Annotated in this window: 205 protein-coding genes, 3 tRNA genes and 1 pseudogene (1 of these 209 running past the window's edge); 93 read left to right on the top strand and 116 right to left on the bottom strand. The window is 70.8% G+C overall.

The genetic code is table 11. The features are described 5' to 3' along the window. The 5 genes from LV457_RS00535 to LV457_RS00555 form a co-directional block, all read right to left on the bottom strand. Window positions 1-207, bottom strand: partial view of a DivIVA domain-containing protein gene (locus LV457_RS00535; RefSeq protein ID WP_374198679.1) — the 5' portion only. It extends 96 nt beyond the left edge of the window; 207 of the gene's 303 nt are visible here — the first part of the coding sequence; the start codon lies at window positions 205-207; its stop codon lies off the left edge, out of view. Between the two features lie 32 nt (window positions 208-239). After that, window positions 240-1,184 carry a glucosyl-3-phosphoglycerate synthase gene (locus LV457_RS00540; RefSeq protein ID WP_232168387.1) on the bottom strand — a complete coding sequence of 315 codons (945 nt, stop codon included), beginning with the start codon at window positions 1,182-1,184 and terminating at the stop codon, window positions 240-242. Continuing rightward, window positions 1,181-2,005, bottom strand: a complete 825-nt coding sequence (folP, locus tag LV457_RS00545) for a dihydropteroate synthase (protein ID WP_232169177.1) — start codon at window positions 2,003-2,005, stop codon at window positions 1,181-1,183. The genes LV457_RS00540 and folP overlap by 4 nt, the downstream gene beginning before the upstream one ends. A gap of 71 nt (window positions 2,006-2,076) precedes the next feature. Then, window positions 2,077-3,882: a long-chain-acyl-CoA synthetase FadD6 gene (gene fadD6, locus LV457_RS00550; RefSeq protein WP_232168389.1), complete on the bottom strand. Its 1,806-nt coding sequence runs from the start codon at window positions 3,880-3,882 to the stop codon at window positions 2,077-2,079. Between the two features lie 2 nt (window positions 3,883-3,884). Beyond that, window positions 3,885-4,466 (bottom strand): TIGR00730 family Rossman fold protein, encoded by a 582-nt coding sequence (locus tag LV457_RS00555; RefSeq protein ID WP_232168390.1) that lies wholly within the window; start codon window positions 4,464-4,466, stop codon window positions 3,885-3,887. A 63-nt stretch (window positions 4,467-4,529) separates the two neighbouring features. Here LV457_RS00555 and LV457_RS00560 point away from each other — a divergent pair, with 63 nt between their 5' ends. Continuing rightward, window positions 4,530-5,534, top strand: a complete 1,005-nt coding sequence (locus LV457_RS00560) for a hypothetical protein (protein WP_232168391.1) — start codon at window positions 4,530-4,532, stop codon at window positions 5,532-5,534. Here LV457_RS00560 and dapE read toward each other — a convergent pair. Then, entirely contained in the window at window positions 5,519-6,595 is a 1,077-nt protein-coding gene (gene dapE / locus LV457_RS00565) for a succinyl-diaminopimelate desuccinylase (RefSeq protein WP_232168392.1), read from the bottom strand. The two genes, LV457_RS00560 and dapE, sit on opposite strands and share 16 nt — an antisense overlap. A gap of 28 nt (window positions 6,596-6,623) precedes the next feature. Here dapE and dapD point away from each other — a divergent pair, with 28 nt between their 5' ends. Beyond that, window positions 6,624-7,586, top strand: a complete 963-nt coding sequence (gene dapD, locus LV457_RS00570; protein WP_232168393.1) for a 2,3,4,5-tetrahydropyridine-2,6-dicarboxylate N-succinyltransferase — start codon at window positions 6,624-6,626, stop codon at window positions 7,584-7,586. Window positions 7,587-7,603: 17 nt separating this feature from the next. On the opposite strand, the gene LV457_RS00575 is transcribed toward dapD, so the two are convergent. Beyond that, the gene (locus LV457_RS00575) at window positions 7,604-8,986 is read right to left on the bottom strand and encodes an acyl-CoA synthetase (RefSeq protein WP_232168394.1); all 1,383 of its coding nucleotides are present in this window, start codon (window positions 8,984-8,986) and stop codon (window positions 7,604-7,606) included. Window positions 8,987-9,026: 40 nt separating this feature from the next. On the opposite strand from LV457_RS00575, the gene LV457_RS00580 reads away from it, so the two are divergent. Further along, window positions 9,027-9,572, top strand: a complete 546-nt coding sequence (locus LV457_RS00580; protein WP_232168395.1) for an NUDIX hydrolase — start codon at window positions 9,027-9,029, stop codon at window positions 9,570-9,572. Here the strand turns inward: LV457_RS00580 and LV457_RS00585 are convergent. The 6 genes from LV457_RS00585 to LV457_RS00610 form a co-directional block, all read right to left on the bottom strand. Then, window positions 9,569-11,017 carry an HNH endonuclease signature motif containing protein gene (locus LV457_RS00585; RefSeq protein WP_232168396.1) on the bottom strand — a complete coding sequence of 483 codons (1,449 nt, stop codon included), beginning with the start codon at window positions 11,015-11,017 and terminating at the stop codon, window positions 9,569-9,571. The genes LV457_RS00580 and LV457_RS00585 overlap by 4 nt on opposite strands. 10 nt (window positions 11,018-11,027) lie before the next feature. Further along, complete coding sequence (locus tag LV457_RS00590) at window positions 11,028-12,176, bottom strand: MFS transporter (protein WP_232168397.1); 1,149 nt, start codon at window positions 12,174-12,176, stop codon at window positions 11,028-11,030. Window positions 12,177-12,214: 38 nt separating this feature from the next. Further along, entirely contained in the window at window positions 12,215-12,610 is a 396-nt protein-coding gene (locus LV457_RS00595; protein ID WP_232168399.1) for a TM2 domain-containing protein, read from the bottom strand. 37 nt (window positions 12,611-12,647) lie between these two features. Beyond that, window positions 12,648-13,799, bottom strand: a complete 1,152-nt coding sequence (gene dapC / locus LV457_RS00600; protein WP_232169178.1) for a succinyldiaminopimelate transaminase — start codon at window positions 13,797-13,799, stop codon at window positions 12,648-12,650. Beyond that, window positions 13,796-14,119, bottom strand: a complete 324-nt coding sequence (gene fdxA, locus LV457_RS00605; RefSeq protein ID WP_232168401.1) for a ferredoxin — start codon at window positions 14,117-14,119, stop codon at window positions 13,796-13,798. The genes dapC and fdxA overlap by 4 nt, the downstream gene beginning before the upstream one ends. A gap of 179 nt (window positions 14,120-14,298) precedes the next feature. Continuing rightward, on the bottom strand, window positions 14,299-16,842 hold the full coding sequence (locus tag LV457_RS00610; protein ID WP_232169179.1) for a bifunctional FO biosynthesis protein CofGH: 2,544 nt from the start codon (window positions 16,840-16,842) through the stop codon (window positions 14,299-14,301). Between the two features lie 198 nt (window positions 16,843-17,040). On the opposite strand from LV457_RS00610, the gene LV457_RS00615 reads away from it, so the two are divergent. After that, on the top strand, window positions 17,041-18,846 hold the full coding sequence (locus LV457_RS00615) for a bifunctional diguanylate cyclase/phosphodiesterase (protein WP_232169180.1): 1,806 nt from the start codon (window positions 17,041-17,043) through the stop codon (window positions 18,844-18,846). On the opposite strand, the gene LV457_RS00620 is transcribed toward LV457_RS00615, so the two are convergent. The 4 genes from LV457_RS00620 to typA all read right to left on the bottom strand — a co-directional run bounded on the left by LV457_RS00620 (window position 18,814) and on the right by typA (window position 24,010). After that, a complete protein-coding gene (locus LV457_RS00620; RefSeq protein WP_232168403.1) occupies window positions 18,814-19,131 on the bottom strand; it encodes a hypothetical protein in 318 nt (105 codons plus the stop codon). The two genes, LV457_RS00615 and LV457_RS00620, sit on opposite strands and share 33 nt — an antisense overlap. A gap of 243 nt (window positions 19,132-19,374) precedes the next feature. Next, window positions 19,375-20,244 (bottom strand): N-acetyl-1-D-myo-inositol-2-amino-2-deoxy-alpha-D-glucopyranoside deacetylase, encoded by an 870-nt coding sequence (gene mshB, locus LV457_RS00625; RefSeq protein ID WP_232168404.1) that lies wholly within the window; start codon window positions 20,242-20,244, stop codon window positions 19,375-19,377. Further along, window positions 20,244-22,079 carry an ABC transporter family substrate-binding protein gene (locus LV457_RS00630; RefSeq protein ID WP_232168405.1) on the bottom strand — a complete coding sequence of 612 codons (1,836 nt, stop codon included), beginning with the start codon at window positions 22,077-22,079 and terminating at the stop codon, window positions 20,244-20,246. Before LV457_RS00630 ends, mshB begins: the two co-directional genes overlap by 1 nt. Before the next feature lie 20 nt (window positions 22,080-22,099). Beyond that, complete coding sequence (typA, locus tag LV457_RS00635) at window positions 22,100-24,010, bottom strand: translational GTPase TypA (protein WP_232168406.1); 1,911 nt, start codon at window positions 24,008-24,010, stop codon at window positions 22,100-22,102. A 57-nt stretch (window positions 24,011-24,067) separates the two neighbouring features. On the opposite strand from typA, the gene LV457_RS00640 reads away from it, so the two are divergent. Next, window positions 24,068-24,235 (top strand): hypothetical protein, encoded by a 168-nt coding sequence (locus LV457_RS00640; protein WP_232168407.1) that lies wholly within the window; start codon window positions 24,068-24,070, stop codon window positions 24,233-24,235. Here the strand turns inward: LV457_RS00640 and LV457_RS00645 are convergent. Further along, window positions 24,213-24,614, bottom strand: a complete 402-nt coding sequence (locus tag LV457_RS00645) for a (deoxy)nucleoside triphosphate pyrophosphohydrolase (protein WP_232168408.1) — start codon at window positions 24,612-24,614, stop codon at window positions 24,213-24,215. The genes LV457_RS00640 and LV457_RS00645 overlap by 23 nt on opposite strands. 30 nt (window positions 24,615-24,644) lie before the next feature. Between LV457_RS00645 and LV457_RS00650 the strand changes: the two genes are divergently transcribed. Continuing rightward, window positions 24,645-24,932: a 4a-hydroxytetrahydrobiopterin dehydratase gene (locus LV457_RS00650; protein ID WP_232168409.1), complete on the top strand. Its 288-nt coding sequence runs from the start codon at window positions 24,645-24,647 to the stop codon at window positions 24,930-24,932. Here LV457_RS00650 and LV457_RS00655 read toward each other — a convergent pair. After that, window positions 24,874-26,187: a mannosyltransferase gene (locus LV457_RS00655; protein ID WP_374198680.1), complete on the bottom strand. Its 1,314-nt coding sequence runs from the start codon at window positions 26,185-26,187 to the stop codon at window positions 24,874-24,876. The genes LV457_RS00650 and LV457_RS00655 overlap by 59 nt on opposite strands. Between LV457_RS00655 and LV457_RS00660 the strand changes: the two genes are divergently transcribed. Then, window positions 26,186-27,202, top strand: a complete 1,017-nt coding sequence (locus LV457_RS00660) for a hypothetical protein (RefSeq protein ID WP_232168411.1) — start codon at window positions 26,186-26,188, stop codon at window positions 27,200-27,202. The genes LV457_RS00655 and LV457_RS00660 overlap by 2 nt on opposite strands. After that, window positions 27,202-28,203: a zinc-binding alcohol dehydrogenase family protein gene (locus LV457_RS00665; protein WP_232168412.1), complete on the top strand. Its 1,002-nt coding sequence runs from the start codon at window positions 27,202-27,204 to the stop codon at window positions 28,201-28,203. The genes LV457_RS00660 and LV457_RS00665 overlap by 1 nt, the downstream gene beginning before the upstream one ends. A gap of 4 nt (window positions 28,204-28,207) precedes the next feature. Here the strand turns inward: LV457_RS00665 and LV457_RS00670 are convergent, their stop codons facing one another. Then, entirely contained in the window at window positions 28,208-28,777 is a 570-nt protein-coding gene (locus LV457_RS00670) for an HhH-GPD-type base excision DNA repair protein (RefSeq protein WP_232168414.1), read from the bottom strand. A 103-nt stretch (window positions 28,778-28,880) separates the two neighbouring features. Here LV457_RS00670 and LV457_RS00675 point away from each other — a divergent pair, with 103 nt between their 5' ends. From LV457_RS00675 to LV457_RS00695, 5 genes are all read left to right on the top strand, one after another. Beyond that, window positions 28,881-29,216 carry a DUF485 domain-containing protein gene (locus tag LV457_RS00675; RefSeq protein WP_232168415.1) on the top strand — a complete coding sequence of 112 codons (336 nt, stop codon included), beginning with the start codon at window positions 28,881-28,883 and terminating at the stop codon, window positions 29,214-29,216. After that, window positions 29,213-30,856 carry a cation acetate symporter gene (locus tag LV457_RS00680; protein WP_232168416.1) on the top strand — a complete coding sequence of 548 codons (1,644 nt, stop codon included), beginning with the start codon at window positions 29,213-29,215 and terminating at the stop codon, window positions 30,854-30,856. The genes LV457_RS00675 and LV457_RS00680 overlap by 4 nt, the downstream gene beginning before the upstream one ends. A 17-nt stretch (window positions 30,857-30,873) precedes the next feature. Beyond that, window positions 30,874-32,085 (top strand): MFS transporter, encoded by a 1,212-nt coding sequence (locus LV457_RS00685; RefSeq protein ID WP_374198681.1) that lies wholly within the window; start codon window positions 30,874-30,876, stop codon window positions 32,083-32,085. Between the two features lie 73 nt (window positions 32,086-32,158). After that, window positions 32,159-32,596: a hypothetical protein gene (locus LV457_RS00690; RefSeq protein WP_232168417.1), complete on the top strand. Its 438-nt coding sequence runs from the start codon at window positions 32,159-32,161 to the stop codon at window positions 32,594-32,596. A 72-nt stretch (window positions 32,597-32,668) separates the two neighbouring features. Next, complete coding sequence (locus LV457_RS00695) at window positions 32,669-33,994, top strand: acyltransferase (RefSeq protein WP_232168418.1); 1,326 nt, start codon at window positions 32,669-32,671, stop codon at window positions 33,992-33,994. Here the strand turns inward: LV457_RS00695 and LV457_RS00700 are convergent. Beyond that, window positions 33,957-34,400 carry a PPOX class F420-dependent oxidoreductase gene (locus LV457_RS00700; protein WP_232168419.1) on the bottom strand — a complete coding sequence of 148 codons (444 nt, stop codon included), beginning with the start codon at window positions 34,398-34,400 and terminating at the stop codon, window positions 33,957-33,959. The genes LV457_RS00695 and LV457_RS00700 overlap by 38 nt on opposite strands. A gap of 98 nt (window positions 34,401-34,498) precedes the next feature. Between LV457_RS00700 and LV457_RS00705 the strand changes: the two genes are divergently transcribed. Continuing rightward, on the top strand, window positions 34,499-35,338 hold the full coding sequence (locus tag LV457_RS00705; protein WP_232168420.1) for a class I SAM-dependent methyltransferase: 840 nt from the start codon (window positions 34,499-34,501) through the stop codon (window positions 35,336-35,338). 3 nt (window positions 35,339-35,341) lie between these two features. Here LV457_RS00705 and LV457_RS00710 read toward each other — a convergent pair whose 3' ends face one another. Then, window positions 35,342-35,707 carry a GntR family transcriptional regulator gene (locus tag LV457_RS00710; protein ID WP_232168421.1) on the bottom strand — a complete coding sequence of 122 codons (366 nt, stop codon included), beginning with the start codon at window positions 35,705-35,707 and terminating at the stop codon, window positions 35,342-35,344. 38 nt (window positions 35,708-35,745) lie between these two features. On the opposite strand from LV457_RS00710, the gene LV457_RS00715 reads away from it, so the two are divergent. Continuing rightward, window positions 35,746-36,459, top strand: coding sequence for an NAD-dependent deacylase (locus LV457_RS00715; RefSeq protein WP_232168422.1), 714 nt, complete (start codon window positions 35,746-35,748; stop codon window positions 36,457-36,459). Window positions 36,460-36,630: 171 nt separating this feature from the next. Then, on the top strand, window positions 36,631-36,825 hold the full coding sequence (locus tag LV457_RS00720; protein ID WP_232168424.1) for a hypothetical protein: 195 nt from the start codon (window positions 36,631-36,633) through the stop codon (window positions 36,823-36,825). A 16-nt stretch (window positions 36,826-36,841) separates the two neighbouring features. Here the strand turns inward: LV457_RS00720 and LV457_RS00725 are convergent, their stop codons facing one another. Next, a complete protein-coding gene (locus LV457_RS00725) occupies window positions 36,842-39,076 on the bottom strand; it encodes an MMPL family transporter (protein ID WP_232168426.1) in 2,235 nt (744 codons plus the stop codon). A gap of 94 nt (window positions 39,077-39,170) precedes the next feature. On the opposite strand from LV457_RS00725, the gene LV457_RS00730 reads away from it, so the two are divergent. Both LV457_RS00730 and LV457_RS20060 read left to right on the top strand, forming a co-directional pair. Further along, window positions 39,171-39,716: a DoxX family protein gene (locus LV457_RS00730; RefSeq protein WP_232168427.1), complete on the top strand. Its 546-nt coding sequence runs from the start codon at window positions 39,171-39,173 to the stop codon at window positions 39,714-39,716. 66 nt (window positions 39,717-39,782) lie between these two features. After that, complete coding sequence (locus LV457_RS20060) at window positions 39,783-39,914, top strand: hypothetical protein (protein WP_255701582.1); 132 nt, start codon at window positions 39,783-39,785, stop codon at window positions 39,912-39,914. A 46-nt stretch (window positions 39,915-39,960) separates the two neighbouring features. Here the strand turns inward: LV457_RS20060 and LV457_RS00735 are convergent, their stop codons facing one another. From LV457_RS00735 to LV457_RS00745, 3 genes are read right to left on the bottom strand one after another with little or no spacing between them, the layout of a single operon-like run. Further along, window positions 39,961-40,941 carry a nitronate monooxygenase family protein gene (locus LV457_RS00735; RefSeq protein ID WP_232168428.1) on the bottom strand — a complete coding sequence of 327 codons (981 nt, stop codon included), beginning with the start codon at window positions 40,939-40,941 and terminating at the stop codon, window positions 39,961-39,963. Between the two features lie 13 nt (window positions 40,942-40,954). Then, the gene (locus tag LV457_RS00740; RefSeq protein WP_232168429.1) at window positions 40,955-41,719 is read right to left on the bottom strand and encodes a 3-hydroxyacyl-CoA dehydrogenase; all 765 of its coding nucleotides are present in this window, start codon (window positions 41,717-41,719) and stop codon (window positions 40,955-40,957) included. A 51-nt stretch (window positions 41,720-41,770) separates the two neighbouring features. Further along, on the bottom strand, window positions 41,771-42,862 hold the full coding sequence (locus LV457_RS00745; protein WP_232168430.1) for a CaiB/BaiF CoA-transferase family protein: 1,092 nt from the start codon (window positions 42,860-42,862) through the stop codon (window positions 41,771-41,773). 67 nt (window positions 42,863-42,929) lie between these two features. On the opposite strand from LV457_RS00745, the gene LV457_RS00750 reads away from it, so the two are divergent. Beyond that, window positions 42,930-43,742: an enoyl-CoA hydratase gene (locus tag LV457_RS00750; RefSeq protein WP_232168431.1), complete on the top strand. Its 813-nt coding sequence runs from the start codon at window positions 42,930-42,932 to the stop codon at window positions 43,740-43,742. Between the two features lie 9 nt (window positions 43,743-43,751). Here LV457_RS00750 and LV457_RS00755 read toward each other — a convergent pair whose 3' ends face one another. The 3 genes from LV457_RS00755 to LV457_RS00765 all read right to left on the bottom strand — a co-directional run bounded on the left by LV457_RS00755 (window position 43,752) and on the right by LV457_RS00765 (window position 46,228). Continuing rightward, entirely contained in the window at window positions 43,752-44,438 is a 687-nt protein-coding gene (locus LV457_RS00755; RefSeq protein ID WP_232169184.1) for a CPBP family intramembrane glutamic endopeptidase, read from the bottom strand. Between the two features lie 47 nt (window positions 44,439-44,485). Then, window positions 44,486-45,634, bottom strand: coding sequence for an NAD(P)H-binding protein (locus LV457_RS00760; protein WP_232168432.1), 1,149 nt, complete (start codon window positions 45,632-45,634; stop codon window positions 44,486-44,488). A 72-nt stretch (window positions 45,635-45,706) separates the two neighbouring features. After that, on the bottom strand, window positions 45,707-46,228 hold the full coding sequence (locus LV457_RS00765; protein ID WP_232168433.1) for a gamma carbonic anhydrase family protein: 522 nt from the start codon (window positions 46,226-46,228) through the stop codon (window positions 45,707-45,709). A 92-nt stretch (window positions 46,229-46,320) separates the two neighbouring features. Here LV457_RS00765 and LV457_RS00770 point away from each other — a divergent pair, with 92 nt between their 5' ends. Next, complete coding sequence (locus LV457_RS00770) at window positions 46,321-47,046, top strand: fasciclin domain-containing protein (RefSeq protein WP_232168434.1); 726 nt, start codon at window positions 46,321-46,323, stop codon at window positions 47,044-47,046. On the opposite strand, the gene LV457_RS00775 is transcribed toward LV457_RS00770, so the two are convergent. Beyond that, window positions 47,043-47,840, bottom strand: a complete 798-nt coding sequence (locus LV457_RS00775) for a crotonase/enoyl-CoA hydratase family protein (protein ID WP_232168435.1) — start codon at window positions 47,838-47,840, stop codon at window positions 47,043-47,045. The two genes, LV457_RS00770 and LV457_RS00775, sit on opposite strands and share 4 nt — an antisense overlap. After that, on the bottom strand, window positions 47,837-48,994 hold the full coding sequence (locus tag LV457_RS00780; protein WP_232168436.1) for a thiolase family protein: 1,158 nt from the start codon (window positions 48,992-48,994) through the stop codon (window positions 47,837-47,839). Before LV457_RS00780 ends, LV457_RS00775 begins: the two co-directional genes overlap by 4 nt. A gap of 79 nt (window positions 48,995-49,073) precedes the next feature. Between LV457_RS00780 and LV457_RS00785 the strand changes: the two genes are divergently transcribed. Continuing rightward, window positions 49,074-49,721 (top strand): NAD(P)H-binding protein, encoded by a 648-nt coding sequence (locus tag LV457_RS00785; protein WP_232168437.1) that lies wholly within the window; start codon window positions 49,074-49,076, stop codon window positions 49,719-49,721. On the opposite strand, the gene LV457_RS00790 is transcribed toward LV457_RS00785, so the two are convergent. The 5 genes from LV457_RS00790 to LV457_RS00810 form a co-directional block, all read right to left on the bottom strand. After that, window positions 49,718-50,371 carry an enoyl-CoA hydratase-related protein gene (locus LV457_RS00790; RefSeq protein ID WP_232168438.1) on the bottom strand — a complete coding sequence of 218 codons (654 nt, stop codon included), beginning with the start codon at window positions 50,369-50,371 and terminating at the stop codon, window positions 49,718-49,720. The two genes, LV457_RS00785 and LV457_RS00790, sit on opposite strands and share 4 nt — an antisense overlap. Further along, window positions 50,361-50,984: a TetR family transcriptional regulator gene (locus LV457_RS00795; RefSeq protein WP_232168439.1), complete on the bottom strand. Its 624-nt coding sequence runs from the start codon at window positions 50,982-50,984 to the stop codon at window positions 50,361-50,363. Before LV457_RS00795 ends, LV457_RS00790 begins: the two co-directional genes overlap by 11 nt. A 29-nt stretch (window positions 50,985-51,013) precedes the next feature. After that, complete coding sequence (locus LV457_RS00800; RefSeq protein WP_232168440.1) at window positions 51,014-52,777, bottom strand: DUF3556 domain-containing protein; 1,764 nt, start codon at window positions 52,775-52,777, stop codon at window positions 51,014-51,016. A 141-nt stretch (window positions 52,778-52,918) separates the two neighbouring features. Continuing rightward, window positions 52,919-54,154, bottom strand: a complete 1,236-nt coding sequence (locus LV457_RS00805; RefSeq protein WP_232168441.1) for a WS/DGAT domain-containing protein — start codon at window positions 54,152-54,154, stop codon at window positions 52,919-52,921. Then, window positions 54,151-55,080 carry an alpha/beta fold hydrolase gene (locus LV457_RS00810; protein WP_232168442.1) on the bottom strand — a complete coding sequence of 310 codons (930 nt, stop codon included), beginning with the start codon at window positions 55,078-55,080 and terminating at the stop codon, window positions 54,151-54,153. Before LV457_RS00810 ends, LV457_RS00805 begins: the two co-directional genes overlap by 4 nt. Before the next feature lie 85 nt (window positions 55,081-55,165). Here LV457_RS00810 and LV457_RS00815 point away from each other — a divergent pair, with 85 nt between their 5' ends. From LV457_RS00815 to LV457_RS00830, 4 genes are all read left to right on the top strand, one after another. Further along, window positions 55,166-56,014: an alpha/beta fold hydrolase gene (locus LV457_RS00815; RefSeq protein WP_232168443.1), complete on the top strand. Its 849-nt coding sequence runs from the start codon at window positions 55,166-55,168 to the stop codon at window positions 56,012-56,014. Window positions 56,015-56,151: 137 nt separating this feature from the next. Beyond that, window positions 56,152-56,988 (top strand): NAD(P)-dependent oxidoreductase, encoded by an 837-nt coding sequence (locus LV457_RS00820; protein ID WP_232168445.1) that lies wholly within the window; start codon window positions 56,152-56,154, stop codon window positions 56,986-56,988. A gap of 69 nt (window positions 56,989-57,057) precedes the next feature. Further along, window positions 57,058-58,623: a Na+/H+ antiporter gene (locus LV457_RS00825; protein ID WP_232168446.1), complete on the top strand. Its 1,566-nt coding sequence runs from the start codon at window positions 57,058-57,060 to the stop codon at window positions 58,621-58,623. An 18-nt stretch (window positions 58,624-58,641) separates the two neighbouring features. Further along, window positions 58,642-58,995, top strand: coding sequence for a Fe-S protein (locus LV457_RS00830; protein WP_232168447.1), 354 nt, complete (start codon window positions 58,642-58,644; stop codon window positions 58,993-58,995). Here the strand turns inward: LV457_RS00830 and LV457_RS00835 are convergent. The 3 genes from LV457_RS00835 to ychF all read right to left on the bottom strand — a co-directional run bounded on the left by LV457_RS00835 (window position 58,985) and on the right by ychF (window position 61,099). Next, window positions 58,985-59,338: a hypothetical protein gene (locus LV457_RS00835; protein ID WP_232168448.1), complete on the bottom strand. Its 354-nt coding sequence runs from the start codon at window positions 59,336-59,338 to the stop codon at window positions 58,985-58,987. The genes LV457_RS00830 and LV457_RS00835 overlap by 11 nt on opposite strands. A 78-nt stretch (window positions 59,339-59,416) precedes the next feature. Continuing rightward, entirely contained in the window at window positions 59,417-59,968 is a 552-nt protein-coding gene (locus LV457_RS00840; protein WP_232168449.1) for a pyridoxal 5'-phosphate synthase, read from the bottom strand. Window positions 59,969-60,025: 57 nt separating this feature from the next. Then, the gene (ychF, locus tag LV457_RS00845; RefSeq protein WP_232168450.1) at window positions 60,026-61,099 is read right to left on the bottom strand and encodes a redox-regulated ATPase YchF; all 1,074 of its coding nucleotides are present in this window, start codon (window positions 61,097-61,099) and stop codon (window positions 60,026-60,028) included. Window positions 61,100-61,251: 152 nt separating this feature from the next. On the opposite strand from ychF, the gene LV457_RS00850 reads away from it, so the two are divergent. Beyond that, a complete protein-coding gene (locus LV457_RS00850; RefSeq protein ID WP_308192151.1) occupies window positions 61,252-62,247 on the top strand; it encodes a DUF6542 domain-containing protein in 996 nt (331 codons plus the stop codon). Here the strand turns inward: LV457_RS00850 and LV457_RS00855 are convergent, their stop codons facing one another. Next, window positions 62,248-63,252, bottom strand: a complete 1,005-nt coding sequence (locus tag LV457_RS00855; RefSeq protein ID WP_232168452.1) for a 4-hydroxy-3-methylbut-2-enyl diphosphate reductase — start codon at window positions 63,250-63,252, stop codon at window positions 62,248-62,250. 87 nt (window positions 63,253-63,339) lie between these two features. On the opposite strand from LV457_RS00855, the gene LV457_RS00860 reads away from it, so the two are divergent. The 6 genes from LV457_RS00860 to LV457_RS00885 are packed head-to-tail and all read left to right on the top strand — an operon-like array spanning window position 63,340 to window position 68,338. Further along, window positions 63,340-63,906: a lipid droplet-associated protein gene (locus LV457_RS00860; RefSeq protein WP_232168453.1), complete on the top strand. Its 567-nt coding sequence runs from the start codon at window positions 63,340-63,342 to the stop codon at window positions 63,904-63,906. After that, complete coding sequence (gene xseA / locus LV457_RS00865; RefSeq protein WP_232168454.1) at window positions 63,903-65,153, top strand: exodeoxyribonuclease VII large subunit; 1,251 nt, start codon at window positions 63,903-63,905, stop codon at window positions 65,151-65,153. The genes LV457_RS00860 and xseA overlap by 4 nt, the downstream gene beginning before the upstream one ends. Next, window positions 65,137-65,361: an exodeoxyribonuclease VII small subunit gene (locus LV457_RS00870; protein WP_232168455.1), complete on the top strand. Its 225-nt coding sequence runs from the start codon at window positions 65,137-65,139 to the stop codon at window positions 65,359-65,361. Before xseA ends, LV457_RS00870 begins: the two co-directional genes overlap by 17 nt. 51 nt (window positions 65,362-65,412) lie before the next feature. After that, window positions 65,413-66,501, top strand: a complete 1,089-nt coding sequence (locus LV457_RS00875) for an NAD-dependent epimerase/dehydratase family protein (protein ID WP_232168456.1) — start codon at window positions 65,413-65,415, stop codon at window positions 66,499-66,501. A gap of 11 nt (window positions 66,502-66,512) precedes the next feature. After that, window positions 66,513-67,580, top strand: coding sequence for an NAD(P)-dependent oxidoreductase (locus LV457_RS00880; protein WP_232168457.1), 1,068 nt, complete (start codon window positions 66,513-66,515; stop codon window positions 67,578-67,580). Beyond that, window positions 67,577-68,338, top strand: coding sequence for an SDR family NAD(P)-dependent oxidoreductase (locus LV457_RS00885; RefSeq protein ID WP_232168458.1), 762 nt, complete (start codon window positions 67,577-67,579; stop codon window positions 68,336-68,338). The genes LV457_RS00880 and LV457_RS00885 overlap by 4 nt, the downstream gene beginning before the upstream one ends. An 8-nt stretch (window positions 68,339-68,346) precedes the next feature. Here the strand turns inward: LV457_RS00885 and LV457_RS00890 are convergent, their stop codons facing one another. Then, window positions 68,347-69,177 carry a dienelactone hydrolase family protein gene (locus tag LV457_RS00890; protein ID WP_232168459.1) on the bottom strand — a complete coding sequence of 277 codons (831 nt, stop codon included), beginning with the start codon at window positions 69,175-69,177 and terminating at the stop codon, window positions 68,347-68,349. 14 nt (window positions 69,178-69,191) lie between these two features. Continuing rightward, complete coding sequence (locus tag LV457_RS00895; protein ID WP_232168460.1) at window positions 69,192-69,827, bottom strand: DUF4245 domain-containing protein; 636 nt, start codon at window positions 69,825-69,827, stop codon at window positions 69,192-69,194. Between the two features lie 55 nt (window positions 69,828-69,882). On the opposite strand from LV457_RS00895, the gene glpX reads away from it, so the two are divergent. Beyond that, the gene (gene glpX / locus LV457_RS00900) at window positions 69,883-70,944 is read left to right on the top strand and encodes a class II fructose-bisphosphatase (protein ID WP_232168461.1); all 1,062 of its coding nucleotides are present in this window, start codon (window positions 69,883-69,885) and stop codon (window positions 70,942-70,944) included. Between the two features lie 13 nt (window positions 70,945-70,957). Then, the gene (locus LV457_RS00905; protein ID WP_232168463.1) at window positions 70,958-72,379 is read left to right on the top strand and encodes a class II fumarate hydratase; all 1,422 of its coding nucleotides are present in this window, start codon (window positions 70,958-70,960) and stop codon (window positions 72,377-72,379) included. Between the two features lie 2 nt (window positions 72,380-72,381). Here the strand turns inward: LV457_RS00905 and LV457_RS00910 are convergent, their stop codons facing one another. From LV457_RS00910 to LV457_RS00940, 7 genes are all read right to left on the bottom strand, one after another. Next, window positions 72,382-73,086 (bottom strand): cutinase family protein, encoded by a 705-nt coding sequence (locus tag LV457_RS00910; RefSeq protein WP_232168465.1) that lies wholly within the window; start codon window positions 73,084-73,086, stop codon window positions 72,382-72,384. A gap of 75 nt (window positions 73,087-73,161) precedes the next feature. Then, complete coding sequence (locus tag LV457_RS00915; RefSeq protein WP_232168466.1) at window positions 73,162-74,232, bottom strand: NAD-dependent epimerase/dehydratase family protein; 1,071 nt, start codon at window positions 74,230-74,232, stop codon at window positions 73,162-73,164. Window positions 74,233-74,266: 34 nt separating this feature from the next. Next, on the bottom strand, window positions 74,267-75,127 hold the full coding sequence (locus tag LV457_RS00920) for a polysaccharide deacetylase family protein (protein ID WP_374198685.1): 861 nt from the start codon (window positions 75,125-75,127) through the stop codon (window positions 74,267-74,269). 51 nt (window positions 75,128-75,178) lie between these two features. Next, window positions 75,179-76,492: a PhoH family protein gene (locus LV457_RS00925; RefSeq protein ID WP_232168470.1), complete on the bottom strand. Its 1,314-nt coding sequence runs from the start codon at window positions 76,490-76,492 to the stop codon at window positions 75,179-75,181. A gap of 190 nt (window positions 76,493-76,682) precedes the next feature. Next, window positions 76,683-77,513, bottom strand: a complete 831-nt coding sequence (locus LV457_RS00930) for an acyl-ACP desaturase (protein WP_232168471.1) — start codon at window positions 77,511-77,513, stop codon at window positions 76,683-76,685. 60 nt (window positions 77,514-77,573) lie between these two features. Then, the gene (locus tag LV457_RS00935) at window positions 77,574-79,058 is read right to left on the bottom strand and encodes a glycine hydroxymethyltransferase (protein WP_232168472.1); all 1,485 of its coding nucleotides are present in this window, start codon (window positions 79,056-79,058) and stop codon (window positions 77,574-77,576) included. Window positions 79,059-79,187: 129 nt separating this feature from the next. After that, the gene (locus tag LV457_RS00940) at window positions 79,188-80,417 is read right to left on the bottom strand and encodes a DUF885 domain-containing protein (protein WP_232168473.1); all 1,230 of its coding nucleotides are present in this window, start codon (window positions 80,415-80,417) and stop codon (window positions 79,188-79,190) included. A gap of 65 nt (window positions 80,418-80,482) precedes the next feature. On the opposite strand from LV457_RS00940, the gene coaA reads away from it, so the two are divergent. Next, the gene (gene coaA, locus LV457_RS00945; protein ID WP_232168474.1) at window positions 80,483-81,415 is read left to right on the top strand and encodes a type I pantothenate kinase; all 933 of its coding nucleotides are present in this window, start codon (window positions 80,483-80,485) and stop codon (window positions 81,413-81,415) included. Between the two features lie 27 nt (window positions 81,416-81,442). Here coaA and LV457_RS00950 read toward each other — a convergent pair whose 3' ends face one another. Next, on the bottom strand, window positions 81,443-81,862 hold the full coding sequence (locus LV457_RS00950; protein WP_232168475.1) for a hypothetical protein: 420 nt from the start codon (window positions 81,860-81,862) through the stop codon (window positions 81,443-81,445). Window positions 81,863-82,123: 261 nt separating this feature from the next. Here LV457_RS00950 and LV457_RS00955 point away from each other — a divergent pair, with 261 nt between their 5' ends. Beyond that, complete coding sequence (locus tag LV457_RS00955) at window positions 82,124-82,555, top strand: DUF4383 domain-containing protein (protein ID WP_232168476.1); 432 nt, start codon at window positions 82,124-82,126, stop codon at window positions 82,553-82,555. Between the two features lie 24 nt (window positions 82,556-82,579). Here the strand turns inward: LV457_RS00955 and LV457_RS00960 are convergent, their stop codons facing one another. Together LV457_RS00960 and LV457_RS00965 are read right to left on the bottom strand one after the other, a co-directional pair. Continuing rightward, entirely contained in the window at window positions 82,580-83,935 is a 1,356-nt protein-coding gene (locus LV457_RS00960) for a hypothetical protein (RefSeq protein ID WP_232168477.1), read from the bottom strand. Between the two features lie 51 nt (window positions 83,936-83,986). Beyond that, the gene (locus tag LV457_RS00965) at window positions 83,987-84,775 is read right to left on the bottom strand and encodes a (2Z,6E)-farnesyl diphosphate synthase (RefSeq protein WP_232168478.1); all 789 of its coding nucleotides are present in this window, start codon (window positions 84,773-84,775) and stop codon (window positions 83,987-83,989) included. A gap of 59 nt (window positions 84,776-84,834) precedes the next feature. Between LV457_RS00965 and LV457_RS00970 the strand changes: the two genes are divergently transcribed. Further along, window positions 84,835-85,593: a hemolysin III family protein gene (locus LV457_RS00970; protein ID WP_232168480.1), complete on the top strand. Its 759-nt coding sequence runs from the start codon at window positions 84,835-84,837 to the stop codon at window positions 85,591-85,593. Window positions 85,594-85,663: 70 nt separating this feature from the next. Here LV457_RS00970 and LV457_RS00975 read toward each other — a convergent pair whose 3' ends face one another. From LV457_RS00975 to mca, 3 genes are read right to left on the bottom strand one after another with little or no spacing between them, the layout of a single operon-like run. Continuing rightward, on the bottom strand, window positions 85,664-86,035 hold the full coding sequence (locus LV457_RS00975; protein ID WP_232168482.1) for a nuclear transport factor 2 family protein: 372 nt from the start codon (window positions 86,033-86,035) through the stop codon (window positions 85,664-85,666). Between the two features lie 11 nt (window positions 86,036-86,046). Beyond that, the gene (locus LV457_RS00980) at window positions 86,047-86,340 is read right to left on the bottom strand and encodes a hypothetical protein (RefSeq protein WP_232168484.1); all 294 of its coding nucleotides are present in this window, start codon (window positions 86,338-86,340) and stop codon (window positions 86,047-86,049) included. After that, the gene (mca, locus tag LV457_RS00985) at window positions 86,321-87,208 is read right to left on the bottom strand and encodes a mycothiol conjugate amidase Mca (RefSeq protein WP_232168485.1); all 888 of its coding nucleotides are present in this window, start codon (window positions 87,206-87,208) and stop codon (window positions 86,321-86,323) included. Before mca ends, LV457_RS00980 begins: the two co-directional genes overlap by 20 nt. 118 nt (window positions 87,209-87,326) lie before the next feature. Between mca and LV457_RS00990 the strand changes: the two genes are divergently transcribed. From LV457_RS00990 to LV457_RS01000, 3 genes are all read left to right on the top strand, one after another. Further along, entirely contained in the window at window positions 87,327-87,749 is a 423-nt protein-coding gene (locus LV457_RS00990; protein ID WP_232168486.1) for a DUF4307 domain-containing protein, read from the top strand. A gap of 219 nt (window positions 87,750-87,968) precedes the next feature. Then, window positions 87,969-88,463: a transcription elongation factor GreA gene (greA, locus tag LV457_RS00995; RefSeq protein ID WP_232168487.1), complete on the top strand. Its 495-nt coding sequence runs from the start codon at window positions 87,969-87,971 to the stop codon at window positions 88,461-88,463. Window positions 88,464-88,506: 43 nt separating this feature from the next. Next, on the top strand, window positions 88,507-89,160 hold the full coding sequence (locus LV457_RS01000) for a GPP34 family phosphoprotein (RefSeq protein ID WP_232168488.1): 654 nt from the start codon (window positions 88,507-88,509) through the stop codon (window positions 89,158-89,160). A 1-nt stretch (window position 89,161) separates the two neighbouring features. Here LV457_RS01000 and LV457_RS01005 read toward each other — a convergent pair whose 3' ends face one another. Then, window positions 89,162-90,334, bottom strand: a complete 1,173-nt coding sequence (locus tag LV457_RS01005) for a cystathionine gamma-synthase (protein ID WP_232168489.1) — start codon at window positions 90,332-90,334, stop codon at window positions 89,162-89,164. A 44-nt stretch (window positions 90,335-90,378) separates the two neighbouring features. Between LV457_RS01005 and LV457_RS01010 the strand changes: the two genes are divergently transcribed. Then, window positions 90,379-91,581: an acyl-CoA dehydrogenase family protein gene (locus LV457_RS01010; protein WP_232168490.1), complete on the top strand. Its 1,203-nt coding sequence runs from the start codon at window positions 90,379-90,381 to the stop codon at window positions 91,579-91,581. A 3-nt stretch (window positions 91,582-91,584) separates the two neighbouring features. On the opposite strand, the gene LV457_RS01015 is transcribed toward LV457_RS01010, so the two are convergent. The 3 genes from LV457_RS01015 to LV457_RS01025 all read right to left on the bottom strand — a co-directional run bounded on the left by LV457_RS01015 (window position 91,585) and on the right by LV457_RS01025 (window position 95,061). Next, the gene (locus LV457_RS01015; RefSeq protein WP_232168491.1) at window positions 91,585-92,481 is read right to left on the bottom strand and encodes a hypothetical protein; all 897 of its coding nucleotides are present in this window, start codon (window positions 92,479-92,481) and stop codon (window positions 91,585-91,587) included. Window positions 92,482-92,568: 87 nt separating this feature from the next. Then, on the bottom strand, window positions 92,569-93,975 hold the full coding sequence (locus tag LV457_RS01020) for a cystathionine beta-synthase (RefSeq protein WP_232168492.1): 1,407 nt from the start codon (window positions 93,973-93,975) through the stop codon (window positions 92,569-92,571). A gap of 33 nt (window positions 93,976-94,008) precedes the next feature. Next, window positions 94,009-95,061 carry an alpha/beta hydrolase gene (locus tag LV457_RS01025; RefSeq protein ID WP_232168493.1) on the bottom strand — a complete coding sequence of 351 codons (1,053 nt, stop codon included), beginning with the start codon at window positions 95,059-95,061 and terminating at the stop codon, window positions 94,009-94,011. Between the two features lie 184 nt (window positions 95,062-95,245). On the opposite strand from LV457_RS01025, the gene LV457_RS01030 reads away from it, so the two are divergent. Both LV457_RS01030 and LV457_RS01035 read left to right on the top strand, forming a co-directional pair. After that, window positions 95,246-96,217, top strand: a complete 972-nt coding sequence (locus tag LV457_RS01030) for an SGNH/GDSL hydrolase family protein (protein WP_232168494.1) — start codon at window positions 95,246-95,248, stop codon at window positions 96,215-96,217. A gap of 33 nt (window positions 96,218-96,250) precedes the next feature. After that, a complete protein-coding gene (locus LV457_RS01035; protein ID WP_232168495.1) occupies window positions 96,251-97,465 on the top strand; it encodes an acetyl-CoA C-acetyltransferase in 1,215 nt (404 codons plus the stop codon). A gap of 77 nt (window positions 97,466-97,542) precedes the next feature. Here the strand turns inward: LV457_RS01035 and LV457_RS01040 are convergent, their stop codons facing one another. Together LV457_RS01040 and LV457_RS01045 are read right to left on the bottom strand one after the other, a co-directional pair. After that, entirely contained in the window at window positions 97,543-98,391 is an 849-nt protein-coding gene (locus tag LV457_RS01040; protein ID WP_232168496.1) for a hypothetical protein, read from the bottom strand. A 152-nt stretch (window positions 98,392-98,543) separates the two neighbouring features. Continuing rightward, window positions 98,544-99,386: a Bax inhibitor-1/YccA family protein gene (locus LV457_RS01045; protein WP_232168497.1), complete on the bottom strand. Its 843-nt coding sequence runs from the start codon at window positions 99,384-99,386 to the stop codon at window positions 98,544-98,546. Window positions 99,387-99,577: 191 nt separating this feature from the next. Here LV457_RS01045 and LV457_RS01050 point away from each other — a divergent pair, with 191 nt between their 5' ends. From LV457_RS01050 to LV457_RS01070, 5 genes are read left to right on the top strand one after another with little or no spacing between them, the layout of a single operon-like run. Further along, entirely contained in the window at window positions 99,578-100,615 is a 1,038-nt protein-coding gene (locus tag LV457_RS01050) for an enoyl-CoA hydratase/isomerase family protein (RefSeq protein ID WP_232168498.1), read from the top strand. Between the two features lie 9 nt (window positions 100,616-100,624). Further along, window positions 100,625-101,401 (top strand): enoyl-CoA hydratase, encoded by a 777-nt coding sequence (locus tag LV457_RS01055; RefSeq protein WP_232168499.1) that lies wholly within the window; start codon window positions 100,625-100,627, stop codon window positions 101,399-101,401. A 22-nt stretch (window positions 101,402-101,423) separates the two neighbouring features. Further along, complete coding sequence (gene lpqV, locus LV457_RS01060; protein ID WP_232168500.1) at window positions 101,424-101,858, top strand: lipoprotein LpqV; 435 nt, start codon at window positions 101,424-101,426, stop codon at window positions 101,856-101,858. Window positions 101,859-101,913: 55 nt separating this feature from the next. Beyond that, entirely contained in the window at window positions 101,914-103,275 is a 1,362-nt protein-coding gene (locus tag LV457_RS01065; RefSeq protein WP_232168501.1) for a DUF1214 domain-containing protein, read from the top strand. Continuing rightward, window positions 103,272-104,297, top strand: coding sequence for a patatin-like phospholipase family protein (locus tag LV457_RS01070; protein WP_232168503.1), 1,026 nt, complete (start codon window positions 103,272-103,274; stop codon window positions 104,295-104,297). The genes LV457_RS01065 and LV457_RS01070 overlap by 4 nt, the downstream gene beginning before the upstream one ends. Before the next feature lie 6 nt (window positions 104,298-104,303). Here LV457_RS01070 and LV457_RS01075 read toward each other — a convergent pair whose 3' ends face one another. From LV457_RS01075 to LV457_RS20250, 7 genes are all read right to left on the bottom strand, one after another. Next, a complete protein-coding gene (locus tag LV457_RS01075) occupies window positions 104,304-105,164 on the bottom strand; it encodes a patatin-like phospholipase family protein (RefSeq protein WP_232168504.1) in 861 nt (286 codons plus the stop codon). Between the two features lie 18 nt (window positions 105,165-105,182). Continuing rightward, a complete protein-coding gene (locus LV457_RS01080; RefSeq protein ID WP_232168506.1) occupies window positions 105,183-106,334 on the bottom strand; it encodes an alpha/beta fold hydrolase in 1,152 nt (383 codons plus the stop codon). A 125-nt stretch (window positions 106,335-106,459) separates the two neighbouring features. After that, complete coding sequence (locus tag LV457_RS01085) at window positions 106,460-106,888, bottom strand: ankyrin repeat domain-containing protein (RefSeq protein ID WP_232168508.1); 429 nt, start codon at window positions 106,886-106,888, stop codon at window positions 106,460-106,462. Then, complete coding sequence (locus LV457_RS01090) at window positions 106,878-107,528, bottom strand: hypothetical protein (protein WP_232168510.1); 651 nt, start codon at window positions 107,526-107,528, stop codon at window positions 106,878-106,880. Before LV457_RS01090 ends, LV457_RS01085 begins: the two co-directional genes overlap by 11 nt. Next, a complete protein-coding gene (locus LV457_RS20145) occupies window positions 107,525-109,102 on the bottom strand; it encodes a GH-E family nuclease (RefSeq protein ID WP_232168511.1) in 1,578 nt (525 codons plus the stop codon). Before LV457_RS20145 ends, LV457_RS01090 begins: the two co-directional genes overlap by 4 nt. Before the next feature lie 4 nt (window positions 109,103-109,106). Beyond that, window positions 109,107-109,439, bottom strand: a complete 333-nt coding sequence (locus LV457_RS20245; protein ID WP_374198686.1) for a WXG100 family type VII secretion target — start codon at window positions 109,437-109,439, stop codon at window positions 109,107-109,109. A 331-nt stretch (window positions 109,440-109,770) separates the two neighbouring features. Next, window positions 109,771-110,070 (bottom strand): ankyrin repeat domain-containing protein, encoded by a 300-nt coding sequence (locus LV457_RS20250; protein WP_374198687.1) that lies wholly within the window; start codon window positions 110,068-110,070, stop codon window positions 109,771-109,773. A 360-nt stretch (window positions 110,071-110,430) separates the two neighbouring features. On the opposite strand from LV457_RS20250, the gene kdpA reads away from it, so the two are divergent. From kdpA to LV457_RS01130, 6 genes are all read left to right on the top strand, one after another. After that, window positions 110,431-112,101, top strand: coding sequence for a potassium-transporting ATPase subunit KdpA (gene kdpA / locus LV457_RS01105; RefSeq protein ID WP_232168513.1), 1,671 nt, complete (start codon window positions 110,431-110,433; stop codon window positions 112,099-112,101). A gap of 2 nt (window positions 112,102-112,103) precedes the next feature. Beyond that, window positions 112,104-114,230, top strand: a complete 2,127-nt coding sequence (kdpB, locus tag LV457_RS01110; RefSeq protein WP_232168514.1) for a potassium-transporting ATPase subunit KdpB — start codon at window positions 112,104-112,106, stop codon at window positions 114,228-114,230. 5 nt (window positions 114,231-114,235) lie between these two features. Next, window positions 114,236-115,105 carry a potassium-transporting ATPase subunit C gene (locus LV457_RS01115; protein WP_232168515.1) on the top strand — a complete coding sequence of 290 codons (870 nt, stop codon included), beginning with the start codon at window positions 114,236-114,238 and terminating at the stop codon, window positions 115,103-115,105. A gap of 7 nt (window positions 115,106-115,112) precedes the next feature. Beyond that, the gene (locus tag LV457_RS01120; protein WP_232168516.1) at window positions 115,113-117,623 is read left to right on the top strand and encodes a sensor histidine kinase KdpD; all 2,511 of its coding nucleotides are present in this window, start codon (window positions 115,113-115,115) and stop codon (window positions 117,621-117,623) included. After that, window positions 117,620-118,297: a response regulator gene (locus LV457_RS01125; RefSeq protein ID WP_232168517.1), complete on the top strand. Its 678-nt coding sequence runs from the start codon at window positions 117,620-117,622 to the stop codon at window positions 118,295-118,297. Before LV457_RS01120 ends, LV457_RS01125 begins: the two co-directional genes overlap by 4 nt. An 86-nt stretch (window positions 118,298-118,383) precedes the next feature. Beyond that, the gene (locus LV457_RS01130) at window positions 118,384-120,324 is read left to right on the top strand and encodes a potassium transporter Kup (RefSeq protein ID WP_232168518.1); all 1,941 of its coding nucleotides are present in this window, start codon (window positions 118,384-118,386) and stop codon (window positions 120,322-120,324) included. 15 nt (window positions 120,325-120,339) lie between these two features. Here LV457_RS01130 and LV457_RS01135 read toward each other — a convergent pair whose 3' ends face one another. After that, window positions 120,340-121,269: an LLM class F420-dependent oxidoreductase gene (locus tag LV457_RS01135; RefSeq protein WP_232168520.1), complete on the bottom strand. Its 930-nt coding sequence runs from the start codon at window positions 121,267-121,269 to the stop codon at window positions 120,340-120,342. A gap of 122 nt (window positions 121,270-121,391) precedes the next feature. After that, window positions 121,392-123,029, bottom strand: a complete 1,638-nt coding sequence (locus LV457_RS01140; RefSeq protein WP_232168522.1) for a fatty acid--CoA ligase — start codon at window positions 123,027-123,029, stop codon at window positions 121,392-121,394. Window positions 123,030-123,132: 103 nt separating this feature from the next. Here LV457_RS01140 and LV457_RS01145 point away from each other — a divergent pair, with 103 nt between their 5' ends. Both LV457_RS01145 and LV457_RS01150 read left to right on the top strand, forming a co-directional pair. Next, the gene (locus tag LV457_RS01145; protein WP_232169185.1) at window positions 123,133-123,834 is read left to right on the top strand and encodes an EthD domain-containing protein; all 702 of its coding nucleotides are present in this window, start codon (window positions 123,133-123,135) and stop codon (window positions 123,832-123,834) included. Between the two features lie 23 nt (window positions 123,835-123,857). Then, window positions 123,858-124,565 (top strand): ZIP family metal transporter, encoded by a 708-nt coding sequence (locus LV457_RS01150; RefSeq protein WP_232168523.1) that lies wholly within the window; start codon window positions 123,858-123,860, stop codon window positions 124,563-124,565. A gap of 6 nt (window positions 124,566-124,571) precedes the next feature. Here the strand turns inward: LV457_RS01150 and LV457_RS01155 are convergent, their stop codons facing one another. Next, window positions 124,572-125,729, bottom strand: a complete 1,158-nt coding sequence (locus LV457_RS01155) for a YncE family protein (protein WP_232168524.1) — start codon at window positions 125,727-125,729, stop codon at window positions 124,572-124,574. Between the two features lie 1,342 nt (window positions 125,730-127,071). On the opposite strand from LV457_RS01155, the gene LV457_RS20150 reads away from it, so the two are divergent. After that, window positions 127,072-129,315, top strand: a complete 2,244-nt coding sequence (locus LV457_RS20150; protein WP_232168525.1) for a glycoside hydrolase family 71 protein — start codon at window positions 127,072-127,074, stop codon at window positions 129,313-129,315. A 525-nt stretch (window positions 129,316-129,840) separates the two neighbouring features. Here LV457_RS20150 and LV457_RS01165 read toward each other — a convergent pair. After that, window positions 129,841-130,101: a hypothetical protein gene (locus LV457_RS01165; RefSeq protein ID WP_232168526.1), complete on the bottom strand. Its 261-nt coding sequence runs from the start codon at window positions 130,099-130,101 to the stop codon at window positions 129,841-129,843. A gap of 124 nt (window positions 130,102-130,225) precedes the next feature. Between LV457_RS01165 and LV457_RS01170 the strand changes: the two genes are divergently transcribed. After that, a complete protein-coding gene (locus LV457_RS01170) occupies window positions 130,226-136,234 on the top strand; it encodes an endo-1,3-alpha-glucanase family glycosylhydrolase (protein ID WP_232168527.1) in 6,009 nt (2,002 codons plus the stop codon). Window positions 136,235-136,271: 37 nt separating this feature from the next. Here LV457_RS01170 and LV457_RS01175 read toward each other — a convergent pair whose 3' ends face one another. Continuing rightward, the gene (locus tag LV457_RS01175; protein ID WP_232168528.1) at window positions 136,272-137,984 is read right to left on the bottom strand and encodes a CocE/NonD family hydrolase; all 1,713 of its coding nucleotides are present in this window, start codon (window positions 137,982-137,984) and stop codon (window positions 136,272-136,274) included. Window positions 137,985-138,082: 98 nt separating this feature from the next. Between LV457_RS01175 and LV457_RS01180 the strand changes: the two genes are divergently transcribed. From LV457_RS01180 to LV457_RS01190, 3 genes are all read left to right on the top strand, one after another. Continuing rightward, a complete protein-coding gene (locus tag LV457_RS01180; RefSeq protein WP_232168529.1) occupies window positions 138,083-138,871 on the top strand; it encodes a GDSL-type esterase/lipase family protein in 789 nt (262 codons plus the stop codon). Window positions 138,872-138,947: 76 nt separating this feature from the next. Beyond that, complete coding sequence (locus tag LV457_RS01185) at window positions 138,948-139,580, top strand: cutinase family protein (RefSeq protein WP_232168530.1); 633 nt, start codon at window positions 138,948-138,950, stop codon at window positions 139,578-139,580. 94 nt (window positions 139,581-139,674) lie between these two features. Beyond that, window positions 139,675-139,929: a hypothetical protein gene (locus tag LV457_RS01190; protein WP_232168532.1), complete on the top strand. Its 255-nt coding sequence runs from the start codon at window positions 139,675-139,677 to the stop codon at window positions 139,927-139,929. 27 nt (window positions 139,930-139,956) lie between these two features. Here the strand turns inward: LV457_RS01190 and LV457_RS01195 are convergent, their stop codons facing one another. Beyond that, on the bottom strand, window positions 139,957-140,517 hold the full coding sequence (locus LV457_RS01195) for a DUF4334 domain-containing protein (protein WP_232168533.1): 561 nt from the start codon (window positions 140,515-140,517) through the stop codon (window positions 139,957-139,959). Window positions 140,518-140,569: 52 nt separating this feature from the next. Between LV457_RS01195 and LV457_RS01200 the strand changes: the two genes are divergently transcribed. Next, window positions 140,570-140,878 carry a YchJ family metal-binding protein gene (locus LV457_RS01200; protein ID WP_308192152.1) on the top strand — a complete coding sequence of 103 codons (309 nt, stop codon included), beginning with the start codon at window positions 140,570-140,572 and terminating at the stop codon, window positions 140,876-140,878. Here LV457_RS01200 and LV457_RS01205 read toward each other — a convergent pair. Then, window positions 140,863-141,402 (bottom strand): TetR family transcriptional regulator, encoded by a 540-nt coding sequence (locus LV457_RS01205; protein WP_232168534.1) that lies wholly within the window; start codon window positions 141,400-141,402, stop codon window positions 140,863-140,865. The genes LV457_RS01200 and LV457_RS01205 overlap by 16 nt on opposite strands. A 102-nt stretch (window positions 141,403-141,504) precedes the next feature. On the opposite strand from LV457_RS01205, the gene LV457_RS01210 reads away from it, so the two are divergent. Then, window positions 141,505-142,641 carry an FAD-dependent oxidoreductase gene (locus LV457_RS01210; protein ID WP_232168535.1) on the top strand — a complete coding sequence of 379 codons (1,137 nt, stop codon included), beginning with the start codon at window positions 141,505-141,507 and terminating at the stop codon, window positions 142,639-142,641. Window positions 142,642-142,698: 57 nt separating this feature from the next. Here the strand turns inward: LV457_RS01210 and LV457_RS01215 are convergent, their stop codons facing one another. Both LV457_RS01215 and LV457_RS01220 read right to left on the bottom strand, forming a co-directional pair. Beyond that, on the bottom strand, window positions 142,699-142,998 hold the full coding sequence (locus LV457_RS01215; RefSeq protein ID WP_232168536.1) for a hypothetical protein: 300 nt from the start codon (window positions 142,996-142,998) through the stop codon (window positions 142,699-142,701). A gap of 271 nt (window positions 142,999-143,269) precedes the next feature. Further along, window positions 143,270-143,821 (bottom strand): DUF1697 domain-containing protein, encoded by a 552-nt coding sequence (locus LV457_RS01220; RefSeq protein ID WP_232168537.1) that lies wholly within the window; start codon window positions 143,819-143,821, stop codon window positions 143,270-143,272. Between the two features lie 710 nt (window positions 143,822-144,531). On the opposite strand from LV457_RS01220, the gene LV457_RS01225 reads away from it, so the two are divergent. From LV457_RS01225 to LV457_RS01235, 3 genes and pseudogenes are all read left to right on the top strand, one after another. Further along, entirely contained in the window at window positions 144,532-145,626 is a 1,095-nt protein-coding gene (locus LV457_RS01225; protein WP_232168538.1) for a TIGR02391 family protein, read from the top strand. A gap of 81 nt (window positions 145,627-145,707) precedes the next feature. Beyond that, window positions 145,708-145,845 (top strand): annotated as a pseudogene (locus LV457_RS01230) (IS3 family transposase); the annotation flags it as partial. Between the two features lie 146 nt (window positions 145,846-145,991). Further along, entirely contained in the window at window positions 145,992-146,732 is a 741-nt protein-coding gene (locus LV457_RS01235; RefSeq protein ID WP_232168539.1) for a hypothetical protein, read from the top strand. Between the two features lie 202 nt (window positions 146,733-146,934). Here the strand turns inward: LV457_RS01235 and LV457_RS01240 are convergent, their stop codons facing one another. Beyond that, window positions 146,935-147,981, bottom strand: coding sequence for a hypothetical protein (locus LV457_RS01240; RefSeq protein ID WP_232168540.1), 1,047 nt, complete (start codon window positions 147,979-147,981; stop codon window positions 146,935-146,937). A 241-nt stretch (window positions 147,982-148,222) separates the two neighbouring features. Then, window positions 148,223-148,296 (bottom strand) — tRNA-Leu (locus tag LV457_RS01245). 72 nt (window positions 148,297-148,368) lie between these two features. Here LV457_RS01245 and LV457_RS01250 point away from each other — a divergent pair. Beyond that, window positions 148,369-149,244, top strand: a complete 876-nt coding sequence (locus LV457_RS01250; RefSeq protein WP_232168541.1) for a diphosphate--fructose-6-phosphate 1-phosphotransferase — start codon at window positions 148,369-148,371, stop codon at window positions 149,242-149,244. A gap of 93 nt (window positions 149,245-149,337) precedes the next feature. On the opposite strand, the gene LV457_RS01255 is transcribed toward LV457_RS01250, so the two are convergent. The 5 genes from LV457_RS01255 to LV457_RS01275 all read right to left on the bottom strand — a co-directional run bounded on the left by LV457_RS01255 (window position 149,338) and on the right by LV457_RS01275 (window position 153,540). Beyond that, window positions 149,338-150,276, bottom strand: coding sequence for a Ppx/GppA phosphatase family protein (locus LV457_RS01255; RefSeq protein WP_232168542.1), 939 nt, complete (start codon window positions 150,274-150,276; stop codon window positions 149,338-149,340). 22 nt (window positions 150,277-150,298) lie between these two features. Beyond that, window positions 150,299-150,790: a DUF501 domain-containing protein gene (locus LV457_RS01260; RefSeq protein ID WP_232168543.1), complete on the bottom strand. Its 492-nt coding sequence runs from the start codon at window positions 150,788-150,790 to the stop codon at window positions 150,299-150,301. Further along, window positions 150,783-151,439 carry a septum formation initiator family protein gene (locus tag LV457_RS01265; protein WP_232168544.1) on the bottom strand — a complete coding sequence of 219 codons (657 nt, stop codon included), beginning with the start codon at window positions 151,437-151,439 and terminating at the stop codon, window positions 150,783-150,785. Before LV457_RS01265 ends, LV457_RS01260 begins: the two co-directional genes overlap by 8 nt. 3 nt (window positions 151,440-151,442) lie before the next feature. Next, window positions 151,443-152,732: a phosphopyruvate hydratase gene (eno, locus tag LV457_RS01270; protein ID WP_232168545.1), complete on the bottom strand. Its 1,290-nt coding sequence runs from the start codon at window positions 152,730-152,732 to the stop codon at window positions 151,443-151,445. A 76-nt stretch (window positions 152,733-152,808) separates the two neighbouring features. Further along, window positions 152,809-153,540 carry a lytic murein transglycosylase gene (locus tag LV457_RS01275; protein WP_232168546.1) on the bottom strand — a complete coding sequence of 244 codons (732 nt, stop codon included), beginning with the start codon at window positions 153,538-153,540 and terminating at the stop codon, window positions 152,809-152,811. A 161-nt stretch (window positions 153,541-153,701) separates the two neighbouring features. Here LV457_RS01275 and LV457_RS01280 point away from each other — a divergent pair, with 161 nt between their 5' ends. Then, the gene (locus LV457_RS01280; protein WP_232168547.1) at window positions 153,702-154,619 is read left to right on the top strand and encodes an EfeM/EfeO family lipoprotein; all 918 of its coding nucleotides are present in this window, start codon (window positions 153,702-153,704) and stop codon (window positions 154,617-154,619) included. Then, window positions 154,616-155,878 carry a Dyp-type peroxidase gene (locus LV457_RS01285; RefSeq protein WP_232168548.1) on the top strand — a complete coding sequence of 421 codons (1,263 nt, stop codon included), beginning with the start codon at window positions 154,616-154,618 and terminating at the stop codon, window positions 155,876-155,878. Before LV457_RS01280 ends, LV457_RS01285 begins: the two co-directional genes overlap by 4 nt. Here LV457_RS01285 and LV457_RS01290 read toward each other — a convergent pair. The 3 genes from LV457_RS01290 to LV457_RS01300 form a co-directional block, all read right to left on the bottom strand. Then, on the bottom strand, window positions 155,871-157,028 hold the full coding sequence (locus LV457_RS01290) for a nucleoside triphosphate pyrophosphohydrolase (RefSeq protein ID WP_232168549.1): 1,158 nt from the start codon (window positions 157,026-157,028) through the stop codon (window positions 155,871-155,873). The two genes, LV457_RS01285 and LV457_RS01290, sit on opposite strands and share 8 nt — an antisense overlap. Next, a complete protein-coding gene (mfd, locus tag LV457_RS01295) occupies window positions 157,025-160,705 on the bottom strand; it encodes a transcription-repair coupling factor (RefSeq protein ID WP_232168550.1) in 3,681 nt (1,226 codons plus the stop codon). Before mfd ends, LV457_RS01290 begins: the two co-directional genes overlap by 4 nt. A 66-nt stretch (window positions 160,706-160,771) precedes the next feature. Further along, window positions 160,772-161,365: a TetR/AcrR family transcriptional regulator gene (locus LV457_RS01300; RefSeq protein ID WP_232169186.1), complete on the bottom strand. Its 594-nt coding sequence runs from the start codon at window positions 161,363-161,365 to the stop codon at window positions 160,772-160,774. A gap of 86 nt (window positions 161,366-161,451) precedes the next feature. Between LV457_RS01300 and LV457_RS01305 the strand changes: the two genes are divergently transcribed. The 7 genes from LV457_RS01305 to pth all read left to right on the top strand — a co-directional run bounded on the left by LV457_RS01305 (window position 161,452) and on the right by pth (window position 167,261). Further along, window positions 161,452-161,523 (top strand) — tRNA-Gln (locus tag LV457_RS01305). 216 nt (window positions 161,524-161,739) lie between these two features. Continuing rightward, entirely contained in the window at window positions 161,740-163,206 is a 1,467-nt protein-coding gene (gene glmU, locus LV457_RS01310) for a bifunctional UDP-N-acetylglucosamine diphosphorylase/glucosamine-1-phosphate N-acetyltransferase GlmU (RefSeq protein ID WP_232168551.1), read from the top strand. Between the two features lie 46 nt (window positions 163,207-163,252). After that, entirely contained in the window at window positions 163,253-164,233 is a 981-nt protein-coding gene (locus LV457_RS01315) for a ribose-phosphate diphosphokinase (protein WP_232168552.1), read from the top strand. 76 nt (window positions 164,234-164,309) lie between these two features. Beyond that, window positions 164,310-164,957 carry an LpqN/LpqT family lipoprotein gene (locus LV457_RS01320; protein ID WP_232168553.1) on the top strand — a complete coding sequence of 216 codons (648 nt, stop codon included), beginning with the start codon at window positions 164,310-164,312 and terminating at the stop codon, window positions 164,955-164,957. Between the two features lie 25 nt (window positions 164,958-164,982). Continuing rightward, window positions 164,983-165,849 (top strand): oxidoreductase, encoded by an 867-nt coding sequence (locus LV457_RS01325; RefSeq protein ID WP_232168554.1) that lies wholly within the window; start codon window positions 164,983-164,985, stop codon window positions 165,847-165,849. A 161-nt stretch (window positions 165,850-166,010) separates the two neighbouring features. After that, window positions 166,011-166,676 (top strand): 50S ribosomal protein L25/general stress protein Ctc, encoded by a 666-nt coding sequence (locus tag LV457_RS01330; protein ID WP_232168555.1) that lies wholly within the window; start codon window positions 166,011-166,013, stop codon window positions 166,674-166,676. Window positions 166,677-166,682: 6 nt separating this feature from the next. Next, complete coding sequence (pth, locus tag LV457_RS01335) at window positions 166,683-167,261, top strand: aminoacyl-tRNA hydrolase (protein WP_232168556.1); 579 nt, start codon at window positions 166,683-166,685, stop codon at window positions 167,259-167,261. 22 nt (window positions 167,262-167,283) lie between these two features. Here the strand turns inward: pth and LV457_RS01340 are convergent, their stop codons facing one another. The 7 genes from LV457_RS01340 to LV457_RS01370 all read right to left on the bottom strand — a co-directional run bounded on the left by LV457_RS01340 (window position 167,284) and on the right by LV457_RS01370 (window position 175,113). Continuing rightward, complete coding sequence (locus tag LV457_RS01340) at window positions 167,284-168,132, bottom strand: ABC transporter permease (RefSeq protein WP_232168558.1); 849 nt, start codon at window positions 168,130-168,132, stop codon at window positions 167,284-167,286. Further along, entirely contained in the window at window positions 168,129-169,091 is a 963-nt protein-coding gene (locus LV457_RS01345; RefSeq protein ID WP_232168559.1) for an ATP-binding cassette domain-containing protein, read from the bottom strand. Before LV457_RS01345 ends, LV457_RS01340 begins: the two co-directional genes overlap by 4 nt. Before the next feature lie 126 nt (window positions 169,092-169,217). Beyond that, the gene (locus LV457_RS01350; protein ID WP_232168560.1) at window positions 169,218-170,852 is read right to left on the bottom strand and encodes a fatty acyl-AMP ligase; all 1,635 of its coding nucleotides are present in this window, start codon (window positions 170,850-170,852) and stop codon (window positions 169,218-169,220) included. 259 nt (window positions 170,853-171,111) lie between these two features. After that, window positions 171,112-172,068: a 4-(cytidine 5'-diphospho)-2-C-methyl-D-erythritol kinase gene (locus tag LV457_RS01355; RefSeq protein WP_232168561.1), complete on the bottom strand. Its 957-nt coding sequence runs from the start codon at window positions 172,066-172,068 to the stop codon at window positions 171,112-171,114. Between the two features lie 51 nt (window positions 172,069-172,119). Beyond that, window positions 172,120-173,058 carry a 16S rRNA (adenine(1518)-N(6)/adenine(1519)-N(6))-dimethyltransferase RsmA gene (rsmA, locus tag LV457_RS01360; RefSeq protein ID WP_374198689.1) on the bottom strand — a complete coding sequence of 313 codons (939 nt, stop codon included), beginning with the start codon at window positions 173,056-173,058 and terminating at the stop codon, window positions 172,120-172,122. Next, window positions 173,059-174,186, bottom strand: coding sequence for a resuscitation-promoting factor (locus LV457_RS01365; RefSeq protein WP_232168562.1), 1,128 nt, complete (start codon window positions 174,184-174,186; stop codon window positions 173,059-173,061). Window positions 174,187-174,279: 93 nt separating this feature from the next. Continuing rightward, window positions 174,280-175,113, bottom strand: a complete 834-nt coding sequence (locus tag LV457_RS01370) for a TatD family hydrolase (RefSeq protein ID WP_232168563.1) — start codon at window positions 175,111-175,113, stop codon at window positions 174,280-174,282. Between the two features lie 26 nt (window positions 175,114-175,139). On the opposite strand from LV457_RS01370, the gene metG reads away from it, so the two are divergent. The 4 genes from metG to LV457_RS01390 all read left to right on the top strand — a co-directional run bounded on the left by metG (window position 175,140) and on the right by LV457_RS01390 (window position 180,163). Next, a complete protein-coding gene (gene metG, locus LV457_RS01375; protein WP_232168564.1) occupies window positions 175,140-176,672 on the top strand; it encodes a methionine--tRNA ligase in 1,533 nt (510 codons plus the stop codon). An 88-nt stretch (window positions 176,673-176,760) separates the two neighbouring features. Next, complete coding sequence (locus tag LV457_RS01380; RefSeq protein ID WP_232168565.1) at window positions 176,761-177,915, top strand: NAD(P)/FAD-dependent oxidoreductase; 1,155 nt, start codon at window positions 176,761-176,763, stop codon at window positions 177,913-177,915. Next, on the top strand, window positions 177,912-178,811 hold the full coding sequence (locus LV457_RS01385; protein ID WP_232168566.1) for an RNA polymerase sigma-70 factor: 900 nt from the start codon (window positions 177,912-177,914) through the stop codon (window positions 178,809-178,811). The genes LV457_RS01380 and LV457_RS01385 overlap by 4 nt, the downstream gene beginning before the upstream one ends. A 20-nt stretch (window positions 178,812-178,831) precedes the next feature. After that, the gene (locus LV457_RS01390) at window positions 178,832-180,163 is read left to right on the top strand and encodes an aminodeoxychorismate synthase component I (RefSeq protein WP_232168567.1); all 1,332 of its coding nucleotides are present in this window, start codon (window positions 178,832-178,834) and stop codon (window positions 180,161-180,163) included. Here LV457_RS01390 and rsmI read toward each other — a convergent pair. After that, complete coding sequence (gene rsmI, locus LV457_RS01395) at window positions 180,069-180,908, bottom strand: 16S rRNA (cytidine(1402)-2'-O)-methyltransferase (protein ID WP_232168568.1); 840 nt, start codon at window positions 180,906-180,908, stop codon at window positions 180,069-180,071. The two genes, LV457_RS01390 and rsmI, sit on opposite strands and share 95 nt — an antisense overlap. A 24-nt stretch (window positions 180,909-180,932) precedes the next feature. Between rsmI and LV457_RS01400 the strand changes: the two genes are divergently transcribed. Further along, entirely contained in the window at window positions 180,933-182,477 is a 1,545-nt protein-coding gene (locus LV457_RS01400; protein ID WP_232168569.1) for a dolichyl-phosphate-mannose--protein mannosyltransferase, read from the top strand. A 99-nt stretch (window positions 182,478-182,576) separates the two neighbouring features. Next, window positions 182,577-183,437, top strand: coding sequence for an endonuclease domain-containing protein (locus LV457_RS01405; protein WP_232168570.1), 861 nt, complete (start codon window positions 182,577-182,579; stop codon window positions 183,435-183,437). 40 nt (window positions 183,438-183,477) lie between these two features. Here the strand turns inward: LV457_RS01405 and arcA are convergent, their stop codons facing one another. Continuing rightward, window positions 183,478-184,689: an arginine deiminase gene (arcA, locus tag LV457_RS01410; RefSeq protein ID WP_232168571.1), complete on the bottom strand. Its 1,212-nt coding sequence runs from the start codon at window positions 184,687-184,689 to the stop codon at window positions 183,478-183,480. A 46-nt stretch (window positions 184,690-184,735) separates the two neighbouring features. Between arcA and soxR the strand changes: the two genes are divergently transcribed. Then, on the top strand, window positions 184,736-185,167 hold the full coding sequence (gene soxR, locus LV457_RS01415) for a redox-sensitive transcriptional activator SoxR (protein WP_232168572.1): 432 nt from the start codon (window positions 184,736-184,738) through the stop codon (window positions 185,165-185,167). Window positions 185,168-185,202: 35 nt separating this feature from the next. Further along, entirely contained in the window at window positions 185,203-185,799 is a 597-nt protein-coding gene (locus LV457_RS01420) for an alpha-ketoglutarate-dependent dioxygenase AlkB (protein WP_232168573.1), read from the top strand. 8 nt (window positions 185,800-185,807) lie between these two features. Here the strand turns inward: LV457_RS01420 and LV457_RS01425 are convergent, their stop codons facing one another. Continuing rightward, the gene (locus tag LV457_RS01425; RefSeq protein ID WP_232168575.1) at window positions 185,808-186,455 is read right to left on the bottom strand and encodes a DUF5642 family protein; all 648 of its coding nucleotides are present in this window, start codon (window positions 186,453-186,455) and stop codon (window positions 185,808-185,810) included. Between the two features lie 99 nt (window positions 186,456-186,554). Here LV457_RS01425 and LV457_RS01430 point away from each other — a divergent pair, with 99 nt between their 5' ends. After that, complete coding sequence (locus tag LV457_RS01430) at window positions 186,555-186,842, top strand: hypothetical protein (protein WP_232168576.1); 288 nt, start codon at window positions 186,555-186,557, stop codon at window positions 186,840-186,842. On the opposite strand, the gene LV457_RS01435 is transcribed toward LV457_RS01430, so the two are convergent. Then, on the bottom strand, window positions 186,843-187,322 hold the full coding sequence (locus LV457_RS01435) for a TspO/MBR family protein (protein ID WP_232168577.1): 480 nt from the start codon (window positions 187,320-187,322) through the stop codon (window positions 186,843-186,845). It lies immediately after the preceding gene. Window positions 187,323-187,440: 118 nt separating this feature from the next. Between LV457_RS01435 and LV457_RS01440 the strand changes: the two genes are divergently transcribed. Further along, a complete protein-coding gene (locus LV457_RS01440; RefSeq protein ID WP_232168578.1) occupies window positions 187,441-188,709 on the top strand; it encodes an alpha/beta hydrolase in 1,269 nt (422 codons plus the stop codon). Here LV457_RS01440 and LV457_RS01445 read toward each other — a convergent pair. The 3 genes from LV457_RS01445 to LV457_RS01455 form a co-directional block, all read right to left on the bottom strand. Further along, entirely contained in the window at window positions 188,690-189,682 is a 993-nt protein-coding gene (locus tag LV457_RS01445) for a GNAT family N-acetyltransferase (protein WP_232168579.1), read from the bottom strand. The genes LV457_RS01440 and LV457_RS01445 overlap by 20 nt on opposite strands. A 401-nt stretch (window positions 189,683-190,083) precedes the next feature. Further along, window positions 190,084-190,287: a hypothetical protein gene (locus LV457_RS01450; RefSeq protein ID WP_232168580.1), complete on the bottom strand. Its 204-nt coding sequence runs from the start codon at window positions 190,285-190,287 to the stop codon at window positions 190,084-190,086. A 68-nt stretch (window positions 190,288-190,355) separates the two neighbouring features. Beyond that, entirely contained in the window at window positions 190,356-191,252 is an 897-nt protein-coding gene (locus LV457_RS01455; RefSeq protein WP_232168581.1) for an alpha/beta fold hydrolase, read from the bottom strand. Window positions 191,253-191,323: 71 nt separating this feature from the next. On the opposite strand from LV457_RS01455, the gene LV457_RS01460 reads away from it, so the two are divergent. Next, on the top strand, window positions 191,324-191,971 hold the full coding sequence (locus tag LV457_RS01460; RefSeq protein WP_232168582.1) for a helix-turn-helix domain-containing protein: 648 nt from the start codon (window positions 191,324-191,326) through the stop codon (window positions 191,969-191,971). Between the two features lie 171 nt (window positions 191,972-192,142). Here the strand turns inward: LV457_RS01460 and LV457_RS01465 are convergent, their stop codons facing one another. The 6 genes from LV457_RS01465 to LV457_RS01485 are packed head-to-tail and all read right to left on the bottom strand — an operon-like array spanning window position 192,143 to window position 194,564. After that, entirely contained in the window at window positions 192,143-193,060 is a 918-nt protein-coding gene (locus LV457_RS01465) for an Imm52 family immunity protein (protein WP_374198691.1), read from the bottom strand. Between the two features lie 10 nt (window positions 193,061-193,070). Beyond that, window positions 193,071-193,598: a Tox-REase-5 domain-containing protein gene (locus LV457_RS01470; protein ID WP_232168584.1), complete on the bottom strand. Its 528-nt coding sequence runs from the start codon at window positions 193,596-193,598 to the stop codon at window positions 193,071-193,073. 10 nt (window positions 193,599-193,608) lie between these two features. Continuing rightward, entirely contained in the window at window positions 193,609-193,836 is a 228-nt protein-coding gene (locus LV457_RS01475; RefSeq protein WP_232168586.1) for a hypothetical protein, read from the bottom strand. A gap of 27 nt (window positions 193,837-193,863) precedes the next feature. Then, window positions 193,864-193,995, bottom strand: coding sequence for a hypothetical protein (locus tag LV457_RS20065; RefSeq protein ID WP_255701583.1), 132 nt, complete (start codon window positions 193,993-193,995; stop codon window positions 193,864-193,866). Then, complete coding sequence (locus LV457_RS01480) at window positions 193,992-194,363, bottom strand: hypothetical protein (RefSeq protein WP_232168587.1); 372 nt, start codon at window positions 194,361-194,363, stop codon at window positions 193,992-193,994. The genes LV457_RS20065 and LV457_RS01480 overlap by 4 nt, the downstream gene beginning before the upstream one ends. A 12-nt stretch (window positions 194,364-194,375) precedes the next feature. Next, on the bottom strand, window positions 194,376-194,564 hold the full coding sequence (locus LV457_RS01485; RefSeq protein WP_232168588.1) for a hypothetical protein: 189 nt from the start codon (window positions 194,562-194,564) through the stop codon (window positions 194,376-194,378). Between the two features lie 92 nt (window positions 194,565-194,656). Between LV457_RS01485 and LV457_RS01490 the strand changes: the two genes are divergently transcribed. Further along, the gene (locus LV457_RS01490; protein WP_232168589.1) at window positions 194,657-194,935 is read left to right on the top strand and encodes a hypothetical protein; all 279 of its coding nucleotides are present in this window, start codon (window positions 194,657-194,659) and stop codon (window positions 194,933-194,935) included. A gap of 70 nt (window positions 194,936-195,005) precedes the next feature. On the opposite strand, the gene LV457_RS01495 is transcribed toward LV457_RS01490, so the two are convergent. The 5 genes from LV457_RS01495 to LV457_RS01515 all read right to left on the bottom strand — a co-directional run bounded on the left by LV457_RS01495 (window position 195,006) and on the right by LV457_RS01515 (window position 199,084). Further along, window positions 195,006-195,081, bottom strand: a tRNA-Ala gene (locus LV457_RS01495). Between the two features lie 49 nt (window positions 195,082-195,130). Then, window positions 195,131-196,114, bottom strand: coding sequence for a gephyrin-like molybdotransferase receptor GlpR (glpR, locus tag LV457_RS01500; RefSeq protein WP_232168590.1), 984 nt, complete (start codon window positions 196,112-196,114; stop codon window positions 195,131-195,133). Window positions 196,115-196,221: 107 nt separating this feature from the next. Continuing rightward, the gene (locus LV457_RS01505) at window positions 196,222-196,875 is read right to left on the bottom strand and encodes a GNAT family N-acetyltransferase (protein WP_232168591.1); all 654 of its coding nucleotides are present in this window, start codon (window positions 196,873-196,875) and stop codon (window positions 196,222-196,224) included. Between the two features lie 4 nt (window positions 196,876-196,879). After that, window positions 196,880-198,136: a gephyrin-like molybdotransferase Glp gene (gene glp / locus LV457_RS01510; RefSeq protein WP_232168592.1), complete on the bottom strand. Its 1,257-nt coding sequence runs from the start codon at window positions 198,134-198,136 to the stop codon at window positions 196,880-196,882. Between the two features lie 36 nt (window positions 198,137-198,172). Then, window positions 198,173-199,084: a UTP--glucose-1-phosphate uridylyltransferase gene (locus tag LV457_RS01515; RefSeq protein ID WP_232168593.1), complete on the bottom strand. Its 912-nt coding sequence runs from the start codon at window positions 199,082-199,084 to the stop codon at window positions 198,173-198,175. A 95-nt stretch (window positions 199,085-199,179) separates the two neighbouring features. On the opposite strand from LV457_RS01515, the gene LV457_RS01520 reads away from it, so the two are divergent. The 3 genes from LV457_RS01520 (at window position 199,180) to LV457_RS01530 (ending at window position 200,893) form a co-directional block, all read left to right on the top strand. Then, complete coding sequence (locus LV457_RS01520; RefSeq protein ID WP_232168594.1) at window positions 199,180-199,785, top strand: 5-formyltetrahydrofolate cyclo-ligase; 606 nt, start codon at window positions 199,180-199,182, stop codon at window positions 199,783-199,785. A gap of 56 nt (window positions 199,786-199,841) precedes the next feature. Next, entirely contained in the window at window positions 199,842-200,162 is a 321-nt protein-coding gene (locus LV457_RS01525) for an FmdB family zinc ribbon protein (RefSeq protein ID WP_232168595.1), read from the top strand. Window positions 200,163-200,224: 62 nt separating this feature from the next. Next, window positions 200,225-200,893: an SAF domain-containing protein gene (locus LV457_RS01530; protein WP_232168597.1), complete on the top strand. Its 669-nt coding sequence runs from the start codon at window positions 200,225-200,227 to the stop codon at window positions 200,891-200,893. On the opposite strand, the gene LV457_RS01535 is transcribed toward LV457_RS01530, so the two are convergent. Then, window positions 200,894-201,595, bottom strand: coding sequence for a cutinase family protein (locus tag LV457_RS01535; RefSeq protein ID WP_232168598.1), 702 nt, complete (start codon window positions 201,593-201,595; stop codon window positions 200,894-200,896). Window positions 201,596-201,740: 145 nt separating this feature from the next. Between LV457_RS01535 and LV457_RS01540 the strand changes: the two genes are divergently transcribed. Further along, complete coding sequence (locus LV457_RS01540) at window positions 201,741-202,397, top strand: rhomboid-like protein (RefSeq protein WP_232168600.1); 657 nt, start codon at window positions 201,741-201,743, stop codon at window positions 202,395-202,397. Here the strand turns inward: LV457_RS01540 and LV457_RS01545 are convergent. Continuing rightward, a complete protein-coding gene (locus LV457_RS01545; protein WP_232168602.1) occupies window positions 202,333-202,899 on the bottom strand; it encodes a hypothetical protein in 567 nt (188 codons plus the stop codon). The two genes, LV457_RS01540 and LV457_RS01545, sit on opposite strands and share 65 nt — an antisense overlap. Window positions 202,900-203,049: 150 nt before the next feature. Here LV457_RS01545 and mscL point away from each other — a divergent pair, with 150 nt between their 5' ends. Further along, a complete protein-coding gene (gene mscL / locus LV457_RS01550; RefSeq protein ID WP_232168604.1) occupies window positions 203,050-203,484 on the top strand; it encodes a large-conductance mechanosensitive channel protein MscL in 435 nt (144 codons plus the stop codon). A gap of 63 nt (window positions 203,485-203,547) precedes the next feature. On the opposite strand, the gene LV457_RS01555 is transcribed toward mscL, so the two are convergent. Together LV457_RS01555 and LV457_RS01560 are read right to left on the bottom strand one after the other, a co-directional pair. Beyond that, window positions 203,548-203,892 (bottom strand): hypothetical protein, encoded by a 345-nt coding sequence (locus LV457_RS01555; protein ID WP_232168605.1) that lies wholly within the window; start codon window positions 203,890-203,892, stop codon window positions 203,548-203,550. 242 nt (window positions 203,893-204,134) lie between these two features. After that, the coding region (locus tag LV457_RS01560; RefSeq protein WP_232168606.1) for an MspA family porin at window positions 204,135-204,489 on the bottom strand (355 nt) is incomplete at its 5' end.

The raw sequence follows: 204,489 nt of genomic DNA on the forward strand, positions 1-204,489 counted from the left end.
GCTGGTCTTGTAGCCGCGCAGCGCCTGGGAGAAGCGGACCGCCGCCACGTCGGCGCCCGTGACGCCGATGGCCGGCAGTGCCGTCGCGGTGGTGCCGCGCGGCAGCGGCGGCAGCGTCTCGCCGCGACCGAACAGCGCGCTGGCCACCAGGAAGACGACCGCGGCAACGGCAACCAGGACCAGCAGATAGAGCAGCACCATGGTCATGGCACCGATAGTGCCCTACGGCACCGACCCGGCTACCGCGGGCGCAGCGTGTTCATCGGCGGCCGGTCGGCCAGCCGCACCGGCGAGGTCCGCGGCGTGAACCCGTCACCGTCGGCGAAGAACTGGGTGAGCCCCACTCCGGAGTCGCCGACGCCGCACCGCGCGAGCAGCGTGGCGATCACCTGGCGGCTCATGGCGCCCAGCTCGGTCAGCGGCCGGTTGCGGTGCGTGCGCACACCGAGGTTGACCTGCGCGAGCCCGTCGAGCCCGAGCCGGTCGTAAGCGTCGATCAGCAGACCGATCTCGACGCCGTAGCCGGGCGCGAACGGCACCGACGTCAGCAGCTCGCGCGTGCCGGCGTACTCGCCGCCGAGCGGCTGGAAGATGCAGCCGAGCTCCGGGCGCAGCGCCGACAGCAGCGGCCGCGCGACGAGCTGGGTGACCCGGCCGCCGCCGTTGGCGTCCTCGCTGCCGCTGACCTTCAGCGGCCGCCGGTAGAAGCCCTTGACCAGGTGCACACCGTCGACGGTCAGCAGCGGGCCGACGAGCCGGGGCACGAACATCGGGTCGGGATCAATCAGGTCGGAGTCGATGAAGACGACGATGTCGCCGGTGGTCGCCGCCAGCGAGCGCCACAGCACCTCGCCCTTGCCCGGCTGCGGCGCCACCTCCGGCAGCGCCTGCTCGCGGCTGACCACCCGAGCGCCGGCGGCCACCGCGCGGATCCCGGTGTCGTCGGTGGAGCCGGAGTCGAGCACCACCAGCTCGTCGACGAGCCCGCCGAGCAGCGGGGCGATGGTCTGCACCACCGCGCCGACGGTGTCTTCCTCGTTGAGCGCCGGGAGCACCACCGAGATGGTGCGCCCGCGCTTGGCGGCCGCCAGCTCGGCGACCGTCCACGTCGGCCGGTCCCAGCTGTGCTCGCGCAGCCACCGACTGTCGAGCATGTGGTCCGCCAAATCCGGTGATGTCGTCATGCCAGTCCCCTCACCGTGCGCGCCGGCTGCCGTACGCCCTGGATCGCCGCGACCATCTCCAGGACGCGGCGAGTGGGTCCGACCTCGTGCACGCGGAACATCCGGACACCGGCAGCGGCGGCGAGCGCCGTGGCGGCGAGCGTGCCCTCGAGGCGTTCGGTCAAACCCACACCCAGAGTCTCCCCGACGAAATCCTTGTTGCTCAGGGCCATCAGGACGGGCCATCCGGTGTTTACAAGATCTTCGGCATGGCGCAACAAAGCGAGCCCGTGGAAGGTGTTCTTGCCGAAATCGTGGGTCGGGTCGATGAGGATTCCGTCGCGCGGCACCCCGGCGGCGACGGCCCGTTCGGCCGCCGCGCAGACCTCCGCCAGGACGTCGTCGACGACGCCGCGCACGGTGTCGCCGTAGCGGACGCGGAACGGCCGGGTGCGAGGCACCGCGCCGCCGGTGTGCGAGCACACCAGCCCTGCGCCGTGAGCGGCCGCCACCGCTGCCAGCCCCGGGTCGGCGCCCGCCCAGGTGTCGTTGATCAGGTCGGCGCCGGCGCGGCACGCCTGGTCGGCCACCTCGGCGCGCCAGGTGTCGACGCTGATCAGCTGGTCGGGGTACTCGCCGCGCAGCCAGGCGATGAACGGCACCACCCGCGCGATCTCGGCGTCGGCGTCGACCGCGTCGCCGGGGCCGGCCTTCACACCGCCGATGTCGACGACGTCGGCGCCTTCGGCGACCACCCGGGCGACCGCGGCCTTGGCGGCGTCGTCGTCGAAGGCCGCGCCCCGGTCGTAGAAGGAATCCGGCGTGCGGTTGACGATCGCCATGACCAACGCCCGGTCAGCGGGCACCGGCCGGCCGCGAAACGTCTCCTGCACTCCTCCAGGCTAGGCGGGCGTCAGTTCTTGGGTCGGGACCCGTTCGCGACCTCTTGCGGGTACTCGTCGTAGAACTCGACGTAGCCCTCGTCGCGACCCTTGAGCACGTAGATCGGATCCTCGATCGTGCCGCTGTCCTCGTCGCCCTCGCCGGTGTTGCCGCCGTAGCCCTGCTTGCGCAGCTCCACCTTCTGGCTCTTGAACGTCGACGTGTGCGCCAGCTCGTCGACCACGCGGACGAACAGCGGCACCGCGTAGGGCGGCAGCTTGTCGTAGACGGTCTTGGCCAGCGCCTTGCCGTCGAACTCCTTGCCCTCCTTGAGCTGGATGGCCGCCATCCCGGCCTTGCCGCCGGCGCCCTCGACCTCGACGCCGTAGACCGTCGCCTCCTCCACGTTCGGGTCGGTCGACAGCGCGGCCTCGACCTCGGTGGTGGCGACGTTCTCGCCCTTCCACCGGAAGGTGTCGCCGAGCCGGTCGGCGAAAGCGGCGTGACCGAAGCCCTGCGAGCGCATCAGGTCGCCGGTGTTGAACCAGACGTCGCCGTCCTTGAAGGCGTTGCGCACCAGCTTCTTCTCGGTGGCTTCCTTGTCGGTGTAGCCGTCGAAGGGTTGGAAGCTGCTCACCTTGGACAGCAGCAGACCGGCTTCGCCGTTCTTGACCTTCTTCACCCGGCCCTTCTCGTCGCGGACCGGTTCGCCGCTGTCGGGGTCGTATTCGACGAACGCGACCGGCGACGGGCAGATGCCGGTGGTCTTGTCGAGGTTGAAGAAGTTGAGGAACGCGGTGTTGCTCTCGCTGGCGGAGTAGAACTCGCACACCCGCTCGATGCCGAACCGCTCGGTGAACTGATCCCAGATCGCCGGCCGCAGCCCGTTGCCGGCGATCACGCGCACCTTGTGCTTGCGGTCGGTGTCGCGCTCCGGCTGGTTGAGCAGATAGCCGCAGATCTCACCGATGTAGACGAAGGCGGTGGCGTCGTAGCGGATGACCTCGTCCCAGAACTTCGACGCCGAGAACGATTTGCCGATGGCCAGCGTCGCGCCGCCGTTCAGCACGGCCGAGCACGCGACCGTCAGCGCGTTGTTGTGGTACAGCGGCAGGCAGCAGTACAGGGTGTCCTTGCTGTTCAGCCGCATGCCCAGGCCACCGAAGCCGGCCAGCGCCCGCAGCCAGCGATAGTGCGTCATCACCGACGCCTTGGGCATGCCGGTGGTGCCGGAGGTGAAAATGTAGAACGCCTTGTCCTTTGCCACCAGCGTCGAGGTCACGTCCGGGTTCTTGGTCGACGCCCCCTCGGCGAGCCGCTCCAGCTCGCCGAGCGTCAACAGCTCGCCCGCTTCGGCGCCCGCCTCGTCGATGGCCTCGCAGAACTCGTCGTCGGTGACGACGACCTTGGCTTCGAGCAGCCCGAAGCTGTGCTTGAGCACGTCGCCGCGCTGGTTGTAGTTGAGCATGCCGGCGATGGCGCCGAGCTTGACCGTGGCGAGCATCAGCAGTACGGGGTGCGGGGAGTTCTTGAGCATGACGCCGACGACGTCGCCCTTGCCGACGCCGTGGTCGGCCAGCACGGCGGCGTACCGGTTGACCGTCTCGTTGGCCTCGCGGTAGGTGATCTGCTGGTCCTCGAAGCGGATGAAGAGGTGGTCGGCGTAGCGCGCCGCCCGCTCCTGGAAGACCTTGCCGATCGACGTCCTGCCGCCCGGTCGGGCCATGAACCCGGTGAGCACCCCCTGGACGATGGTGGGCGTGTCCATCACGATCGACGGCAACTGGACCGCGATGTCGAGGATGCCGACGGATTTGCGTGTCTTCTGCTCAGACATGCTCACTGACCTTCCGCACTCAAGGGTTCGGGTGGCTCGCACGCGGCGAGCGCCGCGTCGACGTTACGGGTGACCGTGATGCGTTCGAATGCCTCCGGTGTGACGTAGCCGCGGTCCAGCAAGCCGACCAACCAGGCCCACAGCCCGTCATAGTGCCCCTCCGGATCGAGGAGCACGACGGGTTTGGCATGCATTCCGAGATATCCGGCTGTCCACGTTTCAAACAATTCCTCCAGCGTGCCGATGCCGCCGGGGAGCGTGACGAAGGCGTCGGCGCGGTCTTCCATCAGCTGCTTGCGCTGGCGCATCGTGTCGACGACGAGCAGCTCGTCGGCGTCGGTGTCGGCGACCTCGCGATGCACCAGCGCCTTGGGGATGACGCCGACGGTGTGGCCGCCGCGCGACCGGGCGCCGTCGGCCAGCGCCCCCATCGCCGAGACGTTGCCGCCGCCGGACACCAGCGTCCAGCCCCGCGCGGCGATGCCCTCCCCCACTCGGCGGGCCAGGTCGAGCAGCGCGGCGTCGGTGGGCACCGACGCGCAGTACACGCACACCGCCCAGTCGCGGCGGTTTCCTTCGGACACGCCCCGCAACCTAGCTTCGGCGGTTTTCTCACCGGCGGCGAGGTGCCGCAATACGATCCGGCCGTGCCGTCCGAACACCTCGCGCTGGCCGAGCGGCTGTCCAAGGCCACCGCGCTGGCGTGGGAGGGCCGCGGCCGCGAGGCCGACGCGCTGCTCGGCGAGGTGGATCCGGCGTCGTTGTCGCCCGAGGACCTCATCAGCTGGACGCTGCCGCGCGCCGCGAACCAGTTCTGGATGCTGAGTGAACCGGAGCGCGCCACCGCGTTCCTGGCCAACATCCGCAACCGGGTGCTCGACGAGCCCTCGCGGCTGACCATCGACGCGCTGTCGGCGATGTTCGCGATGAACTCCGGAGCACTGGACCGGTCGATGGCCCTGGCTGACGAGGTGCTGTCGTCGCCGGTCGCCACCGCGCAGGCGGTGGGTTGGGCGGCGTCGGCGGCGTCGCTGTGCGCGGCCCGGATGGGACGCGTCGCCGACGTCGACTCGCTGGCGCACCGCGCGGTGGACGCCGACCACCCCGGGCTGCTGCGCTTCACCGTCGGCTTCGCGCGGATCACCGCCGCGCTGCATGCCGACCGGATGGCCGACGCGCAGCGCATCGCCGACGAGCTCGGGGACGGCGGCACCGAACCGGGCCGGGCCATCGGGGCCCTGCTGCGGGCGCGCGTGCGGCTGCACGCCGGGGACGCGGCGAACGCCGCCGACCTGGTGGCAGCACCGGCCGCCGTGCTGGAGCGCACCGGCTATTCGTGGGGCCCGCTGGCGCTGATGACGTCGGCGCACGCGCTGGGCGCGGCGAACGATCCGGTCGCCGCGGCCAAGGCGCTCGCCCGCGCGGAGGCCCGCCACGGGCTCAAGTCGCAGCTGTTCGCCCCGGAGCTCGGGATGGCGCGCGCGCAGGTCACGTCGGCGCTGGGCGACCGCGATGCCGCGATCGCCGCCATCCGGGACGCCGCGCGCACCGCGGAGCGCACCGGGCAGCGCGCGGTCGCGGTGCAGGCCTGGCGGCAGGCCGAGCGGCTGGGTGACGCCCGCGCGGGCGCCGAGATTCAGCGGCTGAGGTAGGCGCGCAGCACGTCGGTGGTCGCGGTGATCGCGTCGACGGCCACGTGTTCGTCGGCCTTGTGCGCCAGGTTCGGATCGCCGGGGCCGTAGTTGACGGCCGGGATGCCGCGCGCGGCGAACCGCGCGACGTCGGTCCAGCCGTACTTCGCCCGGACCTGACCGCCGGCGGCGGCGATCAGCGCGGCCGCCGCGGGCTGCCGCAGGCCGGGCAGCGCGCCGGCGGCGGCGTCGGTCTGCTCGATCGTGACGTCCAGGCCAGTCAGCACCTCGTGCACGTGCTCGAGCGCCTGCGCCGGGGTGCGGTCAGGAGCGAACCGGTAGTTCACGGTCACCGACGCGGCGTCGGGGATGACGTTGCCGGCGACGCCGCCGTCGATGCGCACCGCCGAGAGTCCCTCGCGGTACACGCAGCCGTCGATGTCCACCTGCCGCGCCGGGTACTCGGCAAGCCGCTGCAGCACCGCGCCGAGCTTGTGAATGGCGTTGTCCCCCAGCCAGGACCGCGCCGAGTGTGCCCGGGTCCCGGCGGCGCGGACCACGACCCGCAGCGTGCCCTGGCAGCCCGCCTCGATGTACCCGCCCGACGGCTCGCCGAGCACGGCGAGGTCGGCGCCGAGCCACTCCGGGAGCTCGCGCTCGATGCGGTTCAGCCCGTTGGCGCTGGCCTCGATCTCCTCGCAGTCGTAGAACACCAGCGTCAGGTCGTGCATCGGATCGGTGATCGTCGCGGCGAGGTGCAGGAACACGGCGTCGCCGGATTTCATGTCCGACGTGCCGCAGCCGTAGAGCAGGTCGCCCTCCCCCGTGACGATGCGGCGGCTGGGCACGTTGCCCGCGGCGGGCACGGTGTCGAGGTGACCGGCCAAGAGCACCCGCTGCGGGCGCCCGAGGTGGGTGCGGGCCAGCACCGCGTCGCCGTGGCGCACCACCTCGAAGCCGGGCGCCTGCCGCCGCAGCGCCGCTTCGACCTCGTCGGCGATGCGCGCCTCGTGGCGCGATTCGCTCGGGATGTCCACCAACGCGGCCGTCAGCGCGATCGGGTCATCGGTGAGGTCCAACACGACTGCCCACGCTAGCGGTCGACTAGCCTTGCGCAGCGTGACTACCGCTGTGGGTACCGGGCTGGCGACCCTCGCCGCCGACGGCACCGTCCTCGACGTGTGGTTCCCGGCACCCGAGCTGGGCCATGCCGGCACCGACGAACCCGCCGGCACCACGCAGGCCTCCATCGCCGACCTGCCCGAGCCGTTGGCGATGCTGACCGGCCGCGACGAGGACCGCGACACCGAGACCGTCGCCGTGCGCACGGTGATCGCCTCGCTGGACGACAAGGCCGTCGACGCCTACGACGTCTACCTGCGGCTCCACCTGCTGTCGCACCGGCTGGTCGCGCCGCACGGGCTGAACGCCGAGGGCTTCTTCGGGCTGCTGACCAACGTGGTGTGGACCAACCACGGCCCCTGCCCGGTCGAGGGGTTCGAGCTGGCGCGCGCCCGGCTGCGGCGCCGCGGACCGGTCACCGTCTACGGCGTCGACAAGTTCCCGCGCATGGTCGACTACGTGCTGCCGACGGGCGTGCGGATCGCCGACGCCGACCGGGTGCGGCTCGGCGCCCACCTCGCGCCCGGCACGACGGTGATGCACGAAGGCTTCTGCAACTTCAACGCCGGCACGCTGGGCAGCTCGATGGTCGAGGGCCGCATCTCGGCCGGCGTGGTGGTCGGCGACGGCTCCGACATCGGCGGCGGCGCGTCGATCATGGGCACGCTGTCGGGCGGCGGCAGCGAGGTGATCTCCGTCGGCAAGCGCTGCCTGCTGGGCGCCAACGCCGGGCTGGGCATCTCGCTGGGCGACGACTGCGTGGTCGAGGCGGGGCTGTACGTCACCGCCGGCACCAAGGTCGTGACGCCCGACGGCACCACCGTCAAGGCCCGGGAGCTGTCCGGCGCGAACAACCTGCTGTTCCGGCGCAACTCGGTGTCCGGCGCCGTCGAGGTGGTGCCCCGCGACGGGCAGGGCATCGCGCTCAACGAGGCACTACACGCCAACTAGTCCTTTCGCGGCCAGGCTCAGCGCATCAGCTCCTTCTTGAGCACCTTGCCCATGGCGTTGCGGGGCAGCGCGTCGACCACCCGCACCTCCCGCGGGCGCTTGTGCCGCGACAGTTGTTGCGCCACCGCGTCGATCAGCGCGGCGGGCGGGGCGTCGCCGACCACGTAGGCGACGATCCGCTGGCCGAGGTCGTCGTCGGGCACGCCGACGACGGCCGCCTCCCGCACGCCAGGCTGGCCCAGCAGCACGGTCTCGATCTCGCCGGCGCCGATGCGGTAGCCGCCGCTCTTGATCAGGTCGACAGATTCCCGCCCGACGATCCGGTGCATGCCGTCGCGGTCGACCACGGCGACGTCGCCGGTGCGATACCAGCCGTCGTCGGTGAAGGCCGCGGCGGTGGCGTCGGGCCGGTTGAGGTAGCCGTCGAACATGGTGGGCGCCCGGACCTCCAGCCGCGCTACGGTCTCGCCGTCGTGGGCGACCTCGGCGCCGTCGTCGTCGACCAGCCGCGTCCGCACGCCGGCAAGCGGCATTCCCACCCAGCCCGGCCGGCGCTCGCCGTCGGCGCGCGTCGACAGCGTGATCAGCGTCTCGGTGCTGCCGTAGCGCTCGACGGGCGCGTGCCCGGTCAGCTCGGTCAACCGCTCGAACACGCCGACCGGCAGCGGCGCACTGCCGGACACCAGCAGCCGCGCCGGGCGCAGCGCCTCGGCCGCGGCCGGGTCGGCGACGATCCGCGACCACACGGTCGGCACGCCGAAGTACAGCGTGCCGCCGGCTGTCGCGTAGGCCTCGGCGGTCGGCCGGACGGTGTGCACGAAGCGGTTGCCGATGCGCAGCGAGCCGAGCAGGCCCAGCACCAGCCCATGCACGTGGTAGAGCGGTAGCCCGTGCACCAGCGTGTCGTCGGCGGTCCACTGCCAGGCCTCGGCGAGCGCGTCGATGCCGGCGGCGATCGCGGCGCGGCTGAGCACCACGCCCTTCGGCGGGCCGGTGGTGCCGGAGGTGTACATGACGAGCGCGGGCGCGTCCGCCGGCGGTTCGGCGTAGCGGTGCCAGGACCGGGCGTGCAGCCGGACCGGGATGTGCGGCAGGCCCTCGTCGCTCTCGGGTCGTTCGCCCAGCCAAGCTTGGGCGCCGGAATCGGTGAGGATGTGCCGGCGTTCGGCCGCCCCGACGTCGGCGGGCACCGGCACCACGGGCACACCGGCGATCAGGCAGCCGGTGACCGCGAGCACCGTGGCGATCGACGGCGTCGCCAGCACCGCGACGCGCTCGGCCCGGGCCACGCGTTCGGCGACCGACGTGGCGGCGCCGACGAGGTCGCTGCGGGTGAGCGTCGCGTCGCCGACCCGGACCGCTTCACCGGTGTCGGTCGCGGACAGCGAGGCCAGCAGCACGCCGCCGAGGCTACTCGGCAGCGGCCGCGATACTTGCCTCGTGTCCCACATCGAATGCCTGTCGTCGACGGAGGTGTACCGCAACGCGTGGATCTCGCTGCGGGAGGACCGGATTCGCCGGCCCGACGGCAGCGACGGCGTCTACAGCGTGGTCGACAAGCCGACCTACGCGCTGGTGATCGCCGTCGACGGCGACCGGGTGGCGCTCGTCGAGCAGTACCGGTATCCGCTGCGGATGCGGCGCTGGGAGTTCCCGCAGGGCACCGCGCCCGGGCTGGCCGAGACCGACCCGGCCGAGGTGGCTGCCCGCGAGCTGCGCGAGGAGACCGGGCTGCGGGCGGCGTGCATCCGGCAGATCGGGCGCCTCGACGTGGCGCCCGGCCTGTCGAGCCAGCGCGGGGCGGTGTTCGTCGCGACCGGCGTCACCGCCGGCGAGCACGCCCGCGAGCACGAGGAGCAGGACATGCGCAGCGCGTGGTTCACCCGCTCGGCCGTGGAGGCGATGATGCGGGCAGGCGAGATCACCGACAGCCAGTCGATCGCGGCCTACGCCCTGCTGTTGCTGTCCGAACGCGCCGGCGACTAGAACGGCGGCGGGTCGCCGCCCAAAGCGTCGGGCAGCGCGCCGGCCGACATCCGGGCGGCGCGGCGCACCGCACGCTCCTGGCGGTTTTGGCGGCGTTCGGCGTCGATGGCCTGCGCCCCGGCCTGGGCTCGGCTCCGGCGCCGCAGCGGCATGGCCGCGGTCTGGCACCGCGCGCCGCCCGCCGGGCCGCTGCTCGGCGGCGGAGGCATGTCGGCGGTCGGGACGGCGAGCGCCGGGAACAGCAGCGCGCTGCCCGGGGTCGTCACGTAGCGCTGCCCCGCCGGCGACGTCCAGATGACCGTGCCGTCGCGGAGTTGCTCGTCGCGCCACCCCCTGAACGTCTTCAGCAGATGATGGTGTCGGCACAGACACTTCAGGTTCGACGCGTGGGTCCTCCCGCCCTGTCCGTACGGCACCGTGTGGTCGGCATCGCAATCGGTCGCCGGCTGATCGCACCCCGGGAACCGGCACGTCAGGTCCCGGCACCGCACCCAGTCGGCCAATTTCTTCGACGGCGTGTAGTGGCTTTCCGGCGCCGCGTTCCCGGCGTCGAACAGCGGCACGAGCGTCGCGGCGCGGGCGATCTCGGCGAGCACCTCGGCCGGAATCAGCCCGTCGGAGCCGATGATCACCCCCGGCGCTGCGCCCGTGCCCGCCACCGAACCCCGCTCCGCCACCACGTGGACCACCACCTTCGAGGCGGGCAGGGGAGGCAGCGCGGTCGCGGCACAGTCTTCCCGGCCGCAGCGGCAGCCAAGCCGATCCGCACCCGTCGCCAACGCCGTGAGCGCCTCGGCTCGCCGCTCGTCGACCCCGCGCGGATCGCGCTCGCACACCGAGCCCGCGATCTCGTTCAGGCGGGTCTCGATCACCTTGGCGTCGGTCGCGAACAGCCGGCCCGCCACGTCGGTGAAACCCTCACCGGCATCCCAGAACACCACGTCGCGACCCCGCACCCGCTCCCTGACGCGGCGCACCGCATCCGGATCCCGCCGCGCCACCAGCCGGTCGACCTCGCGAGCGAGCCGGCCCTCCGCCATCGCCGGCCACCGACCCGCCCGCGCCGCCAACTGCGCGTCGAGCACCGCGATCGCCTCGACGTCGGTGACGAGCCCGGTCCGGTAGACGATTGTGCGCACCGTGCGCTGATCGACCTCACCGCGCGCGAACGCCGCCGCGAGCTTCGGCAGCCGCTCACGCAGCGCCACCGCCGTGCTCAACGAGCTGCCTGCCATTCCCGCGCTGATACCCAGCGCAGCCGACAGTTCGGAGCTCACCGCCGCCCACGTATCGACCGCCCAGTCCGGCTCCTCACCGTGCTCGGCCAGTCGCAGCGCATACAACGCGCCGATCGCAGCGAACCGCCGCGCCGCCGCCGCGTTCTCCGCACGCACCGCATCGGCGATCCGCTCCAAGAGCTCCGCCGGTCCGTCGTTGTCGAACATGTGTTCGAGTCTAGCGGCGCCCACCGACAACCCGACGACGCCGACGCCCCGAGGCGACGACCGCCAGACCCACCGCGGCGACCGCGCCCACCGCCCCCGACACGAGCAGCGGCAGCCTGCCGTCGACGCCCCACAGCAGACCGGCCCAGACACCGGCCGACAGCACCGCGAAGCCCGACAGCCCCTGGTAGAGGCCCTGCGCGCTGGACTGGAGCTCGCCGCCGACCAGCGTGGACACCCAGGCCTTGCCGACGCCGTCATAGCAGGCGGTGAACACGCCGTAGACCGCGATCAGCAGCCACGCCGTCAGCGCATCGGTGGTCAGGCCCAGCCCGGCGTAGGCCACCGCGAAGCACCCCAGCCCGACGGCGAACACCGCCTGCCGCGAGAACCGGTCGGCAAGCAGCCCGGCCGGATAGCTCGCCGCCGCGTACACCGCGTTGTAGGCGACGTAGGCGAGCACCACCTCGGGCACCGAGAAGCCGATCTCGTTGAGCCGCAGCAGCAGCAGCGCGTCCGGGAAGTTGACCACGCTGAACAACACCAGGAACGAGACGACGCGCCAGTAGCCGCTCGGCAGCCGCCGCATACCGGCGAGGATCGGCGGCCGCTGCGCCCGCGGGCGCGGTGTCTCCCGCACGGCAAAGACCAGCGCGACGCTCAGCACCGCCGGGATCAGCGCCAGCCACAACACGCTGGCAATGTCGTGGTCGAGCAGCTCGTAGGCCGCCAGCCCCAGCAGCGGCCCGACGACCGCGCCAAGGGTGTCCATGGTGCGGTGGAAGCCGAACACCCGGCCGCGCGCGGCGCCGTCGATGCCCTCGACCAGCAACGCATCGCGGGGCGCGCCGCGCATGCCCTTGCCGAGCCGGTCGACCACCCGTCCGGCGAGCACGCCCTGCCACGCGCCGGCCGCCGCGACGATCAGCTTGCCCAGCGCCGCCATCCCGTAGCCGGTGGCGATCAGCGGCCGGCGCGCGAACCGGTCACCCAGCGGGCCGGACGCCACCTTGGTCAGCGATGCCGCCCCCTCGGCGGCGCCTTCGACCGCACCGACCACCGCGGCCGGCGCGCCGAGCACCGCGGTCAGGTAGATCGGCAGCAGCGGATACAGCAGCTCGCTGGCGGCGTCCTGCAGGAACGACACCGCCGAGAGCACCCGGACGTTCCGGGTGAGCCAGGTGCGGCCGGCGCGCGCTACGTGCCCTCCCGGAGGGGACGCCCGTCCGGGTCGCGCACCCTGTCGGAGAAGATCAGCACGGCGTCGACGATGCCCCACACCACCGCGCCGATACCGCAGGTGACGAGGCCGACGATCAGTTGGGCGATACCCAGACCGGTGTAGCCGAGGTAGATGCGCCCGACGCCGACGAGACCGAACAGACCGATCAACTGCAGCAGCCCGGCGACGAGCTTCGACTTGTCCGACAGCGGTTCGCCGGTTACCGGGTGACGGCCCCACGGCGCTCCCGGATCCGGATACGGCGGCGGGAAGCCGGCAGGTTGCGGCGGAAAGCCGGGGGGCGGCGGAGGGTACGGCGGCTGATGCGGGGGCGGCGGTTCCTCCGTGCCACCGAACTGCGGCTCTGTCATGGCACCGACGATGCCAGATGTCGAGCGGGGCCGGAAGCTAGGCGGCAGCCAACCGTGCGGCGGCGGCGTCGACGCGTTCGTCGGAGGCCGTCAGCGCCAACCGGACGTGCCGGGCGCCGCGCGGCCCGTAGAACTCGCCCGGCGCGGCGAGGATGCCGAAGCCCGCCAGCCATGCCACGGTGTCGCGGCAGGGCTCGTCGCGGGTGGCCCACAGGTACAGGCCGCCCTCGGAGTGCTCGACGCGCAGCCCCGCCCGCCGCACCGCGGGCAGCAGCACCGACCGCCGACGCTCGTAGCGGCGGCGCTGCTCGGCCTCGTGCGCGTCGTCGGTGAGCGCGGCGACCATGGCCGCCTGGATGGGTGTGGGCACCATCATCCCGGCGTGCTTGCGCACCGCCAGCAGTTCGGCGACCACCGCGGGGTCGCCGGTGACGAAGCCCGCGCGGTAGCCGGCCAGCGACGACGTCTTCGACAGCGAGTGCACCGCCAGCAGACCGGTGTGGTCGCCGTCGCACACGTCGGGGTGCAGCACCGACACCGGCGTCTCGTCCCAGCCGAGCCCGAGGTAGCACTCGTCGGACGCCACCAGCACGCCGCGCTCGCGCGCCCAGCCGACGACCTTGCGCAGGTGGTCGACGCCGAGCACCTTGCCCGTCGGGTTGCTGGGCGAGTTCAGGTACACCAGCGCGGGTCTCCGCGCACGCGAGGAGCGCATGTTCAACTGCGGACCGAGCTGGGTCAGCGAGTCCGCCGCCACGACCGCGGCGCCGGCCAACCGCGCGCCCACGTCGTAGGTGGGGTAGGCCAGCTCCGGCACCACCACGACGTCGTCGGCACCGATTCCCAGCAGGGTCGGCAGCCACGCGATGAGCTCTTTGGTGCCGATCACCGGCAGCACGGCCGACGGCGATGCGCCGGTGACGCCATAGCGGCGGGCCAGCGCCGCCGCTGCCGCCTCCCGCAGCGCCGGGGTGCCCGCGGTCGCCGGATAGCCGGGCGCGGACGCCGCGGCGGCCAACGCCTGCGTGATGACCGGCGCGACGGGGTCGACGGGCGTGCCGACCGACAGGTCGACGATGCCGTCGGGATGGGCACGCGCCGTCGCCGTGGCGCCGGCGAGCGTGTCCCACGGAAAGACCGGGAGCGACGCTGCGCGCGTCCGGCGAACGGCGCGCGACGTGGGCGTCAGTCCTCGCTCTGCGGCGGCAGGTCCTTGACCGCCTGCGGGTCGTTGTCGGTCTGGCCGACCTTCGAGGCGCCGCCGGGAGAGCCGAGTTCCTCGAAGAAGTCGGCGTTGATCTGGATGTAGCTGCTCCACTGGTCGGGGACGTCGTCCTCGTAGTAGATGGCCTCCACCGGGCACACCGGCTCGCACGCACCGCAGTCGACGCACTCGTCGGGGTGGATGTACAGCATGCGTGCGCCCTCGTAGATGCAGTCGACGGGGCACTCCTCGATGCATGCCTTGTCTTTCACGTCGACGCAGGGTTCGGCAATGGTGTACGTCACTGAGCCCTCCTGAAGGATCTCTGTCGAAAAGCGTTGTGGCTGGGCTGCCGTCGGCGTCAGGCGTGCCGAGAGGACGGTTCAGTATCGACCAGTCGATACCGAGCGCGAGTCTCAGTGTGCCCTAACCTTCCGCGTGGTTACTGATACTAGCCGTCTCACATACAGCCCACTAGGGCGGCTCAGGCGGCCAGCGGCACGTAGGTGGTGGTGCGCTGGCGGGCCGGGCGACCGATGCCGGCGGCGATGTCGACCAGCTCGGCGACCGTCTTGGCCGACCCGTGCTCGGAGCCCGCCATCCGCGAGATGGTCTCCTCCATCAGCGTGCCGCCGAGGTCGTTGGCGCCGCCGGCGAGCATGACGCGGGTGTGCTCGACGCCGAGCTTGACCCAGCTGGTCTGGATGTTGGCGATCCGGCCGTGCAGCATGATCCGGGCCAGCGCGTGCACCGCCCGGTTGTCGCGATGCGTGGGTCCGGGCCGCGCCGCACCCGCGAGGTACAGCGGCGAGCTCTGGTGCACGAACGGCAGCGGCACGAACTCGGTGAAGCCGCCGGTGCGGTCCTGGATCTGCCGCAGGATCCGCAAGTGGCCGACCCAGTGCCGCGGGGTGTCGACGTGGCCGTACATCATCGTCGAGCTGGACCGCAGCCCGACCTCGTGGGCGGTGGTCACCACGTCGATCCAGGCCGAGGTCGGCAGCTTGCCCTTGGTGAGCACCCACCGCACCTCGTCGTCGAGGATTTCCGCCGCGGTGCCCGGGATGGTGTCCAGACCTGCCTCCCGCAGCGCGGTCAGCCACTCCCGCACACTCTGCCCGCTGCGCGCCGCGCCGTTGCTGATCTCCATCGGGCTGAACGCGTGGACGTGCATCGACGGCACCCGCGCCTTGACCGCGCGGACCAGGTCGGCGTAGCCGGTGACGGGCAGCTCGGGATCGATGCCGCCCTGCATGCACACCTCGGTGGCGCCGTCCACGTGAGCCTCCCAGGCCCGCTGCGCCACCTCGTCGGTGGACAGCGTGAACGCGTCGGCGTCGCCCTTGCGCTGCGCGAACGCGCAGAACCGGCAGCCGGTGTAGCAGATGTTGGTGAAGTTGATGTTGCGGTTGACGACGTAGGTGACGTCGTCGCCGACGGTGTCGCGCCGCAGCGCATCCGCCAGGGCCGCAACGGCTTCCAACGCCGGGCCGGTGGCGGTGGCGAGCGCCAGGTACTCGCCGTCGGTGCAACCGGCCGGATCGGCTTCGGTCGACCGCAGCGCCGCCAGCACATCGGCGTCCAGGCGCTCCGGCGCCCGCACCGACAGCTCGTGCACCTTCTCGCGGATCGCGTCCCAGTCACCGAACGCGCTGCCCAGGTCGCTTCGCGTCGCGGTCAGCCGGCCGTCGCTGTCGATCGCCGAGTTCAGGTCCACCCGGCCCGCCGACTCCCACGCGGCGTCCGGTTCCTGCCACGGCCGTCCCACCGGCAGCACGTCGGCCGCCCAGCCCGTCGCCGGGTCGGCGAGCGCGTCGACGTGCGCCCGCACCCGCGGGTCGATCCACGCCGCCCCGGCGCGGACGTAGTCGGGCTGCGCGGTGAGCCGCTCGACCAGGTCGAACCCCGCCTCGGCGGTGACGTCGGCGAGGTCGTCGAGCGCGGGCCACGGCCGTTCGGGGTTCACGTGATCGGGCGTCAGCGGGGACACGCCGCCCCAGTCGTCGACACCGGCGCCGATCAGCGAACGGCACTCGTCGCGCGACACCAGGTTCGGCGGCGCCTGGATGCGCATCTTGGGTCCCAGCACCAGCCGCGCCACCGCGATGGTGGCGAGGAAGTCGGCGAGGTCGGCGTCGGGTGCGGCGCCCATCGCCGTCGCCGGCTTGGCCCGGAAGTTCTGGACGATGACTTCCTGCACGTGGCCGAACTCCCGGTGCGACTGCCGGATCGCATACAGCGTCTCCGCGCGCTCGGTGAGCGTCTCGCCGATGCCCACCAGCAGTCCGGTGGTGAACGGGATGGACAGCCGCCCGGCGTCGGTCAGCGTGCGCAGCCGCACCGCCGGGTCCTTGTCGGGGCTGCCGTAGTGCGCGAGCCCCTTGGTCTCGAAGAGCCGCCGCGACGTCGTCTCGAGCATCATGCCCATCGACGGCGCCACCGGCTTCAGCCGCGACAGCTCCGACCAGCTCATCACCCCGGGGTTGAGGTGCGGCAGCAGGCCCGTCTCCTCTAGCACGCGGATCGCCATCGCCCGCACGTAGGACAGCGTGGAGTCATAACCGCGCTCGTCCAACCAGCGCCGGGCCTCGTCCCACCGCGCCTCCGGCCGGTCCCCGAGGGTGAACAGCGCCTCCTTGCAGCCCAGCGCCGCGCCGCGGCGGGCGATGTCGAGGATCTGGTCCGGTTCGAGGTACATGCCCTCGCCGCGGGCGCGCAGTTTGCCGGGCACGGTGACGAACGTGCAGTAGTGGCAGGTGTCGCGGCACAGGTGCGTCACCGGGATGAACACCTTGCGCGAGTAGCTCACCGGCAGCCGGCCGTGCGGTCCGCGGCGACCGGCCGACGACAGACCGGCATCGCGCACGCGGGCGGCGCTGGCACACAGGTCGGCGAGGTCGTCGCCGCGGGCCGTCATCGCGATGGCCGCTTCGTCGACGTTCAGCGTCACCCCGTCGCGCACCCGGCGCAGCACGCGCCGCAGGGCCGAGGATCCCGCTCGCAGGGGTACGACAGGGCTGGGCAGCACGACCGGCTCGCCGTCCGGCGTCCCGTCAGGCGTCAAGGGCACGAGCGCCAGATTAGTCCTCGTCGTCATACGATGGGGTGCGGCGTTGCTGGGCTGGCGAGATGGTCGACGCGAACGGTGTCTTCAGTGAACAACGATTCCCACGTCCTCCCCGACGTCTCGGAAGGCGTTCTCATCGTCTCCGTCGCCGCCCGGCTGATGGCGGCGACCGAGGCCACGGCCATCGCGGTCACCGAGTCGATCCTCGCGGACCTGGCGGCCTACTTCGGCGTCGACGCCTGCTTCCTGCGCCACAACGACCACGACATCGGCGCCACCCGCCTGGTGGCGCAGTGGCCGGCACGCGCGTTCATCCCGAGCCCCGACCCCATCGGAGTCGTGCACTTCGACGGCGCCGACCCGGTGTTCGCCAAGGCCGAGCACCTCAAGGAGCCGACGGTGCTGCGCCCGGGACTCGCCGACGGCGCGTACCGCGAGCTGCTCGAGAAGGCCACGGGCAACTCCGATTTCACGCTCGCCGCGGCGCCGCTGCTCTCGGGTCCGGTCACCACCGGCACGCTCGGCTTCGTCTCGTTCGGCGAGCGGGAGTGGTCGACGGCCGACCTCGACGCGCTGGCGGCCATCGCGTCGCTGTTCGCGCAGTCGCTCGCCCGCTTCGACGCCGAGGCCCAGCTGCGGTTCGCGGCCGGGCACGACGACCTCACCGGCCTGAACAATCGCCGGTCGCTGATGGCGCACCTCGACGACCGGCTCGCCGAGGGCAGGCCGGGGCCCGTCGCCGCGCTGTTCCTCGACCTCGACCGGCTGACGATGGTGAACGCCTATCTCGGCACGATCGCCGGCGACCAGTACATCCGCGGCTTCGCCGACCAGCTCCGCCAACGGGTCGGCGACGCCATGATCGCCCGGCTCGGCGGCGACGAGTTCGTCGTCATCCCGAACGAGCCGATGGACATCGTCGCGGCCGCGGAGCTCGCCGCCGAGCTACAGGACGGGCTGCGGCAGGAGGCGGCCGGGCACCGGGAGGCGCTCGCGCGCACCGTCAGCATCGGCGTGGCCGCCGCGTACCCCGGCCGCGACACCACCTCCGACCTGCTGAACCGGGCCGACCACGCGGTGCTGAAGGCCAAGGCGGCCGGCGGCAACCAGCTGGCGACGTTCACCTACGACGAAGGGCTCAAGGCGGCGTTCCGCGAGGAGGTCGAGATGCACCTCGGCGGCGCCGCCGAAGCCGACGCCTTCGTCCTCCACTTCCAGCCGGAGGTGGACCTGCGGACGGGTCGCATCCTGGCGGTCGAGGGGCTGGTGCGCTGGCAGCACCCGACGCGTGGCCTGCTGCTGCCCGATTCGTTCATCGGGGTGGCGGAATCGATGAACCTCGCCGGGGAGCTCGGCCGCTGGGTGCTCCGGGCGGGCTGCGCCCAACTGGCGCAGTGGCGCCGCGCCGGGCTGGCGGCGGACCTGGTGCTGCGGGTCAACGTCTCCCCGGTGCAGCTGGTGACCGACGGCTTCGCCGACGACGTGGCCGCCGTGCTGGCGGCGACCGGGGTGAGCGGGGACACGCTGTGCCTGGAGATCACCGAGAGCGTCCTGGTGCGGGACATCGACACCGCCCGCGCGACACTGCTGGCGCTGAAGGAGCTCGGGGCACGGGTCGCAATCGACGACTTCGGCACGGGGTACAGCGTGCTGTCGTACCTGAAGTCGCTCCCGGTGGACACGCTGAAGGTCGACCGCAGCTTCGTGCGCGACCTCGGCCACAGCGCCCGCGACCTGGCGATCGTGCGCGCGATCATCGCGCTCGCGCGGTCGTTCGACCTCGACGTGGTCGCCGAGGGGGTCGAGACACCGGAGGCCGCCGCAACGCTGCTCGAACACGGCTGCCACCGCGCGCAGGGGTTCCTGCTCGCCCGCCCGTTGCCGGCCGACGAGATGACCGAGCTGCTGCGGCGGGGAAAGCTGTCGTGGCGGTCAGCCGGCGAGGGCGCGGCGCCACAGCAGTAGCGCCGCCGGCCCGACACCCGCCACGAGCAACACCAGCGGCATCACGTTCATCACCCCGACGCCGCCCAGCATCGAGTCGTCACCCGGCCCCGCGGTGCTCAGCACGATCACCGTCGCCAGCCACGCCCACAGCGAGACCGCGGCGAGGCGCGGGGAGCGCACCCACCACCAGCCGACCCACACCAGCGCCAGGTTGAGGGCCCCGCTCAGCACGGCACTGACCGGCACGGGCACGACACCGATGCGGAGCGGGAGGAAGAACACGGCGGCCACGGCGCTGAGCACCCCGTCGACCGCGAGCAGGACGAGAACGACGGCGGTGCCGACGCGCGAGCGCGGGCCGGAGGTACCGTCGCCGACTTCGGCGGTCAGCTGATCGCTAGGTCGGGATGCTGTCGAGCAGCGCGACGAGCGAGCCCTCGACCCACTGCAGGTTGTCGAAGCGGTCCTGCCAGCGCTGCAGGTTGGGATCCAGATCGGGGTCCATCGGTGCCCTTTCGCCGGTGCCGGTGTGGAAAAAGCGTACCGCTACGCCGGTTCGGCGGCGATGGTGATGCCGGCGAGCAGGTCGGCTTCGCGTCCGTCGGCGCCGGGCGGACCGAGCGCGCCGCGAACCAGCACGTAGTGCTCGCGTCCTTGGATGGGCTGCGCGATGTTGTTGGAGAGTGCGTAGGCGCGCCGGTCGGCGGAGACGGCGACCTGCGTCTCGTGCGCGGCGAGGGCGGCGACCTTCGCGGCCAGGGCGTCGCGGGCGTCGACGGTGGTGGTGATGTCGGTGTCGGCGAAGCCGACGGTCTCCGCGGGCCGGGTCCAGTGCGCCGGCAGCACGCAGTCACCGAGTCCGCGGACGCCGGCTGCGTGCGCCGCGGCGGAGGTCACGGTCCAATAGAGCTTGGGCACCGGCCAGCTGCCGGGTGCGTCGACGGCGGCCGTGGTGACCCGGTGGGCCTGGACGTGGTCGGGGTGGCCGTAGCCGCCGTGCGGGTCGTAGGTGACGACGACGTGCGGCCGGACGTCGTCGATCACCGCGCGCAACACCGCTGCTGCCTGCGCCGGGTCGGCGTCGGCGAACCGGGGCTGCCGCCGCGCCGGGGTGCCCGCCATGCCGGAGTCGCGCCACCGGCCGGCGCCGCCGAGGTACTGCGGGCCGTGGCCGGTACCCAGCGCCCGCAGGGCCGCGGTGAGCTCGCAGACCCGGTAGCCGCCGAGCTGATCGGCGCGGTCCACCGTCAGCTGCGCCCACCGGTCGCCGATGACCTCGCCTTCTTCCCCCAGGGTGCAGGTGAGCACGCGGACGTCGGCGCCGGCCGCGGCGTAGTGCGCGATGGTCGCCCCGGTGGTGATGGTCTCGTCGTCCGGGTGGGCGTGGACGAACAACAGCCGCGGGGAGTCCGGCATCAGCCCGGCGTCTTGGACCAGCGGCCGGCGTCGCCGACGATGCCCACCGGCACGGCACCCGACAGGCTGACGTTCTGCACCCGCGGCCCGGCGGCCACGATCGTGGTGTCCTGCAGGATCGGCAGGACGGTCGCCAGGTCCCACAGCCGCGGCTCGGCGTCGTCGAGCACCTCGCCCAGGTCCGCGGTGCCCGCCAGCGCGGCGTCGATGCGCGGTTGCAGGGCACGGTCGCAGGTTCCGGTGATGTTGCTCGGCGCCTGGACCAGCGCACCCGGCGCGGGCGACGGGCTCGGGGCCGGTGACGCGGGAGGCGTCGTGCTGGCGGCGGCGGCGCCGATCGGCACGGGGGTCGGTTGCAGCGCCTGGCAGCCGAACCGCGAGGCCAGCACGGTGGCGAGGTCTCCGCCGGCCTCCCGCCAGCTGACCACGGCGTCGACACGATCCTCGGCGAGTGCCTCGCGGTAGAGCACCGGCGCGTCGAGCCCGAGCACCGATGCGGTGATGCCGACGCTGCGGAGCTGGTCGGCGGCGGTGTTGGCGACCGCGACCGCCGTCGGGTCGTTGTCGGCGACCCCGATGACGAACGTGAGGGGCTGGCCGTCGCGCGTGATCTGGCCGCCGACGGCCGGCGGGCCGGGCGGCGCCGACGGGGTGGGGGCCGGCGCGGGTGTTCCCTGCGCGGCGAGCTGGTAGCCGGCCTGGGTGAGCAGCGCCATCGCCGCGTCGCGCGCCAGCGCGGGGGGCGCCGTCGGCGTGTAGCCCGGGTCCGACGGGGCGCGGATCTGGGCCTGCGCGAGCGTCACCGTGTTGTCGCTGCCGGCCCCGACCGCGGCCAGCAGGTCGACGTCCAGCAGGCCCAAGACCGCCCGCCGCACCCGGACGTCGGCCAGCGCCGGGCGCTGGGCGCGCAGCGAGAGCTGCAGCGTGCGCGGTGTCATGATCCGGGCGGTCCGCACGTCCGGGATGGCCGACAGCTGCGCAAAGGCAGCCGCGCCGCCGTGCACCTGCGCCACCTGCGTGTCGCCGTTGCGGATCGAATCAGCCAGCGCCGCAACGGCTCCCCCGCGCCGCAGCAGCAGCTGGTCGGGGACCGCGGGCGTTCCCCAGTAGCGGTCGTTGCGCGCCAGCAGCACCTCGTCGCGCTGCGGGTCGATGGTCTCGACGCGGAACTGCCCGCCCGTGACGGGCATTGCCCGCGCCAGCCCGGCGGCGAACCCGCCCGGGATGTCCTTGACGATGTGGGCGGGCAGGATGTCGTTGAACAGTTCGCGCCAGGCGGGATAGGGCGAGCGGAACGTCACCACGGCGGTCTTGCCCGCCTCGACCGACTGCACGTCGGTGATCAGGTCGTATCCCGCCGGGTCCACGACGCCGGGCTCGCTCACCATCTGCCGCCACAGGTACCAGAAGTCGTCGGCGGCGATCGGTGCGTTGTCCGTCCACTGCGCCTCCGGGCGGATCCGGTAGGTGACGGTGAACGGGCGCTCGCTCGTCACCTCCGCGGACACCAGCAGCGTCGGGTCCATCTCCCACCGCGAACCGGTGGGCGACGCGGTGTCGGGCACCGGCCGGAAGGTGCTCGGCAACACCAGCGCGTTCACCGCCGCCGTCACCGGCGACTGGTCGGACAGCAGATGCGGGTTGAAGCCGGGGCCGATGGCGTCGATGGCCATGATGACCTGCTGCGCGCGGGGCGGCGGCGGTCGCATCGTCGTCGTGGTGTCGGTGCTCTGCGGCGCCGGCGGCGGGCTGACGGTGCACCCGGCGAGCAGCAGCACCGGAACCGAGACCACTGCACCGAGCCTCGCGCACGACAGGCGGGTTCGGTGCGACACGGCACTCAGGGTATGTGACGTCAGGCTTGCGCTTTGGCGCGCGCCTTGGCCCGCGCCCGCAGGCTCGCCACCAGTTCGACCTTGCGCACCCGCACGATCTCCGGCGTCACCTCGACGCATTCGTCGGCGGCGCAGAACTCCATGGCCTGCTCGAGGTCCAACTCCATCGGCCGGGCGAGCGTCTCCATGACGTCGGCCGTCGACGACCGCATGTTGGTGAGCTTCTTCTCGCGGGTGACGTTGACGTCGAGATCCTCGGCGCGGGGGTTGATGCCCACGACGTGTCCCTCATAGGTGTCGTCGCCCGGTGCGACGAAGAAGGTGCCGCGGTCGGCGAGCTGGATCATCGCGAACGGCGTGACCTTGCCGGCGCGGTCGGACACCAGCGAGCCGGTGTGCCGGGCGCGGATCTCGCCGGCCCACGGCCGGTAGCCGTCGAACACCGCGTTGGCGATGCCGGTGCCGCGGGTGAGCGTCAGGAAGTCGGTGCGGAACCCGATGAGCCCGCGGCTCGGCACGATGAAGTCCATGCGAACCCAGCCCGCCGCGTGGTTCGCCATCTCCTCCATGCGGCCCTTGCGCGCGGCCATCAGCTGGGTGACGGCGCCGACGAACTCCTCGGGGCAGTCGATGGTCAGCGCCTCGTAGGGCTCGTGGCGCTTGCCGTCGATCATCCGGGTGACCACCTGCGGCTTGCCGACCGTGAGCTCGAAGCCCTCGCGGCGCATCTGCTCCACCAGCACTGCCAGCGCCAGCTCGCCGCGGCCCTGCACCTCCCAGGCGTCGGGCCGGTCGATGTCGACGACCTTGATCGAGACGTTGCCGATCAGCTCGCTGTCGAGGCGCGACTTCACCATGCGGGCGGTCAGCTTGTGGCCCGACACCTTGCCCGCCAGCGGCGAGGTGTTGGTGCCGATGGTCACCGAGATCGCGGGCTCGTCGACGCTGATGCGGGGCAGCGCGTGCGCGTGCTCGGGATCGGCGAGCGTGTCGCCGATCATGATCTCCGGGATGCCGGCGACGGCCACGATGTCTCCGGCGACCGCCTCGTCCGTCGGCGTCCGGTCGACGCCCTCGGTGACCAGCAGCTCGGTGATCTTCGCGGTGGTCACGACGGGGAGGCCGTCGACCTCGCGCAGCCACGCCACCTGCTGGCCCTTGCGCAGGACGCCGTTGTAGATGCGGATCAGCGCGAGCCGGCCGAGGAACGCCGACGCGTCGAGGTTGGTGACCAGCGCCTGCAGCGGCGCCTCGGGATCGCCGCTGGGCGGCGGGATGTGCTCGAGCAGCACGTCGAACAGCGGGTCGAGGCTGTCGCCGTCGGGGTTCTCGCCGTTGGCGGGCGCGGTGGTACTGGCGATGCCGGCGCGGCCCGACGCGTACAGCGTCGGCAACCCGAGCGCCTTCTCCGCCGCTGCCTGCGCCTCCTCGTCGAGGTCGGTCGCGACGTCGAGCAACAGGTCGTGGCTCTCGGACACCACTTCGGCGATCCGGGCGTCGGGCCGGTCGGTCTTGTTCACCACCAAGATCACCGGCAGGTGCGCCGCGAGTGCCTTGCGCAACACGAACCGGGTCTGCGGGAGCGGCCCCTCCGAGGCGTCGACCAGCAGCAGCACGCCGTCGACCATGGACAGCCCGCGCTCCACCTCGCCGCCGAAGTCGGCGTGGCCGGGGGTGTCGATGACGTTGATGACGGTCATCGTGCCGTCGGCATGGTGCCGGTGCACCGCGGTGTTCTTGGCGAGGATGGTGATGCCCTTTTCCTTCTCCAGGTCACCGGAATCCATCAGCCGCTCGACGGCGTCGTCACCGCGGTGGCTCAGCGCGCCGGACTGCCGCAGCATCGCGTCGACCAGCGTCGTCTTGCCGTGGTCGACGTGGGCGACGATGGCTACGTTTCGGAAAGCCGAGGTGGTGGGACGGGAACTCACCCGTCGAGTTTGGCAGTGTGGATGGCCGTTCGCGAAAACGAGAGAAGCCGATCACAGTTGAAGTCGTCTGAGTTCGCCGACGTCAAGCCGAAGAAGAAGTGCTGCCGCAGCAAACCTCGCTGCAAGAAGTGCCCGCTGGTGCTGTCGAAGGTGCACAAGGCCGAGCTGCTGGGCATCCGCGGCAAGGAACTCGACAAGGTCTTCAAGCGCGCCCGCAAGGCCTGAGCAGCGCCGAAAGCGCCGGCAGCCACCCCCGGTCGGCGGGCACCCAGTCGACCCCGGCCAGCTCGTCGCCCGTCACCCAGCGCAGCGCCCGGTGATCGCGGGGTTCGGGAACGCCGTCGAGCAGCGTCACCAGATAGGCCCGCAACACGGCGTCGCCGGTCAGCGCCACCTCGCCGGGGAGTTGTCGCCCCACCGCGACGGTCACGCCGAGCTCTTCGTCCAGTTCGCGCACCAGCGCGGCCGCGTCGGTCTCCCCGTCGGCGACCTTGCCGCCCGGCAGTTCCCAGCGGCCGGCGAGCTCGGGCGGCCGGCGCCGCTGCGCGATCAGCAGCCGCCCGCCGGCGATCACCGCGCCGGCGACCACGATTCGGGCTCCCATGGTGGGTGCGACCGTATACCGTGCGGAGCCATGGCCGTGCTGTCCGACGACGAGGTGGACGCGGCACTGCAGCAGCTCCCCGGCTGGCAACGGGCCGACGGGATGGTGCGGCGGTCGGTCGAGTTCCCGAGCTTCCTGGCGGGTATCGACGCCGTCGGCCGCGTGGCGCAGCGGGCCGAAGCCGCCGACCACCACCCGGACATCGACATCCGCTGGCGCACCGTCACTTTCGCGTTGGTGACGCACTCCGAGGGCGGCATCACGGCGAAGGATCTGGCGCTGGCTCGGGAGATCGACGAGATCGTCGCGCACCCGTGACCGCAACCCATGCCAGCGTCGCCACCGCGGCGGCGACGTAGGCCAGCCCCGCCCAGGCCAGGTACCACGGCCGGCCGATCTGCCAGATCGTCGGCTGGGCGAAGCTCAGCAGCCACGGCGGCCCGATCACCGTCAGCGCCAACCATCCCCAGCCGAACAGCCGGGCGCCCGGCTCGTCGCGCAGCGGCCCGTGCCGCAGCCAGATCATCAGCGGCACCACCCATACCCAGTGATGGCTCCACGAGATCGGTGACAGCAGCAGGCCGAACAGCGACACGACGCAGATTGCGCCCAGCCGGTCACCCGTGGCGCTCGGGCGCAGCCCGCGCCACGCCGCCACAGCCAGCACCGCGGTGAGCCCGACGGCCACGAGCACCGGCCAGCGGTAGCCGGCGTCATCACCGAGGATCCGCGAGATCGCGCCGCGCCACGACTGGTTGAACGACGTGCCGACGGGACCGACGCGGTCGGCGTCGCCGAGCAGCTCGGTGAAGTAGCGCCGGCCGGGCGTCCCCACGATCAGCAGGGACACGCCGACGGTCAGGCCGAACGCCACGGCCGACCAGCAGGCCGCCGCCCAGCGGCGCGTGCCGGCGAAGTAGAGGCCCGCTACGGCCGGGGTCAGCTTGATTCCCGCGGCGAGCCCGACCAGGAGCCCCGACCAGTACCACCGGGTGCTCGCCACCGCCGCCAGGACGGCCAGCACGAGCAGCACGTTGACCTGGCCGTAGTCGAAGGTGCTGCGCAGCGGTTCCAGCCAGCAGGCGACCGCGGTCCAGGCGAAGGCGACCTCGCGCCGGCCGCCGCCGGCCAGCCGCTGCGACAGCCGCACCACGCCGTACAGCGCCGCGATGGTGGCGAGCTGCCAGCACAGCGCCACCAGGCCGAACGGCAGCAGGTGCAGGGGGTAGAACACCACGGCCGCGAACGGCGGATAGGTGAAGGGCAGCGGGAAGTCGGGGGTCTGGTCGGCGTAGACGAAGTCGTAGAGGTCGCGGCCGGTGCCGAGCGTCGCGGCGCCGCCGACGTAGACGTGCAGGTCCACGAAGTTCGCGCCGTTGGGCACCAGGTAGGTCCACAGCAGGCGGGCGGCGACGCTGACGGCGAGCAGGGCCGAGGTGAGGAGCAGTCGCCGGTGCGCCACCGGAGTTTCGCCGTTGATCCGGTCACCGTAGCGAAGCGGCCGCGTAACGGTTCCATAAATGCCACACGTGTCACTTGAGTCCCACCAGCAACGGCATAGCGTCGGCGACATGCCTTCCTCCGTGCGGATCCGCCGCGTCACCACCGCCGCGGCGCTGGTGTCGACCGGCATGCTGCTGTTCGCGTCGCTGGGCGCCGGCGTCGCCGGCGCCGAGCCGGCCGCGCCCGCCGCACCACCCACCCCCATCGACGCCACCCAGGCGCCGGCGCTCGACGCGGTGCAGCAGCTCAGCCCCGCCGTGCAGCAGGCGGCCGCGGATCCGTCCAACGCGTCGTCGCTGCTCATGGCCGCCGCATCGGCCTTCGCGGGCAATTCCGGCTCGCCGGACTCCCAAGCGATCGCCGACACCGTCGGCAAGATCGCCGCACAACCGGCCACGCTGACGGCGCTCATGCCGCAGGGCACCGCCGGGGTGCCGGCGCCCGCTGCGGCGGCTGCCGCGGCACCGGCTGCCGCTGCACCGGCCGCCCCGCACCAGCCGCCCGCCGGCGTGGTGCCCGGCGCCGAGAACCACCTGCCCGTCGGCGTCGACCCGGCCAACGCGGCGGGTCCCGCCCCGCTGGCCGCGACCGCCGCCGAGCCTGCCGCGGCACCCGCACCCGCCGCGGCACCCGCGCCCGCGCCCGATGCGGCGGCGCCGCCGGCGTTCGGCCCCGACGCCCCGCCGACGCAGGAGTTCATGTACCCGTCGATCGGCAACGGCTGCCTCAAGGACGGCGGCAACGTGCTGGCGACCGCGATCTCGGTGGCCGGTCCGGCCAAGATCCCGGCGCCGGGCCCCGGCCCGGGGCAGACGGCCTACGTGTTCACCGCGATCGGCACGCCCGCGCCGGCCGCCGAGCAGAAGCTGCCGCTGAACGCCACCTGGGTGAACCTCACCACCGGCAAGTCCGGCACCGTCGCCCTCCGGCCGCACCCGGAGATCAACCCGAACGGCCCGACGACGCTGACCGCGATCGCCGACACCGGTTCCGGCAGCATCATGACGACGATCTTCGGGCAGGTCACGACGATGGACAAACAGTGCCAGTTCATGCCGACCATCGGGTCGACCGTCGTTCCCTGATGCACGCCTGGCGGGTGACGACGCCCGGGCCGGTACTGGCGTCGCGGCCGCTGCAGTGGACCACCACCGCCGTGCCGCGGCCCGCCGCCGGCGAGGTGTGCGTCGCCGTGCGGGCCTGCGGGGTGTGCCGAACCGACCTGCACGTCACCGAGGGTGACCTGCCGGTGCACCGGCCGCACGTGACCCCGGGTCACGAGGTGGTGGGCGAGGTGGTCGAGGTCGGCCCGGACGTCACGGCGCTCGCGGTCGGTGACCGGGTCGGGATCGCGTGGCTGCGCCACACCTGCGGACGGTGCCGCTACTGCCGGCGTGGCGCGGAGAACCTGTGCCCCGAATCGCGGTACACCGGCTGGGACGCCGACGGCGGCTACGCCGAGTACGCCACCGCCCCGGCCGAGTACGTGCACCGGCTGCCGGCCGGCTACTCCGACGTCGAGCTCGCCCCGCTGCTGTGCGCCGGCATCATCGGCTACCGGTCGTTGCTGCGCGCCGAGCTCCCGCCGGGCGGGCGACTGGGCATCTACGGGTTCGGCGGCAGCGCCCACCTCACGGCGCAGGTGGCGCTGGCGCAGGGCGCCGAGGTGCACGTGATGACGCGCGGCGACGGTGCACAGCAGCTGGCGCGTGCGCTCGGCGCCGCGTCGGTGCAGGGCGCCCGCGACCGGCCGCCGGTGCCGCTGGACGCCGCGATCCTGTTCGCGCCCGTCGGCGACCTGGTGCTGCCGGCGCTCGAGGCGCTCGACCGCGGCGGCACGCTGGCCGTCGCCGGCATCCACCTCAGCGACATCCCGGAGCTCGACTACCAGCGCCACCTGTTCTACGAGCGGCAGGTGCGATCGGTCACGTCGAACACCCGCGAGGACGCCCGGCAGTTCCTGGCCTTCGCCGAGGCGCACCGGCTCGAGGTGACCGGCGTGCCCTACGCCCTCGACCGGGCGGACGCGGCGCTGGCCGACCTGCGCGCCGGGCGTATCTCCGGCGCCGCGGTGCTCGTGCCGTAGCGGGTCAGCGCGTGGCCTGCGCCTTACGCTCCTTCTTGAACGATCGCACCTTCGCCAGCGAGTCGGCGTCGACGACGTCGGCGATCGACATGTGGGTGCCGGGCCGGCCGTAGTCGCCGGCGGCGTCCCGCCACCCCGGCGGATCGATGCCGCACTGCTTGCCCAGCAGCGCCAGGAAGATGCGGGCCTTCTGATCGCCGAACCCGGGCAGCGCCTTGAGCCGCCTGAGCACCTCGGCCCCGTCGGGCTCGCCGGCGGTCCACAGCGCGGCGGCGTCACCGTCGTAGTCCTCGACGATCGCCCGGGCGAGCTCCTGCACCCGCTTGGCCATGGCGCCCGGAAAGCGGTGCACCGCAGGGCGTTCGGCGAACAGCGCGGCGAAGCGCTCGGGGTCGTAGCCGGCGATGTGCCGGGCGTCGATCTCGCCGATGCGTTCGGCGAGCTTGCGCGGGCCGGCGAACGCCACCTCCATCGGGATCTGCTGGTCGAGCAGCATGCCGATGAGCAGCGCCAACGGGTTCTCGCTCAACAGTTCGTCGGCCGCCGGGTCCCCTACGAGCCGCAGATTCCGCATGGCGCCAGTTTAGGATCGCCCACCCGAAGCCCTCGAGGTGTGACCTGGCTCTCAGTATGCTGCTGCGCACCAGCACAACTGCACACCCATTCAGGAGGCCGCGTTGCCCGACACCGACGACACCCCGGCCACCGGCGGGCAGTACCTCGCCGAGCAGGCCGGCCCGGAGTTCCAGGAGCTGCGACGCCGGTTGCGCCGCTTCGTGTTTCCGATGAGCGCCGCCTTCCTGCTCTGGTACGCCACCTACGTGCTGCTCGGGGCCTTTGCGCACGACTTCATGGCGACACCGGTGTGGGGCAACGTCAACGCCGGCCTGCTGATCGGTCTCGGTCAGTTCCTGACGACGTTCGTCATCACCGGCCTCTACGTCCGGTTCGCCAACCGCGAGCTCGACCCGCGGGCAGCGGCCATCCGCGAGCGCCTGGAGCGGGCCGCATGACCGGCGCCGCACTCGCCGCCGAGGCGGTCGGCAACCCGGCCGCCAACATGGGGATCTTCGCGGTCTTCGTCGCCGTCACGCTGTTCGTCGTGCTGCGCGCCAGTAAGCGCAACGCCACCGCGGCCGAGTTCTTCACCGCCGGACGGGCTTTCACCGGTCCGCAGAACGGGATCGCGATCTCCGGCGACTACCTGTCGGCGGCCAGCTTCCTCGGGATCGCCGGCGCCATCGCGGTATACGGCTACGACGGGTTCCTGTACTCCATCGGTTTCCTCGTCGCGTGGCTCGTCGCGCTGCTGCTGGTGGCCGAACTGCTGCGCAACACCGGCAAGTTCACGATGGCCGATGTGCTGAGCTTCCGGCTCGCGCAGCGGCCGGTGCGGCTCGCGGCCGCCGCCAACACGCTCGCCGTGTCGCTGTTCTACCTGCTCGCCCAGATGGCCGGCGCGGGTGTGCTCGTCGCGCTGCTGCTGAACGTCGAGAGCGATCTGGGCCAGAGCCTCGTGATCGCCGTCGTCGGGGTGCTGATGATCGTCTACGTCCTGGTCGGCGGCATGAAGGGCACCACCTGGGTGCAGATCATCAAGGCGGTGCTGCTGATCGGCGGCGCGGGCATCATGACGGTGCTCGTGCTGGCGCGCTTCGGGTTCAACCTGTCGGAGATCCTCGGCACCGCGCAATCGATGGTCTCGGGCAGCGCGGATCCCAAGGTCGCCGGCCGCGACGTGCTGGCGCCCGGCGCGCAGTACGGCGCCAGCCTCACCACGCAGCTCAACTTCATCTCGCTGGCGTTGGCGCTGGTGCTCGGCACCGCCGGGCTGCCGCACGTGCTCATGCGGTTCTACACCGTGCCGACCGCCAAGGAGGCGCGCCGCTCGGTGGTGTGGGCGATCGCGCTGATCGGCGCGTTCTACCTGTTCACGCTGGTGCTCGGCTACGGCGCGGCGGCGCTCGTCGGGCCCGACCGCATCCTCGCCTCGCCCGGCGCCGTGAACTCCGCCGCGCCGCTATTGGCGTTCGAACTCGGCGGCGTCATCCTGCTGGGCGTCATCTCCGCGGTCGCGTTCGCGACCATCCTGGCCGTGGTGGCGGGGCTGACGATCACCGCGTCGGCGTCGTTCGCGCACGACATCTACGCGAGCGTCATGAGGGGAGGCCCCGGAAAAGCTCCCGTCACCGAGCGCGAACAGGTGAAGGTCTCGCGGATCACGGCGGTGGTGCTCGGGGTGTTCGCCATCGCCCTCGGCATCCTGGCCCGCGAGCAGAACGTCGCCTTCCTCGTCGCGCTGGCGTTCGCGGTGGCTGCGTCGGCGAACCTGCCGACCATCCTGTTCTCGCTGTACTGGCGGCGGTTCAACACCCGCGGCGCGCTGTGGAGCATGTACGGCGGGCTGATTTCCACGGTGGTGCTGATCGTATTCTCGCCGGCCCTCTCCGGTTCGGCGACGTCGATGATCAAGAACGCCGATTTCGCCTGGTTCCCGCTGCAGAACCCCGGCATCGTGTCGATTCCGCTCGCCTTCGTCCTCGGCGTCGCCGGCACGCTGACGTCGTCGGATCGCGGGGACCCGGAGCTCGCCGCCGAGATGGAGGTGCGCTCGCTGACCGGTGTCGGCGCCGAGAAAGCGGTCAGCCACTGACGGGTTGACCGCCCGCGATGGGTACCCGGTCCCCCGTGCCCACTCGCCGATACGGATTCGCCCTGCTCACCTACGCCTTTGCGGCCGTCATGCTCGGCACCACCGTGCCGACCCCGATGTACGCGCTCTATGCGCGGGAACTGCACTTCGCCGTCCTCACCACCACGGTCGTCTTCGCGGTGTACGCCGGCGGTGTGCTGCTCGCGCTGGTGACGTTCGGCCGCTGGTCCGACGCGGTGGGACGCCGCCCGCTGCTCCTCGCCGGGGCCGCGCTCGCGATCCTGAGCGACGTCGTGTTCCTGGCCGCCGACTCGGTGCCGCTGCTGATGGTGGGACGGCTGCTGTCGGGGCTGTCGGCGGGCATCTTCACCGGCACCGCCACCGCGGCGGTCATCGAGGCCGCCCCGCCGTCGTGGCGATCCCGCGCGGCCGCCGTGGCCACCATCGCCAACATCGGCGGGCTGGGCCTGGGACCGATCCTGGCCGGCGTGCTGGTGCAGTACGCGCCCGCGCCACTTCACCTGAGCTTCTGGCTGCACATCGCGGTGGCGCTGCTCGCCGCCGGCGCGATCCTCGCCGCCCCCGAGACGTCGGAGAAGCGCGGCGCGCTGGGCGTCCAGCGGCTGGCGATCCCGCCGGAGACACGGTCGGTGTTCTTCACCGCGGCCACCGCGGCGTTCGCCGGCTTCGCGGTGATGGGACTGTTCACCGCGGTCGCACCGTCGTTCGTGGCCGAGGTCATCGGCATCGACAATCACGCGCTCGCCGGTGCGGTCGCCGGGTCGGTGTTCCTCAGCTCGACGGCCGCTCAGCTGGCGGCCCACCGCATCGTGCCCGGGCGGGCGATCGCGGTGGGCTGTGCCGTGCTGGTGGTGGGCATGGCGATCCTGGCGGTGTCGCTGCACGTGTCGTCGCTGGCGGGGCTGATCGCCGGTGGACTGGTGACCGGCGTCGGCCAGGGCATCAGCTTCAGCCGCGGCCTCACCGCGGTGTCCGAGCGCACACCTCCCGACCGGCGCGCGGAGGTGAGCTCGACCTATTTCGTGGTGGCCTATGTGGCGCTGTCCTTACCGGTGATCGGCGAGGGTCTCGCCGCCCAGCACTGGGGGCTGCGGACCGCCGGGGTGTCGTTCGCGATTGCCGTCGGGGTGCTCGCCGCACTCTGCCTGCTGGTGGTGCTGCGCCAGGAGCGACGGGCTACCGCCGACGCACCCGTCGCGGCTGCGTGAACCCCGCCGCGACGGGGTACAGGGCATGCGTCCGGCGAACGACGCTCACCGACTCCCAGAATCGAGTGCTCTCATGACCGACAAGACCCTGGCCCGCCGCTTCCCCGTCGCGGTCGGCATCGCCGCCACCATCGCCCTCACCGCGCTGACCTCGGCGTGCGGCGGCGACGACAGCGGCGGCAGCGAATCGTCGACCACCTCCACCACCAGCAAGACCTCCACGAGCGTGACCACGTCGACGTCGACCATCGGGTCCCCGGCTCCCGCGTCGCCGGGCGCACCCACCGACCCGAACGCGCCGGGCGCGAGCGCCGGGCCGGGTGGGGCGAGCGCCGGAGTGCCGGGCGCCGGCGCCGGTGCCGGCTCGGGTGGTGCCAGCGCGAGCGTGCCGGGCGCCGGTGCGGGCGCCGGGCCGGGTGGCGCCTCGATCGGCGTTCCGGGTGCGGGCGCCGGGGCCGGACCGGGCGGCGCGGGTGCCTGCGCCGGCGGCGTCTGCGTCGGCACGCCCTAAGCAACGCTCCCACCGCCCCCGACGCCGTAATTGGTGCCGGGGGCGGTGTGCTGTGCGGCTTAGATTCGCCGTATGGCTTCGTCGAGCTTCCCCACCGTCGCCCAGGTCGAGTCACGGACTCCGCCGTCGCGCGACCGCGCGATCGACACCATCCGCATCGCCGCGCTCGTCACCGTGGTCTTCGGTCACACCGTGATGGCCACCAGCACGGTGCGCGACGGGCTCTTCGTGTGGGGCAATCTGCTGACCGCCTCGGTGATCTTCCAGGCACTCACGTGGGTGCTGCAGATCATGCCGCTGTTCTTCTTCGCCGGCGCCGCGGCGTGCGTCGACTCCTGGACGCCGGGCACGCCGTGGGGCGGCTGGCTACTGCGGCGCTGCACCCGGCTGTACCGGCCGGTGTTCTACTACCTGGCCGGCTGGGCGGTGATGCTCGTCGCGCTGCACCTGCTGGCGCCGCCCCTGGTGTATCGGATCATTGCCGGCATCAGCACGCAGCTGCTCTGGTTCCTCGGCGCCTACGTGCTGATGCTCGCCGCGCTGCCGCTGCTCGCCCGCATCACCGGTGTGCGGTCGCTGGCCGCGGTGGTCGTCGGCGGATACGCGCTCATCGCGGCGGTCGACTACGCGCGCGTGGCGCTCGGCGCGCCGGCCGCGCTCGGCTATCTCAACATGGTGGTCTGGCTCATCCCGGGCGCGCTCGGGGTGGCCTACCGGCGCGAACTGTTGTCGCGCACCGCGGCGGCCGCCGTCGCCGGCGGGGCGTTCGTGGTCAACCTCGGCCTGCTGGCGTTCGGGCCGTACGAGCTGAGCCTCGTCGGCATCGAGGGTCAGCGGCTGGCCAACATGGCGCCACCGTCATTGCTCATGGCGGGCCACGCGATCGTGCTGTGCGCCGCGGCGGTCGCGGCCGCCCCGGCGATCGACCGGTGGGCTCGGCGGCCCCGCGTGTGGTGGTGGGTGGCCATCGGCAACTCCGGCGCCATGACGCTCTACCTGTGGCACATGCCGGCGCTGCTCGGGATGCATCTGGCGTTCGACTACCTCGGCTATCCGCGCCACGATCCCGCAGCCGCCTCGTTCGTCGTGCTCAGCGTCGTCCAGGTGTGCGTCATGGCGCTGCTGACCGGGGCGCTGTTCGTCGCGCTGCGACCGTGGGAGAACGCACCGCTGCCGGGGTGGGACGGCGGCCGGGTGGCGGCGCCCGGCTGGCGCAGCGCGGCCGTCGGTATCGCGCTCTGCGTCGCCGGCTGCGCGACGCTGATGTCGGTGCGCTGGGGCCTCGCGGAGACCGGACAGCTCTGCGTCGCGGTGATGCTCGGCGCGCTGGCGGTCGCCCGGGTGCTGGCCCGCGACGGCGTCACCGCACGCCGGGAGGCATCCCGTAGAGATGCGTGACCGACAGCGTCAGCAGCACCCGCCGGTCGGTCACCATGGCCCGCCGGTAGTCGTCCCAGTCGGGATGCTCGCCGGCGATGTTGCGGTACAGCGCGATCAGCGCCTCGACGGTGTCGTCGTGCGGATCGGCCGCCGGCGGGGTGAGCTGGGCATCGCCCTCCGCGACGGCGTAGGCCCAACCGTCATCGGAGCTCACCAGCACCGAGGCGCGCGGATCGCGGCGCAGGTTGCGGGTCTTGGCCCGCGGCTCGGTGACCGACACTTGAAGCACCACCCGCCGCGGGTCGAAGTGGTAGGACACGTTCGACAGCTGCGGGCGCCCGTCGCGCTTGATGGTGGCCAGCACCCCCAGCGAGTTGCCGCTGATCACTGCCAGCAACTTGTCGTCGAAAGCCTGCGCTGCCATGGGGAAAAGCCTACGTCGCTCCCCGCGGACGCCGGAAGCGGTCGCCGTAACGGGTGATCCGACAGGTGGCGGTGCCGCGCGCGTAATCTCTGCAGGCGATGGACACCGAGGACACCGAGAAGATCCGGGCCGCACTCACCGGCGTCAGCGAGACCGCGCTGCTGACGCTGCAGGTGCGCGCCACCGAGGCCCGCCGGCCGGACGGGATCATCGACGACCCGCAGGCCGTGGCGCTGCTGGACGCGATCGAGCACGACTTCGGCAAGTTCGGGCCGGCCCACCGGCAGGACATGGCGCTGCGCGCGCTGGCGTTCGACGCCCAGGTCCGCCGGTACCTCGGCGCTCACCCGCGGGCCACGGTGGTGGCGCTCGCCGAGGGGTTCCAGACGAGCTTCTGGCGGCTCGACGACGGCCGCGTCGGTCACGAATTCCGGTGGCTCACCGTTGATCTGCCGCCCGTGATCGAGCTGCGACAGGCGCTGCTGCCGCCGTCGGACCGCATCGCGGTGCGCGCGCAGTCCGCGCTCGACTTCAGCTGGATGGACGACGTCGCCGTCGACGACGGCGTGTTCGTGACGGCCGAGGGCCTGCTGATGTATTTGCAGCCGCAGGAGTCCATGGCGATCATCACCGAGTGCGCCAAGCGGTTTCCCGGCGGGGCGATGATGTTCGACCTGCCGCCGCAGTGGTTCGCCGCGCTGGCCCGCGCCGGCCTCATGCGCACGTCGCTGCGCTACCGCGTGCCGCCGATGCCGTTCTCGCTGACTCCGAAACAGCTTGCGGGGCTCGTGGATTCGGTGCCGGGCGTGCGGGCGGTCCACGACCTGCCGATCCCGCAGGGCCGCGGCCGGCTGCTCAACACGCTGGCGTGGACCGCGCAGCGCCTGCCGCTGTTCGATCCGCTGCGGCCGATGTTCGCGCTGCTCGAATTCGGCTGAGCCTCACCCGAACGCCGCGTCGAGGTAGCGGATCGCGTCCTCACGGCGCAGCCCCAGCGCCCTGGCGGTGTCGGCGAACACCCGCGCGGCCTCCGCCATGGTGTGCTCGGCGGGGTCGGCCGCCGCGACGAACGTGCCCAGCCTGCCCCGGGTTTCGACGACGCCCGCCGCTTCCAGCTCGCGGTAGGCCCGCGCGACGGTGTTCACCGCCACCTGTGCCTGCGCCGCCAGCTCCCGCACCGTGGGCAGCCGCGTCCCCGCCGGCAGCCGGCCGTCGCGGACGGCGTCGATGATCGCGGTGCGCAGCTGATCGAACGGCGGATTCGACGCGTCCGGGTCGATCCGCAGCCACTGCCCGAACTCCGACATCCGCTCAGTATCGCCGCCGCCGAACTACCGTGGGAACGGTGCGGGTGACGGTGCTCAGCGGTGCGGGGATGTCGGCCGAGAGCGGCGTGCCCACCTTCCGCGACGCCCAGCGCGGGCTGTGGGCGCAGTTCGATCCCGAGGAGCTCGCCAGCCCGCGAGCGTGGCGGCGCCAGCCCGAGGTGGTGTGGGCGTGGTACCTGTGGCGTCATCACCTGGTGCGGAATGTTTCGCCCAACGCCGGGCACCGAGCCGTCGCGGCGTGGGAGTCCGACGCCGACGTGCACTTCGTCACGCAGAACGTCGACGACCTCCACGAACGCGCGGGCAGCTCGCGCGTCGAGCACGTCCACGGCAGCCTGTTCGAGTTCCGCTGCGCGCAGTGCGGCTCGCCCTACGACGGCGCGGTCCCGGAGCTCGCCGAACCCGTCGACGCCCTCGCCCCGCCGCACTGCGCGTGCGGTGGGCTCATCCGGCCGGGCGTCGTCTGGTTCGGCGAGGCGCTGCCCGACGAGCCGTGGCAGCGCTCGGCCGAGGCGGTGTCGGGCGCCGACGTGCTGGTGGTCGTCGGGACGTCGGGGATCGTCTATCCGGCCGCCGGTTTGCCCGCCGCCGCGCTGGCGCAGGGCATCCCGGTGGTGGAGGTCAATCCCGAACCGACGCCGCTCTCCGAGAGCGTCACCGAGAGCGTCCGCGGTACCGCGGCGCAGGTGCTGCCCCACCTGCTGCCCCGGCTGCGCCACCTCGTCGGCTGACGGCTGGTGCGTGCGTGCCTGCGCGCCGCCGCGACACGTAACCCACCGTGACGACACGCCGATGACGGTCGCCACCACGCACGTTTCGGCGCTTCGAGCGGGCGGGCTGCCCTCCGATTCAGCCTGAGCGAAACCGGAGCCGTCGCAGGCGCGGAGGCCGACAATTCCGGCATGGCTTCACAACCGGTGCCGCCGGCCGCGACGGTGCGCGACGAGCTCGGTCAACCGGTGCTGACCGCTGCTGCGGCGGCGCCACTGTCGACGCGGATGACCTGGCTGTGGGCCGTGGCGGCGCTGCTGCTCGGAGCGGTGTTCGTGCTGGCCGGCGCGCTGCTGTTCTCCCCAGTACCGCCCATCGGATGGTGATCGCTCGGCGGTCACGCTAGCCGGCGTCCGCGGTGGCGGGACGCGGGGCGCCGGACTCACTGATGCCGATGCGGCGGTGGACCGCGGTCAGCGGCGCGGGCGCCCACCAGTTGGCGCGGCCCAGGAGCTTCATGAACGCCGGCACCAGCACCATCCGCACCAGCGTGGCGTCGACCAGCACCGCCATGGTCAGCCCGAGGCCGAACATCCGCATGAAGGACACCTGCGCGGCGATCAGCGCGGCGAAGGAGATGCTCATGATGAGCGCGGCAGCGGTCACGACCCGGCCGGTGCGGGCCAGGCCGAGCGCCACGCTCTCGTCGGTGTCGTGCGTCTGCAGCCAGTACTCGCGGATCCGCGACAGCAGGAACACCTCGTAGTCCATGGACAGCCCGAACGCGATGCAGAACAGCAGCACCGGCATGGTGGCGATCAGCGTGCCGGTGGCGGTGGTGCCCAGGCCGCCGAGGTGGCCCTCCTGGAAGATCCACACCAGCGCGCCGAACGCCGCGGTGAGCGACAAGATATTGAGCAGCAGCGCCTTGAGCGGCAGCACCACGCTGCCGGTGAGCAGGAACAGCAGCACGAACGTGATGGCGGCGATCACCGCCAGCACCGTCGGCAGCCTCGAGGTGACGGCGTGCGAGCTGTCCTTGTTGACCTGGGCGGTGCCCGCCACCTGCACGTCGCGTCCGCCGGGGCCGGCGATCGCGTGGATGCGGTCGAGCTGGGTCTCCGACGCGGGCGAGAACAGCGGCGCGTCGCTGTCGACGGTGAGGAACGCGCTGCCGCCGGCAACGGCGGCCGGCGACGACGGCGGACCGACCGCCCGGCCGCCGACGAATCCCCCGGTCGGGGCGGACACCGCGGTCACGTCGGGCACCGTCGACAGCTCCGCCGCGTACCGCGAGATGTCGTCGTCGGCCAGCCCGTCGGCGTCGGGGATGACGACGGTCACCGCGGTGGCCGTGTCGGTGGCGAAGTCCTCGCGCAGCTGATCGCCCACCTGGTGGGCGGACGCCGACGACGGCAGCACCCGCTCGTCGGGGAAGCCCCAGTTCGCGCCGAAGAACGGAAGCCCGAGCACGACGAGCAGCGCCACGATCGCGGCGCCGAGGAGCACCGGCCGGCGCATCACCCGCTTGGTCGAGCGGTACCAGAAACTCTCCTCGACGGGCCGCGGCCGCGATTGCGGCCGGCCGGCCACCCGGCGCAGCAGCCGCCGCACGTCCAAGGCGTCGAGGCGATCGCCGAGCAGCACCAGCGCGGCCGGAGTGACGACGATAGCCGCCACGGCCGCGAACGCGACCACCGCAACCCCGGCGTAGGCGAAGGACTTGAGGAAGTACATCGGGAACAGCACCATGGCGACCATCGACAGCGCGACGGTCAGCGCCGAGAACAGCACCGTGCGCCCGGCGGTCGCCATGGTCTGCACCAGCGCGGTCTCCCGGTCGGCGCCGTCGGTCAGTTCGTCGCGATACCGGCTGATCAGCAGCAGCGTGTAGTCGATCGCGAGCGCCAGGCCCATCGCGATGGACAGGTTCAGCGCGAACACCGACACGTCGGTGACGAACGTGAGCGCCCGCAGCACCGACATCGAGCCGAGGATCGCCAGCACACCGACCACCATCGGCAGGGCCGCCGCGAGCAGGCCACCGAACACCCAGACCAGCACCACGAACGACAGCGGGATCGCGATCGACTCCATGAGCAGCAGGTCGCGCTCGCTCTGGGCGTTGATCTGCACGTAGGTCAACGCCTCGCCGCCGGCGCGCACGGTGACGCCGTCGCGGTCGCCGGCGAGCCGGTCGGCCAGCTCCTGGGCGTAGCGCTGGCCGTCGTTCTCGCCGCCGGTGATGCCCGCCACGATCAGCGCGCTGCGGCCGTCGGTGCTCAGCAGCTTGGCCGCGGCGGGCGGCGGCGCGGTCCACGGCGACGTCACCTGCGCGACGTGCGGCGAGCGGTCGAGTTCGGCGACGATTCCCTCGCCCACCGCGCGCGCCGGGCCGCTGCGGGCGTCGGAGTCGGCGTTGACGGTGAACAGCAGGTCCATGTCGCCCTGGCCGAAGGTGTCGCTGAGCAGGCGGGTGGCTTTCGCGGACTCCGAGTGCGGGTCCTGGAAACCGCCCGCCGCCAGGTGTTTCGCCACCGGAACGCCGAAGATCCCGGCGGCGACCATCACCAGCAGGGCGGCGACGATGACGCGGCGAGGAGCGGCGATGGCCAGCCGGGCAACTGCCTGCAACACGGACGTGTCCCTTCGCCGACGAGCATGCCGCCGCCAACTTAACAGCGGGCGGGACACCTGCCGGGGTGTCGGTGGGTGGTTCTACGCTGCCGCCATGACGACGACCGGTTCCTTCGCCAGGAGGTCGCCCGCGTCGGGCGATCTCGGCCTGCTGCTGCTGCGCATCGGGGTGGGGGCACCGCTCCTGCATGCCGGCTTGCGGAAAGTGGTCGACTTCTCCGCGACGGCGTCGAGCTTCGAGCAGTCTGGCTGGAAGGCGCCGGAGCTGGCCACCGCCATGGTGTCCGCTGCCGAGGTGGGCGGCGGCGCATTGCTGTTGCTCGGGCTGCTCACGCCCCTCGCCGCGTGTGCCGCGCTGGGCGCCATGCTGTGCGCGTGGGCGGTGAACGTCGCGGCGGGCCCGGTGTGGAGCGACCCGTTCAACTTCCCGTTCGTGCTGGCACTCGGGGCGGCGGCGCTGCTGGTGAGCGGCGCGGGCAGCATCTCGCTCGACGGCCGGGTGTGGGGGCGGCCGCGCTGGCCGGCGTCCTTCGCGGTGGCGCTCCTGCTGACGGCGGTCGGCGTGGCGGTCCTGACGTGGGTGGTGCTCAACGGCGTCAACCCGATCCACCTGCAGGCGGCGCAACCTACCGGGCGGTAAGAATTGCCAGCGTTTTCCGAACCGTGACTCAAGATTCCCTTAGAGGTGCTGGATACCTTCAAAGGCATGTGGATCGACGACACGAACGCCGACGTCATCAAGGTTGACTTCGAGGCGCTCTACCACGGAGATTTCCTGGTCGAGGGCGACACCACCGAGCAGCTCGACGACTGGCACCCGCTGGCCGCCGCCAGCTGACCTCCCCGCGTGGCGCCGTGGCCGACGGCACGCGGGCGGGTTTGCCTCAGACGGTGCCGACCAACCCGGCGAGCCGTTTGGTGATGATGTCCTCCGCCTCGGCGACCATCCGGGACACCAGCTCTTCCACCGTGGGGATGTCGTTGATCAAGCCCATCGAGGTGCCGACACTCCAGATTCCGGCGTCCAGATCGCCGACCTCGTAGACCTTCACCCCGCGCTTCCCCGCCACCAGATCCTTCACGTCCTCGAACTGCCCGCCGCGGTTGAGGATCTCCACCACCTCGCGCGACACCGCGTTCGACGCCACCCGCGCGGTGTTGCGCAGCGGCCGGAAGATCAGCTCGGTGTCGCGCTCCGACCCGGCGACGATCGCTTCCTTGACGTTCTGGTGGATGGCCGACTCGACGGTGCACATGAACCGCGAGCCCATGTTGATGCCGTCGGCGCCCAGCGCCAGCGCCGCCACCAGGCCGCGGGCGTCGGCGAACCCGCCCGATGCGATCATCGGGATGTCGATCTTGTCCGCCGCGGCGGGGATCAGCACCAGGCCCGGGATGTCGTCCTCGCCGGGATGACCCGCGCATTCGAAGCCGTCGATGCTGATGCCGTCGACCCCGAGGCTCTGCGCCTTGACCGCGTGGCGCACCGACGTGCACTTGTGCAGCACCTTGATGCCGTTGTCGTGGAACATCGGCAGATGCGGGGCCGGATTCGAGCCGGCCGTCTCCACGATCTTGATGCCGGCGTCGACGATGACCTGCCGGTACTCGTCGTACGGCGGCGGGTTGATGGTCGGCAGGATCGTCAGGTTCACCCCGAACGGCTTGTCCGTCAGGTCGCGGCAGCGCGCGATCTCATCAGCCAGGTCCGCGGGCGTCGGTTGGGTGAGCGCCGTGATGAAGCCCAGCGCGCCGGCGTTGGCGACCGCGGCCACCAACTCGGCGCGGCCCACCCACTGCATGCCGCCCTGCACGATCGGGTGCTCGACCCCGAACGTCTCGGTGAACTTCGTCGTCAGTGTCATGTCCGCGCCGCCGCTACCGCGGGGCCATCCGGATCGCGCCGTCGAGGCGGATCGTCTCACCGTTGAGCATCGGGTTCTCGACGATGTGGACCGCCAGCGCGCCGTACTCGTCGGGATCGCCGAGGCGGGCCGGATGCGGCACCTGCTTGCCGAGCGACGCCTGCGCCTCCTCGGGCAGCGACCCGAGCAGCGGCGTCTTGAACAGGCCGGGCGCGATGGTGCACACCCGGATCAGCTCGCGCGACAGGTCGCGGGCAATCGGCAGGGTCATGCCGACGACGCCGCCCTTGGACGCCGAGTAGGCGGCCTGTCCGATCTGGCCCTCGAACGCCGCGACCGACGCGGTGTTGACGATGACGCCGCGCTCTTCGCCATTCTTTCCGGCGAGGGGCTCCGTTCTGGCGATGCGCTCCGCACTCAGCCGCAGCACGTTGAACGTGCCGATAAGGTTGACCTCGATCACCTTGCGGAAGCCGTCGAGCGGGAACGGGCCGTCCTTGCCCAGCGTCTTGATCGCGTTGCCGATGCCGGCGCAGTTGACGTTGATCCGCAGTGGGCCCATCTCCTCGGCGGCGTCCAACGCGGCCGTCACCTGCTCGGGGTCGACGACGTTCGCCTCGACGAACTTCGCCCGGGCGCCCAGCTCGCTGACGGCCTCCTCGCCTTTGAGGTCGATGACCACGACCGACGCGCCGCGGTCCAGCAGGCGCTTCGTGGTGGCCAGGCCCAGGCCGGAGGCTCCGCCGGTGACAACGGCGACGGCGTCTTTGATCTCCACTCGTATATTCCTTCCCGGCCGGCCCGCACCGACCTACTGGTTGGTTGGGGACTATACCCAGTCGCGCAGCACGGCCTCGGTGTCCGCCCCGGGCACGCCCGGCGGGGTCGGCCGAGCCGGGGAGGTCCGCGAGAACCGCGGGGCCGGCGCCGGGAACAGGTGGTCACCCTCGCGGTAGAACGTGTGGCGCTCGGTGTTGTGCGGCTCGCTTTCCACCTCGCCGAACGACAGCACCGGGGTGACGCAGGCGTCGCTGCCGGCGAACACCTGCGCCCAGTGGTCGCGGTCGTGAGCGGCGAACGCCTCGGTCAGCGCGGCCCGCAGCTCGGGCCAGCGGCCCATGTCGTTCTGATCGGGCAGCGAAGCAGGGTCCAGCCCGAGCTTGGCGAGCAGTTCGGCGAAGAACTGCGGCTCGATCGCGCCGACGGCGACGTAGCGGCCGTCGGCCGTCTCGTAGGTGTCGTAGTAGGGCGCGCCGGTGTCGAGGATGTTGACGCCGCGCTCGTCGGTCCACATGCCCATGGCGCGAAAGGCCCACATCATCTGCGCGAGCACGCTCGAGCCGTCGACCATCGCCGCGTCGACGACCTGCCCGACCCCGGACCGTTCCCGCTCCCACAACGCCGCCAGGATGCCGACGAGCAAGAACATCGAGCCGCCACCGAAGTCGCCGGCGAGGTTCAGCGGCGGCACCGGGCGCTCGCCCGCCCGCCCGACGGCGTGCAGCACCCCGTTCAGCGAGATGTAGTTGATGTCGTGGCCGGCCTGCTGGCTGCGCGGGCCGGTCTGCCCCCAGCCTGTCATCCGGCCGTAGATCAGGCGCTCGTTGACCTTCGCGCAGTCCTCCGGGCCCAGGCCGAGCCGCTCGGTGACGCCCGGGCGGAAGCCTTCGATCAGCACGTCGGCCTTCGCGACGAGCCGCAGCACGAGCTCGCGGCCCTCGTCGGTCTTGAGGTTGGCGCCGACGGAGCGCCGGTTGCGCAACAGCTGGTCGGCGCCCTTGGTCGGGATGCCGGGGCCCTTGCCCGGCCGCTCGACGCGCACGACATCGGCGCCGAGGTCCCCGAGGATCATCGCGGCGTGCGGACCGGGGCCGATACCCGCGAGTTCGACGACGCGCAGCCCTTGCAGCGGACCCGCCATGACAACCTCCAAGGTTCGAGTGACCGGGCGCATCGCATTGTGCCGTACTCACTTACAGTGAGTGACCATGACCACAACCCAGTCCGCCGTCGACGCGCTGCCCGCCGTCGACGGCCTGTCGGTGGCGTTTGCCGACGGGGTGCTCACGGTGACGATCAACCGGCCCGAGAGCCTCAACGCGCTGACCGCGGGTGTGCTGAACGGCATCGCCGACGCGATGACCGCCGCCGCCGGCGACCCGCGGGTGAAGGTCGTCCGGCTCGCCGGCGCGGGCCGCGGCTTCTCCTCGGGTGCTGACATCAGCTCCGATCGCGGCGGCGCCGACACGGTGCCGATGGAGACGCTCGACGCGGCGGACCGCGCGGCGCGCTCGATCGTCGCGGTGCCGCATCCGGTGGTCGCGCTCGTGCACGGGCCGGCGGCGGGGGTGGGCGTGTCGCTGGCGCTGGCGTGCGACGTGGTGCTGGCGAGCGACAAGGCGTTCCTGCTGCTGGCGTTCACCAAGATCGGCCTGATGCCCGACGGCGGCGCCTCCGCGCTGGTGGCCGCGGCGATCGGCCGCATCCGGGCGATGCGGATGGCGCTGCTCGCCGAGCGCATCTCGGCGACCGAAGCGCTCGAGTGGGGGCTGGTGTCGGCGGTGTTCCCCGCCGAGGAGTTCGACGCCGAGGCCGACAAGGTGGTGGCGGCGCTGGCCGCCGGCCCGGCGGTCGCACTGGCGAAGACGAAGGCCGCCGTCAACGCCGCGACGCTCACCGAGTTCGACGCCGCGCTGCGCCGGGAGTACGACGGACAGTCACAGCTGTTGCAGGCGGCCGACGTACGCGAGGGGATGCGCGCCTTCCAGGAGCGCCGCGCCCCGAAGTTCACCGACGCCTGAGCGGGCCGCCTACAGGCCGAAGATCGGCGGAAGCGCGAACACCATCACCGCACCCCAGATGAAGTGGGTGAGCATCGGCGCCAGCACGCCGCCGGTCGCGCGGCGCAGGACGGCGCACACGGTGCCGAGGATGATCGCGGCGAAGCCCAGCATCGGGTTGCCCGCGGCCATGGTGACCGCGATGTAGAGCAGCGTCGAGATCAGCACCGGGTGGAAGTTGTGGAAGGCGCTGTAGAGCGCACCGCGGAAGAACAGTTCTTCGGCGATACCGTTGGCGACGGTGATGGCGGCGACCAGCGGGAGGCTGCCCTGGTTGGCGTAGATCAGCACGTTGCGGACGTAGTCGGCGACGGGCGGGATCTCCCGGACGACGAAGCCGCCGACGATGAACGCGGCGCCCAGCAGCAGCCCGATCGTGATGCCGGTCAGCACCGGCCGTTGGTTGCGGCCGCGCCAGCAGATGCGGCCGAGGTGCAGCGGTCCGGACGCGAAAGCGCCGGTGGCGAAGATGACCGCGAGCGCGAGCGTCCACCAGTAGAAGCTGGACCCGCCGGGGGGCTGCGTCAACGACGCGCCGAGCACCGCCGCGCCGACCACCAGGACGACCGCGACGATGATGCGGCGCCGCCGCACGACCGCGGGCCATTCGGGGTGCGGCAGCGCCTCCTTGCCGAGGTTCTCGAGCCAGTGGCGCAGCGCGCCCGCTTCGGGGTCGGCGCAGGTGTCCTGGGTCACGCTGGTGGTCACGTCGACCTCTTCGGCGTCAGGCTGACAAGGGTGTCCGCCCAGGCCCGCAGGGCGGCGGCGACCGGACCGGGCACCGCTTCGAGCAGGTCGAGCGCTTTGCGGGCCGGCGGCGGCGTGACCGCCATGGCCAGTTGCTGCAGGCGCAGCGCGTCGCCGCCCGCCCACCGCGGGTCGGTGTCGGCGAGGTGGTGCGGGTCGGCGAGCCGGTTCACCGGCTGCGGCAGGTGGTGGGACAGCGCGGCGGAGACGGCGTCGTCGGTGCTGGTGAGCCCGCCGGGCGGGTCGGGGACGATGTCGCGCAGTCGGGCGTCGGATGCCGTCATCGGATAGTCGAGCGACTGGATCAGGTCAGCGGCCAGGCCGGTGGGTACGGGGACGACGGTGCCGGCGACGCGTGCCATCAACGCCTTGGGGATGAGGGCCTGGGCGCCGTTGAGCGGGAGTCCGGCGCGCACCGCTCCGGTGGCACGCAGGTACGAGCCGAGCAGCCCGCCGTAGGTGGTGACGTCGGGGCCGGTGATGTCGAAGGCGCCGGCGGGCACGGTGTCCGGGTCGGCGGCCGCGACGAGGTAGTAGAGGACGTCGCGGATGGAGATGGGTTCCATCTTGTTGGACGCCCAGGACGGCAACGGGATGACGAGCAGGCGGTCAGCGACGTAGCGAACCATCTCAAACGATGTGGAGCCCGCCCCGATGATGACCGCGGCGCCGAGCCACACCACTTCCGGGCCGCCGTCGACGTGCAGCGCCTCGGCGACCTCGGCTCGGCTGGCCAGGTGCTCCGACAGCGTGTCCCCGTCGGGAACGAAGCCGCCGAGGTAGACGATGCGGGTGACCCCGGCGTCGCGTGCCGCCTCGGCGACGTGCGTGGCCGCCGCCCGGTCGGCGTCGCGGAAGCCGGGCTGTCCGATGCCGTGGACGAGGTAGTAGACGACGTCAACGGCACCGGCGTCGGCGAAGGCCCGCCGCGCCGAGGCGGCGTCGTTCGCGTCGAGACCGACGGCCGTCACCTCGTCGAACCAGCCGTAGCGCCGCAGCCGCTTCGGCTTGCGCGTGGCGGCCACCACCTGGTGCCCGTCGCGCAGCAGCTCGGTGACGAGCCGCGAGCCGACGTATCCGGTGGCCCCGGTGACCAGAATTCGCATCGCCGGTACCGTACCCACCTCCGTCCGGGCGCAATCCGCGGCGGATCCGGTCGACGATGACGTCGGTCACACTCATCCGGCGTCGCGGTGCAGGTCGATCAGCTGGCGGTAGACCTCGGCGTTGAAGCGGTTGCCCTGCACCTCGTCGTCGGTGAGCTCGCGACGGACCTTGCCGGGCACCCCGGCCACCATCGACCGCGGCGGGATCACCATGCCCTGCGGGACGAGCGCACTGGCCGCCACCAGCGAACCCTCGCCGACGACCGCGCCGTTCAGGATCACCGCCCCCATGCCGATCAGGCAGTCGTCCTGCACGGTGCAGCCGTGCAGCACGGCGTTGTGGCCGACGCTGCAGTTCGCTCCCACCCGGACCGGGAAGCCCGGGTCGACGTGCACGGTGACACCGTCCTGCAGGTTGCTGCCGGCGCCGATCTCGATGGCCTCGGCCTCGGCGCGCAGCGTCGCGCCGTACCAGACGCTCGCCCGCTCGGCGAGCCGGACCCGGCCGATGACGGCGGCGTTGGGCGCCACCCACGACTCGGCGGCGAACTGTGGCGCGTGACCTGCGATCGCGACGATGAGCGGCTCGGGCATGCCCGCCATCGTAGAAACCGCCGATTTCACCTCGACGGACGCCAGCCCCTACTATCCACTGCGGCGCCGCAACGAGGGAGAAAAGCCGAAGCATGAAGAACCGCACCAAGTCCGCGTTCGCCGGTGTCGCGGTCGTCGCCGTCGCGCTGTCCGCGGCGGTGACCGCCCACGGCGAGCCGACCCCGACGCCCAAGCCGACCACCGTGACGCTGCCCGACCTGCAAGGTTCTGGCTGCGATGCGCTGAAGAAGGAATTGACGGCCACCGACCCGAACGCGCTGCAGACGCTGTCGAAGCAGTCGGTGTCGGCCAACATCGCCGCGATCCCCGAGCTGTCGACGTTCTCGTCGGCGATCTCCGGCGGCGTGAACCCGGCGGTGAACGTCGTCGGCGTCCTCGACAACGGCCCCTACACCGTCTTCGCGCCCACCAACGATGCGTTCGCGAAGCTCGATCCGGGCACGCTCGAGCTGCTGAAGTCCAATCCGGCGGCGCTGACGGACGTCCTGTACTACCACATGGTGTTGAGCATCCTGGGCGTCGACGACGTGCACGGCAAGCTCACGACACAGCAGGGCAAGCAGGTCACCGTCGAGGGCAAGGGCGGCGACATCAAGGTCGACGGCGCCAAGGTGCTGTGCGGCGCGATCACCGGCGGCAACTCGCGGATCTACCTGATCGACACGGTGCTCGATCCGGCCAAGGCGCTGCCGGCGGATCAGACCAAGGCCTCGCCGACCAGCTCCTCGCCGAGCTCGACACCCAGCTCGTCGCCGAGCGCGCCCGCGGCGGCCGAGGCCGCGCCCCCCGCCGCCTAGCGGCCCTGCCAGACGGGCGGCCGCTTCTCGGCGAACGCCCGCGGGCCTTCCCGCGCGTCCTCGGTCTGCATGACGGCGATCGCCTCGCGCGTGGTGGCGTCCCAGCCGGATTCGTCACCGGGCACGGGCCGGCCGTCGGTGCGGTAGGCGACTCGCTTGCTGGCCTGCACGGCGAGCGGCGCGTTCGCGGCGATGGTCTCGGCCAGCGTGACGGCCGCGGCCACCTCGTCGCCGTCGGGGACGACCTCGTTGACCAGGCCCCAGCGCGCTGCCGCCGCGGCCGTGATCGGCTCGCCGGTGAACAGCATCCGCAGCGCGACCTTGCGGGGCAGCGTGTCGACGATGCGGAACGCGCCGCCCGCCGCGGCCAACAGGCCGCGCTTCACCTCGGGCAGCCCGAACATCGCGCTCTCGCGGGCGACCACGAGGTCGCTGGCCAGCGCCAGTTCGGTGCCGCCGCCCAGCGCGGTGCCGTTGACGGCGGCGATGGTCGGCTTGTCGATGAAGTGCCGCACGTAGCCGGCGAAGCCCCACTCCGGGTGCTGCGGATGGCTCAGGTGCTCGCCGCGGGCGATCGCCTTGAGGTCGGCTCCGGCGCAGAACGACCTGTCCCCCGCACCGGTCAGCACCACCACGCGGATGTCGCGGTCGTGCTGGGCGTCCTCGAGCGCGTCGCCGACGGCGGTGCTGACGGCGCCGTTGACGGCGTTGCGGGCCTCGGGCCGGTTGATCGTGACGACGAGGACGTTGCCCCGGCGCTCGGTGAGAGCGCCCGGGGCCGCGTCCGTCGTCACAACAGTTCCAGGATGGTGGCGTTGGCCTGACCGCCGCCCTCGCACATCGTCTGCAGGCCGTAGCGAATTCCCTTGTCGCGCATGTGATAGAGCATTGTGGTCATGATGCGGGCCCCGGAGCCGCCCAGCGGGTGGCCCAGCGCGATCGCGCCGCCGTTCGGGTTCAGCTTCTTCTCGTCGGCGCCGATGTCCTTGAGCCACGCCATGGGCACCGGGGCGAACGCCTCGTTGACCTCGAACACGCCGATCTCGTCGAGGCTCAGCCCCGAACGCTTCAACACCTTTTGCGTCGCCGGGATCGGCGCGGTCAGCATGATCACCGGGTCGGCGCCGGCCAGCGTCGCGGTGTGCACGCGGGCAATCGGCTTGCGCCCCAGCGACTGCGCCTTGTCGGCGGACATGAACAGCAGCGCGGCCGAGCCGTCGGAGATCTGCGAGGCGTTGCCGGCGTGGATGACGCCGTCCTCCTTGAACGCCGGCTTCAGCTGCGCCATCTTCTCGACGGTGCCGCCCCGGCGGATGCCCTCGTCCTTCAGTACGGTGCTTGTTTGGGTCCCCTCGCCAGTGGCCTTGATCGCGACGATCTGGTCGTCGAACGCGCCGGAATCCTGTGCGGCGGCGGCCTTTTCGTGCGAGCCGAGGGAGAACTCGTCGAGCGCGGTGCGGTCGAAGCCCCACTGCTCGGCGATCATCTCGGCGCCGATGCCCTGGTTCGGGGTGCGGTCGTAGCGGTCCTTGAAGCTCTGCGGATACGGGTTGCCGCCGCCTGCGAGCGACGAGCCCATCGGGGTGCGCGACATCGACTCGACGCCGCCGGCGACCACGACGTCGTAGTGACCGGCCACCACGCCGGCCGCGGCGAAGTGCACCGACTGCTGGCTGGACCCGCATTGGCGGTCGACGGTCACGCCCGGCACGGTCTCGGGCCAGCCGGCGGCGAGCAGCGCGGTGCGGCCGATGTCGAGCGCCTGCTCGCCGGCCTGCATCACGCAGCCCCAGATGACGTCGTCGACGATGCCCGGATCGATCCCGGCGCGCTCGACGAGACCGTTGAGCACCTGCGCCGACAGCTCGGCCGGATGCACCCCGGACAGGCCGCCGTTGCGCTTCCCGATCGGCGACCGGACCGCTTCGACGATGACGGCTTCAGCCATGTTCACTCCCTAGGTAGTTTGACGCCTGTCTAGTTCTTATCAGCCGACGCCCGAACCCCGACGCGTAGCGTCGCCATACATGGCGCACATCGTGATCATCGGCGGCCACGGCAAGGTCGCGCTGCACCTCGCCCGCATCCTCACCGGCCAGGGCCATCAGGTGACGTCGGTGTTCCGCAACCCCGACCACACCGACGACGTGGCGGCCACCGGTGCGGCGCCGCTGATCGCCGACATCGAGACGCTCGACGACGCCGCAGCAGCCGAGCTGGTGACGGGCCGCGACGCCGTGGTGTTCGCCGCGGGCGCCGGCGGCGGGGATCCGGCCCGCACCTTCGCCGTCGACCGCGACGCCGCCATCCGGTTGATCGACGCGGCCGCCGCGAGCGGCGTGCGCCGGTTCGTGCTGGTGTCCTACTTCGGTGCCCGCCCCGATCACGGTGTGCCGCAGGACGATCCGTTCTTCGCCTACGCCGAGGCCAAGGCCGCCGCCGATGCACACCTGCGCGCGTCGGGGTTGGATTGGACGATACTCGGGCCGGGCCGGCTGACATTTGGGCCGGGCACCGGCCGGATTGCCGTCGGCGCCCAGGCCGCCGACGGTGAGGTGTCGCGGGAGGACGTCGCACGGGTGGCCGCCGCCGTGCTCGCCGACGATTCGACCATCGGGCGCACCATCGAGTTCAACAACGGCGACGTGCCGATCGAGCAGGCCGTGGCGTCTTAGCCGGTGAGCGCCGCGACCGCCGGACCGAACATCGTCTGCTTGATCGCACCGAGCGTGCCGGCGTCCTTGGCGCCCAGCGCCGCGACGGACGCCACCGCGTCGGCCGTCACCCGGTTCTCGTCGGCAACGGCGTCGACGATGCCCGCCGCGAGCGCGTCGGGTCCGCCGAAGCGTCGGCCGGTGGTCATCGCGCCCACCGCGGCCTGCGGGGTCAACTTCGCCTGGATCAGCGCCGCCATGCCCGGCGTGAACGGGATGCGGATGTCGACCTCGGGGAAGCAGAAGTAGCCGCGATCGGTGCGCATCACCCGGAAGTCGTGGGCGATCGCCAGCATCGCGGCCGCCCCGAACGCGTGGCCGGTGATGGCCGCGGCGGTCGGCATGGGCAGCGTCAGCAGGCGGGCCAGCAGCCCGTGCACCCGTCCGACGTACCAGTCGCCGCGGTCGCTGTTGGCCGCGAGCCACTCCAGGTCGAGCCCGTTGGAGTAGAACTTCCCGGAGGCCGTGGTGACCAGCGCGGTGGCGCCGCTGTTTGACAGGCCGTCGAGCGCCGCATCGAACGCGTCGAGGAAGTCCGGTGAGAACCGGTTCTCGTCGTCGCCGAGGTGTAGCACCGCGACGTCGCCGTCGCGGGTCAGCTCAATGCTCATCGTTTCTCCTTCGTTTCGGCGGCGGTCCGACCGCCACCACCGCACGCACGGCGGCCACCAATTGCCGGCGGGCCACCGGACTGCCGATGCGGTTGCGCGACAGCAGGATTGCGGTCGGCAGGTCGACGACGCAGATGGTGACGACGTCGACGGCGGCACTGTCGCGGCGGCCCCATGCCACCTCGGCGAGCCGGACCAGCAGCGCGAGCAGCTCGCGGTCGAGGTCGGCGAGGGCAGCCGACGCCGCGGGATCGTCGCCGACGAGCTGGTGACGCGGCACGTCGACGAGCAGTCGCGCCGACTGCGGGTAGCGCTCCGCGAACACGGCCGGCGCGTCGGCCGCGGCGACGATGACGTCGGCCGGATCCGTGCTGTCGCCACGGTGGGCGTCCACCAGTCCGGCCTGGAGATCGAGGAACCGGCGAGCGGCGCGCACCCAGGTATGGCCCAGCAGCGCACCGCGGGAACCGAACTCGTGGTAGATCGCGCCGTTGGACACCCCGGCCGCGGCGGCCACGGCCCGCGTGGTGACGGCGCCGACGCCCGCCGATGCGGCCAACGACTCAGCGGCGTCGAGGATGACGTCGGGGTCGTGGAGCCGCGGCCGAGGCACTCCCCGACAGTAACAGAGCGATCGCTCTGCTACTGAGCGGCGTCGCGCGGCCGGATCTTGCTCTCGCCGTGGACGTGCACCGGCACGGTGTCGTCCCAGGGCTGGCGGGTCACCATGTCGGCAACGCAGACGTGGCCGCGCTCGAGCTCGCCCAACGCGGCGTCGACGATGCGGTACTGCTGGGTCTGCCGGTGGATCGGCTGGCCGTCGAGCACGATCACGCGCACCTCGCCCGGCTCGAAGTGGCAGCGCTCCTGCAGGGCTTCGATCAGCTGCTCGTTGCCCATGTGGCCGTCGCCGAAATTCCAGCCGATCGCGGTGGAGACGATGCGCTCGCCGTCGGTGATGGTGTAGTCGGCCTCGTCGCGGTCGGCGAGCGCGCGGTGCACCAGCGTGAACAGCGCCCGGCCGTGGCTGTTGAACGATCGGAAGGCATAACCCATGTAGAGGTACATCTCCGCGGTCTCCTTGCTGCCGTAGTACCGCTCCAGCTGAGCGGCGGGCATGCTGGCGATCGCCACAATGCCGTCGGTGATCTTCTGCGCGGCCGACGGCGTGAGACACCACAGGTTGGTGTCCCAATTGCCGGCGTAATACCGCATGCCCGGCAGGAACGACACCTTCGGCGGGTTGACGTTGCCGAGCACTATGCAGGTCACGAGCACCAGCGTCAGCGCCGCGATGGGCAGCGGCTGCGTCACGTCCGACAGCCCGTAGCGCGCCTGCCCGACGAACAGCGTCACGACGCCGAAGATCATGAACACGTTCCACTCCAGCGGCACACCCATCGGGATCGCCGACAGGATGCCGAGGTGGAAGACGATCATCGCGGTCGCGGCGATCGCGGTGGGCCAGCCGCCGTGGCAAAAGAACAGCGCCAGCGGCACCAGCAGCTCGATCGCGGTGCTGACGTGGGCGACGATGCGCGACGGGCGGCCGGGCCGCAGATCGTCGGGGAAGTGTTCGAAGAACTTCCGCTTCAGCCAGCGCGGCCGCAACACCGGGTTGTTGCTCATCATCGTCGAGATGACGAACGGGAAGTGCTTGGTGAACTTGGAGGTGGCGGCGCCCATCCAGATGATGACGCAGATGATCTTGGCGGCGACGATCATGTCGACGACGCTGTACGTCGCGAACAAGAAGGTGACGGTGAAGCTCGCATACACCTCGCCGCGGGCCGCCAGGAAGATCACCTTGTCGCGCAGCCCGAGCACCGCGAGCAGGCCGAGGATCGCCCAGATTTGCCAGCTCGGCAGCACGCCGACTTCGGTGTCGAAGCCATCGACGGGTCCGGTGCCGTTCCAGAACAGCGCGACGAGCAGCATCACCAGCAGCGCGCCGTAGAGCGCAGCGTCGACGGGGGTGCGCCCGGTGCCTTTCGTCAGCGGGATCCGGTTCGGCCACGGCGGCAGCCGGATGGTGCCGGGCCGCAGCCAGTACAGGATCGAACCCATCGGCGGGAAGAACCGGTTGTTGAGCGGGCCGAACCCGCAGCCGAGGCCGACGACCTCGAAGAGCATGGTGTAGAGCACGACCTTCTGGAAGACGATCGGCTCCGTCCACCACTGCCCGACGTCGGTGAAGCCGTCGACGCCGGTGGTGGCGAGCGCGAACAGCCAGCCGCCCAGGATGTAGAGGCAGATCTTGACGACGTAGAACAGGTGCAGCGCCACCGGCGTGCCGAAGCCGACTTCCGCCCAGTGCAGTGCCATCGGCCGGATCTTCTCCGCGCGCGTGCCCTTGCTCCACTCCTCGTAGTCCACGACGGGCGCGTCTTGTGTGAGGAAACCCATGGCGAAGAGATTAGAACGTGTTCTAGTGCCGGCGGGACCCAACTTTTACTTTCGGTCGTTGATCTCCACGCCAGGGCGGGATTTCGGGCGTTTTGCCGCCACTGGGTGGATATCGACGCCCGAGTGTGGAAGTCAACGCCGTCAGGTGGCACTCCACCGCTCGGCGAGGTCGGCAAGGTAGCGATCGACGTCGGGGAGCGCGCCCGCCCGGGCGTGCACGCTCACCGCGACGGTGTCGCCGATGCCGTGCACGCCGTGGGTCAACCCCATCGTCGGCGACAGCGCCGGATAGCCGGCCGTGAACAGCACCGGCGCACCGCCCAGGTGCAGGTCGGCCGGTCCGCGGTGGACGCTCGAGACCACGGTGTTGCCGGCCACCATCGCTGCGCGGGCCGCCGGGTCGAACTGCGCCACGCCCCACCGCAGCAGCGGCGCCGGGGTGGCGGCGAACGCGCGGTCGGCGGCCGCCAGCGCGGGGTGCTCGCCGCGCTGCCGGTGCGCCCGCAGCCGGTCGGCGATCGCCGACCGCCGCCGGTCGACGGGCAGGTCCGGGCGCAGCGGCACGCCGACGGCCCGGAAGTGGTTGTGGGCGGTGCGCGGCCCGGGCTTGGCCATCGGCACCTCGGCCGTCAGCTGCGCGGGGTCCTCGCCGGCGGCCCGCACCTGGGCGGCCAGCGCGTCGGTCACCGCCGCGAGCGCGTGCACCGTCACCGTGGCCCCGCGCGGGCGGGCCATGAGCAGCGTGCGCAGCAGCGGCGGCCCGGGCGGCGCGGTATTGGTGATCAGCGCCGGGCACAGCTCCCCCGGCGGCGGCACCGCGCCGGCGGCCGTCTCGGCGGTGAGCGCGCGGTGGGCCCTGGCCGCGGCGATCCCGCGCCGCAGCACGCCGCCGCCCGGTGCGGGTGGCACCGGCGCCACCGGCGCGTCCCGGCCGAGAAGCCAGGCCGCCAGCGCGGACGCGCGCGTGCCGTCGGCCAGCGCATGCGAGATCTGCAGCACCGCAACGGTTCCCGAGTCGCCGGTCGGCAGGGCGGTGACCGCCGGCCACAGGTGCAGGCGCCACGCCGCGACCCGGGCGTCGAGCACGGTCGTCGTCAGCGTGCCGAGCGCGGCCAGCAGCGCGTCCCAGCTCGCCGCCGGATGCACGACGATCTGCCCGTCGCCGACGCCGTCGGGAACCCACCGCGGATAGCGGAGTCGATGGTCGTCGGCGACGCGCAGCCGCAGGTCCGGGCAGCCGGCCGCGCGGTCGCGCACCTGATCGACCGCCTCGTCGAGGTCCGGCGCGCCGCCGAACGCGTAGAGCAGGAATTGGTCGTTGGGCAGCCGCCGGGACAGCCAGTAGAGCTGCGCGTCGACGGCCGCCAGCCGGGTCACGGCGCGGTCGGGCGGCCGATGAAGTCGAGCAGGTGGGCGGCCACCGCGTCGGGTTGCTCCAGCTGCAGGAAGTGACCGGCGGCGGGAACCGTGATGACGGCGTCGTCCGGCAGGATCCGGCGCACCCAGTTCGCCCAGGCCGGGCTGGCGCAGCCGTCGTCGGCGCCGTGCAGGTAGCGGGTGGGCGTCACGGGCCGCTGCGTCCAGTAGCGGTGCAGCTCGGTATAGGGCGGGGGCGGCGTGGATTTCCGCACGGTCGCCCGGTAGGCGCCCAACGCGGCGCGCCAACGGTCCGGCGCCCCGATGGCGTCGGCGACGTGCCGCAGGTCTTCCTCGAGCGCCGCGCCGCGGTACCCCGGCGACCAGTAGCGCCACAGCAGCGGCACCACCCACGACGCCGAGCGGTCCGGCAGCGCGGGCAGCTGGAAGTACAGGATGTACCAGCTGCGCAGCAGCTGCAGCGGCAACCGGGAGACGAGCCCGAGCTTGTTCGGCACCGCGCCCGGCGGCAGGAAGGCAGCCGGCAACGGCACGCTCATGATGGCGATCCGGCGGAACGGGCACTCCGGCAGGGCCGCGATGCCGGTGGCGGCGATGGCTCCCCAGTCGTGGCCGATCAGCACGTCGCGCCCGGTCGGCCCCACGGCGTCGAGCACCTGCAGCGCGTCGTGCATCTGCGCCGCCACGTGATAGGCGCCGTCGCGCGGGATGCCCGACGGTGCGTAACCCCGCATGAACGGTGCAACCACCCGCCACCCCGCCGCGACGAGCTGCGGCGCAACCCGCCGCCAGCCGTGGGCCGTATCCGGGAATCCGTGCAGGCACAGCGCCGTCGGAGTGTCGGCCGAGGCTCCGGGAGGTTCCCACACCAGCGCGCGCAGCGTGACCGCCGGCGCCTCGACGTCCAGCCATCGCGGTTCGGTCACGGGTCGAGGTTAGCCGCGCCGGTGCCCCCGCGCGGGGCGGTCGCGCAGCTGGGTAACGTGAGCCGGACCTGCCGGAAGGAGCGTCGTGACAGCGGAAACGGTGGAGTTCACGGGCGCCGAGGACCTGACGCTGGTGGCCGACGAGTGGAACCGCGGCGCGCCGACGGCCGAGGGCAAGCCGACGGTCCTCATGCTCCACGGCGGCGGCCAGAATCGGTTCTCCTGGAAGCAGACCGGCGACGTCCTGGCGCGGCACGGGCTGCACGTGGTCGCGATCGACGCGCGCGGGCACGGCGAGAGCGACCGGGCGCCGAAGGCCAATTACAGCGTCGATGCGCTGGCGGCCGACGTCTCGCGGGTGATCGGGCAGATCGGCCGGCCGGTCGCCATCATCGGCGCCAGCATGGGTGGGCTGACCGGCATCCTCGCCGCGCACGAGGCCGGACCGCAGCGCGTCACCAAGCTGGTGCTCGTCGACGTGGTGCCGCGCTACGAAAAGGCCGGCAGCGCCCGCATCCGCGACTTCATGTTCAGCCACGTCGACGGCTTCGACTCGCTCGACGCCGCGGCCGACGCCGTCGCCGGATATCTGCCGCACCGCACGCGGCCGCGCAGTCCCGAGGGGCTGAAGAAGAACCTACGGCTGCGCGACGGCCGCTGGTACTGGCACTGGGATCCGGCGTTCCTGACCGCGCCCGGCGACGACCCGTTCGTGCGGGTGGAGAAGATCGAACACGCGGCCGTCGAGCTGCGCATCCCGATCCTGCTGGTACGCGGCAAGCTGTCCGACGTGGTGAGCGTCGAGGGCGTGCAGCACTTCCTCGCGCAGGTGCCGCACGCGGAGTTCGTCGAGCTCTCCGGCGCCGGTCACACCGCGGCCGGCGACGACAACGACGCCTTCAGCGACGCGGTCGTCCCGTTCGTCGTCCGCTAGGGGCGAATCCCCGCCCAAACCGACGTTTCGGCGAGAAAGTGCGAGTAACGGCCGCCATTTCGTCGATCTCGGCGTCGGCGTGCGCGGGTGGATACCGTAATCTCATCGGCGAGAATGCCGTTTCCCGAGGAGGGCCGATGACCGGATCACTCGCAGGTCGCACGATGGTGATGTCGGGTGGCAGCCGCGGCATCGGCCTGGCGATCGGGCTCGTCGCCGCGAAGCAGGGCGCCAACGTGGTGTTCCTCGCCAAGACGGCCGAACCCCATCCCAAACTGCCGGGCACCGTGCACACCGCCGCCGCGGCGGTGGAGGCGGCGGGCGGTCAGGCGGCGGGGGTGGTCGGCGACATCCGCTCCGAGGACGACGTGCAGCGGGCCGTCGACACCGCCGTCGAGCGGTTCGGCGGCGTCGACATCGTCGTCAACAACGCCAGCGCGATCGCCACCGTCGGCACCGAGCAGCTGTCCGCCAAGCGCTACGACCTGATGCAGGAGATCAACGGCCGCGGCACCTTCCTGCTGACGCGGGCCGCCCTGCCGCACCTGCGCAACTCGCCGCACCCGCACATCCTGACGATCTCGCCGCCGATCAACCTCAACCCGCACTGGCTGGGCGCGCACCCCGCCTACACGCTGTCGAAGTATGCGATGACGCTGCTGACGCTGGGATGGGCGGCCGAGTACGCCGACGCCGGCATCGCCGCGAACTGCCTGTGGCCCGAGACCTACATCGCCACCTCGGCCGTCGCGAACATGGCCGAGGGCGATGCGCTGCTGTCGTCGTCGCGCAGCCCGGAGATCATGGGCGACGCCGCGGTCGAGATCCTGGGCCGGCCGGCTCGCGACTGCACCGGCCACACCTTCATCGACGCCCAGGTGCTCCACGACGCCGGTGTCGCCGACCTCTCGCGCTACGGCGGCGGCGCCGAGCCGGTGCTCGACATCTTCCTCGACGAGCGCGTCACCCGCTGACGCCGTTTCGGAACCGGCACCGCGGGGGATATCCGAGGGATTCGTTTCCGAACCCGACGGGAGTTCAGGTTGGCTGGTCTGACGCTGTTCCTGGGGCTGGTTGCCGCGACGATCGTGCTCGCGCCGCTGGCCCAGCGGCTCACGCTGCCCTATCCCGTGGTGCTGCTGATCTTCGGGGTGCTGCTCGCGTTCGTGCCGGGGGTGCCCACTCCGTCGGTCGATCCGGAGCTGATCCTGCCGCTCGTGCTGCCGCCGCTGCTGTTCGCGGCCGCGCGGCGGACGTCCTGGCGGCAGTTCCTGGACAACCGGCGGCCCATCGCAATCCTGGCCGTGGCGCTCGTGCTGGTCACCGCTTTCGCGGTCGGCGTGGTGCTGCAGCAGCTGGTGCCGGGGCTGCCGCTGGTCGCGGCGCTCGCGCTCGGCGCCGCCGTCGGTCCCCCCGATGCCGTCGCAGCCACCGCCGTCGCGCAGCGCCTCAAGCTCCCGCGGCGGTTGCGCACCATCCTCGAAGGTGAGGGGCTGTCGAACGACGCGACCGCACTGGTGCTCTACGACGTCGCCGTCGCCTCCACGCTGACGGGCGCGTTCAGCCCAGGCCATGCCGGGCTGGCACTGGCCGTCGCGATCGGCGTCGGCGTCGCGGTCGGCCTGGTGGTCGCGGGCGCCACCCGCATCCTGCTCGGCAAGCTTCCGCCACACCCGGCGGGCAGCGCGCTGGTGCTCGTCATGCCGTTCGTGGCCTACGCCGCGGCGGACGCCGCCCACGGCAGCGGGGTGCTCGCGGTGGTCACCATCGCGCTGGCGCTGAGCCGCTACGGCGACGTCGAGTCGACGCAGACCCGGCTCGTCGCCGGCAACATGTGGGAGATCCTCGAACTGACGGTGACGGGTGTCGCGTTCGCCTTCGTCGGGTTGGAGGTGCGGGCGGTCGCCCAGCAGGTGCCCGGCCCGCTGACCGAGCTCGTCGGGCAGTCGCTGATTGTGCTCGGCGTCGTGGTGGGCATCCGGATCTTCTGGATGTTCGTCGTCGGATCGATCGACGAACGGGCCCACCAGCACCGCACGGACGAGGCCGAACCCCACGGCTGGCGGGAGCTGGCCATCACGTCGTGGGCGGGCATGCGCGGCGTGGTGACGCTGGCGATGGTGCTGTCGCTGCCGATGGGACCGCAGCCCTTCCCCGAGCGGGAGCGGCTGATCTTCATCGCGTTCGTGGTGATCATCGGCACCGTCGTGGTGCAGGGCCTGACGCTGCCGTTCGTGGTCAAGGCACTGGGCGTCAGCGCCTCCGACGACGACATCGACGACACGCAGCAACAGCTGATCCGCCGCGCCCGCGACGCCGGACTGCAGCGCCTCGACGAAGTCCGCCAGCGCAGCGACGTCGACGACGACACCGCCGAGCACGCCCGCGAGAACGCCGAGCGCATGTGGCATTCGCTCGGGTACCGGCCGCACGACGGCGACGGCCGCGCCTCGGACGAACACGCGACCACCACCAACGCCCTGAAGGAGCAGGTGCTCGAGGCCGCGCGCAACGAGGTGGTCAACGCCCGCAGCGAGAAGGGCATGGATCCGACGATCGTGGACCAGGTGCTGCGGCGTCTCGACAGTCGGGGCAGCCAGCCGGAGTGACGGGGTTACGCTGACGCCGTGGAAGTACTACGTCACGTCATAGTCTTTCTGCACATCATCGGGTTCGCGATGGTCTTCGGCCCGTGGATCGGCGAGGTGCTGGCCCGCCGCCGGCAGTTCACCCGCGCGATGGAATGGGGCCTGGTCGTATCGCTGGTCACCGGGCTGGCGCTGGCGGCGCCCTGGCCCGCAGGCTACGAGCCGAACTACACCAAGATCACCGTCAAGCTGGTGATCCTGGTGGTACTCGGCGCCGTACTGGGCATCGGCCGTGCCCGGCAGCGGCGCTCCGGCCAGCCGGTGGAGCCGCCGCTGTTCTGGGCCGCCGGGCTGCTGTCCGCCGCCGCGGCGGGCATCGCCGTCATTGCGTAGGGGCACGTCCCCCGGGATGCGTTCCGGCGGCGTGCGCGTCGAACCACGCCACCGCCTCGGTCTCCGACGGCGCTGCGGCGCACTCGGACAGGCAGTCGTTGCAGCGCGCGTGCCAGCCCTCGTCGTCGCGCCACGTGTGCGGACGACCGGGCGGCACCCAGTCCGGTGACCAGCGAACGGCGAACGCGTAATCGACACGAGTGGTGACCGCCCATGCCAACAGTTCCAGCGCGTCGGTCGACACGCCGAGCTGATGGAAGCTGTTCATCGCCTGCATCTCGTCGAGCACCGCGTGATGGAGCAACTCGACGTCGCGCGAGCCCCACTCTTCATGTGCGTCCACGCGTCGAGTCTGCGCTCAGGGCGTGAAAGTGCGAGTGGCCGACGCCCTAGGCGCAGAATCACCGACAATTAATGCGTCTCACGGTGCCACTCTCCAGTTCTGACCGTCCGGCACGAAGACGATGCGGGTATGGCGACGATCGGTGGACCCCTGCCAGAACTCCGCACGCGTTGGCACGAGTCTCCAGACAGTCCAGTCGTCGGGGTCGACGCCCTCCTGCGCTTCGACACTTCGGGCCCGCAGATCGGCGAGGCTATCCGATCGTGACGCCTCGATCACGGTGCCGCGCAACCGAACTGAACGCACCAGCGGCTGCCACCAGAATGTCAGGGATGCCCGCGGACAGGCACGGAGCTGGTGGCCTTTCCCGCTTGATGCAGTGCCGGCGAACGCCCATCCCCGCTCGTCGACGTCCTTGAGCAACAGGATCCTGGCGTCTGGTGCGCCCGACTCATCGACCGTCGACAGCGTCATGGCATGCGGTTCCGCCACGCCGGCGCGGACCGCACCTTCAAGCCATTCGATGAAGAGCTGCACCGGATCGCGGGGCAGCGAATCGAGGTCGAGGGCCGGCCCCACCCCCGCCAGTGACGGCAAGGACCGCAAGAAGTCCCGGATCCGATCCGTCACGCCGACCGCAGCGGGGTGATCGCCGCGATCCGGGGCACCGCACGGCCCTCGCCCGAGTCAGACATTGAACCGGAACTCCACCACGTCGCCGTCGGCCATCACGTAGTCCTTGCCCTCGATACGGACCTTGCCCGCGGCTTTGGCGGCGGCCATGGAGCCGGCGGCGACGAGGTCGTCGAAGGAGACCACCTCGGCCTTGATGAAGCCCTTTTCGAAGTCGGTGTGGATGACGCCGGCCGCCTTGGGCGCGGTGTCGCCCTGGTGGATGACCCAGGCGCGGGCCTCCTTGGGTCCGGCCGTCAGATAGGTCTGCAGCTTCAACGTGTGGAAGCCGGCACGGGCCAGCGCGTCGAGCCCGCGTTCGGTCTGACCGATGGACTCCAGCAGTTCGGCGGCCGACTCGTCGTCGAGCTCCTGCAGCTCGGCTTCGATCTTCGCGTCGAGGAACACCGCGTCGGCGGGGGCGACCAGCGCGCGGAGCTCGGCCTTTCGCGTCTCGTCGGTGAGCACCGATTCGTCGGCGTTGAAGACATAGAGGAACGGCTTGGTGGTCATCAGGTTCAGCTCGCGCAGCAGCGACGCATCCGTTCCCGCCGAGAACAGCGTCCTGCCCGCATCGAGCACCTCCTGCGCCGCGACCGCCGCCTCGTGCACCGGCTTGCGGTCCTTGTTGTTGCGGGCCTCCTTCTCCAGCCGCGGCACCGCCTTCTCCAGCGTCTGCATGTCGGCGAGGATCAGCTCGGTCTCGATGACCTCGATGTCGGAGCGGGGATCGACCTTGCCGTCGACGTGGACGACGTCGTCGTCGGCGAACACCCGGACGACCTGACAGATCGCGTCGCACTCGCGGATGTTGGCGAGGAACTTGTTGCCCAGCCCGGCGCCCTCGGAGGCGCCCTTCACGATGCCGGCGATGTCGACGAACGTCACCGGCGCCGGCACCACGCGCGCCGAGGAGAACATCTCGGCCAGCTTGTCGAGCCGGGGATCGGGAAGCGGCACCACGCCCTCGTTGGGCTCGATGGTGGCGAACGGATAGTTGGCCGCCAGCACGTTGTTTCGCGTCAGCGCGTTGAACAACGTCGACTTGCCCACGTTCGGCAGCCCCACGATTCCCAGATTCAGACTCACGGAATCCAGAGTCTAGGCGCAGGGGCAGCCACGCCATGGCGCGCTGGCAGCGCGTCAGCAGCGTGAGCCGGTACGGTCTACCTGTGTCTGGACAGCGGGGCCGATCGCCGGTAGAGCCTGCTCACCGCTCCGCGCACCCGAACGTCACCGGGGTGCCCTGGTGGGGCGCCGTGGTCATCGCCGTTACCGCCGCCGCCATCGGTTTCGCGTTCGACGCCGGCTCGGAGACCAAGGAGCTCACCGCGGTCTTCGCCACGCTGTACGCAATCGGGTGCGTCGCGGCGGTTCTCGCGGTGCGCCAGGCGGCGCTGTTCACCGCGGTCGTGCAGCCGCCGCTGCTGCTCTTCGTCCTGGTCCCCGGCGCCTACTTCCTGTTCACCGGCAGCGAGATCGCCGGCGTGAAGGACCTGGCGATCAACTGCGGCTACCCGCTGATCGAGCGATTCCCGCTGATGCTCGCGGTGTCGGCCACCGTGCTGGTGATCGGCGCGGTCCGGTGGTTCCTCGGCTCGCGGCGGTCGGTCGCCCCCAGCGCAGCGCCCGCCCACAAGACCAGCCGGCGCAGCTCTCGCGCCCGGCGCACATCCGCCGGCGGGTTCGCCGGGCTCAAGGCGAAGCTCACCGCCGGGCGCGACGACGACGAGCCGGCCGTGGAGGAACCCCGCCGGCGCCGGCCGGCCGGCGAACGGCCCAGCCCGTCGACGCGCACCCCGCGGCCGCCGCGACGCCCCCGCGAGACCGACGACGACCGCCGCGCGCAGCCGCGGCCCCGCCGCCGCCCGCCGGCCACCGAGGACCCCGACATCGGCGACTACCTGCGCGACCTGCCCGAGCGGCCCCGCCGGTCGCGCCCGTCGCCGCGGGAGAACGGCGCCCGTGACCGGTACCCGCCGGGCCGGCTCGACCCGTACGAACGGCCGGAGCGCAGCGAACGGCCCGAGCGGCGGCCCCGGCCCGAACCGTTCGACTTCGACGCCTACGAGCCGGAGTACCGCCGGCGCGAGCGCACCGGCCGCAACGGGACCAACGGTGTGAACGGCAGCCACCACCCGGTGTCGCGGGTGCGGTATCGCAGCGCCGAGGACGGCGAATCGCGAAGCGCCTACCGGCACCGGCCGCGCCACTCGCGCGGCGACTGGGACGGTTAGCTAGCGCGGCCGGCCGGCGCGGATCTCCCGCGGCAACGCGAAGACCAGCGTCTCGTTGGCGGTGGTCACCGGCTGCACGGTGTCGAAGCCGTGCTCGGCCAGCCGGTCGAGGACGCCGCGCACCAGGATCTCGGGCACCGAGGCGCCGGAGGTGACGCCGACGGTGGTCACGCCGTCGAGCCAGGCGGGGTCGACGTCCTCGGCGTAGTCGACGAGGTGCGCCGCCGCGGCGCCCGCGAGCAGCGCGACCTCCACGAGCCGCACAGAGTTCGAGGAGTTGCGCGAGCCGACGACGATCACCAGGTCGCATTCGGGTGCCATCGCCTTCACCGCGACCTGCCGGTTCTGGGTGGCGTAGCAGATGTCGTCGCTGGGCGGGTCCTGCAGCGTCGGGAACTTCTCCCGGAGCCGGCGGACGGTCTCCATGGTCTCGTCGACGCTCAGGGTGGTCTGCGACAGCCAGATCACCTTGCTCGGGTCGCGGACCGTCACGCTGTCGACGGCGTCGGGGTTGTCGACGACCTGGACGTGGTCGGGCGCCTCGCCGGCAGTGCCGACGACCTCCTCGTGGCCCTCGTGGCCGATGAGCAGGATGTCGTAGTCGTCGCGGGCGAAGCGCTTGGCCTCGTTGTGCACCTTGGTGACCAGCGGGCAGGTGGCGTCGATGACCTGCAGGTTCCGCTCGGCCGCGGTCTGGTGCACGATCGGCGCGACGCCGTGCGCGGAGAACACCACGATGGCGCCCTCGGGTACCTCGTCGGTCTCGTCGACGAAGATCGCGCCGGCCTTGGCGAGCGTCTCCACGACATGCCGGTTGTGCACGATCTCGTGGCGCACGTACACCGGGGCGCCGTGCTTCTCCAGCGCCCGCTCGACGGTTTCGACGGCGCGGTCGACGCCGGCGCAGTAGCCGCGCGGCTCGGCGAGCAGCACGCGCTTGCCGGGCGTGCGGTCGGCCACCGAGCTGGAGGCGCCGGGGATCCCCATGTGGACGGTCGGTGGCATGGTTCCAGGGTACGTTCCGCTGCGCCGACGAGGCGAACCGTGAGCTCTGCTTTTCATTCGGCCCGGGGTTGAGGCAGGCTGGACCGCATGTCACCTGCACCGTATGGGGTCCGGCTGGCGGTCGGCGCGGCGGTCACCGTCGTCGAAGAGACGCGCAAGCTGCCACAGACCATCCTGATGTATCCGATGACGCTGGTGAGCCAGGCCGCCCACATGGTGATGCGGTTCCAGCAGAACGTCGCCGAGCTGGTCATCAAGGGCGACGCGACGCTCGAGTCGATTTTCCCGCCGAAGGACGAGCAGCCCGAGTGGGCCACCTTCGACGAGGACCTCGGCGAGGACGACGACCCGCCGTCGCTGTCGAGCGAGAGCGACCGGGAGCGCCTCACCGAGGGTCGCTTCGCGCTGTACTCGCAGGCACCGGACACCGGCGGCGACGCGCCGGCCGACGAGTCGCCGGGCGCCGAGCTGCCCAGCGTCGCCGCCGAGCTCGACTACGACTCGCTGACGCTCGCCCAGCTGCGGGCCCGGCTGCAGTCGCTGTCGGTGGCGGACCTGCAGGCGCTGCTGGCCTACGAGGAGGCCACCCGCGCCCGCGCACCGTTCCAGACGCTGCTCGCGAACCGGATCACCCGCGCCTCCGCCCCGAAGTGACCGCTCCCGAACAGGGCACCTCGGCGGAGAACCCGTTCCCTGTTCGCGGTGTCGCCATGCGGGTGATGAAGTGGATCGACCGGCTCGGCATGGTCTGGGTCGAAGGGCAGATCGCCGAGCTGAAGGTGCGGCAGTCGACGGCGTGGTTGGTGCTGCGTGACCCCGCCGCGGACATGTCGGTGTCCGCGAGCTGCCCGAGCGGCCTGGTCGCGAACGCGCCGGTGCGGCTCGCGGAGGGCACGCAGGTGATCGTGCTGGGCAAGCCGCAGTTCTACACCCGCAACGGTTCGTTCTCGCTGCGCATCAGCGAGATCCGGGCCGTCGGGGTCGGTGAACTGCTCGCCCGCATCGAACGGCTGCGCCGGCTGCTGGACGCCGAGGGGCTGTTCGATCCGCGCCGCAAACGGCCGCTGCCGTTCCTGCCGTCGACGATCGGGCTGATCACCGGCCGGGCGAGCGCCGCCGAACACGACGTCGTCACCGTCGCCACCACCCGCTGGCCCGCGGTGCGGTTCGCGGTTCGCAACACCGCGGTGCAGGGCGTGAACGCCGTCGCCCAGATCGTCGAGGCGCTCCGCGCGCTGGACCGCGACCCGGCCGTCGACGTCATCGTGATCGCCCGCGGCGGCGGCAGCGTCGAGGACCTGCTGCCGTTCTCCGACGAGACGCTGTGCCGGGAGATCGCGGCCTGCACCACGCCGGTGGTGAGCGCGGTGGGCCACGAACCCGACAATCCGCTGTGCGATCTGGTCGCCGACCTGCGGGCCGCGACACCGACCGACGCCGCCAAGCGGATCGTGCCCGACGCCGCCGCCGAGGCGGCACGCGTGGCCGACCTGCGGGCACGTGCGTCGCGGGCGCTGCGGCAGTGGGTGGTGCGGGAACAGCGCACGCTCGACGCGCTGCGCAGCCGCCCGGTGCTCGCCGACCCGCATCGCATGTTGACCGCTCGCTGCGAGGAAGTCGAGCGCGCCCGCACGGCGGCCCGCCGCGACATCGGGCGGCTCGTCGCCGCCGAGACCGACCGCATCGAGCACCTCTCGGCCCGGCTGGCCGCGCTCGGACCCGCCGCCACCCTGGCGCGCGGCTACGCGGTGGTGCAGACCATCGGCGCCGACGGCGCGACGGCGGTGCTGCGCCACACGGCCGATGCGCCTACGGGCACCCGGCTGCGGGTGCGGGTTTCCGACGGTGCCGTGGCGGCCGTGAGCTCCGGACGCGAGGACCACCATGACCGATCGAACTAATGGCATTAGTGCACTCGGCTACGAGGAGTGCCGCGACGAACTGATCGAGGTGGTGCGCCGCCTGGAGCAGGGCGGACTGCCGCTCGACGAGTCGCTGCAGCTGTGGGAACGGGGTGAGGAGCTGGCCAAACGCTGCGAGCAGCACTTGGCCGGCGCCCGTGAGCGGATCGAGCGCACGCTGGCCGCCGACGACGCCGACGACGACTGAGTCGCCGCCCGTGGGGTGACAACTAGAACGTGTTTCACTTATGCTCGGCGCATGGGTGACGCCACGCTGACGACTCCACTCGGCTCGATCCTGGTGACCGGGGGCTCCGGCTTTGTCGGCACCAACCTCGTTCGCGAACTGCTCGACCGCGGCCACCGGGTGCGGTCGTTCGACCGGGCGCCCTCGCCGCTGCCCGACCATCCTCGGCTGGAGACGCGCCACGGCGACATCTGCGACGAAGCAACCGTCGCCGCCGCCGTCGACGGCATCGACACCGTCTTCCACACCGCCGCCGTCATCGACCTGCTGGCCGGCGCCGACGACGAGAGCCGGCGCCGCAGCTTCGCGATCAACGTGGGCGGCACCGAGAAGCTGGTGCGCGCGGCGCAGGCAGCCGGGGTGCGGCGGTTCGTGTACACGGCGTCGAACAGCGTCGTGATGGGCGGGCAACCGATCACCGACGGCGACGAGACGCTGCCCTACACCGACCGCTTCAACGACCTCTACACCGAGACCAAGGTGATCGCCGAGCGGTTCGTCCTGGGCCAGAACGGCGTCGCGGGCATGCTGACCTGCTCGATCCGCCCCAGCGGCATCTGGGGGTGCGGCGACCAGACGATGTTTCGGAAGCTCTTCGAGAACGTGGTCGCCGGGCAGGTCAAGGTGCTCATCGGCAGCAAGCGGGCCAGGCTCGACAACTCCTACGTCCACAACCTGGTGCACGGCTTCGTGCTGGCCGCCGAGCACCTCGTCGAGGGCGGCACCGCACCCGGTCAGGCCTACTTCGTCAACGACGGCGAAGCGATCAACATGTTCGAGTTCGTGCGTCCGGTCATGGCGGCCTGCGGCGAGCGCTGGCCCACCGTCCGCATCCCCGCCAAGCCGGTGCTCGCGGTCGTGACCGCCTGGCAGCGGCTGCACCTGTGGTGGCCGCGCCTCGTCCCCGCCCCGCCCATCGAACCGCTGGCGATCGAGCGGGTGTCGCTGGACAACTACTTCTCGATCGCCAAGGCGCGCCGCGAGCTGGGCTACGAGCCGCTGTTCACCACCGAGCAGGCGCTGCGCGAGTGCCTGCCGTACTACGTCGAACTTTTCCAGAGCATCCGCGGAGCGGCGCGACGCGAGCCCGTCGCCGTCTAGGCTTTACAGCCATGGCCGAAACCGTATTGGTGACCGGAGCCTTCGGGCTGGTGGGAACCGCGACCGTCATCCGACTCGCCGAGGACGGCCGCACCGTCGTCGCCACCGATCTCAACACCCCGGCCAACCGGAAGGCCGCCGCGAAGCTGCCCGCCGGCGTCCGCGTGGTGTGGACCGACCTCACCGACGCCGACTCCGTCGAGGACCTGCTGTCGAACGTCACGCCCGCCGCGATCGTGCACCTCGCGGCGATGATCCCGCCGTTCTGCTACCAGCGCCGGGAGCTGGCGCGGAAGGTGAACGTCGACGCCACCGCGAACCTGCTGCGCGCCGCCGAGAAGCTCCCGGCGCCGCCCCGGTTCGTCCAGGCGTCGAGCATCGCGGTGTACGGCGGGCGCAACCCGCACCGGCACACCGACGTGCTGACCGCCGACACCCCCGTCGCTCCGACCGACCTCTACGGCGGACACAAGGTGGAGGCCGAGGCGCTGGTGCGCGAGTCCGCGCTCGACTGGCTGATCCTGCGGCTCGGCGGCGTGCTCACCTCGCAGCTCAAGGTCGACACCGATCCGGCGCTGTTGAAGTTCGAGAGCGCGCTGCCCGCCGACGGCCGGCTGCAGACCGTCGACGTCCGCGACGTGGCGCGCGCGTTCGCCGCGGCCACCACCGTCGACGCGGTGGGCCAGGTGCTGCTGATCGGCGGCGACGACACCCACCGGCTGCGCCAGGGCGAGATCGCCTCGGCCACCGCGGACGCAATCGGCCTGCGCGGCGCGTTCCCGAAGGGCCGCCCGGGCGATCCCGACAGCGACGAGAACTGGTTCGCCACCGACTGGATGGACAGCGCTGCGGCGCAGGCGGTGCTGCACCACCAGACCCGCAGCTTCCCCCAGCTGCTCGCCGACACCCGCGCCAACGTCGGCGTCAAGCGCTACCTGCTGATGCTCGCCGCGCCGGCCGTCGGACTGGTGATGAAGCGGCGCTCGGTCTACTACGGCAAGCCGGGCACCTACGCGGAGCTGTGGCCCGCCATCCGGGAGGCGTTCGGCGACCCCTCCCCGGACCGGCCGCCCGCGTGAGCGCCACGGCGGTCGTCGTCGGCGGCGCGTCGGGGCTCGGGTGGGCGATCGCGCAGCACCTGGCCGCCGACGGCCACACCGTCGTGGTCGCCGACCGCAACACCGACGGCGCGCAGGCGAGGGCCGCCGAACTCGGCGAGCCGCACACCGCCGCCGCCGTCGAGGTCACCGACGGCGCGTCGGTGGCCGCGCTGTTCGCCGCCCACGACGAGCTCGCGGCGGTGGTCAACTGCGCGGGCATCAGCGGCCTGGGGCTCATCACCGAGCAGCCCGTCGAGCAGTTCCGCGCCGTGCTCGACGTCTGCCTGACCGGCGCGTACCTGGTGATGCAGCACGCCGCGCCGCGGCTGCGCGACGGCGGCTCGCTGGTGTCGCTGACGTCGCTGAACGCCCGCCAGCCCGCGGTCGGCATGAGCGCCTACTGCTCGGCGAAGGCCGGCCTGGCGATGCTGACCCAAGTCGCGGCCCTCGAACTGGGGTCGAGGGGCATTCGCGTCAACGCCGTCTCCCCCGGGTTCGTCCGCACCCCGCTCACCGAGCCGGCGACCATGATCCCCGGCGTCGTCGACGACTACGTGGACAACACCGCCCTGGGACGCGCCGGCACGCCCGAGGACGTCGCGGCCGCGGTCGCGTTCCTGTGTTCGGACTCCGCGTCGTGGCTCACCGGCGAGGTGATCGACCTCAACGGCGGCGCGCATCTCAAGCGCTACCCCGACGTCTACGGGCACACCATGAGGCTCGCCGCCGGCGGCTGAGCGCGGGGTCAGCAGAGCCGGTCGATCAAGAACTGCGTCATCCGCTTGCGGGCTTCGTAGGCGGGGTGGCCGTCGCGTTCACGCACCTGGTCGGTGAGCACCGAGTGCGCCATCCGCCCCAACCCGTCGGGATTGCCTTTCGCCGAGTTGATCTCGATGCACTCGAACGCATCACCCAGCCGCTCCTTGAGCGTGGCGAAGCGCTCGCCCGGCGACATGGCGTCCTCGCTGAACCGCAGGCCCAGCGCACACAGCCCGTCGGTTTCGGTGCGCCGCTTGACGATTCGCAGCTCGCGCTCCGACAGCCCGGGGTCGCGGCGCTGCGTGGGCGTCAGCGGCAACGGCAACGACGGCTGGCTCAGCACCGGTGCGAGCACACTGTCGTCGACCGCCGCGGCGAGCGCGAAGCCGCCGGAGAAGCACTGGCCGATGACGCCGACACCCTTGCCGGGGGTTCTCGCGTTCAGGTCGCGGGCCAGTGCCCGCAGATAGTGGGCGACGGGCCGTTCGGCGTTGGTCGCGAACGCCGCGAACTCGCGGGACACGCAGCCGCGCACCAGCACCGCGAGTGCGGCCGGAGTCATCGCCGCCGCGCCGGGCGTGCCGTAGAGCGACGGGGCGGCGACCGTGAAGCCGTGGTCGACGAGGTGGTTCCCCAGCGCCAGCACGCCGGGGTGCAGGCCGGGCATCTCGGGGATGAGCACGACACCGGGACCCGAGCCCTTGGAGTAGACGTCGTGGGTGATGCCGTGCGCGGTGAACGCCGCCGGTGTCCAGCCGGTGAGGTCGGCTTGCGGAGCCGACGCGGCGGCGCCATCGGACGTGGGGCCTGCGGTCACGTCGTCTCCTGTGCTCAGGGCCGGGGTTTCAGCGGCGGCTGGTCCTGCACCGCGGCGGCCAGCGTGCGGAAGTCGTCCTCGCCGGCGGCGCCGGTGATCAGCAGCCGCGCGGCGCCCGGCGCCGGGATCGCGGTGGTCCACGCCGGTTCGACGTCCTCGCCGCCCTCGTAGACCACCCACGACCGGTCGCCGACCTTCCGGGTGCCGGTGGGCGTGCGCTCGTCGGGCAGCGACGCCAGCAGCGCGTCCTCGTCGGCGTCGGTCTGGGTGAGGCTGACGAACAGGCCCGACGGCGCGAGGTAGCCGACGGTCGAGCTCACCGCGCGCACCTGGCGGCCGGTCGCGGGATCGGTGCGGCCGGCCTCGATGCCGTCGCGTCGACCCGAGTTCGCCCGCCAGTCGTCGGGCAGCCGCGGCATCCGCACCGGCACCGCGAGCGCGTCGGCGTCGGACTGCAGCGCCGCCGCGACGTCGAACGGCGGCGGCTCGGATCGCCCGGGCCCGGTGGGCGCGAACGAGCACCGGCCGAGGATCCCGGCCAACGCGACGCACACCACCACCAGCGGCACGAGCGACCAGAACATGTCGCGGCCGTCCTGGAAGAGCCGGTTCTTGGCCGGCTTCGGTTGCGGCTGCGGCTCGACGGGCACGTCTATCACTATCCCAGCTCCCCGAGGGGTGCCGGTCTCTGGGACAATCCCGAGCATGCCTGAATCGTCTGCTCCTGGCGCAAGCGGCTCATCGGCCCGTCGCCGGGAAGCTCCGGACCGCAACCTCGCCCTCGAACTCGTCCGCGTCACCGAGGCCGGCGCCATGGCCGCCGGCCGCTGGGTGGGGCGCGGCGACAAGGAAGGCGGCGACGGCGCCGCGGTCGACGCGATGCGCGAGCTCGTGAACTCGGTGTCCATGCGCGGCGTCGTGGTGATCGGCGAGGGCGAGAAGGACAACGCGCCGATGCTCTACAACGGCGAGGAGGTCGGCAACGGCGACGGCCCGGAGTGCGACTTCGCCGTCGACCCGATCGACGGCACCACGCTGATGAGCAAGGGCATGCCCAACGCCATCTCGGTGCTGGCGGTGGCCGAGCGCGGCGCGATGTTCGACCCGTCGGCGGTGTTCTACATGAACAAGATCGCCGTCGGCCCGGACGCCGTCGACGCCATCGACATCACCGCCCCGATCGGCGACAACATCCGCTCGGTCGCCAAGGTCAAGGGCCTGTCGGTGCGCGACGTGACGGTCTGCATCCTCGACCGGCCCCGCCACGAACAGCTGATCGCCGACGCCCGCGAGGCCGGCGCCCGCATCCGGCTGATCTCCGACGGCGACGTCGCCGGCGCCATCTCCGCGTGTCGCCCCAACTCGGGCACCGACATGCTGGCCGGTATCGGCGGCACGCCGGAGGGCATCATCACCGCGGCCGCGATCCGCTGCATGGGCGGCGCCATCCACGCGCAGCTGGCGCCCAAGGACGACGAGGAGCGGCAGAAGGCCATCGACGCCGGCCACGACGTCGACCGCGTACTCACCACCGAGGACCTGGTGTCGGGCGAGAACGTGTTCTTCTGCGCCACCGGCGTCACCGACGGCGACCTGCTGCAGGGCGTGCGCTACGTCGGCGGCGGCTGCACCACGCAGTCGATCGTCATGCGCTCCAAGTCCGGCACCGTCCGCATGATCGAGGCCTACCACCGGCTCTCGAAGCTCAACGAGTACTCCGCTGTCGACTTCATCGGCGACAGCAACGCCGCCTACCCGCTGCCCTAACCCGAGGACACACATGCCCGACAACGCTGTCGACGATCAGGCCGAATACCGCATCGAGCACGACACCATGGGCGAGGTCCGGGTGCCCAAGGACGCGCTGTGGCGCGCGCAGACGCAGCGGGCCGTCGAGAACTTCCCGATCTCGTTCCGCCCGCTGGAGCGCACGCAGATCCGCGCGCTGGGCCTGCTGAAGGGTGCCTGCGCGCAGGTCAACAAGGACCTCGGGCTGCTCGACGCCGAGAAGGCCGACGCGATCATCGCCGCGGCCGCCGAGATCGCCGACGGCCGCCACGACGACCAGTTCCCCATCGACGTGTTCCAAACCGGCTCGGGCACCAGCTCCAACATGAACGCCAACGAGGTCATCGCCTCGATCGCCGCACAGCACGGCGTCACCGTGCACCCGAACGACGACGTCAACCGCTCGCAGTCGTCCAACGACACCTTCCCGACCGCCACGCACATCGCCGCCACCGAAGCGGCCGTACGACAGCTGATCCCGGCGCTGGAGGTGCTGCACGCCTCGCTCGACGCCAAGGCGCGGCAGTGGCGGACCGTCGTGAAGTCCGGTCGCACCCACCTGATGGACGCCGTGCCCGTGACGCTCGGGCAGGAGTTCAGCGGCTACGCCCGCCAGATCGAGGCCGGCATCGAACGAGTGCGCGGGTGCCTTCCCAGGCTCGGTGAGCTGGCCATCGGCGGCACCGCCGTCGGCACCGGCCTCAACGCGCCCGACGGCTACGGCGAGAAGGTCGTCGCGGTGCTCGTCGACCAGACCGGCCTCGCCGAATTGCGCACGGCCAGGAACTCCTTCGAAGCCCAAGCCGCCCGTGACGGGCTCGTCGAGGCGTCGGGCGCGCTGAAGACCATCGCGGTGTCGCTGACCAAGATCGCCAACGACATCCGCTGGATGGGGTCGGGCCCGCTGACGGGGCTGGGCGAGCTGCAGCTTCCGGACCTGCAGCCCGGCAGCTCGATCATGCCGGGCAAGGTCAACCCGGTCATCCCCGAAGCGGTGACGCAGGTGGCCGCGCAGGTCATCGGCAACGACGCCGCCGTCACCGTCGGCGGCCTGTCGGGGGCGTTCGAGCTGAACGTCTACATCCCGATGATGGCGCGCAACGTGCTTGAGTCGTTCACGTTGCTGGCCAACGTGTCCCGGCTGTTCGCGCAGCGGTGCATCGACGGCCTGGTGGCCAACGAGGATCGCCTGCGCACCCTCGCCGAGTCGTCGCCGTCGATCGTGACGCCGCTCAACTCCGCGATCGGCTACGAGGAGGCCGCCAAGGTAGCCAAGCAGGCGCTCAAGGACGGCACGACCATCCGGCAGGCCGTGATCGACCGCGGGCTGATCGGCGACAAGCTCTCCGAGGAGGAGCTCGACCGCCGGCTCGACGTGCTGGCCATGGCGCAGGTCACCGACGACGAGCGCTAGGCCTACTGCGGAGCCGGCCGCGGCGCCACCGCCGTCGGCGGCTTGAGCCGCGACACCGCGTACGTCGCCGCCTCGTCCACCATGCCGTTGGCGGCGTAGGCGGCGTGCGCGCCCAGATCGCCGCCGTCGGAGCAGATCGGGTCACCGGCCGCGCACAGGTCGATGGTCTTGGCGGTGAAGGCGGGCCCGATGACCACCGCGGGCTGCCGGATCTGGGTCATGAAGCGCTGGTTGGGCTTGCCGAGCAGCGCGACGGCGGCGACGTGGTCGGTGACCGCGGCCTCCAGCGGTTGCGGCGCGTCGCCGCTCACCCCGTCGGGTACGACGTCGGCGGTCACGAACCCCATGATCGCGGCGCCCTGCGAGTACCCGCCGAGCACCAGCTGGGTGGCCGGGCACGACGCCACCGTGTCGAGCACCTGCGCGCGGGCGTTGCGCACGCCGTCGACGCCGGTGGCGAAGTCCAGGCTCGCGGGATAGTCCACCGCGGTCACCTCGACCGTGCGCGGCGCGGCCTGCGCGGCCACCGCGTCGGCGAACTGCTGCCCGAACCCGCCCAGCCCGACGGCCTCGGTGGTGCCGCGGGCGAAGAGCACCTTGACGTCGGCGCAGGGCGCCGCGGCGGCGGGCGAAGCGGGCACGGCGCCCAGCGCGCCCAGGGCCGTCACGCAGCCGGCGAACACCGAGAACATGCGGGATGAGGTCACGCTTCGATGCTGGCACAGCACCGGCCCCGCGGCCTGCCGGGCGCGTGTGACGTCAGACTCGGATCACGCCGGCCCTCACGGGATGTAGCGCGGCGCGGGCGCGTCGGGCAGTTCCGCCGGCGCGGCCTGGGCCGGTCCCTTGCTCATCACCGGGTCGGCGGCCGGCGCGGGTTTGCGGAAACCGAGCCCCAGGTCGGCGATCGCGTCGGCGGTCGACCAGCGGGGCGCCCAGCCGAGCACGGTGCGCGCCCGGGTGGTGTCCAACAGCGGCACGGTGAACGCCAGGTCCACCCAGCCGGGCTCGACGGGCTGCAGCCGCAGGCGCCAGCCCACGTTCACCACCGACCGGGTGAGCCGGGCGGGCACGTGCACGGGTGTGGCCTTCATGGCCGCGGCGATGTCGTCGCGGCGCAGCGGCGGTTCGGCGCTGAGGTTGAATGCGCCGCGGGTGCCGCGTGCCAGGGCGGCCACGCAGGCCGCGGCGACGTCGTCGGCGTGCACCACCGGCACCGTCAGCCGCCGGTCGACCGGCAGCACCGGAGAGAACCGCAGCCACCGCGGCGACAGGTACGCCGGGAAGGCGTAGCGCCGCAGCCCGGTCGCGGCCGCGCGCTGCACGACGAGGCCCGGCCGCATCCGGGTGACGATCATGTCGTCGGGGTGGCGGCGCTCGTAGACGTCGAGCATCTCCTCCACGGCGGCCTTCGACCGGCTGTAGGTGGACGTGGCAAGCCCCTCGATGGGCCAGCTCTCGTCGACGCGACGGCCGTACGCGCCCGGCGCGTACGCGCCCGCCGACGACATGTACAGCAGGTGCCCCACCCCGGCCGTGTCGGCGGCGCGCAGCACCGCCGTGCTGCCGCCGACGCTGGCCGCCGCCAGGTAGCCGCCGGCATGCGTCGGCTGGAATCCCCACGCCAGGTGCACCACGCAGTCGACGCCGTCGAACACCCGGACCAGCCGGCGCTCCGCGTCGGGCTCGGCGAGGTCCAGGCGGTGCCAGCGCACGGGCGCGAACACCCCGGTGCGGGGCGGCTCGCGGCGCGCGACGCCGTCGATGACGTACTCGTCGGGGGCCGCGTGCAGCGCCCGCAGCAGGGCGGTGCCGACGTTGCCGCTGGCGCCGGTGATGACGATCCGTCGCACGTGCGCCGCGTAGCCCGTCCGGGGCGCCGCGAAACTACGCGCCGGCGGGAAGCTGTCCGACGACCGCGGTCGCCGGCGGGTTCGGCGCGGGCGCGGCGGGGGCGATGTCGGTGAGCACGTTGGCGGGCGGGCCGTTCTCGCGGCTGCCGTAGGTGGTGCCCGGCTGCCGCGGCCCGAGCAGGTGGCTGACGGTCACCAGGTGGTAGCCGTTGGCCTTGAGCACCGGCAGGAAGTCGGTCACCAGGTCGACCGTCGACGAGTAGGTGTCGTGGAACAGCACGACCGAGCCCGGCTTGAGCTGGCTCATCAGCACCGCGCGGGTGGCGGCGGTGTTGGTGTCGTTGATCCAGTCGAACGGGATGACGTCCCAGTTGATGTCGGCGAGCCCCTGCCGGCCGGCTTCGGCGAGCACCTCGTCGTTGATGAGACCACCGGCGGTGCGCACGAGCGTCGGGCGCTGCCCGGTGGCGGCGGCGATCGCGTCGCTGGCGCGGCTGAACTCCCCGGGGATCTCCTGCGGCGGCAGCGTCGTCATGTTCGGGTGGTCCCAGGTGTGGCTGGCCACCTCCATGCCGGCGTCGGCGATGCGCTTCGCGGCCGCCGGATCGGCCGCCACCTTGCTGCCGATGAGGAAGAACGTCGACTTGGCGCCGTTGTCGTTGAGCACCTGCAGCAGCCGGTCGGTGTACGGGCTCGGCCCGTCGTCGAACGTGAACGCGACGCAGCTGACGACCGCGCAGTCGACGCTGTCGGCGTTGGCGAGGGTGACATGACCGGTCATGCCGCCGACCACGAGCACCGCGGCGGCCGCGGCGCCGCCCGACAGGGTGCGCCAGTAGGTCCAGCCGGTCCGCACCGGTCGAGCGGCCTTACGAAAGCCAGGAAGCCGTAGCACGCGGGCAGCTTACCGGTGGTGGCTGCCGGACACCCGGCAGCCACCCCCGTGTCACGGCAGCGCGCCGGGGCTGATCTCCTCGAGCATCTCGGTGACCAGCGCGGCGATGGGCGAGCGCTCGCTGCGGGTGAGCGTGATGTGCCCGAACAGCGGATGGCCCTTGAGCTTCTCGATCACCGCCGCCACGCCGTCGTGCCGGCCGACGCGCAGGTTGTCGCGCTGCGCGACGTCGTGGGTGAGCACCACCCGCGATCCGGCGCCCAACCGCGACAGCACGGTCAGCAGCACGTTGCGTTCCAGCGACTGCGCCTCGTCGACGATCACGAACGAGTCGTGCAGGCTGCGGCCGCGGATGTGGGTGAGCGGCAGCACCTCGAGCATTCCGCGCGAGGACACCTCGTCGAGCACGGCGGGGCTCGCGAGCCCTTCGAGGGTGTCGAAGACGGCCTGCGCCCACGGGCCCATCTTCTCGCTCTCACTGCCCGGCAGATAGCCCAGCTCCTGGCCGCCGACGGCGTACAGCGGCCGGAACACCACGACCTTGCGTTGCGTGCGCCGTTCCAGCACCGCCTCCAGACCCGCGCACAGCGCCAGCGCCGACTTGCCGGTGCCGGCCTTGCCGCCGAGCGAGACGATGCCGACGGACTCGTCGAGCAGCAGATCGAGGGCGACGCGTTGTTCGGCGGACCTTCCCCGGAGGCCGAACACTTCGCGGTCGCCGCGCACCAGCTGCACGCGCTTGTCGGCGTTCACCCGGCCGAGCGCATGCGAGCTGCCGCTCAGCAGCCGGATGCCGGTGTGGCAGGGCAGGTTCCGGGCCGCATCGAGATCGATCTCGCCGTCGGCGTAGAGCGCGTCGACGTCGCCGGTGGTGACGTCCAGCTCCGCCATACCGGTCCAGCCGGAGGTGATGACGTCCTGCGCGTGGTACTCGTCGGCGGCCAGCCCCACCGCGCCCGCCTTGACGCGCAGCGGAATGTCCTTGCTGACCAACGTGACCCGCTTGCCCTCGGCCGCCAGGTTCGCGGCGACGGTGAGGATGCGGGCGTCGTTGCTGTCGTTGCGGAAACCCGCGGGCAGCACCGCCGGATCGCTGTGGTTGAGCTCGACGTGCAGCGAACCGCCCTGCGTCCCAACGGGAACCGGCTGATCGAGCCGGCCGTACTCCAGACGCAGGTCGTCGAACAGCCGCAGCGCCTGCCGGGCGAACCAACCGAGCTCGTGGTGGTGGCGTTTGGCCTCCAGCTCGCTGATCACCACCAGCGGGACGACCACCTCGTGTTCGGCGAACCGGGTGCAGGCCCACGGATCGGACAGCAGCACGGAGGTGTCGAGGACATATGTTCGCACCGATGAATCTGTCACGTCGCGCTCCTCGAGCCGCGCGGCACCCGCACGTCCGAATGGGGTGGGGCGCAGCGGTACAGGACCGGGGCCGGTCCTGTCGCACTCTTGCGAGTGGCACCGCCCGGACAGCAGAGCGAGTCGCTAGCCATCGGCGCCGACGCTACTCCCGGGCCGGTGACCGGACGGTGACGGCGCGCCGCGCGGCGCGTTACCGGCTCGTGACGAATTCGGCGAGCGCCGGCTCGTCCGACACCCCCCAGGCCTGGATGCGGTCGGCGATGACGCGGCGCCGGTACTCCTCGGAGAACACCCCGGCCTCGGCCATCGTGGCGACCTTGTCCTGATAGGCGTCGATGTCACCGCCGACGACGCCCAGGGTGCGGGCGCGCTTCGCGATGGCCTCGACGGTCTCGTCGCGGTGCGTGGTCAGCAGGTGGCCGACGAGGTTGGCGAAGATCTGCTCGTGGCGTTCCTCGTCCATCGCGATGCGGCCGAGCAGCGCCTTGAGCACCGGCTCCTCGACGAGCCGTTGCAGGTTGCGCACGAAGACGGCGTGCGCGCGCTCGAACATCGCCATGAACGCCAGCGTCTCGATCTGCGAGTAGTTGTCGCTGCGGTAGCCCTTGGTGGTGTGCGCGACCCGCACGTCCTCGTTGGCGGCGGGGTCGATCTCGCGGGTGACCACCAGGTAGTTCCGCAGCGCGACGGCGTGCAGGTGTTCCTCGGCGGTCCAGCGGCCGATGAAGCGGCCCCACTTGCCCTCGAGGATGAAGTTGAACACCAGCTCGCGGTGGTAGCCGGCGAGGTTGTCCTTGGTGATCTGCAGGATCTCCAGCCCGTCGGTCACCGTCTTGGGCAGCGTGACGTCGGACGGCTCCCAGTCCCGGCCGCCCAGGAACGCGAAGTTCTCCCCCTGGTCGAAGGGCACGTAATCGTGGCCGTACCAGGCGCTGTCGGTCTCCAGGTGACGGGTGAGGTTCTCGTCGACCACGGGCTCGAGTTCCAGGGTCAACGCATTGGCAACCGGTTTCTCAGCCATGAAACTAACCGTAACCCGCAGATACAGGTTCCTCGTAATCGGGTCCGGGGGTACCGGAGATCAGAGCGTCAGCCCGGGATACAGCGGGTTGGCGTCGAGCAGTTCGGCGGCCGCGGCGTGCACCCGCGCGGCGGTGCCGTCGGCGAGCGTGTACTTGGCTTTCGACGGTCCGGCGGACGCCTGCGTCGGCGTGGTGTTGTTCAGCACCTCGACGACGAGCTCGGCGACCCGGTCGAACTCCGCGGGGCCGAACCCGCGGGTGGTGAGCGCCGGGGTGCCGAACCGGATGCCGCTGGTGTACCACGCGCCGTTCGGGTCGGCCGGGATGGCGTTGCGGTTGGTGACGACACCGGAGTCCAACAGCGCCGACTCGGCTTGGCGGCCGGTCAGCCCGAAGCTCGTGACGTCGAGCAGCACGATGTGGTTGTCGGTGCCGCCGGTGACCAGCCGCGCACCGCGCTTGGTGAATCCCTCGGCCAGCGCCTTGGCGTTGTCCGCGACGCGCTGCGCGTAGGCCTGGAACGACGGCTGCCGCGCCTCGGCGAGCGCCACCGCTTTCGCGGCCATCACATGCGACAGCGGCCCGCCGAGCACCATCGGGCAGCCCTTGTCGACGGCGTCGGCGTATTCCGGCTGCGCGAGCACCAGCCCGCCGCGCGGCCCGCGCAGCGACTTGTGCGTCGTGGTGGTCGTGACGTGGGCGTGCGGCACCGGGTCCTCGTCGCCGGTGAACACCTTGCCCGCGACCAGGCCGGCGAAGTGGGCCATGTCGACCATCAGCGTGGCGCCCACCTCGTCGGCGATCTCCCGCATCGTCGCGAAGTTCACCCGCCGCGGATAGGCGGAGTAGCCGGCGACCAGCACGAGCGGCTTGAATTCGCGGGCGGCGGCGGCCACCGCGTCGTAGTCGAGCAGGCCCGTCTCCGGGTCGGTGCCGTAGCTGCGCTGGTGGAACATCTTGCCGCTGATGTTGGGCCGGAAGCCGTGGGTCAGGTGGCCGCCGGAGTCGAGCGACATGCCCAGCAGCCGTTGGTTGCCGAGCCGGTTGCGCAGCGTCTCCCAGTCGGCTTCGGAGAGGTCGTTGACGTGCTTGGCGCCCAGCTCCGCCAGGCCCGGCGCCTCGACCCGGGTGGCGAGGATCGCCCAGAACGCCACCAGGTTGGCGTCGATGCCCGAATGTGGCTGCGCGTAGGCGTACGGCGCGCCGAACAGCTCACGCGCGTGCTCGGCCGCCAGGCTTTCCACGGTGTCGACGTTCTGGCAGCCGGCGTAGAACCGGTGGCCGATGGTGCCCTCGGCGTACTTGTCGGACAGCCAGGTGCCCATGGTCAGCAGCACCGCCGGCGACGCGTAGTTCTCGCTGGCGATCAGCTTGAGCGAGTCGCGCTGGTCGGCGAGTTCCTGGCGGGTGGCGGCGGCGATGCGCGGCTCGACCGTCTCGATGACCTGCAGCGCGGCGCGGTAGGCCGCGCTCGCGGTGTCGGCGTACTCGGCGCCCGGGGCGGCGTACTCGGCGGCCGACGTGGTCACGGGCTCAGCAGTCATGCTCACCAGCCTAATTGCCCGTCGCCGCGGCCTCGCCCCGCCCGCTCCCCCGTCGCCGAAACTCACGTTTGGGCGCAAAAGTGCGAGTGGAATCCGGCAGAACGTCGATCTCGGCGAGCGGCCGCGGACTCAGGCCGCCCGCAGCGTCGACGGGATCAGCGGCTCGTCGAGCAGCCGGGTGAACCGCTCGGTCAGCGTGACGCCGGCCGGCCGGTCGTCCAGCCAGGCCCGCAGCAACCGGTAGCCCTCGACATAGGTGCTCGTGTACGCGCGCCACAGCGGCGAGGACAGGAACCGCAGCGTCTGGCGCGCCCGCGGCTCGGTGGTGAGCAGCCACCGCTGCAGAAAGGCCGCCACCTCGTCGGCGTCGCGGTGCTCGTCGTGCAACATCAGCGCGGCGTCCTGCCGGACGTCGGCCAGGCCGGCGGCCGCCTCGGCCACCGCCTCGGCCCGCTCGCCGTCGAACCGCAGGCCGAGGTCGGCGTAGATCTCGGCGGCCCAGGCGCCCCAGCTCTGTCCTCCCCCCGTCGCTTCGCTCGCCCCTGACCCGACCGCGGCGTAGAGCGCCAGATCCGCCAGCCCTTCGGCCATCAGGCACTGCGGGGTGTTCACCAGGAAGATCGTCTGCTCGGCCTGCCCCCGCGTCGCGACCAGCCCGGCTTCTTTCCGGCAGTGCTCGGTGTGGTGGCCGGGGTAGGACTCGTGGGCCACCAGCCGCGGCAGGTTCGACATCTGCTGCTTGAGGTCGGCGTTGACGGCCACCCGGGAGCGGTAGTCGCCTTCGTAGTAGTTGAACCCCGACCACGGCTTGTCGGTCACCACCTCGTAGACGACGGTCTCGCGTTCGGGCAGCGGGAAGGCGGCCCGCACCCGGTCGCGCAGCGCGCTGGAGAACGCGTCGATGCACTCGGCGAGGCGGTCGGGCGGAATCTCCTCGGCCGCGCGGTAGGCCTGCATCCGCTCGGCCAGCGGGCCGGTGCCGCCGAGCGCGGAGTCGAGCCGGGCGTGCGCGTCGCGGTAGCGCTGCTCGTCACCTTTGGCGATCCACACGTCGAAGTAGTCGTGCACCTCGTCGACGAATCCGATCGACTCGCCGGCGAACGTGCGGGCCGAGCACTCCAGGGCCCGCAGGTGCGCCCCGACGAACGCCTCCCGGTCGGCGGGCAGGCCGGCTTCGGGCAGCGCGGCCTGCAGTTCGCGGGCGCGGCGGGCCAGCGCCGACGGTGCGGGCGCCGGCTCGGACTCCACCTGCCGGCGCAGCCGCGGGACGCCGGTGTAGGCGTCGACGTAGCCGCGCTCGAGGCGATCGAACCGCAGGCCCAGCAGCAGGTACTCGTCGATCAGGGTGGCGGGCTCCATGCATTCGACGGTAGTCGTCGGCCCCCACACGCCCGTGACGCCGCTCGTGCTGCAAGACTGGCCGCATGCCGCGGCTGAGCGAGCCGAGCCCCTATGTGGAGTTCGACCGGAGTCAGTGGCGCGCGTTGCGAAAGTCGACGCCGTTGCGACTCACCGAGGAGGAGCTGACCGGGCTCCGCGGCCTCGGGGAACAGCTGGACCTACGCGAGGTCGAAGAGGTGTACCTGCCGCTGGCCCGGCTGATCCACCTGCAGGTGGCCGCCCGTCAGCAGCTGTTCGCCGCGACCGGCGAGTTCCTCGGCGAGCAGCACCCCACCGACCCGGTGCCGTTCGTCATCGGCGTGGCGGGCAGCGTGGCGGTCGGCAAGTCGACCACCGCGCGCGTCCTGCAGGCGTTGCTGGCTCGCTGGCCGCACCACCCGCGCGTGGACCTCGTCACCACCGACGGCTTCCTCTATTCGAACGCCGAGCTGGAGCGGCGCGGGATCATGAACCGCAAGGGCTTTCCGGAGTCCTACGACCGGCGCGCGTTGATGCGGTTCGTGACGGCGGTGAAGTCCGGCGCCGGCGAGGTGTGCGCGCCGGTGTACTCGCACCTGATCTACGACATCGTGCCGGGCGAGAAGACGGTGGTGAAGCAGCCGAACATCCTCATCCTGGAGGGGCTCAACGTGCTGCAGACCGGGCCGACGCTGATGGTGTCGGACCTGTTCGACTTCTCGATCTACGTCGACGCCCGGGTCGAGGACATCGAGCAGTGGTACATCTCGCGGTTTCTGACCATGCGCTCGACGGCGTTCGCCGATCCGGCGTCGCACTTCCACCACTATGCGGGGGTGTCGGACGAGGAGGCCGTGGCGGCGGCCCGGGCGATCTGGATGTCGATCAACTATCCGAACCTGACCGAGAACATCCTGCCGACCCGGCCGCGCGCCACGCTGGTGCTGCGCAAGGACGCAGATCACACCGTCAACCGCCTGCGGTTGCGCAAACTCTGACGTCAACCGCCTGCGGTTGCGCAAACTCTAGGCCTTGAGCCGGCGCAGCCCCACGTACTGCAGGTCGGCCATCACCAGCGTGTAGACGCCGCTGCCGAGGACCAGCGCCACGCCGGCGTCGGTGAGCGCGAACGGTCCGACGACCACGAGCGCGACGGCGCCCAGCGCGTAGAGCACGTTGGCCACCATCACCGCCGTGCCGGGCGCCGCGAGCCGGGCGCGGGTGGAGAGCGCGTAGACGACGGCGCCGTAGCCGACGAAGAACGCGCCGGACGCGTATTCGAAGGCGGTGCTGGTGCCGGAGTGCTCGGCGAGCCAGGGCGCGACCGCCAGCGCGGCGACCCCCGTCAGGCCGCTGATGACGGCGTCGGCGCGCAGCGCGAGGCGCAGGAAGCGGTCGCGGGTGGGGGTCGGCGTGGCGGTCGGGGTGGCATGGGCGGCGGTCATGGTCGGTCCTTTCGTCGGGGATGGGCCGGGGCCGGCGGCGTAGCCTCCGACGACGCCGACCCCGGTACTTCCCGATGCTGTGTCGACGGGACTGCCAGCCACAGGCGCCGTGCTGCCAATCGCTGCCAAGCCCAGGTCAGCCGAGGGTGCAGCGGCGCCGGTTGGGCGGCCCGCATCGTCGACCGGCGTAACCCCTCCCCCATTGCTACTACGGCGCGTAGTATCTACGGCAGGCATTGCCGACACCAACGGAGGTGCGCCGTGAAGTGGTCTTTCGCCCAGATCGGCCTGCTGGTCATCGCCGCCCTACACGTGCTGCAGGCGGTCATCGGATTCGTCGTCGAACCCAGCTTCGCCACCGGGCCGGACGCGCCGACAGCGCAGGTGCTCGGCATGGACTACAACGGCTGGCACGCCGTCGCCGGGCTCGCGCTGTTCGGTCCGGGACTGGTCTTCGCGATGCGCAAGGCCTGGTCGGTGCTGTACCTGCTCGCCGCAGCGGTGGCCGGGGCGCTGCCGGGTGTCTGGGCCCTCTTCTCCCACCAGGTCGCCTACGTCTTCACGTTTCCCCACAACATCACCGACGCGGCGGTGCATCTGGTGACGGCCGTGGTGATGGCGGCGGTGGCCGCGGTCCAGATCCGCCTCGACGGTGGTCTGCGGAACTCGCTCGCCGAGCTGCGGGCGCCCTGAGCACTCGGCCCGTCGTTTCGGCGGTCAGTCGCGTGCGGCGACCAGATCGCTGCGCAGGTCGGCGGCGATCACCCGGGCCGCCGCGTTCTGCCAATTGTGGAGGGACCGCTGCGGCACCTCGGTGACGAACCACTGCCAGGCCTGCCGGGCGACCGGGTCGAGGCCGGCGGCCGTGGCGTTCTGCGCGTACGCCCGCACGCCGGCGACGTACGGGAAGTAGAGCGCGTTGTAGTGGCGCCACTGCTCGGTGGTGCCGAAGTCGCCGCCGTCGCGCGGCTTGAGACCGGCGATCTTCTCGCCGAGCAGCGCCCGCAGTTCGGTGGCGCGTGCGAGCGGCTGGTCGGGGGCGCCGCGGGCGGCGAGCCGGCGGTCGATCTCGGGCAGGGCGGTCAGCGGGCTGGCGATGAGCTTGGTGAGGTCGCCGTAGTGGCCGAGCGCGCGACGCGTGAGCCGCACGAAGGTCTCGTCGTCGACGGCGTCGAGCGGGTTGGTGGCCCGCAGCGGCAGCGCCGCCTCGGTGCGCCGCAGCGTCGCGCGGTCCTCGCGCAGGGCCGGCGAGCGCCGGAACGCCACCCGGTCGAGCGCGCCGGCCAGCGGATCGGCCAACACGTTGATGGTGATCGCGACGGCCAGGCTGGTGAACAGCAGCACCGTCAGCGCGGTGTCAGCGCCGTCGGTCAGCGCCATCACCACGAGGATCTGGCCGCCGAACAGCGCCGCGACCACACCCGTCGCCACCACCGACCGCCGCATGTCCGCCCGCAGCGCCTGTCCCTCGTCGAACGCGTCCCACACGGCGACCGCGACCCCGAGCAGCAGCACGTCGAAGCCGGTCGACGCCAGCGCGAGCCCGCTGGGCAGCAGCCCGAGCGGGATGACCACGATCGCGTTGCCGAGCGCGAAGAACAGCGTGGCGATCACCACCATGCCGGTCACGGACCGCGGCCGCTGCGGACGCCGCAGCGCCCGGAGCGCGGCCGCGAGCGTCGCCACCGAGATCACGCCGCACAGCACCCCGTGCCCCGGGCGCAGCGGACCGGTGACGTCGCCGGCGAGCGTGGCGCCCGCCGCCGCGCCGGCCACCACCGCCGCCACGGCCGCCACCTCGGCGAGCCGGCCGCGCCAGTGCTCACCGGGCCGGGCCAGCTCCAGCAGCACCGCGAACCACGCCACGCCGGGTAGGGCCACCAGGTAGATCTCGACGCGCCCCAGCCCGTCGGGGCCGCCGGCCAGCCGCACGGCGTCCAGCGCCACCACGGCCGCGAACCCGACGAGCCCGACGGCCGCCCCCACCAGCACCGGCTTGCGGGGATCGCGGGCGGCCAGGTACAGGCCGAGCCACCAGCTCAGGGTGAACACGACGGCCGACAGCGCGGTCATGTTCCGGTGCCGCATCGGCCGCGCCGATCAGACCCCACATCGGCGAGCCGATCACGTTCCATAGCGACGGTGCCGGACGGAGTAGTCGCGCAGCGCCCGCAGGAAGTCGACGCGCCGGAACGCCGGCCAGTACGCCTCGGTGAACCACATCTCCGAGTAGGCGCTCTGCCACAGCAGGAAGCCGGAGAGCCGCTGCTCGCCGGAGGTGCGGATGACGAGGTCGGGATCGGGCTGGCCGGAGGTGTAGAGGTTCTCGGAGATGCCGTCGGCGGTCACCGCGTCGATGAGCTGCTCGGGTGTGGCGCCGTTGGCGAGCGCCTTGGCCAAGAGCGCACGCACCGCGCCGACGATCTCCTGCCGGCCGCCGTAGCCGACGGCCACGTTGACGCAGAACGCGGCGTCGCTCGGCGTCGACTCGACGGCGTCGCGCAGCCGGCGGGCCGGCTCCTCGCCCAGGAGCTCCAGGTCGCCGACGGTGCGCACCCGCCACCGGTTGGCCGGCGCACAGATCTCCTCGACGACGTCGGTGATGATCTCGATGAGCGCGGCCAGCTCGTCGCGGTCACGCTGCAGGTTCTCGGTGGACAGCAGGTAGACGGTCGCCAGCTCGATGCCGGCGTCGTCGCACCAGCGCAGCATCTCGGCGATCTTCGCCGCACCCATCCGGTAGCCGTAGCTGACGTCGGAGTGACCAGCTTCACGCGCCCAGCGCCGGTTGCCGTCGCACAGCACCGCGATGTGGCGCGGCAGCTCGGATTTCGACCTGGTCAGGTCCTGGCGGAGCCGCGCCTCGTACAGCCGGTACATCGGCTCCTTGAGGCGCGCGGGAATGAGCTCCACGAGCACTCAGACTACTGTCACGTTTCGGCGTTCCCGGGGTGGTTACTGGTGGAGGTGACATGACGACGCGCATCGAACAGACCGGCCCTGACCCGTCGCGCAAGTTCACGGCCTACGACGACGACTACGGCTCGGATTTCCCCGCCGGGTTGGCCGACGGGGTCGCCCACGTCATCGGCAAACCACGGGCGCGCGGCTGGATCCACGTCTACTCCGCCGTGGTCGCGGTCTTCTGCGGCGCCACGCTGGTGTCGGTGTCGTGGGCGTTGCAATCCCGCAGCGCCGGCCTGGCCACGCTCGTCTACACGCTCACCATCGTCGCCATGTTCACCGTCAGCGCCGCCTACCACCGGATCAACTGGAAGTGCCGCGCGCCGGCGAAGTGGATGAAGCGCGCCGACCACTCGATGATCTTCCTGTTCATCGCCGGCAGCTACACGCCGTTCGCGGTGCTCGCGCTGCCGGAGTCCCAGGGCAAGGTGCTCTTGGGCATCGTCTGGTGCGGGGCGCTCGCCGGTGTGCTGCTGAAGATGTTCTGGCCGTCGGCGCCGGCGTGGGTGGGCGTGCCGCTCTACCTGCTGCTGGGCTGGGTGGCGGCGTGGTTCATCGGCCCGATCCTCGACGGCGCCGGCACCGCGGCGGTCGTGCTGCTGATCGTCGGCGGCGCGCTGTACAGCATCGGCGGCGTGCTCTACGCGCTGAAGTGGCCCAACCCGTGGCCGCAGACGTTCGGTCACCACGAGTTCTTCCACGCCTGCACCGCGGTCGCGGCGACCTGCCACTACATCGCGATGTGGTTCGCCGTCTTCGCGGGCTGACGGGCGCTAGAGCTGCCTGGGCGAGCGGAGCGACGGGATCAAAGTTGCCTGGGCGAGCGGAGCGACGGGATCAGAGCTGCGTGACGTTCTCCGGCGACCAGTAGGCCTTCATCGACGCGATCTGGCCGCGCTCGTCGAACACCATCACCTCGATGGGTTCGATCCGCATGCGGTGCTCGCCGGCGCCGACGGTGATGGCGAACAGGAACGCCGCCTCGTGGCCGCCGACCCGCAGCTCCAAGAGCTCGGTGGAGATCTCGGCGCCGGTGATGGCCTGGTAGAAGCCGGCGATCGCCTGCCGGCCGATGTGCACCTCGCCGCCGCCCACCGGATCTTCCAGCGTGGCGTCCTCGGCGTAGAGCGCCGCCACCTGCTCGGCGGTGCCGCCCGACACCACCTCCAGGTAGCGCGTGACGATGGCTGCGGGGTCGACGGCGGTCATGCGGAGAGAACCTACACGGGCGGCTTGCCCGGCGGGGCGCCGTCGGGCGGAGTGGGGTCGACCTCCGGTTCGACGCCGACCGTGCCGTCGTCGACGGCCTGATCGGGTTCGGGGTGGTCGGGGTCGAACGTCTCGGGCAGCCGTTTGAGGTGCCGGTTCATCGACCAGACCAGCAGGAACGTCGCGATCAGCAGGACGACGACGATCACCAGGCCGAAGGGGCTGGCCTTGCCGAAGTCCGGCCCGGTGTTGCGCGGCGCCTCATCGGCGAGCCACCTGACGAGCTCAGCGGTCACCGCCACCATCCTCGTCGGGGATCCCCGCGAACAGGTCCGTCTCGGGGAGGCTGACCGGCACCCGCGAGCGGGCCAGCTCGAACTCCTCGGTGGGCCACAGCCGCTGCTGCCATTCGATGGGCGCCGCGAAGAAGAAGCTCTTCGGATCGATCTGGGTGGCGTGGGCGAGCAGCGCGTCGTCGCGCTGCTGGAAGTACTTGGCGCACTCGATCCGGGTGGTCACCCGCTTGGCGAAGATGTCGTGATCGGGATCCCACTTCTCCAGCCACTTCCCGAACGGCCCTTCCTGGCCGTGCTTCGCGAACTCGTCCTGCAGCAGCTGCATGCGCTGCCGCAGGAAGCCGTGGTTGTAGTACAGCTTGGAGACGGTCCACGGCTCGCCGGCGTCGGGGAAGCGGCGGTAGTCGCCGGCCGCCTCGTACGCCGCCACCGACACCTGGTGGCACCGGATGTGGTCCGGGTGCGGATAGCCGCCGGTCTCGTCGTAGGTGGTCATGACGTGCGGCCGGAACTCGCGCACCACCCGCACGAGCGCCTCGGTGGCCTCCTCCAGCGGAACGAGCGCGAAGCAGCCCTCCGGCAGCGGGGGCGGCGGGTCTCCCTCGGGCAGCCCGGAGTCGACGAAACCCAGCCACGTGTGTTCGACGCCGAGGATCTTGGCGGCCATGGCCATCTCCTCGCGCCGGATCTCGGGCATCCGTTCCTGCACGTCGGGCCGGTCCATGGCCGGGTTCAGGATGCTGCCGCGCTCACCGCCGGTCAGGGTCACCACCATGACGCGGTGCCCCTCGGCCGCGTAGCGGGCCGTGGTGGCGGCACCCTTGCTCGACTCGTCGTCGGGATGGGCGTGCACCGCCATCAACCGCAGTTCGCTCACGCGTTCCCTTATCGTCTGACTCGTTGTGTTCGACCTCGCACGCCGGCGGGCGACGTCGTTGCAGCTCCCAGTCTTCCATCCCCCGCCGGAATCGAAACGCCGAGGAAACGGAGCCCGCATGGCAGAGCGGCCGACCGACCGCTACGGCGGCAGCCGGTGGAGCCGCCGCGCGCGACGCCGGTGGACGGTTGCGCTGTTCCTGCTCATTGTCGCCGTCGGGGTCGGCGTGGCGACGGTGGGCTACCAGCGCCTCGGCGCCAAGGAGATCGAGGGCGAACTCGCCGGCTACCGGCTGCTGGACAACCAGACGCTCGAGGTCACGATCACCGTGCACCGAAACGATCCCGCCCGCACCGGTGTCTGCATCGTGCGGGGCCGCAGCGCCGACGGCAGCGAGACGGGCCGCCGCGAGCTGCTGATACCGCCGTCCGACGCGTCATCGGTGCAGGTCACCGCGCAGGTGAAGACGAGCCGGCCGCCGGTGATGGGCGACGTCTACGGCTGCGGCTACGACGTGCCCGGCTATCTGCGCGCACCCTGACCGAGAATTCGCGAACCGCGAAAACCCGCCGGCCCGCGCAGGTGTCGGTGATAACATCGAATCGATGCACGGTTCCTGCTGGGGCCGTGTATTGCTGCATTAGCGCGCGAAATGACGCTGCGGCGGCGATACGCACGGGGGACGAGACGAGCCCAGCAGCCCATGAATTCACAGGCGAATGTCGCGAGACGACATCCCACGATCGAAGGAGCCAGACTCATGACCGACACCCAGGTGACCTGGTTGACGCAGGAGTCCCACGACCGCCTCAAGGCCGAACTCGACCAGCTGATCGCCAACCGGCCGATCATCGCCGCGGAGATCAACGACCGCCGTGAAGAGGGCGACCTGCGCGAGAACGGCGGCTACCACGCCGCCCGCGAGCAGCAGGGCCAGGAGGAGGCCCGCATCCGGCAGCTGCAGGAACTGCTGTCGACCGCCAAGGTGGGCGAGGCGCCCAAGCAGTCCGGCGTGGCGCTGCCCGGCTCGGTGGTGAAGGTGTACTACGACGGCGACGAATCCGACACCGAGACCTTCCTCATCGGCACCCGCGAGCAGGCCGTCAGCGACGGCAAGCTCGAGGTGTACTCCCCCGCGTCGCCGCTCGGCTCGGCGCTCATCGACGCCAAGGTGGGCGAGACCCGGGAGTACACGGTGCCCAGCGGCAAGACCGTCAAGGTGACGCTGGTCAGCGCCGAGCCCTACAGCGCCTGACCCGCCGCCCGCGCCCGCGCGGCGGGCGCAATAGGGTCCCTGCATGGCGCAGATCGCCGAAGAACTCCTGCTGCTGCTGCTCGACAACGCGGCCGCGCGACCGGCACTGGACCGGCACCGCCGCGAGCGGGTGCTGGCGGGCGCAGTGCTGCTCGACCTCGCTTACGCCTGCCGCATCCGGCCGGCGGCCGCCGACGAGCCCGAGGGCCGGCTCATCGCGCTGGTCGGCCCGGACCTCGACGACCCGGTGCTCGCCCCCGCGTGGCAGCTGGTGACCCGCCGCCCGCTGCGGCCCGACGCCGCGATCGCCAAGCTCAAGCGCCACACCGAGGAGCTGCTGCTGGCGCGGCTGGCGGCCACCGGCGAGATCACGCCGACGAAGGCCAAGCACGGCATCGCCATCGAGCGGTCCTGGCCCATCGCCGACCGCACCCGCGTCGACCGGGCGCGCGCCGAGGTGCTCGCGACCCTGTTCGACGGGCACGCCCCCACGCCGACGGCGGCGGGCGTCATCTCGCTGCTGCACGCGGTCGACGGGCTCGGCGCGCTGCTGAGCCTCAACGACCGCGGCTGGCGGTGGGTGCACGACCGCGCCAGCGAGATCGCCGGCGGCGACTGGGTCGGCTCCGACGCCGCGCCGCTGGCGGACATGAACCTGGCGATCACCGCGTCGGCGGTGCGCCCGGCGCTGGTCTGAATCAGCCGAGCGCCTGCTCCAGGTCGCCGATCAGGTCGCCGACCTCCTCGATGCCGACCGACAGCCGCACCAGGTCGTCGGGCACCTCGAGCAGGGAGCCGGCGGTCGACGCGTGCGTCATCGCGCCGGGGTGCTCGATCAGCGACTCCACGCCGCCCAGCGACTCGGCGAGGATGAACACCTCGGTGCGGGCGCACAGCTCGCGCGCCGCGTCCGGACCGCCCGCCAGCCGCAGCGAGATCATGCCGCCGAAGCCACTCATCTGCCGCGCCGCGACGTCGTGGTTCGGGTGCTGCGGCAGCCCCGGATACAGCACCGTGCCGACCGCCGGGTGCTCGGCGAGGAACTCGGCGATGCGGGCCGCGTTCTCGCTGTGCCGCTGCATGCGCAGCACCAGGGTCTTGAGGCCGCGGATCGTCAGGTAGGCGTCGAATGGGCTCGGCACGGCGCCGGCGCCGTTCTGCAGGAACGCGAACGCCGCGTCGAGCTCCTCGTCGCGGGTGAGCAGCGCCCCGCCGACCAGGTCGGAGTGCCCGCCGATGTACTTGGTCGTCGAGTGCAGGACGACGTCGGCGCCCAGCGTCAGCGGCTGCTGCAGCGCGGGCGAGGCGAAGGTGTTGTCGACGAGCACCTTCGCCGAGTGCCGGTGGCCGAGTTCGGCGATCGCCGCGATGTCGGCGACGGTCAGGATCGGGTTGGTCGGCGTCTCGACCCAGATGAGCTTGGTGGCGTCGGTCATCGCGTTCCGCACCGCGTCGAGGTCGGACTGCGGGGCGGGCGTGTAGCTGATGCCCCACTGCGTGAACACCTTGTCGATCAGCCGGAACGTGCCGCCGTAGGCGTCGTTGGGGATGACGACGTGGTCGCCGGGCCGCAGCATCGCCCGCAGCGCGCAGTCGGTGGCGGCCATGCCGGAGCCGAAGGCCCGGCCGTAGTCGGCGTCCTCGACCACGGCGAGCGACTCCTCCAGCGCGGTGCGGGTGGGGTTGCCGGTGCGGGCGTACTCGTAGCCGCCGCGCATGCCGCCGACCCCGTCCTGGGCGAACGTGGAACTGGCATAGATCGGGGTGTTGACGGCGCCGGTCGCCGGATCCGGGCGGTAGCCGGCGTGGATGGCGCGCGTGGCCAGGCCTTGCCAGCGATGGGCGTCGGTACGGCTGCGCTGCTCGCTCATGGTTCTCGAGCCTACGGCGGGCCCCGGCAGGGTAGACATGACCCATGCCCGCCGCGTCCGTCGACGATCTGCTCGACACCGACCACCTGCTCGCGCCCGAGGACCTGGAGTTGCGGGCCACCGTCCGCCGCTTCGGCGAACAGCGGCTGCGGCCGCACGTCGCCGAGTGGTTCGAGTCCGGTGAGATCCCGGTGCGCGAGCTCGCGACCGACTTCGGGAAGCTCGGTCTGCTGGGCATGCACCTGCAGGGCTACGGCTGCGGCGGGTCGACCGCCACCGCCTACGGGCTGGTGTGCCAGGAGCTCGAGGCCGTCGACAGCGGGCTGCGCAGCCTGGTGTCGGTGCAGGGCTCGCTGGCGATGTTCGCGATCCACCACCACGGCAGCGAGGAGCAGCGGCAACAGTGGCTGCCCGGCATGGCGACCGGCGAGACCATCGGCTGCTTCGGGCTCACCGAGCCGGACTTCGGGTCCAATCCGGGCGGCATGCGCACGACGGCGCGCCGCGACGGGTCCGACTGGATCCTCAACGGCGCGAAGATGTGGATCACCAACGGCTCGGTGGCCGACGTGGCGGTGGTCTGGGCCCGCGCCGACGAAGTTCCGGGCGAGCGCAGCGACGGGAAGCGAGGCACGGTGCTGGGATTCGTCGTGCCGACCGACACCCCCGGCTTCTCCGCGCGGGAGATGACGCACAAGCTGTCGCTGCGGGCGTCGGTCACCAGCGAGCTGTCCCTCGACGACGTCCGGCTGCCCGACGACGCGCGGCTACCCGGCGCGCAGGGTCTCAAGGCGCCGCTGAGCTGTCTGTCCGAGGCGCGCTTCGGCATCGTGTTCGGCGCGGTGGGCGCCGCCCGCGACTGCCTGACGGCGGCGCTCGACTACGTCGGCACGCGCGAGGTGTTCGACAAGCCGCTCGCCGGCTACCAGCTCACCCAGGCCAAGATCGCCGACATGGCCGTCGAGCTGGCGAAGGCGCAACTGCTCGCGCTGCACCTGGGACGGCTCAAGGACAGCGGCCGCATCCAGCCGCACCAGGTCAGCGTCGGCAAGCTGAACAACGTCCGCGAGGCGCTCGAGATCGCGCGGCAGTGCCGGACGCTGCTGGGCGCCAACGGCATCACGCTCGACTATCCGGTGCTGCGCCACGCGAACAACCTCGAGTCGGTGCTCACCTACGAGGGCACCTCCGAGGTGCACCAGCTGGTGGTGGGCGAGGCGCTCACCGGGGTCAGCGCCTTCCGCTGACCCTCACGGCGTCGCGGGTGCCACCTGCCCGCGGCCGAGCGTGCGGTAGGCGTAGACGACGAACAGCTGTGCCAGCGGCGCGGTCACCAGGACACCGACGCCGCAGAGCAGGATGCCGGCCGCGGACACCAGCCCGGCGAGCAGCCAGACCACGATGGAGCTGCCGAGGTTGTTCTTGACGACGTCGATGCTGGCCTTGATCGCATCGACCGGCGTCAGGTCGCGGTCCAGCAGCGCGAAAACCGTGAACTGCGCGAACACCGCCACCACGAGCCCCGGCACGATGCACAGCACGAAGCCGATCAGATAGGCGATGCCGACCAGCACGGTCGTCGCCAGGACGGCGCCCACCCGCCGGGGCCGCAGGAAGGAACCGAACGCCACGTCGCGGCCGTCGGCGATCCCGAGCAACCCGTTCAGATAGGCCGACTGCACCGCCGCGGCCGCCACGAAGATGGCGACCAGTCCGAGGACGAGCACGACGCCACCGGCGAGGCTCAGTTCGGTGATGTAGCTGCCCTGCAGGCCGTTCTCTGTCTCGACGTAGGTGGTGTGGGTGTCCGGGGACAGGGCACGCACGACCAGCTGCAGCACGAACTGGCAGGCGACCAGCGCCAGGCCGAGCAGCAGCGGGACGAGGATCAGCGGCGCCGCGTGCTTGCGGAACATGTGCCAGGCCCAGGAGAAGCCGGCGCCGATGTCGAATGCTCCCGGTGGCGGATAGCCGCCCGGAGGTCCGTAACCGTGCGAGGTGTAGCCCCCGTACGGCGGCGGATATCCGCCGGGCGGCGGCGGGTAGCTACCCGGCGGCGGCGGGTAACTGCCCGGCGGCGGCGGGGGGTAACTGCCCGGGGGCGGCGGCGGGTAGCCGGGGGGCGGGCCTGGCGGTTGTTCGGTCATGGCTCCTCTTCCGGGCGTCGGGCCGTCGTCACTTCGTCGGAAACGGCCTCAACTTATCGCGGGCGGTCACGGCACGACGGTCGAAACTCATCGACGTGTCACCGGCGCGCCCGGGGATTCGGAGAGAAAGCCCAACAGGTCGTGGCGGGTGAGAACACCCACGGGCTTGCCGTCCTCCACCACCATCAGCGCGTCGCATTCGCGCAGCGTCTTGGCCGCGGCGCTCACCTGCTCGCCGCCACCGATCAGCGGCAGCGGCGGGCTCATGTGCTGGGCGACGGCGTCGGCGAGCTTCGCCCGGCCCTCGAACACCGCCGACACCAGCTCGCGTTCGGACACGCTGCCCGCCACCTCGCCGGCCATCACCGGCGGCTCGGCCCCCACCACCGGCATCTGCGAGACGCCGTACTCGCGCAGGATGGTGATGGCGTCGCGGATGGTCTCCGACGGATGGGTGTGCACCAGGTCCGGCAGCGCGCCCGACTTGCTGCGCAGCACGTCGGCCACCGTCGGCTCCTGCACCGAACCGTCGAGCCGGTGGCGCAGGAACCCGTAGGACGACATCCAGGAGTCGTTGAAGATCTTCGACAGGTAGCCGCGGCCGCCGTCGGGCAGCAGCACCACCACCAGCGCGTCCGGCCCCTCCCGTTCGGCGACCTCGACCGCGGCGACCACCGCCATGCCGCACGAGCCGCCGACCAGCAACGCCTCCTCGCGCGCCAGCCGTCGCGTCATCTCGAACGAGTCCGCGTCCGAGACGGCGATGATCTCGTCGGGCACGTCGGGGTCGTAGGCGCTGGGCCAGAAATCCTCGCCGACGCCCTCGACCAGGTACGGCCGGCCACTGCCCCCGGAGTACACCGAGCCCTCCGGGTCGGCGCCGACGATTCGCACCGTTCCGCCGGAGACCTCTTTGAGGTAGCGGCCGGCGCCGGTGATCGTGCCGCCGGTACCGACGCCCGCGACGAAGTGGGTGACCTTGCCGTCGGTGTCCGCCCAGATCTCCGGGCCGGTGGTCTCGTAGTGGCTCGCCGGGCCCTGCGGGTTCGAGTACTGGTCCGGCTTCCAGGCGCCGTCGATCTCCTCGGTCAGCCGGTTGGAGACGCTGTAGTAGCTGTCGGGATGATCGGGCGGCACCGCCGTCGGGCACACCACCACCTCGGCGCCGTAGGCCCGCAGCACGTTGCGCTTGTCCTCGCTGACCTTGTCCGGGCAGACGAACACGCACTGGTAGCCGCGTTGCTGCGCCACCAGCGCCAGCCCCACGCCGGTGTTGCCGGACGTCGGCTCGACGATGGTGCCGCCGGGCCTGAGCAGGCCGGCCGCTTCCGCGGCGTCGATCATCTTGACCGCGATGCGGTCCTTCGAGCTGCCGCCCGGGTTCAGGTACTCGACCTTGGCGACCACCGTGCCGGCGCCCTCGGGAACCACTGAGTTGAGCCGCACCAGCGGGGTGTTGCCGATGAGCTCGCTGACGTGCTGGGCGATCCGCATGCCCCCATCGTCTCAGGGGCGGCGACGGCGGTGCTACCCGGTCGCTTCGCGGATGTACTCGCCGATCTGGCGCAGCGATCGCCTCGCCTCGGGCACCGCCGGGGCGGCGATCTGGAAGACGTGCATCTGCCCCGGCCACACCCGGACCTCGACGGGCACGCCCGCCGCGGCGAGCCGGCGGGCCGCGAGCCGCGCGTCGTGCAGCAGCACCTCCGAGCCCGACACGTGGATCAACGTCCGCGGCAGACCCGGCTCGATGTGGTCGAGCGGCTCGTAGACGTCCTCGGGTGCGCCGTCGACGATGCGCTTGGCCGCCGCCTGCGCGATCAGCTCGACGAAGGCGTCGAACGCCCGCGCCGGGAACATGGCGTCGGTGCGCATGTTCGGGTGGGCGTGCTTGGGCTCCTTGGCCAGCTGCATCAGCGGTGACATCGCCACCAGCGCGGCCGGGTGCTCGCCTTCGGCGTTGAGCCGTTCGGCGAGCGCGAGACCCAGGTAGCCGCCCGCCGAGTCGCCGGCGAGCACGATCTGGTCGGGCTCGTAGCCGCGCAGCCGCAGCCAGCGGTAGGCGTCGTGACAGTCGTCGAGCGCCTGTCCCACCGAGTGCTTGGGCAGCATCCGGTAGTTGGGCACCAGCACCGGCGTGTCGGCGAACCGCGACAGCGCCGTCACCAGCCGGGCGTGGGTGTTGACGCCGCAGGTGATGAACGCGCCGCCATGGAGGTACAGCACGACCCGCCGCCGGCCGTCGGCGGGAAGCACACCCGCCGCCCGGATCAGCGCGGCGTTGCAGTGCGGCAGGCCGATGGTGGCCCGGACGGTGCCCGGCACCGGTCCGATGAGTTTGCAGACCATGTCGAGCATGCCCCACGGCCACGGCACGTTCGGAAGGTAGCTGCCGATCCCCAGGGTCGGCTTGATGGTGAGGGTCGCGGCGAGCGCGGTCAGCCGCCCGGCCAGGCTGGGGCCGTCCTCGACGATCTCGACCGGTGCGTGGTCGCTGACCGAATACCGCCGCCGCCGCAACGCCGCCGTCGCGCCGATGGAGCCGCGCGGGGCACCGGATACCTTCCTCGGTGTCGTCATGGGAACGCTCCTACGCCGTTGTAGTGCCGGTTGGGTGCGCGAACCATGCCGCACTGCTCCGGGTGGATCCAGGTTGACAGTCAGCTACGTGTTCGACAATCGACAGCGGTGCATTCGCCCTCCATCCGAGACCCGGCCGTAATCGCTCGGGAATATCCGGCGAACGGAGAACTAAACTTACGGCGTGGGGATTCGCGGACTGCACCAGACCACCGTCACCGCCACCGCCGTCGGCGCCCTGCTGTCGACGGGCACTGCGGCGGCGTTGCTGGGTGCGCGCAATGTGCTCATCGGCCAGGCCGATCAGGCTCGCCGGGTCATCCCCGCCGCCTACGACGTGCCGCCGCGCGCCGACGGCGTGTACTCCCCCGGCGGCGGCCCCGTCGAGCGTTGGCAACGCAAGGTTCCGTTCGACCTGCACCTGATGGTCTTCGGCGACTCGACCGCCACCGGGTACGGCTGCCGCGACGCCGACGAGGTGCCGGGCGTCATCATCGCCCGCGGGCTCGCCGAGCAGTCCGGTAAGCGGATCCGGCTCTCCACCAAGGCGATCGTCGGCGCCACGTCCTACGGGCTGTCCGGGCAGGTCGACGCCATGTTCGTGGCGGGACCGCCGCCCGACGCCGCGGTGATCATGATCGGCGCCAACGACGTCACGCGCCTGAACCCCGTCCGCGAGTCCGCCCGCCGGCTCGGCGCCGCGGTGCGGCGGCTGCGCGCCGCCGGGGCCGTGGTGGTCGTCGGCACCTGTCCGGACTTCGGGGTCATCACCGCCATCCCGCAGCCGCTGCGCACGGTCGCGCGCAGCCGTGGCCTGCGGCTCGCCCGGGCGCAGGCGGCGGCCGTGCGGGCCGAGGGCGGCGTCCCGGTGCCGTTCGCCGACCTGCTCGCACCGGAGTTCCACAAGGCCCCCGACCTGCTGTTCTCCGACGACATGTATCACCCCTCGGCGGCCGGCTACGGCCTGGCGGCCAGCCAGCTGCTGCCCGCGCTCTGCGACGCGCTCGGCGAGACCTCGGCGCACGGCGCGCCGGACGAGGCGCTGGAGACCCGTGCGGCCGACGTCAGCACCCTGCTCGCGAAGCTCGGCGGCGTCACCAAGCTGTGGCGTCGGACCACCGGGGTGCCCGCGCCGGTGCTGGGCCAGGCAGGCTAGCTTGGGCCTACCTGCGCCATCTGAGGAGTCACCATGCCCGAAGCCGTCATCGTCGCCACCGCCCGCTCGCCGATCGGCCGGGCGAACAAGGGCTCGCTGGTGGACATGCGCCCCGACGACCTCGCCGCGCAGCTGGTGCGCGCCGTGCTGGACAAGGTGCCGGCCCTCGATCCCCGCGAGATCGACGACCTGATCATGGGCTGCGGCCAGCCCGCGGGCGAGTCCGGCTTCAACATCGGCCGGGCCGTCGCGGTGCAGCTGGGATACGACTTCCTGCCCGGCACCACCGTCAACCGGTACTGCTCGTCGTCGCTGCAGACCTCGCGGATGGCGTTCCACGCGATCAAGGCCGGCGAAGGCCACGCGTTCATCTCCGCGGGCGTGGAGACGGTGTCGCGGTTCGCCAAGGGCAGCGCCGACGGCTGGCCCGACACCAAGAACCCGCTGTTCGCCGACGCGATGTCGCGCTCCGAGCAGGCCGCCGCGGGCGCCGACGAGTGGCACGATCCGCGCGAGGACGGCGCGCTGCCGGACGTCTACATCGCGATGGGCCAGACCGCCGAGAACGTCGCGCTGCACACCGGCATCAGCCGCGAGGACCAGGACCATTGGGGCGTGCGCAGCCAGAACCGCGCTGAGCAGGCCATCAACAACGGCTTCTTCGAGCGCGAGATCACGCCGGTGACGCTGCCCGACGGCACGGTCGTCTCGAAGGACGACGGCCCGCGGGCCGGCACCAGCTACGAGAAGATCAGCCAGCTCAAGCCGGTGTTCCGCCCCAACGGCACCGTCACCGCCGGCAACGCCTGCCCGCTCAACGACGGCGCCGCGGCGGTGGTGATCCTCTCCGACACCAAGGCCAAGGAGTTGGGGCTGACGCCGCTGGCCCGCATCGTGTCCACCGGCGTGTCCGGGCTGTCGCCGGAGATCATGGGCCTGGGCCCCATCGAGGCGTCGAAGAAGGCGCTCGCCAACGCCGGCATGAGCATCGGCGACCTCGATCTCTACGAGATCAACGAGGCGTTCGCCGTGCAGGTGCTCGGCTCGGCCCGCGCGCTGGGCATGGACGAGGACAAGCTGAACGTCTCCGGCGGCGCCATCGCGCTCGGTCACCCGTTCGGCATGACCGGCGCGCGGATCACCGCCACGCTGATCAACAACCTGCAGACCCATGACTTGCAGTTCGGGCTGGAGACCATGTGCGTCGGCGGCGGCCAGGGCATGGCGATGATCATCGAGCGCCTCTAGCAGTTTCTCGTGCGTTGAGTTTGCACACAGATCGCGATCTCGCGCGATTCCGCGATCTGGGCGCAAAGTCGATGCGCTCATTGCAAACTCACCTGCCGAGATTCGATCGCGGCGCGTACCCGCCGCAGGACGTCTGACCGTCGGTCCTCGGCCACGACGCGGACCACCGTCCAGCCGAGTTGCGCCAGCGTCTCGAGGCGACGGATGTCCTTGACGTATTGCCTGCGGTCGACCCGATGCTGATCACCGTCGTATTCGACGGCCACCATCCAGTTCTCCCAGCCCATGTCGAGGTAGGCGAAGAGTTGGCCGCCCGGCGTGCACACGGGGATCTGCGTCTGCGGTCGCGGCAGCCCGGCGTTCGTCAGCATCAGCCGTAGCCGGGTCTCGCGCGGCGACTGCGCTCCCGCGTCGACGAGCGTTAGCGCCCTTTCGAGGTGGCGGAGGCCGCGGCTATGGCGATGCTGCTGCGCGAGCTCGTGGACAGCAGCCGCATCGAAGCTCGTCGCGCGCGCCAACGCGTCGAGCCGGGCGACAGCTTCTTCCAGTCGTCCGCGCCGACCGAGGTCGAAAGCGGTGCGTAGTGGCGTTGTCACCGGGAGCCCTGCATGAATGCCCGTCTCACCGGGCTGCAGGACGGCGGCGTGGATCCGAATGCCGACCGGCGGTCGGCCACAGACATGGATCAGCTCGACCGGTTCGTCGGGGTCGACCCACTGCGCGCCGTGCAACGCTGCCGCTGTGAGTCCGCCGACGACGCCACGTCGGCCCGACCACAGCCACCCGGCCATGGCGCGCTGGCGGAGCGTCAGCACTGCGTCAGCGGGCACGTACACGTTCGGGTAGACGGCGCGGAAGTTGGCTCGCAACTGGTGCTTGCGAACCCGGCCCGCGGCCAAGGCCTCGCTGCCGAGGAATGGCTCCATGGCCGCAGCCTGCGAACGCTTGCCGACGAGGCGCCGCGTTGACATGGCGCCCAGCGCGCGATCTGTGGATGAATCGCGCGCTGTGCGCAGACTCGCGGCAACGAAAAAGCCCGGCACCGCGACGGGTACCGGGCTTCTCGAAGCGGAGACCGCTAGTTGTCGTTGAAGTAGCTCAGCAGCCGCAGGATCTCCAGGTACAGCCACACCAGGGTGACGGTCAGGCCGAGCGCGATGCCCCAGGCCGCCTTCTCGGGCGCGCCGGCGCGGATCATCTGGTCGGCGGCGTCGAAGTCGATCAGGAAACTGAACGCCGCGAGGCCGATGCACAGCAGCGAGAAGCCGATGGCGAGCGCGCCGCCGCTGCGCAGCCCCAGGCCGTCGCCGCCACCGATCCAGGCGGCCAGCATGTTCACGAGCATCAGGGCCATGACGCCGAACAGGCCGGCGACGAGCATGCGGGTGAACTTCGGCGTGACGCGGATGGCGCCGGTCTTGTAGACGACGAGCATGCCGAAGAAGACGCCGAGGGTGCCGACCACCGCCTGGGCGATCATCGAGTAGCCGCCGTTGGAGACGACGTTGGCGAACAGGTACGTCACCGCCCCCAGGAACACGCCCTCCAGCGCGGCGTAGCTGAGCACGATCGCCGGGTTGTCCTGCTTGCGGCCGAAGGTGGCGATGAGCACCAGCACCAGCCCGCCGATGGCACCGATCATGGCCAGGCCCATCGCCGCGTTGAGGTTCACGGTGGCCAGCACGTAGGACACCACGGCGGCGGCGGTGAGGACGGCCAGCGTGGTGCCGGTCTTGGTGACGACATCGTCGATGGTCAGCGGCCGGGATACGCCGGTCTGGCGGGTTTGGGGGTACTGCGTCGGGTAGGGGTCCGCGTGGACCGCCTGCGCACCGTAGCCGGCGGCGCCGGTGCCGAAGGTCGCGTATCCGCCCTGCGTCTTCGGCAGTGAACGGAATACCGGATTGGTTGACTCGCGCACCGTGGATCCTCTCCTGTGCTTGTTTGCTCGAATGGTACGAACACTTCGTCAACGACCGGCGCGTGCCGATGAGTTCCCGGCGGTCGTCGGTGTGCGTGACCTTACCCGGCGCACCAGCGGCGGGCTCGACGTTCTACATTGCTAGCGGCGAAAGTAGGACCTGCAAGCATTCGACGCGAGGGAGACGCCGCGTGGGGGCCGAGGAAGTGCTGACCGAGGTCGACGGTTCCGTCGGCGTCATCACCCTCAACCGGCCGAAGGCCATCAACTCGCTGACGCATCCGATGGTCACCGCGATCCACGCCGCGCTGCGGGGCTGGGCCGACGATCCCGCGGTCAGCGCGGTGGTGCTGCGCGGGGCCGGCGAGCGCGGGCTCTGCGCCGGCGGTGACGTGGTGGCGATCTATCACAGCGCCAAGGCCGGCGGCGCGCAGGCGCGGGCGTTCTGGCGCGACGAGTACCTGCTCAACGCCTACATCGGCCGCTACCCGAAGCCCTATGTCTCGCTGATGGACGGCATCGTGATGGGCGGCGGCGTGGGGGTCGGCGCGCACGGCAGCGTCCGCGTCGTCACCGACACCTCGAAGGTCGCGATGCCGGAGGTGGGCATCGGCTTCATCCCCGACGTCGGCGGCACCTACCTGCTGTCGCGGGCGCCGGGCAGGCTCGGACTGCATGCCGCGCTCACCGGCGCGCCCTTCGCGGGGGCCGACGCCATCGCGCTCGGCTTCGCCGACCACTTCGTGCCGCACGACCGGCTGGCGGATTTCACCGACGCGATCGTCGCCGACGGCGTGGATGCGGCGATCGAACGGCACGCCGTCGAGCCGCCGCCCAGCCCGCTCGTCGAGCACCGGCCGTGGATCGACGACTGCTTCGGCCGGGACACCGTCGCCGACATCGTGGCGGCGCTGCGGGCCCACGGCGCCGCGCCGGCAGCGGACGCGGCCGACCTGATCGCGGGACGCTCCCCGATCGCGCTGTCGGTGACGCTGGAGGCCGTGCGCCGCGCCGCCTCGCTCGGCACGCTGGAAGAGGTGCTGGCGCAGGAGTACCGGGTGTCCTCGGCGTCGCTGCGCTCCCACGATCTGGTCGAGGGCATCCGCGCGCAGCTGGTGGACAAGGACCGCAACCCGGCGTGGTCGCCGCCGTCGCTGCACGACGTCACGGCCGAGGATGTGGCGGCGTACTTCGCGCCCGTCGACGACGAATTGACCTTCGAGGACTAGGGGACCACCGTGAGCTACGAGACCATCCTGGTCGACACCGAGGACCGGGTCGGCATCATCACCCTCAACCGGCCCACGGCGCTCAACGCGCTCAACAGCCAGGTGATGACCGAAGTCACGACCGCCGCAGCCGAACTCGACGACGACCGCGGTATCGGCGCGATCATCCTCACCGGCTCCGGCGAGAAGGCGTTCGCCGCGGGCGCCGACATCAAGGAGATGTCCGAGCTGTCGTACGCCGACGTCTACGGCCGCGACTTCTTCGCGCCGTGGGCCAAGCTCGCGGCCGTGCGCACCCCCACCATCGCGGCCGTCGCCGGCTACGCGCTGGGCGGCGGCTGCGAGCTGGCCATGATGTGCGACATCCTCATCGCCGCCGACACCGCGAAGTTCGGCCAGCCGGAGATCAAGCTGGGCACGCTGCCCGGCATGGGCGGCTCGCAGCGGCTCACCCGCGCCATCGGCAAGGCCAAGGCCATGGACCTGATCCTCACCGGCCGCACCATGGACGCCGCCGAGGCCGAGCGCAGCGGGCTCGTCGCCCGGGTGGTGGCGGCCGCTGATCTGCTCGACGAGGCGAAGGCCGTCGCGCGCACCGTCTCGCAGATGTCGCTGCCGGCCGCCACGATGGCGAAAGAGGCCGTCAACCGCGCCTTCGAGAGCTCGCTGGCCGAGGGGCTGCTCTACGAGCGCCGGCTCTTCCACTCGTCCTTCGCGACCGACGACCGCGCGGAGGGCATGGCCGCATTCGTCGACAAGCGCGCCGCGAACTTCACGCATCGCTGAGTGCGGGCTTAGGTTGACCGGCATGCGTACCCGGATCTGCGGCGCCGTCTCGGCCACCGCGGCGCTCGTCGCGCTGCTCGCGGGGTGCTCCTCGGACGAGCCGGCGACGCCGTCGTCGAGCGCGCCGCCCGCCACCTCGACCACCACCGCTCCCCCGGCGCCGGAATCGCCCGGCACCGGCGCGGTCGGGATCTCGCCCGGCGGCGTCACCACGTCGCTCGACGTGCCGGCGGAGTCGACGGAGGACGACTACTTCGACCTGTGCCTGGCGGCCAAGAACTGGATGACCGGGCGGGGCGGCGATCTCGCCGCGCAGGTGGAGCCGTATCTCGCCGAGGTCCAGCGGTCGACGACGCCGTCGCCGGGCACGTTCAACGCGCTGTGGCCGCAGCTGACCCCGGGCCAGCAGTCGGCCGTGATCGTCGCGGCGCAGGCGGCCGCCGCGGGCGGTTGCTGAGGCGTTTCGCCGGTAGGGGTGTCCTCGCGCATCCGGCCACGGCAGACTGGCAAACATGGCTAGAGGCGGAACCACCGGATATCTCAGCCGTGAGGCCGCGCAGCACGCCCGCGACGCCGCCGACTTCCAGCGGGCGGTGACGGCGTACCGCTTCTGGTATCCGACCGTGTCGCTAGAGGGCGTTTTCGCCGGCAACCGGGCCGCCGGCATCGCCGACAACGAGGCCATGGGGATCGCGGCCTGCGGTCCGCGCCACACCGGTTTCACGCTGACCTCCGACACGCCGTACGGGTATGCGGCGCTCGATCTCTCGGACGGCCCGATGGTGATCGACGTGCCGGCCGGGCCGTTCCTCGGCGTGGTGAACGACCACCACCACCGCTGGGTCGCCGATCTCGGTATCCCCGGACCCGACGGCGGGCGCGGCGGCCGGTACGTGATCCTGCCGCCCGAGCACGTCGGTCAGGTGCCCGCCGGCCACCACGTCGCGCAGGCTGCCACGCACAAGGTGCTGTTCGCCGCGCAGGCGATGCCGGTCGGCGGTGACCTGACCGGGGCGCTGGAGACGTTGCGGACCATCAGCATCCACGGCTTGCACCAGGTTCCGGCGGTGCGCTTCGTCGACACCAGCGAGCTGGAGATCGACTGCTCCTGTCTGCGCTGGGAGGCGGACCTGGAGTTCTGGCGGGTGTTGCACGACGTGCTCGACGCGGAACCGGTCGTCGGCGAGTACCTGCCGATGTACGGGCTGCTCGCGGCGGTGGGCGTCGCCAAGGGCCGGCCGTTCAAACCGGACACCCGGCTCGCGCGGATCCTCACCCAGGCCGCGCTGACCGGCCGCGAGCAACTGCTGAGCACGGCGTTCATCTCGCTGCGCCCCGACCGCGTGGCCTGGCGAGACCGGCGCTGGGAGTGGATAGGGCTGGTGGCCGACAACGGCAACTTCGTCACCGCCACGGGCATGGACTTGGAGGCGCGGGACCGCTGGTTCGCGCAGGCGGTCGGCACGTCGCCGGCGATGTTCGGGCGCCGCGCCGGTGACGGCTCGCTGTACTGGATCGCGGTGCGCGACGCCGACGGCGACTATCTCGACGGCGGGCACACCTACGAGCTGACCGTGCCGCTGCCGGTGCCCGCCGACCTGTTCTGGTCTGTGACGGCCTACGACGCCGCAACCCGCTCGCAGGTGCGGACGCCGCAGGACCGGGCGGCGCTGCGGTCGCTGTTCGAGCTGCGTGACGCCGGAAGCGGCTCGGTGACACTGCATTTCGGGCCGGAGCCGACGGGGCCTGCGGACCGTTGGGTGCAGACGGTGCCCGGCCGCGGCTGGTTTGCCTATCTGCGGGTCTACGGCCCGCAACCGGCGGCGGTCGACGGCGACTGGCGGCCCGGGGACATGCAGCGGATCCGGTCGTGACGGCGGGCCGCGTCGCGCTGTGTCTCGGCAGCGGCGGCGCCCGCGGCTACGCGCACATCGGCGTCATCAACGAACTGCGCGACCGCGGGTACGAGGTGGTCGGCGTGTCCGGGTCGTCGATGGGCGCGCTGGTGGGGGGCCTGCACGCGGCGGGCAAACTCGACGAGTACGCCACCTGGGCCAGTTCGCTCACCCAGCGTGCGGTGCTGCGACTGCTGGACCCGTCGATCGCCTCGCCGGGCGTGCTGCGCGCCGGCAAGATCCTCGACGCGGTGCGCGACATCCTCGGGGAGGCCGTCATCGAACAGCTGCCGCTGCCGTTCACCGCGGTGGCGACCGACCTGATCGCCGGGAAGTCGGTTTGGCTGCAGCGCGGTCCGGTCGACGAGGCGATCCGCGCCTCGATCGCGATCCCCGGCGTCATCACACCGCATTTGCTCGACGGCCGGCTGCTCGCCGACGGCGGCATCCTGGATCCGCTGCCGATGGCGCCGATCGCGGCCGTGAACGCGGACTTGACCATCGCGATCAGCCTGTCGGGGGAGGATCCGCACGCCCGCCGCCCCGCCGACGACCCCCGACCCAGCGCGGAGTGGCTGACGCGGATGTGGCGCAGCACGTCGTCGTTGCTCGACACCGCCGCGGCGCGCTCGATCCTGGAGACGCCCGCCGCCCGCAGCATGCTGGCCCGGTTCGCCGGCGGCGCCGACGCCGAGGCGGGCGACCACAGCGACAACGCCCTGGCGACGGCGTCGCGCGAGTCGGAGGTGCCGAGGCTGTCCAGCTTCGAGGTGATGAACCGCACCATCGACATCGCGCAGGCGGCGCTGGCCCGGCACACGTTGGCCGCCTATCCGCCCGACCTGCTGATCGAGGTGCCGCGCACGGCTTGCCGCAGCCTCGACTTCCACCGCGCCGCCGAGGTGATCGACATCGGCGAAGAGCTGGCCGCCCGGGCGCTGGACGCCTACGAGCAGTCGGCGAGCGCGGGCACGGCGTTACCGGGCGCGCCGACGCAGTAGTCCGGTTCAGCCGCCCAGGAACTCGGCGACCGCGGCGGCCTGACGGCGGCCCTGCTCCCGGCCGGCCACTGCCGACGGCGCCCGGCACGCGGGGTCGAGCGGATTGCGGCCGAACGCCGCCAGCGCTGCCTCGTCGGCGAAGATCCCGTACGCCCGTCCCGACGGGTGCGCGGCGAGTTCGTCGGCCAGGGTGATGCCGAACGGGGACAGGCCGGGCGGCGCGGTGGGGGCCAGCAGCACCGCGGTCCGGCAGTCGGCGGCCACGCCGACGTGGGCGGTGCTGGCGACGCCGCCGTCGAGGTAGCGGCGGTCGCCGATCGTGACGGCCGGCCACACCGCCGGCACGGCGCAGCTCGCGGCGACGGCGTCGACGAGCCCGACGCCGCTGTCGCGGGTGAAGACGACGACGTCGCCGGTGTGGGCGTCGACGGCGGTGAGCCGTAGGTCGCGGTGGGGCCAGTCGTGCGACGGCAGCCGGTGGGCGATCACCTGACGCCGCACCTCTTCGCCGACGGTGTCGGCCGTGAGCGCCCGCTCGCCGATCATGCGCAGCACGTCGCGCTTCGGCGACTCACCGGCCCGGGCGGCGACGTCCTCGAAGAGCCGCATCACCTCGTCGATGTCGACCGCGGGAGTCAGCTCGTCGACGGGTTCGGCCAGTTGACGTTCGAAGAGTTCGGCGATGGAGAGCCCACCGCCCAGCTGGGCGGCGACCGTCGCGCCGGCGGAGGTGCCCACCAGCACACCGGCGTCGAGCAGCTGCCGGGCGGTCTGCGGACGCTCGTCGGCAACGCCGGCCAAAAAGCCCGTCTCCCAGGCGATCCCGGCGATGCCGCCGCCGGCCAGCACGAGCGCGAGGTCTGTCATGGCCGCTACGCTAGCGAGTCAGCCGGTGTACTCGGCGTCGGTCCGCACCCGGCGCACCTCGCGGCGGTCGGAGAGGCGGCGGTAGGCGCGCCGGTGCCACGGCTCGCGTTTGATCTGCTGCGGCCGTGTCGACGTCCGCAGCACGTCCAGCTGCACGGATTCGGGCGGTTCGGTGCCCACCTCGTCGAGCCCGTCGTCGAGCGAGCGCAGCAGGGCGTCGGGCTCGATGAGCGCGTGTTCCCACGCGGCGGTGTCACCGGGGTCGCGAATGCCGAGCGACCGCGCGAGGTTGCGCAGCACGGTGCCCAGTTCGCCGGCCAGGAGCTGCCGGAAGGAGTCGGCACCCTGGCGCGGGTTCGCGATCACCCAGGAGTGGTAGGCGCCGGGCACGCAGTAGAGGGTGCCGTCGGCCTCCTCGGCCATCTCTCTCGCGCTCTGCAACGGGATGATGATGTCCTTCTCGCCGTGCATGACGAAGAACGGGATCTGGTGCTCGCGGATCACCCGTAGGAACGGCCGCGAGTCACCGGCGTTCACCAGGGCGAGGGTCGCGCCGGTGGGACCACCGGGCCGCAGCAGGTTCTTCAGGCCGACGGCACCGATCATCCGCAGATAATCGATCCGCTCGGCCAGCTCGAGCCGCACCGGATCCTTGCGGGTGTCGTACAGCGCGCCGCCGATGGTCTTGGCGGCGCGCCACGGCGAGCGCAGTGCGTTCGGGATGTCCTCGTCGAACGTCGCGCCGGCCGCCGCGTCGAAGACGACGGCCGCCAGCACCCGCTCGGGCGCCTCGGCGGCGAGCTGGATCACGGTGCGGCCGCCCATGGAGTGCCCAGCGAACACCGCACGGGTGACGCCCAGCGCGTCGAGCGCCCGCAGCGTCAGGTTCACGCGGTCGGCGAACTGGCGGCCGCGGCGCGGGAGGTCGTGGGTGTCGCCGTGGCCGGGCGCGTCGATCGCGACGACCTTGAATCCCTGGCCGGCCACCCGGCTCAACAGCCGCAGGTAGGCCCGCCGGCTCAGGCCAAGTCCGTGCAGGAACACCAGCGGTACTCCCGCGCCGCCCACCGAGACGCCCACGCGGTGTCCGTCGTCGAGCGTGAGCACGTGATGCGTGAGCCGTACCCGCCGCACCTCCTGCGCCGCGGCGAACGTCGAACACGTCTCCATGAGTGCCATGATGCGTTCGAATTACCCGATACAGGCAATCGAGGCCCTGTGCGATCTGCGACACCCAAACATCTACTGTGAGCCAGTCCGCGTCTGCGGCGCACCCGTGACACGGACGTGTATCGCTATCGGTGCGCGTGTTCCTCGAGCAGCTCGATCAGATCCTCGGGAAAGCCGGCGATCATTGTGGCGAGTTCGAGCGGCGGTTGACGACCTTCACCCCGATTAGGGTCTGCACCATGTTCGAGTAACAGCCGGATGATGGCCCCGGGCGGCTCGGTCTTGTCGTAGTTGTAGACAGCCATCCAAAGCGGGGTATTGCCCCACACATTGATGGGGTCGATGTCGACCCCCTTATTCAGCAGCGCTTTCGCAAATTCGACGCGGCCGTAGTCGGCGGCGATGTGCAGCGGCGTCATGCCTTCAGGACCCGGCGCGTTGACGTAGTTCCCGGCCGCCAGCTCAACGGCAAAGGTATTTACGTCATTGTGAAGAACCGCCCTATGGATCGGTTTCATCGGATCGATCTTTGGCGGCCTGCCGCTACGAGCCATCGCGAAGCACCTCCGAATCTGCCATCAGGGACCGACATACGTCGTCGACGGTAGCGAGGTGGTCCAGAAACTCGATGTGCATGGCGTCGCCAAGCTCGGCGATGTCGTCGCCAAGCTGCCCACGGCGGTCGGCCGCAACGATTAGCGCCTGATAGATCAGTAGCCCGTCGAACGGCGCGCGCTCGCCTCGGATGTAAGTGCTGTACTGGGCCCAGAACCGCAGTCCGGCCGCGCTGAAGTAGCCGCTACTGCGTGCAGCCGCAACACCTTCGGTCTCGGACAAGCCGAGCCGGTAGTTGGCGACGCTATCAGCGCCCAAGTCGCGCAAGGTGCAGTCGGTGTGCGTCATAGTGGCCGTGATCGGGGCGGGTCCGCTGAAGCGGTAAACGTTGAGGGTCTCGCAGCCGTACCAGCCGCCGTCTGGCCGCTGTCCGCATACCGCAACTCGCGATGGTTGCCCGCTGCTCGCGCCCTCGATTCGACCGCTCTGCCAGCCGGGCGGCAGTGGCAGGCCGCTCGACCAGTCTCGAAGCTCGTCGGCCGAAATCTGGGTCAAGTCGTTCACCAGCTCACCAATAATTTCCGCGAGCGATCTTGGCATCCTGGCAGGGGTCCAAATACGTTCGGAAATCGGCTTCACACCAGACACAGTGCCCCAATCAGCAGCAACAGGGCGACACCACCGACGGCGGCCGTGCCAGCCGCTGCTTGATCGGGTGTCGGTGGTGGCGGCAAGCTGATGTCAGGCGTCGGAAGCGAAAAACCGGACGACGGTGCCGCCGGAGCCGGAGTCGTCGGCGCCGCGGGCGCGGAGACCCCGCCGGTGTCCATCGGCAGCCAGTTCAGGGACGGATCGACTGGTGCCTGACCGGCGGCGTAGCCCGGGGGGATCGCCGGCTGCAGGAACGGCGGAAGGGAAATGGCCGGATGTGGCGGCAGCGTGAGATCCGGTGGCGGTGACACCAACGGCGCACTGGCTGCACCGGGTGACGGGACGGCCGAAGGTGTAGGCACCTGGGACGAGACCGGTGCCTGAGGGGCACCCGCTGGCGCCGCCGTGCCCGGCACAGCCTCCGGCGTCGGCAGCACGTTTCTCAGACGCTCAGGTGTCCACTCCGGATTAGGTGCATACGGCGAGCTGTCCTCATAGCGGTGGCTGAGGTTATCCGCTGGGCTCGAGACGTCGTACAAACCGTGGCGGTTCATGAAGTCATTAAGTTCGCCTTGGGTCCAACCCTCTTCGGCCGCCTGCCGTAACACCCGCCAGTTCTCGTAGCCGTACTTGTGGCCCAGATGGTATGAGCCGCGTTCAGGCACCGTCATCGCATCCGGCGTGCCCGCCGGTACTCGCTGGCCGGTAGTCCGGTCGACCCAGGTGAGCTCGCCGTTCGGATCACGGGCTGCTGGGATCAGTGCACCTTGAGGCGAGATGAGGTCGCCCGCGGGTGTTCGTTTGGCGTCAGCGAATGTGCCGAGCCTGGTCGCCTTGCGTACATATGACCGATGCAGGTTCATCATGTACATCGAGGCGAAGTCTTCGGCCTTGGCGTAGGCCTGGTCGGGCGTCAGGCCTTCTGCCGACGCTTGCTGGAACTGCTCCCGCAATCGTTCTGAGAGTTGCTGCGCCTCAGAGCCGTCAAGGTCCTGGCCGTCGACCATCTCAGCGACCATGTCGCCGATCTGTTGGTCGGAGAGCGAATTGCCCGGCGGCGTAGCCGGAATCGATATCTGTCCGTCGGCCATCTGGATCGCCGTCGCAAGTTCGGCGTCCACCCGATTGGCATCGGCAATCAGGCCATCGACGGCTGCCTGCAGCTCGATTTCGGCCATCACATTGAAGGGGTTTCGCGCGTCGTAGCCGGGGCCGGGCAATACCTGACCGGTCAGCGGATCGATCTTCAGGTGGGCATTGTGAGCCGCTTCCTTGACCCGCTCCAACTGGTCCTTGATGCGCTCAATATCAGCCGCGGCGATGTCTGCGGCTTTCGCGACGGCCAAGGCTTCGTTGCCGTGGGCGTCGAGGTCAACGCGGGTACGGCCAATTGCGTCTCGGGCAGCATCGGCTGCGGTACCGCCCCACGTCTGAAAGGCAGGAAGCCGACCTAGTCCGTCAGCGACATCGAGGGCGGTGGCACCGCGGGCGGTGGCGGCGTGGAACACCTCGCGCACCGCGAGCGGATCCCAGCGCTCGATGTCCGCAATCGTGAGCGGCACGGCGCTACAGGCTCGATACGGAGGGCGGCGCAGGGTGGGCCGCTACCTCGGCAACCGCCCGGGCGTTTTGCGTCTCGGTCCCGCGGTAGACCTGAGCGCTTTCGGCCAAGGCGGTTGCGTGATCGGACAGCTGCAGTGACAACGCGGTAGTAGCTGCTTGCCAGCGGGCGGCCTTCGCCGTCATCGCGGCCAACGACGAACCGGTCCAACCTCTCATGGCCGCCTCGATGCGGCCATCCGCCGCTGTGTGGACCGCCTGTACTTCCTCAGCGTGATCGGCGACTCTGGCCCCGGACGCCTGTAGCGTGGCGGGCTCTGCCCGAATCGTCTCACCCATCGGTTTCCCCTCGTTGGTGCTCGGTGCCAACGGTACTGCGCTTCAACGAGGATGTGCAGTATCTACCGGAGCGGGTAGATGGGTGCCGTCAGGCTGCCGCGTCACGGTGCAATCACCTCCGACGCCCGCTGGGACTTCTGCACCCATATCCCCGTTCACCCGACAAACTCCGGTAGCTGCGTGAACGTGAGCGTCCTACCGCCCCCCGCGTGTTGCTCGAGGAGTCCGATCAGGTCCTCTGGAAGGCCGGCGATCATCTTGGCCAGCTCGTGCGGTGTGATATCGCCCTCCACACGGAGGGGATCGGCGCCATGGTCCAAGAGCAGACGAATCATCGATCCGTCAGGGCATGTCGTGCGGCGGCGATAAATCGCACAGGACAGCGGAGTGTTCCCCCAAACATCCAGCGGATTGAGTCGACTCCTTCGTCCAACAGGGCTTTTGCTATATCGACGCGGCCATAATTAGCGGCGAAGTGCAGCGGCGTCACGCCATCCGGGCCGGGCGCGTGGAAAGAATCACCCAAGGCCGGTTCGACGCTCAATGTTGACAAGTCGTTGTCCAGGACCGCCTTGTGAATCGGTGTGTACGGGTCGTTTTCGGTGGCCTGCCCATCTCTGGTGTCCTCCACACCGGGCTGAACTGACCTACGCCGTCAACCGTACGTAGCCCGATCTACCGCGACCCGCCGCGTCAGCGTTGCGTCAAGGTCCGTACCGCCGCCGTCAAGAAACCGTCAAGGACACCGATCGCTGCTCTCGACTGGTCCTAGCTTCGGGTCCGGCCCACCGGCGGGTGGGGCGTCGATGCGTAAGGAGTGGCATGTCCGTGCTCGGGTATCTGGTGCTGACGGTGGCGGTCTTCGCCGTCCTCGGTGTCGTCGCACAGGCGGTCGAACGCCTGTGACTCCGGAGGATGTGATCGGCCTCGGGCTGGTCGTGCTCCTCGCGGTGTACATCGGCGCCGCGCTGCTGTCTCCCGAGAAATTCTCGTGAGCACCGCTACCGCGGGCGTCGTGCTGCTCGTCGTGCTGGTGGCGCTCCTCGTTGCCGTGCATGTGCCGCTGGGCGACTACATGTTCCGCGTCTACACCGCTGACGAGCACTCCCGGGTGGAACGCGCCATCTACCGGGCGATCGGCGCCGACCCGGCCGCCGAACAGACCTGGGCCTCCTACGCCCGCAGCGTGCTGGCGTTCTCGCTGGTCGGCGTCGGCTTCCTGTTCGCCCTGCAGTTGGTGCAGCAGAAGCTGCCGTTACACCTCGACGACCCCGGCACCCCGATGACGCCGGCGCTCGCCTGGAACACCGCGATCAGCTTCGTCACCAACACCAATTGGCAGGCATACTCCGGGGAGTCGACGCAGAGCCATCTAGTGCAGATGGCCGGCCTGGCGGTGCAGAACTTCGTGTCGGCAGCGGTGGGCATGGCGGTCGCGGTGGCCTTCGTGCGGGGCTTGGCGCGCACCCGCACCGGCGAGCTCGGAAATTTCTGGGTCGACCTGGTGCGCGGCACGCTGCGCATCCTGTTGCCGATAGCGTTCGTCGCGGCCGTGGTGCTGGTGGCCGGCGGCGTGATCCAAAATTTCGCGTTGCACGACCAGGTGGCCACCACCGTGGCGGGTGGCCGACAGGCACTCACCGGCGGTCCGGTGGCCGGTCAGGAGGCCATCAAGCTGCTCGGCACCAACGGCGGCGGGTTCTTCAACGCGAACTCCGCGCACCCGTACTCCAATCCGGCCGCGTGGACCAACCTGCTGCAGCTCCTGCTCATGACGATGATCGCCTTCTCGATGCCGCGCACCTTCGGCCGGATGGTCGGCAAGCCCGCGCAGGGCTACGCGATCGTCGCCGTGATGGGGGTCATCGCGATCGCGAGCGTCGCCGCGTTGATGCTGGTCCAGCTGCACGCCCACGGCACGGTGCCCACCGCGGTGGGCGCCGCGACGGAGGGCACCGAGCAGCGGTTCGGGGTCGCGAACTCGGCGGTGTTCGCCGGCCTGACCACGTTGACGTCGACGGGCGCTGTCAACTCGTTCCACGACTCCTACACCAGCCTCGGCGGCATGATCACGATGGTCAACATGCAGCTGGGCGAGATCGCGCCCGGCGGTGTGGGTTCCGGTCTCTACGGCATGCTGATCCTGGCGATCATCACGGTGTTCGTCGCCGGTCTCATGGTCGGCCGGACCCCGGAATACCTCGGCAAGAAGATCGCACCGCGCGAGATCAAGCTGGCCGCAACGTATTTCCTCGTCACCCCGCTGATCGTGCTGACGGGCACCGCGATCGCTATGGCGCTGCCCGGTCAACGCGCCGGCATGCTCAACACCGGACCGCACGGGCTCAGCGAAGTGCTGTACGCCTTCACCTCCGCAGCGAACAACAACGGCTCCGCCTTTGCGGGTATCGGCGTCAACACCGAGTGGTACAACACCGCGCTCGGGCTGGCGATGGTGTTCGGCCGGTTCCTGCCGATCATCCTGGTGCTCGCGCTGGCCGGTTCGCTGGCCCGCCAGGGCACGACGCCGGAATCCGCCGGCACCCTCCCCACTCACCGACCGCAGTTCGTCGGCATGGTCGCGGGCGTTGCGCTGATCTTCGTCGCGCTGACCTTCCTCCCGATGCTCGCGCTGGGACCCCTCGCCGAAGGAATCCACTGACCATGACGCTCACCACCATCGAGGCCCGGACGGGCGGCGGCGCCGGACGGCCACGTCAGCGGGTAGCGGGCGGGCTGCTTGATCCGGCGACGCTGTTGCGGTCGCTGCCCGACGCCGTACGCAAACTCGACCCCCGCACGCTGTGGCGCAACCCGGTGATGTTCGTCGTCGAGATCGGGGCGGCGGTGGCGACATTGAGCACCGTGTGGAACCCGAGCTGGTTCGCCTGGTTCGTCGTCGGCTGGCTGTGGCTGACCGTGGTGTTCGCCAACCTCGCCGAGGCCGTCGCGGAGGGCCGCGGCAAGGCGCAGGCCGAGACGCTGCGGAAGACCAGAGCGCACACCATGGCCCGGCGGCTGACCGAGTCGGGTGCCGAGGAGCAGGTGGCCGCACCGCTGCTGCGCCGGGGCGACATGGTCGTCGTCGAGGCCGGCGAGGTGATCCCCGGCGACGGCGATGTCGTGGAAGGCATTGCCTCCGTGGACGAATCGGCGATCACCGGCGAATCCGCCCCGGTGATCCGCGAGTCCGGCGGCGACCGCTCGGCCGTCACCGGAGGCACCACCGTGTTGAGCGACCGCATCGTCGTACGGATCACGCAGCAGCCGGGGATGAGCTTCATCGACCGCATGATCGCGCTGGTCGAGGGCGCCAACCGGCAGCCGACGCCGAATGAGATCGCGCTGAACATCCTGCTGGCCGCGCTGACGCTGATCTTCTTGTTCGCGGTGGCGACCCTGCAGCCGCTGGCCATCTACGCCAAAGCCGACAATCCCGGTGTGCCCGAAAGTCTTTCGCTGACCGGCGACGGCATCACCGGCATCGTGGCAATCGCGCTGCTGGTGTGCCTCATCCCCACCACGATCGGCGCGCTGTTGTCCGCCATCGGTATCGCCGGTATGGACCGGCTGGTGCAGCGCAACGTGCTTGCGATGTCGGGGCGTGCGGTGGAGGCCGCGGGGGACGTCGACGTCCTGCTGCTCGACAAGACCGGCACCATCACGCTCGGCAACCGGCAGGCCGCGGACTTCATCCCGCTCGACGGGGTTCCGGCACCGAGGTTCGCCGACGCCGCACAGCTTGCCAGCCTGGCCGACGAGACACCCGAGGGCCGCTCCATCGTGGTGTTCGCCAAGGACCACTTCGGGTTGCGCGCCCGCACGCCGGGTGAGCTGACCGGCGCGCAGTGGGTCGAGTTCACCGCCGCCACCCGCATGTCGGGTGTCGACGTCGACGGCCACCGGCTCCGCAAGGGCGCGACGGCCTCGGTGGCCGACTGGGTGCGTGCGCACGGCGGAACGGTGCCCAGCCAACTGGGTGAGGTCGTCGACGGAATCGCCGCCGGGGGCGGCACCCCGCTGGCCGTCGGCGAGGTCCGCGACGGCACGGCGGCGATCCTCGGCGTCATCGCGCTCCGCGACGTCGTCAAGTCGGGCCTGCGGGAACGCTTCGACCAGCTGCGCAGCATGGGCATCCGCACCGTGATGATCACCGGCGACAACCCGCTGACGGCCCGGGCGATCGCCGGGCAGGCCGGTGTCGACGACTTCCTGGCCGAGGCCACCCCGGAGGACAAGCTCGCGCTGATCGCCCGCGAGCAGTCGGGCGGCAAGCTCGTCGCGATGACCGGCGACGGCACCAACGACGCCCCGGCGCTCGCGCAGGCCGACGTCGGTGTCGCGATGAACACCGGCACGTCGGCGGCCAAAGAGGCCGGCAACATGGTCGACCTCGACTCCGACCCGACGAAGCTCATCGAGATCGTCGAGATCGGCAAGCAGTTGCTCATCACGCGCGGGGCGCTGACGACGTTCTCGATCGCCAACGACATCGCCAAGTACTTCGCGATCATCCCGGCGCTGTTCGTGGCGCTCTACCCGGGACTGGACGTGCTGAACGTGATGCGGCTGCACAGCCCGCAGTCGGCGATCCTGTCGGCGGTGATCTTCAACGCGGTCGTCATCGTCGCGTTGATCCCGCTGGCCCTGCGCGGGGTGCGCTACACCCCGGGCGCCGCGTCGACGCTGCTGAGCCGCAACCTGTGCGTCTACGGCCTCGGCGGCATCGTCGCCCCGTTCCTCGGGATCAAGCTCATCGATCTCGTCGTCCAGTTCCTGCCCGGGATGTGAACCTGATGATCCGTCAACACCTCGCCGCGCTGCGTGCGCTGCTGGTCTTCACCGTCGTCCTCGGTGTGGCCTATCCGCTGGCGGTGTGGCTGGTCGCCCAGCTGCCCGGGCTGCGTCACCGTGCCGACGGCTCGGTGCTCCACCGAGACGGCGTGCTCGTCGGCAGCAGCCTGGTCGGGCAGTCGTTCACCGACGCCACCGGCGACGCGCTTCCGCAGTACTTCCAGTCGCGGCCGTCCGCCGCGGGTGACGGCTACGACCCGCTGGCCAGCGGCGCCTCGAACCTCGGCCCGGAGGACATCGTCGACACCGCGGACCGCACCAGCCTGCTCACGACGGTGTGTGCCCGCAGCAAGGCGATCGGCGAGCGGGAGGGCGTCGACGGGCGCCGGCCGTTCTGCACCGACGGCGGTGTCGGCGCGGTGCTGTCGGTGATCGGGCCGCGCGACGCCGCCGGGCACGTGACCCGCCCGGTGCGGGTGGTCAGCGTGAACGAGCCGTGCGGGACGGCACCGTTCGTCGACGTCTACCGCGGGGTGCGCGTCGAATGCGCCGAGCCCGGCGCGGACTACCGCATCGGAGAGCTGGTGCCGATCCGGGGTGGCGCGCCCGCCGAGCCGGCGGTGCCCGCCGACGCGGTGACCGCCAGCGGCAGCGGACTCGATCCGCACATCTCCCCGGCCTACGCCGCGCTGCAAGTCGACCGGGTGGCCCGGGCGCGCGGGATCTCCGCCGAACAGGTGCGCGCGCTCGTCGCCGCGCACCACAGCGGCCGGGATCTCGGGTTCCTGGGTGAACCGCGCGTCAACGTCGTCGAGCTGAACCTCGACCTCGACAGCCGGTACCCGGTGCGGGGCGCCCGACCGCGGGGATGATGGACACGTGAGCCGCCCCGACGACCACTGCAAGCGCGGTGAGCTGCGGATCTACCTGGGCGCCGCGCCGGGTGTCGGCAAGACCTACGCGATGCTCGGCGAAGCGCACCGGCGGCTGGAACGTGGCACCGACCTCGTCGCGGCGGTGGTCGAGACGCACGGCCGGAAGAAGACGGCGGAGCTGCTCGACGGCATCGAGGTGATCCCGCCGCGCTACCAGGAACACCGCGGCGCCCGGTTTCCCGAACTCGACGTGGCGGCCGTGTTGGCGCGCCGACCGGAGGTGGTGCTGGTCGACGAGCTCGCCCACACCAACACGCCCGGCAGCCGGAATCCCAAGCGCTGGCAGGACGTCGAGGAGCTGCTCGCCGCCGGCATCACCGTCATCTCCACCGTCAACGTGCAGCACCTGGAGAGCCTCAACGACGTCGTCGCGCAGATCACCGGCATCGAGCAGCAGGAGACGGTGCCGGACGCGGTGGTGCGCAGCGCCTCGCAGATCGAGCTGGTCGACATCACCCCGGAGGCGTTGCGGCGCAGGCTGTCCCACGGCAACGTGTATGCGCCCGACCGCATCGACGCCGCACTGTCGAACTATTTCCGGCGCGGCAACCTGACCGCGCTGCGCGAGCTGGCGCTGCTGTGGCTGGCCGATCAGGTCGACGCCGCGCTGGCGAAATACCGGGCGGAGAACCAGATCACGGCCACCTGGGAGGCGCGGGAACGCGTCGTCGTGGCGGTCACCGGCGGCCCGGAGTCCGAGACGTTGGTGCGGCGCGCCTCGCGCATCGCATCGAAGAGCAGCGCGGACCTGCTGATCGTCCACGTGGTGCGCGGCGACGGGCTCACGGGGGTGTCCGCGCCGCAGATGGGCCGCGTGCGGGAGCTGGCGGCCAGTCTGGGCGCGACGCTGCACACGGTGGTCGGCGACGACGTGGCCGCCGCGCTGCTCGACTTCGCCCGCGAGCGCAACGCCACGCAGCTGGTGGTGGGGACGTCGCGCCGCTCGCGGTGGGCGCGGATCTTCGACGAGGGCATCCCGGCGCGGGTGGTGGCGCAGTCGGGGAAGATCGACGTCCACCTGGTGACGCACGACCAGGTCGGCCGGGGGTTCTCGTGGTCGTCGGTGACCGTGCGGCAGCGGCACGCGGCGGCCTGGCTGGCCGGCGCGGCGGTGCCGACCGCGTTGTGCGCGGCCACCGTCACAACCCTCGACGAGTTCCTGGGCATCGGTGGCGAGAGCGCGCTGTTCTTCGTCGGGGTGCTGCTGGTGGCGCTGCTCGGCGGCGTGGCGCCCGCGGCGCTGTCGGCGGTGCTGTCGGGGCTGCTGCTCAACTATTTCCTGGTCGAGCCGCGGCACAGCTTCACGATCTCCGATCCCGACAGCGCGCTCACCATCGTCGTGCTGCTGGTGGTGGCCGTCGCGGTCGCGGCGCTGGTCGACAGCGCCGCCAACCGCACCCGCGAGGCGCGCCGCGCCAGCCAGGAGGCCGAGCTGCTGACGCTGTTCGCCGGCTCGGTGCTGCGCGGGGCGGACCTCGAGACGCTGCTGCGGCGGGTCCGCGAGACCTACGGGCAGCGGTCCGTGAGCCTGCTGCGCGACGGCGCGGGCGTGGTGGCCGGGGTGGGCGACGAGCCCTGCGCCACCGTCAACGCCGCCGACACCGCGATCGAGGTCGCGTCGCAGGACGACCGCGACGGGTTCTGGCTGCTGCTCGCCGGCCGGAAACTCGCCGCCCGGGACCGCCGGGTGCTGACGGCCGTCGCCACGCAGGCCGCGGGCCTGGTGCGCCAGCGCGAACTCACCGAGGAGGCGGGCCGGGCCGCGGCGATCGCGCAGGCCGACGAACTGCGCCGCTCGCTGCTGGCCGCGGTCAGCCACGACCTGCGCACCCCGCTGGCCGCCGCCAAGGCCGCCGTGTCGAGCCTGCGCGCCGACGACGTCGGCTTCTCCCCCGAGGACACCGCCGAGCTGTTGGCCACCGTGGAGGAGTCGGTCGACGCGCTGACGGCGCTCGTCGGGAACCTGCTCGATTCGTCGCGCCTGGCCGCCGGCGCGGTGCGGCCGCAGCTGCAGCCGGTGTACCTCGAGGAGGCGGTGAACCGCGCCATCGTCGGGATGCCGGGCCACGCGACCAGGCTCGACCGGGTGAAGGTGGAGGTCGACGATCTCGTGGTGCGGGCCGATCCGGGGCTCTTGGAGCGGGTGCTGGCCAACCTCGTCGACAACGCGGTGCGCTACGCGCCCGACGCGCCGATCCGGGTCTATGCCGGGCGGGTGGGCAACCGGGTGCTGCTGCACGTCGCCGACGAGGGCTGCGGAATCGCCCGCGGCGCCGAGGACCGGCTGTTCGAACCGTTCCAGCGGCTCGGCGACACCGACACCAGCACCGGGGTGGGGCTCGGCCTGTCGGTGGCCCGCGGCTTCGTCGAGGCCATGGGCGGCTCCATCAGCGCCACCGACACCCCGGGCGGCGGGCTGACCGTCGTCGTCGAGCTGGCCGCGGAGGCGGCGTGACGAAGGTGCTCGTCGTCGACGACGAACCGCAGATCCTGCGCGCGCTGCGGATCAACCTGTCGGTGCGCGGGTACGAGGTGGTGACCGCGGCGAACGGTGCGGCGGCGCTGCGGGCGGCCGCGGAGCAGCGTCCCGACGTGGTGGTGCTCGACCTGGGGCTGCCCGACATGTCCGGCATCGAGGTGATCGGCGGCCTGCGCGGCTGGATGAACGCGCCCGTCATCGTGCTGTCGGCGCGGGTCGATTCGGCCGACAAGGTCGAGGCGCTCGACGCCGGCGCCGACGACTACGTCACCAAACCCTTCGGCATGGACGAGCTCCTGGCCCGGCTGCGTGCGGCGGTCCGGCGGGCCTCCGCCGCCGATCCCGACGAGCCCGTGGTGGTCACCGACGCGTTCACCGTCGACCTCGCCGCGAAGAAGGTGACGCGCGCCGGCGCCGACGTGCACCTGACGCCCACCGAGTGGGGCATGTTGGAGGTGCTGGTGCGCCACCGCGGCAAGCTCGTCGGCCGCGAAGAGCTGCTCAAGGAGGTGTGGGGGCCGGGCTACGGCACCGAGACCCACTACCTGCGGGTATACCTGGCGCAGCTGCGCCGCAAACTCGAAGACGACCCGTCGCGGCCGCGCCATCTGCTCACCGAGGCCGGCATGGGCTACCGCTTCCAACCGTGATCCACATCTCCGCCCAAACCGACATTTCGGCGCGGAAGTGCGAGTGAATTCCGGCAGAACGTCGATCTCGACGGCAGGATCGAGCGATGGCCGACCAGCTGTCCGACGTCGCCGAGGACGCGACGCCCGTGCACCGTCCCTCCGCGCGGCCCGCCGTGGTGCTCACGGCGCTCGGCGTCGTGTTCGGCGACATCGGGACCAGCCCGATCTACACCATCCAGACGGTCTTCGATCCCACCGACCCGCACCCGGTGCCGCTGACCGACACCCACGTCTACGGCATCGTGTCGACGATCTTCTGGTCGGTGATGCTGATCGTCACGCTCACCTACATCTCGCTGGTGATGCGCGCCGACAACAACGGCGAGGGCGGCATCATGGCGCTCATCACGCTGCTGCGGCGCTTCGGCCAGCAGCGCGGCCGGCGCACCGCGCTCATGCTGGCCGCGTTCGGGATCTTCGGCGCCTCGCTGTTCTTCGGCGACAGCATGATCACTCCCGCGATCTCGGTGCTGTCGGCGGTGGAGGGCGTCAAGGTCGTCGCGCCGGGCCTGCACGAGTGGGTGGTGCCCATCACCGCGGTCATCATCGTCGTGCTGTTCAGCGTGCAGCGCCACGGCACCGCGGCGGTCGGACGGTTCTTCGGGCCGGTCATGCTGGCGTGGTTCGTCGCCATCGGCGCCTGCGGCATCTCGGGCGTCGCCGGCCGGCCCGAGATCCTCAAGGCGCTGTCGCCGACGTACGCCATCGGCTTCCTGGTCGGCAACTTCCACGTCGCGTTCTTCGCCCTCGCCGCGGTGGTGCTCGCCGTCACGGGCGCCGAGGCGCTGTACGCCGACATGGGCCACTTCGGCCGGCGCGCCATCACCCGCGGGTGGCTCGGCGTCGTGCTGCCGGCCTGCACGCTGAGCTATTTCGGGCAGGGCGCGCTGCTGATCGGCGACCCCAAGGCCGTCGACGCGCCGTTCTTCCTGCTGACACCGGAGTGGGCGCGGCTGCCGATGGTGCTGCTCGCCACCGCCGCCACGGTCATCGCGTCCCAAGCCGTCATCACCGGCGCGTTCTCGGTGGCGTCGCAGGCCGCGCGCCTCGGTTACCTGCCGCGGCTGCGGATCGCGCACACCTCGGCGTCGGTGTTCGGTCAGGTGTACGTGCCGTTCATCAACGGTCTGCTGCTGATGGCGGTGCTGACGCTGGTGTTCGCGTTCCGCAGCTCGGGCGCGCTGGCCTACGCGTTTGGCATGGCGGTGACGGGCACCATCACCATCGTCACCATCCTGTTCCTGTACTTCGCCCACGAACGGTGGCGGGCGCCGCTGTGGCTGGTGCTCGGCGGCGGCGGCGTGCTGCTGGCGGTCGACCTGCTCTTCCTCGCCGCCAACCTCACCAAGCTGCTGCACGGCGCGTGGCTCCCGCTGCTCATCGCGCTGGCCGCCTTCACGGTCATGACGACGTGGCAGCGGGGACGCGAGCTGGTGACGCTCGCGCGGGCCGAACTCGAGGGGTCGCTGCGCGATTTCGTCGACGAGTTGCGGACGGCCGATCCGCCGGTCCACCGGATCCGGGGGACGGCGGTGTTCCTCAACCGCGCCGATCGCAGCGCACCGCTGGCGATGCGCGCCAACGTCGCACACAACCATGTGCTGCACGCCCACGTGATCGTCCTGGCGCTGCAGACCGAGCCGGTCCCGCGCATGCCGGAGAGCGAGCGGTTGTCCGTCGACGACCTCGGCCACTCCGACGACGGGATCGTCTACGTCACCGCCCACTACGGCTACATGGAGCGACCCGACGTGCCCGCGGCGCTCCGGCACCTCGACCCGATCCAGACCGAAGGCCCGTGCGACGTCGACCGCGCGTCGTTCTTCCTGTCGAAGCTGGAGCTGACGCCCGGTCCGGCGCCCAGCATGCCCGCGTGGCGCAAGCGGTTGTTCGTCGCGACGTCCTACATCACCGCCGACGCGCCCGGCTACTTCAACCTGCCGTGGGACCGCACGATCATCATCGGCGCCCGCATGGAGGTGTGAGGGCTCCCCGAGGGCTCACACCCCCAGCATCGGCCGCAGGTGCCTTGCCACCTCGGTGATCCGGCCGGGCCGGTAGCCGTCGATGCTCGTCACCGGGCTCAGGATGACACCGTTCACGCCGGCGTCGAGCACCTTGGCCTTGATCTGGTCGGCGATGCGCTCCGGGCTGCCGAAGACGGCCTGCTGGCGGAACTCCTCCGGAACGGTGTCCTCGGTGACGTTCTCGTCGATGATCGCGACCGCGAGCACGCTGGTCTCCAGCGTGGCCGGATCGCGGTCGATCTCCTCACAGCGCTGCTTGACCACCTCCACCTTGCGGGGCAGCTCGTCGAAGCCGGCGATGAGGTTGAGGTGGTCGAAGTGGCGGGCCGCCAGCGGGATGGTCTTCTTCTCGCCGCTGCCGCCGATCAGCAGCGGGATGTGGTCGCGGAAGCGCGGCTCGGCCATCGCCTCCTTCGTGCGGTAGTACCTGCCCTCGAAGGTGGGCCGTTCACCGGCGAGCATCGGCAGGATGATCTGCAGTGCCTCGTCGAGCCTGTTGAACCGGTCGGTGAAGGTGCCGAACTCATAACCCAGTGAGTCGTGCTCCAGCTCATACCAGCCGGTGCCGATGCCGAGGATCGCGCGGCCGGCGCTGATGACGTCGAGCGTCGTGATGGCCTTCGCGAGCAGCGTCGGGTTGCGGTAGGTGTTGCCGGTGACCAGCGTGCCGAGCTGCACTTTCTCGGTCACCGCCGCCAGCCCGCCGAGCGCGGTGTAGGCCTCCAGCATCGGCTGGTCGGGGGTTCCGAGCCCGGGCAGTTGATAGAAGTGGTCCATCAGGAAGACCGAGTCGAAGCCCGCCGCCTCGGCCTCCTGCGCCTGCGCGACGACGGTGGGGAAGATCTCGGGCACGCCGGTGCCGTAGGAGAAGTTCGGGATCTGGAGTCCAAGTCGAATCGTCATGGTGACTTGAAACACCCGATCGGCCCGGATGCTTCCCGCCCTACGCACCGAGACCGACGAAAAGGCGGAAATCACCCGCACTTTCTCGCCCGTTCGTCGGTTTCGGCGTCGAAGAACAGACGTCAGGGGCAGGTGACGACCTCGTAGGCGCCGTCGGCGTAGCGGGCGCGGATGAGCTTCTTGTCGAATTTGCCCACGGTGGTCTTCGGCACCTCGTCGACGAAGGTCCACCGCTCGGGCAGCCACCAGCGGACCACCCTGTCGGCGAGGAACTCCCGCAACTCCTTGGCGCTGACGTCCTCACCCGGTTTGCGCACCACCGCCGCCAGCGGCCGCTCGTCCCACCGGGCGTCGGGCACCGCGACCACCGCGGCCTCCAACACCGCCGGATGGGCCATGATGTGGTGCTCCAGTTCCACCGAGGAGATCCACTCGCCGCCGGACTTGATGACGTCCTTGGCGCGGTCGGTCAGCGTGATGAAGCCGTGCCGGTCGATGCGGCCGACGTCGCCGGTGCGCAGCCAGCCGTCGGAGAACTTCGACGGGTCGTCGGCGTGGTAGTACGACGCGGTGATCCACGGCCCGCGAACCTCCAACTCCCCCACCGCTTCTCCGTCGTTCGGCAGTACCTTGCCGGCGTCGTCGACGATGCGGGCCTCGACCCCGCACAGCGGCCGGCCCTGGCTGGCGCGCATCACCCAGTGCTCGTCCTCCGAGACGTGCGGCGGCGGCCAGGCGACGGCCGCCAGCGGCGACGTCTCCGTCATGCCCCAGCCCTGCCGGATGGGGACGCCGTAGGTCTCCTGGTACTCGCGGATCATCGCCAGCGGCACCGCCGACCCACCGCACAGCACCATCCGCAGTGACGACACGTCCCGCGACGGATCGGCGCCCAGCCGCTGCAGGACGTCGTTCCAGATCGTCGGGACCGCGCCCGCCAGCGTCGGCCGGCGCGCCTCGATCATGTCGATCAGCTTGTCCCCCTGCAGGAAGCGGTCCGGCATCAGCAGGCTGGCCCCGGCCATCAGGGCGACGTACGGCTGACCCCACGCCATCGCGTGGAACATCGGCACGATCGGCAGCATCAGGTCGCCCGCCACCACCGTGGTGCCGTTGCCCGAACACGACGCCATCGCATGCAGGTAGGTCGAACGATGGCTGTAGACAACGCCTTTCGGGTTTCCCGTCGTGCCGCTGGTGTAGCACATGGCGGCCGCCGTGCGCTCGTCGAGCTCGGGCCAGTCGAACTCCTCCGGCTCGTCGGCCAGCAGGTCCTCGTAATGCACCACCGTCTTCCCCGACTCCGCGAGCGCCGCCACGGCGTCCGGGCCCCCGGGACCGACGAGCACCACCGTCTCGATCGTGGACAGCGACGGCAGCACGGGCGCCAACACTCCCACCAGGGACGAGTCGACGAGCACCACCCGATCGTCGGCCTGCTCGGCGATGTAGGTGAGCTGGTTTGCGGGCAGCCGGATGTTCAGCGTGTGCAGCACCGCCCCCATCGCCGGCACCGCGAAGTACGCCTCCAGGTGCTCCTGGTTGTTCCACATGAAGGTCGCGACGCGCTCGTCACCGGTCACGCCGACCTTCCGCAGCCCGTGCGCGAGCTGCGCGGCGCGGCGGCCCAGCGTGGCGTAGTCGATCTCGCGGAAGCCGTCGTCGGTGGCGGTGGTTACGGTCTGCTCGGCGTGCACCGCGACCGCGTGCCGCAGGATCGCGGTCACCGTCAGCGGGAAATCCTGCATGGTGCTGTCCATCGGCATTCGCCCTTTCGTCCTCGAGTCGCGTTGTCGTCCATCTTGACCCGACGCGCGAAGTCGGCGCCGATAATCGGCGGCACATGACGTGAAGGACGACGACGTGGAGAAGGTCATCCTGCTGGTGCGGGACACCCCCCGAGACGACGCGTGGTGCGACGCGGTGCGCACGACGGTGGCTGCCGACATCCTGGCGCTGGGGGTCGCCGGCCTCGCCGTCAACGTGCGCGACGGCGCGGTGCGGGACGCCGTGATCGCGATGACCACGCTCGACCCGCCGGTGCAGGCCGTCATCGGCATCTGGACGCAGCAGCACTACGGCCCGCAGGTGGCCGGGGCGGTCGAGGTGCTGCGGTCCGTCGCGCGGGCCGTCGACGGCTATCTCGTCACCGAGTCCGCGCCGCTGCCCCCGCCGGCCACCGACGCCGGGACCCGCACCGACGGCCTGGCCAACATCGCGCTGCTGCGCCGGCCCGTCGACCTCGACGACCAGACATGGCGCGCGCGGTGGCACCTCGACCACACGCCGGTGGCCATCGAGACGCAGGCGACCTTCGGCTACACCCAGAATGCCGTGGTGCGGCCGCTCACCGCGGACGCGCCGCCGATCGACGGGATCGTCGAAGAACTGTTCCCTCACCAGGCCGTCTCCGATCTGCACGCGTTCTTCGGCGCCGCCGACGACGCCGACCTGAGCCGCCGCCTCGAGCGGATGGTGGCGAGCACGGCCCGCTTCGGCGCGAACGACAACATCGACACCATCCCGACGAGCCGTTACCTGCTGCGCTCGCCGTTTGCGTCCTGAGCGCAGCGGCTATCTCCCCCGGCGTGCCGGCCGCACTGCTCTGGGGTTTCGTCGCTGCGTCCTCGCTGCTGCTGGGTGCGGTGGCCGGCGTGCTGCGCAGCTGGAACCCCCGCCCGGTCGGCCTGGTACTCGGGTTCGGCGCCGGCGCGCTGGTGGCGAGCATCTCCTTCGAGCTCGCGGCCGAGGGCTTCGACGTCGGCGGCCCGGGACCGGTCGCCATCGGTATCGCCGTCGGGGCGGTCAGCTTCTGGTTGGCCGACTTGGCGGTCGACCGGGTGGGCGGTCGCTCCCCGTCCGCGGCGGCGGGCCTGCCGCTGGAACTGGGCGCGCTGCTCGACGGCATCCCCGAACAGGCGGTGCTGGGCATCGGCATCGCCTCCGGTCAAGGCGTCAGCGTTGCGCTGCTGATCGCGATCTTCGTCTCGAACCTGCCCGAGGGCATCGGCTCCGCGGCGGACATGCGCGGCGCCGGGCACACGCCTCGTCGCATCGTCGCCGGCTGGTGCGCGGTGACCGCGCTGTGCACGCTCGCGACTGTGGCCGGGTACGCATGTCAGCACTTCGCCGGGCAGCAGCTGCGCGGGGGCATCGACGGGTTCGCCGCGGGCGCATTGTTGGTGATGCTCGTCGGAGAGATGGTGCCCGAGGCGCGCGAGAAGGGCGGCCGGGCGACGGGGCTGGCGGCGGTCCTCGGCTTCACCGTGGCGGCGTTCCTGTCGCTGACCGCCTGACCGGCGTCAGACCGACGCGGTGGCGTCGGCATCGACCACGTCGGCACGGGTCCGCGCGGCCGCCGAGGCCACGGCGAAGATGCTCAGCCCGCCGTCGTAGTCGGCGACGAAGAGCTGGTTCCCGTCGCGGCTCTCGATGACGCAGGACGGTGTGCCGGACACCTCGAGGGTGGCCAGGCGCTCGCCGGTGGTGGTGCACACGACCGCGACGACCTGGTCGCTGACGACATAGCCGCGACGGCCGTCGCGGGACATGGTGACCTCGGTGACCGGCCCGGCGAGCACCGACACGCTGCGCACGGCCAGGCCGGCGGCGTCGATCCGCATCAGCGAGCCGCCGTGCACCGCGTCATAGGTGGCGGCGAAGATCGTGCGGCCGTCGGCCGAGACCGACAGTCCGCGGAGGACATCCATGCGCATGCCGCCCACGACCTGCAGCGTGGTGGTGTCGATCACCACGAGGTCGCCGCCCAGCGGATGGCTCACCGCCACGTACAGCAGGCGGCCCTCGGGGCCGAGCGCCAGATGGTCGACGGTCAGCACCGCCGGGGGCAGCGAGACCGCCGAGAGCGTGCCGGTGGCGGCGTCCATCACCGCGACGTCGGAACCCTGCGCACCGCTGCGGCCGAGGAAGAGCCGCTTGCCGTCGGGGCTTACCGCGATGGCACGCACGGACAGCGCGACGGGGTGGGCGGTGGTCAGGTCACCGGTGACGGTGTCCATGACGGCCACCGCGTCGTAGGCCGCCGAGACCGCGCCGACGAACGCCCGCCCGCGGTCCGCCGCCAGCGCGTAGGGCTCGACCATTCCGGTCAAGGTGGCGTCCACGGCCGCGGTGGCGGGGTCGACGACGGACACGCTGGCGTAAGCACTGTTGGCCACGACCACCCGGCTGTCGGAGTCGACCGCGATGCCGCCGATCGGACCGTGTCCCACCGCGACCTCCGCCAGCAATGAGAACGCCGGCGCCTCGGCGGGGTCTGGCGTCCGGCGCCCGAACGCCTGCGGACGCTGCTCGTAGATGCGGCGGATCCGCGGCGTGACGGGCTGCGATACGGGCACCGATGCCACCGGTGGGGTCGGCGGCTGCTGGGCGGTCGTCGGTTCGGCCAACGCGAGTCCGCCCGTGCCGTTGCTCTCCATCGCCTGCGTCATCTTCGCCATCGTCGTCGACATCCTTCCCGGGGCAGCAGCTCACCCGGCTCGCTTGCATCGAATTGCGCGCCGCGAATGCGGCTCATTACCAACGAGTGTAGAGCTACCCCCGACGGCGGTTTACGAAAAGCGCAGCTCGATTGTCGACGCGTGCAGAAAAGCACAGCGAATTTTTAGGTACCGGTGCGCGCGCCCGGCGGCGACGACAGCGCGAAGGGCCGGTTGACCAGCTCCTTCGGCGTGGCCGGCGGCCGGGGCGCGTGCCCGCGCGTGCTTTCCTCTTCATTCTCTTAATGTCCGGTTCAAGGATTATGGCAAGCATCACATGGCGCCATCGACGTTTGCGCCGTTGCGTAATCGGTTGACGGTGGTCACCGGACGGGAATGAAACGGCCCCGTCGACGGTTGGACGGAGCGACGGTGGCGGCAGCTGCCCCGGGCCGCAACTTGAGAACAGTCGCTTCGAGCGACCACTCGCCGAGAGGCGCACTCCGCCATCGTCCTTCGACCGCCGGTGCTTCATGCACCGGCGGTTTGTCGTCGGGGGTCTGTCGGCCGGCCTGTTTCGAGGGGGCGCTGCGCGCCTACCGCGGCGCGCTCGGCGATCGCCCGCACAGCGAACACTTGTACGCTTCAGTCAGTAACTCTGTGATTAGCCGAGGCGCCGCCGGTTTGCTGCAATTTCGGTACTGCCGCGTCGCCTGAGCAAACGTTGCGGACTCCGAACTCCGCCCAGAGACAGCGGACCAGCGTGACGATTAGCGGGCCATCCGTGGCTATCGGGCCAGTTCAGAACCTATCCGCTCCCGTTCTCGGTGGGGTTTACCGGTCAGGCCCGAAGCAACGCATACGACGTCGGCAAACGTAGATCCGTTGTTGTTGCTGTTTCCTGCGGAACGCAGCGGGGTAGCTGTAGCGGTGTGACGCGAAACACCAACAATCCGCTGGCAACCGGACCCGAAGACGTTTCACGAGCGCGGCGACGCGGAGAGCGCGTGGCTGCCGCGGGAGTCGAAGGGGGCGGTCCGCCGTGGAATTGACCACCAAGATTGTGCGTTCGGCAGTACCGGCCGTCGCCGTGTGGATCGCTGTCGCCGCGACGCCTGGTGTGGCGTCGGCCGACCCGGCGCACAACGACGCCACCGGCGCCTCGTCGTCTCCCGGTTCATCGTCCCCGGGCGCGTCGTCCCCGGGTTCGTCGGGCACGGGTCCGTCGGGCACGGGCGCCGCATCCGGCGGTTCGTCGGGCACGGGCGCCGCGACTTCATCGTCGTCGTCGTCGAATAACGGTTCCGCCACCGCGGCTGCCTCCTCGGCACAGCGGGCCGGCACCGCAGGCCCGACAGGGAAGGTGGCGGTCCGGCCGTCGCGGATCGACGCCTCGGACGACGACACCGAGCCGGCCGCCGACACCGACGACACCGCCGCAGCGGCAGACCTCAGCACTTCTGCGACCGCCAGTCAAACCGCCACCGCCCCGACTGCCACCGCCCCGAGCAGCACCGCCCCACCGCTCACGGCGCCGTCGAACCGCGCATCGAAAGGCGCCACCCCCGTCGAGCCGGTTGACAACCGTCCCGACCGGTCGCCTCGCCCCGCATCGCCCGATCGTGCGGGCACCCACGTCCGCGTCGCACCCGCGGACGCCGGTGACACGTCCGCAGAACGGCGGGTTTTCGACGACCCGACACGTCTCGTCGCGGCCGACGAACCGACACGACCGACCACGCCGGCGACCGGCAGTCCGGTCGCAGCGCCGGCCGACACCGGCATCTCCGCCAGCATCACCGACCCGACTCCGGTACTGCCCTCCGACGCGGTTGCACCCGCCCAGGCGGCGCTCCCGCCAGCCATCGTCGAACCGGTCCGCGTGCTCGCCGGTGCCCTCGACTTCCTGGCCGTCAACACCAATCCCGACGGTGGCGATCCGGTGCAATCGCCGCTCGCATGGGCCACGCTCGCCTGGGTCCGCCGGCAGTCCGAGTCACCGTCGACCGAGCAGGTGTCGCTGACGCCGCCCGCCGATGCCCTCGCGACCGAAGCGGTCGCCGACACCGCGCCGGAAGCGATCGCCCCGCTCGAAGAGACCCCGCCGGTCGGTGCGGTGGAACCGACAGCGCTCATCGCTGACCAGCCCGCCGCGCTGACCATGTCCACCGCGTCACTCACCGCGGCCACTGCCGAGGGTCCCCCGAGCGCCGACATGGCGGCCATGGCCGCCAGCGCCGAGTCGACCCCCTACCTTCCGTTCGACATGCCGCTCGGTGTCCCGACCGAACAGAAGGTCTACGCGCACTACGTGCCGTGGCTGCCGATCTCCCTCGACAACCTGCCGGCGGAGCAGGACTACTACACCACCCAATACCTGAACCCGTTGGGGGAGGGCGGGGTCCACGCCGCCTACGGCGGCTACCTGCGCGACCGGCCGCTTGCTCGGGCGCCGATCGCCGATCCGAACTGGCAGTATGTCGACGTCGTCACCGAGGTCAACCAGGCCAGGAGCGTCGGCATCGACGGTTTCGCGGTCGACATCGTGTCGCCCGGCGCACAAGCGGACTCGCTCGACCGGCTGTACCGGGCGGCGGCGGCGACCACGGACTTCACCATCCAGCCGACCGCGGACATGTCCGGTTCGCTCGCCTCCTACACACCGGAGCAATTCGCGGACGAGTTCGCGCCCTACCTGCAATCGCCCGGCTCACAGCGACTCGGCGACGGAAGGCCCGTCCTCGGTGCGTTCTACGCCGAGCGCCTGTCACCGACGTGGTGGAACACGGCCCTGACGACGCTGCGCACCACCTATGGCGTCGACGTCGCGTTCGTGCCCACGTTCCTCGATGCCTATTCGAACATGGAGTCGTTCGCGCCCTTCAGCTACGGCTTCAGCAGCTGGGGCGGCCGCAACCCGCAGACGACCGATCCCACCAGCGACTTCCCGTTGCTGTCCGCGGGCCTCGCGCGGCGCGCCCACGAGCTCGGCCGGATCTGGATGCAGCCGATCGCCTTCCAGGACAACCGGCCGCGGGAGGGCGTCTTCGAGGAATCCGGCAACACCGTCACCAACACCAACGGATGGCAGGCCGCGATCAACGAAGGTGCGGAGTGGGCCCAGCTGGTCACGTGGAACGACTACGCGGAGATGACCGCGATGGCGCCCTCGGAGGACCACGGTTGGCGGATGCTCGACCTGCAGGCCTACTACATCTCGCAGTTCAAGTACGGCGAGGCGCCAACGGTGGTGCGTGACGCGCTCTACGTCTCGCATCGCTCCCAGCCCGCCGCTGCCGAGTCCGGTTACGTCGAATCGATGCCGATGCAGCTCCGTCCCGGCACTCCCGCGCCGACCGACACGATCGACGTCGTGGTCTTCGCCACCGACCCGGCGACGGTCTGGGCGAATGCCGGTGGCCAGGTGTCCTCCTGCCAGGTCGGTTCCGGTCGCAGCGTCTGCTCGTTCCCCCTCGCACTCGGCGACATCGTGGTCGGCCTGGAACGCGACGGAGCACTCGTGCAGACCGTCACGTCGCCGTACTCGGTGACCGCGACGCCCGAGGTGCAGGACCTGCAGTACCACGTGGCGGGCGGGCTCCGCTAACCCGCCGGCGAGCTGAGCCGCAGACCCTCGCGGGGGTCTGCGGCCCCGCCATGCCGGTCCATGTGCCCGCTGACGGCGACGGGCGCGTCCGGCGCCGGCGCTGGGCGACGACGGACGAGCCGACCTGCTGTTCTTTAGCCAGTGCTCCGAAATCGGGCGCAATCGCGTCGTCGCAGCCTCCGCCCCGGCAATTGCCGCATTTGCCAGCTTTACCGATCATGAGGTTACCAATCATTCGTTAGCTGACGGGCTCCGATCCGCGCGCCGCAATCGTCCCAAAAAGTTTTCGCTGGGCAACAAATTGGTGCATTATTTACGCGTGGGTCGGTTCTTGCACGAGGACCGGAGCACGCTCGCGCCGGCTGGGTGAACAGTTGTCCTGCCTGCGGATACACCTGCGGTTTCGCTTTGCCTCCGCCGAACGACCCCAGAAAGGAACCTCGTGAGAACTTCGAGTTTCATCGGACGTGTCGGCCCGCTGGCTGTTGCTCTGGGGGTTGGCTTCGCGGTCGCCGCCACCCCCGGTCAAGCGTTTGCCGACACGACGGGCGCGTCCGCTTCCACGGCCGGGTCGGCGTCGAAACCCGCTGAGTCCGCCTCGGTGGCGGGCGGGTCGGCGGCGGGCGCTTCGTCGGCGGGCGCATCGTCCGCTGCGGGGGCGGCCAAGGAATCGGCCGAGAAATCCCCGTCGAGTTCCGCCACCGCGTCGGGCACGTCATCAACGACGTCATCAACGGCAGCGGCGGCGGACACGTCCGGCCAGACCGCCACCGCCGCGGGCACCACCGCGGCGACGAAGACCGATGCGCAGCAGACGGCGGACGAGCACTACGGCACCGCGCTCGAGAAGGCAGCCGAGCAGCACGAGCACGAATCCGCGACGCCCAAGCCCGTCGATCGCCCGACACCCGTGGTGATCGCCGGGGACGCGAACGCGGCCGGAGGCAACCCCGGATCCGTCACGTCCGGCGCCCCGAGCAGCACCGGCACGCCGCCGGCGACGTCCACCGGCCGCGACACCAACCAGCGGACCGCGACAGCAGACCGGCATTCGAACGCCCGGGGCGTCGGCAACCGACCGGACGCCACCGCCGCCGCCGCCGCCCCCACCAACGCCAACGCCGACAAGATCGAACGACCGGCTGCCGCGCCGACATCGGCGGTCGCTGCCAGTAACGGCACCGTGGCCGTCGACGCCCCGTCGGTGGTGGAGACGATTCCGGCCACCGGTCGGAGCACCACCGTCGCACAGCAGGTTTCGCGCACCGGCATCAACGCCGAGGCGTCCCTGCCGCTCGCAACGATCTCCGCCGTGGTCAACAACGTCGTGGGCAGCGTGCTCAACCCGTTGCTCAACGGGACACCGGATGCGCCCGCCGCGTCGCCGGCCCTGTGGGCGCTGCTGGCATGGACGCGCCGGCAGTTCGGCTCGAACCAGGTCGTCGCGCCCGCGAGTTCGACGGTCTCGACGTCGGCCTCGCTGACCGCCGAGGCGACGTCGGCCTCGCTGACCGCTGGGTCGACGTCGACCGTCTCGAGGTCAGCCCTGGCAGCAACCACCTCGGCGCCGACCACCTTCGCGGCGGCCGCGGTGACCACGGCCGCGGTGGCGAACGCCGCGCCGACGGCCACCGCTCCGCCGTCAGTGGGCACGCCGAACGCGACCACCGGCGTGGTGTCGGGGTCGTTGAATGTGAAGGATCCCGACGGCAGTCCGTTGACCTACACGGTGAGCACCGCGCCGCAAGCGGGCACCGTCGCCGTCAACTCGGCGGGCACCTTCACCTACACACCGACGACGGCGGCCCGGCTGCGGGCGGCCGCGACCCCGTCGGCCGATCCCGACAGCTTCACCGTGAGCGTGAGCGACGGCACCGCGTCGACCGCGGTCACCGTCAGCGTGCCGGTGCTGCCGGCGCAGCTGACCAATCAGTCGTCGACCACCGTGGGCACCAACCCGTTCGGCGTGGCGGTCGCCGGCAGCCGGGCCTACGTCGCGAACCAGGGCAATGACAGCGTCTCGGTCATCAACACCTCGACCAACGCCGTCGTGGCGACCATCAACGTCGGCTCGTCGCCGATGGGCGTCGCGGCCAGCGCCGACGGCTCCCGGGTGTACGTCGCCGGCAACAACACCGTGTCGGTGATCAACACCGCCACCAACACCGTCGTCAGCAACATCACCACCGGTGGCGGCCAGTCCTACGGGATCGCGGTCAACCCCAGCGGAACCCGCGTCTACGTCACCCAGACCGGCAACAACCGCGTCGTCGTCATCAACACCGCCACCAACGCGGTGGTCGCCAACATCACCGTCGGCGCCACCCCGGGCGGCCTGGCCGTCAGTCCCGACGGCACCCGGGTCTACGTCGCCAACTTCAACGCCAACACCGTCTCGGTGATCAACACCGCCACGAACACCGTGGTCGGCTCCGCGATCGCCGTCGGCGCCAACCCCTACGGTGTCGCCGTCACCCCCGACGGCACCCGCGTCTACGTCACCAACGCCGGCAGCAACAGCGTGTCGGTGATCAACACCGCCACCAGCGCCGTGGTGGCAACGGTCGCCAACGTGGGGTTGACGCCTTGGGGGCTGGCGATCAGCGGTGACGGCAGCACCGTCTACGTCGGCAACTCCGACGACCGGGTCGCCGTGCTCGACAGCCGTACCAACACCATCGTCACCACCCTGCAGATCGACAGCGCACCGGAGTCCAACTACCACACCATCGCGCTGGGACCCGACGGGCGCACCATCTACGTGACCGACTTCGCCGACCGCGCGGTGCGCACCGTGACGCTGGTGCGGGGCAACACGGCCCCGGTGGCCGGTGGCGCGCCCACCGTCGGGACGCCGAACGCCACCACGGGCGCGGTCACCGGCTCGCTGGGCGTCACCGACCCCGACGGGGACTCGCTGTCCTACACCGTCACGGGCAGCCCCACCGGCGGAGGCGTGACGGTGAGCAACGGCACCTACACCTACACGCCGACGACGACCGCCCGCCAGAACGCGGCGCAGACACCGGGCGTCGACACCGACAGCTTCACGGTCACCGCCAGCGACGGCCAGGCCTCGGTCAACGTCACCGTGACGGTGCCGATCTCGCCGCTCACCGTCAACCGGCCACCCACGGCGACCGCCCCGCCCACGGTCGGCACGCCCAACGCGACCACCGGCGTCGTCACCGGCTCGCTGAACGTCACCGATCCCGACGGCAATCCGCTCACCTACACCGTCAGCGGTCCGCCCTCGGGCGGGACGGTGAGCGTCGCCGGCGGCAACTACACCTACACGCCGTCGGCGACCGCCCGCCAGAACGCGGCGCAGACCCCGGGAGCCGACGCCGACACCTTCACCGTCACCGTCAGCGACGGCCAGGCGTCGGTCAACGTCTCGGTCACCGTGCCGGTGCTGCCCGCCAACCGCGCACCCGTGGCGTCGGCCGCGCCCACGGTCGGCACGCCCAACGCGACCACCGGCGTCGTCACCGGCTCGCTGAACGTCACCGATCCCGACGGCAACCCGCTCACCTACGCCGTCAGCGGCCAACCGTCGGGCGGCACGGTCACCGTCATCAGCGGCAACTACACCTACACGCCGTCGGCGACCGCCCGCCAGAACGCGGCGCAGACACCGGGACCCGACGCCGACACCTTCACCGTCACCGTCAGCGACGGCCAGGCGTCGGTCAACGTCTCGGTCACCGTGCCGGTGCTGCCCGCCAACCGCGCACCCGTGGCGTCGGCCGCGCCCACCGTCGGCACCCCCAACGCGACCACCGGCGTCGTCACCGGCACGCTCAACGTCACCGACCCCGACGGCAACCCGCTCACCTACACGGTGACCGGCGCCCCCGCCGGTGGCAGCGTGACCGTCGCCAACGGCAACTACACCTACACCCCCACCGCCGCGGCGCGGCAGCAAGCCGCCCAAACCCCGGGTACGGATACCGACACCTTCACGGTCACCGTCAGCGACGGCCAGGCGTCGCTCAACGTCGCCGTCACCGTGCCGATCTCGCCGCTCGCCGGCAATCAGGCGCCGGTCGCCACGGCGCCGCCCACCGTCGGCACGCCGAACGCCACCACCGGCGCCGTCACCGGCACGCTCAACGTCACCGACCCCGACGGCAACCCGCTCACCTACACGGTGACCACGGCACCCACCGGCGGCACGGTCAGCGTGACCAACGGCAACTACACCTTCACGCCGACCACCGCGGCGCGGGTGCGGGCGGCCGACACGGCGGCGGCAGATTTCGACAGCTTCACCGTTGGGGTCAGTGACGGCACCGCGTCGATGACGGTGACGGTCAACGTGCCGGTGCTCCCGGCGCAGCTGACCAACCAGGCGCCGACCGCGGTGGGCACCAACCCGTTCGGTGTGGCGGTCACCGGCAGCCGGGCGTACGTCGCGAACCAGGCGTCGAACACCGTGTCGGTGGTCAACACCGCCACCAACGCGGTCATCGCGACCATCAACGTCACCGGCTCGCCGATGGGCGTCGCGGCCAGCGCCGACGGCACCCGCGTCTACGTGTCGGGCGGCGGCGGCGTGTCGGTGATCAACACCGCCACCAACGCCGTCGTCGCCACGGTTCCGCTGAGCGGCGGCCAGTCCTACGGCATCGCGGCGAGCCCCAACGGCTCGCGGGTGTACGTCAGCCAAACCGGCGACAACACCGTGGCGGTGATCAACACCGCCACCAACACCGTGGTCACCAACGTCACCGTCGGCGTCACCCCCGGTGGCCTGGCGGTGACGCCGAACGGCAGCCGGGTCTACGTCGCCAACTTCAACGGCGGCACGGTGTCGGTGATCGACACCGCCACCAACACCGTGGTCGGCTCCGAGATCGTGGTGGGCGCCAATCCCTACGGGGTGGCCATCAGCCCCGACGGCACGCGCGCGTACGTCACCAACGCCGGCAGCAACAGCGTGTCGGTGATCAACACCGCCACCAACACGGTGGTGGGGACGGTGGCCAACGTCGGCGCGACGCCGTGGGGCGTCACGGTGAGCCCGGACGGCAGTTCGGTCCTCGTCGCGAACGGCGACGACCGGATCGCGGTGATCGAAACTCGCACCAACACCGTCATCACCACGACGCAGATCGACAGCGCGCCCGAGGCGGGGTATCACACCATTGCCATGAGCGCCGATGGCCGCACCGTCTACGTCACCGATTTCGCCGACGCGAGCCTGCGCCGGCTGATCGTGGGCACGCCGGCCAACACCGCGCCCGTCGTGAACGGGCCGCCGATCGTGGGGGCACCCAACACCACCACCGGCGCGGTCACCGGATCGTTCAACGTCACCGACCCCGACGGGGATGCGTTGTCCTACACGGTGATCACGTCGCCGACGGGCGGGACGCTGGCCATCAACGGAGCCACCGGCGTGTACACCTACACGCCCACGGCGGCCGCCCGCCAGCAGGCGGCGCAGACCCCGGGAGCCGACACCGACACCTTCGTGGTCCGGGTGGCCGACGCATCGGCCGGCACCTACGTGACGGTCACCGTTCCGATCCTGGCGGCCGGCGCCACCACGTCGACGCCGTACCTGTCCTTCGACATGCCGGTGGGCCAGACCGACAAACTGGTGTTCGCACACTACGTTCCGTGGTTCCCGCTGTCGTTCGACAACCTGCCGGCCAACCAGGACTACTACACGCTGCAGTACCTGTCGGTGAACGGCGAGAACGGCGCGCACGCGGCGTACGGCGGCCTGCTGCGGGACCGGCCGCTGCCGCGGGATCCGGTGACCGGCGAGGACTGGCGGTACGTCGACATCCTCACCGAGGTCGGCCAGGCCAGGAGCGTCGGTATCGACGGCTTCGCGGTGGACATCGTGCTGCCCGCCGCGCAGGACACGGTGATCCGGAATCTGCTTCGGGCAGCACAGAACACGCCCGGGTTCCAGATCCAGATCACGGCCGACATGTCGGGTCCGCTGGGCGGTATGACGGAGGCCGATTTCGCGGCGGCGATGGCGTCCTACCTCGCCTCCCCCGGTTCACAGCGGCTCAGCGACGGCCGGGCGGTGCTCGGGGCGTTCCTCGCCGAACGCGAGTCGGCGACGTGGTGGAGCAACACGCTGGGCATCATGCGGGACACCTACGGGCTCGACGTCGCCTTCGTCCCGACGTTCCTCAACGCCACCAACTACATCGACTCGTTCGCGCCCTTCAGCTACGGGTTCAGTGACTGGGGTGGCCGGAACCCGGCGTACACCGATCCCAACGCGACCGGTCCCGGCACGCAGGTCGACCACGCCAACGAGGCGCACGCCCTGGGCAAGGTGTGGATGCAGCCGATCTCCTTCCAGGACAACCGGCCCCGCGAAGGGATCTACGAGGAGTCGCAGGCCTCGGTGACCAACACCAACGCCTGGACGCTGGCGATCAACCAGGACGCGGAGTGGGCCATGCTGCTCACCTGGAACGACTACGCCGAGATGACCAACATGGCGCCGTCGGTGGAGCACGGCTACGACATGCTGGACATGCAGGCGTACTGGATCGCGAAGTACAAGTACGACGTCAACCCGACGGTCGTGCGCGACGCGGTGTACGTCGTCCACCGCAGCCAGCCCGCGGCGGCCGATCCCAGCTATCCGGAGACGCTCGAGATGAGCATCCGGCCCGGCACGCCGGCGGCGGTCGACATCGTGGAGGTCGTCGTCTTCGCCACCGAGCCCTCGACGGTGGTCGCCACCATCGGCGGTGTCACCTCGTCGTGCTCGGTGGGCAGCGGTCGCAGCACCTGCACCTTCCCGCTGCAGGTCGGCGACGTCACCGTGGCGCTGGTGCGCAACGGCACGACCACCACCCTGGTGAACTCGCCCTACACGGTGACCGCCACCCCGACCGTGCAGGATCTGCAGTACAACATCTCGGGCGGACTGCGCTGACCACCCGGAGCGGGCCGTCCTGAACCGGGCGGCCCGCTCAGGGCCGGAGGGCCTGCGGTAAGCGGTGGTCGGCGGGCAGCACCAGCCGGCACGCCCCGCCGCTGCCGTGGTGGATGCGGTGGGTCGCGGGGACCAGCCGGTCGGCGGTCGAAAGTGGCTCTCCGGTACCGGGATTCGGCGCGAACCTCGGATACGAGCCGCCGGCGATCAGCACCCGGAGCCGGGTGCCGGCGCTGAACCGGTGCGCGATCGCGTCGAGTTCGACGGTGACGTGCCCGATGTGGCCGGCGGGACGCGACGCGAGCCGGCGGTAGCCGTCGCTGATGTTGGTCGAGCGGCCGTCGGCGGCCACGCTGCTCACCCGGACCAGGACGTCGACGTGCGGGTTGTCGGCCGAGTGCACCAATTCGACACGCGGAGAACCGATCACGTAGAGGTCCTCGGTGAGCGGCGCACCGGTGAACGTGAGCACGTCGTGGCGATTCGCCAGCGCGGTGTCGTCGAGCTGGCCGCCCGCCGGCGACAGCAGCCGGCCGCCGACCGTGGGCGTCGGATCGCCGGGGTCGTAGGTGAACGACGACGGCGGTGCGTCCGCCGGCGGCGGCTCGTCGGCCAGCCGGCGATCGGGCTGCAGATACAGCACGCGGCTGGGCATGGCGGGTGGCCAGTGCGAGGTTCCCACCCAGCCGTGGCCGGTGACGAAGAGCCGCACCGGATCCCGGCGCGGCGGCACCGCGCTGCGGGCATCGAGATGGGTGCCGAACCACTGCAGCGCCTCGGGGAGGAACGTCTTGGCTCCCATGCGCAGCATCCTCGCGTGGGTCCAGGGTCCGATGGTCAACCCGACCGCCACACCGCGGTCGGCCAGCCGCGCGTACTGCTGCAGCGTCTGGTCGAGGAAGACGTCCTGCCAGCCGTTGATCAACAGGATCGGCACGTCGGCCCGGTCCATCGCGTCGCCGAAACGCTGTGCGTCCCAATAGGGGTCGTCCCGGTTGGAGTGGTCGAGCCACGACTCGTACCATTGCGCGCCGGTACCGAGCACGGCGCGGCCCGATGCGCGCAGCGGCAGCGGCGGGCCGGCGGGCGGCTCCTCGGCGTGGCCACGGCGCGGCACCAGCCCGCGAAGGCGGCGGACGAGCGGATCGCCCTGGTTGTGGTTGGCGACCCCGTTGCTCCACCCAAGGAAGTCGTCGACGGCGAAGGTGCCGGTGGCCCACGCGGCGCTGTAGTCGTGTGGGCCGGTGAGGACGACGGCGGCCTTCAGCTCGGCCGGCGGGTCCTGCAGCAGCGCCCACTGCGTGAGCCCCAGATAGGACATGCCGATGGTCGCGAGGCGTCCGGAGAACCACGGCTGGTCGCGAAGCCAGGCGACGGTGTCCTGGCCGTCCGCCGCCTCGTTGACCGCCGGTTCGAACACGCCGCCGCTGCCGTACGTGCCGCGCACGCTCTGCACCACGACGTGATAGCCGCGGGCCGCGAAGACCTGCCCGAAGAACAGCGGCAACGGGTATCCGCGGCCGTAGGGCGCCCGCAGCAGGATGCAGTCCGCCGGCCCGGCCACATCGGGGACGTAGCGATCCGCCAGCAACTCGACGCCGTCGCGCATCGGGATCCGCACACCGCGGCGTACCGCGTAGCGGTGGGTGATGGGCGGCAGCCGCAGCAGCCGGCGCAGCGCCCGGTCGGCGGCGCGCCTCGCCAGCGCGCCGGCACGTGGTTCGCCGACCTCATCGGTAGACGCGCTCATCGCCCCAGCGTAGAGGCGATCACCCGCGCGAATAGCCCGAATTGCGGTGCAGCGGCGCAGGTTCTGCGTAAGATCGGTCCGATTCCGTGAGGGGGGACATGGCACGTGGTGACGGGCGCGCCGGCGCGCCGAGTCGGCTGGTGACTCCGGAGACGTTCGTGGCAGCGGGCCGACGTCCGGGTGACGCCGAGGTGGTGGTGGTCGCCGGTGACAGCGTCGCCTACGGCAAGGTCAGCGGCGACTTCATCGCCATGGTCCGCGACGACCTGCCGCCGGGCAAATATGAATTCGTCAATGCGGGCGTGGGCGGTGAGCTCTCCTACAATCTGCTCGCGCGATTGGACGCCGTCATCGCGTGCCGTCCCGACGTCGTCGTCATCCTCATCGGCACCAACGATGCGGCCGCGCACATCAACAGCGCCTGGCGCGACCGTTACGTCAAGCGCCAGAACCTGCCCCGCACGCCGAGTCTCGAGTGGTTCCGCGAGAACGTGTCCGAGATCGTGCGGCGGCTGCAGCAGGAGACGTCCGCACGCATCGCGCTCATCGAGATCCCGCCCATCGGCGAGGATCTGGGCAGCGCGTACAACCGGCACGTCAAGGAACACAACGCCGCGCTCCGCGCCATCGGTGAGACCGCCGGGGTCGAGGTCCTTCCGCTCTACGAGCGGCTCGTGGCCGCCATCCCGCCCGGCCACAAGCCGCCCCGATTCACCGGACAGTCGCACCCGATGCTCACCGCCGCACTCGCCCACCGCTTCCTGCGCCGCAGCTTCGATCGGATCTCCGACCGACGGGGGTTCGCGGTGCTCACCGACAACATCCACCTGAATGAGCGGGCGGCGCGGCAGGTCGCCACCCTGGTCGAGGAGTTCCTCCGGCGCTAGCCTGCGCCGGCCTTGGCTGGGGACGGCGCCGGTGTGTCACCATCGAGTTATGAGCTTCGGTCGCATCGCGCGTGGAGTGTCCGCTGTTCTTCTCGTCGCCCTCGGGCTGCTGACGCCGGGGTGGTCCCACGGGACCGCCTCGGCGGCACCGTGTTCGGACGTCGAGGTGATCTTCGCTCGTGGCAGCTTCGAGGAGCCCGGCCTCGGGCCCACGGGCCAGAAGTTCGTCGACGCGCTGCGGGGCCGGCTCGGCGGCAGGTCGGTCGACGTGTACGCCGTGAGGTATCCGGCGAGCGGCGACATCAAGGGCTCGCCGCCGGCCGGGGCCGCCGACATGTCCGCCCGCGTGAATTCCGTGGCGGCGCGCTGCCCCGGCACCCGGCAAGTGCTCGGGGGCTACTCCCAGGGCGCCGGCGTGGTCGATCTGGTCACCGGCGTGCCGGTGCTCGACCTGCCGCTCACGCCGCTGCCGCCGCAGTCCGCCGACAAGGTCGCCGCGATCGCGGTGTTCGGCAATCCGTCCATCAGCATGGGCGCGGGCCCCATCACCACGGCGAGTCCCGCCTTTGGGGGCCGCACCATCGACGTGTGCATCCCGCTGGATCCGATCTGCACTCCCGGCGGGCTCGGTTTCTCGATCGCTCACAGCCTCTACGCCGACTACGGGGCGGTCGATCAGGCGGCGGACTTCGTCGCCGCCCGCATCTAGGGGGCTGTCGGCGCCGGCCGGCTCCCGGGTGTCGGCGGGTTATCGACGCGGTCGACGGGGGTACGCGACGGACAACGACGACCGAGGAGACGGCATGGCTATCTGCGACACCTGCGGCAACGACTACGACAAAGCCTTCACGGTCACGTGGGGCGACGACAAGTCAGCGACGTTCGACAGCATCGAGTGCGCGGCCGTCGCCATCGCGCCCGAGTGCGCGCACTGCGGCGTTCGCATCCTGGGCCACGGCGTCGAGGACGAGAACGCGATCTACTGCTGCGCCCACTGCGCGCGCAAGGCGAGCAACGCCGACATCAACGACCGGTATCCGGTGCCCGCGGGGGCCTGAACGCCGTAGCGGGACGGGTTCGCGCCGTCAGCTGCCGGCGGCGGTCAGCGAATCGTCGCGCTCCAGCACGAAGAAGTACGGCCGCGTCGATCCGCGGAGATCCATTGCGCCGAGGACGCGGTCGCCGTCGATGCGGCGGAACACGTCGTTGATCGGCAGCTGGTCGTAGATCATGGTCGCCGTGTCCACGCCGCGATAGCGGGTGGTGCGCAGCCGCCCTTTCGGTGCCCGGGTGCGCAGCACCGGCCGGACGGCGTTGATGGCGCCGCGCAGCCGAAGGCGCTTCAGCTGCGGCACCCGCGTGGCGACCCCCATGCCGCCGAACACCCGGATGGGGTCGACCGCCCACAGCGACGTTCCGCCGCGGCTCGGGAACAGCAGCGGGTGAACGGTTTCGGCGTCGACGAACTGTTTGCCCCACCACCCGCTGGCCGCCAGGATCCCGTCCAGCGGGTGGCCGGTCGGCAGTTCGGCGCCGTGCCAGGTTCCGATCATCTCGTCGGCCGACACCGCCGGGGCAGCATCGAAGACCGCCAGCGCCTCGTCCGCGGTTCGGGGGACCGTCGGAAACACATCGGTGAGCGACACGGCACCACGGTACTTGACGGGTGTCAAATGGGTCGACAGGCACAATTTCGGAATGCCCGTCGACGCCTCATGCCCCTGCGGCAGTGGTCAGTCGTTCGGCCGCTGCTGCCGGCCGCTGCATGCGGGCGAGCGCCAGGCCGCGACCGCGGAGGAATTGATGCGCTCGCGGTACGGCGCATACGCCGTCGGCGACCTCGACCATGTGTGGCGGACGTGGCACCCCCGCACGAGGCCGGACCGGTTGCTACCCGACGCCGGTGTGGAGTGGATGGGCCTGCAGATCGTCGACGTCGCCGCCGGCCAGGTCGGGGACGCGACCGGTGCTACCAGGGTGCGACAGCCCAGTCAGCCGGTCAGATAGCGCTGCACCGTCGGCCCGATCCACGACACGATTTCGTCGCGGCTCATCGCGACGACCGGCGGGAGTTCGAGGACGTAGCGGCACAGCGCGAGGCCGAGGATCTGCGTAGCGATCAGACCTGCGCGGCGTTCGGGCTCGCCGGGCGCTGCGCCGGCGACCGCCGGCAGCAGCTGCTGGGCAAAGATCTCCTGCATGCGCTGCGCCACCGCGGGGTTGGTGGTGCTCGACCGCAACAGGACCACCAGCGCCTCGTCGTCCTCCCATTGGGCGAAGAAGTGGCCCACCATGGCCGCGCCGAGGTCGTCGGCGCCTACACCGGCCACGTCGGGAAGCTGGAGGTCGAACTCCGCGGCCGCGGCGAACAGCTGCTCCTTGCTGCCGAAGTAACGCATCACCATCGACGGATCGATGCGGGCGTCGGCGGCGATCGCCCTGATGGTTGCCGCGTCATAGCCGGCTGCGGCGAAGCGGTCGCGCGCCGCCCGCAGGATGTCCGACTTGGTCTGCTCCGACGATCGCCTCATGCCAACAACCGTAGGCCAACGCCTGTTGACTTCGCGTGGCTCGCCGGGCAAGCTGGACGATGCCAACAGTTGTTGGCATAGCTGAGCAGCCGAGGAGGCGCCATGTACGACACCGATGTGCTCGTGGTGGGAGCCGGCCCGACCGGCCTCACCGTGGCGGCGGCGCTCGCTGCTCGCGGCCGGGCGGTCGTCGTCGTCGACCAGCAGACGGCCGGCGCCAACACCTCCCGGGCGGCGGCGATCAACGCGCGCACGCTGGAGGTTCTCGACGACCTCGACGTGTCCCGGCGACTAGTCACGCAGGGCCGGCCGTTGCCGCGCTTCTCGATCCGCGACCACCGCCGGACACTGATGACACTGGACTTCAGTGTGCTGCCCACCTCGTTCCCCTACACCTTGGGCATTCCGCAGTCGGTCACCGAAGCGTTGCTGCACGAGCGCCTCGTGGAGCTCGGCGGCGGCTTGTCGCGGCCGCGGACGGTCCGCACGGTGGCGCAGGACGCAGCGGGTGCGACGGCGACATTCGACGACGGCGACCGGCTGCGGGCGCGCTACGTCGTCGGGGCCGACGGCATGCACAGCCGGGTCCGCGACCAGGCCGGCATCGGATTCGGCGGCGGCGCGTACGCCGAATCGTTCGTGCTCGCCGACGTTCGACTGACCGGCGATGCGCCCGCCGACGAAGTGATCCTGTTCTGGGCCAGGGCGGGGCTCACGGTGCTGGCGCCGTTGCCCGACGGGGTGCACCGCGTGGTCGCGCCGGTGCCGGACGCCCCGGAGCAGGTATCGGCCGGGTTCGTGCAGGCCCTGCTCGATGAACGCGGCCTCGGCGCCGGGCGGCTGGTCGTCACCGAGGTCGTGTGGAGCTCCCGGTTCCGCATTCACCACCGCGTCGCCGACACCTATCGCGCGGGGCGGCTGCTGCTGGCCGGCGACGCTGCGCACGTGCACAGCCCGGCGGGCGGGCAGGGCATGAACCTCGGCATCCAGGACGCCGTCGTCCTCGCGGAGGCACTCGCCGCCGCCCTCGGCGGCGACGAGACGCTGCTCGACATCTACAGCGCCGCACGGCGTCCCGTCGCGCAGCAGGTGGTGTCGCTGACCGACCGGCTGACGCGGCTGGCCACGCTGCCGGCGGCGGCGCGGCCGGTTCGCAACCTGCTGATCGGGGTCGCCGGGCATTCGCCGCGGGTCCGGCGCACCCTGACCTGGCGCCTCTCGGGCCTGGTGTACCGCTGACCTGAACGACGAAGGGGCACCCCGATTTCCGGGATGCCCCTTGGTCGTGTGTGGGTGCTACTTGACGACGACGTACACCGACTTGGCGACGACTCGCTGCACGCGGCGCTCGTGGACCGAATCCCACACCGACTCCACCACGTCGTGGCCCGCGCGCACCGAGGCGACCGACGCCTGATCCAACGGCACACCGTTGGGATTCTCGACGTACACCTGGTAGCCGTCGGCCTGCAGCTCGCTGATCGTCTCCTGGGCCGAGCCCGCACCCGCGGGCGCCGCCACCGCCGGCGCGGCCAACCCGATCACGGCGGCCGCCAGTCCGCTGGCAACGACAGTGGCAAACCCGAACTTCCTCATGACACTTCCCGCTTCCTCTTCTCGTCGTCGAGCCGTGGAGCACATCACGCGGTGGCGACTGGTTCTGCTTGGACCGCTTACTGATCGGTCTGACCTGTTGAACCGGCAGGTCGCCGCCATTCATCCCGGTGGCAGAAATTGAACGCTTCGTGGCAGGAAAAAATCGGTTGCGAACCGTCGTGAGTGCTACGCGGCCCGCGGGCCAACCGTCATCAAAGCGGATCCGAGCTCCTCAGACCGCGGCCGTCGACACCGTACTCCGGCGCCCTCTTCACCGACCCTGGTCCAGGAGCGCCAGCAGCTTCGTCGTCGTCGTCCAACTGCGGATGGTCATCAGCTTGTACTCCGGCGTGCCGACGATCTTGCCCATCTTGCTCTGCGTGCGGCGCGCGCTGAGCCGGGCGAAGTACACGACCCCGCGACCAGCCCACGCCTGGTCGACCCCGTCGCGGAGCTCGACGGCCGCCAGCGCCTGCTCCGCGGTGAGTGGCGCCTTCAGAAAAACGACATCCGAGTGGTAGGTGTCCGGTGCGGTGCCGAAACCGGCGGGTGCGTCGTCGACGACGGCGCGGAGCTCGTCGTGCGAGCGGACGACCACGACGAGCGGGATACCGAAGCGGGCTTCGAGAACGGCTTCGATGTCGTCCTCCAGCGCGGGGCGCGGCGCGTCCGACGAGAACAGCACGTTGCCCGACTGGATGTATGTGCTGACCGACGTGTACCCGTGCGACTCGAACGCGTCGCGTAGATCGGCCATCACGACCTTGTTGCGGCCGCCGACGTTGATGCCGCGCAGCAGCGCGACGAAGCGCGTCGTTCCCATGGTCGGACGGTACTTCGGACCGTTGCCACCGCACCGCGTTTACGTGCGACCAGCGACTCTGCGTGGTGAGTACTCCAGGCTGGCGTGCCGCCGGAGTTTGGCCCGACAGGAGTGACGTGACCGCTATCGGGATCGGACTCGTTATCGTCGGCTTTGCGGGGATTATCGCGTCGCTCATCGTGCGGCGGAACCGCAACGAGCATTCCGGCGGTCAGTTGCAGGTACGACGGGCGAGGGGTTGGGGGCGTTGTGGCGTTCGCCATTTGCCTGCTTGGCTTCAGCCTTCTCGACGAACCACCGAACCGCGACCTTCTGCTAGGAGCATCGGTTGTCGCCTTCGGTTGCGCCGTCAGCATCGTCGCGAGAAATCGTCTAGCGCCGTCAGCAGAACCGCTTGGTCGGTGCCCCCAGTCGGACTCGAACCGACACTGGCGAATTGTAAGGTAGCGCGCCGCGTTCGGCGACCTCGGGAAACGCTTCGCTGAGAGATCACCTCTGAAATCAGACAACGCTCTCTTTTTCGGCATTCTAAGTAAGGGTCCGGTTCGGCCCCGATTCGCCCGCGAGTCGCCCAGGTCGCCGTGACGATCTTGATCCGGAGGTCTTAGCTACGGTCAGGCCGGCGCGGAAAGTCCAAAACCAAGACGGCGTTGTCGGTGGGCGGCGCTACACTTTCTGCGAACGGGTGTGCTATCGAAGCGGAAGACGATATGGCGACGAACGGTCCGAGTGCGACAACACTAGGTACAGATCAGGCGGCGTATGTGGCGCTGCCGCGCCTTCACCGGCTCGTGAACGCGGCGAGCAGAAGCTTGTTCGCGAACGGTCACTACGACGACGCGGTATTCAACGCGTTCAAGGCCGTGGAAGATCGTGTGAAGCATCTAAGCGACAGTTCTGACATTGGCAAACGCCTCATAGCTTTCGCGCTAAATAAGAATTCTCCAAAGCTTGATATCGCATCGCCTAAGGCCGACACGTATCAGAAGGCGGACGAGCGGGAGGGCTACATGTTCCTGTTCATGGGAGCTGCATTGGGTATCCGAAATCCGCGCGGCCACGGTGGGAATTTGAATACTGCCGATGACGAGGCCGCAGAAATGCTGATGCTCGCAAGTCTTTTGATGCGTGCCTTGGACCGCGCAGAGGAGCAGCTGGCTCTTCAACCTGCCGAGGCATACACAAGCGGTGATTGGTACGAGGACGGCAATGACGACGACCCCGGCACTTTGGATCGCATAGTCGCCATGGAAGAGGCCCTGCCAGAAATCCAGGCGACGGTGGAACAAATGGCCGTTTGTCTCGTGAAGTTCTCCGCCGTTTCGCACGAATACACGCCGCAAATCAAAGCCGGCAGAAACAATCCGAGCATGGCTGCGCGCCTACGCGTTGTCCGAAAATTTGCCGAAGAACTCAAGCCGCCAGCCGGGAGGTTTCGCAAACTAGCAGCGGAATATGTTGGCCAGGTTGTGCAGCTCGATAGCGGGCTCGGTGCGTTCACGGAGTTGCATCCCTTCGCGAGCATGTCGGCCGACGAGCAGGCGCAGTATTCATTATTGGCTGGACAAGTACGACGGGCGCGTGAGGCGAGTATCGGGGCCGTTGACGCCGCCAAGACCATGAGTTCAAACTTCGCGGGTGTAGCGAAGCTGAGCAAGGCACTGAAGACGCCGTCTGCAGACCTCCGCGATGGCGTCCGCAATCTGGAAAGTGTGCTGCACTACTACGACGAGTGGGTGGAAGGATTCAGGACGGTGGGCGTGTGGGGCGATAACCATTCGGTTGATTCGCCCTATTCCCTATGACGCAATGGCACTACAGGCCATCTGGACTCGTCAGCGTGAAGGCATCTGCGTCCTGAAAGATATTTTGCCATATGGATCGGAGGATCGCAGTACACCTTGGTCCAGATCAGCGAACGGCTTGCCGAAGCCGGCACCCAACCATCAGTCGGAGCCGTCGGTTCTTCGTATGACAACGCGTTGGCCGAAACGATCAACGGGCTATACAAGACCGAGTTGATCAGCATTCTTGTATCAACCATCGTGCCGAGCGCGTCAAGAGTTAATCCCTACAAGCTGTCGGACGTGCATGCAATACTTGTCAGCATGACCGAAGTGAATGGAAGGCGACACCGCCCGCACAGGCGATGACTAACCTCAATAGCCTGATGGCGACGATCCTACTTATTGCTATCCGCGGAGCTTTCGGCCTGGCAGTCACTAAGCTGATCAACTGGTCGCTTCGTAAAGCTAACAAAGACAACATTCCTAAGATCAACGAGTACACGAACGAAGCTCGCAGCGAGGGCCTGTTTAAGGCGATGCCAATAGTAGCGGCTTTCAGCGCCTTCGAGGCGACCTTCGAAGATTTTATCAAGGGAATTGTTCAGATGCATCCACAAGTTTTTGAGAACGATATGTTCAAGAAGGTCAAAATTTCCTTGAACGAGCTGTACCAACCGGGTGTCCCGATGGAGCAGAGAATCTACGATACCATAGCGCTGCACGCCGGACGCGAAGCAGGAGTGGGTCGCTACGAGGCGATGCTCAATCTGTTCGAGATAAGCGCTGGCGTACCCAAGACGATACGTGACACCTTCTACGCTTCGCAGATGTTTCGTCACGTATGGGCTCATCAGTTCGGCGTCGCGGATGCGCAGTTCGTCAAGAACGCCGCACATCTCGGATCCCGAGAGGGCGACATCGTGTCCATTCCAAACGATAAGTTGGGAGATTATCTTTCGGTCGTTCTTACGTATGCACTCATCATAACAAGCCGACACCGTGCGCTGCACGGGCTTGACCCCATGCCGCTCGCTAGCAAGGACGCTGAAGAACATGCCATAGGGCAGGAATACTTGACACTGTACCCTAATGCGCGGCGTTCTTCACCGAATAGTTCGGCGTGATCGTTTGATGGCCCTCTACAGTGACGAGATCATCGGAGCGTGGCAGGACGCCTAACTCGAAGAGCATGGACTGATCGGTGCCGATTCCGCAAAGCTCATAAACTCACTAGTTCACCGCGCGACGCACTACACGCATTGATCAACGCACTCTGAACTACGAAGAGCCGGTGATGCCCAGGCCCTTGCCACCGCTCAACTTTTGCTAGGCAGCAGACCCGTTCAACTCGCGGCCTGGCAGGTCTACTAGCTCGATCTCCTGATCGGACTTGAGCAGCATGCGTTTTTGGCGGGCTGGCTTCCTACCGGGAATCGGCGGGTGTTCGATGCGGACAATCATCCCCGGTCGGCTGCCCTCTTCAACACGGACAACCTTCAAAATCTTTGCGCCGTAATTGAACCCGGCAGGATCGTGGCAACCCATGAACATGCCGACGTGCTCCTCCGTGAGCTCACCGGCCCGGATCGTCGTGACCGGCACCCCGCCTGGTTCCACAAAACTGAACCGGGCACGCCTGCTGCCACCGGGGGTCGATGACCGGCCGTCGGCGCTCGGCTGATCCCACGGAGTCGATGTGAAGCCAGCAGCTCTCATGTCGGCTTTGGCCTCTTCTATGAAGTCGGCAACCTGCTGCTTCAACGTCTCCATGAAGGCGTAGACCTGCGCCTGCGTTTGTGCGTCGGTGTACGGGTCGCGGCCCGCTGCCTCGCGGAACACGCTGATGAACTTGTTGAGTTCGTCCGACGCCGTCTTGTGCGCGACCCGTCCTGCGAAGGGCTCGGTCGTCTGCTGCACGGTCGTCATGATCGCCGCCGTCGTCCGCGTAGCGGCATCCAGCACTTTCTTCGGCGCCACCAGCTTCAGCTTGTTGACGGGGACCGCGATCCGCATCTGGGCTGCCATGACCTTCTCGGAATGGTCAAGTTTCCCTTCTGCCATCGGGTCCTCTTGACCGGTTTGGTTGTATAAGGCATCACGCATGAAGCTCCACAGACCCTTGATGTCAATGGCCGTCATGAGGATATCGGAAGAGACCTCTACGAATTCCATTCCGGCGGTGTGCAAGTCCTGTCGATCGCGCAGCTTGTCTTCGCGATCCTCCTTGCGGGCGAGCATCTTTTCTTCGTGCTTGAACTTCCGTTTGTCGCTGCTGCGGGTGGACACGTAGCCGATGCCAGCGCCAAGGAGCCCAGAGACGAACGAGCCGGTCAGAAACTCCGGCGTCGTCACGAACTCGAGGAACCCACTCATGGGCCCAGTGTGGAACGCACCGACGACAGACCCCGCCCGACACGCCGGTCAACGTCCCCGATTCCAACGACATCTCTGCTTAGATCATTAACCCTTGTGGCAGAAGTGGCGCATGAGACGAGTGCGGCGGAAGCTATGTGGGGCCGCGTCGATTCGCTCGCCCGCGTACACGCCGCGTACACGGGCCGCCCGCCGAGCCGGTCCACCCGAACCGATAATCTCCTTAACAGGCCTTTCCCAGTGCCCCCAGTCGGACTCGAACCGACACTTGGCGGATTTTAAGTCCGCTGCCTCTGCCAATTGGGCTATGGGGGCTTCGCTCGCCGCCGGGCGTCGAGTGCAGCCTAATCGGCACCAACGAGCAGGCCACCGGCGTTAGCGTGGTCCATGAAATACGTCCGGCCCGACGACGCGGTGAGCACCTACCGCTATCTGCGCATCGCCCTGGTGGCGCTGGTGGTCTTCCTCGGCGCGTCGATCGTCGACACGCGCCTCGCCGCGACCTGCTGGCAGGGGTCGATCAGCGCCTACTACTACACAACGTCGCATGCGGTGTTCGTGGCGACGCTGTGCGCGGTCGGTGTCTCGCTGATCGTCTACCAGGGCAGCAGCCGCACCGAAGACATGCTGCTCAACTTCTCCGGGACGCTGGCGTTCGCCGTCGCCCTGGTGCCGACGCGGGCGCCGACGCTCTGCGGACCCGCCCTGCCGACGCTCGAGGACGCCACGATCGGCGTCGGCAACAACATCCGGGCACTGCTGATCGCCGTCGCGGCCGGCGCAGCGGTGTACGCCGTCATCCGCGCGGTTGCGCCCGATCCGCCGACCAACACCGTTGCCCGCACCCCACGGCCAATCACCCTCGCCGAGAGCGCATTACAGGCCGCGCTCCTCACGCTGCTCATCGTCTACTTCGGGCTGTTCCTGTCCCGATGGCGCTGGTTCCTCGACAACCGGCATCACATCGCCGCCGTGGCGATGTTCGTCGGCATCATCCTGGTGGTGCTGCACTACGCGCTCTACGCAGCGCGCGGTCGCGAGGCCAACCGCCGCCGCTACGTCGGCCTCTACCTCGGCGTCGCGGCGGCGATGGTCGTCACGTTGGTGCTCGCCGGCCTGCTCGCCTTCTGGAACCGCCCGCTCGGCGTGCTGATCGTCGAGGCGCTCCTCATCGCGTCGTTCGGTGTCTTCTGGCTCGTTCAGTCGTTCGACCTTTGGCAGCGCGAGCGCTACCCCGTCGGTTCGCTCGACGACCCCGGCTGACCGTCGTCGACGCCGAGACGTGTGCCAGTGCGACGCCGCACGGCGTGTCGTGACAGTGGGTTACGTGTCGGCGACCGGGGCACCAAAGGCGCGCTACACCAGCGACAGCGCGATGCCGTCGAGGATGTCGTGCTCGCTGACGACGAGCTCACCGATGCCGGCGCGCTCCCCCAGGACGGCCGCGAGCTCCTCGACCACGATGGCGCCGCCGCCGATCACGTCGACGCGGCCCTCGTGCATGGGGCCGAGCGCCGCCCGCTCGGCGCGGGGCATCGCGAGAAGCCCCTCACACACCTCGAGCAACCGATCGATCGGCACGCGCGACAGGTGAATCGCCGCAGAGTCGTACGTGGACATCCGGTGCGCCAACGCCGCCAGCGTGGTCATGGTGCCCGCGACGCCGACCCAGGTGCGGGCCCGGTCGACGGGCACGGCAGCCAGCGCTTCGGCAAGACCTTCCCGCACCACCGCGCGCGCGGCGGCCACCTCGTCGGCGGTCGGCGGATCGGAGTGCAGACACCGCTCGGTCAGCCGCACGCAGCCGATGTCAGCGGAGAAGGCGGCGGTGACGTCACGCTCCCCCAGCACGAGCTCGGTCGAGCCGCCGCCGAGGTCGACGACGAGGAAAGGCGCGTCGGCCGAACGTAATTCACCGACCGCGCCGTGGAAGGACAGCGACGCCTCCTCCGCGCCGGTGATCACCTCGGCCACAGCGCCGTCGCTCACGCGCCCCAGCAGCGAGGCCGTCATCGCGAAGAACTCGTCGCGGTTGGCGACGTCACGGGCCGCGGACGTGGCGACCATCCGCACCGCCTCCACGCCGTGCTCCACCATCGCGTCGACGTAATCGGCCAACGCGGCCTCGGTGCGCGCCAACGCTTCCGGCGCGAACTGGCCCGTGGCATCGACGCCCTGGCCCAGCCGCACGATCCGCATTTCCCGCACGACGTCGACGAGGCCGCCGTCGACGGCGTCCGCAATCAGCAGCCGAATCGAATTCGTGCCGCAGTCCACCGCGCCGACTCTTGTCATCCTGCTCCTCGCGTCCGCGGCACTACACCCAGTCCTCTCGCCGAAGGATGCCGGCCATTGCAGGCTCGACCGCCAACATCGCCACCGCCTCGTCGCCCAGCGGATTGACGCCGCGCCCCTTGGCCAACGAGTGCGCGATCAGCACGTGCAGGCACTTCACCCGGTCGGGCATGCCGCCGCCGGTGAACGTGGTGCCCAACGGCTCGATCGCGTCGCGCTCGGCGAGGTAGGACTCGTGCGCGCGCCGGTAGGCGGCCGCCAGGTCCGGGTCCTCCGAAAGCCGGGCGGTCATGTCCCGCATCACCCCCGCCGACTCCAACCGGCTCGCGGCCGCAGTCAGCACCGGATGTGTCAGGTAGTACAGGGTCGGAAACGGCGTGCCGTCGGGCAACCGCGGCGCGGTCTTCACCACGGCGGGTTCGCCGTTCGGGCAGCGGTAGGACACCTCGAGCACGCCGCGCGGCTCCCGGCCCAGCTGCTGGGCGACGGCCTCGAGATCGGCCGGGTCAACCACCGGGGGCAGGCGCCGGCGCGGCCGGCGGAATCAACGGTGGGACAACGGGATCGACGTTCTGCGGGGTGTCGGCGATGGTCTTCCACAGCGACGTGTACCACGCCTCTCCTGCCGGCGCCTTGCGTTGCAGCGGATCCTCCGGCGGCGGCACGGCACCCGGCGGGGGCGGCGGCAGCTGCACCTCGTAAGGGATTTCGCCCGGCATCACGAACCCCAGCCGCTCCCGCGCCTGCGCCGCGATGTACACCGGATCCTTGAGCTTGTCCCGCTGCTCCTCCAGGTCGCGGATCTGTTCGCGCAGCGTGGCTTCGCTCGCCTTGAGCTGCTGCATCTCCGCGCGCTGCGCGAAGTAGGTGCGCACCGGGCTGGCGATGGTCAGCGTCAATACGCAGACCACCGCAGCCAGGATGGCCGCCCGCCGCGCGGTGGAGCCGAACCGCTGCTCGGCCTGGCGCTCGACCTGATTGCGGATGGACGTCGCGATCGATTCGGTGAGTGATGGGCTCTCGGTCCCCGATTCGTCGCTGGCCCTGGGCTTGTCGTCGCGCCGGGCGGGGGAACGGGGGCGGTCGCGACCGGTGTTCGCGGGCCGCGCGGGACGCGACGCCGGTGACCGACGCCGCGGATCCGACCGCTTCCCCTCCGGCACTGGCTATTTGGCCTCGGGGCTGTAGCGCGGGAACGCCAGGTCGCCGGCGTAGCGGGCGGCGTCGCCGAGCGACTCCTCGATGCGCAGCAGCTGGTTGTACTTGGCCACCCGCTCGCTGCGGGCCGGCGCGCCGGTCTTGATCTGCCCGCTACTCACCGCGACGGCCAGATCGGCGATCGTGGTGTCCTCGGTCTCGCCGCTGCGGTGGCTCATCATCGTGCGGTAGTTGTTGTTGTGCGCCAAGGCGACCGCGTCGAGTGTCTCGGTGAGGGTGCCGATCTGGTTCACCTTCACCAGCAGCGCATTCGCGGCGCCCTTCACGATGCCCTCTTCGAGCCGCTCGGGGTTGGTGACGAACAGGTCGTCGCCGACGAGCTGCACGCGTTCGCCGAGCTGCGCCGTCAGCGCGACCCAGCCGTCCCAATCGTCCTCGGACAACGGGTCTTCGATCGACACCAGCGGATAGCGGTCGAGCAGCTCGCCGTAGAACTGCGTCATCTCCGCGGCGCTGTGGGTCTGCTTCTCGAAGCTGTAACCCGTGCCCTCGGTGTAGAACTCGGTGGCGGCCACGTCGAGCGCGAGCGCGATGTCGCTGCCCGGCGAGTAGCCGGCCGCCTCGATGGCCGACAGGATCAGGTCGAGCGCCGCGGTGGTGCCCGCAACGTCCGGTGCGAAACCGCCCTCGTCACCCAGACCGGTCGACAGGCCCTGCTTCTTGAGCACCGACTTGAGCGAGTGGTACACCTCGGTCCCCCAGCGCAGCGCCTCGGCGAAGCTCGGCGCGCCGATCGGGGCGATCATGAACTCCTGTACGTCCACCCCGGTGTCGGCATGCGCGCCGCCGTTGAGGATGTTCATCATCGGCACCGGCAGGATGTGCGCGTTCGGACCGCCGACGTAGCGGAACAGCTGCAGGCCGGCGGAGTCCGCCGCGGCCTTCGCGACCGCCAGCGAGACACCGAGGATGGCGTTGGCGCCGAGCCGGGACTTGCCGGGTGTGCCGTCGAGGTCCAGCAGCGCCTGGTCGATCAGCCGCTGATCGTCGGCGTTCATGCCGATCACCGCGGGCGCGATTTCGTCGAGCACCGCCTCGACGGCCTTCTTGACGCCCTTGCCGCCGTAGCGGTCACCCTTGTCGCGCAGCTCGACGGCCTCGTGCTCACCCGTCGACGCACCCGACGGCACGGCCGCGCGCGCCGTGACGCCGTCGATCAGGGCCAATTCGACCTCGACGGTCGGATTTCCGCGCGAATCCAGGATCTCGCGGGCCGCGACCTGCTCGATGATGGGCAACTGCTTCTCCTCGCCGTGTCGAGAGCTTCTCGGGCTAGAGCCTAGAGGCTGGCATAACGCAGCGCCCGGCCCGCGGTCAGAGCTGACTGCCGCGGGCGTAGGCCTCCGCCCAGTCGCGCACGGTGCGGGCGTAGCTCTCGGAGTAGTTGTAGGCGCGCAGCGCGTCCATCCACCCCCACGGCTTCGACATGTCACCGCCCCGCCAGCACAGATAGCCCGCGGCCGTCAGCGCGGCGTCGTCGAAGTTGTCGGGACTGATCTTGCCGTCGTTGTTGGCGTCGACGCCGTAGAGCCGCCACGTCTCGGGGATGAACTGCATCGGCCCCATCGCCCGGTCCAGGTGGGCGTCCCCGTCCAGTGCGCCGCCGTCGCTGTCGAGGATCTCGAGGTTGCCGGACGTGCCGTCGAGCCGGACCCCGCGGATCGGCGGCGTCACATCCCCGACCGGCGAGATGGTGGCGCCCCGGTAGGTCCCGTGGTGGCTCTCGACCATGCCGATCCCGGCGAGCGTCGTCCAGGCGATCTTGCAGTCGGGATTCTCGACCTCGGCGACCTTCGCCGCGTACGCATACGCTTCCAGTGCCTCGACCGGCATCCCGAGGGCCGGCGCTCGCTCGGCCGCCCACCCGTGCAGGGCATCGGCGGGTCGGCCCTTCGCGTAGGTGTCGATGTCGGGCACCGCGTCACCCACCGGTGGCGGAACGCCGTCAGGAATGGGCACCCCAGGCTGCCACGAGCAGCTCGAAGCCAGCAGCACCGCGGTCACCCCCAAGACCGCCGCGGCCCGTAGCCAACGCACTGGCGACACGAAACTCCCTTACACCAACTCCGGTCACAGCCATAGTCCCATGCCCGGCGGACTTTGCGAACGAGCCTGCCCGGACCGGGCGCCATTCGCTATTTAGGTATGCCTATGCTGAACTGCGGTCACCTGGGTATGGTTTCCGCGTCTACTTCCGAGGAGGACCCATGAGACGGCAGCTGTGCGTGCCGGTGTCGATCGCCGCGACGGCGCTCGTGTTGTCCGGCTGTTCCGGCGGCAACTCGTCGCAAGGCGGCGGGAACGGCTCGTCGTCGGCGGCCAGCACCTCGGCGGCCGCCGCGAACCCCCTCACCGACGAGGCCGCCGCCCGCTACAAGGACTACGCGGTCGCGCAGAGCGGTCAGCTCGTCACCGCCGTGAAGAAGCTGACCGACGCCGTCCGCGCGAACGACCTGGCCGCCGCGCAGGCCGCCTACGCGCCGTCACGCGCACCGTGGGAGCGCATCGAGCCGCTCGCCGGCCTGATCGAGGAGATCGACGGCAAGGTCGACGCCCGCGTCGACGATTTCGCCGGTCCGGACGACGCCGGCTTCACGGGCTGGCACCGCCTCGAGTACCTGCTCTTCGACAAGAACACCACCGCGGGCGCGGCGAAGTTCGCCGACCAGCTCGACGCCGACATCGCCTCGCTGCAGCAGCAGCTGCGCGACGTCGAGGTGAAGCCCGTCGACGTGGCCGTCGGCGCCGCCGAACTCATCGAAGAGGTGTCCGAAGGCAAGATCACCGGCGAAGAGGACCGCTACGCCAAGACCGACCTGTGGGATTTCGACGCGAACCTGCAGGGCTCGCAGGAAGCCATCAAGGAGCTCACCCCCGCGCTGCAGGAGCAGGACCCGGCGCTGCTCGACCGCATCAACAACGGCTTCAAGGGCATCTACGCCACCCTGGCGCCGCTGCGCCGCGGTGACGGCTGGGTGCTGTTCTGCACCGAGAACGACCCCTACCCGTCGCCGCGCTGCCCCGCGGTGACCGTGCCGCCGCAGACCGTCGACACCCTCAAGGCGCAACTCGCCGGGCTGTCCGAGGACGTCTCCCAGGTGGCCGGAGTGCTGGGCCTGCAGTGAGCGACGCGCCACCGCCCCGGCGCGGCGTCTCCCGGCGGGGTTTCGTCGCCGGGGCGCTGGGCGCGGGGGCCGGCGCCGCGGCCGGCGTCGGCGCGACGGTCGCGGTCACCGGATCACGCGACGACGCCCCGCGACCGGCCGCCGCGACGTTCGTTCCGTTCGAGGGCAATCACCAGACCGGGATCACCGCGCTGCCGGTGCCGGTCCGGGGCCTGATGGCGTCGTTCACCGTGATCCCCCGGGACCGCGGCCAGCTGCAGCACGTGCTGCAGGAGCTCACCGACGAGATCCGCGGCCTGATGGCGGGCAGACCGCCCGAGTCGCGGCACCCCGGCTATCCGCCGGTCGACTCCGGCATCCTGGGCGCCACTCCCCCGCCAGACAATTTCTCGGCCGTCGTCAGCGTCGGGGCGTCGCTGTTCGACGACCGCTTCGGCCTGGCCGACCGCAAACCCCGCGAGCTGGTCACCATGCCGTTCCTCGCCAACGACCGGCTCGACCCCAAACAGTCGCACGGCGACCTGCTGCTCACCCTCGAAGCCGGCCACACCGACACCATCCAGTTCGCGCTGCGCCAGATCATGCGCCGCACCCGGCACGCGCTGGTGGTCAAGTGGATGGTCGACGGCTACGCCCGCGGCGCCGGCGAGGCGTCGGCGGCGGCGACGCCGCGCAACCTGCTGGGCTTCAAGGACGGCACCGCCAACCTGGATTCCGCCGACAGCGCGCTGATGGACCAGCACGTCTGGGTGGGCGCCGACGACGGCGAACCCGCGTGGGCCGTCGGCGGCTCGTATCAGGCGGTGCGGATCATCCGGATGTTCGTGGAGTTCTGGGACCGCACGCGGCTCGCCGAACAGGAGGCGATCTTCGGGCGGTCGAAGATCAGCGGCGCCCCGCTCGGCATGACCGACGAGTTCGACGACCCCGACTACGCCGAGGATCCCGACGGCAAGCGCATCTCGCTGAACTCCCACATCCGGCGCGCCAACCCGCGCACCGTCGAGAGCCAGCGAAACCTCATCCTGCGGCGCGGCTTCTCCTACGCCCGCGGATTCGACGGCGCCGGCCGGCTCGACCAGGGGCTCGCCTTCGTCTGCTACCAGCGCAGCCTCAACGACGGTTTCCTGGCGGTGCAGAAGCGGCTGACCGGTGAGCCGCTCGAGGAATACACGCTGCCCATCGGCGGCGGCTTCTTCTTCGCGCTGCCCGGTGTGCCCGGACCCGACCGCTACCTGGGCGACCTGCTGTTCACGTGACGGTGGGCGGTCGCACCTCTTCGTCGGTGCTGTGCTCGTCGTCCTCGGGTTCAGGTGCGGGCGGGGCGTTCTCGCCCGGCTCGGTGGAGGCGACCGGCAGGTCCAGCGGGTCCGGCTCCTCGTCGTGCCGCTCGACCGGCAACTCCTCGACGTCGTCGACCTTCTCGGGGACCTCGGGCAGCTCGTCGTCCGGATCGACGACGGCCAACGGCCGGCCGGGCCAGTAGGCGCGCCACTCCTCCTCGGTCACCGCGTCGAGCGTGGCGACGTCGAGCTCCTCGGGCACGTCCTCGCCCCGGCGTTCCGCCGCGATACCCCGCTCGGCGGCGCGCACGTCGTCCATGAACGCCAACACCGCGGTGCGCAGTTCGCTCTCGGCGTCGACGCCGGGTACGACGGTGACGGACGTGATCGCCGCCGGGATCAGGTCGGCGGGCAGGCCGGCATCGGTCACCCGCTGGATCACCTTCTGCGCCAACGCCAGAGCCGGCTGGCCGGTGGGCACACCGTCGAGGCAGGAATACCGGCTCCGCACCGAGGCCTCCGCAGCCTTGCGCTCGTCCCACTGCGCCAGCTGCTCCTCCAGCGAAACACCTTCGCCGCCAAGAACACCCGGCACGCGGTGGGTGAGTTTGCGCAGCAGCGAGTCCGCAACGTCGTCGATGCCGAACGGGCGCTCGGGTGCGTCCTCGGCGATGCGCGCGTGAAACAGAACCTGCAGCAACACATCTCCGAGCTCGTCGCGCACGTCGTCGGGGTTGCCGCTGCGCACCGCGTCGAACAGCTCGTAGGTCTCCTCGAGCAGGTAGCGCCGCAGCGAGTCATGGGTCTGCGTGCTTTCCCACGGCCCGTCGGTGCGCAGCTTGTCCATCATGGCCACGGCGTCGATCAGCCGCTCGCCCGGCAGCGCCTCCGGTGCGCTGATGACCTGCTCGCCGGCCGCCAGCCGGGCCTTCACCTCCGGATGGTCCGGATCCGACGACAGCAGCACCGGCGCGTTGTCCCCCGTGTACGCCGGACGCGCCGAGGGCAGCGACCACGGCACGCGGACCGGCATCTCCTCGGTGTACTGCACATCGCCCGCCAGTAGCGCCGCCGCCTCGACCGGCACCAGCGCGGGCCGGCGCGGATCGACCAGGACGACAGTCATCGCCGCTCCTCCCGGTCGCCGCCGACATCGTCGAAGGCGGTTATATCAGGCTCATCCTGCGGCTTACCGTCCAGCGCCAAGATCAAACCCGCGACCATCTTGAGCAGCTCCAGGTCCCGGAGCCGGGGCGCGCCGATCCCGTCGCCGGCCCGCGGGATGGGCAGCTGGATGGTCGACGTGGTCGCCCGGTAGGTCGCCGACGGATACATCCGCCGGAGCCGCAGCTGCCCGGAGTCCGGCAGGGTCAGCGGCGAGATCCGCAGGCTCGTGGCGCCCGCCGAACCGACCTCGGTGATGCCGTAGCGGCGGCACAGCAGCCGCAGCCGCGCCAACGCCACCAGCCGCCGCGCCGGTTCGGGCAGCGGCCCGTAGCGGTCGACGAGCTCTTCGACAACCGCGTCGACGCCGTCGAAGTCCGGCGCCGCCGCCAGCCGGCGGTACGCCTCCAGCCGCAGCCGGTCGCTGGCGATGTAGTCCGGTGGCAGGTGCGCGTCGACGGGCAGGTCGATGCGGACGTCCTTCGGTTCCTCGGCGGTCGTGACGGTCTGCCCGTTCGATTGTGCGGAATACGCCGCTCTATATGCCTCTACGGCCTCGCCGACCAGCCGGACGTAGAGGTCGAAGCCGACGCCCGCGACGTGCCCGGACTGCTCGGCGCCCAGCACGTTGCCGGCGCCGCGGATCTCCAGGTCTTTCATCGCGACGGCCATGCCGGCGCCCAGCTCGTTGTTCTGCGCGATGGTTGCCAGCCGGTCGTAGGCCGTCTCGGTGAGCGGCATCTCCTTCGGGTACAGGAAGTAGGCGTAGCCGCGTTCCCGGCTGCGGCCCACCCGGCCCCGCAGCTGGTGCAGCTGCGACAGCCCGAAGGTGTCGGCGCGCTCGACGATCAGCGTGTTCGCGTTCGAGATGTCCAGCCCGGTCTCGACGATCGTGGTGCACACCAGGATGTCGTACTCGCGATGCCAGAAGCCCTCGACCGTGCGCTCCAGCGCTTCCTCGTTCATCTGGCCGTGCGCCACCACCACCCGCGCCTCGGGCACCATCTGCTTGACCCGTGCGGCGGCGTCGTCGATGGTGCGCACCCGGTTGTGGATGTAGAACGCCTGCCCGTCGCGCAGCAGCTCGCGGCGCAGCGCCGCCGCCACCTGCTTCTCGTCGTACGGGCCGACGTAGGTGAGCACCGGGTAGCGCTCCTCGGGCGGGGTCAGGATGGTCGACATCTCGCGGATGCCGGCCAGGCTCATCTCCAGCGTGCGCGGGATCGGCGTCGCGCTCATCGTGAGCACGTCGACGTGGGTGCGCAGGCTCTTGATGTGCTCCTTGTGCTCGACGCCGAAGCGCTGCTCCTCGTCGACGATCACCAAACCGAGGTCCTTCCAGCGCACCCCGGTCTGCAGCAGCCGGTGGGTGCCGATGACGATGTCAACGCTGCCGTCGGCCATCCCGTCCAGCACCGCCCGCGACTCGGCCCCGCTGGTGAACCGCGACAGGCCCTTCACGGTGACCGGGAAGCCGGCCATCCGCGAGGTGAAGGTCTGCAGGTGCTGGTCGGCGAGCAGCGTCGTCGGCACCAGCACCGCGACCTGCTTGCCGTCCTGCACCGCCTTGAACGCCGCCCGCACCGCGATCTCGGTCTTGCCGTAGCCGACGTCGCCGCAGATCACCCGGTCCATCGGGACCGGCTTCTCCATGTCGGCCTTGACCTCCTGGATGGCGGTCAGCTGGTCGACGGTCTCGGTGAACCCGAACGCGTCCTCCATCTCGCGCTGCCACGGGGTGTCCGGGGCGAACGCATGGCCCGGTGAGCTCTGCCGCTTGGCGTACAGCGACACCAGCTCCCCGGCGATCTCGCGCACCGCGCGGCGGGCCTTGGTCTTGGTGTTCGTCCAGTCGCTGCCGCCGAGTTTGGACAGCGACGGTGACTCGCCGCCGACGTAGCGGCTCAGCTGGTCGAGCGAATCCATCGGCACGTAGAGCTTGTCCGACGACTGTCCGCGCTTGCTCGACGCGTATTCGAGCACCAGGTATTCGCGGCGGGCGCCGCCCACCACGCGCTCGGTCATCTCGACGAACCGGCCGATGCCGTGCTGGTCGTGCACCACCAGGTCGCCGGCGGTGAGCGCCAGCGGGTCCACGACGTTGCGGCGTTTGGCGGCCAGCCGCTTGCCCTGCGGCGCGCTGACCCGGTTGCCCGTCAGGTCGGTCTCGGTGACGATCACCAGCTGCGAGCCGGGCAGCACCAGCCCGTCGTGCAGCGGCCCGCACATCACGTTGACGATTCCGTGGCGCGGTTCGGCCGCGGAATCGAGAAGCGTTGCCGGAGCGTCGATCTCGGCGAGCTGTTCGACCACGCGCTGCGCGGTGCCGTGGCCGAGTGCGACCACCGCGCCGCACCCGCCGCCGACCACGTGGGCGCGCAGCATCGCCAGGATCTCCTCGGCGCCCCGCTGCTGGCCGCGCGCCGACGGTGCGGGGCGGGCGTCGAGCTCGACGGTGGTGTCGGCGCCGGAAGCCAGCGGGCTCACCGTCCACCAGGGATGACCGCTCGCGCGGGCGCCCTCGCGGACGTCGTCGAGTGCGCGGAACCCCGAGCCGCCCAGCGCGTCGATGTCGATGGGCGCGTCGCCGCCGACCGCCGCCACCGACCACGACGCCTCCAGGAACTCCCGTCCGGTCTTGATGAGGTCCGACGCGCGGGTGCGCACCTTCTCCGGGTCGCACACCAACAGTGGTGCGCCGGGCGGCAATTGGTCGACGAGCATGCCCAACTCGCCGGGCCGCAGCACCGGCGTCAGCGCCTCCATCCCCTCCACCGGGATGCCCGAGGCAAGCTTGGCCAGCATGTCGTGCACCGAGCCGCTGATCGCGTTGCCGTTATCGGCGGCCGGGCGCTCACCGACCAGCTCGGCGGCGCGGGCGCGGACGTCCTCGGTGAGCAGCAGCTCCCGGCAGCCGACGGCCACCACCTGCTCGACGGGCGGGATCTCGGGGATCGACCGCTGGTCGGCGACGGCGAACATGCGCATCTCGCTGACCTCGTCGCCCCAGAATTCGACGCGCACCGGATGCTCGGCGGTCGGCGGGAACAGGTCGAGGATGCCGCCGCGCACCGCGAACTCGCCGCGCTTGCTGACCATGTCCTCACGGACGTAGCCCAGTTCGACGAGCCGGGCGATGAGGCCCGCGAAGTCGGCGTCCTCCCCGACGCGCAGGGTCACCGGCTCCAGCTTGGCCAGATCGGGGGCCATCGGCTGCAGCAGCGACCGCACGGTCGTGACGACCACCCGCAGCGGCGGACCGAGCAGGTCGTCGTCGGGCAGCGCGAGCCGGCGCAGCACCATCAACCGCTTGCCGACCGTGTCGGTGCTCGGCGACAGCCGCTCGTGCGGAAGCGTCTCCCACGACGGGAACAGGGCGACGGCGTCGCCGAGGACGCCGCGCAGCTCGGCGGTCAGGTCGTCGGCCTCGCGGCCGGTCGCGGTGACCACCAGCAGCGGCGCGGTGCGGGCCAGCGTGGCGGCGACGAACACCCGGGCGCTCGGCGGGCCGACGATCTCGAGCTCGGGCGGACGCTGGGCCGCGCGTTCGGCCAGGCTGGTGAACGTCGGGTCCTTGCACGCCAACTCGACGAGCCCCGCGATCGGGGTCTGGACACGGGTGGTCCCCGATGCAGTCATGATGCACCCATCGTAGGCACCCCGCCGATCCGGCTGCGGTGCTGGTCAGGGCGTGACGACAGTCACTCAGCCGTCCTGCAGCTGCGGGTCCGGCTCGAGGTGGGTGAGCCCATTCCACATCAGGTTCACCAGGTGGGCGGCCACCACTTCCTTCTTCGGCTCGCGGGTCGCCAGCCACCACTGGGCCGTCATCGACACCGAGCCCACCAACGCCTGCGCGTACAGCGGCGCCAGCTCCGGGTCGAGGCCGCGGCGCGAGAAGTCGCCGGCCAGGATCGACGACACCTGGTTGACCGCATCGTTGAGCAGGCTCGAATACGTGCCGGAACTGATGGACGCCGGCGAGTCGCGGATCATGATCCGGAAGCCGTCGGTGCGTTCCTCGACATAGGTCAGCAGCGCCAGTGCCACGCGCTCGACGCGGACCCGCGAGCGGTTGTTGGTCAGCGACGAGGTGATGCCGTCGAGCAGCGCCGACATCTCGCGGTCGACCACCACGGCGTACAGGCCCTCCTTGCCGCCGAAGTGCTCGTAGACCACCGGCTTGGACACCCCGGCCCGCTGCGCGATCTCCTCGATGGACGTCGCGTCGTACCCTCGCTGCGCGAACAGCGAGCGCGCGATGTCGATGAGCTGGTGGCGGCGCTCGGTGCCGGTCATGCGGGCCCGCGGAACGCGCGCCTTTTCTTCCGGTGCAGCCACGATCTCTGAGACTATCGGCTCGACTACAGTTCTTCCGGAAACCGTCCGTCGTGGTGTAATCGGCAGCACCTCTGATTTTGGTTCAGATAGTTCAGGTTCGAGTCCTGGCGACGGAGCTGCGAGCTTGCCGAGCGTTCACTCTCAGCTCTCGGCGTTCATGTCCACTCAGCGGCGCACATTCGGCGTAAATCCCGCCGCAGAGTGGAGATCAACGCCCGCCGGTGGAGATCAACGCCCGCTTGGCAGCCCACTCGCCGCAGCCACAGGTTTGTCATCGGCACAGTGCTGGTGCCACGCTGGCTGTCGCAGACGGCGCTTCCCCGGGAGGTTCGATGACGACGCACGACGCCGCGGTGCTGGTGCTGGCGGCGGGCGCGGGAACGCGCATGCGGTCGGACATCCCGAAGGTGCTGCACCCGCTGGCGGGCCGCAGCATCATCGCCCACGCGCTGCATGCGATCGCCAAGACCTCGCCGCAGCACCTGGTCGTCGTGCTGGGCAGCCAGCGCGAGCAGATCGCCGCGGCGCTCGACGCCCTCGCCGCCGAGCTGGGCCGGCCGATCGAGATCGCGGTCCAGGACGAGCAGCTGGGCACCGGGCATGCCACCGAGTGCGGGCTCGCCGCGCTGCCCGCCGACTTCGACGGCGTGGTGGTGGTGACGTCGGGCGACATCCCGATGCTCGACGCCGACACGCTCGCCGACCTGATCGCGGCGCACGCCGAGCAGCCTGCCGCCGTCACCGTGCTCACGACGACCCTGCCCGACGCGAAGGGTTACGGCCGCATCCTGCGCACCCAGGACGGCGAGGTGATCGCGATCGTCGAGGAGGCGGACGCCACCCCGCAGCAGCGCGCGATCCGCGAGGTGAACGCCGGCGTCTACGCCTTCGACCTGCGCGCGCTGCGCTCGGCGCTGTCGCGGCTGCGCTCCGACAACGCCCAGCACGAGCTCTACCTCACCGACGTCGTCTCGATCGTTCGCGGCGACGGCCAGGTGGTGCACGCCAAGCACGTCGACGACTCCGCGCTGGTGGCCGGCGTCAACGACCGGGTGCAGCTCGCGCAGATCGGCGCCGAGATCAACCGCCGGCTCGTCGCCGCCCACCAGCGCGCCGGGGTCACGGTCGTCGACCCGGCCTCCACGTGGATCGACGTCGACGTGACCATCGGCCGCGACACCGTCGTCGAGCCCGGCACCCAGCTGCTGCGCGGCACCCGGATCGGCGGCCGCTGCGTCATCGGCCCGGACAGCACGCTGGCCGACGTGACGGTCGGCGACGGCGCGTCGGTGGTGCGGACCCACGGCAGCGAGTCGGTGATCGGCGCCGGTGCTGCCGTCGGCCCGTTCACCTACATGCGGCCCGGCACCGTGCTCGGCGCCGACGGCAAGCTCGGCGCCTTCGTCGAGGTGAAGAACTCCACGATCGGTACCGGCACGAAGGTCCCGCACCTGACCTACGTCGGCGACGCCGACATCGGCGAGCACAGCAACATCGGCGCCTCGAGCGTCTTCGTCAACTACGACGGCCAGACCAAGCGCCGCACCACCGTCGGCTCGCACGTGCGCACCGGCTCGGACACCATGTTCGTCGCCCCGGTCACCGTCGGCGACGGCGCCTACACCGGCGCGGGCACGGTGCTGCGTGAGGACGTGCCGCCCGGAGCGCTCGCGGTGTCGGCGGGTCCGCAGCGCACCATCGAGGGCTGGGTGGCGAAGAAGCGGCCGGGCTCGGCGGCCGACGAGGCCGCGCGCCGCGCTCGCGGGGATGGCGGGTCGTCGCAGGGCCCGGACAGCTGAACGTACGATGACCCCGACATTCCCACCCCGATGACGAGGCGATGTAGTGGCCACCGACTGGACCGATAACCGCAAGAACCTGATGCTCTTCGCGGGCCGCTCGCACCCGGAGCTCGCCGAAGAGGTGGCCAAGGAGCTCGACGTCAGCGTCACCGCGCAGACGGCGCGGGACTTCTCCAACGGCGAGATCTTCGTGCGCTTCGACGAGTCGGTCCGCGGCTGCGACGCTTTCGTGCTGCAGTCCTACCCGGCGCCGCTGAACAAGCACCTGATGGAACAGCTCATCATGATCGATGCGCTCAAGCGCGGCAGCGCCAAGCGCATCACCGCGATCCTGCCGTTCTACCCGTACGCCCGCCAGGACAAGAAGCACCGCGGCCGCGAACCGATCTCCGCCCGGCTGGTCGCCGACCTGCTCAAGACCGCCGGCGCCGACCGCATCGTCACCGTCGACCTGCACACCGACCAGATCCAGGGCTTCTTCGACGGCCCCGTCGACCACATGCGGGCGCAGAAGCTGTTGACCGGCTACATCGCCGAGAACTACGCCGACAACGACGTGGTGGTCGTGTCGCCGGACTCCGGCCGGGTGCGCGTCGCCGAGAAGTGGGCGGACGCATTGGGTGGCGTTCCGCTCGCCTTTATTCACAAGACCCGCGACCCGATGGTGCCGAACCAGGTGAAGTCCAACCGCGTGGTCGGCGACGTGCGCGGCAAGACCTGCGTGCTGACCGACGACATGATCGACACCGGCGGCACCATCGCCGGCGCGGTCGCGCTGCTGCACAACGACGGCGCCAAGGACGTGATCATCGCCGCGACGCACGGTCTGCTGTCCGACCCCGCCCGCGAGCGGCTGGAGAACAGCGGCGCCCGCGAGGTGATCGTCACCAACACCCTGCCGATCGGCGAGGACAAGCGCTTCCCGCAGCTGACGGTGCTGTCGATCGCACCGCTGCTCGCCAACACCATCCGCGCGGTGTTCGACAACGGTTCGGTCACCAGCCTTTTCGACGGGGACGCCTGAGTGTCCTCGCAGCGCTCGTGCTGACGGCCAGGGGCGCGCGGCTGGCCCGGCCGGTGGACACCGTCCGAGAGTTGCCGTGACGCTTCGACATTCGGCGGCAGTCCTGGTCGTCGCGCTCGCCGTGGCGGGCTGCGGCACCGACCCGCCGAACTACCAGGCGGTGTGGTCGTCGTCGACGCCCACCACGACGAGTGCACCCAAGCAGCCGATCTCGCTGTGGCTGGAAGACCAGGGCGTCACCGGGGTTCCGATGACACCGGCGATCCTCACCGAGCTCACGGTGACCGTCCCGACCCCGGCCGGCTGGGCGTCGGTGACCGACAACAACATTCCGACCGCCTACACCATCCTGCGCAAGACACCACCACCCCCGCCGGGCACCTACACCCCGCAGGCGCTGCTGATGGTCTTCAAGCTCAACGGCACCTTCGACGTGGCGGAGGCGCTCACCCACGCCGACGCCGACGCCGTGATCTCCGAGCACTTCAAGCGCCTCGACTCCTCGACCGACGACTTCCAAGGGTTTCCGTCGGCGATGATCCAGGGCAGCTACACCGTGCAGGACACCGCGCTGCAGACCTACAACCGCATCGTCATCCCGACCGCGAAGTCCGGCCAGCGCTACCTCGTCCAGCTCACCATCACCACCGCGGCCGACCAGGCGCAGGACGAGGGGCGCGCCATCGACACCATCCTGTCGGGCTTCCGGATCGCGGTCCGCTGAGCGGGTGGCCGATAGGGTTGGCGCCATGAGCCAGTGGACCGCCGCCGATCTGCCCGACCTCTCTGGACGGATCTTCATCGTCACCGGCGCCAACAGCGGGTTGGGCGCCGTCACCGCCCGCGAGCTCGCCCGGGTGGGCGCGCGCGTGGTGCTCGCGGTGCGCAACACCGCCAAGGGCGACGCCGCGGCGGCGCAGATGCCCGGCGAGGTGGAGGTCCGGTCGCTCGACCTGCAGGACCTGGCGTCGGTGCGGCGGTTCGCCGACGGCGTCGAACGGGCCGACGTACTGATCAACAACGCCGGCATCATGGCGACGCCCTACGCCAGGACGAAGGACGGCTTCGAGAGCCAGATCGGCACGAACCACCTGGGCCACTTCGCGCTGAGCCTGCTGCTGCTCCCCAAGCTGTCCGAGCGGGTGGTCACGGTGTCGTCGATGATGCACTACCTCGGCACGATCGACCTCGAAGACCTGAACTGGGAGCGCCGGCGCTACCGCGCCTGGCTGGCCTACGGGCAGTCGAAGCTGGCCAACCTGCTGTTCACCAGCGAACTGCAGCGGCGGCTCACCGCGTCGGGATCGCCGCTGCGGGCCACCGCCTCGCATCCGGGGTACTCGGCGACCAACCTGCAGGGCCACACCGGCAACAAGATCAGCGACGCCGTGATGCGCATCGGCGCCAAGTTCGCCACCGACGCCGACTTCGGGGCCCGCCAGACGCTCTACGCCGCCGTCGCCGACGTGCCCGGCGACAGCTTCATCGGCCCGCGGCTGTCGATGTGGGGTCCCACCGGCTCGGTGCCGCGCAGCCGGGCCGCCCGCGACACCACCACCGCCGCGCGGTTGTGGACGCTGTCCGAGCAGCTCACCGGGGTGACGTCGCCGCTCTGACCCGGCGGCGATTTCCGGTCGGCCGGTCCGCTGCGTTAGCCTGGTCCGGATTTCACGGCGAGGGTGGCTGCCGGCCACCGTTATCGACGGGGACCCACGTTTCACCGCGTGAGCTGTTGCGACCCTGGCCGTGCCACGACCGACAGCAGGAGCGCAATCTCATGGCCACGTCCCCGGGTGACACCACCACGCTGACCGCATCGGTCCGCACCGCCACCGGCAAGGGCGCCTCGCGCCGCGCCCGCCGCCAGGGCAAGATCCCGGCGGTGCTCTACGGCCACGGCAGCGACCCGCAACACCTGGAGCTCGACGCCCACGACTTCGCCGCCGTGCTGCGCCGCTCGGGCACCAACGCGGTGCTGACCCTCGACATCGACGGCACCGAGCAGCTGGCGCTGACCAGGGCGCTCGACATCCACCCGATCCGCCGCAACATCCGGCACGCCGACCTGCTCGTCGTGCGCCGCGGCGAGAAGGTCACCGTCGAGGTGCCGGTCACCGTCGAGGGTGAGGCCGCCTCAGGCAGCCTGGTCACGCAGGAGCTCAACGCCGTCGAGGTCGAGGCCGAGGCGCTGTCGATCCCCGAGGCCATCACCGTGTCCGTGGCCGATGCCGAGCCCGGCACGCAGATCACCGCCGCCCAGCTCGACCTGCCGCGCGGTACGACGCTGGTGAGCGATCCGGAGCTGCTGGTGGTCAACGTGGTCTCCGCCCCCACCGCCGAGGAGCTCGAGAGCGAGGGCGGCGGCGCCTCGCTGGAGGAGCAGGCCGCCGAGGCCGAGGCTCCGCAGTCCGGCGACGCCGCGCCGGCCGACGACGCCGAGTAGTCCGGCGTGGCCGAACCGCTGCTGGTGGTCGGCCTGGGCAATCCCGGCCCGAGGTATGCCACGACGCGGCACAACGTGGGCTTCCTGGTGGCCGACATCCTCGCCGACCGCATGGGCGCCGGGTTCAAGGCGCACAAGAAGTCCGGCGCCGACGCGGCGACGGGCCGGCTCGCGGGCCGTTCGGTGGTGCTGGCGAAACCCCGCACCTACATGAACGAGTCCGGCCGGCACGTCGCCGCGCTGGCGAACTTCTTCTCCGTGTCGCCGGCGGACCTGATCGTCGTGCACGACGAGCTCGACATCGACTTCGGGCGGATCCGGCTGAAACTCGGCGGCGGCGAGGGCGGCCACAACGGTCTGCGCTCGATCTCGTCGGCGCTGGGCACCAAGGACTACCTGCGTGTCCGCGTCGGCATCGGGCGGCCGCCGGGGCGTAAGGACCCCGCGACGTTCGTGCTGGAGAACTTCAGCGCCGCTGAGCGCAAGGAGGTGCCGACCATCTGCGAGCAGGCCGCCGACGCCACCGAGCTGCTGCTGCAACACGGGCTGGAGCCCGCGCAGAACCTGGTGCACGCCTGGCCGTGAGCACGACGGGCGGGCGCGGCGGTCAGTCCGCGGTGCGCCGCGCGTAGGCGGCCAGCGCGACCGGCGCGAACACCGAGGTCAGCAGCACCGACCACAACACCGTCGCCAGCACCGGGTGGTGCAGCGGCAGCGCTGCGTCGGGCGGCGCCGGCGGACCGTTGCCCCGCAGCTCGCGCATGGCCTGGGCGAGCGACGACACCGGGTTCCACTCGGCGATCACCCGCAGCCAGTGCGGCATCGGGGCCGTCGGCACGAAGGTGTTGGCGAGGAACGTGATCGGGAACAGCACCGTGAACATCACGCCGTTGACGGCCTCGACCGAGCGCATCACCGAGCCGACGAGGATCCCGAGCCAGATCAGCCCGAAGCCGAAGACCAGGATGAGCGCGAACGCCAGCACGGCGTCGACGAACCCGTTGCGGATGCGCCACCCGATGGCCAGGCCCGTCAGCGCCATCACGGCGATGCCCAGCGACGAGTGGATGAGGCTTGCGATGCTGCGGCCGATGAGCACCGACGACCGCGAGATCGGCAGCGCCCGGAACCGGTCGACGATGCCTTTCTCGACGTCGTTGGTGAGGCCCGACGCCACCACGAACGCCGAGAACACGATGGTCTGCGCCTGGATGCCGGGCAGCAGGAACTCGCGGTAGGACGGGCCGCCGGTGTTGGTGATCGACGCGCCGAAGACGTAGGAGAACAGCAGCACGAACATGATGGGCTGCGCCGTGACGTCCGACAGCATCTCGGGCATGCGGCGGGTGTGGATGAGGTTGCGGCGCACCATGACCCATGACTGCTGGGCGATGGTGGTGCGGCGGATGGTCGGCCGCTGGCGGGTGGGTGCGGGCTTCGCCGCGACGTCGGTCATGCCGGCTGCTCCTCGGTGTCGGTGCGGTGGCCCGTCAGCGACAGGAACACGTCGTCGAGGCTCGGCCGGGACAGGCCGAAGTCGTCGACGTCGATCCCGCTGTCGCGCAGCCAGCCCGCGACGCGGGTCATGTCCGCCAGCCCGTCGGCGGCGGCGGTCAGCCGGCGGGCGCCGGTGTCGACGAACACCTCGGCGCCGGTGCGGGCGAGCAGGTCGCGCGCCGCGGCGATGTCGTCGGCGCGCGACACCGTGACCACCAGGCTGGCGCTGCCCGCCTGTTCCTTCAGCTGCAGCGGGGTGCCGTGCGCGATGATGCGGCCGCGGTCGATCACGACGATGTCGTCGGCGAGCTGATCGGCCTCCTCCAGGTACTGCGTGGTGAGCAGCAGCGTGGTGCCGTCGGCGACCAGCCCCCGCAGCACGTCCCACAGCTCGATTCGGCTGCGCGGATCGAGGCCCGTGGTGGGTTCGTCGAGGAACAGCACCGGCGGCCGGGCGATCAACCCGACGGCCAGGTCGAGGCGGCGGCGCATGCCGCCCGAATACGACCGGACCGGGCGGTCGGCGGCGTCGGCGATGGCGAACTGCTCGAGCAGCTCGTCGCCGAGGGCGCGGAGTTCCCGCCGGGAGACGCCGTAGAGGCTGCCGATCATCCAGATGTTCTCGCGGCCGGTGAGCAACTCGTCGACCGTCGCCGACTGCCCCGTCAGCCCCATGTTGCGACGGACCATGTCGGGTTGGGTGCGCACGTCGTAGCCGGCGACGCGGGCGGTGCCGCTGGTGGGCACGCTGAGCGTCGTCATCATGCGGACGGTGGTGGTCTTCCCGGCACCGTTGGGTCCGAGCAGGCCGAGCACCGTGCCCGGCGGCACCGCGAAGCTCACCCCGTCGACTGCGCGCTGGTCGCCGAACACCTTGACGAGATCGAGCGCTTCGATCGCGGGGGCCGAAGGAGGCATGGCCCCTAACTTACGGACGGCCACCGACACGGTGCGAGCCATTTTTGGTGACCGCGAGCGTGCGCCGGCGGCACGCTGTCCGCGGCGCGTCGGCGTACAGACACGCACGCTCGCGGAAACGAGCCCCTAGACGACCAGCGAGACCGAGTTGGCGCGGCGGAGCTTGCCCGACGGCGTCTTCGGGATGGTGCCCGGCCCGAGGACCACGACGTTGCGGGGCCGCACGTCGACCTCGGCCACCACCTCGTGGGCCACCTGGTGTTCGATGCGCCGCACCTCCGCCGGGTTCTCCCAGGCGTTCGACTCGACGGCCACCGCGAACGTCTCCCGCGAGTGGCCCGCGTCGAGCCGGACGGCGACGGCGCAGCCCGGCCGCACGCCCTCGACGCGCTGGGCGGCGCGCTCGATGTCGGTCGGGTAGATGTTGCGCCCGGCCATGATGATGACGTCCTTGACGCGGCCGCAGACGACGACGTGGCCGTTCTCCATCAGGTAGCCGAGGTCGCCGGTGTCATACCAACCGTGCTGGTCCTGCGCCGGGACGAAGCCCGCCATCGTGATGTAGCCGGGCGTCACCGGCTCGCCGCGCAGCTGGATCACGCCGACGCCGCGGGCCGGCAGTACGTTCCCGTCGTCGTCGACGACCCGCGCCTCGAGCCCTTCGAGCAGCGGCCCGAGCGAGGCCAGGCGGGTGGTGTTGCCCTTGGTCGACGGCACGGCCCGGCGCAGCGCGGCCAGCAGGTCGGCGTCGACCTCGTCGACCACCAGCCCGGCGCCGCACTCGGAGAACGACACCGCCAGCGTGGTCTCGGCCATGCCGTAGGCCGGCAGGATCGCGTCGGGCCGCAGGCCGAACGGCTTTCCGGCGTCGAGCAGGTCCTCGACGTCGGCGGGGTCGACGGGCTCGGCGCCCGAGAGCGCGAACCGCAGCGTCGACAGGTCGAACTGGCCCGGCTTGGCCTGCTTGCGGAGCCGCTTGGCGAACAGCGCGTAGGCGAAGTTCGGGGCGGCCGTCATGGTGCCCTTGTACTTGTCGATCAGCTTCGCCCACAGCAGCGTGTCGCGCAGGAAGTCCATCGGCGTGATCTTGACCAGCTCGGCGCCGAAGTACATCGGGATCGTCAGGAAGCCGACCATGCCCATGTCGTGGAAGCAGGGCAGCCAGCTCACCATGACGTCGGAGTCGACGTCGTACTGGGCGCCGATGAACATCGCCTCGGCGTTGGAGTAGATGTTGCGGTGGGTGATCTGGACGGCCTTGGGGGACCCGGTGGAACCGGAGGTCAGCTGCATGAGCGCCAGGTCGTCCTCGTCGGTGTCGACGGGATCGATCGGCTCGGCCTCGAGCAGATCGGTGACCTTGAGGACCGTGATGCCCTTCTGCTCCAGCACCGGGATGGCGACCAGGAACGGCTCGCTGACGACGACGGCCTTGGCCTCGATCATGTCCACGACGGTCAGGGTGTCCTCGGCCCACACGGCGAGGTCGGTGCGCGGCGTCGGCTGGTGCAGCATCGTGATGCTCGCACCGCGCATCCACAGCGCCTGGGCGGTGGGGGCGATCTCGACGGGCGCCCCGGCCAGCACGCCGACGGCGTCGCCGCGGCCCACCCCCGCGGCCGCCAGCCCGCCCGCGATGCGGCGGGCCCGCTCGTGCACCTCGCCCCAGGTGTGGCGCACCGGCTCGTACGGCTCGCCGGTCACCATGCCGCGCGTGCTCGTGCGGGCACTGTGGTACATCTTCTCGGTGAATCGGCTCACGACGACCTCCTCGGTGCCCGACTGCGGCTGAGACGCCCGGGTGTCATGCTGCGCTGCCGGATGCCCTCCCGGGCAGAGGCGCGCGTGCACGATTCGGGAGCGGTTTCGTCTCGGTTAGGTGATGGCAGGCCGCCGAGGCCACCGGCGGGCACCGGTCGCGACAGCAGGTTCCTCGTAGTCACCGCGGATCATCTTAAGCTCCTCTTAGAGAGCCGCCAAATGACACGCGAGAATGAGGCCCGGGTCACACCGCGACGCATCAGGAGCGGGCGGGCGTCGGCACCACCCGGGCACCCTGCACCGGCCCGCTGGCGACCCGGACGGTCCGGCACACACCCGCCCCGGAGAGCGCGATCCCGACGTCCACCGCGGCCGACGCCGACGGACACAGGAAGGCGCACGTCGGGCCGGAACCCGACACGATGCCGGCGAGCGCGCCGGCCTCGGCGCCGGCCCGCAGCGTCCGCCGCAGCCCCGGATCCAGGCTGACGGCGGCGGCCTGTAGCTCGTTGCCCAGCAGCGGCGCCAGCTGGGCGGCGTCGCCGCTGGCGAGCGCGGCGAGCAGCGGCCCCGGCTCGTCGAGGCGCGGCGGGTCACCCGTCTCCCGCAGCCGGTCGATCTCGGCGAACACCGCCGGGGTCGACAGGCCGCCGGCGGCGAAGGCCAACACCCAGTGGAAGGTGTTGCGCGCCAGCACCGTCGCGAGGTCCTCGCCCCGCCCGGTGCCCAGCGCGGTGCCGCCGTGCAGCGCGAACGGCACGTCGCTGCCCAGTTCGGCCGCCAGGGCGTGCAGGTCGCGGCGCGGCACGCCGAGCTCCCACAATGTGTTCATCGCGACGAGCACGCCGGCGGCGTCCGCGCTGCCACCGGCCATGCCGCCCGCCACCGGGATGGACTTCTCGATGGTGATGGCCACATCGGGTGCCCGTCCCACGTGGTCGGCGAGCAGCTCGGCGGCCCGCCACGCCAGGTTGCGTCCGTCGACCGGAACCGTGTCCGCGCCCTCGCCGACCACCTCCACCGACAGCAGGTCCGCCGTGCGGACGGTGATCTCGTCGAGCAGCGACACGGCGTGGAAGACGGTGGTCAGCTCGTGGTAACCGTCGTCGCGGACGTCGCCCACCGCGAGATAGAGGTTGACCTTGCCCGGCACCCGCACCGTGACCGAGCCGGTGGCCACCCAATCCACGGCGGTGCTTCCATCGGAGGCAGACACGCCACCGACCCTAGTGCGCCGACCGGCGGCGCCACGAGCGCTCGCGCACGCCTACAGCGTGCGGGCCTGCGACTGCGGCGACGGCTCGCTCGCATCCCCGCCTGGGGTGGCGGGCTGCTGCCCCGGCTGGTACACCCCGGAGCGCTCCAGCAGCCGGACAAAGTCTGCGATGGACAGCGTCTCGCCGCGGCGGGCGGGATCGATGCTCGCCGCCAGCAGGCGTGACGCGGACTCGTTGCCGGAGCCGGCCCACTCGGCGAACGCGTTGCGGGACGTCTTGCGGCGCTGCGCGAACGCGATGTCGATGAGCTCGAAGACCTGCTCGCGGAACGCCGGATCAACCGGCCAGGGCGACGTCGGGTACCGGTCGATGCGCACCAGCCCGGAATAGACCCGCGGGATCGGCCAGAACACGGTGGGCGACACCATCCCGAAGCGTTTGACCGGCCCGTAGAACCGGACCTTTGCGCTCGGCACGCCGTAGTCCTTGCCGCCGGGCTCGGCGGCGAGCCGCTCGGCGACCTCGGCCTGCACCATGACCATCACGACGCGGATGGTCGGGAACTCGGCGAGCACGTGCAGGATCGCGGGCACCGCGATGTTGTACGGCAGGTTGGCGACCACCGCCGTGGGCTGCTTCTCGAGGTCGTCGCGCCCGAGCGTGAGGATGTCGCGATTGAGGACCGAGAGCCGGTGGATCTCGCTGTGCGAGTGCTCCGCGATGGTCGTGGGCAGCCGGCGCGCGAGCACCGGATCGATCTCCACGGCCGTGACGTTTGCTCCGCGATCGAGGAGCCCGAGCGTCAGCGAACCGAGCCCGGGGCCGACTTCGAGGACGTGGTCTGATTTGGTGACGCCCGACGCGGACACGATCCGGCGCACGGTGTTTCCGTCGTGCACGAAGTTCTGGCCCAGCGCCTTCCGCGGCCGGAAGTCCAGATCCTTGGCAAGGTGCCGTATCTCGGTACGCCCGAGTAGCCGTATGGTCACCTAGCCCCCCAATCTCGCGCTACACGTCGGCCAGGCGCCCCAACCCTGGCGTGCCCGGGTCACCTCAGCAATCGCGATCTGCTCCTCTCTGGTAGCAAGATCCGCACGTGCAGCATACCTCAGGCCACCGTTTCGCTCCCAGGTGTTCTGATCGAATTGGACGCCGCCGTAAAATCCGTTGCCGGTGTCGACAGCCCAATTGCCACCGGCTTCGCACGCCGCGAGCGCATCCCACGTCTCGCCGTTGCTCACCGGAGGCACCTCCGTGCCCGGTTTCGCGCCGACCCTCAGCACAGATTCGCGCGCCGGGACGACGACTCGGTGAGCAACGGGCAACCGGCCCGTCGGGACGCCGTTGACGACCGCCACGGAGTAGGTGACGTCCTGCACGCCGGGGGTGCCGGGATCCTCGAGCACCTGGCGGCTCATGTTCATCGTGACGTCCTCGATGCGGCGCGCCGCCGGGGGCAGCGGCACGCCGTACTCGGTGACCTTCTCCACGCGGATCCGGGTGACGACGATGGACATGCCCTCGACGACCGGGGCGTTGCGCGGCGGCGTGACTTTGTCGGCCTGCTGCAGCGGCGCACCCGCAGCGGCCAGCAACTGCTCGACGGTCGGCGCGGCGAGTCGCTGCTCGGTGACGACGCCGCCGTCGTCGATGCGAACGTTCTTCGGGCTGACGACCGGCAGGGCCATGCCCTCCAACGGCAGCCGGCTGCCGCGCGACGCGACCGCCGGGGCGGCGTCGGGCATCGACAGCTGGTCGAGGGCCTCGTCGACGGTCGAGGCAGTGGTCCACAGCTGCTGGGCGCCCTGGCCGTCCATCGACACCTCGACCGGCCGGCTGCGGCGCAGCACGATGGTGTCGGCCTGGCTCACCGCGGTGTCACCGGCCGGATAGAGGTCGTCGCGCTCGCCGACGGTGAAGCCGTACTCCGAGACGACGTCGATCACCCGGGACTTCATCGTGGTGACGGTCATCGACGTGCCGTCGACGTCGAGGGTGACGGTCTTCTGGGAGGCCACCGCATAACCACCGGCAGCGGTCAGCGCCACGAGCAGGGCGGCGAGCAGGTTGCGGAGCAGCGGCGAACGGGAGCGGTGGAGCTTCGTCAGAGCATTCAAGAGGCGTTGTTCCCGGCTGGGTGAGACAGACGCGCCCACACGGGGGCGCAGAGGGGTCACAGCACGGTAACGAACGGCCCGGTGGGATACAACTCAGGCCTCGATGCCGTAGACCCGCCGCGCCGTCGCCGCGGAGTCGGCCGCCAGCTCGTGCGGATCGCGGCCGGTGACCTCGGCGAGCGCCCGGACGGTGAAGGGCAGGCAGTAGGGCTCGTTGGGTGCGCCGCGGTAGGGATGCGGCGTGAGGAACGGCGCGTCGGTCTCCACCAGGAGCTGCCCGGGCGGGATCAGCCGGGCGGCCTCCCGCAGGGCGCCGGCGTTCCGGAAGCTCACCGTGCCCGACAGGCTCAGCAGCCAGCCGGCGTCCAGGCAGGTGCGGGCCATCGCGGCGTCGGAGGAAAAGCAGTGGAAGATCACCGCGTCCGGCGCGCCCTCGGCCCGCAGCACGTCGAGCACGTCGTCGTCGCCGTCGCGGTTGTGGATCATCAGCGGCTTGCCGACGCGCTTGGCGAGCTCGATGTGCCAGGCGAACGCCTCCCGCTGGGTGGCCGGGTCGGCGCAACCGTCGAGCTTGCCGGGCCAGTACCGGTCGATGCCGGTCTCGCCGACGGCGACCACCCGCGGGTGCCCGGCCAGCGCTTCGATCTCGGCGCGCGCGTCGGAAGTCAGCGCGCCCGCCCGGGTGGGGTGCAGCGCCACCGCGGCCCAGACCCGCTCGTCCCACCCGGCGGCCTCGACCACCCAGCGCGCCGAAGCGAGGTCGTCGGCGATGGTGACGACGGCCTCGACGCCCACGGCCGCCGCGCGGTCGACGATCGCGCGGACGTCGTCGGCAGCGGCGGCACCGCACGCGTCGAGATGGGTGTGCGCGTCGACCAGCGGTGCCAGCGGCTCCGGCAGCGGCGGCCTCTCGCGCGTCTTAGCCATGGCGCACACCCTAAGCTCGACTGCTGATGGAGCCCTTCTACGTCACGACGGCCATCGCCTACCCGAACGGCGATCCGCACGTCGGCCACGCCTACGAGTACATCGCCACCGACGCGATCGCCCGCTTCAAGCGGCTCGACGGGTTCGACGTGCGATTCCTCACCGGCACCGACGAGCACGGCCTGAAGATGGTGCAGACGGCGGCTGCCCTGGGCGTGGAGACCGCCGACCTGGCCCGGCAGAACTCCGATGTGTTCCAGCGGCTGCAGGAGACGCTGAACATCTCCTTCGACCGGTTCATCCGCACCACCGACGCCGACCATTTCGCGGCGTCGGAGGCGATCTGGCGGCGGATGGCCGACGCCGGCGACATCTACCTGGACAATTACGCGGGCTGGTATTCGGTGCGCGACGAGCGGTTCTTCACCGAGGGCGAGCTCACCGTCGCGCCCGACGGCAGCCGCCTTGCCACCGAGACCGGCAATCCCGTCACCTGGACCGAGGAGCAGACCTACTTCTTCCGGCTCTCGGCGTACGCCGAGCGGCTGTTGGCCCACTACGAGGCCCATCCGGAGTTCATCGGCCCCGACGTGCGCCGCAACGAGGTGGTCAGCTTCGTCTCGGGCGGTTTGCGCGACCTGTCGATCTCGCGGACCTCGTTCGACTGGGGCGTGCCGGTGCCCGACCATCCCGACCATGTCATGTACGTGTGGGTCGACGCGCTGACGAACTATCTGACCGGCGTGGGCTATCCAAACACGGCGGCGGAGCCGTTCCGGCGGTATTGGCCGGCCGACCTGCACATGATCGGCAAGGACATCATCCGGTTCCACACCGTGTACTGGCCGGCGTTCCTGATGTCGGCGGGCATCGAGCTGCCGCGGCGGGTGTTCGCCCACGGCTTCGTGCTGAACCGCGGCGAGAAGATGAGCAAGTCGATCGGCAACGTCGTCGACCCGGTGAACCTCGCCACCACCTTCGGTGTGGACCAGCTGCGCTACTTCCTGCTGCGCGAGGTGCCGTTCGGCCAGGACGGCAGCTACAGCGAAGAGGCGATCATCGGCCGGATCAACACCGACCTCGCCAACGAGCTCGGCAACCTCGCCCAGCGCTCGCTGTCGATGGTGGCCAAGAATCTCGGCGGCGCGGTGCCCACCCCCGGTGAGCTGACCGCCGACGACGAGGCGCTGCTCGCCGAAGCCGACGCGCTGCTGCCGCGGGTGCGCGAGTGCTTCGACCAGCAGCAGATGCACCTGGCGCTGGAGGCGATCTGGCTGGTGCTCGGGTCGGCGAACCGGTACTTCTCCGCCCAGGAGCCGTGGCAGGTCCGCAAGACCGACGAAGCCCGGTTCGCGACGATCCTGTTCACCACGCTGGAGGTGGTGCGCATCGCGACGCTGCTCGCTCAGCCGGTGATGCCGCAGTCGACCGCCCGGCTGCTGGACCTGCTCGGTGTTGCGGCCGACCAGCGCAGCTTCGCCGCGGTCGGCGCCCGCGTCGTTCCAGGCACCGCCCTGCCGCCGCCGACCGGAGTGTTCCCGCGCTTCCAGGCGCAGTGACGCTCGTCACGTCGTGTCACACTTCCCGCCGTGGCGGTGTCTGGAGGTCAGCGGCTCGACGGTGAGCCACTGACGCCAGGAGGCAAATATGACAGCACAAGCCCACGTCGTCGTGCTGGGTGGCGGTTACGCCGGGGTGCAGGCCGCCGACCGGCTGGCCGCCCATGCGCGGGTGACGCTGGTCAACCCGCGCCCGATGTTCGTGGAACGCATCCGGCTGCACCAACTGGTGGCGGGTAACCACGCCGCCACGGCGGAGTACGAGTCGCTGCTCGCCGAGGGCGTCTCGCTCGTCGTCGACAGCGCCACCCGGATCGACGCGCCGAACCGCACCGTGCACGTCGCGTCCGGCCGCGAGCCGCTGCACTACGACTACCTCGTCTATGCGGTCGGCAGCACCCGCGGCGCGGCCACCGTTCCCGGCGCCGAGTACGCCCACCCGATCGCCGAGTGGGAGTACGCGACCGCGCTCCGCGCGGCGATCGACGAACTGCACCCGGCCGCGCCGGTGACGGTGGTCGGCGCCGGCCTGACCGGCATCGAGACGGCCGCAGAACTGGCCGAGCAGGGCCGCAACGTCACGCTGGTCTGCGGCGGGCGGTTGGCGCCGTCGCTGTCGGCCGGCGCGCGTCGGTCGACCGCCCGGCGGCTGGCCGCTCTCGGCGTCACGGTGCTCGACGACGACACCGTGGTCGAGGTGCGCCGCGACGCGGTCGTCTTCGCCGACGGCGCGGTGCGCCCGAGCGCGGTGACGATCTGGACGGCGGGGTTCGGCGTGCCGGCACTGGCTGCCGACAGCGGCCTGCGCACCGACGCACTCGGCCGGCTGCTGACCGACGAGACGCTCACCAGCGTCGACGACCCCCACATCGTGGCGGCCGGCGACTGCGCGGCGCCGTCCGACCGGCCGCTCCGGATGAGCTGCCAGGCCGCGGGTCCGCTGGGCGCGCACGCCGCCGAGACCGTCATCCACCGCCTCGCCGGCACCGCGCCGGACGCCATCGCACCGCGGTTCGTCGCCCAGTGCGTGAGCCTCGGCCGGCACGCCGCGACCCTGCAGTTCACCCACATGGACGACTCGCCCGGGCGCTTCTACCTCGGCGGCCGCATCGCCGCCGCCGCCAAGGAGGCGATCTGCAGGGGCACGGTGTGGGGGCTGCGCCGCGAGGCGCGCAAGCCCGGCTCGGGTCTGGTGGTCAAGGGCGCCCGCCGCGAGGACCTCGGGGCCCGGGCGGCCGCATGACCGCCGTCGGCAGGTCGGAGCACGCCGAGCGTTTCAGCGTGCTCCGGCCGCTGCTGTTCACCATCGCCTATGAGATCCTCGGCACCGCCACCGAAGCCGACGACGTGCTGCAGGACAGCTACCTGCGCTGGGCGGAGGTGGACCTGTCGACGGTGCGCGACACGAAAGCCTATCTCGCGCAGCTGGTCACGCGGCAGTCGCTCAACGCGCTGCGGGCCGGCGCCCGCCGCCGCGAGGAGTACATCGGCCCCTGGCTGCCGGAGCCGCTGCTGCTCGACGAGCACGACCCGGCCTCGGACGTGGTGCTCGCCGAGTCGGTGTCGATGGCCATGCTCGTCGTGCTGGAGACGCTCACACCCGACGAGCGCGCGGTGTTCGTGCTCCGCGAGGTGTTCGGCTTCGACCACGACGAGATCGCTTCGGCCGTCGGCAAATCCGTGGCCGCCGTGCGGCAGCTCGCGCACCGGGCGCGCGAGCACGTCCAGGCGCGGCGCAAGCGGTTCGAGCCGGTCGATCCCGAACAGTCGATGCGCGTGGTCGAACGGTTCTTCGCGGCCGCCACCTCCGGCGACATCGACGGGCTGATGGCCGTGCTGGCGCCCGATGTGGTGTGGACCGCCGACAGCGACGGCAAGGTCAGCGCCGCCCGCCGCCCGGTGTCGGGCGCCGACCGGGTGGGCAAGCTGGTGCTCGGGCTGATGCGGCTGGCCGGGCAGGGCGGTCGCGCCGAGCCGGCGTACTACAACGCCGCGCCCGCGCTGAAGCTCTATCTCGGCGACCGCTTCGAGGGCGTCATCTGCGTCGAGATCGTCGACGGCCGGATCACGCACTTCTACGCCGTGCGCAACCCCGACAAGCTCGCCGGGGCCGCCGTCGCGAGGTCGATCAGCCGCTGAGCTTCTGCGAGGCTGGTGGCGTGCGGTGTGACCGGCTGGGTGTCCTCGGCGAGCCGCCGGCGGTGCTGCGCTCGGTGGTGGCAGCGACGGAGCGGCTGGGCGTGCCGCCGCCCGCCGCGCTGATCGGCGACTGGTTCGGCGGGCGGGCGGTGCTCGCGCCCAGCGTCGACATCCGCCCGGTGCCCGCCGACGCGGTGTTCGACGTGCCGACCGGCGCCGGCGGGCCGCACGTCGGCGGCGGCTGGCTGGGCTACCTGTCCTATCCCGATGCGGGTGCCGGCGGGGCGCCGCCGCGCATTCCGGTCGCGGCCGGCGGGTGGACCCCGTGCGTGCTGCGCCAGGACCGCGACGGGTGCTGGTGGTACGAGGATCTGGCGGGCGACCCGATGCCGCCGTGGCTTGCCGCCGCGCTGGCGGGCGATGCGCCACCGCGGCCATGGACGATCGACTGGACCCCGCCCGACCGGGCGTCGCACCGGGCCGGGGTGAGCGCCTGCCTGGCCGCGATCCGCGCCGGCGAGGTGTACCAGGCGTGCGTGTGCACCGCCTACGTCGGGACCTGCCGCGGCCGGGCGGTCGACGTCTTCGCCGACACCGTCGGCCGGATCTCCCCCGCCCGGGCGGCGTTCCTGGCGGGCGACTGGGGGGCCGTCGCGTCGTTCTCCCCCGAGCTGTTCCTGGCCCGCGCCGGTCCGGTCGTCACGTCGAGCCCCATCAAGGGAACGCTGCCGGCGTCCGCGGCACCGGCGGCGCTGCGCGAGTCGGTGAAGGACGTCGCCGAGAACGTGATGATCGTCGACCTGGTGCGCAACGACCTCAGCCGCGTCGCGACCGTCGGCGGCGTGACCGTCACCGAACTGCTGGCGCTGCGCCCGGCGCCCGGCGTCTGGCACCTGGTGTCGACGGTGCGGGCCGCGGTGCCGCCGGAGGTCAGCGCGACACAGCTGCTCGCCGCGACCTTTCCGCCCGCATCGGTCACCGGCACACCCAAGCACCGGGCGCGGCAACTGCTCCGGCAGTGGGAGCCGGCCCGCCGCGGCGTGTACTGCGGAACGATCGGCCTGGCCTCACCGATCGCCGGGACCGAACTCAACGTCGCGATCCGCACCATCGAGTTCGACACCGGGGCGAGCGCAGCGACGGGCGGAGAACCGGTCGGACGCGTCGTGCTCGGCGTCGGGGGCGGCATCACCGCCGACTCCGACCCGGACCGCGAATGGGACGAGTGCCTGCACAAGGCGGCCGCGATCGTCGGCGTCAGGACCGGCGCGCCCGCACCACGGCGTCGTACAGTTCCCGGCGCGGCGGCGCCCCCGGATAGCGGTCCGTCACCTGCCGGCAGGCATCCTTGACCCCTTCGCCCGCCTCGATCAACGCCAGCACCTCGTCGACCAGTGTCGGCAGTTCGGCCTTGGGCACCGCCCCGGCGAGCACCACGGTGATCTCGCCGAGCACGCCGTCGGCGGCCCAGAGCGCCAGCTCGGCGAGCGTGCCGCGCACCACCTCCTCGTGCACCTTCGTCAGCTCGCGGCACACCGCCGCCGCCCGCCCGCCGCCGAGCTCGGCGACCGCGTCGGCCAGGCACGCGGCCAGCCGGCGCGGCGACTCGAAGAACACCGCGGTGCGCGGCTCGTCGGCGAGCGTCGCGAGCCAGGCCCGTCGCGCCGCCTGCTTGCGCGGCGCGAACCCCTCGAAGCAGAACCGGTCCGACGGCAACCCGGACACCGCGAGCGCCGTCGTCACCGCCGAGGGGCCGGGCAGGCAGCTCACCGGCAGCCCGGCCGCGACGCACGCGGTCACCAGTCGGTAGCCGGGATCGCTGATCAGCGGCATCCCGGCGTCGGTGACGGCGAGCACCGTCGCACCGCCGGCGATGTCGGCGACCAGCGCGGGCACCCGCGTCGCCTCGTTCTGGTCGAAGAAGCTGAGCACCCGGCCGCCGATCGGCGCCCCCAGCGCCGACGCGAGCAGGCGCACGCGGCGGGTGTCCTCGGCCGCGACGACGTCGGCGGTCTGCAGGGCCGTGACCAGCCGCGCCGAGGCGTCCGACGGCTGCCCGAGCGGCGTGGCGGCGAGCAACAGTCGTCCACCGGTCATGGCGCACAGCCTACGATCGCCGGTGTGACCGTGACCGCCGACGACCGGCCCGCCACCGCGGCGCCGCTCCTCAGCCCGGGGCCTCGGGTGCCGGTCGCCGACTTCGGGCCGGCCGATCGGCTCAACGGCTGGGCGGCGACGGCCGTGGTCACCGCGTTCGCCGCCGTCACCCGGTTTGCCGGCCTGTCGCGGCCCACCGACGCGGGCACGCCGATCTTCGACGAGAAGCACTACGCGCCGCAGGCCTTCCAGATGCTGCACAACAGCGGCATCGAGGACAATCCCGGCTTCGGCCTCGTCGTCCATCCGCCCGTCGGCAAGCAGCTGATCGCGCTCGGCGAGGCCGTCTTCGGCTACACCGGCCTGGGCTGGCGGATCAGCGGGGCGATCTGCGGCGTGATCCTGGTGGCGCTGGTGGTGCGGATCGTGCGGCGGCTCACCCGCTCGACGTTCGTCGGCGCGATCGCCGGGTTCCTGCTCATCGCCGACGGCGTCAGCTTCGTCGTCGCGCGCACCGCGCTGCTCGACGGCTTCCTCGTCGTCTTCGTCGTCGGCGCCTTCGCCGCGCTGCTCGCCGACCGCGACGACGTGCGGCGGCGCCTGCATGTCGCGTTCGAGGAGGGCCGCATCGACCAGACGCCGTGGGGGCCGCGGCTGGGGGTGCGGTGGTGGCGGTTCGGGGCCGGCGTGCTGCTGGGGCTGGCCTGCGCGACGAAGTGGTCGGGCCTGTACTTCGTGCTGTTCTTCGGCGTCATGTCGCTGGCCTTCGACGTGGCCGCACGCAAGCAGTACCGGGTGCCGAGGCCGTGGCGCGGCGTGGCGCGGCGGGACCTCGGGCCGGCGGTGTACGTGTTCGGCGTCATCCCGCTGGCGGTGTACCTGGGCTCGTACTCGCTGTGGTTCGCATCCGAGACCGGCATCGACCGGCACGTCGTCGGCAACGAGATCGGCGAGGACTCGGTGCTGCCGCTGCCGGGCGCGCTGCGCTCGCTCTGGTACTACACCTACAACGCCTACAGCTTCCACGCCGGCCTGACCAACGCCGCCGGCAACCACCACCCCTGGGAGTCGAAGCCGTGGGCGTGGCCGATGTCGCTGCGACCGGTGCTGTATGCGATCGAACAGCAGGACGTGCCCGGCTGCGGCGCCCAGTCCTGCGTCAAGGCGGTGATGCTCGTCGGCACGCCGGCGCTGTGGTGGGTGTCGGTGCCGCTGTTGCTGTACGCCCTGTGGCGCAGCGTCATTCGGCGTGACTGGCGCTACGCCGTCGCACTGACCGGCTACTGCGCGGGCTGGCTGCCGTGGTTCGCCGACATCGGCCGGCAGATGTACTTCTTCTACGCCGCGACGATGGCGCCGTTCCTCGTCGTGCTCATCGCGCTCGTGCTCAGCGACATATTGCACGCCCCGAACCAGTCGGCCGAACGCCGCAGGCTCGGCATCCTCGCGGTGAGTTGCTATGTGGCGCTGGTGATCACGAACTTCATCTGGCTGTTCCCCGTGCTCACCGGCATCCCGATCAGCCAGCAGACCTGGAACTGGCAGATGTGGCTGCCCAGCTGGCGCTAGCCTTTCCGCGAAATCGAATTCCCGGTCGTCATTCGCGGCTATTCACAGCCCTGTGTGCAGTCTCGGCGACGGACACGCGTCGACTGCCACGATCCATCGATGGTGGAAGTGATCCTGGGCAGCGAAGCGCTCAAGCAGAAGCGAGTGACGCGCGGCCAACTCCGCGTGCGATGGTTCCCCGTCTTCCCGGACACCTACATTCCGCGGGGCACACCGCCGACGTTGTCGATCCGCACGACGGGGGCTTGGCTGTGGTCCGGGCGGCGCGGGGTGATCACCGGTCGAGCCGCCGCTGCGCTTCACGGTGCTCGGTGGGTGGCCGACGACGCTCCGATCGAATTGCTGTGGAAGAACTCGCGGCCACCTTCGGGAATCATCGCCCGCGACGAGCGCTTCAATTACGACGACGTGCAGGAACTCGCCGGTATGGCCGTCGCGACCGTCGAGCGAACCGCTTTCGACGTGGCTCGTCATCTCCCCCTGGCGATTGCTGTCGCCAACCTCGACGCACTCGCTTCTGCGACTCGGCTCACCGCCGAGATGGTGGCGCCGCTCGTCGACAGGCACACCGGTGCGCGCAACATCAAGCGAGTCCGCGAGGCGCTGGAGCTCATAGACGCCGGATCGCAGTCGCCGAAGGAGACGTGGCTTCGTCTGCTCATCATCCGCAGCCACCTTTTCGAGAAGCCGCAGACGCAGATACCGGTTCGCGACCGCGACGGCTATGTGTTCGCCTACCTCGACATGGGCTGGCGAGATCGCAAGATCGCGCTCGAGTACGACGGCGATCACCACCGGACGGACCGCAAGCAGTACGTCCGCGACCAGTGGCGGATCCGGGAGCTCGAGCGACTGGGGTGGATCGTCATCCGCGTGATCGCCGAGGACCGGCCATCGGCGATCGTCGAGCGCATTCGGGAGGCGTTCGCACGCCGCGAGACTGAAGCCAGGGCTGCGTGAGACGGCGAATCACGACCGGGTATGCGATTTCGCGGGAAGCTCAGAGCGGGTCCCGGGCGGCGGGGCACGACATGCAGCGCGGCCCGCCGCGCCCGGTGCCCAGCTCCGACGCCGAGATGCGCAGCACCTCGATGCCCGCGTCCTCCAGCCGGCTGTTGGTCTCGCTGTTGCGTTCGTAGGCGACGACCACGCCGGGCGCCACCGCGAGCGTGTTGTTGCCGTCGTCCCACTGCTCGCGTTCGGCGGTGACGGGGTCGAGCCCGGTGGCGATGACCCGGAGCCGGTCGATGCCCATCGCCGTCGCGGCGGCCGTTACGAACGGCGCGGCGTCGCTGAGCTCCACGCGACCACCGGGCAGCCGGCGAATCACAAAGGCGGACAACGAGTCGACGATGTTCGGGTACATCACGACGGCGTCGCGGTCGACCATGGTGCAGACCGTGTCGAGGTGCATCTGCGCCCGCTGCTGGGCGATCGGCACGGCCAGCACCGTATGTGCGAGGTCGTCGTCGAACAGGCTGCGCGCCAGCGCTTCCGCGCCGGCCGGCGTGGTGCGCTCGCCGACGCCGACCGCGACGACGCCGGGCGCCAGGTGCAGCACGTCACCGCCTTCGACCGGCGCCGAGCGCGATTCGTAGGCCCGCCGCACGCCGATGAACCGCGGATGGTGGGCGTAGATCACGTCGGTGAGCGACGTCTCCCGCGCGCGGGCCGGCAGCGCCAGCGAGGTGATCGCCACCTTCGGTCCGACCCAGAACGACGAGTCCCGCGTGAACAGCAGATTCGGCAGCGGGTCGATGACGAAGTCGGCGCCGTGGTGCATGCGGCGCACCAGCGACAGCTCGGCGCTGTCGGTGAAGGGCAGCTCGGTGAAGGTCATGCCCGCCATCAGCACCCGCGCCAGCTCGGCGGGCTGCAGCGTGCGCAGGTACTCCGAGAGCTGTTGCGCGAGCGGATGACCCAGGCGCCGGGCGTCGACCGCCGCGCCGATCCCGTGCATGCGGGCGGCGCCGCTGGCGAGCGCCTCGGTCAACAGCTCGCCCAGCAGCAGCACCTCGACGCCGCGTGACCGCAGCAGGTCGGCGAACGCGTCGTGCTCTTCTTGTGCGCGCGCCACCCAGGGCAGCCCGTCGAACAGCAGCGCGTCGTTGTTGCGGGGCGTCAGCCGCTGCAGCTCCGGCCCCGGCCGGTGCAGGATGACCGCCCGCAGGGTGCCGACCTCCGAGTTGACTCCCAAGGCATAAGCAGTCACCGCTCAACCGTAGTCGGCGGCCGACCTCAACTAAGGTTGAGCCGCAATGGACGACCGTGAACTCAGCCCCGGCGACATCGCCCGCCGCAGCGGCGTGGCGATCTCGGCGCTGCACTTCTACGAACGAGAAGGTCTGATCGTCAGCCGGCGCACGTCGGGCAACCAGCGCCGGTATCCGCGCGACACGCTGCGCCGGGTCGCCTTCATCCGCATGTCGCAGCGGCTCGGCATCCCCCTGGCTCGCGTCCGCGACGCCCTGGCGACTCTGCCCGCCGACCGGGTGCCCACCAGCGACGACTGGGCGCGGCTGTCCGCGGGGTGGCGCGCCGACCTCGACGACCGCATCGCCCACCTGCAGCGGCTGCGCGACAACCTCGCCGAATGCATTGGCTGCGGCTGCCTCAGCCTGCGTAGCTGCGCGCTGAGCAACCCCGGCGACGCGATGGCGAAAAACGGCCCCGGCGCTGCCCGACTCTGAGCCGCATCGAACACCCGTGCGATATGCTGGGCGCCGTGAGTGTCGCGCTGCAGGGGTCACTCTTCGACCACGAGGAACGCCGCCGGCTCGCCGGCGGGGCGTGGGTCGAGCTGCGGTCGGGCTGGCTGACCGACGCGGACACCCTGTTCGACGAGCTGCGCGACGGCATCCCCTGGCGAGCGGAACGCCGGCAGATGTACGACCGCGTGCTCGACGTGCCGCGGCTGGTCAGCTTCCACGACCTCGTCGCCGACGAACCGCCGCACCCGGCCCTCAAGCAGCTGCGACGGCGACTCAACGACAGCTATGCCGGCGAACTCGGCGAACCGTTCACCACGGCGGGGCTCTGCTATTACCGCGACGGCAACGACAGCGTCGCCTGGCACGGCGACACCATCGGCCGCAGCAGCACCGAAGACACCATGGTGGCCATCGTGAACCTCGGCGCCGCAAGGGTGTTCGCGCTGCGCCCGCGCGGTGGCGGGCCGGCGCTGCGGCTGCGACCCGCCCACGGTGACCTGCTGGTGATGGGGGGCTCGTGCCAGCGCACCTGGGAGCACGCCATCCCGAAGACGGCCCGACCGACGGGACCACGCATCAGCATCCAGTTCCGTCCCCGCGACGTGCGATGACGCCCCGGTCAGCCGCGGACGGCCGACACCGCGGCCGTGAGCAACGCGCGCGCTTTGTCGGTGTTCACCGGCGCCACCGGCTGGCCGGGCGTCAGCAGCGGGTCGGCGGTGACGATCACCTGGTAGTTGTCGAACCGCGCGACGTAGTTGTAGAGCTCGCCACGCACCGGGCGACCGTTCACCACGCGGATCTCGCCGCGGTGCGTGCCGCTGGTGGTCACGCCGTCGATGGCGGGCGCGTCGACCACCTCGATCGCGCCGTGCAATTGCGGGCCGGTGAAATCGACGCGCCGACAGTTCTCGCCGGGCGCCTCGGGGGCCGGCACGTCGGCGGAGGTCTCGACCGCGATGACGAAGTACCGGTTGCCCTCCCCCGCCGCCGAGACGGCCGCCATGTTGCCGGCCACGCCGTTCGGCAGGCCCTCACCGGTGGCGAGCTCGGCGCATTCGGGCGGGGCGAACGTCAACCCCGGCGGCAGCGGGGAACTGCCGACGCGCGCGGGGTCGATGCCGGTGCGGTCGATGGTCGTCACCTGGTAGGTGGCCCCGAACTGGGAGCGGACGTCGGCGACGCGGGCGATGTCCGGGGTCGGCTCCGCCGCGCACGCGCCGGATGCCGCGCAGGCGAGCAACACGGCGACCACTGGTCTTCGCATCGTGGTCAATCTACGTCAGCTCGGGCGCAGGGCCGGGAACACCTGCGGTCCGCTCGGCGATATACCTCTGCAGCTCGTCACTGGATCAGGAGGCGACCGATGACCGCCAGAACCGCTCTCGCCGCCGCGGCGCTCGCCGCAGCCGCCGCGATGGCCGCGCCGGCCGGTATGGCCGCTGCGGGCCCGACCGCGGCGGAGACCATCGCCTCGCTGCGCGACCAGGGCTACTCCGTCAACATCGACCGGGTCGGCTCGGCGCCGCTGGAGGACTGCGTCGTCACCAACGTGCGTAACCCGAACACGGTGACGGCCACCCGCCGCGACAACGACGGAGATCGTTACGTCGTGGTGATCAGCAAGACCATCCAGGTGTCGCTCGCCTGTTGATCAGCGGTTCAGCCGCCAGATGTGGGTGGCGAGCACGGTGGCGAAACCGCACCACAGCGGGTAGGGCACCAACGCCCAGCCGCCCCGCGGTCGGGCGCCCACGGCGCGGCGGGTGAGGTCGGCGCTGCTCACCGCGAGCGCACCCGCGGTGAGCGCCGCCGGCCCGAGCTTCCGCCGGTTGAAGAAGATCCAGGTCCAGCTGGCGTTCAGCACCAGGTTGACCGCGAGCGCCACCCGGTAGGCGGTGGCCTCGTCGCGCCGGCCGGCGTCCTCGAGCTCGTCGATGGTCGCCGCCGACGTCAGCGCGATGTCGGTGTACAGCGACGTCCACACGACCGGGAAGACGGACGCGGGCGGCTGGTACGACGGTTTGCGGAGCAGGAGGTACCGGACATCGCGGCCGCCTCGGCTGGCGCTGGAACCGACGACGGCAGCTGCGGCCACGGACGCGACGGATCCCCGCAGGGTCGAGGTGCGCATGCCCGGGCGTCTATCCGGCGGGCGCTCCGGCGAATCGTCACCGGCGCAGACCGCGTCGTCTCGCCCGACGGCGTGCCCCACAGCCGAGGCGGGCGGCCGATGTTCCTAGGCTGGCCGGATGCGTCGACGCACCAAGCCCCGGCGGCTCCCGATCCTGACCACGGCGGCGATCGGGGCCACGCTCACCGCCAACGGCTACCGCCCGCTCACCCGGCGGGGCTATGCCTCGCTGGGCGCCTTCGCCTATGGCGTCATCGTCACCGAGCTGCCGCTGCAGACGCTCGCCGCGCACGCCGGCGGGCTGCTGCTCGCGAGCCGCCGGGCGAGTGCGCGCGCACGGCTGGTCGCCTGGCTGGTCTCCGCGCTGACCTGGCTCGGCCTCGTCGGGCTGGACCGCATCGGCCGCCGCGCCGACGAGCCGCTCAAGGCTGCGCTCGACACTGGGCTGGGCATCGACCGGCGCCAGAACTCCGACGGGCTGTGGAAGCGGCCGGCGCCGGACGGGGCGACGGCCAAGCGGCCCGGCGCCGCGCGGATGCTGCGCATCTACCGCGACTACGCCCACGACGCCGACATCAGCTACGGAGAGTTCGGCGGCGCGAACCGGCTCGACATCTGGCGGCGGCCCGACCTCGACCGCCGCGGAAAGGCGCCCGTGCTCATCCAGGTGCCGGGCGGCGCCTGGATCACGGGAAGCAAACGCGGACAGGCGCATCCGCTGCTGAGCCACCTGGCCGAGCTCGGCTGGATCTGCGTGCCGGTCAACTACCGGCTGAGCCCGCGCAACACCTGGCCCGACCACATCGTCGACGTCAAGCGGGCCATCGCCTGGGTGAAGGAGCACATCGCCGACTACGGCGGCGACCCCGATTTCGTCGCGATCACCGGTGGCTCGGCGGGCGGCCACCTGTCGTCGCTTGCCGCGCTCACCCCGAACGACCCGCAGTTCCAGCCGGGCTTCGAGGACGCCGACACTTCGCTTCGGGCGGCGGTGCCGTTCTACGGCGTCTACGACTTCACCCATCCCGACGGCTCGCAGCATCCGCTGATGGCGCCGGTGGTGGAGCAGCGGGTGTTCAAGCAGCCGCAAGCCAAGCATCCGGACAAGTATCAGGCGGCCTCGCCGATCAGCTACGTCGGTCCGGACGCGCCGCCGTTCTTCGTGCTGCACGGCGAGCAGGACACGTTGGTGCCGGTGCAGCAGGGCCGCGACTTCGTCGACGCACTCCGCGGCGCGAGCCGGCAGCCGGTGGTCTACGCCGAACTGCCGATCGCCCAGCACGCATTCGACATCTTCGGCTCGCCGCGCGCCGCGCACGCCGCCGTGGCCGTCGAACAGTTCCTCGCCGAGATCTACGCCCAGCACCTCAGCTCACCGCGGAGATGACCTGCCGCGCCACGTCGCGCAGGCCCGCGACCGTGGCGTCGTCGAGCGGCAGACCGTCGAGCGGCGGCACGTCGAACTCGGTGAAGACCACGCCGTGGTCGCGCTGGTAGGTGGCGCCGGCGCGGTCGAAGATCCGGCGCATCGCGACGTTGTCGGCGAGCATGCTGGCCGTGAACCGCTCGACGCCGCCGACGTGTGCGGCCACCGCCAGCGCCGCCATCAGCAGCGAGCCGATGCCCCGGTGCTGGTAGTCGTCGGCCACCGTGAACGCGACCTCGGCCACCGTCGGCCGGACCTCCTCGCGGACGTATCGCGCGTCGGCGACCACCGGGCCATCCGGCCCGCCGGACGCGTCGAGCACGACCCACACGAAGTGGTCGTCGTAGTCGACCTGGCTGAGGTAGTTGAGCATCGCCGCCGTCGGCTTGCGCACCGACAGGAAGCGGCGGTACACCGTCTCCGGCGAGAACCGGACGTGGCCGTGCAGCACGCGGGCGCCGTCACCGGGCAGGACCGGCCGGATCAGGAGCTGGGTGCCGTCGCGCGTCTGCACCGGCACCGGCACCACGAACGCCGCCAGCCGCTGCCGCGCGGTGCGCACCAGCTGATCAGCGAGCCCGGGGATGTGCAGGAGCCGGTCGAACGCGTCGTGGTGCCCGACGTAACCGGTGACGTCGTCGCGGGCGGTGACGGTGGCGGTGCGGGCCGCGTCGCGCAGCAACGCGATCTCGCCGACGACGACGCCGGGCAGCAGCGTGGCCTCGACGCAGCTGCCGTCCGGCGCGGAGTGGACGACGGCAGCGGTGCCGGCCGCCAGCAACAGGAACGTGTCGGAGCGCTCGCCCTGCGTCATCAACACCGTGCCCGCCGCGGCGTGCACCGGCTCCAGCAGCTCGGCCAACGAGGCGACGTCGTCGTGGCTGCAGCCGGCGAACATCGCCAGCGCCGTCAGGTCGGCGGGTGGTACCGGCATCGGATTCAACGGTAGTCGCGCGCGGATTCGGGCGGGTGTGAACGGGCCGAACGTGGTCGATTCGAGAACGTTGGCGGAAGAAATAAATAGAAACTCGAACGTGCGTACCTGTCGGGAGTGGTCTGACCTGCGCGAACGGATTGCCGCCTCACCACCCGCGGTCGCAGTTGTCCCGACAAGATGAACGAACACCCGTGCCAAGCGCTTCCTGACCTGCAGCAGACCTCAGTCATACTCGGTGCAGTGGTGGAGCGTGAATTGTTGCGTTGGCTGGTCGACGGCGGTGGGCCGGCGGCTGAGCGCTGTCTGTGGTGGCTCGTCGACGACCCGCCGGAACGGCGGGACAGTGTTGATCTGATGTGGCCTGCCATGCCGTGGGTGTTATGACGGGAAACCCCGGATCAGGGCAGTCCATAGCGGCGGCGTAGCTCCTCGCCGCTGATCGTGTTCCCAGCGGCGTAGTCGGCATCTGCAACAGCAAGTTCGTCCCATAGGTCAGTTTCGGCTCGCCAGCTCTCCATCGAGGTTCGATCTGCCTTGTCCATCGCATCAGCCACCGCGTCGAGTCCGTCCGCGGCTCCGGAGTTGTCATCGTCGTCCGACACGAAATCGATTCTGGGCGTTGTCTCACATCTAGAGAAAACGAGACGTCTCATGTCTTCTCTCGCAGGTCCTACTCAGGAGTGTTAAGCGCTCCGCTGTGCGGATGCCAGTCACGGATGGCAATTGCAAACTCTTCAGGCGCGTCGGACATGGGGTAGTGGCCAACGCGGTGCAGCGTCCTCGTCGTGTGGTTGGGAAATGTGAGTTCCAGCCGTTTGCGGTACTTATCAGTAAAAATTAGGTTTGAGTCGCCCCAGACGATCAGGGTCGGCAGACTAGAAACGGGCGCAAGGTGTTCCACTAGCTGGATGAAGAACTCTCGCGCGCCCACAAGGTCCGCTGGCTGTGTTGCGGAGGCACGGCGTTGTTCCGGTGTGGATGTCGCGTTGCGGTAGTGCGCCATCTCCGCGCTTGTCACTTTGCGTCGCTTGTGCGTTGTCGGGATGAAGTAGTTGACGAGCGGATTGAATCGCCCCATCAGTGCGCGGCCGACTGGGTTCCCCATGCCCCGTGAGGCAACTTCGCTGAACAGATCACCGTTGAGCGGCCACGCCCAGGTGTTGGTCAGGATGAGACGCTGGAACAGGTTCGGGCGCTGTTCTGCAGCGTAAAGCCCGAGTGGACCGCCCCAGCCGTGCGCAACCAGGGTCAGCTCGCTCAAGCCGAGTTGGTCGAGGAACGCCACGAGCAACTCGGCGTGATCGTCGGCATGGAACCCGTAATCGGGACCTGCGGTAGAGAGGCCGAACCCTGGGAAATCCAATGCGACGCAGCGGAACTGCTCGCGCAGAGCGATGATGACGTCGCGGTAGACGAAGGACCAGACGGGGTTGCTGTGCAACATCAACAGCACCGGCCCTGAGCCCTCGTCGACGTAGTGCACGACGTTCCCGTCCACCTCCGCGAAGCGGCTTTCGAACGGGAACACCGTGTCATCGACCCACTCGGGCCTCTCAGTGGCAGTCATGCGGACCCCTCCCCGGCTATGGTGCTTGATAGAAGCAAGCTAGGTAGAAATTATCAAGCGGATGGTGGGAAATGAGTCGGAGCTACGGTCAATACTGCGGACTGGCCCGGGCACTCGACGTCGTCGGTGACCGCTGGAACCTCCTAATCATTCGTCAGCTCCTCGTCGCCCCTGCGCGTTACCGGCAGCTTGCTGAAGGGCTTCCCGGCATCGCGACCAACCTGCTCACAGATCGGCTGCGTGACCTGGAAGCGGCCGACGTGATTGAACGCCGCCTGACCAATAACGACGGACACGTCGTGTACGCGCTCACCCAATGGGGCGCCGACCTGCGAGGTCCCATCGAGGGCCTCGTCCGTTGGTCTACACCACTGATGATTCGCGGGCCCGAAGGTGATCAGTTTCGCTCAGAATGGCTGCTCATTGCCCTCCCGGCCCTCTTCGCGGGGCGAGTTCCCGCCAGGTGGCCGGCGACTATCGGGCTAGCCGTTGACGGACGCGTGATCCAAATCCACGCGCTGCAAACAGGGATCGAACTAACGCCCCATGATGGCCGCGCGCTTGACGCCATCATCAGCACTGACGCCCACGTAGCACTCGGGCTGGCAGTGGGCATGCTCAACCTGGATCAGGTCCGCGCCATGGTCAACATCGAAGGCGACGAAGCCATAGTTCGAGACATCCTCGCCGCGGTCGAACCAAGCGCCAACGCTCAATAAGTCTCATCCGTAGAGAAATTGTGCCTCTGACGATCTCGCCCCACCTTCGCGCGCGTGCTACTGGTAGCCGAGAACTATATCTACCGGCGTCTCGAAGTTCCCAGCGTCGATCGGGTGGCCTTAAGTGAGCAAGGCGACGGACCTTGTCAGCACGACAGCCCGCATCTGCGATTAAGCCTCCTCGCGACGCGCCTCGGAATCGAGCCGTTTCTGCTCGCTCACCTGGTCGTGCTCCTGATGGTCTGCGGTAGCCGAAGGCGCAGCCCCTCGCTCTTCGCCGTGCAGCGCAGCGGATCTGGGGCTTTCCGATGGCTCGACCGACGGTGCGGCTGACCTGTCGAGGTGCGGCACTGCGTAGCCCATCGCCGCTCGGACTGCCAGCACATCATTCAACGGCGGATTGGCGGGATCGTCGCCAACTAGAACGAGTGAGCCGCTGTTCCCGACTCTCTCGACGGTCGCCGTTTTCGGAAGGGCCTGACGATCAAAGCGAGTCGTTTCATCGTCGGCGAGGAAGGTAGCCCAGCCCGCTGGGTGCCCAACTATTTGGCCATACGCGATGCCGCCGCCATCCAGTGGTTCATCAGGCTCGGCCTGCTCCCTTGTCAGGGAACTGCTAGACCATACAGCGCGCTGCGGTTCGAACGACGAAATGACGGCAGAGAGTATCGATTTGGCGGTATTAGTGGTGTATAGGCTAGGGAAGCGTGAAGAGTCAGGGAAGTTGAGAAGAACGTTATTCCCGACGTGCTGGGATGTGACGTTCAGGTGCATTGAAAGCGTGACGCCGCCATCCCTGTTCTCGCGGCTGTTCCACCAGTACACGGCGTAGCCGAGTTCTTCGATGACCTCGTTGCCGATGTCGGTGCGATTCCGTCCTGCGAAAAGGCGAGCGGCGAGGTCGGCGCGTTCAGTCGTCACTAGTGGCTGCTCAAGCGCTTCTCGCCGCGATCGGCCCTTGTCGCGCCAATTGGTCAGGAGGGGATCAAGATCGGCCAGTGACTCGAGCGACCTTGCGACCCGGTCGGCGCATTGGTCAACCGACTCCGCTCGCGCGTCCCAATATGCTCCGAGAAACGATCTCGTCATTCAGTCTTCCTTACTGTGGAGGCACCCAGACAACGCGGATTTGCGGATAATCATGCATCAGCATTTCTCGGACCAGGTTGGCACTTTCCTTCTCTGCGAACGTCCATTGGACCGGTGCTCCGCCAGCTGCCGCCACCTGGCGCGCAGCTTGGTCGAGTAGTGATTGCTCTCCTCGGAACCACGATCGCCATCGGCCGTCGTCGATGAACTGCGAATAGTAACCCTTCGCATCGATGAGAACACCGTTACCGAAACCGTCGATCTTGACCCCATTAACGATGTAGTCCTCGGTAATCGGATGATCAGTGACCTGCATCTGGTAAGCGGCGGCCCGCGCCGACATCGATTCGTTCACAAGTCCCCATGCACCGGGACCGTGCACAGCGAGATCGCTGACCGCCGATGAGGCCCGGGCTCCGTTCTTCAGCGTGCCGATCGCTTGCGCTTGTTGTCCGGACCCGCCGGGACCGAACAACAGGTGGCCGTCGGGCGACAACTGGACCGAACTGAGGTCATTCTTTGAGTAGTCCGGAATCATCCCAAGCTGATCAAGCGCATCGGCCAGGTTTTTTCAGCTGCGGCAGTTCCGCCATGGCCGCTAGCGCCTCCGGGCTGCCGGCACCGTGCACGTAGGCTTCCGCCGCTACCTTGTCGACGGCGGCCTGTGCGGCCTTGACCCGCTGCATGGCCTCGATGGCTGCTCGGTTGTTGGCAGCGTTCACACCGGCGAGCACCGATGGACCCGTCTCGGGCGCGGTGATGTCATCGCCGCTCATCTGGCGATCGGCGCCTGGCGCGGCGAACTAGGTATTCGGAGCCGCCCCGGTCGCCATACTGATCGCTGCCGCCAGTTCGCCGTCGACACGGGCGGCATCGGTCAGGATCTTGTCGAGCCGGGCCTGCAGTTCGGCCATCTCGGCAATGGCAATGATCATGGGCGCCTTGGGATCGGCCCCGGGATGACCCGGCTGGTCGCCGGATCGATTCGGTAGCCGGCGTTTACCGCGTCGGCTTCGAGTTGTGCCAAATCGTCCTTGACCCGCTGCATGTCATCGGCGGCATCCCGCGCGGCCTTCACCACGGCGAGCGCCTCGTTGCCGTGGGCGTCGAGATCCTTGCGCAGCTGCTCGTTGGCGGTCCTGGCGGCCTCGGCGGCCTTATCGCCCCACGTCCCGAACGCGGGCAACGTCGCAATGCCGTCGGGGGCCTCGAAGGCAGCCTCAGCGCGATTTCTGGTGGCGTGAAACACCTCGCGCACGTCGCCGGGATCCCAGCGCTCGATGTCGGCGACTGAAGGCGTCACAGCGGAGGCACGCTACAAATCTACGCAGGCACTGCCCTCGTCACCGACCACTCCGATATCGGCAGCATTGCTGACTTCGGTCTCCGAAAAGCTCGCCGCCGAACCGCTCATCGCCTCGCCATGAGCAGAGAGGCGGCCATGGAGCACCGTCGTGTCGATCTGCCACTTCGCAACGGCGGCAAGCGCGGCCGCAGCTGTCACCGGGACTCCTGACTCCGCGTCATCGATCCGGCTGTCGCAGGCGACGTGCCGGGCGTGGAGCTCTTCGGCGTGCCGCGGACGACAGGAGGCGATTGTCGACCACGACGCTGAAGCTGCCTACGAACTTTGTCGACGACGTACGCCAGCTCCTCGACGATGCGCTGACCGAGGAACAACGCAGCGTTGCCGAACTGCACGCAGCAGTCAGCCGCAAGCTCAGGGAACTGGAAGCGAAGGAGGATCGACTTCTCGACCTGCTCACCGACGATCGACTTCCACGCCGCCCTGGCGATGACGAGAAAGACCTCAGCCGACACCTCGGCAGCTGCATCGAAAAGCCCCCTTACGGGGGCCTCGAATCGAGCAACTGACGATCATTCTTCCGCTCGATTGGCTCTTGCTCTTACCGACATCCCTCGACCGCAGCGAGCAAGACCTCTGTGGTGGAGCTAAGGGGAATCGAACCCCTGACCTACTCGATGCGAACGAGTCGCGCTACCAACTGCGCCATAGCCCCTGGTGGCTTGGAGGTTACCAGGCCGGCACCGGCAATCCGAAACGGGCAACTACTGTCCGGCGGCCTGCGGGAGCGGGTACTCGACCGGCACCTCCACAGCGTCGAGGTGCTCGAAGATCGGGTCCTCGTCGTCGATCTCCAGCACGATCGCGCCGGGGCGGCGCAGTCGCGATGGGGTGACGTCCAGCGTGCGGTCGACGGTGTTCTCGACGCCCGTCTGCCGGGATCGGGCGACCCGCGCCGCGCGGCGCCGGCGCAGCTGCTCCTCGATGCGGGTCTGCCGGCGCAGGTAGGCCAGATACAGCAGCAGCGCCGCGGCCACGATGCCGACGAACCACCAGCCACCGGGCCAGATCGTCGCCGCCGCCCCGGCCGACCCGACGACCAGCAGACACAGCACCGACACCGTGCGTCGCCGGAAGCGGTACTTGCGCGCGCTGACGGCCGCGGCCACCTTCGACTCGTGCGGGTAGTGGCGCTGCGCCGCCGCGGCCCGGGCGGGCGGCTCGTCCTCGGGCGCCTCCAGGCCGGAACCGTCGTCGACGTACTCGTACTCGTCGTCGAGACCGTCGTCGGGCTCGTCGGCGTTCTCGGTCGGCTCGGGCTCGGACGCGACGGGCTCCGGAGTCTCCTCCGCGGCGACTTCCGGAGCTTCCTCACCCGGAGCTTCATCGCCCGGAGCTTCCTCGATCGCTGCGACCGGCTCCTCCTCGACCACGTCGACGTCGAGGTAGTCCGGTTCGGGCGCAGCGGTTTCCGCTGCGCGGACTAGCGGTCGCGTCTCGGTGTCGTCGGCGTCTACGTCGTCGTTCTCGTCGGCGGCCGGCTGCCACTCGGGGTCGCTGCGGTGACCGGCGGCCGGTCCGCGGCGCAGTTTGCGCGCGCTCGGCCCGCTGTTGAGCACGCGGGTGGCCAGGGCGACGTCGCTGGTGCGCCGTACGGCCTCGCGCTTGCTGATCAGCATGGGCACGAGGACGAACAGCCACAGCACCACGAGCGAAATCCACAGTAGTGATTGCGGGATGCTTGGCATGGCTGCTCCTTTCAGCACCCAGGCGCGAAAGACTCGCTAATTACACACCTGTCATTACGCAATCACAAGCACATTCGTAACTTGTGTCACACGAGTCCCAGCAAAAGTCAGAGGCGCGTGGCCTGTCCCGCTCGCACCAACGACGACACCACCGAGCCGTGGACCTCCTCGATCGTCATGCCGACGAGCACGTGGTCGCGCCACGCCCCGTCGACGTGCAGGTAGCGGCGCAGCAGCCCCTCCTCGCGAAAGCCGGCTTTCGCCAACACCGCCCGGCTGGCCGCGTTCTCCGGCCGCACGGTGGCCTCGACGCGGTGCAGGGTCACCGGCCCGAAGCAGTGGTCAAGGCCCAACGCCAGCGCACCGGTGGCCACGCCGCCGCCGATCGCCGACGTGGTCACCCAGTAGCCGATCCACGCCGACTTCAGTGCCCCGTGCGTGACGTTGCCGATGGTCAGCTGACCGCAGAACTCGCCGTCCAGCTCGATGACGTACGGCAGCATTCGACCTCTGCGCGCCTCGGCCCGCAGCCCGCCGCACACCGACGGCCATGCCGAGATGCCGTGCCGCGCTTCCCAACCCGCATCGGCGGTCGGCTCCCACGGCTCCAGGTGCTCGCGGTCGGCCAGCCGGAGCCGGCTCCACACCGCCGCGTCGCGCAGCCGCACCGGGCGCAGCCGGATGATTCCGGCCGCCACCCGCAGCGGCCCGACCGGCTGCGGCCAGCCGGGGTGGCTGGCGTCGGTGCGCAACAGGTTCACGCGGTCAGCCGCGTTGGGCCAGGAACGCGACGTCGACCGTCTCGCCGGTGCGGATCTCTTCGACGTCGTCGGGAATCACGACGAGGCAGTTGGCCTCGGCCAGTGTCGCCAGCAGGTGCGACGACGCGCCGGGCGCCCCGAGCACCTGCACCAGGTATTCACCGTTGTCCTGGTCGCGCATCAGTTGGCCGCGCAGATATCCCCTGCGGCCGGCGACCGAGGCGATCGGCGACAGCGTGCGCGCCGAGATGATGCGACGCATCGGCTGCCGTTTCCCGAGCGAGAGGCGGATCAACGGCCGCACCATCACCTCGAACACCACCAGCGCACTGACCGGGTTGGCGGGCAGCAGGAACGTCGGAACGCCTTCGGCGCCGAGCTGGCCGAAGCCCTGCACGGAGCCGGGATGCATCGCGACCCGAGTGACCTCCATGTCGCCGAGCGCGGACAGCGCGGCGCGGACGCCTTCGGTGGCCGCCCCGCCGACAGCGCCGGCGATCACCACGATCTCCGACCGGTTGAGCTGCCCCTCGACGACGTCGCGCAGCTCCTGCGGGTCGGTGCTGACGATGCCGACGCGGTTCACCTCGGCGCCGGCATCGCGGCCGGCGGCCGCGAGCGCATAGGAATTGACGTCGTAGACCTGGCCGTTGCCGGGCGTCCGCGACACGTCGACGAGCTCGCCGCCCACCGACAGCACCGACAGCCGCGGCCGCGGATGCACGAGCACGCGATCCCGGCCCACCGCGGCGAGTAGGCCGACCTGCGCCGCGCCGATGATCGACCCGGCCCGCACGGCCACGTCGCCCGGCTGCACGTCGTCGCCGGTGCGTCGCACGTAGGCGCCGCTTCGCACCGACCGCAGCACCCGCACCCGGTGTTGACCGCCGTCGGTCCACCGCAACGGCAGCACGGCGTCGGCCAGCGTGGGCATGGGCGCGCCGGTGTGTACGCGGGCGGCCTGCCGGGGCTGCAACCGGCTCGGGGTTCGGGCGCCGGCGTGGATCTCGCCGACGACGGGCAGCTGCAGCCCGGCGCCTTCGGGCGCATCGCCGTCAGCCGTGCCGCCCACCGCGGCGACGTCGACGCTGCGCACCGCGTAGCCGTCGATCGCGGCCTGGTCGAAACCGGGCAGCGGATGCTCGGTGACCACCTCTTCGGCGCACATCAGCCCCTGCGCCTCGGCGATCGCGACCCGCACCGGCCTCGGTGCCACGGCAGCTGCGGTCACCCGGCTCTGCTGCTCTTCCACCGAACGCACAGCACGCCTTTCTTGCCGCCGACGGCGGCGCGCCTGTCAGTTTTCGCTCAAGCCCAGGCGTTCCACCAGCCAGCGCCGCAAGTCGGGGCCATAGTCATCACGGTCCAACGCAAAGTCAACCGCAGCCTTGAGATACCCGCCAGGATTTCCCAGGTCGTGTCGAGAGCCGCGGTGCACCACCACGTGGACGGGATGTCCCTCGGCGATGAGCAGCGCGATCGCGTCGGTGATCTGGATCTCCCCGCCGACGCCGTGGTCCACCCGGCGCAGCGCGTCGAAGATCGCCCGGTCGAGCAGGTAGCGGCCGGCGGCGGCATACGGCGACGGCGCGTCCTCGGCCTTCGGCTTTTCCACCATGCCGTTGACCTTGAGCACGTTCGGGTTGGTCGCGTCGGGCACCACCTCGACGTCGAAGACGCCGTAGGCGCTGATCTCCTCCGGCGGCACCTCGATGGCGCACAACACCGAGCCGCCGCGCTTGGCGCGCACCTTCGCCATGGTCTCCAGCACGCCGGTGGGCAACACCAGGTCGTCGGGCAGCAGCACCGCGACGGCGTCCTCGTCCGGCGCCAACACCGGTTCCACACACCCGATCGCGTGACCGAGGCCCAGCGGCTCCTGCTGGATCACCGATTCGACCTTGATCAACTCGGGCGCCCGGCGAACCTTTGCGAGCATCGTCTTCTTGCCGCGGGCTTCGAGCGTCCCTTCGAGCACCAGGTCCTGGACGAAGTGCGCGACGACGCCGTCCTTGCCTTCGGAGGTGACGATCACCAGCCGCTCGGCACCCGCCTCCGCCGCCTCGGCGGCGACGAGCTCGATGCCGGGCGTGTCGACCACCGGCAGCAACTCCTTTGGCACCGTCTTGGTCGCCGGGAGGAAACGGGTGCCGAGCCCGGCCGCCGGGACGATGGCCGTACGCGGGATCGGAACCTGATTTTCCCTCATCATCTGCACCCTATCCGCCGAGCTGCCTGCCGGCCGGGCGACGAGCACGACGGCCGACGCTGGCTGGTCACGCACTTTCCTGTCATCGTTACCCTGTGGCGCTCCCCCCGAAGCAGGTGCTGCGCGCCGAACTGCTGGCAGCGCGCCGCCGGGTTGCTCCCGGCGTGCGCGATGTCGAGGGCAGCGTACTCCGTGCCCACGCGCTCGCCGCAGTGAGCAGGGCAGACACCGTCGCCGCCTATGTACCGGTGGGGTCGGAGCCCGGCTCGCGGTCCCTGCTCGATGCATTGCTGGACGGCGGCGTCACGGTGCTGCTCCCGGTTGCCCGGACCGGCGCCGACGGTGCTCCGCAGCCGTTGCAGTGGGCGCCGTACACCGGCCGGACGTCGCTGCGGCGCGCGGCGTGGGGGTTGTGGGAGCCCGCCGGGGACCCGATGCCGCCCGAGGCGATCGGCATGGCCACCACGGTCCTGGTGCCGGCGCTGGCGGTCGACCGGGCCGGGGTGCGGCTGGGCCGCGGCGCCGGCTACTACGACAGGTCGCTGCGATTCCGCGATCCGGCGGCGCGGCTGATCGCGGTGGTGCGCGACGACGAACTGCTGGCCGCGCTGCCGTCGGCGCCGCACGACGTCCCGATGACCCACGCACTCACGCCGTCGCGCGGCCTGGTGACGCTGGCTGCCTCGGGGAATACCGACTAGCTCGTTGGCACTTGAATCGGTAGAGTGCCAACAGCTCATTCGACCGGAGGTTTTGCGTGCCGACATACTCCTACGCCTGCACCGAGTGCGGGCACCGGTTCGACGCCGTGCAGTCGTTCTCCGATGACGCGCTGACCACCTGCCCGGAGTGCGCCGGGCGCCTGCGCAAGCTCTTCAACTCGGTGGGCGTGGTGTTCAAGGGCAGCGGCTTCTACCGCACCGACAGTCGGGCCGGCAGCAACGGCGGGTCGAGCAGCTCCGCGTCGGAGTCCAGCTCGTCGACCAGCAGCGCCGACGGCGCCGCGAAGACCGAATCCAAGAGCGAACCGAAGGCCGAGACCAGCAGCAGTAAGGCGCCCGCGGCCACCGCCAGCTGAGTTATCCCCAGCCCGCGCACCGCCGGGCCGTAGCAGAGACCGTGGCGCCTTAGGTTGGCGCCATGGGGGACTCGCTGAATCCGACCGCGCTGCACCGGCTGGCGGCGCTCCTGCGCCCGGGCTGGGCTCGCACCGTGGCCGCACGCCGCCTCGCCGCAGCCGGGCTGGTGCTGCTCGCCGGCGTGGCCGCGCTTAGGGCCGATCCCGACGGCGACCGCGCCGCGGTGGTCGTGGCGGCGCGCGATCTCGCACCCGGCGTCGAGCTGACCGCCGACGACGTGCGCCTCGAGCACCGGCCGCGCGGTGAGGTGCCGGACGGGTCGTCCGGGGCGCTCGACGACGTCCTGGGCAGTACTGTGGCCGGTCCTGCCCGCCGCGGCGAGGTGCTGACCGACGTCCGGGTCCTCGGCCCGCGGCTCGCCGGAGCCGCCGCCCAGGTGAAGGACGCGCGCATCGTTCCTGTACCGCTGCCCGACGGCGCGCTCACCGACGTCATCCGGGCCGGGGACGTCGTCGACGTCCTGGCGGACGGCTCGGCCGACGCCGGCCCGGGCGATCCGGCCCAGCCGCGGGTGGTCGCGTCCCGCGCGGTGGTGGTGCTCGTGTCGGCGGCACCGCAGCAGCGCGGTCCTGCCGGTCAGCGGATGGTGCTGTTGGCGTTGCCGGCACCGGCGGCGGCGGCGGTCGCCGGCGCGGCGATCACCGAGGCGGTGACGGTGATCTTCCGCTGATCACAACCGGCTGACGGCGAAGGCAGCGCCCTCGTTCGTCAGCCCGTTGACGCCGTACAGCGCATGCGCGACGGTCGGGCCGCCGTCCGGGGCGCCCGAGCAGATGGTGTCGCCCGGCGTGCACAGTTCGAGCGTCTTTCCGGCGTAGGCGGGACCGATCACGACCGGCGGTGCGCCGTAATTCGCGAGGAACTCCGCCGACGGCTTGCCGAACAGCACGACCGCGGCGACGTGGTCGGCGACCGATGCCGGCAGCGGCGCGGGCACCAGTTCGGCCGGCACCCCGGGCGGAACTTGGGCCGCCGTCACGAATCCGGACACGACGGCGCCCTGCGAGTAGCCGCCCAGGATCATGCGGGTGTTCGGGCAGGTCGCCGCCGTGGTCTGCACGTGGTTGGCCTCGTCCCGGATGCCGTCGACGACGGTGCGGGCGAACTCCAAACCGCCGGAGAAATTGTCGCTCGCCGGGTAGTTCACGGCGTAGACGTCGACCGTGCGAGGCGCGGCCTGGGCGCGGACCGCATCGACGAATGCCTGCCCGACGCCACCGACGCCCGGCGCTTCGTTGGTGCCGCGCGCGAACACCACCTGGACGTCGGGACATGGTGCGGCGGCCGCGGGCGACGCCGTCACTCCCAGCAGCGCCGTCCAGGCGGCCGTGATCACGGTCGCCACCGAGGCGGCCCAAAGCCGAGCGCTCATCCGAACTCCTTCATCTCGCTTCATCTCGCGCACTGTCCAACGCGGGTGACGTCCGAGGTACCCCGCCGCGGGTGGACCCACACCCATCGCCGGATGTCACGATGGCGGTGATGCCGGGACACGCCGGCGCAGAAGACGAGGCGACATGGCGACCGCTGCACGGCCACCCGAGATCCGCACCGCATGGCTCACCGATACCTGGCTGGCGTTGCTCTTCGTCACCACGCGGGTGCAGCGTTCGGCCCCGCGGCGCCGCCGGCAGCAGCTGCTGCGCGAACAGTCGACCAATCTCGCCGCGCTGCAACGCAAACCGCTGCGGGTGATGCTGACCAGCCTGCTGTGGCTCGACGGTCGCCGCTGGTGGCCGTACGTGCCGGTGTTCGTCGGTGTGCTCGCGCCGGTCGAGCGGCTCCTGGGGCCATTGCGCTTCGTCGCGGTCGGGATGTCCGCTCACGTCGGCGGCACGCTGATCAGCCAGGCGCTGCTCGCGCGGTCGATCCGCCGGGCCGACGAGCCGCGCCGGCTCGTGCACGCCCGCGATGTCGGCGTGAGCTACTTCGTGCTCGGCATCTTCGGCATGCTGGCCGGCACGCTCGACCGGCCGGGGCGCAACGCGGCCCAGCTGGCCGCAGCGGGCGCGGTGGCCGCGGCGGCCGCCACCCGCGCCAACTTCACCACCACCGGGCACAACGCGGCACTGCTGATCGGCACGTTGTGGTCGCCGCTGCTGGCCCGCGTCATATCGCGGCGCCGCGGCAGCGAATCGCCTCTCGGCGCCAACTCGCGGCCGCGTCGCTGGTGACGGCGCCGCTGGCGGCCGCCACGTCGATCTCGCGCGCGATCGACGTCAGCACGCTGACCGGCACCGCGACGTGATCGCCCTCGGTCGGCTCGCTCATGCACTCGGCCAGTGAGTGCAGCAGGTGCGCCAGCGGATGGATGTCGGGCATCCCGTTCACCGCGTGCGCCTCGTCGGCGGCGCAGAGCAGCACCTCGGCGATGGTGGCGGTCAGCCGCCCGATGGCGTTGACGGTGACGAGGGCCGCGCCGTCCTTGCCCCCGACGTGGTGCTCGGCGATGTCGAGTTCGTCGCGTTCGGCGGCGAACCACTCCGCCATCTGTTCGATCACCGCATCGGTGACGAACTGCGTCGCCTCCAGCGACGAAATGCGCCGCGCCCGTGCCGTGTCCATGACCCGACGCGCCACCAGTCGGCGGGTTTGCGTCACATCGGCCGCAATGCCCCGCACCGACAGCCGCGTGGTCAACAGTTCGGCGCGCTCGGCCAACCAGTCCTGTGTCACGCGCATACGCCACTTGCTGAAGCGGAATGAGGCCGCGACGGCCGCTGCATAACTCAGTGTGACACTTCGGCGATATCGGGCGAGCCGTTTGCGGCGGGATTATCGTGGCGCCGCCCACCGGAACCGTCCGTATGACCCGAAAGGACGCCCATGCTCAAGGGATTCAAGGACTTCCTCGCCCGCGGGAACATCGTCGACCTGTCGGTGGCGGTGGTCATCGGCACCGCATTCACCGCGCTGGTCACCTCTTTCACCGACAGCATCCTGCGGCCGCTCATCAATCGGCTCGGCGCGGGCACCGACACCGAATACGGGCTGCTGCGCATTTCGCTGGGAGCCGGCTACGACCCGATCGACCTCAACCAGCTGCTGTCCGGCACCATCAACTTCCTGCTGGTGGCGGCCGTGGTCTATTTCCTCATCATGTTGCCGTACAAGCGATTCCGCGACCGTGGCGAGGTGGCGCAGGCGCAGGACACGCAGCTGACCCTGCTCACCGAGATCCGGGATCTGTTGGCGGACGGCCACCGGACCGCCCGTGATCCCCACACCGCCGACAGTACGAGCGCCGACCGCGACAGCTGACCGCCACGGAAAAAGAGGAGCCCGCCGTTGCCGGCGGGCTCCTCTTCTCTTCGACGGTGGCGGTCAGCCGCAGGAGGTGAACCCGTTGACGACGCAGTCGATACCGACGTCGCTGAGGTTGCCGGGATTCGGGGCCGATGCCTGCACGGCCACCGGGGTGCCCTTGGGGAGCGCGATGTCGGACTTACGCTCGTCGCCCTGGGTGGCGGAGCGCTCCGCGGAGCCGGAGGCACGGACGTTGCCCTCGGGCGCCGGGTGGCTGACCGGCTTGCTCGGATCGGGAGTGAGCTCGTCAGCGCTGGCGGTGCCGGCGCCGAGGCCCAGCAGCGCAGCGGAGATGGCGAACGCACCCGCACCCGCGATGCCCACCTTCTTGGCGCGACGGGCGAGACCTTCGTGCTTGGCCACTGGAGCATCCTCCTTCATCACAGGCCCGACGGACCTGTTCCGGCGTTGTCGTGCGCATGACACTACCACCGAGACCACCGCCGTGCACCAGTGCCGACCTGCGCATTCAGCGGTATTCCGCATGGCGGGAAAGGGCTGTCGCGCAACGGGTCACGCGCCGCGGCCGGCCGCTGCTCGTCCACCGGCCAAAGCTGTGGAAAGGCCCCCGGCCGATGGGCCGGGGGCCTGCCACACACCACAGGTCAGTTCATGTTCCACGGCTCGCCGTAGGTCGTGACGCTGTCACCGGCCTTGCTGATCAACCGAGCGAACGGCCGCAGCAGCACACCACCGGCAGCACCGGTCACCGTGCCGTGCGCGTTGTTCACCGCCACCGCACCATTGGCGCCCTCGACGTCCACCGAGAACGTCGCCACCTCGGTGATACCCGGGCCGTTACCCAGATCAGCCGAGAACGTCGCACCCGGGAAGAACGGCGTCGACGAGAAACTGTCGCCGGGGAAAGCTCCCACCGCATCGGCGCCATCGAGCGCGATGTTCGGCGTGCTGTAGGAGAAGTTGATCCCCACACCCAGCGACCACGGGAAACCGATCTGA

Source organism: Mycobacterium sp. MYCO198283 (assembly GCF_021213805.1).
Classification (GTDB): Bacteria; Actinomycetota; Actinomycetes; order Mycobacteriales; family Mycobacteriaceae; genus Mycobacterium.

Bases quoted from the DNA above. Each gene is read 5' to 3' on its own strand.
- LV457_RS00720 (WP_232168424.1), top strand. From the start codon at position 36,631: ATGGCTTCACAACCGGTGCCGCCGGCCGCGACGGTGCGCGACGAGCTC.
- LV457_RS01005 (WP_232168489.1), bottom strand. From the start codon at position 90,334: ATGAGCGAGCAGCGCAGCCGTACCGACGCCCATCGCTGGCAAGGCCTG.
- LV457_RS01465 (WP_374198691.1), bottom strand. From the start codon at position 193,060: ATGACGAGATCGTTTCTCGGAGCATATTGGGACGCGCGAGCGGAGTCG.
- LV457_RS01180 (WP_232168529.1), top strand. From the start codon at position 138,083: ATGGCACGTGGTGACGGGCGCGCCGGCGCGCCGAGTCGGCTGGTGACT.
- LV457_RS01290 (WP_232168549.1), bottom strand. From the start codon at position 157,028: ATGACTGTCGTCCTGGTCGATCCGCGCCGGCCCGCGCTGGTGCCGGTC.
- LV457_RS20245 (WP_374198686.1), bottom strand. From the start codon at position 109,439: ATGGGTGAGACGATTCGGGCAGAGCCCGCCACGCTACAGGCGTCCGGG.
- LV457_RS01220 (WP_232168537.1), bottom strand. From the start codon at position 143,821: ATGGGAACGACGCGCTTCGTCGCGCTGCTGCGCGGCATCAACGTCGGC.
- glpR (WP_232168590.1), bottom strand. From the start codon at position 196,114: ATGCCAAGCATCCCGCAATCACTACTGTGGATTTCGCTCGTGGTGCTG.
- LV457_RS00860 (WP_232168453.1), top strand. From the start codon at position 63,340: ATGTCACCTGCACCGTATGGGGTCCGGCTGGCGGTCGGCGCGGCGGTC.
- LV457_RS00980 (WP_232168484.1), bottom strand. From the start codon at position 86,340: ATGGTGGCGGTGACCGCTGAGCTCGTCAGGTGGCTCGCCGATGAGGCG.
- LV457_RS20065 (WP_255701583.1), bottom strand. From the start codon at position 193,995: ATGATCATTGCCATTGCCGAGATGGCCGAACTGCAGGCCCGGCTCGAC.
- LV457_RS00930 (WP_232168471.1), bottom strand. From the start codon at position 77,513: ATGGCTGAGAAACCGGTTGCCAATGCGTTGACCCTGGAACTCGAGCCC.
- LV457_RS20060 (WP_255701582.1), top strand. From the start codon at position 39,783: ATGTGGATCGACGACACGAACGCCGACGTCATCAAGGTTGACTTCGAG.
- LV457_RS01130 (WP_232168518.1), top strand. From the start codon at position 118,384: ATGGCCGACCAGCTGTCCGACGTCGCCGAGGACGCGACGCCCGTGCAC.
- LV457_RS01065 (WP_232168501.1), top strand. From the start codon at position 101,914: ATGGCTAGAGGCGGAACCACCGGATATCTCAGCCGTGAGGCCGCGCAG.
- LV457_RS00660 (WP_232168411.1), top strand. From the start codon at position 26,186: ATGCCTTCCTCCGTGCGGATCCGCCGCGTCACCACCGCCGCGGCGCTG.
- LV457_RS00745 (WP_232168430.1), bottom strand. From the start codon at position 42,862: ATGGCGGGTCCGCTGCAAGGGCTGCGCGTCGTCGAACTCGCGGGTATC.
- LV457_RS00585 (WP_232168396.1), bottom strand. From the start codon at position 11,017: ATGTTCGACAACGACGGACCGGCGGAGCTCTTGGAGCGGATCGCCGAT.
- LV457_RS01425 (WP_232168575.1), bottom strand. From the start codon at position 186,455: ATGCGAAGACCAGTGGTCGCCGTGTTGCTCGCCTGCGCGGCATCCGGC.
- LV457_RS01115 (WP_232168515.1), top strand. From the start codon at position 114,236: ATGATCCGTCAACACCTCGCCGCGCTGCGTGCGCTGCTGGTCTTCACC.
- LV457_RS00540 (WP_232168387.1), bottom strand. From the start codon at position 1,184: ATGACGACATCACCGGATTTGGCGGACCACATGCTCGACAGTCGGTGG.
- LV457_RS01515 (WP_232168593.1), bottom strand. From the start codon at position 199,084: ATGAGGGAAAATCAGGTTCCGATCCCGCGTACGGCCATCGTCCCGGCG.
- coaA (WP_232168474.1), top strand. From the start codon at position 80,483: ATGCCGCGGCTGAGCGAGCCGAGCCCCTATGTGGAGTTCGACCGGAGT.
- mshB (WP_232168404.1), bottom strand. From the start codon at position 20,244: ATGCCGGACTCCCCGCGGCTGTTGTTCGTCCACGCCCACCCGGACGAC.
- LV457_RS00735 (WP_232168428.1), bottom strand. From the start codon at position 40,941: ATGACACTGACGACGAAGTTCACCGAGACGTTCGGGGTCGAGCACCCG.
- glpX (WP_232168461.1), top strand. From the start codon at position 69,883: ATGCCTGAATCGTCTGCTCCTGGCGCAAGCGGCTCATCGGCCCGTCGC.
- LV457_RS01250 (WP_232168541.1), top strand. From the start codon at position 148,369: ATGAAATACGTCCGGCCCGACGACGCGGTGAGCACCTACCGCTATCTG.
- LV457_RS01345 (WP_232168559.1), bottom strand. From the start codon at position 169,091: ATGCCTCCTTCGGCCCCCGCGATCGAAGCGCTCGATCTCGTCAAGGTG.
- LV457_RS00820 (WP_232168445.1), top strand. From the start codon at position 56,152: ATGACCGGATCACTCGCAGGTCGCACGATGGTGATGTCGGGTGGCAGC.
- LV457_RS01235 (WP_232168539.1), top strand. From the start codon at position 145,992: ATGGCGACGATCCTACTTATTGCTATCCGCGGAGCTTTCGGCCTGGCA.
- LV457_RS01445 (WP_232168579.1), bottom strand. From the start codon at position 189,682: ATGCCGGTACCACCCGCCGACCTGACGGCGCTGGCGATGTTCGCCGGC.
- LV457_RS00765 (WP_232168433.1), bottom strand. From the start codon at position 46,228: ATGCCCGAGCCGCTCATCGTCGCGATCGCAGGTCACGCGCCACAGTTC.
- LV457_RS00905 (WP_232168463.1), top strand. From the start codon at position 70,958: ATGCCCGACAACGCTGTCGACGATCAGGCCGAATACCGCATCGAGCAC.
- LV457_RS01475 (WP_232168586.1), bottom strand. From the start codon at position 193,836: ATGAGCGGCGATGACATCACCGCGCCCGAGACGGGTCCATCGGTGCTC.
- fadD6 (WP_232168389.1), bottom strand. From the start codon at position 3,882: ATGTCTGAGCAGAAGACACGCAAATCCGTCGGCATCCTCGACATCGCG.
- LV457_RS01025 (WP_232168493.1), bottom strand. From the start codon at position 95,061: ATGACGACACCGAGGAAGGTATCCGGTGCCCCGCGCGGCTCCATCGGC.
- LV457_RS01430 (WP_232168576.1), top strand. From the start codon at position 186,555: ATGACCGCCAGAACCGCTCTCGCCGCCGCGGCGCTCGCCGCAGCCGCC.
- LV457_RS01530 (WP_232168597.1), top strand. From the start codon at position 200,225: ATGGGGGACTCGCTGAATCCGACCGCGCTGCACCGGCTGGCGGCGCTC.
- LV457_RS01535 (WP_232168598.1), bottom strand. From the start codon at position 201,595: ATGAGCGCTCGGCTTTGGGCCGCCTCGGTGGCGACCGTGATCACGGCC.
- LV457_RS00855 (WP_232168452.1), bottom strand. From the start codon at position 63,252: ATGCCACCGACCGTCCACATGGGGATCCCCGGCGCCTCCAGCTCGGTG.
- LV457_RS01225 (WP_232168538.1), top strand. From the start codon at position 144,532: ATGGCGACGAACGGTCCGAGTGCGACAACACTAGGTACAGATCAGGCG.
- LV457_RS00970 (WP_232168480.1), top strand. From the start codon at position 84,835: ATGACGACGCGCATCGAACAGACCGGCCCTGACCCGTCGCGCAAGTTC.
- LV457_RS01205 (WP_232168534.1), bottom strand. From the start codon at position 141,402: ATGAGGCGATCGTCGGAGCAGACCAAGTCGGACATCCTGCGGGCGGCG.
- LV457_RS00990 (WP_232168486.1), top strand. From the start codon at position 87,327: ATGGCAGAGCGGCCGACCGACCGCTACGGCGGCAGCCGGTGGAGCCGC.
- LV457_RS01240 (WP_232168540.1), bottom strand. From the start codon at position 147,981: ATGAGTGGGTTCCTCGAGTTCGTGACGACGCCGGAGTTTCTGACCGGC.
- rsmI (WP_232168568.1), bottom strand. From the start codon at position 180,908: ATGACCGGTGGACGACTGTTGCTCGCCGCCACGCCGCTCGGGCAGCCG.
- LV457_RS00645 (WP_232168408.1), bottom strand. From the start codon at position 24,614: ATGGGAGCCCGAATCGTGGTCGCCGGCGCGGTGATCGCCGGCGGGCGG.
- metG (WP_232168564.1), top strand. From the start codon at position 175,140: ATGGAGCCCTTCTACGTCACGACGGCCATCGCCTACCCGAACGGCGAT.
- LV457_RS00880 (WP_232168457.1), top strand. From the start codon at position 66,513: ATGGCCGAAACCGTATTGGTGACCGGAGCCTTCGGGCTGGTGGGAACC.
- LV457_RS01175 (WP_232168528.1), bottom strand. From the start codon at position 137,984: ATGAGCGCGTCTACCGATGAGGTCGGCGAACCACGTGCCGGCGCGCTG.
- LV457_RS00935 (WP_232168472.1), bottom strand. From the start codon at position 79,058: ATGACTGCTGAGCCCGTGACCACGTCGGCCGCCGAGTACGCCGCCCCG.
- LV457_RS00785 (WP_232168437.1), top strand. From the start codon at position 49,074: ATGGCGCACATCGTGATCATCGGCGGCCACGGCAAGGTCGCGCTGCAC.
- LV457_RS00650 (WP_232168409.1), top strand. From the start codon at position 24,645: ATGGCCGTGCTGTCCGACGACGAGGTGGACGCGGCACTGCAGCAGCTC.
- greA (WP_232168487.1), top strand. From the start codon at position 87,969: ATGACCGACACCCAGGTGACCTGGTTGACGCAGGAGTCCCACGACCGC.
- LV457_RS01300 (WP_232169186.1), bottom strand. From the start codon at position 161,365: ATGACCGGCACCGAGCGCCGCCACCAGCTCATCGACATCGCGCGCTCG.
- LV457_RS01155 (WP_232168524.1), bottom strand. From the start codon at position 125,729: ATGGCGAAGATGACGCAGGCGATGGAGAGCAACGGCACGGGCGGACTC.
- LV457_RS01140 (WP_232168522.1), bottom strand. From the start codon at position 123,029: ATGGACAGCACCATGCAGGATTTCCCGCTGACGGTGACCGCGATCCTG.
- kdpB (WP_232168514.1), top strand. From the start codon at position 112,104: ATGACGCTCACCACCATCGAGGCCCGGACGGGCGGCGGCGCCGGACGG.
- LV457_RS00730 (WP_232168427.1), top strand. From the start codon at position 39,171: ATGACGACGACCGGTTCCTTCGCCAGGAGGTCGCCCGCGTCGGGCGAT.
- folP (WP_232169177.1), bottom strand. From the start codon at position 2,005: ATGGCGATCGTCAACCGCACGCCGGATTCCTTCTACGACCGGGGCGCG.
- LV457_RS00975 (WP_232168482.1), bottom strand. From the start codon at position 86,035: ATGACCGCCGTCGACCCCGCAGCCATCGTCACGCGCTACCTGGAGGTG.
- LV457_RS01000 (WP_232168488.1), top strand. From the start codon at position 88,507: ATGGCGCAGATCGCCGAAGAACTCCTGCTGCTGCTGCTCGACAACGCG.
- LV457_RS01010 (WP_232168490.1), top strand. From the start codon at position 90,379: ATGCCCGCCGCGTCCGTCGACGATCTGCTCGACACCGACCACCTGCTC.
- LV457_RS00790 (WP_232168438.1), bottom strand. From the start codon at position 50,371: ATGAGCATTGAGCTGACCCGCGACGGCGACGTCGCGGTGCTACACCTC.
- LV457_RS01190 (WP_232168532.1), top strand. From the start codon at position 139,675: ATGGCTATCTGCGACACCTGCGGCAACGACTACGACAAAGCCTTCACG.
- LV457_RS00700 (WP_232168419.1), bottom strand. From the start codon at position 34,400: ATGGCAGCGCAGGCTTTCGACGACAAGTTGCTGGCAGTGATCAGCGGC.
- LV457_RS01330 (WP_232168555.1), top strand. From the start codon at position 166,011: ATGGCCACGTCCCCGGGTGACACCACCACGCTGACCGCATCGGTCCGC.
- LV457_RS01405 (WP_232168570.1), top strand. From the start codon at position 182,577: ATGGTGGAAGTGATCCTGGGCAGCGAAGCGCTCAAGCAGAAGCGAGTG.
- LV457_RS01540 (WP_232168600.1), top strand. From the start codon at position 201,741: ATGGCGACCGCTGCACGGCCACCCGAGATCCGCACCGCATGGCTCACC.
- LV457_RS00655 (WP_374198680.1), bottom strand. From the start codon at position 26,187: ATGTCGCCGACGCTATGCCGTTGCTGGTGGGACTCAAGTGACACGTGT.
- LV457_RS00960 (WP_232168477.1), bottom strand. From the start codon at position 83,935: ATGACCGCGCTGTCGGCCGTCGTGTTCACCCTGAGCTGGTGGCTCGGC.
- LV457_RS01435 (WP_232168577.1), bottom strand. From the start codon at position 187,322: ATGCGCACCTCGACCCTGCGGGGATCCGTCGCGTCCGTGGCCGCAGCT.
- LV457_RS01370 (WP_232168563.1), bottom strand. From the start codon at position 175,113: ATGGCTAAGACGCGCGAGAGGCCGCCGCTGCCGGAGCCGCTGGCACCG.
- LV457_RS00690 (WP_232168417.1), top strand. From the start codon at position 32,159: ATGACCGACAAGACCCTGGCCCGCCGCTTCCCCGTCGCGGTCGGCATC.
- LV457_RS00685 (WP_374198681.1), top strand. From the start codon at position 30,874: ATGGGTACCCGGTCCCCCGTGCCCACTCGCCGATACGGATTCGCCCTG.
- LV457_RS01135 (WP_232168520.1), bottom strand. From the start codon at position 121,269: ATGACGATTCGACTTGGACTCCAGATCCCGAACTTCTCCTACGGCACC.
- LV457_RS00615 (WP_232169180.1), top strand. From the start codon at position 17,041: ATGGCGGCGACCGAGGCCACGGCCATCGCGGTCACCGAGTCGATCCTC.
- LV457_RS00870 (WP_232168455.1), top strand. From the start codon at position 65,137: ATGACCGATCGAACTAATGGCATTAGTGCACTCGGCTACGAGGAGTGC.
- LV457_RS00710 (WP_232168421.1), bottom strand. From the start codon at position 35,707: ATGTCGGAGTTCGGGCAGTGGCTGCGGATCGACCCGGACGCGTCGAAT.
- LV457_RS01085 (WP_232168508.1), bottom strand. From the start codon at position 106,888: ATGGCTCGTAGCGGCAGGCCGCCAAAGATCGATCCGATGAAACCGATC.
- LV457_RS01200 (WP_308192152.1), top strand. From the start codon at position 140,570: ATGCCCGTCGACGCCTCATGCCCCTGCGGCAGTGGTCAGTCGTTCGGC.
- LV457_RS01380 (WP_232168565.1), top strand. From the start codon at position 176,761: ATGACAGCACAAGCCCACGTCGTCGTGCTGGGTGGCGGTTACGCCGGG.
- LV457_RS01440 (WP_232168578.1), top strand. From the start codon at position 187,441: ATGCGTCGACGCACCAAGCCCCGGCGGCTCCCGATCCTGACCACGGCG.
- LV457_RS01075 (WP_232168504.1), bottom strand. From the start codon at position 105,164: ATGACAGACCTCGCGCTCGTGCTGGCCGGCGGCGGCATCGCCGGGATC.
- LV457_RS00670 (WP_232168414.1), bottom strand. From the start codon at position 28,777: ATGCGGAATCTGCGGCTCGTAGGGGACCCGGCGGCCGACGAACTGTTG.
- LV457_RS01255 (WP_232168542.1), bottom strand. From the start codon at position 150,276: ATGACAAGAGTCGGCGCGGTGGACTGCGGCACGAATTCGATTCGGCTG.
- LV457_RS00800 (WP_232168440.1), bottom strand. From the start codon at position 52,777: ATGGGTTTCCTCACACAAGACGCGCCCGTCGTGGACTACGAGGAGTGG.
- LV457_RS00950 (WP_232168475.1), bottom strand. From the start codon at position 81,862: ATGACCGCCGCCCATGCCACCCCGACCGCCACGCCGACCCCCACCCGC.
- LV457_RS01080 (WP_232168506.1), bottom strand. From the start codon at position 106,334: ATGGAGACGTGTTCGACGTTCGCCGCGGCGCAGGAGGTGCGGCGGGTA.
- LV457_RS01385 (WP_232168566.1), top strand. From the start codon at position 177,912: ATGACCGCCGTCGGCAGGTCGGAGCACGCCGAGCGTTTCAGCGTGCTC.
- LV457_RS00940 (WP_232168473.1), bottom strand. From the start codon at position 80,417: ATGGAGCCCGCCACCCTGATCGACGAGTACCTGCTGCTGGGCCTGCGG.
- soxR (WP_232168572.1), top strand. From the start codon at position 184,736: ATGGACGACCGTGAACTCAGCCCCGGCGACATCGCCCGCCGCAGCGGC.
- LV457_RS00680 (WP_232168416.1), top strand. From the start codon at position 29,213: ATGACCGGCGCCGCACTCGCCGCCGAGGCGGTCGGCAACCCGGCCGCC.
- LV457_RS00695 (WP_232168418.1), top strand. From the start codon at position 32,669: ATGGCTTCGTCGAGCTTCCCCACCGTCGCCCAGGTCGAGTCACGGACT.
- LV457_RS00665 (WP_232168412.1), top strand. From the start codon at position 27,202: ATGCACGCCTGGCGGGTGACGACGCCCGGGCCGGTACTGGCGTCGCGG.
- LV457_RS01210 (WP_232168535.1), top strand. From the start codon at position 141,505: ATGTACGACACCGATGTGCTCGTGGTGGGAGCCGGCCCGACCGGCCTC.
- LV457_RS00595 (WP_232168399.1), bottom strand. From the start codon at position 12,610: ATGACAGAGCCGCAGTTCGGTGGCACGGAGGAACCGCCGCCCCCGCAT.
- LV457_RS01020 (WP_232168492.1), bottom strand. From the start codon at position 93,975: ATGCGGATCGCCCAGCACGTCAGCGAGCTCATCGGCAACACCCCGCTG.
- LV457_RS00705 (WP_232168420.1), top strand. From the start codon at position 34,499: ATGGACACCGAGGACACCGAGAAGATCCGGGCCGCACTCACCGGCGTC.
- LV457_RS00875 (WP_232168456.1), top strand. From the start codon at position 65,413: ATGGGTGACGCCACGCTGACGACTCCACTCGGCTCGATCCTGGTGACC.
- LV457_RS00780 (WP_232168436.1), bottom strand. From the start codon at position 48,994: ATGGCTGAAGCCGTCATCGTCGAAGCGGTCCGGTCGCCGATCGGGAAG.
- LV457_RS01460 (WP_232168582.1), top strand. From the start codon at position 191,324: ATGAGTCGGAGCTACGGTCAATACTGCGGACTGGCCCGGGCACTCGAC.
- LV457_RS01280 (WP_232168547.1), top strand. From the start codon at position 153,702: ATGAGACGGCAGCTGTGCGTGCCGGTGTCGATCGCCGCGACGGCGCTC.
- LV457_RS00750 (WP_232168431.1), top strand. From the start codon at position 42,930: ATGACCACAACCCAGTCCGCCGTCGACGCGCTGCCCGCCGTCGACGGC.
- LV457_RS01455 (WP_232168581.1), bottom strand. From the start codon at position 191,252: ATGACTGCCACTGAGAGGCCCGAGTGGGTCGATGACACGGTGTTCCCG.
- LV457_RS01215 (WP_232168536.1), bottom strand. From the start codon at position 142,998: ATGAGGAAGTTCGGGTTTGCCACTGTCGTTGCCAGCGGACTGGCGGCC.
- mfd (WP_232168550.1), bottom strand. From the start codon at position 160,705: ATGACTGCATCGGGGACCACCCGTGTCCAGACCCCGATCGCGGGGCTC.
- LV457_RS01040 (WP_232168496.1), bottom strand. From the start codon at position 98,391: ATGGAGCCATTCCTCGGCAGCGAGGCCTTGGCCGCGGGCCGGGTTCGC.
- LV457_RS01325 (WP_232168554.1), top strand. From the start codon at position 164,983: ATGAGCCAGTGGACCGCCGCCGATCTGCCCGACCTCTCTGGACGGATC.
- LV457_RS00770 (WP_232168434.1), top strand. From the start codon at position 46,321: ATGAAGAACCGCACCAAGTCCGCGTTCGCCGGTGTCGCGGTCGTCGCC.
- LV457_RS01015 (WP_232168491.1), bottom strand. From the start codon at position 92,481: ATGACCGAACAACCGCCAGGCCCGCCCCCCGGCTACCCGCCGCCGCCC.
- LV457_RS01340 (WP_232168558.1), bottom strand. From the start codon at position 168,132: ATGACCGACGTCGCGGCGAAGCCCGCACCCACCCGCCAGCGGCCGACC.
- LV457_RS00760 (WP_232168432.1), bottom strand. From the start codon at position 45,634: ATGCGAATTCTGGTCACCGGGGCCACCGGATACGTCGGCTCGCGGCTC.
- LV457_RS01035 (WP_232168495.1), top strand. From the start codon at position 96,251: ATGCCCGAAGCCGTCATCGTCGCCACCGCCCGCTCGCCGATCGGCCGG.
- LV457_RS01470 (WP_232168584.1), bottom strand. From the start codon at position 193,598: ATGATTCCGGACTACTCAAAGAATGACCTCAGTTCGGTCCAGTTGTCG.
- mscL (WP_232168604.1), top strand. From the start codon at position 203,050: ATGCTCAAGGGATTCAAGGACTTCCTCGCCCGCGGGAACATCGTCGAC.
- glmU (WP_232168551.1), top strand. From the start codon at position 161,740: ATGACGACGCACGACGCCGCGGTGCTGGTGCTGGCGGCGGGCGCGGGA.
- lpqV (WP_232168500.1), top strand. From the start codon at position 101,424: ATGCGTACCCGGATCTGCGGCGCCGTCTCGGCCACCGCGGCGCTCGTC.